General features: G+C 38.5%; 230 protein-coding genes, 4 tRNA genes, 4 pseudogenes, 2 riboswitches and 1 other annotated feature (1 of these 241 cut by a window edge). Of the genes and pseudogenes, 120 read left to right on the top strand and 118 right to left on the bottom strand.

Annotated elements, in window-relative coordinates; genetic code table 11:
• Positions 1-629, top strand: partial view of a LutC/YkgG family protein gene (locus CYJ36_RS06815; RefSeq protein WP_101566131.1) — the 3' portion only. It extends 91 nt beyond the left edge of the window; 629 of the gene's 720 nt are visible here — the last part of the coding sequence; the start codon falls outside the window, past its left edge; its stop codon occupies positions 627-629.
• A 47-nt stretch (positions 630-676) separates the two neighbouring features.
• Here CYJ36_RS06815 and CYJ36_RS06810 read toward each other — a convergent pair whose 3' ends face one another.
• From CYJ36_RS06810 to pxpB, 4 genes are read right to left on the bottom strand one after another with little or no spacing between them, the layout of a single operon-like run.
• Positions 677-1,867, bottom strand: a complete 1,191-nt coding sequence (locus CYJ36_RS06810; RefSeq protein ID WP_101566129.1) for an NRAMP family divalent metal transporter — start codon at positions 1,865-1,867, stop codon at positions 677-679.
• A gap of 18 nt (positions 1,868-1,885) precedes the next feature.
• Positions 1,886-2,659, bottom strand: a complete 774-nt coding sequence (locus CYJ36_RS06805; protein ID WP_101566128.1) for a LamB/YcsF family protein — start codon at positions 2,657-2,659, stop codon at positions 1,886-1,888.
• A gap of 14 nt (positions 2,660-2,673) precedes the next feature.
• Positions 2,674-3,669, bottom strand: coding sequence for a biotin-dependent carboxyltransferase family protein (locus CYJ36_RS06800; protein WP_101566127.1), 996 nt, complete (start codon positions 3,667-3,669; stop codon positions 2,674-2,676).
• Positions 3,666-4,376 (bottom strand): 5-oxoprolinase subunit PxpB, encoded by a 711-nt coding sequence (gene pxpB, locus CYJ36_RS06795; RefSeq protein WP_101566522.1) that lies wholly within the window; start codon positions 4,374-4,376, stop codon positions 3,666-3,668. The genes CYJ36_RS06800 and pxpB overlap by 4 nt, the downstream gene beginning before the upstream one ends.
• A 494-nt stretch (positions 4,377-4,870) precedes the next feature.
• On the opposite strand from pxpB, the gene CYJ36_RS06790 reads away from it, so the two are divergent.
• A complete protein-coding gene (locus CYJ36_RS06790) occupies positions 4,871-6,790 on the top strand; it encodes an endonuclease MutS2 (RefSeq protein WP_101566125.1) in 1,920 nt (639 codons plus the stop codon).
• Positions 6,791-6,804: 14 nt separating this feature from the next.
• Here the strand turns inward: CYJ36_RS06790 and CYJ36_RS06785 are convergent, their stop codons facing one another.
• The gene (locus tag CYJ36_RS06785; protein ID WP_101566123.1) at positions 6,805-6,993 is read right to left on the bottom strand and encodes a hypothetical protein; all 189 of its coding nucleotides are present in this window, start codon (positions 6,991-6,993) and stop codon (positions 6,805-6,807) included.
• A gap of 158 nt (positions 6,994-7,151) precedes the next feature.
• On the opposite strand from CYJ36_RS06785, the gene CYJ36_RS06780 reads away from it, so the two are divergent.
• Positions 7,152-7,322, top strand: a complete 171-nt coding sequence (locus CYJ36_RS06780; RefSeq protein ID WP_374702785.1) for a hypothetical protein — start codon at positions 7,152-7,154, stop codon at positions 7,320-7,322.
• A gap of 251 nt (positions 7,323-7,573) precedes the next feature.
• Here the strand turns inward: CYJ36_RS06780 and CYJ36_RS06775 are convergent, their stop codons facing one another.
• Positions 7,574-8,152 (bottom strand): DUF6944 family repetitive protein, encoded by a 579-nt coding sequence (locus CYJ36_RS06775; protein ID WP_101566121.1) that lies wholly within the window; start codon positions 8,150-8,152, stop codon positions 7,574-7,576.
• A 682-nt stretch (positions 8,153-8,834) separates the two neighbouring features.
• Between CYJ36_RS06775 and speD the strand changes: the two genes are divergently transcribed.
• The 12 genes and pseudogenes from speD to CYJ36_RS06715 all read left to right on the top strand — a co-directional run.
• Positions 8,835-9,653, top strand: coding sequence for an adenosylmethionine decarboxylase (gene speD / locus CYJ36_RS06765; RefSeq protein WP_101566116.1), 819 nt, complete (start codon positions 8,835-8,837; stop codon positions 9,651-9,653).
• Positions 9,654-9,773: 120 nt separating this feature from the next.
• A complete protein-coding gene (gene fdhD, locus CYJ36_RS06760) occupies positions 9,774-10,577 on the top strand; it encodes a formate dehydrogenase accessory sulfurtransferase FdhD (RefSeq protein ID WP_101566114.1) in 804 nt (267 codons plus the stop codon).
• 67 nt (positions 10,578-10,644) lie between these two features.
• Positions 10,645-11,661 carry a GTP 3',8-cyclase MoaA gene (gene moaA, locus CYJ36_RS06755; protein WP_101566113.1) on the top strand — a complete coding sequence of 339 codons (1,017 nt, stop codon included), beginning with the start codon at positions 10,645-10,647 and terminating at the stop codon, positions 11,659-11,661.
• A gap of 25 nt (positions 11,662-11,686) precedes the next feature.
• Positions 11,687-12,973, top strand: coding sequence for a molybdopterin molybdotransferase MoeA (locus tag CYJ36_RS06750; protein WP_101566520.1), 1,287 nt, complete (start codon positions 11,687-11,689; stop codon positions 12,971-12,973).
• The gene (gene mobB / locus CYJ36_RS06745) at positions 12,937-13,476 is read left to right on the top strand and encodes a molybdopterin-guanine dinucleotide biosynthesis protein B (RefSeq protein WP_101566111.1); all 540 of its coding nucleotides are present in this window, start codon (positions 12,937-12,939) and stop codon (positions 13,474-13,476) included. Before CYJ36_RS06750 ends, mobB begins: the two co-directional genes overlap by 37 nt.
• Positions 13,457-13,933, top strand: coding sequence for a molybdenum cofactor biosynthesis protein MoaE (locus CYJ36_RS06740; RefSeq protein ID WP_101566109.1), 477 nt, complete (start codon positions 13,457-13,459; stop codon positions 13,931-13,933). The genes mobB and CYJ36_RS06740 overlap by 20 nt, the downstream gene beginning before the upstream one ends.
• Positions 13,926-14,159: a molybdopterin converting factor subunit 1 gene (moaD, locus tag CYJ36_RS06735; protein ID WP_101566107.1), complete on the top strand. Its 234-nt coding sequence runs from the start codon at positions 13,926-13,928 to the stop codon at positions 14,157-14,159. Before CYJ36_RS06740 ends, moaD begins: the two co-directional genes overlap by 8 nt.
• Before the next feature lie 243 nt (positions 14,160-14,402).
• Complete coding sequence (gene fdhF, locus CYJ36_RS06730) at positions 14,403-17,369, top strand: formate dehydrogenase subunit alpha (RefSeq protein WP_101566105.1); 2,967 nt, start codon at positions 14,403-14,405, stop codon at positions 17,367-17,369.
• Positions 17,353-17,892: a DUF1641 domain-containing protein gene (locus tag CYJ36_RS06725; RefSeq protein ID WP_101566103.1), complete on the top strand. Its 540-nt coding sequence runs from the start codon at positions 17,353-17,355 to the stop codon at positions 17,890-17,892. Before fdhF ends, CYJ36_RS06725 begins: the two co-directional genes overlap by 17 nt.
• A 65-nt stretch (positions 17,893-17,957) precedes the next feature.
• The gene (locus CYJ36_RS06720; protein WP_101566101.1) at positions 17,958-19,226 is read left to right on the top strand and encodes an L-lactate MFS transporter; all 1,269 of its coding nucleotides are present in this window, start codon (positions 17,958-17,960) and stop codon (positions 19,224-19,226) included.
• Between the two features lie 138 nt (positions 19,227-19,364).
• Positions 19,365-19,508, top strand: coding sequence for a hypothetical protein (locus CYJ36_RS23570; protein ID WP_180850122.1), 144 nt, complete (start codon positions 19,365-19,367; stop codon positions 19,506-19,508).
• Positions 19,509-19,783: 275 nt separating this feature from the next.
• Positions 19,784-20,164: pseudogene (locus CYJ36_RS06715) on the top strand (recombinase family protein); the annotation flags it as partial.
• Positions 20,165-20,354: 190 nt separating this feature from the next.
• Here CYJ36_RS06715 and CYJ36_RS06710 read toward each other — a convergent pair.
• Together CYJ36_RS06710 and CYJ36_RS06705 are read right to left on the bottom strand one after the other, a co-directional pair.
• Positions 20,355-21,101, bottom strand: coding sequence for an SDR family oxidoreductase (locus CYJ36_RS06710; protein ID WP_101566099.1), 747 nt, complete (start codon positions 21,099-21,101; stop codon positions 20,355-20,357).
• A 333-nt stretch (positions 21,102-21,434) separates the two neighbouring features.
• Complete coding sequence (locus CYJ36_RS06705; protein ID WP_101566097.1) at positions 21,435-21,851, bottom strand: MerR family transcriptional regulator; 417 nt, start codon at positions 21,849-21,851, stop codon at positions 21,435-21,437.
• 280 nt (positions 21,852-22,131) lie between these two features.
• Between CYJ36_RS06705 and CYJ36_RS06700 the strand changes: the two genes are divergently transcribed.
• The 12 genes and pseudogenes from CYJ36_RS06700 to CYJ36_RS06650 all read left to right on the top strand — a co-directional run bounded on the left by CYJ36_RS06700 (position 22,132) and on the right by CYJ36_RS06650 (position 35,015).
• A complete protein-coding gene (locus tag CYJ36_RS06700; RefSeq protein ID WP_101566095.1) occupies positions 22,132-22,980 on the top strand; it encodes an aldo/keto reductase in 849 nt (282 codons plus the stop codon).
• 226 nt (positions 22,981-23,206) lie between these two features.
• A complete protein-coding gene (locus tag CYJ36_RS06695) occupies positions 23,207-23,428 on the top strand; it encodes a hypothetical protein (RefSeq protein ID WP_101566093.1) in 222 nt (73 codons plus the stop codon).
• A 9-nt stretch (positions 23,429-23,437) separates the two neighbouring features.
• Positions 23,438-23,668, top strand: a complete 231-nt coding sequence (locus tag CYJ36_RS24785) for an SRPBCC family protein (RefSeq protein ID WP_101566518.1) — start codon at positions 23,438-23,440, stop codon at positions 23,666-23,668.
• A 284-nt stretch (positions 23,669-23,952) separates the two neighbouring features.
• Positions 23,953-24,162 (top strand): annotated as a pseudogene (locus CYJ36_RS24315) (metalloregulator ArsR/SmtB family transcription factor); the annotation flags it as partial.
• A 138-nt stretch (positions 24,163-24,300) separates the two neighbouring features.
• A complete protein-coding gene (locus CYJ36_RS24310) occupies positions 24,301-24,717 on the top strand; it encodes an SRPBCC family protein (protein WP_185771069.1) in 417 nt (138 codons plus the stop codon).
• Positions 24,718-25,241: 524 nt separating this feature from the next.
• Positions 25,242-28,412 (top strand): ATP-binding cassette domain-containing protein, encoded by a 3,171-nt coding sequence (locus CYJ36_RS06680; RefSeq protein ID WP_101566089.1) that lies wholly within the window; start codon positions 25,242-25,244, stop codon positions 28,410-28,412.
• Between the two features lie 720 nt (positions 28,413-29,132).
• Positions 29,133-30,806 carry a DUF6044 family protein gene (locus CYJ36_RS06675; RefSeq protein ID WP_101566087.1) on the top strand — a complete coding sequence of 558 codons (1,674 nt, stop codon included), beginning with the start codon at positions 29,133-29,135 and terminating at the stop codon, positions 30,804-30,806.
• A gap of 32 nt (positions 30,807-30,838) precedes the next feature.
• Positions 30,839-31,846, top strand: a complete 1,008-nt coding sequence (locus CYJ36_RS06670) for a glycosyltransferase family 2 protein (RefSeq protein WP_101566085.1) — start codon at positions 30,839-30,841, stop codon at positions 31,844-31,846.
• Entirely contained in the window at positions 31,830-32,255 is a 426-nt protein-coding gene (locus tag CYJ36_RS06665) for a GtrA family protein (protein WP_101566083.1), read from the top strand. The genes CYJ36_RS06670 and CYJ36_RS06665 overlap by 17 nt, the downstream gene beginning before the upstream one ends.
• 317 nt (positions 32,256-32,572) lie before the next feature.
• A complete protein-coding gene (locus tag CYJ36_RS06660) occupies positions 32,573-32,941 on the top strand; it encodes a helix-turn-helix transcriptional regulator (protein WP_070877428.1) in 369 nt (122 codons plus the stop codon).
• A 100-nt stretch (positions 32,942-33,041) separates the two neighbouring features.
• On the top strand, positions 33,042-33,653 hold the full coding sequence (locus tag CYJ36_RS06655) for a hypothetical protein (protein WP_101566082.1): 612 nt from the start codon (positions 33,042-33,044) through the stop codon (positions 33,651-33,653).
• A 270-nt stretch (positions 33,654-33,923) separates the two neighbouring features.
• The gene (locus CYJ36_RS06650) at positions 33,924-35,015 is read left to right on the top strand and encodes a PRK06851 family protein (RefSeq protein WP_101566080.1); all 1,092 of its coding nucleotides are present in this window, start codon (positions 33,924-33,926) and stop codon (positions 35,013-35,015) included.
• 44 nt (positions 35,016-35,059) lie between these two features.
• Here the strand turns inward: CYJ36_RS06650 and CYJ36_RS06645 are convergent, their stop codons facing one another.
• Both CYJ36_RS06645 and CYJ36_RS06640 read right to left on the bottom strand, forming a co-directional pair.
• Positions 35,060-35,419 carry a hypothetical protein gene (locus CYJ36_RS06645; protein ID WP_101566078.1) on the bottom strand — a complete coding sequence of 120 codons (360 nt, stop codon included), beginning with the start codon at positions 35,417-35,419 and terminating at the stop codon, positions 35,060-35,062.
• A 67-nt stretch (positions 35,420-35,486) separates the two neighbouring features.
• On the bottom strand, positions 35,487-35,669 hold the full coding sequence (locus CYJ36_RS06640) for a hypothetical protein (RefSeq protein WP_101566076.1): 183 nt from the start codon (positions 35,667-35,669) through the stop codon (positions 35,487-35,489).
• A gap of 173 nt (positions 35,670-35,842) precedes the next feature.
• On the opposite strand from CYJ36_RS06640, the gene CYJ36_RS06635 reads away from it, so the two are divergent.
• Together CYJ36_RS06635 and CYJ36_RS06630 are read left to right on the top strand one after the other, a co-directional pair.
• Positions 35,843-36,310, top strand: a complete 468-nt coding sequence (locus CYJ36_RS06635; RefSeq protein WP_101566074.1) for a YbaK/EbsC family protein — start codon at positions 35,843-35,845, stop codon at positions 36,308-36,310.
• 31 nt (positions 36,311-36,341) lie between these two features.
• On the top strand, positions 36,342-37,250 hold the full coding sequence (locus CYJ36_RS06630) for a DMT family transporter (protein WP_101566072.1): 909 nt from the start codon (positions 36,342-36,344) through the stop codon (positions 37,248-37,250).
• 136 nt (positions 37,251-37,386) lie between these two features.
• Here the strand turns inward: CYJ36_RS06630 and sspL are convergent, their stop codons facing one another.
• Positions 37,387-37,530: a small, acid-soluble spore protein L gene (gene sspL / locus CYJ36_RS06625; protein WP_101566071.1), complete on the bottom strand. Its 144-nt coding sequence runs from the start codon at positions 37,528-37,530 to the stop codon at positions 37,387-37,389.
• Positions 37,531-37,643: 113 nt separating this feature from the next.
• Here sspL and CYJ36_RS23565 point away from each other — a divergent pair, with 113 nt between their 5' ends.
• Positions 37,644-37,805, top strand: coding sequence for a hypothetical protein (locus tag CYJ36_RS23565; protein ID WP_180850120.1), 162 nt, complete (start codon positions 37,644-37,646; stop codon positions 37,803-37,805).
• A gap of 111 nt (positions 37,806-37,916) precedes the next feature.
• Complete coding sequence (locus tag CYJ36_RS06620; RefSeq protein ID WP_101566069.1) at positions 37,917-38,690, top strand: hypothetical protein; 774 nt, start codon at positions 37,917-37,919, stop codon at positions 38,688-38,690.
• Between the two features lie 61 nt (positions 38,691-38,751).
• Here CYJ36_RS06620 and CYJ36_RS06615 read toward each other — a convergent pair whose 3' ends face one another.
• A complete protein-coding gene (locus CYJ36_RS06615) occupies positions 38,752-39,051 on the bottom strand; it encodes a hypothetical protein (protein ID WP_101566067.1) in 300 nt (99 codons plus the stop codon).
• Positions 39,052-39,311: 260 nt separating this feature from the next.
• Here CYJ36_RS06615 and CYJ36_RS06610 point away from each other — a divergent pair, with 260 nt between their 5' ends.
• The 11 genes from CYJ36_RS06610 to CYJ36_RS06560 all read left to right on the top strand — a co-directional run bounded on the left by CYJ36_RS06610 (position 39,312) and on the right by CYJ36_RS06560 (position 49,967).
• Positions 39,312-39,875 carry a cysteine dioxygenase gene (locus CYJ36_RS06610; protein ID WP_101566065.1) on the top strand — a complete coding sequence of 188 codons (564 nt, stop codon included), beginning with the start codon at positions 39,312-39,314 and terminating at the stop codon, positions 39,873-39,875.
• A 62-nt stretch (positions 39,876-39,937) separates the two neighbouring features.
• A complete protein-coding gene (locus CYJ36_RS06605; protein ID WP_101566063.1) occupies positions 39,938-40,255 on the top strand; it encodes a hypothetical protein in 318 nt (105 codons plus the stop codon).
• 120 nt (positions 40,256-40,375) lie between these two features.
• Entirely contained in the window at positions 40,376-40,750 is a 375-nt protein-coding gene (locus CYJ36_RS06600) for a nucleotide excision repair endonuclease (protein WP_101566062.1), read from the top strand.
• Positions 40,751-40,964: 214 nt separating this feature from the next.
• Positions 40,965-41,156 (top strand): hypothetical protein, encoded by a 192-nt coding sequence (locus tag CYJ36_RS24780; RefSeq protein WP_374702784.1) that lies wholly within the window; start codon positions 40,965-40,967, stop codon positions 41,154-41,156.
• Positions 41,157-41,188: 32 nt separating this feature from the next.
• Entirely contained in the window at positions 41,189-41,947 is a 759-nt protein-coding gene (locus CYJ36_RS06590; protein WP_101566060.1) for a DeoR/GlpR family DNA-binding transcription regulator, read from the top strand.
• Between the two features lie 146 nt (positions 41,948-42,093).
• Positions 42,094-42,861 carry a 2-dehydro-3-deoxy-D-gluconate 5-dehydrogenase KduD gene (kduD, locus tag CYJ36_RS06585; protein ID WP_101566058.1) on the top strand — a complete coding sequence of 256 codons (768 nt, stop codon included), beginning with the start codon at positions 42,094-42,096 and terminating at the stop codon, positions 42,859-42,861.
• A gap of 18 nt (positions 42,862-42,879) precedes the next feature.
• Positions 42,880-43,710: a 5-dehydro-4-deoxy-D-glucuronate isomerase gene (gene kduI / locus CYJ36_RS06580; RefSeq protein ID WP_180850118.1), complete on the top strand. Its 831-nt coding sequence runs from the start codon at positions 42,880-42,882 to the stop codon at positions 43,708-43,710.
• Between the two features lie 198 nt (positions 43,711-43,908).
• Positions 43,909-47,739, top strand: a complete 3,831-nt coding sequence (locus tag CYJ36_RS06575) for a heparinase II/III domain-containing protein (RefSeq protein ID WP_101566054.1) — start codon at positions 43,909-43,911, stop codon at positions 47,737-47,739.
• A gap of 356 nt (positions 47,740-48,095) precedes the next feature.
• Positions 48,096-48,371 carry a DUF1292 domain-containing protein gene (locus CYJ36_RS06570; protein WP_101566052.1) on the top strand — a complete coding sequence of 92 codons (276 nt, stop codon included), beginning with the start codon at positions 48,096-48,098 and terminating at the stop codon, positions 48,369-48,371.
• Positions 48,372-48,632: 261 nt separating this feature from the next.
• Positions 48,633-49,067, top strand: a complete 435-nt coding sequence (locus CYJ36_RS06565; protein ID WP_101566050.1) for a DMT family transporter — start codon at positions 48,633-48,635, stop codon at positions 49,065-49,067.
• Positions 49,068-49,181: 114 nt separating this feature from the next.
• Positions 49,182-49,967, top strand: a complete 786-nt coding sequence (locus tag CYJ36_RS06560; protein ID WP_101566048.1) for a phosphatidate cytidylyltransferase — start codon at positions 49,182-49,184, stop codon at positions 49,965-49,967.
• Between the two features lie 89 nt (positions 49,968-50,056).
• On the opposite strand, the gene CYJ36_RS06555 is transcribed toward CYJ36_RS06560, so the two are convergent.
• Complete coding sequence (locus CYJ36_RS06555; protein ID WP_101566046.1) at positions 50,057-51,178, bottom strand: NAD(P)/FAD-dependent oxidoreductase; 1,122 nt, start codon at positions 51,176-51,178, stop codon at positions 50,057-50,059.
• Positions 51,179-51,511: 333 nt separating this feature from the next.
• Here CYJ36_RS06555 and CYJ36_RS06550 point away from each other — a divergent pair, with 333 nt between their 5' ends.
• Positions 51,512-52,291, top strand: coding sequence for a hypothetical protein (locus tag CYJ36_RS06550; protein ID WP_374702790.1), 780 nt, complete (start codon positions 51,512-51,514; stop codon positions 52,289-52,291).
• Between the two features lie 92 nt (positions 52,292-52,383).
• Here CYJ36_RS06550 and CYJ36_RS06545 read toward each other — a convergent pair whose 3' ends face one another.
• Entirely contained in the window at positions 52,384-52,833 is a 450-nt protein-coding gene (locus CYJ36_RS06545) for a cupredoxin domain-containing protein (RefSeq protein ID WP_101566044.1), read from the bottom strand.
• A 142-nt stretch (positions 52,834-52,975) separates the two neighbouring features.
• Between CYJ36_RS06545 and CYJ36_RS23560 the strand changes: the two genes are divergently transcribed.
• Positions 52,976-53,140: a hypothetical protein gene (locus CYJ36_RS23560; RefSeq protein WP_180850156.1), complete on the top strand. Its 165-nt coding sequence runs from the start codon at positions 52,976-52,978 to the stop codon at positions 53,138-53,140.
• 49 nt (positions 53,141-53,189) lie between these two features.
• Here the strand turns inward: CYJ36_RS23560 and CYJ36_RS06540 are convergent, their stop codons facing one another.
• Entirely contained in the window at positions 53,190-53,465 is a 276-nt protein-coding gene (locus CYJ36_RS06540; protein ID WP_101566042.1) for a hypothetical protein, read from the bottom strand.
• A gap of 212 nt (positions 53,466-53,677) precedes the next feature.
• Between CYJ36_RS06540 and CYJ36_RS06535 the strand changes: the two genes are divergently transcribed.
• The 24 genes from CYJ36_RS06535 (at position 53,678) to CYJ36_RS06420 (ending at position 75,367) form a co-directional block, all read left to right on the top strand.
• Positions 53,678-54,934, top strand: a complete 1,257-nt coding sequence (locus CYJ36_RS06535; RefSeq protein ID WP_101566040.1) for a M20 family metallo-hydrolase — start codon at positions 53,678-53,680, stop codon at positions 54,932-54,934.
• Between the two features lie 120 nt (positions 54,935-55,054).
• Positions 55,055-55,828, top strand: a complete 774-nt coding sequence (locus CYJ36_RS06530; RefSeq protein WP_308315268.1) for a diphthine--ammonia ligase — start codon at positions 55,055-55,057, stop codon at positions 55,826-55,828.
• Between the two features lie 76 nt (positions 55,829-55,904).
• Positions 55,905-56,087, top strand: a riboswitch (cobalamin riboswitch).
• A gap of 110 nt (positions 56,088-56,197) precedes the next feature.
• Positions 56,198-56,761, top strand: coding sequence for a cob(I)yrinic acid a,c-diamide adenosyltransferase (locus tag CYJ36_RS06525; protein ID WP_101566038.1), 564 nt, complete (start codon positions 56,198-56,200; stop codon positions 56,759-56,761).
• Positions 56,745-58,295, top strand: coding sequence for a cobyric acid synthase (locus CYJ36_RS06520; protein ID WP_257962408.1), 1,551 nt, complete (start codon positions 56,745-56,747; stop codon positions 58,293-58,295). Before CYJ36_RS06525 ends, CYJ36_RS06520 begins: the two co-directional genes overlap by 17 nt.
• Positions 58,292-59,365 (top strand): nicotinate-nucleotide--dimethylbenzimidazole phosphoribosyltransferase, encoded by a 1,074-nt coding sequence (cobT, locus tag CYJ36_RS06515; protein ID WP_374702783.1) that lies wholly within the window; start codon positions 58,292-58,294, stop codon positions 59,363-59,365. Before CYJ36_RS06520 ends, cobT begins: the two co-directional genes overlap by 4 nt.
• Positions 59,366-59,381: 16 nt before the next feature.
• On the top strand, positions 59,382-60,368 hold the full coding sequence (locus tag CYJ36_RS06510; RefSeq protein WP_101566037.1) for an ABC transporter substrate-binding protein: 987 nt from the start codon (positions 59,382-59,384) through the stop codon (positions 60,366-60,368).
• Positions 60,334-61,401: a FecCD family ABC transporter permease gene (locus CYJ36_RS06505; protein WP_257962407.1), complete on the top strand. Its 1,068-nt coding sequence runs from the start codon at positions 60,334-60,336 to the stop codon at positions 61,399-61,401. Before CYJ36_RS06510 ends, CYJ36_RS06505 begins: the two co-directional genes overlap by 35 nt.
• 17 nt (positions 61,402-61,418) lie before the next feature.
• On the top strand, positions 61,419-62,786 hold the full coding sequence (locus tag CYJ36_RS06500; protein WP_180850114.1) for an ABC transporter ATP-binding protein: 1,368 nt from the start codon (positions 61,419-61,421) through the stop codon (positions 62,784-62,786).
• Positions 62,770-63,729 carry an adenosylcobinamide-phosphate synthase CbiB gene (gene cbiB, locus CYJ36_RS06495; RefSeq protein ID WP_101566033.1) on the top strand — a complete coding sequence of 320 codons (960 nt, stop codon included), beginning with the start codon at positions 62,770-62,772 and terminating at the stop codon, positions 63,727-63,729. Before CYJ36_RS06500 ends, cbiB begins: the two co-directional genes overlap by 17 nt.
• 4 nt (positions 63,730-63,733) lie before the next feature.
• Positions 63,734-64,795 carry a pyridoxal phosphate-dependent aminotransferase gene (locus CYJ36_RS06490; RefSeq protein WP_101566031.1) on the top strand — a complete coding sequence of 354 codons (1,062 nt, stop codon included), beginning with the start codon at positions 63,734-63,736 and terminating at the stop codon, positions 64,793-64,795.
• Positions 64,792-65,373 carry a bifunctional adenosylcobinamide kinase/adenosylcobinamide-phosphate guanylyltransferase gene (locus CYJ36_RS06485; RefSeq protein ID WP_180850112.1) on the top strand — a complete coding sequence of 194 codons (582 nt, stop codon included), beginning with the start codon at positions 64,792-64,794 and terminating at the stop codon, positions 65,371-65,373. Before CYJ36_RS06490 ends, CYJ36_RS06485 begins: the two co-directional genes overlap by 4 nt.
• Positions 65,370-66,134: an adenosylcobinamide-GDP ribazoletransferase gene (cobS, locus tag CYJ36_RS06480; protein WP_101566027.1), complete on the top strand. Its 765-nt coding sequence runs from the start codon at positions 65,370-65,372 to the stop codon at positions 66,132-66,134. The genes CYJ36_RS06485 and cobS overlap by 4 nt, the downstream gene beginning before the upstream one ends.
• A complete protein-coding gene (locus CYJ36_RS06475) occupies positions 66,086-66,703 on the top strand; it encodes a histidine phosphatase family protein (protein ID WP_101566025.1) in 618 nt (205 codons plus the stop codon). Before cobS ends, CYJ36_RS06475 begins: the two co-directional genes overlap by 49 nt.
• Entirely contained in the window at positions 66,655-67,071 is a 417-nt protein-coding gene (locus tag CYJ36_RS06470) for a bifunctional adenosylcobinamide kinase/adenosylcobinamide-phosphate guanylyltransferase (protein WP_180850110.1), read from the top strand. Before CYJ36_RS06475 ends, CYJ36_RS06470 begins: the two co-directional genes overlap by 49 nt.
• 329 nt (positions 67,072-67,400) lie before the next feature.
• The gene (locus CYJ36_RS06465; protein WP_101566021.1) at positions 67,401-68,681 is read left to right on the top strand and encodes an MFS transporter; all 1,281 of its coding nucleotides are present in this window, start codon (positions 67,401-67,403) and stop codon (positions 68,679-68,681) included.
• A 137-nt stretch (positions 68,682-68,818) separates the two neighbouring features.
• Positions 68,819-69,178 (top strand): ArsR/SmtB family transcription factor, encoded by a 360-nt coding sequence (locus CYJ36_RS06460; RefSeq protein WP_101566019.1) that lies wholly within the window; start codon positions 68,819-68,821, stop codon positions 69,176-69,178.
• Entirely contained in the window at positions 69,165-69,689 is a 525-nt protein-coding gene (locus CYJ36_RS06455; protein WP_101566017.1) for an SRPBCC family protein, read from the top strand. The genes CYJ36_RS06460 and CYJ36_RS06455 overlap by 14 nt, the downstream gene beginning before the upstream one ends.
• Before the next feature lie 624 nt (positions 69,690-70,313).
• Positions 70,314-70,877, top strand: a complete 564-nt coding sequence (locus CYJ36_RS06450) for a TetR/AcrR family transcriptional regulator (RefSeq protein ID WP_441296220.1) — start codon at positions 70,314-70,316, stop codon at positions 70,875-70,877.
• A 75-nt stretch (positions 70,878-70,952) separates the two neighbouring features.
• Positions 70,953-71,837: an ABC transporter ATP-binding protein gene (locus CYJ36_RS06445; RefSeq protein ID WP_101566013.1), complete on the top strand. Its 885-nt coding sequence runs from the start codon at positions 70,953-70,955 to the stop codon at positions 71,835-71,837.
• A gap of 6 nt (positions 71,838-71,843) precedes the next feature.
• Positions 71,844-72,641, top strand: coding sequence for an ABC transporter permease subunit (locus tag CYJ36_RS06440; protein WP_101566011.1), 798 nt, complete (start codon positions 71,844-71,846; stop codon positions 72,639-72,641).
• Between the two features lie 45 nt (positions 72,642-72,686).
• The gene (locus tag CYJ36_RS06435) at positions 72,687-73,484 is read left to right on the top strand and encodes an ABC transporter permease subunit (RefSeq protein WP_101566009.1); all 798 of its coding nucleotides are present in this window, start codon (positions 72,687-72,689) and stop codon (positions 73,482-73,484) included.
• Between the two features lie 407 nt (positions 73,485-73,891).
• A complete protein-coding gene (locus CYJ36_RS06430) occupies positions 73,892-74,188 on the top strand; it encodes a hypothetical protein (protein WP_101566007.1) in 297 nt (98 codons plus the stop codon).
• Positions 74,148-74,735, top strand: coding sequence for a hypothetical protein (locus CYJ36_RS06425; protein WP_101566004.1), 588 nt, complete (start codon positions 74,148-74,150; stop codon positions 74,733-74,735). Before CYJ36_RS06430 ends, CYJ36_RS06425 begins: the two co-directional genes overlap by 41 nt.
• A gap of 359 nt (positions 74,736-75,094) precedes the next feature.
• Positions 75,095-75,367, top strand: a complete 273-nt coding sequence (locus CYJ36_RS06420; protein WP_257962406.1) for an SDR family NAD(P)-dependent oxidoreductase — start codon at positions 75,095-75,097, stop codon at positions 75,365-75,367.
• Between the two features lie 43 nt (positions 75,368-75,410).
• Here the strand turns inward: CYJ36_RS06420 and CYJ36_RS06415 are convergent, their stop codons facing one another.
• Genes CYJ36_RS06415 through CYJ36_RS06405 form a run of 3 tightly spaced genes read right to left on the bottom strand, consistent with a single transcriptional unit; the run spans position 75,411 to position 76,664 of the window.
• Positions 75,411-75,758, bottom strand: a complete 348-nt coding sequence (locus tag CYJ36_RS06415; protein WP_101566002.1) for a DMT family transporter — start codon at positions 75,756-75,758, stop codon at positions 75,411-75,413.
• Positions 75,759-75,782: 24 nt separating this feature from the next.
• Complete coding sequence (locus CYJ36_RS06410; RefSeq protein ID WP_101565999.1) at positions 75,783-76,112, bottom strand: DMT family transporter; 330 nt, start codon at positions 76,110-76,112, stop codon at positions 75,783-75,785.
• A gap of 12 nt (positions 76,113-76,124) precedes the next feature.
• Positions 76,125-76,664, bottom strand: coding sequence for a TetR/AcrR family transcriptional regulator (locus CYJ36_RS06405; RefSeq protein WP_101565997.1), 540 nt, complete (start codon positions 76,662-76,664; stop codon positions 76,125-76,127).
• 517 nt (positions 76,665-77,181) lie between these two features.
• On the opposite strand from CYJ36_RS06405, the gene CYJ36_RS06395 reads away from it, so the two are divergent.
• The 3 genes from CYJ36_RS06395 to CYJ36_RS06380 all read left to right on the top strand — a co-directional run bounded on the left by CYJ36_RS06395 (position 77,182) and on the right by CYJ36_RS06380 (position 79,951).
• Entirely contained in the window at positions 77,182-77,577 is a 396-nt protein-coding gene (locus CYJ36_RS06395) for a Ger(x)C family spore germination protein (RefSeq protein WP_101565993.1), read from the top strand.
• A gap of 561 nt (positions 77,578-78,138) precedes the next feature.
• Positions 78,139-79,086, top strand: a complete 948-nt coding sequence (locus CYJ36_RS06385) for an aldo/keto reductase family protein (RefSeq protein ID WP_101565989.1) — start codon at positions 78,139-78,141, stop codon at positions 79,084-79,086.
• Positions 79,087-79,099: 13 nt separating this feature from the next.
• Entirely contained in the window at positions 79,100-79,951 is an 852-nt protein-coding gene (locus CYJ36_RS06380; RefSeq protein WP_101565987.1) for an NAD-dependent epimerase/dehydratase family protein, read from the top strand.
• 519 nt (positions 79,952-80,470) lie between these two features.
• Here the strand turns inward: CYJ36_RS06380 and CYJ36_RS06375 are convergent.
• Entirely contained in the window at positions 80,471-80,794 is a 324-nt protein-coding gene (locus tag CYJ36_RS06375; RefSeq protein WP_308315267.1) for a winged helix-turn-helix transcriptional regulator, read from the bottom strand.
• A gap of 401 nt (positions 80,795-81,195) precedes the next feature.
• Positions 81,196-81,797: pseudogene (locus tag CYJ36_RS06370) on the bottom strand (TerD family protein); the annotation flags it as partial.
• A gap of 293 nt (positions 81,798-82,090) precedes the next feature.
• Between CYJ36_RS06370 and cntA the strand changes: the two are divergent.
• The 10 genes from cntA to rpsN (CYJ36_RS06320) all read left to right on the top strand — a co-directional run bounded on the left by cntA (position 82,091) and on the right by rpsN (CYJ36_RS06320) (position 91,495).
• The gene (cntA, locus tag CYJ36_RS06365) at positions 82,091-83,692 is read left to right on the top strand and encodes a staphylopine-dependent metal ABC transporter substrate-binding lipoprotein (protein ID WP_101565983.1); all 1,602 of its coding nucleotides are present in this window, start codon (positions 82,091-82,093) and stop codon (positions 83,690-83,692) included.
• Between the two features lie 128 nt (positions 83,693-83,820).
• On the top strand, positions 83,821-84,753 hold the full coding sequence (gene opp1B / locus CYJ36_RS06360) for a nickel/cobalt ABC transporter permease (RefSeq protein WP_101565981.1): 933 nt from the start codon (positions 83,821-83,823) through the stop codon (positions 84,751-84,753).
• Positions 84,754-85,656 carry a staphylopine uptake ABC transporter permease subunit CntC gene (cntC, locus tag CYJ36_RS06355; RefSeq protein ID WP_101565979.1) on the top strand — a complete coding sequence of 301 codons (903 nt, stop codon included), beginning with the start codon at positions 84,754-84,756 and terminating at the stop codon, positions 85,654-85,656.
• Complete coding sequence (cntD, locus tag CYJ36_RS06350) at positions 85,653-86,477, top strand: staphylopine uptake ABC transporter ATP-binding protein CntD (protein ID WP_101565977.1); 825 nt, start codon at positions 85,653-85,655, stop codon at positions 86,475-86,477. The genes cntC and cntD overlap by 4 nt, the downstream gene beginning before the upstream one ends.
• Complete coding sequence (locus tag CYJ36_RS06345) at positions 86,464-87,210, top strand: ABC transporter ATP-binding protein (protein ID WP_101565976.1); 747 nt, start codon at positions 86,464-86,466, stop codon at positions 87,208-87,210. Before cntD ends, CYJ36_RS06345 begins: the two co-directional genes overlap by 14 nt.
• A 257-nt stretch (positions 87,211-87,467) precedes the next feature.
• On the top strand, positions 87,468-88,658 hold the full coding sequence (cntE, locus tag CYJ36_RS06340; protein ID WP_101565974.1) for a staphylopine family metallophore export MFS transporter CntE: 1,191 nt from the start codon (positions 87,468-87,470) through the stop codon (positions 88,656-88,658).
• A 318-nt stretch (positions 88,659-88,976) separates the two neighbouring features.
• Entirely contained in the window at positions 88,977-90,134 is a 1,158-nt protein-coding gene (locus CYJ36_RS06335) for an FAD/NAD(P)-binding protein (protein ID WP_101565972.1), read from the top strand.
• A gap of 12 nt (positions 90,135-90,146) precedes the next feature.
• Positions 90,147-90,479: a GTP-binding protein gene (locus tag CYJ36_RS06330; RefSeq protein ID WP_101565970.1), complete on the top strand. Its 333-nt coding sequence runs from the start codon at positions 90,147-90,149 to the stop codon at positions 90,477-90,479.
• A 248-nt stretch (positions 90,480-90,727) separates the two neighbouring features.
• Complete coding sequence (locus CYJ36_RS06325; RefSeq protein WP_101565968.1) at positions 90,728-91,084, top strand: hypothetical protein; 357 nt, start codon at positions 90,728-90,730, stop codon at positions 91,082-91,084.
• Between the two features lie 141 nt (positions 91,085-91,225).
• On the top strand, positions 91,226-91,495 hold the full coding sequence (gene rpsN, locus CYJ36_RS06320; protein WP_101565966.1) for a 30S ribosomal protein S14: 270 nt from the start codon (positions 91,226-91,228) through the stop codon (positions 91,493-91,495).
• Between the two features lie 807 nt (positions 91,496-92,302).
• On the opposite strand, the gene rbsK is transcribed toward rpsN (CYJ36_RS06320), so the two are convergent.
• The 8 genes from rbsK to acsA form a co-directional block, all read right to left on the bottom strand.
• Positions 92,303-93,184, bottom strand: a complete 882-nt coding sequence (rbsK, locus tag CYJ36_RS06315; protein WP_101565965.1) for a ribokinase — start codon at positions 93,182-93,184, stop codon at positions 92,303-92,305.
• 38 nt (positions 93,185-93,222) lie between these two features.
• Positions 93,223-94,503 carry a TRAP transporter large permease gene (locus CYJ36_RS06310; protein WP_101565964.1) on the bottom strand — a complete coding sequence of 427 codons (1,281 nt, stop codon included), beginning with the start codon at positions 94,501-94,503 and terminating at the stop codon, positions 93,223-93,225.
• Complete coding sequence (locus CYJ36_RS06305; RefSeq protein WP_101565963.1) at positions 94,504-95,004, bottom strand: TRAP transporter small permease; 501 nt, start codon at positions 95,002-95,004, stop codon at positions 94,504-94,506. It abuts the gene before it with no gap.
• Between the two features lie 68 nt (positions 95,005-95,072).
• Positions 95,073-96,134: a TRAP transporter substrate-binding protein gene (locus CYJ36_RS06300; protein WP_101565960.1), complete on the bottom strand. Its 1,062-nt coding sequence runs from the start codon at positions 96,132-96,134 to the stop codon at positions 95,073-95,075.
• Between the two features lie 14 nt (positions 96,135-96,148).
• The gene (locus CYJ36_RS06295) at positions 96,149-96,625 is read right to left on the bottom strand and encodes an RpiB/LacA/LacB family sugar-phosphate isomerase (protein ID WP_101565958.1); all 477 of its coding nucleotides are present in this window, start codon (positions 96,623-96,625) and stop codon (positions 96,149-96,151) included.
• A gap of 107 nt (positions 96,626-96,732) precedes the next feature.
• The gene (locus CYJ36_RS06290; RefSeq protein WP_101565956.1) at positions 96,733-97,755 is read right to left on the bottom strand and encodes a LacI family DNA-binding transcriptional regulator; all 1,023 of its coding nucleotides are present in this window, start codon (positions 97,753-97,755) and stop codon (positions 96,733-96,735) included.
• Between the two features lie 446 nt (positions 97,756-98,201).
• A complete protein-coding gene (gene tnpA / locus CYJ36_RS06285; protein WP_101565953.1) occupies positions 98,202-98,684 on the bottom strand; it encodes an IS200/IS605 family transposase in 483 nt (160 codons plus the stop codon).
• Between the two features lie 174 nt (positions 98,685-98,858).
• Positions 98,859-100,577 (bottom strand): acetate--CoA ligase, encoded by a 1,719-nt coding sequence (acsA, locus tag CYJ36_RS06280; RefSeq protein ID WP_101565950.1) that lies wholly within the window; start codon positions 100,575-100,577, stop codon positions 98,859-98,861.
• Positions 100,578-100,741: 164 nt separating this feature from the next.
• On the opposite strand from acsA, the gene CYJ36_RS06275 reads away from it, so the two are divergent.
• The 3 genes from CYJ36_RS06275 to CYJ36_RS06265 are packed head-to-tail and all read left to right on the top strand — an operon-like array spanning position 100,742 to position 103,228.
• Complete coding sequence (locus tag CYJ36_RS06275; protein WP_101565948.1) at positions 100,742-101,374, top strand: GNAT family N-acetyltransferase; 633 nt, start codon at positions 100,742-100,744, stop codon at positions 101,372-101,374.
• A gap of 40 nt (positions 101,375-101,414) precedes the next feature.
• Entirely contained in the window at positions 101,415-102,059 is a 645-nt protein-coding gene (locus tag CYJ36_RS06270) for an acetoin utilization AcuB family protein (protein ID WP_101565946.1), read from the top strand.
• Complete coding sequence (locus CYJ36_RS06265; protein ID WP_257962404.1) at positions 102,056-103,228, top strand: acetoin utilization protein AcuC; 1,173 nt, start codon at positions 102,056-102,058, stop codon at positions 103,226-103,228. Before CYJ36_RS06270 ends, CYJ36_RS06265 begins: the two co-directional genes overlap by 4 nt.
• A gap of 123 nt (positions 103,229-103,351) precedes the next feature.
• Here CYJ36_RS06265 and ccpA read toward each other — a convergent pair whose 3' ends face one another.
• Positions 103,352-104,356: a catabolite control protein A gene (gene ccpA, locus CYJ36_RS06260; protein WP_101565944.1), complete on the bottom strand. Its 1,005-nt coding sequence runs from the start codon at positions 104,354-104,356 to the stop codon at positions 103,352-103,354.
• Between the two features lie 500 nt (positions 104,357-104,856).
• Here ccpA and CYJ36_RS24305 point away from each other — a divergent pair.
• The 3 genes and pseudogenes from CYJ36_RS24305 to CYJ36_RS06250 all read left to right on the top strand — a co-directional run.
• Positions 104,857-105,849, top strand: a pseudogene (locus tag CYJ36_RS24305) (NAD-dependent epimerase); the annotation flags it as partial.
• A 3-nt stretch (positions 105,850-105,852) separates the two neighbouring features.
• On the top strand, positions 105,853-107,130 hold the full coding sequence (locus CYJ36_RS24300) for a nucleotide sugar dehydrogenase (protein WP_257962421.1): 1,278 nt from the start codon (positions 105,853-105,855) through the stop codon (positions 107,128-107,130).
• A gap of 110 nt (positions 107,131-107,240) precedes the next feature.
• A complete protein-coding gene (locus CYJ36_RS06250) occupies positions 107,241-109,085 on the top strand; it encodes a polysaccharide biosynthesis protein (protein WP_101565940.1) in 1,845 nt (614 codons plus the stop codon).
• Positions 109,086-109,178: 93 nt separating this feature from the next.
• Here CYJ36_RS06250 and CYJ36_RS06245 read toward each other — a convergent pair whose 3' ends face one another.
• From CYJ36_RS06245 to CYJ36_RS06200, 10 genes are all read right to left on the bottom strand, one after another.
• Positions 109,179-110,195 (bottom strand): hypothetical protein, encoded by a 1,017-nt coding sequence (locus CYJ36_RS06245; protein ID WP_101565938.1) that lies wholly within the window; start codon positions 110,193-110,195, stop codon positions 109,179-109,181.
• Between the two features lie 103 nt (positions 110,196-110,298).
• The gene (locus CYJ36_RS06240) at positions 110,299-111,405 is read right to left on the bottom strand and encodes a DegT/DnrJ/EryC1/StrS family aminotransferase (RefSeq protein ID WP_101566506.1); all 1,107 of its coding nucleotides are present in this window, start codon (positions 111,403-111,405) and stop codon (positions 110,299-110,301) included.
• Between the two features lie 150 nt (positions 111,406-111,555).
• Positions 111,556-112,473 (bottom strand): glycosyltransferase, encoded by a 918-nt coding sequence (locus CYJ36_RS06235; RefSeq protein ID WP_180850106.1) that lies wholly within the window; start codon positions 112,471-112,473, stop codon positions 111,556-111,558.
• A 194-nt stretch (positions 112,474-112,667) separates the two neighbouring features.
• Positions 112,668-113,324: an acetyltransferase gene (locus CYJ36_RS06230; RefSeq protein ID WP_101566503.1), complete on the bottom strand. Its 657-nt coding sequence runs from the start codon at positions 113,322-113,324 to the stop codon at positions 112,668-112,670.
• A 69-nt stretch (positions 113,325-113,393) separates the two neighbouring features.
• Positions 113,394-114,530 carry a glycosyltransferase family 4 protein gene (locus CYJ36_RS06225; RefSeq protein ID WP_101565934.1) on the bottom strand — a complete coding sequence of 379 codons (1,137 nt, stop codon included), beginning with the start codon at positions 114,528-114,530 and terminating at the stop codon, positions 113,394-113,396.
• Positions 114,520-115,842: a glycosyltransferase family 39 protein gene (locus CYJ36_RS06220; protein ID WP_142382681.1), complete on the bottom strand. Its 1,323-nt coding sequence runs from the start codon at positions 115,840-115,842 to the stop codon at positions 114,520-114,522. The genes CYJ36_RS06225 and CYJ36_RS06220 overlap by 11 nt, the downstream gene beginning before the upstream one ends.
• Before the next feature lie 162 nt (positions 115,843-116,004).
• A complete protein-coding gene (locus CYJ36_RS06215; protein ID WP_101565931.1) occupies positions 116,005-117,465 on the bottom strand; it encodes an oligosaccharide flippase family protein in 1,461 nt (486 codons plus the stop codon).
• 64 nt (positions 117,466-117,529) lie between these two features.
• Positions 117,530-118,156 carry a YveK family protein gene (locus CYJ36_RS06210; protein WP_101565929.1) on the bottom strand — a complete coding sequence of 209 codons (627 nt, stop codon included), beginning with the start codon at positions 118,154-118,156 and terminating at the stop codon, positions 117,530-117,532.
• A 111-nt stretch (positions 118,157-118,267) separates the two neighbouring features.
• The gene (locus CYJ36_RS06205) at positions 118,268-118,873 is read right to left on the bottom strand and encodes a sugar transferase (protein ID WP_308315270.1); all 606 of its coding nucleotides are present in this window, start codon (positions 118,871-118,873) and stop codon (positions 118,268-118,270) included.
• Positions 118,874-119,175: 302 nt separating this feature from the next.
• Positions 119,176-120,252, bottom strand: a complete 1,077-nt coding sequence (locus tag CYJ36_RS06200; protein WP_101565925.1) for a bifunctional 3-deoxy-7-phosphoheptulonate synthase/chorismate mutase — start codon at positions 120,250-120,252, stop codon at positions 119,176-119,178.
• A 311-nt stretch (positions 120,253-120,563) separates the two neighbouring features.
• Here CYJ36_RS06200 and pilM point away from each other — a divergent pair, with 311 nt between their 5' ends.
• Positions 120,564-122,690 (top strand): pilus assembly protein PilM, encoded by a 2,127-nt coding sequence (gene pilM / locus CYJ36_RS06195; RefSeq protein ID WP_101565922.1) that lies wholly within the window; start codon positions 120,564-120,566, stop codon positions 122,688-122,690.
• Positions 122,691-122,767: 77 nt separating this feature from the next.
• Here the strand turns inward: pilM and ytxJ are convergent, their stop codons facing one another.
• The 3 genes from ytxJ to CYJ36_RS06180 all read right to left on the bottom strand — a co-directional run bounded on the left by ytxJ (position 122,768) and on the right by CYJ36_RS06180 (position 124,228).
• The gene (gene ytxJ / locus CYJ36_RS06190) at positions 122,768-123,094 is read right to left on the bottom strand and encodes a bacillithiol system redox-active protein YtxJ (RefSeq protein ID WP_101565920.1); all 327 of its coding nucleotides are present in this window, start codon (positions 123,092-123,094) and stop codon (positions 122,768-122,770) included.
• Positions 123,095-123,193: 99 nt separating this feature from the next.
• Positions 123,194-123,697 (bottom strand): YtxH domain-containing protein, encoded by a 504-nt coding sequence (locus CYJ36_RS06185; RefSeq protein WP_101565918.1) that lies wholly within the window; start codon positions 123,695-123,697, stop codon positions 123,194-123,196.
• A gap of 51 nt (positions 123,698-123,748) precedes the next feature.
• Positions 123,749-124,228 (bottom strand): DUF948 domain-containing protein, encoded by a 480-nt coding sequence (locus CYJ36_RS06180; RefSeq protein ID WP_374702789.1) that lies wholly within the window; start codon positions 124,226-124,228, stop codon positions 123,749-123,751.
• A 177-nt stretch (positions 124,229-124,405) separates the two neighbouring features.
• On the opposite strand from CYJ36_RS06180, the gene CYJ36_RS06175 reads away from it, so the two are divergent.
• Positions 124,406-125,521: an aminopeptidase gene (locus CYJ36_RS06175; RefSeq protein ID WP_101565914.1), complete on the top strand. Its 1,116-nt coding sequence runs from the start codon at positions 124,406-124,408 to the stop codon at positions 125,519-125,521.
• 51 nt (positions 125,522-125,572) lie between these two features.
• Here the strand turns inward: CYJ36_RS06175 and murC are convergent, their stop codons facing one another.
• The 6 genes from murC to CYJ36_RS06145 form a co-directional block, all read right to left on the bottom strand.
• Positions 125,573-126,871 (bottom strand): UDP-N-acetylmuramate--L-alanine ligase, encoded by a 1,299-nt coding sequence (gene murC / locus CYJ36_RS06170; RefSeq protein ID WP_101565912.1) that lies wholly within the window; start codon positions 126,869-126,871, stop codon positions 125,573-125,575.
• A gap of 397 nt (positions 126,872-127,268) precedes the next feature.
• Positions 127,269-129,962: a DNA translocase FtsK gene (locus CYJ36_RS06165; protein WP_101565910.1), complete on the bottom strand. Its 2,694-nt coding sequence runs from the start codon at positions 129,960-129,962 to the stop codon at positions 127,269-127,271.
• A gap of 156 nt (positions 129,963-130,118) precedes the next feature.
• Positions 130,119-130,727 carry a YtpR family tRNA-binding protein gene (ytpR, locus tag CYJ36_RS06160; RefSeq protein WP_101566501.1) on the bottom strand — a complete coding sequence of 203 codons (609 nt, stop codon included), beginning with the start codon at positions 130,725-130,727 and terminating at the stop codon, positions 130,119-130,121.
• Positions 130,727-131,548, bottom strand: a complete 822-nt coding sequence (locus tag CYJ36_RS06155) for a DUF1444 domain-containing protein (protein ID WP_101565909.1) — start codon at positions 131,546-131,548, stop codon at positions 130,727-130,729. The genes ytpR and CYJ36_RS06155 overlap by 1 nt, the downstream gene beginning before the upstream one ends.
• Before the next feature lie 219 nt (positions 131,549-131,767).
• Positions 131,768-132,085: a thioredoxin family protein gene (locus CYJ36_RS06150; protein ID WP_101565907.1), complete on the bottom strand. Its 318-nt coding sequence runs from the start codon at positions 132,083-132,085 to the stop codon at positions 131,768-131,770.
• 139 nt (positions 132,086-132,224) lie between these two features.
• Positions 132,225-132,725 (bottom strand): hypothetical protein, encoded by a 501-nt coding sequence (locus tag CYJ36_RS06145; RefSeq protein ID WP_101565905.1) that lies wholly within the window; start codon positions 132,723-132,725, stop codon positions 132,225-132,227.
• A 136-nt stretch (positions 132,726-132,861) separates the two neighbouring features.
• On the opposite strand from CYJ36_RS06145, the gene CYJ36_RS06140 reads away from it, so the two are divergent.
• Complete coding sequence (locus CYJ36_RS06140; RefSeq protein WP_101565903.1) at positions 132,862-133,311, top strand: YtoQ family protein; 450 nt, start codon at positions 132,862-132,864, stop codon at positions 133,309-133,311.
• On the opposite strand, the gene CYJ36_RS06135 is transcribed toward CYJ36_RS06140, so the two are convergent.
• A complete protein-coding gene (locus tag CYJ36_RS06135; protein WP_101565901.1) occupies positions 133,308-133,835 on the bottom strand; it encodes a DUF84 family protein in 528 nt (175 codons plus the stop codon). The two genes, CYJ36_RS06140 and CYJ36_RS06135, sit on opposite strands and share 4 nt — an antisense overlap.
• A 54-nt stretch (positions 133,836-133,889) precedes the next feature.
• On the bottom strand, positions 133,890-134,963 hold the full coding sequence (locus CYJ36_RS06130) for a M42 family metallopeptidase (RefSeq protein ID WP_101565899.1): 1,074 nt from the start codon (positions 134,961-134,963) through the stop codon (positions 133,890-133,892).
• 229 nt (positions 134,964-135,192) lie between these two features.
• On the opposite strand from CYJ36_RS06130, the gene CYJ36_RS06125 reads away from it, so the two are divergent.
• Positions 135,193-135,504, top strand: coding sequence for a PepSY domain-containing protein (locus CYJ36_RS06125; RefSeq protein WP_101565897.1), 312 nt, complete (start codon positions 135,193-135,195; stop codon positions 135,502-135,504).
• 43 nt (positions 135,505-135,547) lie between these two features.
• Here the strand turns inward: CYJ36_RS06125 and CYJ36_RS06120 are convergent, their stop codons facing one another.
• On the bottom strand, positions 135,548-136,396 hold the full coding sequence (locus CYJ36_RS06120) for a YtnP family quorum-quenching lactonase (protein ID WP_101565895.1): 849 nt from the start codon (positions 136,394-136,396) through the stop codon (positions 135,548-135,550).
• Positions 136,397-136,449: 53 nt separating this feature from the next.
• A complete protein-coding gene (gene trmB, locus CYJ36_RS06115; RefSeq protein ID WP_101565893.1) occupies positions 136,450-137,094 on the bottom strand; it encodes a tRNA (guanosine(46)-N7)-methyltransferase TrmB in 645 nt (214 codons plus the stop codon).
• Between the two features lie 679 nt (positions 137,095-137,773).
• Between trmB and CYJ36_RS06110 the strand changes: the two genes are divergently transcribed.
• A complete protein-coding gene (locus tag CYJ36_RS06110) occupies positions 137,774-138,052 on the top strand; it encodes a YtzH-like family protein (RefSeq protein WP_101565892.1) in 279 nt (92 codons plus the stop codon).
• On the opposite strand, the gene CYJ36_RS06105 is transcribed toward CYJ36_RS06110, so the two are convergent.
• From CYJ36_RS06105 to thpR, 7 genes are all read right to left on the bottom strand, one after another.
• Positions 138,049-138,864 carry a phosphotransferase family protein gene (locus tag CYJ36_RS06105; protein WP_101565890.1) on the bottom strand — a complete coding sequence of 272 codons (816 nt, stop codon included), beginning with the start codon at positions 138,862-138,864 and terminating at the stop codon, positions 138,049-138,051. The genes CYJ36_RS06110 and CYJ36_RS06105 overlap by 4 nt on opposite strands.
• Positions 138,865-139,214: 350 nt before the next feature.
• Positions 139,215-141,353, bottom strand: coding sequence for a type I pullulanase (pulA, locus tag CYJ36_RS06100; protein WP_101565888.1), 2,139 nt, complete (start codon positions 141,351-141,353; stop codon positions 139,215-139,217).
• A gap of 70 nt (positions 141,354-141,423) precedes the next feature.
• Positions 141,424-142,350, bottom strand: a complete 927-nt coding sequence (locus tag CYJ36_RS06095; protein WP_180850104.1) for a diacylglycerol/lipid kinase family protein — start codon at positions 142,348-142,350, stop codon at positions 141,424-141,426.
• Between the two features lie 125 nt (positions 142,351-142,475).
• The gene (locus CYJ36_RS06090) at positions 142,476-143,420 is read right to left on the bottom strand and encodes a nuclease-related domain-containing protein (RefSeq protein ID WP_101565884.1); all 945 of its coding nucleotides are present in this window, start codon (positions 143,418-143,420) and stop codon (positions 142,476-142,478) included.
• A 173-nt stretch (positions 143,421-143,593) separates the two neighbouring features.
• Positions 143,594-144,283: an LrgB family protein gene (locus CYJ36_RS06085; RefSeq protein WP_101565882.1), complete on the bottom strand. Its 690-nt coding sequence runs from the start codon at positions 144,281-144,283 to the stop codon at positions 143,594-143,596.
• Positions 144,280-144,657 carry a CidA/LrgA family protein gene (locus tag CYJ36_RS06080; RefSeq protein ID WP_101565880.1) on the bottom strand — a complete coding sequence of 126 codons (378 nt, stop codon included), beginning with the start codon at positions 144,655-144,657 and terminating at the stop codon, positions 144,280-144,282. Before CYJ36_RS06080 ends, CYJ36_RS06085 begins: the two co-directional genes overlap by 4 nt.
• A 29-nt stretch (positions 144,658-144,686) precedes the next feature.
• Positions 144,687-145,247: an RNA 2',3'-cyclic phosphodiesterase gene (gene thpR / locus CYJ36_RS06075; RefSeq protein WP_101565878.1), complete on the bottom strand. Its 561-nt coding sequence runs from the start codon at positions 145,245-145,247 to the stop codon at positions 144,687-144,689.
• A gap of 151 nt (positions 145,248-145,398) precedes the next feature.
• Here thpR and cysK point away from each other — a divergent pair, with 151 nt between their 5' ends.
• A complete protein-coding gene (gene cysK, locus CYJ36_RS06070) occupies positions 145,399-146,331 on the top strand; it encodes a cysteine synthase A (RefSeq protein WP_101565876.1) in 933 nt (310 codons plus the stop codon).
• 31 nt (positions 146,332-146,362) lie between these two features.
• On the opposite strand, the gene CYJ36_RS06065 is transcribed toward cysK, so the two are convergent.
• Both CYJ36_RS06065 and pepV read right to left on the bottom strand, forming a co-directional pair.
• Positions 146,363-147,541, bottom strand: a complete 1,179-nt coding sequence (locus tag CYJ36_RS06065) for an MFS transporter (RefSeq protein WP_101565874.1) — start codon at positions 147,539-147,541, stop codon at positions 146,363-146,365.
• A 152-nt stretch (positions 147,542-147,693) separates the two neighbouring features.
• On the bottom strand, positions 147,694-149,085 hold the full coding sequence (gene pepV / locus CYJ36_RS06060; RefSeq protein WP_101565872.1) for a dipeptidase PepV: 1,392 nt from the start codon (positions 149,083-149,085) through the stop codon (positions 147,694-147,696).
• 518 nt (positions 149,086-149,603) lie between these two features.
• Between pepV and CYJ36_RS06055 the strand changes: the two genes are divergently transcribed.
• Together CYJ36_RS06055 and CYJ36_RS06050 are read left to right on the top strand one after the other, a co-directional pair.
• A complete protein-coding gene (locus CYJ36_RS06055) occupies positions 149,604-150,905 on the top strand; it encodes an NCS2 family permease (protein WP_101565870.1) in 1,302 nt (433 codons plus the stop codon).
• Between the two features lie 482 nt (positions 150,906-151,387).
• Positions 151,388-151,612, top strand: coding sequence for a DeoR family transcriptional regulator (locus CYJ36_RS06050; RefSeq protein ID WP_101565868.1), 225 nt, complete (start codon positions 151,388-151,390; stop codon positions 151,610-151,612).
• A 124-nt stretch (positions 151,613-151,736) separates the two neighbouring features.
• Here the strand turns inward: CYJ36_RS06050 and CYJ36_RS06045 are convergent, their stop codons facing one another.
• Both CYJ36_RS06045 and CYJ36_RS06040 read right to left on the bottom strand, forming a co-directional pair.
• The gene (locus CYJ36_RS06045) at positions 151,737-152,462 is read right to left on the bottom strand and encodes a pseudouridine synthase (RefSeq protein ID WP_101565867.1); all 726 of its coding nucleotides are present in this window, start codon (positions 152,460-152,462) and stop codon (positions 151,737-151,739) included.
• Between the two features lie 192 nt (positions 152,463-152,654).
• Positions 152,655-154,277 carry a putative polysaccharide biosynthesis protein gene (locus CYJ36_RS06040; protein ID WP_101565865.1) on the bottom strand — a complete coding sequence of 541 codons (1,623 nt, stop codon included), beginning with the start codon at positions 154,275-154,277 and terminating at the stop codon, positions 152,655-152,657.
• A gap of 182 nt (positions 154,278-154,459) precedes the next feature.
• Between CYJ36_RS06040 and CYJ36_RS06035 the strand changes: the two genes are divergently transcribed.
• Positions 154,460-155,737 carry an NAD(P)/FAD-dependent oxidoreductase gene (locus CYJ36_RS06035; protein ID WP_101565863.1) on the top strand — a complete coding sequence of 426 codons (1,278 nt, stop codon included), beginning with the start codon at positions 154,460-154,462 and terminating at the stop codon, positions 155,735-155,737.
• Between the two features lie 13 nt (positions 155,738-155,750).
• Here the strand turns inward: CYJ36_RS06035 and CYJ36_RS06030 are convergent, their stop codons facing one another.
• The 15 genes from CYJ36_RS06030 to CYJ36_RS05960 form a co-directional block, all read right to left on the bottom strand.
• Complete coding sequence (locus tag CYJ36_RS06030; protein WP_101565861.1) at positions 155,751-155,933, bottom strand: sporulation protein Cse60; 183 nt, start codon at positions 155,931-155,933, stop codon at positions 155,751-155,753.
• Positions 155,934-156,173, bottom strand: a complete 240-nt coding sequence (locus CYJ36_RS06025) for a DUF2553 family protein (RefSeq protein WP_101565859.1) — start codon at positions 156,171-156,173, stop codon at positions 155,934-155,936.
• 135 nt (positions 156,174-156,308) lie between these two features.
• Complete coding sequence (locus tag CYJ36_RS06020; RefSeq protein WP_101565857.1) at positions 156,309-156,632, bottom strand: rhodanese-like domain-containing protein; 324 nt, start codon at positions 156,630-156,632, stop codon at positions 156,309-156,311.
• 290 nt (positions 156,633-156,922) lie between these two features.
• Positions 156,923-159,337, bottom strand: a complete 2,415-nt coding sequence (leuS, locus tag CYJ36_RS06015; protein ID WP_101565855.1) for a leucine--tRNA ligase — start codon at positions 159,335-159,337, stop codon at positions 156,923-156,925.
• Positions 159,338-159,439: 102 nt separating this feature from the next.
• Positions 159,440-159,671 (bottom strand) — a binding site (T-box leader).
• Positions 159,672-159,838: 167 nt separating this feature from the next.
• Positions 159,839-160,159, bottom strand: coding sequence for a DUF4257 domain-containing protein (locus tag CYJ36_RS06010; protein WP_101565853.1), 321 nt, complete (start codon positions 160,157-160,159; stop codon positions 159,839-159,841).
• A gap of 651 nt (positions 160,160-160,810) precedes the next feature.
• Positions 160,811-162,001 carry an MDR family MFS transporter gene (locus CYJ36_RS06005; RefSeq protein WP_101565851.1) on the bottom strand — a complete coding sequence of 397 codons (1,191 nt, stop codon included), beginning with the start codon at positions 161,999-162,001 and terminating at the stop codon, positions 160,811-160,813.
• A 168-nt stretch (positions 162,002-162,169) separates the two neighbouring features.
• The gene (locus tag CYJ36_RS06000; protein ID WP_101565849.1) at positions 162,170-162,505 is read right to left on the bottom strand and encodes a hypothetical protein; all 336 of its coding nucleotides are present in this window, start codon (positions 162,503-162,505) and stop codon (positions 162,170-162,172) included.
• On the bottom strand, positions 162,502-162,924 hold the full coding sequence (locus CYJ36_RS05995) for a hypothetical protein (protein ID WP_101565847.1): 423 nt from the start codon (positions 162,922-162,924) through the stop codon (positions 162,502-162,504). Before CYJ36_RS05995 ends, CYJ36_RS06000 begins: the two co-directional genes overlap by 4 nt.
• A 55-nt stretch (positions 162,925-162,979) precedes the next feature.
• Entirely contained in the window at positions 162,980-164,311 is a 1,332-nt protein-coding gene (locus CYJ36_RS05990) for an ABC transporter permease (protein WP_101565845.1), read from the bottom strand.
• Positions 164,301-164,999 carry an ABC transporter ATP-binding protein gene (locus CYJ36_RS05985; protein ID WP_101565843.1) on the bottom strand — a complete coding sequence of 233 codons (699 nt, stop codon included), beginning with the start codon at positions 164,997-164,999 and terminating at the stop codon, positions 164,301-164,303. The genes CYJ36_RS05990 and CYJ36_RS05985 overlap by 11 nt, the downstream gene beginning before the upstream one ends.
• A gap of 11 nt (positions 165,000-165,010) precedes the next feature.
• Positions 165,011-166,000 (bottom strand): hypothetical protein, encoded by a 990-nt coding sequence (locus CYJ36_RS05980; protein WP_101565841.1) that lies wholly within the window; start codon positions 165,998-166,000, stop codon positions 165,011-165,013.
• Positions 165,994-166,872 (bottom strand): ABC transporter ATP-binding protein, encoded by an 879-nt coding sequence (locus CYJ36_RS05975; RefSeq protein WP_101565839.1) that lies wholly within the window; start codon positions 166,870-166,872, stop codon positions 165,994-165,996. The genes CYJ36_RS05980 and CYJ36_RS05975 overlap by 7 nt, the downstream gene beginning before the upstream one ends.
• Entirely contained in the window at positions 166,865-167,254 is a 390-nt protein-coding gene (locus CYJ36_RS05970) for a GntR family transcriptional regulator (RefSeq protein WP_101565837.1), read from the bottom strand. The genes CYJ36_RS05975 and CYJ36_RS05970 overlap by 8 nt, the downstream gene beginning before the upstream one ends.
• A 169-nt stretch (positions 167,255-167,423) precedes the next feature.
• Positions 167,424-167,585, bottom strand: coding sequence for a glycogen biosynthesis protein GlgD (locus CYJ36_RS05965; RefSeq protein WP_101565835.1), 162 nt, complete (start codon positions 167,583-167,585; stop codon positions 167,424-167,426).
• A gap of 12 nt (positions 167,586-167,597) precedes the next feature.
• Positions 167,598-167,861 (bottom strand): YtzC family protein, encoded by a 264-nt coding sequence (locus CYJ36_RS05960; protein WP_101565833.1) that lies wholly within the window; start codon positions 167,859-167,861, stop codon positions 167,598-167,600.
• Between the two features lie 180 nt (positions 167,862-168,041).
• On the opposite strand from CYJ36_RS05960, the gene CYJ36_RS05955 reads away from it, so the two are divergent.
• The gene (locus CYJ36_RS05955; protein ID WP_101565830.1) at positions 168,042-169,007 is read left to right on the top strand and encodes a TIGR01212 family radical SAM protein; all 966 of its coding nucleotides are present in this window, start codon (positions 168,042-168,044) and stop codon (positions 169,005-169,007) included.
• Positions 169,004-169,582 (top strand): tRNA (mnm(5)s(2)U34)-methyltransferase, encoded by a 579-nt coding sequence (locus tag CYJ36_RS05950; RefSeq protein ID WP_101566499.1) that lies wholly within the window; start codon positions 169,004-169,006, stop codon positions 169,580-169,582. Before CYJ36_RS05955 ends, CYJ36_RS05950 begins: the two co-directional genes overlap by 4 nt.
• A gap of 344 nt (positions 169,583-169,926) precedes the next feature.
• Here CYJ36_RS05950 and CYJ36_RS05940 read toward each other — a convergent pair whose 3' ends face one another.
• Both CYJ36_RS05940 and CYJ36_RS05935 read right to left on the bottom strand, forming a co-directional pair.
• On the bottom strand, positions 169,927-170,976 hold the full coding sequence (locus CYJ36_RS05940; protein WP_101566497.1) for a tetraprenyl-beta-curcumene synthase family protein: 1,050 nt from the start codon (positions 170,974-170,976) through the stop codon (positions 169,927-169,929).
• 53 nt (positions 170,977-171,029) lie between these two features.
• A complete protein-coding gene (locus CYJ36_RS05935; protein ID WP_101565826.1) occupies positions 171,030-171,818 on the bottom strand; it encodes an alpha/beta hydrolase in 789 nt (262 codons plus the stop codon).
• A 348-nt stretch (positions 171,819-172,166) separates the two neighbouring features.
• On the opposite strand from CYJ36_RS05935, the gene CYJ36_RS05930 reads away from it, so the two are divergent.
• From CYJ36_RS05930 to CYJ36_RS05920, 3 genes are all read left to right on the top strand, one after another.
• Positions 172,167-172,685: a gamma carbonic anhydrase gene (locus CYJ36_RS05930; protein ID WP_101565824.1), complete on the top strand. Its 519-nt coding sequence runs from the start codon at positions 172,167-172,169 to the stop codon at positions 172,683-172,685.
• Between the two features lie 357 nt (positions 172,686-173,042).
• Entirely contained in the window at positions 173,043-173,597 is a 555-nt protein-coding gene (locus CYJ36_RS05925) for a phosphatase PAP2 family protein (RefSeq protein ID WP_101565822.1), read from the top strand.
• A 55-nt stretch (positions 173,598-173,652) separates the two neighbouring features.
• On the top strand, positions 173,653-174,795 hold the full coding sequence (locus tag CYJ36_RS05920; protein ID WP_101565820.1) for a glycosyltransferase family 4 protein: 1,143 nt from the start codon (positions 173,653-173,655) through the stop codon (positions 174,793-174,795).
• Between the two features lie 119 nt (positions 174,796-174,914).
• Here the strand turns inward: CYJ36_RS05920 and asnB are convergent, their stop codons facing one another.
• Together asnB and metK are read right to left on the bottom strand one after the other, a co-directional pair.
• Positions 174,915-176,804: an asparagine synthase (glutamine-hydrolyzing) gene (gene asnB, locus CYJ36_RS05915; protein WP_101565818.1), complete on the bottom strand. Its 1,890-nt coding sequence runs from the start codon at positions 176,802-176,804 to the stop codon at positions 174,915-174,917.
• A 661-nt stretch (positions 176,805-177,465) separates the two neighbouring features.
• Complete coding sequence (gene metK, locus CYJ36_RS05905; RefSeq protein ID WP_101565814.1) at positions 177,466-178,668, bottom strand: methionine adenosyltransferase; 1,203 nt, start codon at positions 178,666-178,668, stop codon at positions 177,466-177,468.
• A 189-nt stretch (positions 178,669-178,857) separates the two neighbouring features.
• Positions 178,858-178,996, bottom strand: a riboswitch (SAM riboswitch).
• 307 nt (positions 178,997-179,303) lie between these two features.
• Here metK and pckA point away from each other — a divergent pair.
• The gene (gene pckA, locus CYJ36_RS05900) at positions 179,304-180,893 is read left to right on the top strand and encodes a phosphoenolpyruvate carboxykinase (ATP) (RefSeq protein ID WP_101565812.1); all 1,590 of its coding nucleotides are present in this window, start codon (positions 179,304-179,306) and stop codon (positions 180,891-180,893) included.
• A gap of 332 nt (positions 180,894-181,225) precedes the next feature.
• Here the strand turns inward: pckA and CYJ36_RS05895 are convergent, their stop codons facing one another.
• Together CYJ36_RS05895 and CYJ36_RS05890 are read right to left on the bottom strand one after the other, a co-directional pair.
• Positions 181,226-181,468, bottom strand: coding sequence for a DUF2584 domain-containing protein (locus CYJ36_RS05895; RefSeq protein ID WP_101565810.1), 243 nt, complete (start codon positions 181,466-181,468; stop codon positions 181,226-181,228).
• A 61-nt stretch (positions 181,469-181,529) separates the two neighbouring features.
• Complete coding sequence (locus CYJ36_RS05890) at positions 181,530-182,312, bottom strand: alpha/beta hydrolase family protein (RefSeq protein WP_101565808.1); 783 nt, start codon at positions 182,310-182,312, stop codon at positions 181,530-181,532.
• Positions 182,313-182,446: 134 nt separating this feature from the next.
• On the opposite strand from CYJ36_RS05890, the gene CYJ36_RS05885 reads away from it, so the two are divergent.
• The 4 genes from CYJ36_RS05885 to CYJ36_RS05870 all read left to right on the top strand — a co-directional run bounded on the left by CYJ36_RS05885 (position 182,447) and on the right by CYJ36_RS05870 (position 186,288).
• Positions 182,447-183,433: an ABC transporter substrate-binding protein gene (locus CYJ36_RS05885; protein ID WP_101565805.1), complete on the top strand. Its 987-nt coding sequence runs from the start codon at positions 182,447-182,449 to the stop codon at positions 183,431-183,433.
• Between the two features lie 12 nt (positions 183,434-183,445).
• Positions 183,446-184,219, top strand: a complete 774-nt coding sequence (locus tag CYJ36_RS05880) for an ABC transporter ATP-binding protein (protein ID WP_101565803.1) — start codon at positions 183,446-183,448, stop codon at positions 184,217-184,219.
• The gene (locus tag CYJ36_RS05875) at positions 184,206-185,012 is read left to right on the top strand and encodes an ABC transporter permease (RefSeq protein WP_101565800.1); all 807 of its coding nucleotides are present in this window, start codon (positions 184,206-184,208) and stop codon (positions 185,010-185,012) included. The genes CYJ36_RS05880 and CYJ36_RS05875 overlap by 14 nt, the downstream gene beginning before the upstream one ends.
• Before the next feature lie 307 nt (positions 185,013-185,319).
• Positions 185,320-186,288, top strand: a complete 969-nt coding sequence (locus tag CYJ36_RS05870) for a S8 family peptidase (protein WP_101565798.1) — start codon at positions 185,320-185,322, stop codon at positions 186,286-186,288.
• Positions 186,289-186,387: 99 nt separating this feature from the next.
• Here CYJ36_RS05870 and CYJ36_RS05865 read toward each other — a convergent pair whose 3' ends face one another.
• The 5 genes from CYJ36_RS05865 to CYJ36_RS05845 form a co-directional block, all read right to left on the bottom strand.
• Positions 186,388-186,936, bottom strand: a complete 549-nt coding sequence (locus tag CYJ36_RS05865) for a hypothetical protein (RefSeq protein WP_101565796.1) — start codon at positions 186,934-186,936, stop codon at positions 186,388-186,390.
• A gap of 411 nt (positions 186,937-187,347) precedes the next feature.
• On the bottom strand, positions 187,348-187,818 hold the full coding sequence (gene ytkD, locus CYJ36_RS05860) for an RNA deprotection pyrophosphohydrolase (RefSeq protein WP_101565794.1): 471 nt from the start codon (positions 187,816-187,818) through the stop codon (positions 187,348-187,350).
• Positions 187,819-187,884: 66 nt separating this feature from the next.
• Entirely contained in the window at positions 187,885-188,217 is a 333-nt protein-coding gene (locus tag CYJ36_RS05855) for a hydrolase (protein WP_101565792.1), read from the bottom strand.
• Positions 188,218-188,472: 255 nt separating this feature from the next.
• Positions 188,473-188,661: a polyribonucleotide nucleotidyltransferase gene (locus tag CYJ36_RS05850; RefSeq protein ID WP_101565790.1), complete on the bottom strand. Its 189-nt coding sequence runs from the start codon at positions 188,659-188,661 to the stop codon at positions 188,473-188,475.
• Positions 188,662-188,756: 95 nt separating this feature from the next.
• Entirely contained in the window at positions 188,757-189,197 is a 441-nt protein-coding gene (locus CYJ36_RS05845; RefSeq protein ID WP_101565788.1) for a Dps family protein, read from the bottom strand.
• 110 nt (positions 189,198-189,307) lie between these two features.
• Between CYJ36_RS05845 and ytzI the strand changes: the two genes are divergently transcribed.
• On the top strand, positions 189,308-189,478 hold the full coding sequence (ytzI, locus tag CYJ36_RS05840) for a YtzI protein (RefSeq protein WP_101565786.1): 171 nt from the start codon (positions 189,308-189,310) through the stop codon (positions 189,476-189,478).
• Positions 189,479-189,772: 294 nt separating this feature from the next.
• Entirely contained in the window at positions 189,773-191,125 is a 1,353-nt protein-coding gene (locus CYJ36_RS05835; RefSeq protein WP_101565783.1) for a S8 family peptidase, read from the top strand.
• Positions 191,126-191,174: 49 nt separating this feature from the next.
• Here CYJ36_RS05835 and CYJ36_RS05830 read toward each other — a convergent pair whose 3' ends face one another.
• Both CYJ36_RS05830 and CYJ36_RS05825 read right to left on the bottom strand, forming a co-directional pair.
• Positions 191,175-192,146, bottom strand: a complete 972-nt coding sequence (locus CYJ36_RS05830; protein ID WP_180850102.1) for a TIGR03943 family putative permease subunit — start codon at positions 192,144-192,146, stop codon at positions 191,175-191,177.
• Between the two features lie 19 nt (positions 192,147-192,165).
• Positions 192,166-193,173: a permease gene (locus tag CYJ36_RS05825; RefSeq protein ID WP_101565779.1), complete on the bottom strand. Its 1,008-nt coding sequence runs from the start codon at positions 193,171-193,173 to the stop codon at positions 192,166-192,168.
• 210 nt (positions 193,174-193,383) lie between these two features.
• Between CYJ36_RS05825 and folE2 the strand changes: the two genes are divergently transcribed.
• Positions 193,384-194,286 carry a GTP cyclohydrolase FolE2 gene (folE2, locus tag CYJ36_RS05820; RefSeq protein ID WP_101565777.1) on the top strand — a complete coding sequence of 301 codons (903 nt, stop codon included), beginning with the start codon at positions 193,384-193,386 and terminating at the stop codon, positions 194,284-194,286.
• Between the two features lie 88 nt (positions 194,287-194,374).
• Here folE2 and rpsN (CYJ36_RS05815) read toward each other — a convergent pair whose 3' ends face one another.
• Positions 194,375-194,644: a 30S ribosomal protein S14 gene (gene rpsN / locus CYJ36_RS05815; RefSeq protein ID WP_101566495.1), complete on the bottom strand. Its 270-nt coding sequence runs from the start codon at positions 194,642-194,644 to the stop codon at positions 194,375-194,377.
• 210 nt (positions 194,645-194,854) lie between these two features.
• Between rpsN (CYJ36_RS05815) and CYJ36_RS05810 the strand changes: the two genes are divergently transcribed.
• Together CYJ36_RS05810 and CYJ36_RS05805 are read left to right on the top strand one after the other, a co-directional pair.
• Positions 194,855-195,034, top strand: coding sequence for a Fur-regulated basic protein FbpA (locus CYJ36_RS05810; protein ID WP_101565775.1), 180 nt, complete (start codon positions 194,855-194,857; stop codon positions 195,032-195,034).
• 4 nt (positions 195,035-195,038) lie between these two features.
• Positions 195,039-195,164 carry an FbpB family small basic protein gene (locus tag CYJ36_RS05805; RefSeq protein WP_101565773.1) on the top strand — a complete coding sequence of 42 codons (126 nt, stop codon included), beginning with the start codon at positions 195,039-195,041 and terminating at the stop codon, positions 195,162-195,164.
• A gap of 48 nt (positions 195,165-195,212) precedes the next feature.
• Here the strand turns inward: CYJ36_RS05805 and CYJ36_RS05800 are convergent, their stop codons facing one another.
• From CYJ36_RS05800 to CYJ36_RS05790, 3 genes are all read right to left on the bottom strand, one after another.
• A complete protein-coding gene (locus tag CYJ36_RS05800) occupies positions 195,213-195,569 on the bottom strand; it encodes a hypothetical protein (protein ID WP_101565771.1) in 357 nt (118 codons plus the stop codon).
• A gap of 149 nt (positions 195,570-195,718) precedes the next feature.
• Positions 195,719-196,570, bottom strand: coding sequence for a formyltetrahydrofolate deformylase (purU, locus tag CYJ36_RS05795; RefSeq protein WP_101565769.1), 852 nt, complete (start codon positions 196,568-196,570; stop codon positions 195,719-195,721).
• 198 nt (positions 196,571-196,768) lie between these two features.
• Entirely contained in the window at positions 196,769-197,242 is a 474-nt protein-coding gene (locus CYJ36_RS05790) for an S-ribosylhomocysteine lyase (RefSeq protein WP_101565767.1), read from the bottom strand.
• A gap of 143 nt (positions 197,243-197,385) precedes the next feature.
• On the opposite strand from CYJ36_RS05790, the gene yidD reads away from it, so the two are divergent.
• Entirely contained in the window at positions 197,386-197,613 is a 228-nt protein-coding gene (gene yidD, locus CYJ36_RS05785; protein ID WP_101565765.1) for a membrane protein insertion efficiency factor YidD, read from the top strand.
• On the opposite strand, the gene CYJ36_RS05780 is transcribed toward yidD, so the two are convergent.
• Positions 197,604-198,167, bottom strand: a complete 564-nt coding sequence (locus CYJ36_RS05780) for a beta-class carbonic anhydrase (RefSeq protein WP_101565764.1) — start codon at positions 198,165-198,167, stop codon at positions 197,604-197,606. The genes yidD and CYJ36_RS05780 overlap by 10 nt on opposite strands.
• A 124-nt stretch (positions 198,168-198,291) precedes the next feature.
• Between CYJ36_RS05780 and CYJ36_RS05775 the strand changes: the two genes are divergently transcribed.
• Together CYJ36_RS05775 and CYJ36_RS05770 are read left to right on the top strand one after the other, a co-directional pair.
• Positions 198,292-199,470 carry a GTP-binding protein gene (locus CYJ36_RS05775; protein ID WP_101565762.1) on the top strand — a complete coding sequence of 393 codons (1,179 nt, stop codon included), beginning with the start codon at positions 198,292-198,294 and terminating at the stop codon, positions 199,468-199,470.
• Between the two features lie 122 nt (positions 199,471-199,592).
• A complete protein-coding gene (locus CYJ36_RS05770; protein WP_101565760.1) occupies positions 199,593-200,672 on the top strand; it encodes a metal ABC transporter substrate-binding protein in 1,080 nt (359 codons plus the stop codon).
• Positions 200,673-200,830: 158 nt separating this feature from the next.
• Here CYJ36_RS05770 and CYJ36_RS05765 read toward each other — a convergent pair whose 3' ends face one another.
• Both CYJ36_RS05765 and CYJ36_RS05760 read right to left on the bottom strand, forming a co-directional pair.
• Complete coding sequence (locus tag CYJ36_RS05765) at positions 200,831-201,760, bottom strand: CobW family GTP-binding protein (protein ID WP_180850100.1); 930 nt, start codon at positions 201,758-201,760, stop codon at positions 200,831-200,833.
• A gap of 102 nt (positions 201,761-201,862) precedes the next feature.
• Entirely contained in the window at positions 201,863-202,105 is a 243-nt protein-coding gene (locus CYJ36_RS05760; RefSeq protein WP_101565756.1) for a type B 50S ribosomal protein L31, read from the bottom strand.
• Between the two features lie 263 nt (positions 202,106-202,368).
• On the opposite strand from CYJ36_RS05760, the gene CYJ36_RS05755 reads away from it, so the two are divergent.
• The 3 genes from CYJ36_RS05755 to CYJ36_RS05745 all read left to right on the top strand — a co-directional run bounded on the left by CYJ36_RS05755 (position 202,369) and on the right by CYJ36_RS05745 (position 205,163).
• On the top strand, positions 202,369-203,724 hold the full coding sequence (locus tag CYJ36_RS05755; protein WP_101565754.1) for a cytochrome ubiquinol oxidase subunit I: 1,356 nt from the start codon (positions 202,369-202,371) through the stop codon (positions 203,722-203,724).
• A gap of 24 nt (positions 203,725-203,748) precedes the next feature.
• On the top strand, positions 203,749-204,792 hold the full coding sequence (locus CYJ36_RS05750) for a cytochrome d ubiquinol oxidase subunit II (protein ID WP_101565752.1): 1,044 nt from the start codon (positions 203,749-203,751) through the stop codon (positions 204,790-204,792).
• A gap of 212 nt (positions 204,793-205,004) precedes the next feature.
• Positions 205,005-205,163, top strand: a complete 159-nt coding sequence (locus tag CYJ36_RS05745) for a DUF1540 domain-containing protein (protein ID WP_101565750.1) — start codon at positions 205,005-205,007, stop codon at positions 205,161-205,163.
• An 80-nt stretch (positions 205,164-205,243) separates the two neighbouring features.
• On the opposite strand, the gene CYJ36_RS05740 is transcribed toward CYJ36_RS05745, so the two are convergent.
• The 10 genes from CYJ36_RS05740 to CYJ36_RS05695 form a co-directional block, all read right to left on the bottom strand.
• Positions 205,244-206,134 (bottom strand): metal ABC transporter permease, encoded by an 891-nt coding sequence (locus CYJ36_RS05740; protein WP_101565749.1) that lies wholly within the window; start codon positions 206,132-206,134, stop codon positions 205,244-205,246.
• On the bottom strand, positions 206,131-207,456 hold the full coding sequence (locus CYJ36_RS05735; RefSeq protein ID WP_101565746.1) for a metal ABC transporter permease: 1,326 nt from the start codon (positions 207,454-207,456) through the stop codon (positions 206,131-206,133). The genes CYJ36_RS05740 and CYJ36_RS05735 overlap by 4 nt, the downstream gene beginning before the upstream one ends.
• A 12-nt stretch (positions 207,457-207,468) precedes the next feature.
• Positions 207,469-208,221: a metal ABC transporter ATP-binding protein gene (locus tag CYJ36_RS05730; RefSeq protein WP_101565744.1), complete on the bottom strand. Its 753-nt coding sequence runs from the start codon at positions 208,219-208,221 to the stop codon at positions 207,469-207,471.
• A gap of 14 nt (positions 208,222-208,235) precedes the next feature.
• Positions 208,236-209,162, bottom strand: coding sequence for a metal ABC transporter solute-binding protein, Zn/Mn family (locus tag CYJ36_RS05725; RefSeq protein ID WP_101566493.1), 927 nt, complete (start codon positions 209,160-209,162; stop codon positions 208,236-208,238).
• A 399-nt stretch (positions 209,163-209,561) separates the two neighbouring features.
• Positions 209,562-210,671 (bottom strand): o-succinylbenzoate synthase, encoded by a 1,110-nt coding sequence (gene menC, locus CYJ36_RS05720; protein WP_101565743.1) that lies wholly within the window; start codon positions 210,669-210,671, stop codon positions 209,562-209,564.
• Positions 210,668-212,125 carry an o-succinylbenzoate--CoA ligase gene (locus tag CYJ36_RS05715; protein WP_101565742.1) on the bottom strand — a complete coding sequence of 486 codons (1,458 nt, stop codon included), beginning with the start codon at positions 212,123-212,125 and terminating at the stop codon, positions 210,668-210,670. Before CYJ36_RS05715 ends, menC begins: the two co-directional genes overlap by 4 nt.
• 65 nt (positions 212,126-212,190) lie before the next feature.
• Positions 212,191-213,009, bottom strand: a complete 819-nt coding sequence (menB, locus tag CYJ36_RS05710) for a 1,4-dihydroxy-2-naphthoyl-CoA synthase (RefSeq protein ID WP_101565740.1) — start codon at positions 213,007-213,009, stop codon at positions 212,191-212,193.
• A 28-nt stretch (positions 213,010-213,037) separates the two neighbouring features.
• Entirely contained in the window at positions 213,038-213,910 is an 873-nt protein-coding gene (gene menH, locus CYJ36_RS05705; RefSeq protein ID WP_257962403.1) for a 2-succinyl-6-hydroxy-2,4-cyclohexadiene-1-carboxylate synthase, read from the bottom strand.
• On the bottom strand, positions 213,907-215,658 hold the full coding sequence (menD, locus tag CYJ36_RS05700; RefSeq protein ID WP_101565738.1) for a 2-succinyl-5-enolpyruvyl-6-hydroxy-3-cyclohexene-1-carboxylic-acid synthase: 1,752 nt from the start codon (positions 215,656-215,658) through the stop codon (positions 213,907-213,909). Before menD ends, menH begins: the two co-directional genes overlap by 4 nt.
• Positions 215,651-217,069, bottom strand: a complete 1,419-nt coding sequence (locus CYJ36_RS05695; protein ID WP_101565736.1) for an isochorismate synthase — start codon at positions 217,067-217,069, stop codon at positions 215,651-215,653. The genes menD and CYJ36_RS05695 overlap by 8 nt, the downstream gene beginning before the upstream one ends.
• 296 nt (positions 217,070-217,365) lie before the next feature.
• On the opposite strand from CYJ36_RS05695, the gene CYJ36_RS05690 reads away from it, so the two are divergent.
• Entirely contained in the window at positions 217,366-218,301 is a 936-nt protein-coding gene (locus CYJ36_RS05690; protein ID WP_101565733.1) for a 1,4-dihydroxy-2-naphthoate polyprenyltransferase, read from the top strand.
• Between the two features lie 195 nt (positions 218,302-218,496).
• Entirely contained in the window at positions 218,497-219,240 is a 744-nt protein-coding gene (locus CYJ36_RS05685) for a TraR/DksA C4-type zinc finger protein (protein ID WP_101565732.1), read from the top strand.
• 27 nt (positions 219,241-219,267) lie between these two features.
• Here the strand turns inward: CYJ36_RS05685 and CYJ36_RS05680 are convergent, their stop codons facing one another.
• Positions 219,268-219,720, bottom strand: coding sequence for an SRPBCC family protein (locus tag CYJ36_RS05680; protein WP_101565730.1), 453 nt, complete (start codon positions 219,718-219,720; stop codon positions 219,268-219,270).
• Positions 219,721-219,833: 113 nt separating this feature from the next.
• Between CYJ36_RS05680 and CYJ36_RS05675 the strand changes: the two genes are divergently transcribed.
• On the top strand, positions 219,834-220,628 hold the full coding sequence (locus CYJ36_RS05675; RefSeq protein ID WP_101565727.1) for a TIGR00266 family protein: 795 nt from the start codon (positions 219,834-219,836) through the stop codon (positions 220,626-220,628).
• 239 nt (positions 220,629-220,867) lie between these two features.
• Here the strand turns inward: CYJ36_RS05675 and CYJ36_RS05670 are convergent, their stop codons facing one another.
• From CYJ36_RS05670 to CYJ36_RS05630, 9 genes are all read right to left on the bottom strand, one after another.
• The gene (locus tag CYJ36_RS05670) at positions 220,868-223,273 is read right to left on the bottom strand and encodes a glycogen/starch/alpha-glucan phosphorylase (RefSeq protein ID WP_101565725.1); all 2,406 of its coding nucleotides are present in this window, start codon (positions 223,271-223,273) and stop codon (positions 220,868-220,870) included.
• Complete coding sequence (gene glgA / locus CYJ36_RS05665) at positions 223,263-224,714, bottom strand: glycogen synthase GlgA (RefSeq protein ID WP_101565723.1); 1,452 nt, start codon at positions 224,712-224,714, stop codon at positions 223,263-223,265. The genes CYJ36_RS05670 and glgA overlap by 11 nt, the downstream gene beginning before the upstream one ends.
• Positions 224,711-225,739 carry a sugar phosphate nucleotidyltransferase gene (locus tag CYJ36_RS05660; RefSeq protein ID WP_101565721.1) on the bottom strand — a complete coding sequence of 343 codons (1,029 nt, stop codon included), beginning with the start codon at positions 225,737-225,739 and terminating at the stop codon, positions 224,711-224,713. Before CYJ36_RS05660 ends, glgA begins: the two co-directional genes overlap by 4 nt.
• A 78-nt stretch (positions 225,740-225,817) precedes the next feature.
• A complete protein-coding gene (locus tag CYJ36_RS05655) occupies positions 225,818-226,963 on the bottom strand; it encodes a glucose-1-phosphate adenylyltransferase (RefSeq protein ID WP_101566489.1) in 1,146 nt (381 codons plus the stop codon).
• Positions 226,917-228,848 carry a 1,4-alpha-glucan branching enzyme gene (gene glgB, locus CYJ36_RS05650; RefSeq protein ID WP_101565719.1) on the bottom strand — a complete coding sequence of 644 codons (1,932 nt, stop codon included), beginning with the start codon at positions 228,846-228,848 and terminating at the stop codon, positions 226,917-226,919. The genes CYJ36_RS05655 and glgB overlap by 47 nt, the downstream gene beginning before the upstream one ends.
• A gap of 1,419 nt (positions 228,849-230,267) precedes the next feature.
• Positions 230,268-230,339 (bottom strand) — tRNA-Glu (locus tag CYJ36_RS05645).
• 16 nt (positions 230,340-230,355) lie between these two features.
• Positions 230,356-230,446, bottom strand: a tRNA-Ser gene (locus tag CYJ36_RS05640).
• A gap of 9 nt (positions 230,447-230,455) precedes the next feature.
• A tRNA-Asn gene (locus CYJ36_RS05635) sits at positions 230,456-230,530 on the bottom strand.
• 34 nt (positions 230,531-230,564) lie between these two features.
• Positions 230,565-230,641 (bottom strand) — tRNA-Ile (locus tag CYJ36_RS05630).
• Positions 230,642-230,686: the final 45 nt, after the last annotated feature.

Raw genomic sequence — 230,686 nt, 5'->3', positions numbered from 1 at the left:
CAGTATGGTCAATCGCTCCTCAATGGGGCGTTCTAAAAGATGCAAATCCTGATCAGCTAGTAGAGGTGCTGAAAAAACAATGTCGGTTAATCCATACTCAGTTTATTGAAACATCAGCCGAGGAACTTTCTGATAAGATTCGTCATGTTTTTAGCGAATATGAAGTTAATTCAGCAGTCATTCCTAATGATGAGCGTTTTCGCGAATTTGGACTTCATGATGAAATAGATATAGCTTGGCCTATAGAAGGAATTGATGTTCATAAATGGGATCCTGCGCTTAAAGAAAAAAATATTACAGCATCTGAAAAAGCGGATATAGGAATTACATTCAGTGACATTACTCTTGCTGAATCAGGTACTGTTGTCCTGTTCAGTGATGAAAACAAAGGGAGATCCATAAGTCTGCTTCCGAAAACCTATCTTTGCATCATCTCAAAAAGTTCAATTGTCCCTAGGCTAACTCAAGCGGCCGAACAAATTAGCTCTCACATTCAAAGGGGAAAACATCTATCTTCATGTGTTGACTTTATTACAGGGCCAAGCAATAGTGCAGATATTGAACTTAATCTTATTGTTGGTGTCCATGGACCGATTAAAGCAACATATATTGTTGTTCATGATAAATAGAACTTATAAAAACCCCGTCTGCCCTAATAGCAGCCGGGGTTTTATACTTATTCGAATAATTTCGGAATTCCATTAATAAGCGAGTATCCGCCCATAAGTGCCATGGCTACGACGATCAATGCGCCAAATATAGTTAACCATACAGGATGCTTATAATCACCGACAATTTTCTTTTTATGTGCAGCAATCAGCATTACTCCAAGGGCAATCGGTAAAATTAATCCATTGAGCGAACCTACCAGAATAAGAATTTTAACAGGTTCACCTACTATAGCAAATATAAAGGTTGAAACTGCAATAAATCCCACAATAAACCATTTGTGATATTTCTCAATGATTGGATTGAAGGTTCTTATGAATGAAACAGATGTATAAGCAGCACCAACTACAGAGGTCACAGCAGCTGCCCACATAATAATTCCGAACATTTTGTATCCGACATTTCCTGCAGCGTGCTTAAATACAGAAGCCGGGGGATTGGCAGGATCTAAAGTCAACCCTTGAGCAACAATACCTAAAGCAGCTAAGAATAAAAATATGCGCATGATGGATGCAATGCCAATTGCAGAAATGGAGCTTTTTGTAACTTGAGGCAGGGCTGCTTGTCCCTTAATGCCTGCTTCAAGCAATCGGTGTCCTCCTGCAAATGTGATATATCCTCCAACCGTTCCTCCTACAAGAGTGACAATCGCAAGATAATCAATGGTGTCAGGCATAACTGTTTTTATTGCTGCTTCAGCATAGGGGGGCTGGGCCGAAACCATGACGTAAATGGTAAGGGCGATCATGACAAATCCCATTACTTGTGCAAAACGGTCCATCACTTTACCGGCTTCTTTTACAAGAAAGATACCAATTGCGACGATTCCGCTTAGAATGGCTCCTGTTTGAGAGGACATCCCGAACATAACATTTGTGCCAAGTCCAGCTCCGCCGATATTTCCTATATTAAATGCTAATCCCCCAAGTACGATTAGGATAGAGATGAAAAAACCAAGTCCAGGTAAGACAGCATTCGCTATATCCTGTGCTGGTTTTTCGGCTACTGCAATGATGCGCCATATGTTTAGCTGCGCACCAAGATCAATTATGACAGACATTAAGATGACAAACCCGAAACTCGCAGCAAGCAGCTGTGTAAAATGAGTTGTTTGAGTTAAAAATCCAGGTCCAATGGCTGATGTCGCCATTAAAAATGCTGCTCCCATCAGGAGACTAAGGTTTGATTGTTTTTTCATGATGATTTCCTCCTGAATTTATGAATCAATATGACCACTAATTTTGCGAATCTTGATTCCTGCATCCTTCAGTGCACCTGATATGTATTTTGCAAACTCGAGGGCATGTGCGCCGTCACCATGGATACATATTGTATCTGCATTAATTAAAATGTCTTTGCCAGACAAAGCGGTTACTTTACTTTCTTTAACCATTCGTATCACCTGGCTGACTGCTGTTTCATGATTATCAATAATTGCTCCGCGTTCGCGTCTCGAAGTTAAGGTGCCATTTTCCTGATAGGTTCTGTCAGAAAAGACCTCGTTCGCTGTTTTTAATCCGATTCGATTACCGGCTTTAATTAGCTCACTCCCAGCGAGGCCAAAAAGAATCAGATTTCCATCTACTTTATAGACAGCCTCTGCAATTGCTTCTGAAAATTCATGATTCACAGAAGCCATATTATAGAGAGCACCGTGAGGTTTCACATGCTGAAGGGATCCGCCTTCTGAAGCAGCAAATGAGGATAATGCTCCAATTTGATAAACAATCAGGTCATACACTTCAGAAGGCGTAAGTTCTATGTTGCGTCTTCCAAACCCAGCCAGGTCATTAAAACCAGGATGAACCCCGATTCCAACGTTTTTCTCGATTGCAAGCTTAACAGTCTTCCTCATCGTAGTCGGGTCTCCAGCATGAAAGCCGCAAGCGATATTAGCAGATGATACATAATTCAAGATCTCTTCATCATTGCCCATTTGATAGGCGCCAAAGCTTTCTCCCATATCACAATTTAAGTCAATCAAATGCATGAAATATCATCTCCCTAACTAGTTTTCAGCAGCAATCCCTGTTTTAATTGCTGGATTTTCTTTTCTCTATTTAAATAAAGCTGCTGTGCTTCATCTAAAGAAATCTCGATAAATTGTACCCTTTCCCCAGGTTTTAATTGAGAAATGAAAGGCAGATCTATTGAGGCGATTTGAGCAATTTTTGGATATCCTCCTGTCGTTTGACGGTCTGCAAGCAAGACGATAGGATTGCCTTCGGAAGGGACTTGAATCGTGCCGAAACTAACCGCTTCTGAAATCATCTCTTGCTCTTTATCAAGTTTTAATACTGGCCCTTTCATTCGATATCCCATTCTGTCTGATTGAGGCGTAATTTCAAACCTTTCAGTAAAGAAATTCGCTTTGCTTTCCTCTGAAAAATCATCGAATTGTCTGCCTTTTATTACGCGTATGTTCCGTTCCTGCTGTTGAAAAGGAAAAAACTCAGATGACACAGACCAATCTATTTCTGAAAGAGAGAGTGATGGATTATAAGCTTCAAGCTGTTTCTTTGCTTGTAATGACATTTCCCCAATTGATAGTATGTCCCCATTTTTTAATGCCCTTCCATTAAATCCGCCGATGCCTGCCCGTAAATAGGTTGACTTGCTTCCCATTACTTCAGGAACATCAAAACCTCCAGCAACAGCTACATATGCTCTGCACCCCAGCTTTGCTGAGCTGAATGTAAGGATACTGCCTTTCTTTACAATGATAGGGCGCCGCATACGAATGGGCTGATCGTTTAGGACAGGGGACATATCGCCTCCGCAAATCGAAATGAGCGAATCTTTTTGAAATTCAAAGTGAGCCCCAAGCAAAGTCATTTCAATCGCCGCTTCATGTTCATGATTTCCGACAAGCATGTTGGCAATTCTGAGTGAGAGCGTATCCATCGCTCCGCTTGCAATCACACCGTATTGCTGAGAACCGTATCTTCCAGAATCTTGAATGGTGGATAAGAGGCCGGATTTTTTTACTGTAATGGTCACTCGGTTTCCTCCTTTACTTCAAGATATTGTTCATATGAAATCGGTTTAAATTTGATTGTATCTCCTGCTTTTAATAGAGTAGGAGTTTCACTTTCAGGCTGAAACAGCTTAACTGGAGTTTGTCCAATTAATTGCCATCCTCCAGGTGTTTCGATTGGGTATATTCCCGTTTGAGTGCCTGCAATTCCAACCGAACCAGCAGGTATTTTTAAACGGGGGGATTTCCTTCTTGGGGCAGCAATTTTCTCAGACATTCCGCCGATGTAGGGAAATCCAGGTGCAAAGCCGATCATGTAAACTAAATATTCATTGGCTGAATGTATTTGGATAACCTCATTGACAGAAAGACTGTTATGTTCTGCAACAAAATTCAAATCCGGTCCAAGCTCACCGCCATAGCAAACGGGTATTTCAACCGTTCTTCCAACAGAAGAATTCGAAGAGTTTAATTTTTTCATTGATTCTGTTATGTATGCAGAAACAATCTGATAGGGAAGTGCATGCTGATTTGTCTTACTCACTTTTAATGGATTATAAAAGAGAGTTACCGTTGTAAAGGCTGGAATACATTCGATCACCCATTCTGGTGACTTCTTATTGAAATATTCGAAAACACGCTGTACATGTTCATGAATATTCATTTCAATTTTTTTCCCAAGCTCAATAATAATTGCATTATCACCCAATGGCGACAGGTTAAATTCCATTTCAGCACCTCCTTTAAAGATTGTATAATCATGAATAAGAAATACATAATTGATGTAGTTCATCTTATAATAAGATTGCTGAAAATTCAAATACCACCTGATTCAAATTGGGTTTGACAAGATAAGGAAAATGAGGTAAATTTGAAGCAAGCTTTTTAGTTCTCCATTTATATCATCCTTTAAAAAAGGGGTTTTGAAGTATGTTAGGTGTCGTTCTTAACTAATCCGTAATTTCATACGGTCATCTCTGTACATGGCTGCAAAAAATTGTGTTTTGCAGCGCTTATTTAAGTATGTTCAGAATGATGAGTTAAGAACAAATCATAGCATATGAGAAGGAACCTGCTCAGCTGTGTTTATTTGCACAGTTTTTTATTTGTCCAAATAATAGGATGATAGCAGGGAATGGAGAAAAGCGCTCTATTTACCATTTCAGCCGCATTGAACATTTGTTCATTGCGGCTTTTTTACGTTTTTTAAGGAGGAGTATTCAAATGAACGAACACACTTTAAAAATTTTAGATTATGAAACAATAAAAGAAACAATCAGCACTTATGCGATGACTGAATCAGGCAGGCAGAGGGTTTTAGCCATTATGCCATTGTACAATGTAAAACAAATACAGGCACTTTTAGCAGAGGTTGACGAAGCTTCAGTCATTTTAGGCAAAAGCTCAAGTGTACCCATTTCTGGACTAGATGGAATAGAGACGATTGTAAAGCAATTTAATAAAGGAGTTGCACTAAGAACTCATCACTTTACAAAGCTCTTGTCATTTATTGAAGATGGATTAAAAATGAAACGATTTATGAAAGATAAAGAAATGCTTGCACCTCGTGTGTCATCTTACGTTTATGGGATTGAGGAACTTCCGGAGATCGCTTCTGAAATTAGAAGATGCATCCGGAACGGCAGAGTTGACGACATGGCAAGCAAGGAGCTTTCAAAGGTGAGAAAGCAGCTTGCCATTGCGAATGATCGTTTAAAGGATAAGCTGAACACTATTATCAAATCTGCAAAATATAAAACCTATTTGCAGGATGCAATCGTAAGTGAACGCGGAGGGCGCTTCTGTGTCTCTGTTAAAAAAGAGTACAAGGGAAAAATAAAAGGTTCGATTCTAGATTCTTCCGCTTCTGGCTCGACGCTGTATGTTGAGCCTGAGGAAGCAGCTTCCATTCAAGATCAAATCAATCTTTTGCTTACACAGGAAGAGGTGGAATCGGAAAAAATATTAAGTTATTTAACGGGCTTAGCAGAATCAAGTGAAAAACAGCTTCTTCAATCTTTAGAAGTAATGGTGCACTATGACGTTTTATTTGCAAAAGCTAAATACAGCAGGGTCATCGGAGGCAGTGCTCCAGCCATTCATGATCAAAAGACAATTTTCCTGAAAAATGCCAGGCATCCGCTGATTGGCGATAAAGCGATTCCGCTTAATCTTGAAATTGGCAAGAACTATCAGGCTCTAGTAATTACCGGACCAAATACAGGGGGGAAAACAGTTGTATTAAAAACAGTAGGACTGCTCGTTTTAATGGCACAATCCGGTTTTCATATCCCTGCAGAAAAAGAAAGTTCAATCGGCATTTACCAGCAAATATTGCTTGACATCGGTGACGGTCAAAGCATCGAACAAAATTTAAGCACATTTAGTTCACATATAACTAACATTATTTCAATTTTAAAGAAAACGAATGAATACAGTCTTGTCCTGCTGGATGAATTAGGTTCAGGGACTGATCCAGGTGAAGGAATGGGGCTTGCAAGTGTGATCCTTGAGAAAATCCATCAAAAGGGCGCTACAATGCTTGCTACCACACATTATAGTGAAATCAAGGATTTTGCAGAAAGAGAAGAAGGTTTTATCAATGGCTCTATGGACTTTGATATTGAAACCCTGCAGCCTACCTACAGCCTGAAAATTGGGAAAGGAGGAGAGAGCCAGGCTTTTTCAATTGCACTTCGTTTAGGAATGCACCCGGAATTAATTGAAAAAGCTCATGCTATCACATATAAAGAAAATAAAAAGTATGGAAAAGATCAGCAGTATGACAGTTTCGAAAAGAAAGAACTGGAAAAACAAGTTTCAGTTAATCGATATAAAGCAAAGCAGCATAAGCCTAAACAAATAGAGGTAAAATCGTACAACAAAGGAGATAATGTGCTCATTAAAGCAACAAATGAACATGGTATTGTCTACAATGGTCCAGATAACGGCGGGAATTACATGGTTTTTGTTAAAGGCGTGAAAAGGACGATTAACCAAAAAAGAATTCAGCTTCATATTTCTGCGGAAGAGCTTTATCCAGAGGATTACGATTTTGACATTATTTTTGAATCTGCAGAAAATCGAAAAAAGGCTGTACAGATGAGGAAGAAGCATTCAGATTTGACGATCGATCATGAATAGAAAGAAGAGGGACATCAGTGTCCCTCTTCCTTCTCCATCTCTTGATTGTCTTCATCAATGACGTCACCATCTGTTTCTTCTTCCACTTCTTGCTCAACATCATTGTTCAATTCATCCTGTTCACCGTCATCACAAGCGGCTAAACCGCCAAGCATGATTGCAAGTGTAATTCCGCTCGTTAGAAATTTCTTTTTCCAGGTCATATATTTTTCCTCCTGAGATTGAATGGTTATGGTACTTAAATACCCACAATCCATTACACTAAACGAATGGATGGAAAGATTCCGGGTAGAAGGGATGTACTTCAAATGGAAAACGTCGATAAGAGAAATCGCTTAGATGAAGAGGTTTTTGTTATCTGGTGACAAAAAACCAAAGCGTCATCATTTATTGGTTAGGAAAGCAAGGGAAGGTTTTAAAAGGAAGGGAAGCTGAGAAATTACTAGCAAGTGAAGCACAGGCAGTAACGAAAAAAGATATCCAGCTTCTTTTAGCAAAAGCTACTGGAAATTTCAAGAGAGGGAAAAACTAAAGCGGAGGTGCCTTGGTCAGCTCCGACAGGCAGAAAAGGAACTGACAGAAAAGTCCGGTTTTGACTTTACTGGCAGATCCGTTCTGACCGAGGAGTTAGGCACCGGAGCTGGATGCAGATAAATATATTTTATAATCCACCACCTGTTACCTTTTATAATCTCTTAAACAACGAGAAGAGAAGCCTATAAATTCAGGCTTCTCTTCTTTCATTATGAAATGAATCTAATAGAATGTTTTTCCTTTTGAATGTTATTCTGAAATTATCTTGTTCTCTGACGTTATGGCTTCGGCTGCCAATAGTGCACCAACTGCCTGTAAATAGCTTCCAAACCAACCAAATGCTCTTCCTTTTTCGAGCATCTTTCTAAGAAAATAAATACCGCTGACACCATCGATTGCAGCACCGCCAGCGATTAATAGATATCCAGCCGTCAGCTGTTCTTTATACGCACTATCTTCATCTAAGGATGCTCCGATTGCTTCTGCAGCCGCGCCAAGTGCCTGAACTGCATTCCCAATTACATCAAGATAATGCCCATCTCTTCTTTGATCATTCAGAAGATACACTCTAGCAGCAGCATTGGCAGAATTTCCTGCAAATTGGAGCCAGCTTCCAAACACACTCACCTTATTTTCTGGAGTATTCGATCTGCCTATCGCCTGCAATGCATTTCCAGCTGCTTCAATTCCATTTCCAGAGCCTGTTAACTTAAATGATAACTCTTCTTTTCCAACAAGGTTTACGCTTTCCCCAGATGCATTGATGAGAGTGCCCGCAACAATGAGCCAGGCACCGATTATATCTAGATCAAATTCTGTCTCGTCCATTGCAAGTCACCTCAGTTTCATATCGATAAGAATTAACAGACATTACAGCATATGACTATTAACAAAATTGTTGAAATAATGAAGAAGTTTTAAGTCTGATATACCATCATCATTGAATCTAATCGAACTCAAGCTACTGCGCCTGAAAATCGAAAATCAGCGTCAGCACGTGAACAAGGTTTTTATTTTCATTACTTTATACATAAATGCAGCATTTCTGCCTTTTTGTGTGTATTTATTTATTTTTGGACGAAGGCATTCGATAAATTCAAAGTCACATTTACACGTTGATATACCCCGGTCCAAACAACGGTCATGCCGCATGCAGCATGCATCAACATCATTAATAGGAAGTCCGGGACCGCTGCAGCCAGGACCGCACCATCTGTAATCAGGAAAGATGCATCGGGGTTTTCTTTTTTGAATCTTTTTGCCGGACATTTAAAGCGCTCCTTTATTTATTTCATATAGATTATCTTATGTTGTGCAAATATATTCGATATGGCAAAAACCCCATTATTCCGTGAGAATATTGACTTTATAAATTTTTGCAATCACCCTTAAAAAAAGACAGGCTGTTTCTTCCTTCTTAAACTGGGTAATATATAAATATTTACTTGCAGCTGATCTTCAGTCACAGCACTTCCAGAGAGTTTCAGCAAAAAGAAGGGGGAAGAAATGAATGAAGTTAACATCTGAACAGCGTATTCAATTACATGAATTTAATAATCTGACAAAATCTTTAAGCTTTAACATGTATGACATATGTTATACGAAAACGAGAGAAGAACGTGAGGCATACATTCGTTATATTGATGAACAATATAATGCGGAAAGATTAACGAAAATCTTAAAAAATGTAACGGATATTATCGGAGCCCATGTGTTAAATGTCGCCCAGCAAAATTATGTTCCTCAAGGAGCAAGCGTCACAATTTTGGTTTCAGAGGGACCAGTAGTGGAAGTGCCTACTGAATCTTATGACGAATCACCTGGTCCGCTGCCTGATTCTGTAGTCATGCAGCTCGATAAAAGCCATATAACGGTTCATACATATCCAGAGTATCACCCTAATGAGGGGATCAGCACGTTCAGAGCAGATATTGATGTATCAACCTGCGGTGAGATTTCACCTCTTAAAGCACTCAATTATTTGATCCATTCTTTTGATACAGATATTATGACTATGGATTACCGGGTAAGAGGCTTTACAAGGGATATAAACGGAGAAAAACTTTTTATCGATCACGATATCAATTCAATCCAAAATTACATCCCTGAAAATGTGAAAGACGCCTACGATATGATTGATGTAAATGTGTACCCTCAAAACATCTTTCATACAAAGTGCAAGCTGAAGGAATTCGATTTGAATAACTATTTGTTCGGATATACGAAGGACAAGCTCAGTAAAAATGAACGAAATGAAATCGCAGACCGGTTAAAAATTGAAATGGATGAGATTTTTTATGGCAAAAATATGAGTCCATTTTCAAGATAAGGGAGAGGGCAAGCCTGCTGCAGCGGGATTGCCTTTATCTTTGTTGCTTTTAAAAATTCAAAAGATGAATTATGATAAGTAAAATATAGGTGAGAGAAATTCGGTAAAGGGGCAGCTATTTTGAAACCAATTGAACGAAAATACAAGATTCTTCACATTTCAAACGGTTATTCTTCTATTAAAGAAGACTTAATTGTTACTGAATTCCCGGTAACCATTAAAGTGAATGGAGAAGAATTCGTAACGATGGTTTGTTCCCCTGAGTACATTGAGGACATGGTCATCGGTTATCTGGCATCAGAAGGATTTATACAAAGCTTTCAGGATATTAAAGAGATTTGGATGCAGGAAAAAGAGGGATTCGTTCATGTCAGCATATCAAACCTCAATCCATACTTGCAGCATTTTCAAAACAAACGGTATGTGACTTCCTGCTGCGGAATGAGCCGTCAGGGATTTGTATTTGCAAATGATGCAAGGACTGCTAAAAAAATGAATGACATTCATGTTCAAATAACCCCTGAAGGTTGCTTATCACTTATGAAAGAGCTGCAAAAGGGAGCAGCTCTTTTTCACCAAACAGGTGGTGTTCATAACGCAGCTTTATGTGATGAAAATGGTGTTATTATAAGCAGAATGGATATTGGCAGACATAATGCACTTGATAAAATATATGGATACTGTTTAAAAAATAAAATTGATGTACATGAAAAAATACTTGTATTCAGCGGAAGAATCTCATCTGAAATTCTGCTGAAAACAGCAAAAATCGGCTGCGAGATGGTGCTTTCAAAGTCTGCTCCCACCGCTTTGGCTTTGGAACTTGCCGAAGAACTAGGGATCACAACTGTAGGTTTTATTAGAGATTCATCAATGAATGTATATACTCATCCACAAAGAATTTTACTTAACAAAGATATCTGATTGTTTCATTTAGTTAGCATATTCTGACGCTTGCATGTAAAATACATAACAGAAGAGAGGCGAGGATATGAAGCAAAATTTATTGGATGTCTTGGACCGTCCGTTAAGAGATTTGCGGATATCAGTGACAGACAGGTGCAATTTCCGCTGCCGCTATTGTATGCCGGAAGAAATTTTCGGACCGGACTATTCTTTTTTGTCCTCTGATAAAATTTTATCTTTTGAAGAAATTGAGAGATTGGCAATCATCTTTGCGTCACTTGGAGTAAAAAAACTGCGCCTTACTGGGGGCGAGCCTCTGCTGAGGAGAGACCTTTCAGTCCTAATAAAAATGCTGAAAAATATAGACGGAATCGAAGATATAGGCTTAACAACAAATGGATCACTGCTAAAATCTTTTGCACAAGAGCTGTATCAATCAGGGTTAAGACGCGTCACGGTCAGCCTTGATTCTCTAAATGAAGAACGATTTGCCATCATGAATGGACGCCGCAGCAAAGTAAAAACAATCCTTGACGGAATTGAGGCTGCAGCTGAAGCGGGATTGAAGGTAAAAGTTAATATGGTTGTTCAAAAAGGTGTAAATGACGAGGATATTCTTCCAATGGCTGACTATTTTAAAAAACGGGGGCATACTCTTAGATTCATTGAATACATGGATGTAGGCAACTCAAATGGCTGGCAGCTGGATCATGTAGTTTCTAAAAAAGGGATTCTTAGTATGATAGGCGAACGCCATCCTTTGAAAGAGATGCCGCCAAACTACGAGGGAGAAGTAGCAACAAGATTTAAATATGCAGATGGAACTGGTGAAATAGGCATTATTTCCTCTGTCACAGATTCTTTTTGCTCAACTTGTTCACGGGCCCGCATTTCTGCAGAAGGCAAATTATATACGTGTCTTTTCGCTTCTTCTGGATTTGACTTAAAAGAACTTCTTCGATCAGGAAAAAATGATTCAGAGCTAACAGATGTCATTTGCGGTATATGGAATCACCGCAAAGACCGCTATTCTGATGATCGTACAAACGAGACAGGCAGACCTAAAAGACAAAAGGTTGAAATGTCCCATATTGGAGGGTAACTGGAAGAAAGGAGATGCAAATTTGATAGAAAAAAGAACACCAATTGCTGTTGGCGAAGCCGTTCAAAAAGTAATGAAATACGCGGATCTCGGCAAAATGGAACTTATCTTGCTGGAAAACGCTTATGGACGATTTTTGGCCGAAGATTTAGTTGCAGACCACGATGTCCCTTCCTTTGATCGCTCCCCGTATGATGGATTTGCCATCCGATCAAAAGATACAGTTTTGACAAGCAGAACAAGCCCTGCATCTCTCGAAGTGATTGGAGAAATTGGTGCAGGCTCCGTCTTTCAAGGAATGGTTGGCAGGAATCAAGCTGTAAGGATTATGACGGGAGCTCAAATTCCTAATGGTGCAGATGCTGTCGTCATGCTTGAATTAACAAAAGAATATTTTGATGCAGGAAAAAAACTAATTGAAATCAAACGCTCCTTTAACAGCGGTGACAATATCTCTTTTAAAGGAGAAGATACTAGAAAAGGGACCATTCATGCTGCAAAAGGAAGTTTTATCACGCCAGGCGTCGTCGCACTGTTAGCTACTTTTGGATATCAAGAGGTGCCAGTTGCGAAAAAACCTGTTGTAGGAGTTTTAGCTACTGGCAGTGAGCTGCTTGATGTAAATGAACTTCTGCAGCCAGGCAAAATCCGCAACAGCAACTCCTTTATGATTCTCTCGCAAATTGAACGTGCAGGTGGAGAGTCGAAATATTTCGGGAAATTCAGTGATGATCTGGACCAATGTATTCATGCAGTTGAAGATGCATTAAGGCAGGTTGATATTTTGATTACGACGGGAGGAGTTTCAGTAGGAGACTATGATTATTTGCCTGCGATCTATGAAAGAATGGGTGCTGAAGTTCTTTTTAACAAAATAGCGATGAGGCCAGGTAGTGTTACGACTGTCGCTGCACTGGATCAGAAGCTGCTATTTGGACTTTCCGGCAATCCTTCTGCTTGTTTTGTAGGGTTTGAATTGTTTGTTCGCCCAGTAATCCGCTATAACAATTTTCACAAATATCCTCATGTGAGAAAAGAAAAAGCTTATTTAGGACAGGATTTTCCAAAGGCTAATCCATTTACCAGGTTTGTCCGTGCTGGCCTTCATTTTGATGAGGGCAGGCTAATCGCAATGCCCTCAGGATTTGATAAATCAAGTGCCGTTTCATCTTTAGCTGAAGCAAATTCGCTTATTATTCTTCCAGGCGGAACGAGAGGTTATGAAAGCGGAATGATGGTCGATGTGCTTTTATTGGATGATCAAAAAGGATGTGAGTGGCCTTGGGAAAACATTGTGCCATCTTACAAATAATTGGGCATCAAAACAGCGGAAAAACGACTTTAATGGAAAAGCTGATTAAAAAAGCATCCGAAGAAAACTATCGAGTTGGAACTATCAAACATCACGGACACGGCGGGGCGCCTGATCATGAAATGATTTCAAAAGATAGTTATCGTCACTCAAAAGCAGGCTCTGTTATAGCTGGTGTTGAAGGAGGCGGGGTGCTGCGACTGAACGCCAGGCAAAATAATTGGCAACTTTCTGATCTGGTAAATCTCTATCAATCTTTTTCCATCAATCTGATATTAGTAGAAGGCTACAAAAAGGAACAATTTCCGAAGGTGGTCATGATAAGAGATGAAACAGATGTTCCTCTCTTAAAACAATCTGCCAATATCAAATGTGTGATTTGCTGGAATGATTGCATCGCAGATCAATTAGACATTCCTGTATTTAATATAGAAGATGAATTGGCATACATAGAGTACATCATTCATATCGCGGGGGATCAGCATGAAACAGGTACAGTTTGAAATTACGAAAAATCCAATTTCAGCTGAAGAGGTATCAAATAAGGTAGCAAGAAGAGAAGCCGGTGCTATTACAGCATTTATCGGCACCGTCAGAGAATTTACAAAAGGAAAGAGAACACTATATTTGGAGTACCAGGCCTATGAACCAATGGCTGTAAAAATGCTTGAACAAATCGGAGAAGAAATCGGGCAGCGCTGGCCTGATGCAAAAACGGCAATTTCTCATCGGATCGGCAGACTCGAGATTTCAGACATAGCTGTTGTAATTGCTGTCTCTTCCCCTCATCGTAAAACCGCATATGAAGCTAATGAATATGCAATCGAACGGATCAAGCAAATTGTTCCCATTTGGAAAAAAGAACATTGGGAAGACGGAACAATGTGGATTGGTGATCAGCTTGAAAAAACAGCATACCCGGCAGGTAAGCCTAATAAAGAAGGTGAGCATCTTGATTAAAGTATTACTTTTTGCACATTTGCAGGACGAAGCTGGACTGGAAAAACTAGAAATTGACAGAACCGATATAACTGTTTTGGAATTAAAACAGTGGATGCAGGATAAACATCAGTTGTCAAGCCTAACAGGAGTCATGACGGCCATAAATGAGAGCTTTGCGAATGACAGTGATAAGATAGTAGATGGAGATACTGTAGCTTTTATTCCTCCTGTGAGCGGTGGATAGAATAAGAAAATAGGAAAAAATTCAGGGAGTTTCCAGCTAAAATGGAAACTCTTTTATATTGTCATTCAAGGTTAATTATTTGTTGAAAATTAAGAATCTTGTTACAATTTAGAAAGCGTTTACAATCATTTGCTTTACACATCAATTAACTTGGCTGTTTATCAATTTTAGGTCGAGGGTAAAAAATGACTGTAATCTAAATTGTTCGAACATTAATGAAAATGAGAGAAAGGGGAGATATCCTTGTCCGACAGACTAATAGTCAATCTAAATGGAGCTGAAACGAATATTGATGAAAATCAGACAGCCCTTCAAATTCTCGCAGATTGCTCAATTGACGTTCCGAATGTTTGCTATCATCCAAGTCTTGGTCCAATTGAAACATGTGACACTTGCATCATAAAAGTAAATGGAGAATTCGTCAGAGCCTGTTCAACAAAAATTAAAAACGGTGATGTCATTGATTCATCATCAGCAGACGTGAAAGAAGCTCAAATCATTGGCATGGACCGCATATTGAATAATCATGAACTATATTGTACGGTTTGTGATTATAACAATGGAGGATGTGAAGTCCATAATACAGTGAAACAAATGAAAATCAATCATCAAAGCATACCGTTTGCCGAGAAACCTTATCCTGTTGATCATTCCAATCCTTTTTACCGTTATGATCCTGATCAATGTATTCTCTGCGGAAGGTGTGTGGAGGCGTGTCAAAACGTACAGGTTACTGAAACACTCTCGATAGACTGGGAACGAGACCGGCCTCGAGTCATTTGGGACAACGATGTTGCAATAAACGAGTCCTCATGTGTGTCATGCGGGCATTGTTCTACCGTATGCCCATGCAATGCGATGATGGAAAAAGGGATGGAAGGGGAAGCTGGTTATTTAACCGGAATTGCCAAACAAACATTGCGTCCAATGATTGAAATTACCAAAAATGTTGAGACAGGCTACGGATCAATCCTTGCTATTTCAGATATGGAAGCTGCCATGCGTGAAGAAAGAATTAAAAAAACAAAAACGGTGTGCACATATTGCGGTGTTGGCTGCAGCTTTGATGTATGGACAAAAGGAAGAGAGATTCTAAAAGTCGAACCTCAGGCCGAGGCTCCTGCAAATGGAATCTCAACATGCATTAAAGGAAAATTCGGATGGGATTATGTAAACAGCGAAGAACGTCTGACAAAACCGCTTATTAGAGAAGGAGACACCTTCCGAGAAGCGGAGTGGGATGAAGCCTTAAATCTCATCGAACGTAAATTCACTCAAATAAAAAATGATCATGGTCCGGATGCGTTAAGTTTCATCAGTTCTTCAAAATGCACGAACGAAGAATCATACTTAATGCAAAAGCTTGCCCGCGCTGTGATTGGCACAAACAATATCGACAACTGTTCAAGATATTGCCAGACACCTGCCACTGTGGGATTATTTCGCACTGTCGGCTATGGCGGTGATTCAGGTACGATTAAGGATATTGAGATGTCTGAACTTGTCCTGATCGTTGGTTCTAACACTGCTGAATCCCATCCAGTATTGTCTACAAGGGTTAAGCGTTCTCATAAGCTTCATGATCAGAAGCTTATCGTGGCAGATTTAAGAAAGCATGAAATGGCTGATCGTTCAGATTTGTTTATCCAGCCAAAATCAGGAACCGATCTTGTTTGGCTCTCAGCCATCACAAAATACATACTTGAAAAAGGCTGGGCTAATGAACAATTTTTGAAAGAAAAAGTGAATGGTTTGGATGAATATAGCAGGAGCCTTGAAATTTACACATTGGAATATGCAGAGGAAACGACTGGCGTCTCTAAGGATGAATTGATAAAGATTGCTGAAATGATTCATGAAGCGAAAAGTACTGTGGTTCTATGGGCAATGGGAGTCACCCAGCACTCTGGCGGAAGCGATACAAGCACAGCAATTTCAAACATGCTGCTTGTGACTGGCAATTACGGCCGTCCCGGAACTGGAGCTTATCCATTGCGCGGGCATAACAATGTGCAGGGAGCAAGTGATTTCGGCAGCATGCCTGATCGTCTTCCTTCCTATGAAAAAATTACGGATCCTGCTGCCCGGGAAAAATATGAAAAAGGATGGGGAGTTAAGCTTCCTGAGCATCCAGGACTTAACAACCACGAAATGGTTGCAGGCATTCATGATGGCAGCGTAAAAGCGTTGTACTTAAAAGGCGAGGAAATGGGAATCGTGGATTCTAATATGAACTACGTTCATGCTTCCTATGAAAAATTGGATTTTTTCGTTGTGCAAGACCTCTTTTTATCAAAAACAGCTGAATATGCTGATGTTGTATTGCCTGCAAGTCCGAGTTTGGAAAAAGAGGGAACCTTTACAAATACTGAACGGAGAATTCAGCGTTTATATCAAGTGCTTGAACCATTAGGTGAATCCAAGCCTGATTGGAAAATCATTATGGAAATTGCAAATAAGCTTGGAGCAGGATGGGACTATGAACACCCGAGTGACATAATGGCTGAGGCAGCCATGCTTGCTCCACTTTTTGCAGGAGTTAGCTATGAACGTCTTGAGGGGTACAAAAGTCTGCTTTGGCCGGTAGCTGCTGATGGAACAGATACACCAGTTCTTTTCCTGGATGAATTTCCATTCCCAGACGGAAAGGCGCGTCTCTTCCCGGTTGAATGGACTAAACCACTTGACTTTGGAGAGGAATATGATATTCACGTAAATAATGGACGACTGCTTGAACATTTTCATGAAGGAAATATGACTTATAAATCAAAGGGAATTACTTCAAAAACACCAAATGTCTTTCTCGAAGTATCCCGCGCGCTTGCTGCTGAGAGAGGCTTAAAAGACGGAACTCTCGTAAGACTTATCTCACCTTATGGAAAAGTGAAAGTGCAATGCCTAATAACAGATCGTGTAAAAGGAAAAGAAGTGTATTTGCCAATGAATGATTCTGGTGAAGCGGCAATTAATCTACTTACGAGCAGCTACGCAGATAAAGATACAGATACACCAGCTTATAAAGAGGTTCAAGCGAAACTGGAGGTATTAGAAACGGAAGGTATCAACCCTTTGCCGAAAACGAATTTCCGTTATGGGAAACCAAATCCGCAAAAAGGGGTAGAAGTAGAGAGAAAATGGGCAAGAAAGGATTATGTATTCCCTGGCAATCTCATCAAAAAGGAGGGGAAAAAGGTTGGCAAAAGCAATTAAAACGATAACTCGAATTGAAAAAACCGCAGAAGATCAGCGGAAGGAAGACCTTTTGGAAGTTGAAAATGCCTTAATCGAGAATAAAGAAGCCATTATCGATACGCTCGAGATTCTGCAGCACATGCAGGACAGAGGGGTTTTATCCTTATTGAAAGGCTTATTTGGACAAGGTGACAAAGTGATGGATATTCTCGTCAAAACTGTCGATAAAAAGGAAACGACAAATACTCTTAAAAACCTGTTATTGATGACAGGTGTGCTAGGCATGATCAATGTTAAACAGCTGGAACCCTTTTTACTTAAAATAGATGCAGGGATCGCCAGAGTTGCAGAAAATAAAGAACCTGCAGAAAAAACAAGCTATTTTGATTTAGCACGTTCACTGAAGGATCCTGAAGTGAACCGAGCTGTCACCATGCTGATCAGCTTTTTAAAAGGCATGGGACAAGAAACAGCTCATATGGAAAGAACCTCACAAAATACAAAAGAACAAGTACACCATAGGAATGAAACGCTGGAATAATGTTCAAGGCAGACAAACTGTTTGCCTGCCTTGAATTACGTTATTTTTGAAAAGAGGAGAAAAACATGTCGAAAACAAAAAATCGCTGGCTGATCGCAGCAGCAGCAGTTGGCATCCATATTTCGATTGGTTCAGTCTATTCATGGAGCGTATTCACAAATCCATTAAAAGAGGCTCATAACTGGGGTTTAAGTGAGATATCTCTCACATTTAGTATTGCTATACTATTCCTTGGTTTATCAGCAGCATTTATGGGTCATTTTGTAGAAAAGTATGGCCCTAGAACATCTGGAATTCTTTCGTCGATTTGTTTTGGAGCAGGTTTGATAGGTGCCGGTTTTGCTGAAAGCATCGGTTCATTGTATCTTATGTACTTTTTTTATGGTGCACTTGGAGGAATAGGACTGGGAATTGGCTATATTACACCAGTATCCTCATTAGTAAAATGGTTTCCCGACAGAAGAGGCCTCGCTACCGGACTTGCAATCATGGGATTTGGGTTTGCTTCGCTCATTGCAAGTCCAGTTATCGCTTCGCTCATCAGCAGTGCAGGAATAGACAAGACTTTCTATATACTTGGAGCGGTTTATTTTATCATTATGATTGCATCTTCTCTGTATCTTTCACCCCCTCCTAAAGGATGGCTGCCAGAGGGAATGAAGGGTAATAAGGAAATTTCTCAAGAAAAAAACAGGGACCTCTCACAATTAACAGCGAATGAAGCAATCAAAACAATCCGTTTTTGGGCTCTTTGGGCCATGCTTTTCATTAATGTCACATGCGGGATTGCCATCATTTCGGTAGCTTCTCCTATGGCTCAAGATGTAGCCGGCTTAAGTGCAGCTGCAGCTGCAGCAATGGTCGGCATTATGGGGTTATTTAACGGTTTTGGACGCATCGGGTGGGCCACTGTATCAGACTATATTGGACGTCCAAACGTTTACACCGCTTTTTTTGCCATCCAAACTGTTGCGTTTCTTTTACTTCCAAGTATCTCAAATGCGATTCTTTTTCAACTAATAATCTTCCTGATCTTAACTTGCTACGGAGGAGGTTTTGCATCTATACCAGCCTATATTGGAGATCTCTTTGGTACAAAGCAGCTGGGAGCCATTCACGGATATATCCTTACCGCATGGGCGGCAGCAGGATTAGCAGGTCCGCTAGTTGTTTCTTGGATCAGGGAAACGACCAATAGCTATTCACTAACGCTATTTATATTTGGGGGAGCTTTTGTATGTGCACTTTCCATCTCATTGCTTATTAGACTGAACATTAAAAAACTGCGTGAAACGAATCTTTATACTTCTTCAAATTCAGTGAAACCATCATAAAGTGATATTGGCATGGACATTCTATTTAATAGTAGAATGTTTTTTATTGAAAAAAATAGCTGAAAAGAATTAATTTTTAGAAAATTTTAACTAAAAATTGGTATAATATACTCAATACAGATTGGAGGTGAACAAGATATGGAGGAAAAGCCTCTGCACTATGACGGGAGTGTGCAAGCAGAACACGAAAGTCAGCAGCCAGCATCTGAACCATTCCAAATCACAGACGAAATGAGAAAAAATTTAGGCAGCAATCCCTATTTTACTGAATCAGGCGAATGATCTTATGAGAAGCCTCTGATTAACGGGGGCTCTTTTTGTTTAACCTCTTAAGAGAACGGATAATTATAAAAGTTTCATCTTCCTTCTCATTTACATAGTTATCATGTTCCTGCTTTTTAAGTTCACTAACCTTTTTTGGCTCAACCAGGTCCTTATTTTCCACCTCTTTATCGATGTTTTTTCCTCTTTCACTTCATTAAGTTCTTATTCTTGGTTCTACACTTTTATCTTTTTTTTTTTGCTATTCAGCTGAAATAGAAGATCCATCTTACGTCAGGATCACTCGTAGTAAGCTGTATTTATTTGAATTGATTGATTACATACGAAATAAAAAGGCAAGTCTCAAATCATTAAAGGATATATGGCTAGATTTATCAGAAGACAATCCATACAGCCAATTTTTGATTACGGTTATGGCTGGTGTTAACCAACTAGAACGAGATCTTATACGTATGCGACAACGTGAAGGAATTGAACTCGCCAAGAAAGAAGGGAAATTTAATGGTAGGATAAAGAAGTACCATAAAAATCATGCTGGAATGAATTATGCAGTGAAACTGTATAAGGAAGGACATATGACCGTAAATCAAATTTGTGAAATTACAAATGTGTCTAGGGCATCATTATATAGAAAGCTGTCGGAAGGGAACACATAGTCACTCCTTATTCCATAAAAGGCAAAGATTGTGGAGTAGCTCCTATTACGTAGTAGACGAATACTGCGCAGCAAATGTCTTTTTTAAGGAGAATTTTGAAATGATGTTAGGCTGTCGAGATATTAACGACAGCCGGGTTGTTCCGAAAAAATAATAGCGCATAGTTTGCATATCATTGTCTTAATAAATATTACCAAGGTTGAATTGTTGGGCCGATTGTAAATTCGTTAATATTCGTATCTTCTGGTTGATCAATCGCAAACGCCACAACATTGGCAACTCGATCAGGTGTAATACCAAATTGCTCGTACAGCGCAGTCATACCTTCTGCCATATTCTTATCAGTTATCGTATCCAACAATTCCGTGTTGATTGCTGCTGGATAGATCGTTGCGGTACGAATGTTGGTACCTTCTTGGGCAGATTCCATACGTAAAACTTCCATTAAGTCACGAACAGCCCACTTCGTTGCTCCATAAACTGCACCACCTGGGTAAGCTTTAAGCCCAGCTACTGATGAAGTTGTGATGATATGTCCGGACTTTTGTGATGTAAATGTTGGCAACACTGCTGCGATACCATTCAATACGCCTTTAATATTAACGTCAACCATGTTGTTCCACTCGTCAGTTTTTAAGGCAGAGAGTGGTGAATTTGGCATTATTCCAGCGTTCAAGAAGATTACATCGACACCACCAAAAGTGTCTTTCGCTAGTTGTACTAGCTGCTGATTGTCCTCTGGATTAACAACGTCCGTGACTCTATAAACCGCTTGACCACCATTGGACTTGATTTCATCTGCTAATTCTTTTAGACGATCTTCACGTCTTGCTCCAAGTACAAGTTTTGCACCTTTCTCAGCTAGCAATTTAGCTGTAGCTTCTCCAATTCCTGAACTTGCTCCTGTAATTACAACTACTTTGTTTTCAATAGCCATTTTATTTTCATCCTTTCTTATTATTCCTTTGAAAAAATAATACACGCTTAGTATAAAAGTTAGAGTGAACTCTAACGCAAGTGATAAATTTAAAAAAATTTTTATTTAATATACAAAAAACTATTAAGTGTATAGTTCTATTGCGTAAGCTATTGGGAAATAGTTTCAACGAAAGCATATTTATAATAGGTGGAGACTGTGGAATCAATGAAGTGATGATTAAAACTTATGATTGCGGATAGCAGAGGAGACAGCATGAAACTCTAGTTCAATAAATAGAAAAAAACTACCAGTATTTCATTTGCAAAAATATGAAATACTGGTAGTTTTCTGTTAGTTAGGATTAGGAACCACTATTTTATCCTCTTTATGAACATCCTCTGTTCCTGCATCTATTGCAGTCTTGTAATACCAACATTTATGATCAATCAAATTCATTGTTTTTTTTAGTTCTTCCATTTGAGCTTCTACACTGGCTTTTCGTTCTATAAACATTTCATATCTTTGTTTTAACGTAGAATCTCCCTCAGTACACCAATCTATGAAAGCTTTAATTTCCTTTATAGGCATCCCAGTAGATTTCAGACATTCAATAATTTTTAAAGCCTCGATATCTGATTCCTTAAACACTCTGGTTCCACTTGGTGTTCGGTCTACGAAAGGCATAAGACCCTCTTTGTCATAGTAACGCAAAGTATATACTGTAAGGCTCAATTCCTTTGCTACTTCCCCAATTGAATATGTGTTCAAAATGTATCTCCCTTTCATGATGATCTAAACCTCTAGTTAACTTGATATTTTATGAAATGAATATTAACATGGACAAATTTGTGTGTCAAAGTATCAAGAGATGATTGTGCAGCTTACCTCTATATCCTTAATGCAAACACACCCAATCAATAAATTTACTACTTGACCTAGAGTTAACTATAAGGATTAACATGTTGTTTAAAGAGAACATGTAAAGTTATTTTAAAGAGATAAATAAAAAATTTCGGCTATTAGATTCATGTGAGGAGGAGTGAAAAAATTGAAAAAAGTAAAAATTGCAGGAAGGGAAGTTTATCCTATAGGCTTAGGTACTTCGAATATGGGAGATAATGCAGATAAATTTGAACAAGAAGTAGAAGCAATAAGAGTTGGTCTTGATAATGGCGTTCAAGTTATTGATACTGCTGAAATGTATGGTGATGGAAATGCAGAGAGATTGGTTGCACATGCTATTAAGCCTTATTACCGTGAAAATTTATTTCTTATATCCAAAGCCCTTCCTTCAAATGCTTCGGAAAAGCGTTTACCGATTAGCTTAGAACAAAGCTTAAAAAGATTAAATACGGACTATTTAGATTTATATTTGCTCCATTGGAAAGGGAATATTCCGATTAATGAGACGATTGAAGCTTTGGAGAAAGCAAGAATTCAAGGGAAAATTAGGTCATGGGGTGTTTCTAATTTAGATGTTGATGACTTAGAAAAAATAATAAACCTACCTGATGGAATAAAGTGTGCAACAAATCAAGTACGTTACAATTTGGGAGACCGAGGAATTGAATTTGATTTAGTACCTATGATGAATAACCTCGAAATGCCATTAATCGCCTATTCTCCAGTTGCTCGGGGTGATCGTTTTGGTGCCAACCTAACTAAACAAAAAGTTTTAAAGGGAATTGCTGAAAAACATCAATCAGATATCTTTCAAATATTATTAGCATGGTGTATTCGAAATGGTCAAACAATTGCTATACCACAATCTCGTAATACTACTCATGTTATCGAAAATGTGAAAGCAGCTGAAATCCAATTAACACAGCAAGATTTGGATCAATTAGACTCAATCAATCCAAAACCTAGCATGAAACAGCCCCTTGCTTTATGGTAAGAATGTTTCTACAGCTACTCTACAATGAATTACCTAATATGACATTACTCACTAAAAGATAAAATTGTCTAAGATGTCTCTCATCAGAGTTAAGAAGATAAATGAATTAATTATACTTAATAAATTTTGGAGAAGGACATATTCCTATTGAACTATAAGAGCACAAATAGTAGAACAAGGTATTAGTTTAAATCCTAACGATGATGGGAATGGAGAAATATAAAAAATGAAATTACCGCCGATTATTCCAAAAACTTATATTACTTCGAGTGCAGAAAAGATATTTGATACTATCACTTCATCGGGTGGCTGGGACTCATGGTTTACGACAGGTTCGGAAATAAAGGTGAATGAAGAAGGTAAAGGGAATATCAAATTTGTTTGGAAGGATTGGGGTCCCGACAATGTTTCAGTTAAAGATAGTGGAGAGATTTTGTGTGTGAAATGAAATAAGAATATAACCTTTAATTGGTCCCCTACTAATAAATATAAAACGGAAGTCTCTATTACTTTTGATAAAAGTGATGAAGGAACAGTTGTTACTGTTACTGAAACTGGCTATTTAATTGAAGATGCAGATGTATGTTTATCTTGTGCAACAGGTTGGGGAGAAGCTTTAACATTTTTAAAGATGTATATTGAGTTCGGTATTACAACAAATGAATTGAAATGTCTTTTAAAATTGTGAATTAATATACTATTGGGCCATATGTTGGAGTAGAAAGACGAAAAAATACATATCTATTTGCTAGGGACTACAAATATACTGGCAATACACAAACATCAAGAGACGATTAATCCAAAAGTAATCGTCTCTTTCTTTTCAAAGGATAAAATCTAAGAAAATAAAAAGTTGTTCATACTCAGTTGGTATAATGGTTACCTTATGACTAAAATAAAATTTGACAAGACACCAAATAGTGCCGTATTCTAAATAGTGAATAGGACTCCATTTGGTGTCGTTTTTGATTCATGCAGATCAGGGGGAGAGTGATATTGAACAGGATAAGACCAATTAGAGATGTTTATGACGCAGTTGCCGATCCAACTCGGCGTAAACTGCTGCGTTTGTTGGCAGATGCAGAAGAGTTACCTCTTTACGAATTAACCGCTCAATTTCAAATGGGCCGTACCGCTGTATCTAAACATTTGGCTATCCTTAAAGAAGCTGGTTTAGTTTCTGACCGTAAAGTTGGTAGAGAAACAAAGTATCGACTAAATGCAGCTCCCCTACAGGAAATTAAAGATTGGGTATCTTTTTACGATGGATTCTGGAAAGAAAGAATTGTTAAATTAAATCTTTTATTGGAGGAAAAAAAAATGAAACCAGATGTATCATTAGATTTTCAATTTAAAAGTTCAACCGAGCAGGTGTGGAACGCTTTAACAGATTCGGATACTCTTGCAAAATGGATATGGAAAAATGACTTTAAACCAATCGTAGGACATAAATTTCAATTCCGAGCTGAGCCAAATGAATGGTGGAATGGAATTGTAGATAGTGAAGTATTAGTAGTGGATGAGCCTAATAAACTTTCTTACACCTGGGTAAGTGCCGGAGAAAGCACTACTGTTACATGGACATTGAATAAAGGTTCAGATGGAACTATCCATCTTCATCTCGATCAAACTGGATTTAGTGAAGAAACAAGAGCCCGCGAAGGAGCCATCGAGGGAGCTAAATATGCTTGGATGAATATGGGTGATCAGCTCGGAAAAGTGTTAGAGGAAATGTAACACACACTCTATCCTGTTGGTGTATTTCTTTAAACTATAAACGATTGTAAGAATTGTTAGGTAACAAAGAAGGCTGGGTTTATGTGTGAACTTGTTTAAAAGGTTATTTGGTGTTAATTTGAGAGCAGCATTAGTAAAATAACCTTTAGGATTAAAGAGATTGTGATTTAAGATGTTATTTCGCTATACAACTAAGACTATTAAACAAAATAGGAATTCCACAGTTATTCCATTATATGGCGTGTTTCTGGAGCTAGAAATGCGCCCTTTTCAATGAATTGGACCAATTAATGGGATAAGAGAAGGAAGTATTAGAAAGATAATGCGATCAACGATGGGAATATCAATTTGTATCGTTGTTCCTTATCGCATTGATATGTCCCCCGTGCGCTTCTACAATCCATGCGAAATGGATAAGCCAGGCTGCAATTAAATGAATTTGTTGATTCGAAAAAAACTCAACAAATCATTTGAAGTTGTGCTAACATGGCAATACTAGATTTAGAGAATGGAGAAGATATCCGATGAAAATAAATCAATTAATTGCCAACAATATTAACCGTTTAGATGCCGTCTTGCCGGAAGATCAATCGTTAGGAATTGCTGGTTTGTCCGGATCTGGTAAAACCACGTTTTGTCAAACCATTGGTGAAGAATCCAAGAAGCGTCTCGTCTCCTTATTGCCCAAAGCTGAATATCAGTATTTGTTTTCTAATATAATGGAAACGAATTTTAGTGCCATCAAGATGGAAGACATGCCTTTAGTTCTTTTTCTAGGGAAATCATCGATTTCTTCTAATCCGCGTTCAACGATTGGCACCCATACCGGCGTTTTTAAAGAGATTCGCGTGCGGCTTGCTGAAAAATTTAATCTTTCCCCTGAAGTTTTTTCCTTTAATAATGCATTAGGCTGGTGTCCTGAGTGTAAAGGACGCGGTACTACCAAAAATGTAGAATGTAAAAAGTGTGAGGGCAGACGTTATAATCCGGAAGTTGAGCAATATAAGATAGAATTATTGAATCAACCACATAGTATTTCCGATATCAACAATTTAAGCATTGAATCAATTCATTCCCTTTCAGAGGAATTACATATTAATGAAGCGAAACAACATATTCTTAAAAATATTATCAATATGAATATTGGTTACTTAACATTAAATCGGATCATGGGTACATTGTCAGGAGGGGAATTAACACGGCTTTATTTAGCAGAATTCATGGCAGTAAGTGTTAATACCGTGATTATTATTGATGAAATCTCCGTTGGTCTTGATCACCAAACCCTATTGAAAATTTTAGAAGAGATTAAACAATTGGGCTATAAGAATCAAATTTGGCTTATCGATCATTCTGACACTGTGCTAGATAAAGCTGATGAGCAATTGTTCTTTGGGCCTGGCAGTGGTAAATACGGGGGAAAAATTGTCGAAGAATCACCTCGTCCAAAACCTGTTTTTGGGGAACGAAATCAGTCTATGCCAACAGAATACTATCAATTTCATGATCTATACTGTCGTAATATTCAAATGGCTGAAATTCAGATTCCCAAAAATAGAGTTGTAACCTTTACAGGTGAGTCTGGATGTGGTAAATCGACCCTTGTAAATGAGTGTATCTCCAAGGATTTTCTGAAGCGATATCCAAAAGATAAACTGGTCATGGTAGGGCAGGACCGAAACCAGTCGATTACCAGCCGGTCAACCGTTGCGACGTTTCTTGATATCAAAAAGAAACTTACCAAATACAGTGACGAAATTGATGATATTTTTCAGCGCTCAATTGAAGACATTATTGTGGAACTTCCAAATGAAGACATCGCTCATAAACGCTTGAGTTTACTGATCAAACTGGGACTCGGTTATTTGACGTTGGAACGAAAAACACAAACCTTGTCGACAGGTGAATTTCAGTGTGTTCATTTAGTATCTGAGCTGTTTTCGAACTCAAGAAACCCACATACTCTTTTTATTTTTGACGAGCCTTCAAAAGGTTTATCACAAAATATTTTGAACCAATTCATTGATAGTGTAAGGGTCATTCTGCAAGATGAATCTGTTTCAATTATGATGATTGAACATAATGCCTATATGCTGGAAAGCTCTGATTTTATCGTTGATTTTGGTAAAAGACAGCTAGAACCTGTCGGGCATCTTGATGTTGTCAGTCATGATGATTATTATCGTCTTAAAAATAGGGAAGATATTGCTGCTCCATTGACTATTTCTTCCTCACTCAAGCAGCAAAATGGCATTACCTATTTAAAAGAAAATCATATCGATTATTTTAAAAAGGCAGAAAACGTCTATAAGGGCGGCATCTTAAAAAGCTTATCATCAATGGCCCGTCTGATTTATGGTGAATACGAATCTGAAACCATTGCACCCGTTATTGCCATTGATCTAGAAAGACATTTGTATAGTCAATATAGTTTTCTCTATGAAATTGGCGGCCTGATCAACCATATTGTGGCGGCGCATCCGACCAATAAAGATACTAGAAGCTTCGATTTCTTTTATCAAGAAAATCATTGTCCATGCTGCTCGGGCCGCCTGGTGATTGAAAAATTTGATATAGATGTTGTCATTCAGGACAAAACCGTTCCATTTTGGGATGGTCTATTGCATCCAGACGTGATGGAGGTATTAAAATATTATCAATATCCAAAATTACAATTCTTATTTGATGAGATAAAGAATGAACTTGGTCAAGATATTAGTAAAAGCTATAATGAGATGACAGAAGCAGAAAAGCATACATTTTTATATGGTTATTGGGAAAAGTCATTTTATGATAAAGCAGGCAAGTCACGGAGAACATGGGAAGGCTTTAATTTAATCATTGGGCGTTATATGTTTATTTCGAAATCCATTATTAAAGAGCATATGAAAGCATCAAAAGAGATGATTATCTGTCCAATCTGTCAAGGAACTGTGCTTAACCATCATAAAAAACTGAAATTTGGTGACACTGATATTCGTGAGATTATTCATCAACCAATTAATCAGGTGATAAAAACAGTAGGGGATTTACCAGAACTGGAAAAAGTAAAGGCAATTCTTGGCGGGGATATAACGCTTACGGAAGATGTCTCCTTGCTTCCCAGAGAAACTCAAGTAGCTCTGAAAATGCTTGAACTGGAACAAGCAAGCTTTGTAGGTTATGAAATGGTATTACAAAATGCTTTACCATTCTGGGACAGAATTAAAGGCAATATCGAAGCAATAAGCAGCAAAAATCTGATAACAATCTGTGATTTTGCCAATATTGATGAAACTAGAGAAACAATTATTGATAAGTATTTCACCAATGGAAAATACAAAAAACTAACGTATGTTTATGAAGCGTTTGGTTACAAAAAAATTGTCACCCAAATTAATAAGATTAAAGCAAGTCATCTATGTCCATTTTGTAAAGGGAAGAAAGTCATTTCGGAAGATGGACTCCATGATGGCGTGCATAAATTATCGGTGCCATGTGTTAGTTGTTATGCAAGTGGCATCAATGATGAAGGGCGTAAAGAAATCGTCGATGGCATAGAAGTGCAAACATGGCTAACTGGCAAAGTAAGTGATGTTGTTGCTGAAAGCTTAAGTATTGAGGCTGTTGCAGATATTCCAATTTTCAATCGAATTCGTGAGTTAAATAAACGAGATATGATGGCGGTTTATCAATGCCTTGAGCATAATGAGTAAAATTTGCAACAGAAACAATGACTAAATGGACTGAACTACGTTAATTTGATCTGATACCTTCTTAACTATAAATTCAACAACACATTATGTAGACATTAGGAAATGAAAGAAAGAAGAATTTAAACAGTCATAAAATATTAAGTTCTTCAACAATCGGGCGCTTTCGTATTATAAGGTCAGCCAGTCATTTCTGGCTGGCCTATTCTGGAGTAACGAAAAAAGTCCAATTTCTCAATTTTAATACTGAGAAATTGGGCTTTTTTTTATTGTAATTTCCTTAATGCTGTAAATCCGCATTTTCTTGACTCTACCCCTAGTAAGAGTTAATTCTATCAATAACGGCTAAATTAATTACTTTAATCAAATAAAGAAGTAAGACTGTAGTGACTGTCGGTTTTTTACTTTGCAGTCACTTTTTATATAAACATAGTTAAATCGCATTTTTCCAATTTGTGCTTTACATATTTTATGATTTAATAGGCACTGATTGTGCACTCAAATAATGAATTACATTCCGAGTCCAAACAGGCGAATGTCTTTTGCATTTGATAAATTGCATAAAATTAAAGGAAGAAGAAATGAATGTCTGTAAATCCATTCCCAAGAAGCGCCTCTATGCAGCTATTCATATGAAAAGCAAAGTAAATAGAATAATTTATATGATATTGCAAAAATTAATATCAAAATACAAAACACCTGCCTTAGCCCCGAGGTGAATTAATGAAACAAAATAGAAAAAAAGGTGAGCTCATTCTCATCTTATTGAGTTTATTGGCCATCGCCTTGTATGTAGCACCTCTGTTTATCTTAAAAGAAGAAGCCCATGTACGCGTTCATGATAATTTGGATTCAAACCTGGCATGGTTTAAAGTATTAACGGCAAACGATAATCTTTTCAAAGGTCTTAATGAGAATTTGCCCCAAATCATTAATGGGCTGCCGCGAAATGCACTTGGTTCAGAATTGAATATTCAAATTTGGCTCTATAAATGGCTGCCGACTATGTCAGCATATGCTCTCACGCAAACCATCACAAGAGTTTTTGCCTTCTTTGGCATGTACCTTCTTTTAAAGACACATTTCTTAAAAGAGCAACAGTATACATTCATAATTGCCGGCACAGCCTTAGCATTTGCCCTGACACCATTCTGGCCTCCGGGCATGCTTAGCACCCTTGGAATGCCGCTTGCACTTTGGGCCTTTTTAAATATTAGAAAAGGAGATCATTCTTGGCATAATGTAGCCGTTTTAACTTTACTCCCTTTTTACTCAAGTTTCGTTTTAGGTTTTTTCTTTTTCTTAGCAGCATTGAGCATTCTTTGGATTGCGGACTTGATTAGAGAAAAAAAATGGAATTTTCCTTTTTTATTATCCATAGCATACATGACACTTGTGTATTTTATTGTAGAATACCGATTAATCTACTCCTTTTTATTTTCGACTGAACCTAATAGCAGGGATGAGTATTTTCATGCAAGATTGCCCTTATGGCATGTCATAAAGCTCACATTTAAGAATTTTGTTTTAGGACATACCCATGTCATGACCGTTCATGGACTGATAATACTTCCCGTTACTCTGGTGGCAATGTATGTAGTATTTCGAAAAGGAAAATGGAAAAGTGAAAAACCATTTGTTCTATTATTTATTTTGAATTTCATTTTATCAGCATGGTACGCATTCTGGTTTTATAAAGGATGGCTTCCTTTGACGAATCGTTTTCATTTTTTGGATACATTTAACTTTGCCCGTTTTCACTTTTTGCGTCCGATCATTATTTATATGGGGTTTGCTCTTGGATTAAAGATTTTATTAAGTCAATTAAGACTTAAGCGGGTAATCGGAGCGTGCATTTTGGCCCAGATATGTCTTTTAGGCATCTTTAATGATGAGATCGTTTATCAAAAAAAACCTTCCGTAAAAGAATTTTACGCAGAGGAACAGTTTGATGAAATAAAAAAATATATAGGAATGCCTGTTGAGGAGTACAGAGTGGCTAGCCTTGGAATTCATCCTGCTATAGCTCAATACAATGGATTTTTCACATTAGATACATATAACAACTTTTACCCGCTCACATACAAATATCAATTCAGGAGAATCATTGAAAATGAATTAAGTAAAAATAATAGGGTGCGCATTTATTTTGATGAGTGGGGCGGGAGATGCTATCTTTTCAGCAGTGAGCTTGGAAAACATTATATGTATAAGAAAAATTCCACTAAACGGCTTAAAGACTTAGAGCTAAATATTGAACCTTTTAAACAAATGGGCGGAACATACATTTTTTCAGGCTTGCCAATCGATCATCCGGATCAGAACCAATTAGTATTGGATAAAGTATTCAATTCTCCCGATTCAGCATGGAGGATATATTTATATAAGGTTAAATAATCGTTAAATAATCACCATGGAGGACATGCATAATGAAAGCACCGACACTTACAATTGTGGTTCCATGCTATAACGAAGAAGAAGTTCTTCCTCATACCATCAACGTTCTCAATGAGCTGTTAAGCAGTCTGTTAAAGGAAAAAAGAATCTCTGATAAAAGCAAAATCCTTTTCGTAGATGATGGTAGCAAAGACTCTACTTGGTCAATTATTAATAAAGCATGCCTGCGTATGGAACAAGTTGCAGGATTAAAATTATCGAGAAATGCAGGACACCAAAATGCATTGCTTGCAGGTATGTTCACTGCAAATGAAGGATCTGACTGTATCGTATCCATTGACGCCGATTTGCAGGATGACACCACTGTGATAAGAGAATTTATTGATAAATTTCAAAGTGGCTATGAAATTGTGTATGGCGTCAGAAATAAAAGAGTCACAGATACTCTTTTTAAACGAAAATCAGCTGAGTGGTTTTACAAGCTCATGAAAAAGCTGGGTGTCGATCTAATATACAATCATGCTGATTTTCGTCTAATGAGCCATCGGGCCGTACGGGAACTGAAAAGCTTTGATGAGGCTAATTTATTTTTAAGAGGAATCGTTCCGCTGATAGGATTTAAATCAGCCAGTGTCTTCTATGAACGCAAAGAAAGGCTTGAAGGACAAACTAAATATCCGTTAAGAAAAATGTTTTCTTTTGCCTTTGATGGCATCACTTCATTTTCGGTGACTCCGATCCGTTTCGTTTTATCAATGGGTTTGCTTTCTTTTATTGTCAGTCTTTTATTTGGCGTGTATTGTCTGACAATGAAATATTTTGGACAAACTCAAACAGGCTGGACCTCTTTAATTGCCTCAATCTGGCTGATAGGAGGCTTGCAGATGATTGCAACGGGATTAGTTGGAGAATACATCGGGAAAATTTATAAAGAAACAAAAAGGCGGCCTAAATATATTGTTGATATTGACTTGTATAATCTTCCTATTCCCAAAAAGCTAATTCAAGAAGAAGACTATCATTATGAACTCAGAAAATAAGCTGAAACAGAATGAAACGGTATTTATTAAATTCATTCTTGTGGGTATGATGAACACTGCAGTTGGTTTATCAGCAATCTTTCTCTTATTGAACGTTTTTCATATTTCTTACTGGATGTCAACTTTTGGAGGGAATGTCATTGGGGCAGCTGTCAGTTTTGCCTTTAATCGTTCGTTCACATTTTCAAGTAATGCCAGTATCAGAAAAAGTATACCGAGGTTTGCATCAGTTGTAGTAGTATGTTATTTCGTGTCATTTTCTGGAGGGGAAGTTGCTGCGGATTTCGTTTATAAAATGATTCTGCAAACGTATCTCATGACACAAGATATGCTGGCTGTTTTGCTTGGGACAGGTATATATACGGTATTAAATTTTTTGGGACAGAGGTATTTTGTTTTCAAGTATTAACTCTTCCAGATGTTTAATTTATTCAGTTGTCATAAAGAATGGAGAATTTCCATTTATAAGCAAGGAATTAAAAAAGCAGTAATAACTACTGCTTTTTTTTATTCATTATCATCAAATAAAACTATGTTCTAAATAATCATTAATAACAAAAAATACCTCAGACTTTATTTCACATATAAAAAAATCACAATTTACTTATCAAGTAATTAAAGGGTCAAAAGACTCATTTTCCAACATAAAGCAGGATATTGCCAGAAAACATTGAATTATTAGAACATCATGCAATTAAAATATCTTCAAGTAAGGAGATGTTTGTAATGGGAGAGAAGAGAAGTGCCAGCGGATTTTTATTGAAACAAAGAGCTTTCCTGAAGCTTTATATGATTCGGATGACTGAACAGGATAAACTGTATGGATTAAAGCTGCTTGATGTGCTTCGGGATGAGTTTAGACGGTATGGATACAGGCCGAACCACTCTGAAGTTTATAAATCACTTCATGAATTGATTGAAGATGGTGTTTTAAAGCAAGTGAAACGAAAGAAAGAAGGTATGAAGCTTCAGGAAGTCGTTTATTACAAGTTTGAAGACTATGAGAAGGCAAAACTATACAAAAAGCAGCTGAAAGCAGAACTGGATCGTTGTCAAAAATTATTGGACAAAGCTCTACAAGATAACTACTCTTAATCCTTAGAATCCGGAATTCGGGTTCTTTATTATGTTTGAAGTATTTTTATGTTAGGTTATGATAGGTAATAGAATTACCGCAGAAACTGGAGGAATGAAAATGCTTCAAAAAACAATTAAAGCGTATATTGAAAATGAACTTGCCAATAACCCTGATAATCAGCCGATTGGCATTTATAAAGAAGAAAAGGATTATGCAGAACAACATAAACTGGTGCCTGAACAAGTTAATTTAGCTGAGAAGGAAGCATTATCCCGTTTTAACAATTCTTATATTGAACGTGTAGATAAGGAAACGGAAGAATTGATTTCTGTTGAAAAACCAGAGGAAATTCTACAGAAAAAAGTAAGTTTTGTGAAAACCAATAAAAAAGAGTTTCTATACCTTGAATCTGATTGGTTTGACATCATTAGAATCGACGGTCTTGCTCTTGAACATGACGATGTGTTTGGATCTTATAAATCACTCCTTGGATTAAAACAGAAAAAAATATTTGGCCCTATAATCAGAGAATTGCTACAAGAAAAAGCTAATGGTGAATCAACAAAATTTCAATTACTGTTCAACGATAAAGATGGCTTATGGGATTTGAATTTTGATTGTGATTTAGTAGAGGGATTCAATGAAAACATCTCATTACATGCTGCGCTTGAATTGATTTACAGCTTTCTATTTAAGCTTGTAAATGAAATAGAAGAGAATGGACAATGAAGTATAGGCCTTGAGAAAAGCTTGCAGAAAATCTGCAGGCTTTTTATCTTTTGGCTGTTTTCGCATTGATTCTTCTATTGTTTTAGATTATTAATTGTACCCGTGGATTTTCGCTGCAGGCACTTGCTTTCCGCTACAATCCACTAAAGGTTTTAACCATTTTTTCTAAAAGCAACAAACTTTAGGAAAAGAGCCTATCTTTTTTATCTGGGCATTCACCCTTATTGACAGTAAACATATGTTAGCAGAAAAGAGGGAGAGAGTGATTGGATGGTCGGAAAAGTGCTTCATTATTATGCAGGGGGAAATACAGCCAAAGGGTATTTTAGCCTTTATGAATCTGCAGTCAAGGATTTGAATCGTGTGTTTTTGCTTCAAGGAGGGTTACGATCAGATAAATCTGCATTCATGCATACATTAGGGGAAACATTAAGAAAAGAAGGACATTCTATTGAATATTTACATTGTGCATCTAACAATGAGTGGATAGAAGGGGTAATCTTCCCTGGTGCCGGTGTTGGAATTATTGACGATACAGTGCCAGAAATTCGCAAATATACAGCAAGTGAAAACCTGCAAATAATCGTTCTTGAAAATCAAAGGATCACTGAATATTCTTCTGAACATAATGATGAAACCCAAAGGCTTAAAAAAGACATTTCTTCAAAATTTCAAAAAGCATATACATCTTTTGCTGAATCGCTTAAAGCACATGATGATATTGAAGATATCTATATTGCAAACATGAGTTTTGCTAAAGCCAATGAATTGACAAATGAACTGATTGATCTTTTTTTTGGAGAGGAAACAGCTGAAAAAACTTCAAATGTAAAACATCGTTTTCTAGGTGCTGCTACTCCAAAAGGCGCAGTTGACTATATTCAAAATTTAACTGAGGATATCGGGAAACGTTATTTTATTAAAGGCAGAGCAGGCTCAGGGAAATCAACCATGCTGAGGAAGATTGCAGCTGCTGGAGAAGAAAAGGGATACGATGTTGAGATTTACCATTGTGGATTTGATCCAAACAGTTTAGACATGGTCATCCTTCGGGAGAAAGGCATAGCAATATTTGATAGTACAGCCCCACATGAATATGACCCTGAACGTGAAACAGATGAAATTATTGATATGTATGAAACCTGCATAATACCTGGTACCGATGAAAAATTTGCTGCAGATGTCGAAAGAACAACTAAAGCCTATAAAGATAAAATGAATGAAGCAATCTCTTATTTGGCGGAAGCAAAAGATATGATTGATCAGCTTGAAGATCTTAAAGGTATTAGAAATTCTGCTGTATCTGATAATCTTTATGACATCCTGACAGAAGAAATAAAACTGATCGTGAAACAAAAATAGTAATACAATTGAGGTAGAGCTAAACGAACATTTAGCTCTATTTTTTATATGGTTAGTTTAAAAAATCGAATGGGTGATTTCAGTTTATTGTGATCACGATATGACCTGTAAGAAACAATATGATGGTCTAAAGTAAGGACATCCAACTGTAAAATGTCGGAATCCTTAGTTTCCAGTTTGTAATGAACATCGCCTTGGTCTAGCGAATAAAACGAATAAGCAAATCCTAAGAGGTTCTTAGTGCTTTTTTTTGTATCAGGATGGTATTGGATATATGCAGCTAATTGTTCAATTGTAGCCGTAGGAGTTCCTGTAAGAGAATAGATTCGTTCTTTTACATATGCAGAAGCCTGGATAAAATTCATTTTTGCTTTATTTAACATATTTGTTAAATGTATTTCCATATTGGTCCTCCTTCATTTCAGTCGGGGGAATCCTTTATGGTATTCCCCCGGCATAATAAACTAAAAATTATTGTTGATTTTCCGGCTGCCCAGAATTTTGATTGTTTCCGCTTTGATTGCTCATATTCATTCCAGTTAATTGCGGCATCATATTCTGAAGCTGTCCGCCGCGGCCTGTCATCATACTATAAGCAGCCGCACCAATGCCAATTGAAGCAACAATAGGAAGTAATTGAATATTATTTTTCATTTCAAGATCACCTGTTTCTAAAATTTATTTCCTGAGAACAGTTATAGCTTCTGTTTATTTTGTGTTTCTAAAGCTAACAATTCCTTCCTGAAATGTATTTCTTGAAATAATTATGAATCTATTTTAAAATTTGGTAATATTTAAATTATTTTTGTAGATTGTGGGGATCATAAATGACAGTTAATCGTGTTCGTGAATATGTAAAAAAATTTGACAGCTCTTTGGAACCAATTGAATTTGAAGAAAAAACGAACACCGTCGAGGAAGCTGCAAGAGCACTTGGTGTTGAGAGTGCACAAATTGCAAAATCGATTCTTTTTAAAGTGAATGACAATTTTGGATTATTCGTTACCGCCGGTGATGTCCGTATGAATCAAAAGCAAGTTAAATTTCTTCTTGGTCCTGGAAAACCGAAGCTTGCAGCCCCTGAAGAGGTGGAACTTATAACAGGCTATAAAATCGGTGGAGTTTGTCCTTTTGCTTTAAACAAAGAAGTCCCAATTTATTTAGATAGATCGATGAACCGCTTTGATACTGTCTATACAGCTGCCGGAACAGCTCATTCAGCATTGCCTATAACTTTTGATAAACTGGCAGCCATTACAAAAGGAAAGGTGATAAATACACAGCTCTCTGAATAACTTCAGCAAATAAAAAACTTGGGAGACACACATGAAGAGATGGGGAATTGAACTCTTATTGGTGGCTGTGGTAACAATCTGGGGAATTAATTATACAATTGGCAAGTATGGTGTTGCTGAACTGACATCCATTGATTTTACAGCGATGCGTATGGTAATCGCTGCGCCAATCTTACTTTTAATTACATACTGGATCGAACAATCACTCAAAATCGATCGGAAAGACTTCATGCGACTAACGCTTACAGCCATGGTAGGCATCACGCTTTATCAAACATTGTTTATGGAAATGATAAAATATATTTCTGCTGCAAATGCATCTTTAATCATTTCAGTATCACCTATTTTCACAACAATGTTTGCTTTATTATTTAGACAAGAAAAATTCTCTTTTCAAAAATTAATCGGGTCATTTACTGCTTTTATTGGGGCTGCAATCGTTCTCCTTGCAGGTGATCATGCAGGTCAATCTCAGCAAATCATAGTTGGCAGTATTATTGGTGTATTGACATCGATGTGCTGGGGATTGTATCCGATTTTAGCAAATCCGCTTATAAAGAAATATACTCCGCTAAGAGTTACGGCATGGTCTGCTGTGATTGGAGCTTTACCCCTCGTTGTTTTAAGCGGAACAGAGGTGTTTTTTACAGCTTTTACGCTCCAGCCAGTAACATGGTTTTCTTTGCTTTATTCAGTGTTTTTTGTTACAGTATTTGGTCTTGTTGTGTGGTATATTGGCATTCAAAAAATTGGTTCAACAAATACGATGGTTTATATGTATTTAACACCGTTAACTGCCGTGATCTTTGCTGCTATATGGATTGATGAACATATTTATCTTCAGCAGATTGTTGGGGGTTTCATTATTTTTATCGGTTTATGGATCGTTAAATATCAGAAAAAAAGAATCGCTGCCCCTGAACCGAATTTCAAGAACTGATTAAAGCCTCTCTTGTTATGATAAGAGAGGCTTTTTAAGTTGATGTTTTAGAAGCCTGAACCCTTTTGGCTAACCAATTCGAATCCCTGCATTACAAACAGAAATAATGATAGCCCGTGAAAGGCATAATCAGCATCTAAATTTTTGTATTGGATTTTTTCGCTCTATTCTCAAGCACACTTTTTGGTTCAGATGAAAACTCAGTATCTTTTCCCTGTCCTTGAGGATTCACACTTGGTGCTGCTTTCCCACGATTTGATCCTGTAAATTTACTGCTCATTCCATTCACCTCCGTCCTTATTATGTCCTGTAATCTTTTGTTTAATATCCACCCTCAAAAACCTGTTCTTAAAAACGAATATTCTAATACTAATCCGCTTTGGGGGGATCAATGTGAAACACCCAATATCAAACGAAGAGCTGGCTTTCTTGCTTGAAACTGCAAAAAAATCCGGTAAGTCAAAAAAAGACTTCAAAGCGTTTATTCGAACCAAGATACTTGAAAAAGAAATAAAAACACATTTGAATAATAAAATTAAATCCTTGCTCAAATGAGTCAGGATTTTTTCTTTTTATAGCCTAATTGAAAATGGAATTAGAGCACGCAGAAAACACCCACACATAGACTATAATGATCGTACTGAAAGGGAAGAAAGGAGGAAAAGCGTGTCCGAAAATTTCAATTCAAAAGCTTACATCACGATTCCAGTTGAAATGAGTTCTTCTAACCAAACATTTCTTCGCGTTAACTACATGCAAGAATTCATAAAGAACCAGCAGTTTGTAAATACTGAACTTTCAAATGCAGCTATGAACGTAAACAATGTGCTTCAGGAATCCAGATCTGAGCAAACACAGCAATTTAATTCTATTTATAATCAATTAGAAAAACAGGAAGCTGTCACAACACCTCTGCTGACAAATATAGAAACACAGCAGACTTTTTCAAAAATGATGAGTGAGCGTTTAACAGCTTTAGAAAAATTAAACACTGACGTTTTGAAGAAAATACAGAATGAAGATCACATCAGCCAGGCGATTATCGATCAGCTAACATTGCAGGATCAATCCATAAGAGATCTTGCTGGCAGATTTAAAAGTTACGAAGGATTGCAGGAAACAATGGCAGGTCAGCTTGATTTGCACGTTGAACTGGAAGAACAAATTAATGAAAAGCTTCAAATGCAGGAAGTATTTCATCAAAGCGTGATGGAGAGAATCAGTCATCAAGAAGCTTTAACAGAAAAGGTCTCGAGAGATTTGGACCATTTGAAAACCGTAGTTTTTGAGAGAGTTTCCTATCTTGCTGAAAAAGTGGAAGACCATTTCAAATATATAAAAGATTTTATTTTCAATCTAATATCAAAGGGTGGATCATATAAAGAGTATTCGATTACCAAACCTAAAAGAGAAAAAGAACAATCCCTTGATACAAAGTGAACGACAAAAACCAACGAAAATCGTTGGTTTTTGATTTAGGTATGAAAAAAATCCATGATTGTTACCTATTGCTTTTTGAAATCTCTTCAGTTACAACAAACGCAAGATCATCATTGCCGAAAAGGGATAATACACCAAGGAGGGTTTCATTTGAAATCTCTCCAGCCTCATCTTTAGGAACAGTTAATTCAATTGCTTGCTTTAATTCATGATTAGCTGATTGATCAGGGTATGCGCGTATGTAGAGCTCAGCCGGATTAAGGTCGTGATTGATGCACCATTGAGCAAAGACAAGGATCATCATTTGCTCGTCCCGCTGATAATTGCGGATGATTTGCTCTTGTGTTTCTTTTGAATTCATGAGTAAAAGCTCCTTACTATGTATCGTTTCTATACCTATCATAGCATATGAAAAGAAGAAGAGGGTGAGTGCTATTGATCCTCTTCTTTTCTTTTTTATTAATAGTAAAACGGATATGGAAAAAAGAATGGAAATATTGGAACTTATTCTTAAAAAATATAGGGAATTCATTTAGAACATTTGTAACATAAGGATAAGACCTCAGAATATAATTATTAAAGTGTCTGCTGCACAGATCTTTCATTAAGGAGGTCTTTATATTGAAGTTAAGTGATAGGATACAATCAATTCTTGGCAGCGTGAAATCTCCGTCAAAAACGGACTTATTTAAAGCTTTAGAAAAACTAAATATACAGCTTGAAGAACTTAAACCCATACTAAAAACAGATCACGAAAAACCATATTACCGTAAACTTCTTTACAAGGATGAAAAGCTTGAGCTGCTTGTCATGAATTGGTCTGATCTCGAATGTGTTCCACATGATCATGGGAAGTCATATGGCTGGATCCAAGTTATAAACGGAACTTCGCAAAATACAATTTATGAGGTAAAAGAAAATATACTGCCATCAGAATTATTTACGGAACATCAAGAAAAAGGAAAGATGTTTTTTGCACCTAAAAAAGGCGTGCATAAAATGTCAGACAGCGGAGGAACTAACTTAGTAACTCTACACCTCTATTCTCCTCCAATCACTGGAATGAGGGTATATGACTTGGATAAATGTGCAGCATGCATTGTATCTGATGATTGCGGGGCATGGTGGCCTGATGCGCTTCATCAAAAGGTTAAGGAAATAAAATTGAAAAAAGCTGCGGAATAATTCTGCAGCTTTTTATTATGCCATGCATGAAATTGGATATAACTAGACAGAGGTGATCACAATTGAAACAGCGTTTCGGAATAGTAATCATATTTATGTCTGGTTTTTTCCTCTATGTTGCATGGTCAGGATTTGTAAAAAGTGAATTAACATTTTTAACTCATAAAGGCTATGTGGTTGGGAAGACTTATGAGAATGTAGTTGTTGATTCAGGAATGAATGTCATGTCACATTCTGTCCACCACATTAAATTATCATCAGGTTCACTCTTGCCAGTGTCAGCGTTTGTTTATGAAAGAATCCAAATGGGGGAGAATGTGTTATTAGCAGAAAAAAATAAGCATGTATACCTTATTGAGGAAAACAAATTAATCTATTGAAGCCTCTTTTTAAAAGATATGGTAGCATTAGCAGATATACGTATGAGATAATACATAAGTTCATTTTTGATGTGAATCGTTAACCAAGAACAAGTCATATAAAACAGGAAGTGATATGTCATGATTAAAATTGAAATACCAAGAGCAGATGTTGTTCTGACTAGAAACCCAGTAAAAGGACAGCCAGTTGAAGCTCCTCTCAGCAGCGAATATGGATTTACGGATTACAACAGAATTCCCCGCGATAAAGGCGGAATTTTTATGTTTTACAATATTAATGATGAGCTTTTGTTTGTAGGAAAAGCACGTAAACTAAGACAGCGCATTAAAAAACATTTTGAAGATAACGTGTCTGCCATCAAAGATCACCGCGATGAAGTGCATGAAATTGCAGTATGTATCGTTGAAAATGCAGTCGATCGTGAAATTTACGAGACTTACATTATTAATGAGCTTCAGGCTAAATATAATGTGGACAAAGTGTTTTATAAATAATGCGTTTTTAGAAGCTTTCTAACTTAGAACATGTGGCGCAGCCACATGTTTTTTTATTGTATAAATATTGAAAAAAATAGTGTTTAATTTCGAAAAGATACCTTATTATTTAAGAAGACGAAATATTAGTTAGGCGAAATACTTTTATGAGCTAACTGGATTTACGACAAATATTTATTTGGCTGTAATAGGCTTTTTATTTAGTCAGGCATTAATGAATGCAGGAAACCCTATTCAAATGTCATTAATGATGAACAAAGTGCCTGATGAAATGAAGGGCATTGCCAACCCATTATGGCTGGTGCTCTTTACTTTTTATTGGTGTTTAGAGAAAAAAAAGAGAGATTATAAAAAAATCAACGGCTGTGTAATGCAGGAAAAACAAACAGCGTATGGAATGATATAAGGATTATAGGCAACATAAGAAAGGAGCACCACATGCTGTCCATCGAACGACATGAGAAAATCTTAGAATATCTGGATAAATTAAAAGCGGTAAAGGTAGCAGATTTAAGTGATGCTTTTCACGTAACCGAAAAAACAATTCGAGCTGATTTGATAAGTCTGGAGCAAAAAGGGATGCTTAAACGCATTCATGGCGGAGCAGTTTCGCCTGGAGGCGGCAGCATTCTTCCCATTGCTGAAAGACAATCCAAATATGTGAATGAGAAAACTTCTATCGCAAAAAAAGCAATCGAGCTGCTTTCAGAAGAGGAAACCATTTTTCTTGATGGCGGAAGCACCATTCGTCAGCTGGCTGAAATGCTGGGTGATTTTAAAGTAACGGTTGTGACTAACGATGTGAAAATTGCGAATATCCTCATTTTCAAAGAAAAGGTCGATCTCATTATGCTGGGAGGTTATCAGATTGGAAATACTTCCTCGCTATATGGGCCATTGGCTTCCGATGCACTGCAGAAAATTCGAGTCAGTCATCTGTTTTTAGGGACAACCGGGATTGATTGTAGACATGGATTAAGCGTATTTAATCGCCTTCAGGCCGATTATAAAAAGAGTATTATTAACGCTGCCAGCCGGATTACATTGCTTGCCGATCATACAAAGTTTGGACAGAACGCATTAATAAAGTTTGCTGACCTATCAGATGTAGATCTCATCATTTCAGATATCAAGCTGAATCCTCATTTTATAAATGAAATAAAGGATCTTGATACTGATCTTATTTTAGCAGATTAAAAAATGAAAGCAGCCATCATAGCTGTTTTTTTTTTACAAAAAAATAGTACTTAATTTTCAGATAACTTATTGTTGTGTATGTTTTTGTGTGATATTATGACTAAAACGAACATAAACGTACAAAAAGAGGAAGAAAGGGAGATTACATGAATGAAGATTTGAGAAAGAGCTTTTCACTTGAAGGCAAAACTGCTCTTATTACCGGGGTAAGCAGAGGCTTAGGGCAAGGAATGGCCATTGGACTTGCAAAAGCAGGCGCTGCGGTAATAGGTGCTGGTGTCAGTGATATGACATCAACAAAAGAAGCCGTTGAAAGAATAGGCAAACAATTTTTTGGCATTCAGGCAGATCTGTCAGAATCTGGAGGAGCTGAAAACATCTTAGCTAAGGCCATTCAATTTTCAGATTCAATCGACATTCTGATCAACAGTTCAGGCATCATCCGCCGCTCAAATGCTGAAGAATATACAATGAAAGATTGGAATGATGTGATGCAAGTAAACTTAAACTCTTTATTTGAGATATCTTCTGTAGTCGGCAGCCACATGCTTCAGAAGGGAAGCGGAAAAATAATCAACATTGCATCCATGCTCTCCTTTCAGGGAGGTATTAGAGTACCTGCCTACACTGCCAGCAAACATGGAGTTGCCGGACTTACGAAAGCCCTGGCAAATGAATGGGGAGGGAAAGGGATATGTGTAAATGCAATCGCTCCTGGATATATGGCGACTGATAATACAGAGGCTCTCCGTGAAGATGAAGCAAGAAGCACATCCATTTTATCTCGAATACCTCTCGCCAGATGGGGAACTCCCAAGGATTTAGTTGGGCCGGCAGTGTTTTTAGCATCAGATGCTTCAAATTATGTAAACGGTCACATTTTATGTGTGGACGGCGGATGGATGAGTTATTAAACCTAGGGAGGAATAAGAATGGAAATCAGACACGCAACGAATCCTACTGAATCAAAAAAATATACAACAAATGAATTAAGAGAAAATTTTCTTATTGAAAATTTATTTGAAACAAATGAAGTGAAAATGGTATACAGTCACCACGATCGTATGATCATCGGAGGAGCTATTCCAGCAGATGGATCATTAAAGCTAGAAGCTGAAGCATCATTAAAAACCGCTTATTTTCTTGAAAGACGGGAAATCGGGATTATTAATATCGGTGCAGAAGGCATAATTAAAATCGATGGTGAAGAATATTTATTAAGCAAGAAAGATTGTCTCTATATTGGACTTGGAAAAAAAGAGATTACATTTGAAAGCAAAAATAACGCTGATCCAGCTATCTTTTATTTTATCTCTACATTAGCCCATCAGCCTTATCCAACTAAAAAGGCAGGAATCGAGGAGGCCACACCTGTCCGCTTAGGGGATGACAGCCAATCGAATAAACGAACAATTTACAAGTATATTCATGGTGATGGAATTGGGAGCTGTCAGCTTATGATGGGGATGACACTTTTAGAACCAAATAACATGTGGAATACGATGCCTGCTCACATTCATGACAGAAGATCTGAAGTCTATTTATATTTTGATATGAAGGAAGAAACGAGAGTTTTTCATTTTATGGGTGAGCCAGATGAAACAAGACATCTCATCATCAGCAATCAAAACGCTGTTATTTCGCCAAGCTGGTCGATTCACTCAGGAATAGGCACAAGCAATTATACGTTTATCTGGGCAATGGCTGGTGAAAATTATACGTTTGAAGATATGGAAATGGTAGAGATGCAAACGTTGAAATAATGCAATCCAATTTTCATTAATAGACGTTAGTCTGATGAAAAAATGAATGAAGCAAGAGGACATCTGATCATGCCTCATTAAACATACGGCATTCTATTCTTCATAATAAACATTCCTTTTCCCCTGAAGTATATCCAATAAGAATGTCTGGAAATAAAGAGAAGTTCCTATTTGGAATTAGGGGAAAAGGGGTTTCGTATGAAAAAGAAAGGGATCATTTATTTATGTTTATTTGTGTTGACATTTACGCTGTTTCCATGGAATGCAATCCCAATTTCATTTGCTGAAGAGAGTCCAGATCAGCAGAGCATCAGTGATTTTGAGAGTTTAACAGACTGGCGGGGGCTTTTACCAGAAGAGGAAATTGTCAAACAAGGAACTAGGGCTGGCCTCTGGGATATTTATAATCCAGTCACTAATAAGTACAGCAAAGCGGTTGACAATCTTTCCATACAGCATGACTGGAGCCAGTATGAAGCTCTCAGTGTGTGGGTGTATTCAAAAAAAGCCACAAATGATAAGATTTACGTCATCTTAAATTCAGACAATGCAGGGACAGATAAAAGCGATTACTACCTTTCATCGTTTCATGTCGATTGGGAAGGATGGAAGGAAATCACAATTCCTTACTATATGTTTAAAGCAGCCTATTCTCCTGCAGGATACTCTAAAATTGATTCCATTCGTTTTCATACCTCATGGCAGCAGGAGACCCCCAATCAAGATACAGAACTCATCCTTGATCAATTAACCATTAATAAATTATCACAAGTTTCTGTCCTTCCAATTGACGGATTTGAAGATGCAGGTAAATGGACATCCATTACCGCCAGTCAAACTCATGTCAAAAAAGGTCTATACTCAGGAAAATGGGAAGGAATCAATACGAAGAAAAACGTTCAAACAACTGCAATACCCGCTAATTGGAGCCAATATGATTACATGAGTTTATGGCTTTATTCAGAAAAAGCAACAGGTACTCCCATTTATGTCATTTTGGATTCTGATAACCCGGCAACTTCTGGACTCGATTATTACCTTTCAAGCATTTCCATCGACTGGACAGGATGGAAGCAGGTCAACATCCCCCGCTCAAGCTTTGCACCATCCAGGCAGCCGCTTGGCTGGGAACATATTCAACAGCTCAAGTTTCATTCACAGTGGTATGCGGATCAGCCGCCAAATCCAGAAACGGTTCTTTATTTTGATGACTTAAAGCTTGTTCAGGAAGTTTTCCAAGTAAGTCCTAAGCAAGTTGAAAAAAAACTTCCTCCCGGGATGAGTGCTGAATATAAAGTCAAAATAACGAACAAATCATCCCAAACCGACCAATATACGATTGATATACCAACTGAAATGCAGGATTATGTTTCAGTCGATGAACCATCCGGAGAAATAAAGACCAGTGAGACAAAGATTGTTACCTTTACTGTGAAGGTAAGAGAGGATGCGGAGATTGGTGATGAAAAAGAGATGACGATTCCAATTGCTTCAAGACTTCAGCTCGATGCTAATTTCGAGGTGAAATTAGCCTATAAAGTGACAGAATGGCAACAATCCTCTCATACTCACCCAAAATCATTTATCGGCTCTGAGCAGCTGCAGCGCGCAAAAGAACGAATAAAAACAAAGGATTGGGCAGCGGTATATTGGCAGAAAATCAAAAAAGAAGCAGACGGCTGGCTTACCAAAAACACATCTGTTTTATCTGAAAGCGGCGGTCATGGCATGTGGTTTCTTTGCAATGATGGCGAACGACTGCAATATAATGCAGACAGCCCGCATCGTCACTACTGTCCAACTGAAGACACCTACTATACAGGTGAATCCTATGATGCCGGATGGCGCTATTACCGTCATAACGAACTTGTCCGGGCAATTAAGGTATTATCGGTAGCCTATGCCTTAAGCGATGACCCAAAATACTCTGATGAAGCGGCCTCTATTCTTCTTCAATATGCGAATTTATATCCTAACTGGGAAAAGCAGACACGAGGCGGCAGATTGCACTGGCAAACGCTCGATGAAGCCGTAAACTTGGTCGATATCAGTTATTCCTATGATTTGCTTTACAACAGCGGATCTCTGACCGATCAGCAAAAAGCCAATATCGAATTGAATTTACTGCGTCCTTCGGCAGTCACAATCAGTGAATATGACATGGGACGTTCCAATTGGCAAGCATGGCATAACACGGCTATCGGCATGATCGGTTTTGTTTTAGGTGATAAAGAATTGATGGAATTTGCGATAAACGGAGAACATGGATTTCATTATCACATGGATACAAGCGTATTAGAGGATGGTTTTTGGTGGGAAGGATCTATTGCTTACCATATTTATACCCTGCGTGCATTGAATTACCTTGCAGAAGGGGCAAAAAACTGGGGATATGACTTATACTCCAATCCAAGCTTCAAAAAGATGTTTGATATGCCGTTTAGTTACGCATATCCGAACTTCACCTTACCATTTAACAATGATGGCGGAGGATATGGAAGTTCCCTTGTGGATCCAGTTTCTGAGCGTGGAGATTATGAGTACGAAGCGGCTTTTGCCTATTATGATGACCCGATGTATGGCTGGCTCTTAAATGAAAGGTATGCAAAAGTACCGCGTGAAGGTGATTATGCCCTCTTTCATGGTATGGAAGAAATTTCCCGTTATCCTGTTCAAGACATTGTCAGCAAAAACTTTAAAAATGTAGGATACAGTATATTACGATCAGGAACATATCCAAATCAAAATTATGTGCTGATGGATTACGGTCCATACGGTGGATCACATGGACATCCCGATAAACTTCACCTTGATATATACGGACAAAATTCAATCCTGGCACCTGATTTTGGCACTCCTTCTTATGGAAACATCCTATATAGAGATTGGTACAAACAAACCATCAGTCATAATACGATAACAGTTGATGGGAAATCTCAGGCTGAGGTTCAAGGTGAACTTAAGAGGTTCATCGACTTGCCGAATTTCAAGATGATGACTGGAACAGCAGATAAAACCTACTCTGGAGTCAGCTATGAACGAACGGTTTGGGTAGATGAAGAGTATATTATTGACTGGTTTGACGTTGCTGATCCTATTCAGCCTCATCAATACGATTGGACATTGCATGGTTTGGGTAGCTTTGCAACAAATCAGCCTCTTGTCAATCGTGAAGAAAAACTGGGCAGCATCGATGGATATCAGCATATATTAAACCCAAAAAGCTCTGGTCTCATTGAAAGCTGGGAAGGAGCCTGGAATCAAATGCAATCCGGCCTTTATGTGATTTCATTGCCATTCGGAGAAAGGGAAATGGTTGTTGCTGATGCATCCGGACCGTCTATTAAACCAAATAATAAGATCCCAATGGTTCTGCAGCGAAAATCAGGAAAAGAAGCCCGTTTCGTCACCGTCCTGCAGCCATTTACCCAGGAAGCAAAAAAAGTAAAAGCCGTAAAAGAAGGTGAAAATGGTGTAAGAGTCGATACACCAGAACATTCTGATCACTTCTATTACAATCCTAAAGCTGAAATAGGCGATTTAATAAGCGCTAAAGCTACATCATCGATTGGCAAAAAGATCATCTTGGGCGAGAAGATTCAATCTGCAGTTAGCAATCAAACATTAACTCTCACAATGGATTCAGAAGAATTACTACATGATGCCGTATTGATAGTTAAAGCTGAACAAGTGGAAGAAGTATTGGTAAATGGAACTAAAGTGAATTTCAAGCAAGACGGTGATCATGTCATTTTAGAACTGGCAGCCTTTAAAACTGTGTCAGATAATCATGGAAAGCCTGTGAGTGAGACACTGCCATTTAAGTCAAACGATAAAGCCGTTCACTTACTTGCTTCGGGTCATGCTAATCAGCCAATCAGTGTTGATTTAAATCAAAAAAAGATGATGATCCCGCCGTCTGACACATCTAAGACAGATTTGTCTCCATACGTTAAAGAAGGAGTGAACAACCTGACATGGGAAGTAAGGGGTAAACCTGAAAAGAGCATAACTATCATTATTCAGTAGGGTATTTTAATGAGGCTGCTGACCTTTTTGCAGCCTTATTAAAATTACGGTTGCAAAGTCACTCCCTTAGTCCTAGGTGAAGTGATGATGTTGCCATCTATGCAAAAAGCGAACGAATTGCTTTAAATTCCCTGGAATCATGGAGCTTTTGCAGTTGGTTTAGGCGGCTCTTTAACAAATGATTCACTAAGTAAAATTGAAGAATTGGCAAACCAAATCGTCAGCAAACGAATGCATTTATGGAAATAGTGTTATAATAAGTTGGTTTCAAAAATTTTCAGGATTAGAACTGCTGACTTAGGGAAAATAAGAAAGGCAGATGTCATCCATTATTAATGCAGAAAGGAGAATTTCTGATGGATAAAATTGAAGTAGGCGAAATCTTTACGATCAGCGATGAAAATGATCAAGAGCAAGAGGTTGAAGTGCTTGGAGTATTGACTGTGGAAGGAACAGAATACGTAGCAGTCGGGTTTGTAGAAGAAATTCAGCAGGAAACAGAAGAAGACATTGATATTTATTTCTTAAGAGTCGACGAAGAAGGCGACTTCACTGCGATCGAGAGTGACGATGAGTTTGACAAAGTTTCTGCTGCATTTGATGAAATGATGGATGAAGAGGAAGAAAGCTGATTTACATAATGTTTTATTAGAACATGCGCAGTTAGCGTATGTTCTTTTTTTTGAAGGTGATGAACAAATTTTTCCGAATTAAAATAATAGTTGAACTATGAAAAATGAGACCTGACACTGTCTTTTGAACAACATAATTATGGGCAGTATGAGTGGCAAGAAAAAATTTGAAATCCCCATACGTGCATTTCTTTTATGAATCTATTACTCTTATTGGTATAGAGACTTGTTAGTCAATAATGGATAAGGAGCTTTTCGCTAGTGAAATTACTTTTTTCTCTGCTGGCATTAGCCGGCGGAATCGCAGTAGCCTTTCAAGCACAAATAAATGGGGGTTTAGGCAAAAAAGCAGGAGCCATTGAAGGATCCTTTATATCTTTTGCGGTTGGAACTTTAGTGCTGTTATTTGCCGTCCTTTTTTTCGGGAAAGGAAATCTTTTAGCTGTTTCTTCAGTACCTAAGTGGCAATTGACAGGTGGTATTTTAGGAGCATTCTATGTTTTTGTTATGGTACTTGCTGTTCCTAAAATCGGAGTTGCTCCAGCCTTTGCAGCTGTCATTGCAGGTCAAATTATTATCGGAGCAATGATTGATCATTTTGGGCTTTTTGGCGGTATCAGGAACCCGCTTGATCTAAAAAAATCCGCTGCCATTCTTTTGCTTTTTGTTTCTCTTTATTTGTTTAATCACAAATAGAAACCGATAAACGTAGACATAAACAGACAATTTTCGATTTAATTACACGTTTTCCTTATCTTTATAGTACAATCTATTTTAATGGATACAAGCATAAGATAAGGAAGTGTAAAAATGAAAGAACGCATCATCACTGCAAGTATCATACTGATTCTGTTTATGATTCCCTTTTACATCGGAGAATTCTGGTTTACGTATCTGACTATGATCCTTGCGATTATTGCTTATCATGAACTTACGACAATCATAAAAATCCGTCCGTTTGGGACAAAGTGGACTGTCGGCATAGCTGGTATTGTCCTCTTATTTTTACCATTGCTGCCATTCTTGAATGTAAGCTTTGAACAAATTCAGATTAAAGTGCTGCTGGCACTTGTCCTATTTTTTCTGACATCCACGGTGTTTAACATTGAGTATTCCATTGAAAAAGCAGGAACCCTGCTGATTGGTGTGCTGTATATTGGATTTGGATTTGTATTCTTGGCTGAAGCACGTATTGATGAAGGACTTCTTTGGACTTTAGCAGTGCTTTTGTCGATTTGGGCAACAGACTCTGGAGCTTATTTTGTTGGCAGGAAATTCGGAAAGAGAAAGCTTGCTGAAAAAGTAAGTCCAAATAAAACAATCGAAGGATCTGCGGGCGGAATCATTATTGCTCTAATAATAGGGATTATCCTGCAGATGACTCTTCAACCATTTGAAAGTTATTTCGAAACCATTTTATTAACGTTTGTCGTATCCATTGCAGGGCAAATTGGCGATCTTGTTGAATCAGCATTAAAACGTCATTTCAAAGTAAAGGATTCCGGCAAGCTGCTGCCTGGCCATGGAGGAATTCTGGACAGGCTTGACAGCTGGATCTTTGTTTTCATAGGCCTTAAGCTGGTCGGTCTGATCTAAATAGATAAAAAGGATATACGTTATTCGTATATCCTTTTTATTAGAATGAAATGAATGAATATTCACTTTTTATTAAATACAGGGGATTTTCAATCCCCCAATGCACTTTCCGGCTTATACAGTTCCAGATCAATTTCCAGTTCCATTCCAAGAGCAAGCTTTGCAAGCTCGGAACCTATGTATGGACCCATCGTTAAACCTGATGCGCCTAACCCATTTGCGGCTAATAATCCATTCCAGCCAGGAACCTTCCCGATTACAGGGAGAAAACCTGGAGTGAAGGGACGAAAGCCTGTCCTAGCTTCAAGAAACGTACTGTTGGCTAAACCAGGCGCTGTTTCTATAGCTTTAGTAAAAACTTCCTGTAAGCCTCCGGCCGTTATTCGAACATCAAAGCCTTCTACAGCATTTTCATGCGTAGCACCCGCTACAATTCGGTCATCATCAAAAGCCAATAGATATTGATCAATTGGAGGCATTACAACTGGCCAGTTTTTCGTCTTTTCATTTTGCATGTGCAAATGAACGATTTGTGCTTTTTGATACGTAACTTTAAAATGAATGCCAAGCGGCTCTAATATATGGCTTGCCCAAGCACCTGCACATACAATAATTTCATCACCAAGGATCGTTTTACTTCCTGTATGTACACCAATTACTTGGTTTCCCTCATAGTGCAGTGAAGCATCTCCCATAAGAAAAACAGCTCCATTTTTTTGAGCCGCTCTCAGCAGTGCGTCCCGCAGAGCTCGGCCATCAACTCGTGCAGCTCCCTCGATATGGACAGATGCATAGTCATCTGAAAGCGGCGGAAACATTTTTTTCGTTTTTTCATGTGATAAAACAGTTATACTGCCAATTTCCGGTGCATCTTCTTTCCGTTTTATCGCACGTTCTTCAAGCTTCTTTATTTTATCTGCTTCCTTATGCAGGATAAGCGCACCCACTCGGCTGTAACCCGTGTCTGATTCCCCATCCTTCTCTAATTCATTAATTAACTCAGGATAATACCTGGCTCCGCCTCTGGCAAGCTTATACCATGCCTGATTCCGGCGCTGTGAGACCCAAGGACATACAATACCTGCCGCAGCATCAGTAGCCTGCCCTTCATCTCTGCGATCAATTATCATGACCTCAGCTCCGCGTTTAGCTAAATGATAAGCAGTCGAAGCACCGAGTATGCCTCCACCAATAACAATAACCTTTTTCATATCAAAACATCCCTTTTATATTTCTCATAACTTGCCGCAAAGTACACAAGTATTCTTTTATTACTATACATGATTTAAAGATGAGTTCCCAACCATCTTGATTTCAGCCTATCGAGACAGTTCCTGGCATAGAATGGTGTATCTAAAGATAACAAATGAGGTGTAAGAATGGAACAAAGCTATTTATTATTCAAACGTTTTTTGCCCCAAGAAGCTGATATTCTGGAACTGCATGATCCTGAAAATCGCAAAGCAATCCTATTTGCTGATATAGACGGAGATCAGGTTATGGAAGCAGCAGCTGCTTACAGCTATCATGGAGAACATTATGTGATGATTTTAAAAAACAATCATAACACGTGGTATCAGGCAGCAAATATGAAGGGGAACAGCCCTTACTTTGCAGATTTTTATTCGCGCAATCGTTTTTTTGCAGCTGAAGAAAAGGGTGATGTAACGGGGGATGGTATTCCAGATACCGTTTATCTTACTGCAAATCAAACCCCGGATAGTCCATTTCTCCAGAATATCACGCTTTTTATTAAGGATGGAAGAACCAATCAGGTTCAGCAAGTAAAACTAAAGCAAAATGCAGGATATGACCCCTCGATCTTTTTAGGTGATTTCACAGGCAATAATGTTGATGATATATTAGTAGTCATCAATTCTGGAGGCAGCGGCGGCATTATTTATGCATATGTCTTCTCATACGCAGACAATAAATTAGAACAGATTTTTGACTCTGAAGTATTTAATGAGAAATCCAAATATGAAGTAACCTATCAAGATCAATTTAAAGCCAAGGTCATAAGCTATAATCCTTCCAAAAAATATATCCTTGATTTGCAATACAAAGGGAAGGAATACCTGAATGAGATCTATGATAAGAACGGTATTTTAAAAAAACCTATAGAAGGCTGGGTAGCTCCTCTGTCTGGATTATACCCCGTTGACTTTGAACGTGATGGAATATTTGAACTCGACGCATATCAAAATATAGCGGGCAGATACAGTGCAGATGGGTTAGGATGGATGATGAATGTGCTGAAATGGAATGGACGGGAATTTGTGACTGACAGACAGAGTATAGCTATATTCGGTGAGGAAACATAGAAAAAAAGAGCTGAATGCCAGCTCTTTTTTTTGACAATTTTCTATAGAATTATTGAGTGTAATTAAGAATTCAGAATTCTGCAAAAAGAATTTTAATCAACAATCAAATAAGCAATCATCGGTACTCCTTGTCCGTGATGGGAATGCGTATCACAAATCAGACGATATATGCCTTCTTCTTCAAATTTTAACGGAATGACTGTCTTTGAACCTTTCTTCACAACCCCTGTTATATCCGTACCTTCTATACGGAAAGGGTGCTCGCTTCCATTTATCCCATGAATCGTGACTGTCACGTTTTCACCTCGGGGGATATAAATTGTTCCTGGATCCCACCTGTAGGCTTCAATTTCTTTTCCATCAGCTGTTTTTGATTTGAATTCTCCAGTCACCATATGAATTTCTAAATTCGTGCTGTCATTTTCAAGTTTTGCAGTCGGAGAAGTTATTGGATTGAAATAATACCAGCCGCCAAATCCAAGAATTACAAAAAGGGCTAATCCAAGAAAAATCCATTTCTTTTCAATTAAAACAAAGCGCATGTTTATAACCTCCCTATTAGTCTTTCTCTCATTTATATGAGAGGGAGGAGTAAAACTTGTCTTATCTTTTAGGGTTATTTTACTTTAAAAGGAATAGACCTTTTTATTTTTACAAAAGCTTGTAGAAAAGGAGTTGTTTATTATGAATAAAGAAAAGAAAGATTCGTTAATGAAAAACAAAGATAATCACGCTCATCCAAATTATCAAGACATTTCAGGGGATTCTATTGATGAACTTAGAAATGAAGAATCAGCGAACATTCTATTAGGCGGAGATGAAATAAAACAACAGAACGAGAATTTATAAACTGCATTTTAAAAGGTATGTCAAATTTGACATACCTTTTAAAATTATTTCATTCCTCATTAAAAAATTCGCTATTAAAAAGATTATAAGAGTCATCTTCATCCTCAGTTTTCAACGATGAATCCGAAGTATGGCTTTTTCTTCTTCGATTTAAATCTTTAAATTCCGCTTCAAGAAATTCTGCCTGATGATGCGATAGCTTTATTGTTACTTCATTATTATTTTCATCTGCAGCTTTCAGCAGAACATAGCTGTCTGCAGCATCCCGCAATGTGACATTGCTGAGAGTTAAATTCATGTGATTAAGTTCATATCTTGCTTTCATTCTCAAAAAGACCTCCAGTGGCCGCTTAGTTATAAATACTATTCTATATTTATCCTTCCAAAAGTACAATGAACGACTAATAAATCAAGGAATTAGACAAAATGTTAAATCTCATCTTATATGATCTGACATAACGAAACATGTAAAATGACGGTATTTTCGGGTACTATTAAGATAGAATATTCTATCAACTGTACGGAAAGGGGATTTCTATGGCAGAAAAAACACAGATAATAAATAAAGCAAGGCTGGAACAAAGAATACATACTCTCTCACAAATAGGAAAAATCAGTGAGACAGGTGTCTGCAGACTAGCTTTATCAAAAGAGGATAAGCAAGCCGTTGAAACAGTCAAACAGTGGATGGAAGACGCAGGTTTAACCGCCAGAATAGATCATTTTGGAAACCTGATCGGCCGATTAGAGGGAAGAAATTCTGAAGCCCCCATTTTAATGCTCGGTTCACATATTGACTCACAGCCTTATGCTGGCAGATTTGATGGAGTCATTGGTGTATTAGGCGCACTTGAAGCTGTTCAAAGAATGCAAGAGCTAAACATCTTGCCAAATATGCCGATTGAAATTGTTGCTTTTTGTGATGAGGAAGGATGCCGCTTTAATAAAGGGTTGTTCGGCGTTAGAGGAATGCTCGGAAAACTGGAAGAGGGTGAATTGGAACGGAAAGATAAAAATGGAATCACCAGAAGGCAAGCATTGGAGGATTTCGGCTGTGATCCGAGAAAGTTTATGGAATCAGAGTATCCGGCAGGAAGTATTTCTGCTTTTCTTGAAATGCATATTGAACAAGGTCCGATCCTTGAAGCGAAAAAAACACCAGTTGGAATTGTAACTGGAATTTCTGGACCATTATGGCTGACTGTGGAATTAGAAGGTTTCGCTGGACATGCAGGATCTGTACCAATGCATATGCGGCAGGATGCGTTAGTTGGTGCAGCCAAAATTGTTGTTGCCCTTAATGAATTAGCGGGCCAGGATGTGGAAGCACCAACAGTCGGTACAGTTGGAAGCATGAACATATTTCCTGACTCCAGAAACATTATTCCAGAGAAGGTCCAATTCACCATTGACTTAAGAGATATTGAGATTGAAAGACGGAATCAAATGGAAGAGAAATTAAGAAAAAAAATACATGACATAGCAGAATACCATGATTTAACCTATAAAATTATTGAAGATACAAATAGTGAACCCCGATATTGTTCTGAAAGAATTATGCAAGTCATGAGGAACGAAAGCAGTGAAATGGGATTAAAACCAATTGAATTAATGAGCGGACCCTTTCACGATTCACTGGCCATGTCCTACGAATGTGAATATGGAATGATCTTTGTTCGATGTAAAGACGGGATTAGCCATAATCCAAAAGAGTATTCAACAATGGAAGATATCTCACTTGGTGCAGAACTTTTGTATCGGACAGCAATAAAAATAGCGCTTGATAACGAATAGCCTCTTATCATTTTGCGGCATCTTTATCTGCAGACAATAATCGTCGGTATCCTAGTATTTAATAGGAGCTGACGATTTTTGTTTGTTAGATTCTTTACATAGGAATATTGAGATACTATTATGAAGATTAGGCTATCGATAAAACAGCTGAATTCAAACGTGAATTTAACGAAGAAAATGAATGATCCAACTATTGAAAGTGATGTGATGAATAGGATGGTAAAAAAAATCGCTCTATCATGGAGCGGCGGCAAAGATGGCTGTATGGCGCTCCATAAGCTTATACAACAAGGTCATGAGATTGTTTGTCTAATAACAACTGTACCAGCAGAGATCGGAAGAACGTTTGGCCATGGAGAAAAAATGGAAGCCATACAGTTTCAAAGCGAGGCATTAGGAATTCCGGTCCATTTCATAGAATGCACATTTGAAGGATATACGCAGAGTTTTATAGACGCACTTAAACACTTGAAGAAAAAATACAGCCTTACAAGTGCAGCTTTCGGGGATTTATATCTAGATGAACACCGCACCTGGGGAGAAAAGGTTACAGACTCAGCGGGAGTAGAAGCACTTTACCCGCTATGGATGGAGAAAAAGGAAGCAGCGCAAGCTCTTCAAGCATTTGCAAACAGCGGATATAAAGCAGTCATCATAAGAACTCAGAATGATGTGCTTGATGATACATGGCTTGGCAAGGAAATTGATCAGGAACTAATCGAAAGAATGCACTCACAGCCGATATGTCCTATGGGTGAGGCAGGTGAGTATCATACCTTTGTGTTTGATGGGCCATTATTTAAAAAGACGATTGAACTGAGATTTGGAGAGAAACTTCAAATGGAGACAACAACGCGCCTCGAGCTTGAGGATTTAACAATGATCTCTAAATAACCTGAATCAGATATTCTTTTGGAAGGCAAAAAAGAATTTGATGACATTTCCAGATGAATAGATTACAATGAACAAAAAAATATGATTCTTTAAAAGTGCCTAATTGCTAGGATAATAGGGAAACCGGTGAAAATCCGGTGCAGCCCCCGCTACTGTAAACGCAGATTCGTTTGAAATGCCCACTGACTTGAAGAGTCGGGAAGGGTCAAACGGAAATGAAGCGTGAAGCCAGGAGACCTGCTTTTAAAGTTTTTGCTTGTTTTTCGGTGGGAAGAATAAGTCAGGAACCCTTATTGTGCGTTTTATTTAGCTTATTAAAGGCCTTGACTGACTTCAGTTCAAGGTCTTTTTTATATTTATTATTAAAAGATGGGAGATGGATGGGTAACAGTGAATGATCAAAATGGAAGAATACTTGTTTATACGGGGAATGGCAAAGGTAAAACTACGGCAGCCATTGGACTTGCCGTTCGGGCGATTGGAAGAGATATGAAAGTCTCCATGCTGCAATTTATTAAATCACCTGATAGAACCTATGGAGAAAAAAATGTACTTGAAAAACTAAACGGTGCAGAAATCCATCAGCTCGGCGTTGGATTTACATGGACAAAAACACCTGATGAGCACCGGCAAGCGTTAAAATCTGCATGGAATCTTGCTAAGGAAAAAATTATGTGCGGGAAGTATAATCTCGTCATTCTCGATGAAATCAATAATGCACTGGCGATACATACTTTTCCGATAAATGATGTACTGCCGATTGAGGAAGTCATACATACGATTAAAAATCGTCCTCCACATGTTCATGTTGTTCTTACAGGAAGAGATGCAAAAGACGAAATAAAGGAGATCGCTGACCTTGTGTCTGTGATCAATGTGGAAAAGCACTACTATGATGAAGGTGTAGAGGCGATTTATGGGATTGAATATTGAGGCTTCGGATGAACAAGGTCTTTCTAAAACAATGAAGCTGATGATACAGGGCACACACTCCGATGCCGGTAAAAGCATGCTGGTCACTGCACTTTGCCGAATTTTTTATCAAGACGGATTTAAAACAGCACCTTTCAAATCACAAAATATGGCCTTAAACTCTTATATTACGAAAGATGGCAAAGAAATTGGCAGAGCCCAGGGTGTGCAGGCGGAAGCGGCTGCTATTGAAGCTACGACCGATATGAACCCTATTTTGATCAAGCCTTCCAAAGAAATGGAATCCCAAGTGGTTTTTCATGGGAAGCCATTTGCCAATATGAAAGCTGCCCAGTATAGAGAAGATTTTTTTCAAATAGGTTTGCGTGCGATTAAAGAGTCACTTCTAAATCTATCAAAAGACTATGAAGTTATCGTTATTGAAGGGGCTGGTTCTCCTGCTGAAATCAATTTAAATGATCGCGAGCTCGTAAATATGAGAGTCGCAGCTCTTTCAGATGCTCCTGTGATCCTAATTGGCGATATTGATAAAGGCGGCGTCTTTGCCAGTCTCGTAGGAACACTCCAGCTTCTTTCTCCAGAAGACCGAAAGCGGGTGACTGGAGTCGTCATCAATAAATTCAGAGGTGATCTATCATTGCTTCAGCCTGGACTAGACTGGTTTGAGGAGTATACTGGTCTTCCTGTGCTTGGGGTGATTCCATTTTTGCCTGATCTTGAAATTGATGGTGAAGATTCACTAGTGCTAAACCAGTATTCGCAAGGAACAAATAATGAGGCTGAGCTGGATATTGCGGTTCTCTCTTACCCAAGAATGTCTAACTTTACAGATATTGATCCATTAAGACTGGAGCCAGATGTAAATATCAGGTTTGTAAAAAAAGCTTCGCAGTTTGGAAATCCGGATTGCATTATTCTTCCGGGAACAAAAAACACGGCAGAAGATTTATTGTTTTTACAGCAAACAGGGCTCCTTGAAAAAATAAATTCTTCTTTCAAAAAAGGAATCTATATCGCAGGAATCTGCGGAGGCTTTCAAATGCTCGGGGATAAACTGATTGATCCAAATGGCATTGAATCCATTTATCAAGAGCTTGACGCAATCGGTATTTTCCCTATTCAAACAACATTATTTGCTGAAAAGAAAACAATCCGATCAGAAGGAATTTGTGCCATAAAAGATTATGAAAGCCTCCCTTTAACTGGATATGAAATACATATGGGACAATCGGAAACGCTCCAGCCCACCGAACCCTTTTCCGTTCTTTCAGGTGAAAATGAAGGCTGCTCGCTTCATAATGGACAAGTAATCGGTACGTATTTGCATGATGTTTTCCATAACGATGAGTTTAGAGGAGTCTATTTAAATAATCTTCGCGTGAAAAAGGGTTTAATTCCGATTGAGCGCTCGCTCCGTTTCCGTCAATTCAAGGAAAACGAGTTTGACAGACTGGCCGATCACGTTAGAAGTTCTATTAATATGAAAACCATTTATGAAATGATGAAAACGTTTAAGGAGGTGAAAAACCAGTGACTGATATATTTAAGCTAATTGCTGCAATAAAGCCAGTAAATAAACAAAAAGGATCTGAAGCATTTAAACACATAAATACGTTAACTAAACCGGTTAATAGTCTTGGAGCAATTGAAAAGGTTGCAGTGCAGCTGTCAGAAATCACGGCAAGCCTTATTCCTGAAGTATCGCCTCCTGGAGTCATCGTCTTTGCAGCCGACCATGGTGTTGCAGAGGAAGGTGTTTCTGCCTATCCTCAAGAGGTCACAGCTCAAATGGTGATGAATTTTTTAAGCGGGGGAGCAGCCATCAATGTATTTACAAAGCATGTGAATGGCTTATTAGAAATTGTCGATGTTGGAGTAAAAGCTGACATCCCTGGTGTTCACTCAGTAAAGATTGGCTATGGAACAAAGAATTTTGCCATTGAACCTGCCATGACAAGAATGGATGCTATTCGTTCGCTAGAAGCTGGCATGGAAAGTGCAAAAGCCATGATTGAAAAAGGAGCAAAGCTTTTAATTGTTGGAGAAATGGGGATTGGTAATACGGCATCAAGCAGTGCAGTCGCAGCAGCATTCAGCGGATTGCCTGCAGAAGAGCTCACAGGGACAGGAACAGGCATCCAATCAAAGCAAGTTGCACACAAAGCAGAGGTCATTAACAAAGCGCTTCACTTTTTAAAACCTAATGCCAATGACCCGATAGACGTTCTTTCTAAGGTTGGAGGTTTTGAAATTGGCGCAATGGCTGGAGCAATGCTTTTTGCGGCATCGAAAAAGATTCCGATTCTATTAGACGGTTTTATTTGCACAACATCTGCCCTCATTGCATCAAAACTAAATGACCATTTGCGGGATTACTTGATTGCAGGTCATCTATCGGTTGAACCTGGACATCTTCATGTTCTCAATTTATTAGGAAAAAAGCCGCTTCTCTCTTTAGATATGAGGCTTGGTGAAGGCAGCGGGGCAGTACTGGCATATCCTTTAGTTGAAGCTGCCACAAAAATGGTAAAGGAAATGGCGACCTTTGATCATGCAGGTGTGTCAAAGGAAAGCATTGCAGAAAAGAAAGAGACAATTAAATAAAAGGCGGGAATTATGAATGAAAACGATTTTCGGTAAATATTTTAGTATTTTTGCACTAATTATGGTTTTATTAGCGGGGATTTTAACTGGCTGCACCCAGGGAGAAGAAACTAAAGAAGCAAGTAAGAGCGTGGACCAGACTGAGCAGTCAAAAAGCAAGGAACAGGCCTATCCGGTTACCGTTACAGATGATATTGGGAAAGAGGTAACGTTAGAAGAAAAGCCTGAAAAAATCGTATCATTGCTGCCAAGCACGACAGAAATTCTTTTTGCACTTGGCCTTGAACAAGAGATAGTTGGTGTTTCAGATTACGATAACTATCCTAAAGCTGCATTAGAGAAAGAAAAAGTTGGAGCACAGGACTTAAATGCAGAGAAAATTTTAGCATTGCAGCCAGATGTAGCTTTTTTACAGGATTACCATGCCCAAAATCATGGAGAAATCATTAAGCAGTTTGAAGCAGCAGGAATCAAAGTTTTTATTGTTGGCTCACAAAATTCATTTGAGCAGGTTTATACAGCAATCCGAACAGTAGGGAAAGCCACTGGAACTTTAGATAAAGCAGATGAAATCATTTTGGACATGAATAAAAAAGTCGAAGTCATTAAGAAAAAAGCAGAAGCAGTCAAAGAACAAAAACGCGTTTGGATTGAGGTCTCTCCTCAGCCGGATATCTTTACTACAGGCAAGGGGACATTTATGAATGAAATGCTTGAAATAATTCATGCTGATAATGTCGCAAAAGCAGAAGAAGGCTGGGTGAAAATGGACGAAGAAAAAACCGTGAGCAGCAATCCTGATGTAATCGTAACAACATATGGTTATTACGTAGAAAATCCTGCTGATCAAGTCCTGAACCGCAGCGGATGGAAGGAAGTAAAAGCTGTTCAAAATAAACAGGTATTTGACGTAGACAGCGATATGGTTACTCGTCCTGGCCCGCGTTTAGCAGCTGGAGTTGAGGAGCTTGGGAAACTCATTTATCCAGATATTTTCAAGTAATAAGAATCGATTGCTGATTCTATTTTCAGCAGTCTTTGCAATCACCAGTATGATCATAGCAGTATTTATTGGGGCGGTTTCTGTAACCGTCCCTGATATTTTCAAAATTATTGCAGGCAAAATACTCAATATCCAGCTGTATCAAGGAGAACAAAGCACAGAGATGATCATTTGGGAAATACGGTTTTCTAGAGTGCTGCTCGCTTTTTTTGTAGGAGCTTCTTTATCACTTGCCGGTGCTGCCTTTCAGGGCCTGCTGCAGAATCCGCTTGCAGACCCTTATACAATTGGTGTTTCATCAGGAGCTTCCTTAGGTGCCGTTATCATCATATTTTTTCAAATCCAAATTACGATTTTAGGCAGCTTCACATTGCCGATCGTTGCCATCCTCTTCGGTATGATCATTTTGTTAATTGTCTTTGCCCTTACACATTTGGCAAGCGGTAAGCTTACGAATGAAACCATTATTCTTGCCGGCATTATCATCTCTTCATTTATTAGTGCCTTTATTTCCTTGCTGATCGCCTTAATTCCAAGGGAAGACATCAGTCAAATCCTATATTGGATTATGGGAAGTGTCGCCATGCGGGGGTGGGGGCATGTTCAATTATTGGTGCCGTTCTTTATTATTGGTGCCATTATCATCCTGTTTCATTTCCGCGAACTTAATAATATGGCATTAGGTGAACAGTCAGCACTTTACTCAGGAATGAATGTAAAGAGAAAAAAAACAATGATCTTATTTGCAGCATCCATTTTAACAGGAAGCGCTGTAGCCGTATCTGGAGCAATAGGCTTTGTTGGACTTGTGATCCCTCATCTAGTGCGTCTTTTAGCAGGTGCAAATCATCGGATTGTACTCCCGCTCTCGATGCTGTTCGGAGGAGGATACCTTGTTTTGGCCGATCTTCTTGCCCGTTCTGTCATTTCGCCTAAAGAACTTCCTATTGGAGTTGTCACCGCGTTAATCGGCTCTCCGATATTTACCCTTTTGCTCATAAAAAATAGAAAAAAGAAAATGGCACACCTCTAAATGAAAGAAGGATGTATATGTTACAAGTTAAGAACCTGACAGGAGGATATGATCATAAAAAAGCGGTCGTACGGGACCTTTCCTTTGGAATTGAAAGGGGCCATTTTTTCGCCTTATTAGGTCCGAATGGCAGCGGAAAAACAACGATTATTCGCCTGATCATGGGAGCATTGCCTGTTCATAGCGGAGACATGATTCTGGATTCAAAGCCAATTGCTTCTTTTTCACAAAGAGAGCTTGCTAAAAAAGCAGCGGTCATGACACAGGAAAACGAAGCCGGTCTTGATTTTACAGTAGAAGAGATTGTCATGCTTGGAAGGTATCCCTATCAAAAATCGCTGTTTTTTCAAGAAAGCACAAACGCTGATAAAAAAGCGGTAGAAGATGCTATGGTTCAAACCTCTGTATGGGAATATAGACAACGCCCCTATCATTCTTTAAGCGGAGGGGAAAAACAAAGAGTTCTTTTGGCAAAAGCATTGGCCCAGGAGCCTGAACTGCTATTATTGGATGAACCGACAAACCATCTGGATGTAAAGCATACGATGGAGCTCTTGGATTTATTGAAAAAGCTTCAAAAAAGCACGAACCTGACAGTCCTTGCAATCTTACATGATATTAATCTTGCATCCCTATATGCTGATAAGGTTGGATTACTGAAAAACGGCGAGTTTGCAGGAATATACGAGGGTTTACATTTAAAGAATGAAAGTTCATTCACTGATGTGTACGAAGTAAACATGAATTTCACTTATCATCCCTCTGTTTCGAAAACACAAATTTCACTTGCTCCTGATTATATTCATGAGGGGAATTCAGATCTTATGTCTGCAGTCCAAGTTAATAAGATGGCGCATTCAACATATGTAAATCTGAATCAGGCTTTCAGGACCCTCTCAGCAGGTACTAATGGCAAGGGTTTTACCTGGAGCAAACAATGGATATTTACCCATGATGAAATAGCTGACAATGAAGAATCGATCGTTTTCACAAGCAGAGAACCGCATATGTTATGGTCTATAACAGAAAATTCGCGTGAGTCAAATCCTGAATCGTTAAGTCAAAATCACATCATCAAGAACCAAAGCAGGTACTCCTTTATAGTCATTGTGTCTTATTCTCCTCTTGATCTTGATATACATATCGCTATATTGACTGATGCACCTCTTATGGATCGAGACCTTATTAACTTATCTCTCAAATTGAATGAATTGAAGATTCAGTCCCAAAAAACCAATGGAACAAGCTCCAAAATTGCCATCGGTGTGCGAAAAACTCCCAATGCCCCAAGACTTACAGATTTAGATGGCATCTTTGAATCAGCTGGAGAACTGCTGAAAACGGCATTAAAAGGTTTGAGGGAACAGCATGTTTCTATTCGCTGAACAAACCGCATTGCTGATTCTGCTAAGTGTGCTGCTTGATTTAGCTATAGGAGACCCAAGACGGATTCCTCATCCTGTTGTTTTGTTTGGGAAACTCATTTCCATTATGGAAAAAGTTTGGAATAAAGGAAACAGGAAAAAGTTCAAGGGAATAATCCTCGCATTTCTATTGCCTTTATCTGTGTTTATTTGTTCGTATATTTTATTAAAACTACTGTATTCAACCCATTTCTTTCTTGGATGGATCTTTGAGGTTTATCTCATTTCAACAACAATCGCCATCAAGGGGTTAAGGGATGCTGCTATTGAAATTTATAAGCCGCTAATTGCAGGTGACCTGACTGAAGCAAGAAAAAAGCTTGGTTTTATTGTAGGCCGAGAAACCGTTCATCTTCCTTCCTCAGAAGTTGTCAGAGGAACTGTAGAAACAGTTGCTGAAAACACAGTAGATGCGATTATTTCTCCGTTATTCTTCGCTATCATAGGGGGTGCACCACTTGCGCTCGCATACAGAGCCGTAAACACACTCGACTCAATGGTTGGATACAAGAATGAGAGATATATTGACTTTGGGTATGGTTCAGCCAGACTTGATGATGTTCTGAACTGGATTCCGGCACGTATTTGCGCAGCTTGTATGTGGATAAGCAGTTTATTCTTGAAGCAAATGAGAAAAGCACATGCGATACATATCACGAAAAGAGATGCACCAAAGCATCCCAGTCCAAACAGCGGCTGGCCTGAAGCAATGACAGCCGCTCTGCTGGGAGTACAGCTTGGCGGAATCAACATTTATGGCGGAGCGATTTCCGAGCGTGCCAAATTGGGTGAGCCGCTGGAACCTCTTACTTCTATACATATAAAAAAAGCAATCACAATCATGAACGGGGCATGGATTATTTTTCTATCAGTATATTTCATCATTTTGGCAATTGGGAGGTAAGAAAATGTGGCCACAGCATGGAGGGAAATCTGCAAGTATACAAGCTGTTCTTCAGAAGAAAGGGATTACGAAGAAAGAATTCCTCGATTTTAGTGCAAATTTAAATCCTTTGGGAACACCTGGCGAAATGATAAAGGTCATGCATAAGAGCATCGATCTTCTCAGCAGTATCTATCCGGATCCTGAATATCCAGAAGAGAGAGAAATTCTGGCTGAATTTGAAGGTGTAAAAGAGAAGAACCTTCTGCTGACCAATGGAGGAGCAGAAGCCATCTTTCTTGTTTCCAAGATGTTTCAAAACGGGAAAGCCGGTATTCTCCAGCCTACGTTCAGCGAATATGAACGCGCATGCCTTAGTCATGATGTGAAAGTCTTCAATCTGCGATTTGAGGATATTAAAAATGGGAAGAAAGAACAATGTGATGTCCTATTCCTGTGCAGACCTAATAATCCCACAGGAGAGATGATTGAGAAAAAATCGATTCAGAAGCTGTTAAAAAACACTCTGCTAAATGGAATATATGTAGTAATCGATGAAGCTTTTATTCATTTTATAGACAAGCAAGATGAGAGCTTAAAAGATTTGCTGGAACACTATTCAAATCTCATTATTATTCGATCACTTACAAAAATTTACGCTGTACCTGGAATAAGGTCCGGTTATATTTTGGCTAATGAAACGATTATTAAAAAGCTGAGAGCCTTGACGACTCCATGGAGCGTCAACTGCGTTGCACTGTCAATGATTCATGCCCTGCCTCATACATATGATCACCTTGAAGAAACAAAACAATGGCTTAAAGAAGAATGGCGCTGGTTAAAAACCGAACTTCTGGCCCTTAACTTCAATCCATCTGAAACAAAAGTGAATTTTTATTTGCTGAATGATCCGAAACTTGAAAACCATGAGCCATTGTTATTGTTTCTTGCAAATGAAGGGATCCTTGCGAGGCATACAAATAATTTCCCTCTAATAGAAGGTTCGTCTGTTCGTCTTGCAATTAGATCAAGGGAAGAGAATAGGGTGCTGCTCACTGCTTTGAAAAAATGGAGAAACCATTTATGATTACATTTATTTCTGGAGGAGCACGGTCAGGGAAAAGCTCATTGGCAGAAAAACTAGCTGTGGAAGTTTTTGAATCATTAAAAGATGGCAGACTTTTCTACATTGCCACTGCTGCTAAAAATACGGGAGAAGAAATGGCTGACCGTATTGCTATACATAAGCATGACAGAGGAGATATTTGGGAAACAATTGAAGAGCCATATTACATTGATGAAGCAATAGATGAATTACCAGAAGGATCGGTCATACTTATTGATTGCTTAACCGTTTGGACGAGTCATTTGATGTTTAGTGAAAACCTATCACATACTGCTATATTTAAGCGTTTAGAATCGGTGCTATCCATAGCAGAAATTAGATCTTTTTCACTGTATATTGTTTCAAATGATGTGAATGAAGGGGTACCTATTCATGATTTGCATGTAATGCGCTATATCAGCTGTCTTGAGGCTTTACATAAGCATATTGTAATAGCGTCCGACACTGTTATAGAAACGGTTTGCGGTACACCAATCATTTGGAAGAAGAATGGTGTATTAAGTCCTTATGTTTCATTGGCAGAAGGAGAGCAGATATGAAAAATGTTTTATTCGGAGCTGTTCTTGCGCTGCAGTTTTTAACTAGAATTCCGTTACCTGTGAATTGCCCAATTGATGATAAAACGCTGAAGTGGGCACTACGGTTTTATCCTATGGCAGGATTCGTAATAGGCGGATTTCTGTATTTGCTGTATCTTTCATTAAACAATTTCATACCGCTTTATTTGATGACATTGATCCTTCTGACTCTGTGGGTATTCTTAACTGGAGGTCTTCATTTAGACGGAGTGATGGATGTTGCTGATGCAGTCGGTTCAAATGGCAGCGCGGAAAAAAAGATTGAGATTTTAAAAGACTCTCGTGTTGGCAGTTTTGCCGTGCTTGCCGCTCTTTTTTTACTGATTTGGAAATTTATGCTGCTGTATTCTATTTTAGATTTTGAGAATGAAAATAACGGGGTATATCTTATTTTCATTCCTGTGATTTCAAGGTTTCAGGCATTATTGCATCTGTATCTTTTTGAACCCTTTCAAAAGACAGGAATGGCATTCTATTGGAAGAAGCATTTATCAAAATTGGATATCGTGATGGCTGCTTGCTGGCTGCTTCCTTTCATAATTTTCCCAGTGGAATTTATGGTGATATTCATTTTGCAGCTCTTTTTTTCTTTTTTATTCGGAAGGTGGGCTTCCAGCCATTTTAATGGAATAAACGGAGACACTGTCGGTGCATCAATTGAGGGGGCTGAACTATGGAATCTTGCCGTTCTTTACAGCTTGTTATTATCAGGCATAGTATGACAAGCTGGAATAAAGAGAAAAAGTATTTAGGCCACATGGATCTACCCGTTTTAAAAGACTCGCTTTTGAGCTATGAATCTCTTAAGCGTTACTTATCACAAGGGCTTCCTGATGCTGTATATTCAAGTGACTTATTGCGCTGTCAGCAGACCGCAGATTTTTTGTATCCTGATACACCGTTTCTTACTGATGAACGGTTAAGGGAACTGGACTTTGGTGAGTGGGAAGGCCAAACGTACGATGAACTGAAAAATGATTCTCACTATTCATATTGGCTGCAGCACTGGGAAAAAACCAGCACGCCAAATGGAGAAAGTGGTGAAGAATTTCATAAACGAATTGCATCTTTTATAAATGACATTTTAAATCAGAACGTCAAAAGCATAGCTATTATTACACATGGTGGAGTCATTAGGAAGATAGTGTCTGAACTGATTCAGGATTTGTCTTATTGGGACGTTGCTGCACCTTTTGGACAAGCGGCTGTCTTACATTTACAAAAAGAAGGGGGAGAGTGGAGGTGCATCTCATTATCGGCGGAGCCTGCAGCGGCAAAAGGAAGTTTGTAAAAAGCAAATGGAATGATGCAGCATGGGTTTCTTCATACGAAGGACAGCAATTATCTCATACTTGGGAGCTTAATAATTCCAAAACGCCACTTGTTTTAGAGGGGTTTGAAAATTGGATTATGAAAGAGATCAAGTTAAAAAGGGATCATTATGAAATTAGGGAAAGCTATCGGCTTCATATGAAAAACCAGCTCGATTTGGACCGTGAAGTGATTATCATAATGCTTGAGATTGGAAGGGGCATTGTCCCCATATCTGAGCAAGAGCGAAAATTGAGGGATGTTTTAGGATGGATCCAGCAAGATACCGCTGCATTGTGTGAAGAGGTTTATTATTTGTGGCACGGGATGGCAAAAAAGATGAAATAATACTTGGCAAAAGTGCTGGCGAAACAGCACTTTTTTTAATCAATAAATAAATTTTGACATTATATGGATTTATCTATTGAAAATAATATATAATTTTCATTGGTAAAAGAAAAACAAATTCTTTATAAAAAAAGTTGGATTATTTACATGGAAATAGGAGGGACTTCTTGTAGGGAAGCAGAATATATAAGTCGACTCATTTTAGGACGCCAATTCGTTTGAAGTCTTAACTTGCAAAAGAAAGGGGATCATGTTAACTATTTACATTTCTTAATAGAAAAATAGCTATCAACGCAACAATTTTACAAGCTGGAAAGGCATGATAATACATGGAAAAATACACAAATGATGCTGTTTCACTGCAAGAAAAGCCTTCAGGAAATCTATTTGCAAATCGAATCGTCCTTGCAATAATGGGCTCTAACTTTTTATTGCAGCTAGGCATTTGGATCCGAAATTTTGCAATTTTATTGTATGTTACGGAACTAACGAATAACGATCCCGTATATGTATCACTCATTTCAATTGCAGAGTTCGCACCAATTTTTATCTTTTCAATCATTGGAGGGACATTTGCTGACAGGTGGAAGCCTAAACTAACCATGGTATGGTGTGATATACTGTCAGCGCTGTCAATCTTTATCGTATTATTAACACTTATTTACGGTTCATGGCACGCCATCTTTTTTGCAACACTGGTTTCAGCGATTTTGTCACAGTTCTCAATGCCTTCTGCAATGAGGCTGCTAAAACAGCACGTACCAGAAGAGCAATTGCAATCTGCGATGGCCATCTTTCAATCCTTAATGGCTGTTTTCATGGTCATTGGACCAGTAATCGGCACAATAGTCTATCAGTCTTACGGTATCTACACCTCAATTATTGTGATGGGTGTTATGTTCCTGTTATCTGCTGCCGTATTAACGTTCCTTCCGCGTGATCTTGAAAAAGAAAAAACGGATGAAGTAAGCAGCTTCAAGAAGGAACTTGCAGATGGCTTCCGTTATGTAATGGGTAAAAAGGTTCTTACAACAATGGGCGGAATCTTCGCCGCTTGTGGCTTAGCAGTAGGACTGATCTCTCCGCTGATGATCTTTATTACCATCGAAAACCTGGGGTTGTCCAAAGATTATCTGCAGTGGCTGATCATGGCTAATGGAATCGGAATGCTTGCCGGAGGCGGTATTGTAATGGCTTTCTCTAAAAAAATCTCGCCGCAAAAGCTACTGGCAATCGGTATATTCACAAGTATGATCTTTACCATCAGCATCGGCTGGTCAACGAGCTTTCCGCTCACGATCGCCTTGCAGCTGTTAAACGGCATGTTTTTCCCATGTATTCATATTGGGATTAATACACTAATTCTTAAAAACACGGATGAATCCTTTGTTGGCCGTGTGAACGGAGTACTGAACCCATTATTTATGGGAATGATGGTAGCCGGAATGTCCGTTGCTGGACTGCTTAAAAACCCACTATCTCTATCAGGCGTTTACACGGTTTCAGGAGTCTTGTTCTTAATGGCAACACTGCTAATTCTTCCGCTATTCAAATTAAAAGAAGATGCTATAGTTTCCAAGCAAGTTGTGCATGTGGGCGAAGAAAGATAAGGAATAATAAGGAACGTGCTCCCCATTCATCTGGGAGCATTTTTTTGTGTGTTGAAGAAATTTTCAAATAAAATTAAATATTCCTTTATGAGAATATTCACTTTGGGTTATATTTAAAATAGAAAGGAGAATGGATGATGGGCATGAACATTACAGCAACTTTGAATGCACTTGCAGAGCCCAACCGACAGCGAATTGTAGAATTATTGCGTGATGGTCCGCTTACTGTGGGAGAAATTGCTGAACGGCTTCATCTGCTTCAGCCTCAAACGTCCAAACATCTCCGTATTCTCAGCGAGTCTGGCCTTGTAGAGGCAGAGGCGGCTGCCAACCGGCGAATTTACAAGCTGCGGGCACAGCCATTTCAGGATCTCGAAGGATGGCTTGATTCCTTTCAGCGTGTCTGGCACGATAGGTTAGACAGACTTGATGATTATTTGCAGGAATTAAAGGATAACGAGAAGAATGACAAAGGAATGAATCATGTCAACAAATAAAGGGATTGTAAATATGACTTCACGTGTCGAAGGCAAAGAACTTATTATGGAGAGAACATTCAATGCACCAAGGGAGCTTGTTTTTAAAGCATTCTCAGATTCCAAGCATCTTGCCAGCTGGTGGGGACCGCAAGGATGGAAAACAGAAAATAAAACGTTTGAATTTAAACCTGAGGGTGTCTGGCATTACTGTATGCGCTGTGAGGATAATAACCAGGGTGAATTTTATGGGATGGAATCATGGGGCAAAGCTACCTACAAAGAAATTGTTGTCCCTGAAAAAATTGTCTATGTCGATGCATTCTCCGACAAAGATGGCAGCACATCAGATCAAATGCCAGAAATGATCATTACTATGCTGTTTGATGATAAAGGCGAACTAACAAAACTAACAATACGTTCTCAGTTATCTTCAGAAGAAGAACTGAAGAAAATTGTTGAAATGGGAGTCGTTGAGGGAATGTCTTCTCAATTTGACTGTCTCGATGAAATCCTAGAAACATTAAAATAGGACTGAAGAAAAGAAGTTGCAGCAGCAGCTTCTTTTTTAAATTGAAAAACTGAAATGTTTATTTGAAAAATGATTTGTTATTTAAGTGTTTTCTGCACCTAAAGTAAAAGAAGTTCGGCTTCATAAAATGACCTACAAAATAAAACATGATAGATTTTCATTTAAAAAGCAGGTGCTTTTAGGTCTAAATATATTGACAATAAAGCACCTGCTAAAATTTCGAAAAAGCTGATCCTGCATATTTTCCAATGCTGTGTATAAGCTATCCGTTCTAACCCAACTATTAATAAAACAAAATAATTAAATCTCGAATTCGAGATTTTTACCTTGATTTCTTTTCAATTGAGTAGTAAACAATACCGATTAAAAATAGAGAAAGTCCATTTTTATCAACTAACAGCAATGGGAGAAGCAATAGATTTGCAGACAGAGCGACATTTTCATTTCTTTTGAAAAAATATAGCTTGATCACTATTGACCAGAGAGGTCAACAGAATTACAATGAAATTGACCGATATGGTCAACAACCTAGTGAGGACCAATGTAGAAAGAGGGCTGCTTAGCATGTTTTCAAAATTTTTGAATCTGGATAAGGAAAAACAAGATCGTATCATAAATGCAGCAATGAAGGAATTTGCCCAGAACGGATATGATAAGGCATCAACAAATGAAATCGTCAAGGAAGCGGGAATATCAAAGGGATTGTTATTCCATTATTTTCAAAATAAAAAGCAATTATATTTATTTTTGTATGATCACGTGATCGATATTTTAATGGAAAAAATTATGGAAAGAATAAACTGGGATGAAAAAGACATATTTGTCCGCTATCGGCAAATCGCATTGCTGAAAATCAAAGTATATCAAATTTATCCTGAAATGTTAAACTTTGTTAAGTCACTTTATAAAGACACCTCCCCTGAAATAAAAATCGATATTAACCTCAGGGCGAAAGAATTATTGGATAGTTCCTACAATAAATTATTTTCCGATATTGATCTTTCCAAATTTAAAAAAGGGATCGATATCAAAAAGGCGATCAACATAATTAATTGGACATTGGAAGGTTTCGCCTATCAAATGCAAGATAAAGTATTGTCCCAATCCCTGGAGAAAATCGATAGCGAAGAGACAATGGCAGAAATGGAAGAATACCTAAAAATACTAAGAAATTCTTTATATGAGTAAGGAGGTGATCAATCATATTACAGAATTGGTCATACCGTATTAGTGAGGGAAGAGAAAAAAGGGAGGTATTACTAAATGAACGTAATAGAAATTAAAAACCTAACCAAAACTTACGGCAAGGCGAGAGGGATATCCGATATTAGTTTTACTGTTGAACAGGGTGAGATTTTCGGTTTTATTGGACCAAACGGCGCTGGGAAATCGACAACGATCCGTACGCTTTTATCACTCATCTATCCTACAAGCGGCAGTGCAGCAATTTTTGGAAAGGATTGTATACAATCAGCTCCTGAAATTAAAAAGGAAATCGGCTATTTACCTTCAGAAGTATTTTATTATGAAAATATGAAAGTAAAAGATTTATTAAAATATTCAGCTAGCTTTTATAAAAAAGATTGCAATAAGAGAATAAGAGAATTGGCTGAAATCATGGACTTGGACCTTAATAAAAAAATTGATGACCTCTCTTTAGGAAACAAAAAGAAGGTCGGAATTGTTCAAGGGCTTCTTCATGAGCCGAAGCTGATCATTCTCGATGAACCTACGAGTGGACTTGATCCTCTCATGCAGCAAAAATTCTTCGAATTGCTTGAGGAAGAGAATAAAAAAGGCGCCACAATACTTTTTTCTTCTCACATCTTAAGTGAGGTACAGCGATTATGTAATCGTGTTGCCATAATTAAAGAGGGGAAAATCGTTACAGTTGAGAAAATCAGTACTTTACAAGAAAACACCTATAAAAAATTCAAAATTGAAGCAAATTCAATGTTTGAACAAAATTATTTTAATCTAGCGGGTGTCAACAATTTAGAGGTAAAAAATAATGTTGCCAGCTTTATATTTAAGGGAAATATCAATACGATTATGAAAAAAATAGCCGACATAGAAATCACGAATCTTTGGATAGAAGAGCCGGACCTTGAGGAGATCTTTATGCATTACTATGAAAAGGAGGCCTAAGACCCTATGAATATATTTTTGCATGAATTGAAGGCGTATCGGAAGTCTACGATTATATGGTCGCTATCGTTAATTGCGATCATCGTCATTTTTATGTCGATGTATTCTTCATTTGCAGCGGATGCAGAAGGTTTTATGAAAATTTTGGAGAGTTATCCAGAGGCGATAAGAAATGCGCTCGGATTTAATCAAGAAAATTTCTTTACTATTCTCAAATTCTATAGCTTCCCACTATCTTTTATTACTCTTTGCGCAGCAATCCAGGCGATGAATCTCGGTACTTCCATTGTCAGCAAGGAAGTCCGTGAAAAAACGGCGGACTTTTTGCTGACGAAGCCTGTTACCCGGACTAAAATTTTGACAGCCAAGTTATTGGCAGCATTCGTTTCAATTGCCATGACGAATATTGTTTATTTTGCTGCAGCCAGCTTTGTGGCAATACAAGTTAAGACCGATGATTTTAGCTTGAAAACGTTCTTTTTGCTTTCGCTTACGATTTTTTTCATTCAAATGATTTTCCTGGCTTTAGGAATCATCATTTCCGTTATGGTCCGAAAGATCAAATCTGTCCTGACAGTATCGCTTGCTTCCGTCTTTGCATTCTACTTTCTGGGAATGTTCAGTGATACGACTGGGGATGAAGTGAAACGTTATTTTTCTCCTTTTAAATATTTTGACACCGCCTATATTATTAAACATTCGAGCTATGAAGCTTCATTTTTGATTGTTGGTGCAGTCATTATTATTCTTGCCATTTCAGCTAGTTATGTCGTCTATACCAAGAAGGATATCCATGCTGTATAAGAATTTTGGCTATGCATATAGAGAGCTAATCGGAGGGGTTTGGTCATGAATATATATTTAAAAGAATTGAAGTCTCATCGAAAAGCGCTTATCTTTTGGAGCATCGGTGTTTTTCTTTTGGTTGCATCTGGAATGGCTAAATATTCTGCCTATTCGTCATCAGGCCAATCGATTAATGATCTGATGGCTGATATACCAAAATCGCTGAGGGCAGTATTAGGTTTCAGTACTTTGGATTTATCGAAGGCCAGCGGCTACTATGGCATGCTATTTCTCTATTTGCTATTAATGGCAACTATCCATGCGGCGATGCTGGGAGCAACGATTATTGCCAAAGAAGAGCGGGACAAAACGTCAGAGTTTTTATTCGTAAAGCCAGTATCAAGAAGTGCCATAATTACGGCAAAATTATTGGCATCATTTACCAATGTTGTGATCTTTAATCTCGCAACATTTGCTTCGTCGATTATTCTTTTAGGGAGATACAGCGAGGGTGAAGCGGTTAATGGTGAAATCGCCATCTTAATGTCTGCTATGTTCATTTTGCAGGTTTTGTTTATGGTAATCGGCAGCGCGCTGGCTGCGGTAAAAAAGAATCCAAAAACGGCTGCATCAGCAGCTGCTGGAATCCTTTTACTTACGTATATGTTATCAATCATTCTTGATTTGAATGAGAACATTGAAGGCATAAGATACTTTACACCATTCAAATATTTTGAAGCGAAAAATGTAATGTATGGCGGCGGTTTCGAAGCAAGCTTTGTCATTTTGTCTATCGTGTTAATTGCGGCGCTTTCGATTGTGACCTATGTTTTTTATAAAAAAAGAGATCTGAATGTATAGCAAAAATAGACTGAGATTTTCAGTCTTTTTTTATAATTGTTGGGCACCTAGGCCCAGATTTTGAAATAAATAAATAAAATACTTAATAAGAAATCGTGTTCAACAATTGGGCATTCTTGAATAAAAGATATAGAATTGTTAATTGAATTGCCTAAGAATAGCATCATACCCAAAATTTAATTATATAGGTAAAAAAATCATGTCACTTTTGATAAGGGACATGATTTTTTTCATGATTGATTAGTAATTGCGCCATTTTAAAAGCTTTATTGGTTTGTTTAAATTTAAGGTGATAGTTAAACAATAAACCATTAGCACTTGAATATGAACCACTTAAAGAAGGTAAATACATTGTTTCTTATATCGGTACAGGCGTAGATGGTAAAACATATAAAATCGATAATGACATGGTGATCGATAATACTGGTCCAACACTCGAATTTGATAAGAAAACAGGAATCAAAGAACTTACAAGTTCAGATTTAACAAATGAAAGTTATGACGGACAAGATTATACAGCATATTGGGTGTATGGAAAATTGTATGATGATACGATTGACTATTTAAAAAGCAGAGGACATGACATCACTCAAGAGGCAAATACCGCGTTCGCTTATCAAGATTCATATTGGCCAACAGCTCAATTTTCCCCAAATGCAAATGGTGAATTTAAAACAGCTGGAAAATCTTGCAAAGAAAAATAATTGGACTATTCGTGTTGCAAAGCCACAAATTACAGAAAGCACTTGGTCTAATATTTCAGCATTTGCTGTAGATATTTCAGACAAAAAGACACAATTACCAGTTTCAATTAATGATGATATTGATTTATTAGATATCAAATTAAAAGTAGCCGATGACCATAATTACATGGCAGAAAGTTCATTCTATTATCAAGAATCTTCCTATCAAACAAGCTCTGGCAGTAAGTTTACTCTACCGACATTTGCTGAAAAGTTTAAATTTATTTCTAAACACTCATGGTTCGAAGGGCACTTTCATGGTGAAGCAGTTAATTTGGATAATTATGATTTAGACTATTCAAAGATTGGGACAAAAGCTTATCTAGTAGATAAAAATGGAAAAAAGTATCCTGCTGATATTTCAGAGAGTGGGTATATGACGATAACGGATATTCCTGCAACGAGTGATGAATACATGTCCATCAATCCATACTTCCCAACTTCCAAAAAACCAGTTGGAAAAACTAAGGATTTAACATTAGAAGCATTGAAAAAAAGATTTAATTAAGAAGAAGGGTGCCTAGGATTAAAAGGCACCCTTTTTCAATTGTGCATGTCGTAAAAATGGACTAATTTAGGAAGAAATAGAAGAGAGTATAACAAAAGCTACTTGATGCAGCGAAAAACGATTAGCGGGTAAACCAGACTTTTCTAACAGATGCGTAAAATTCAATGAAGAAATCTTGGACCCATTTTCTGCTTTAACCATACAACACATTTAAAGAAGAATACGATGATATTGTGAAGGATTGTACTTAAATTAACGGGACATGTTAGTTCAGAAATCGGTAAAGTTGACCATGTTCGGTTTGCCCTTCCTGCTATTGGGAACAATAAATTGACATGTTTCGAATGGAGGAATTTAACATGAGCAAAACAATTTTCATTACTGGTGCAGGCACCGGGCTCGGCAGAGGTGCAGCAATTAGACTTGCCAAAAAAGGCCATCGGGTGATTGCAACTACAGAGCTGACTTCTCAAAAAACAGACCTACTGCGGGAAGCAAATGACTTGGAACTGGATATAAAGGTGATTAAAGTCGATATTACGAATCCTTTGGATCTGGAACAAATTGAGAAGTATGATTTTGAGTCTGGTGAGGAGAAACCTACAATAACAAAGAAATTAGCTCAAAATTGAAGAATTCAAATATAGGACAAAGTTAATTAGAACCATCACACCTTTAGCTTGATGGTTTCATCCCTTTTTCTGGACTACTAGAAGCATTTAATAAAATTACGCCTCCAATTATTAATACTAAACCAACTAAAGAAAAAAAACTAAATGGGTCTCGCCATAACAGTACACCTATTAACGCTGTTAAAGCTGTACCTATTCCTGCCCAAATAGCGTAAGCTAAACTTAACGGAATTGTTTTAAGACATAATGATAAACAATAAAACGCTAATCCAAAACCAACAATAACTCCAATGGAAGGGAATAAATTAGTAAATCCTTCTGACAATTTTAGCATTGTCGTACCAAATACTTCGCTGATTATAGATATTCCTAAAGCGATATAACCTTTCATTATATATTACCTCCATTCAAAAGATTAATGAGAGTCACCACTTGAAAGTTTTAAAACAACAACTCCACCGATAATTAGGACTAAACCTAAAATTTTTTTTAGATTAAAACCTTCTTTATAAACGATAACACCGACTAATGCCGTTAAAGCTGTTCCTACACCTGACCATATAGCATAAGCAGTACCCAGTGGAATTGTTTTAAGAGATAATGATAAGCAATAAAAAGCAATACTCATTCCAATTAATACACCGATGGAAGGAAACAACTTTTTAAATCCTTGTGATACTTTTAGCATCGAACTACCAAATACTTCACTTATAATGGCTATTGCCAAGAAAACGTATGAATTCAAAATCGTTTCCTCCTATTTTGTCATATTTACTAATTTTTGAAGTACTTTTTCACGTAATTTGTCATCTAAGGGAGCTATATTAAACAGTTCTGAGTAATAAAGACCATCTATTGCTAGTCGAATAATAGTTGCTGTTACAGGGTTTATACGATCCTGTTCCACTTTGTTTTGCACATGCTGATAACTTTTGGAAATACCTTCTGATAAATCTGGATTTAACATAGAAGCAGCGATTATTCCTATATTTAACTCGGCACTATGTTCCAAATCCCATTTTGATGCTTGAATTAAAGCACGGCACCATTTGCCTTTTTCTATTGGGTCATTCTTAGCGTGTTCATCAAAAGCAATCGTGAATTCTTCGAAAATATATTGTGCTAATCCTATCAATAAAGCTTCTTTATTTGGGAAGTGATATAATAATCCGCCCTTACTAATTCCAGCTTGTTTTGCCACAGAATCCAAAGTTAATGCATTAAAATCATGATTGAGAATAAATTCTGCTGCAGATTTTAAGATATGATGACGCTTTATTGCAGCTTTTGATTCCATATGTGTCACTCCTCAAAATAACGGCCAAGATGATTTTTATTAATTGTACCGTCCAGACGGTTTTTTTGTCAAACTGCTGCTGCTATGCTATTCACCAAGCGAGGGCATGCCATTGATTTTGAAGCATAGACTTTTCATAGAAATTTTTTTCAAATATTGGGTGGCAATTTTGTTTCCTTTTGTTATGGCAATTGATGGAATCAACTTAAACTGGCTGATGTTCAACAGGGTAACCATGTTCTTTTTGATGAGTCTGATTACTTTTATCATGCTGTTCATATCATTGGTCCTATGGATGATGGTTAGGATTGTACATACATGAATCCCTTCCATTAAACCTCATTATCTTGTAATCGCACTCTCTGCACTTATCTACCTCATTTGTTTATTCATTCCTAATTGGAATGATATTGAACGCTTATTTGTATGGAATACATTTTTGAGATTCTATGTTAAATGAGTGCAGTGCCAATTTCAGTATTGTTCCTTGGAATCAGGTCAAGAAAGGAGAGGCAGAATGGGATTGAATATACGATTTATCTTTATGATCATGATATTATTTTTGACTGCCACCTTGAGCGGTTGTTGGGATATCAAGGATATCAATCATCGTGTCATGCCTGTTGTATTAGGCATTTCCAAGAAGGGGGAAGACTATAAAGTTTTTCTGCAGATTCCCCAGCCTATACAGGATTCTATTCAGATCAGGATTGTTACAGGTATTGGAAAAACGGTCAACGAAGCAGTAAATAATATTAGTGTAAATATGGAGAGCAGCGTCGACTTGCTTCATGTAAAGGTCATTGTAATCAATAAAGCTTTAGCCGAAGAGGGAATGAATGACCTTTTCGGGGGGGGGGACGTTCATAAGGTCCAGAGAAATTCCTGCAAAGTCCCTGGTTACCATATGTGATGATGACATTGACCAATTTTTCCCAGTATGAAACAGGTTGAACCAGAAGGGACCACACTTTTGGATTTCTTTGAAAAAAATGCCGGATGGGACCCAAGGATTGATTTGACGTGGGTTTGGCAGGTTTACAGAAGTATTCACTCTTACACTCGTGATGTTGCCATTCCTATGATAAGTCTAGGGGAGACTACTTTAGTAAAGCTCAGGTCGGCTGTGATAAAAAATGGTAAGTTGGTTGAAGTAATCCCTATCCTATAATAACATTCTATATAAAGTTTTAAAGTATGGTGGCTTGAAATTAAAAACCTATTAGCGTGTTTTTCAACGTGCTTTTTTGATGGAGCATTTAATATGGATATCATCCAATTTCTCGATAGTATCCCTTATTATAGCTACTATAAAATACTATAGCATATTATATATTTTATATTATATCAATAATATTTCAGTACTTGTATACACTATTCAAAAAATTTATAATTTTAAAGAACAATGATAACGATAACACTAAGAAGCACCTATTTCTGTTTGTCTGTTCATTTTCAAAAGGGGGATGGGAGAATGAAATATCGACGTTTAGGAAGATATGGGTTAAAAGTCAGTGAAATAAGCTTAGGAAGCTGGCTAACATTTGGGGGGGCAACTGAAAAAGATAAAGCGATTCAAATAATTGAAACCGCATACGATTTAGGGGTTAACTCATTTGATACAGCAAATGTATACGCAAGAGGTAACTCAGAAAAAGTAGTTGGTGAAGCCCTTAGCAAATATGAACGCGAATCTTACGTATTAGCAACAAAAGTGTTCGGGCCAATGGGAGATGGCCCAAATGATCGAGGACTCTCCAGAAAACATGTTTTTGAACAGCTCCACGCTAGTTTAAAGCGATTAAAAACAGATTATGTAGATATATATTATTGTCATCGCTATGACCCAGAAACACCAGTACATGAAACATTAAGAACGATTGACGATATGATTCGTCAAGGAAAGGTTTTGTATGCGGGAGTAAGTGAATGGACCGCACAACAAATTCAAGAAGCTGTAGGTACAGCAGATAAGTATCTTTTAGACCGTATCGTTGTTAATCAATCAAACTATAATATGTTTCATCGCTATATTGAAAAAGATGTACTACCGGTTAGTGAGGTGAATGGCATAAGTCAAATTGTGTTCTCACCATTAGCACAAGGAGTATTGACAGGTAAATATAGCTTAAGCAATCGAGCGCCAGAAGGTAGCCGTGCAGCAGATCCTAAATCGAATATGTATATAGAACAATTTTTAAATGATGAAACACTGTTAAAGGTTGAAAAATTAAGTAGGATTGCGAGTGAACTTGATATTAGCTTATCTCAATTAGCCATTGCCTGGATTTTACGTCAGCCTGGTATTGCAAGCACATTAGTTGGTGCTACAAAACCTGAGCAAATTATCGAAAATGTTGAAGGTGCGGATGTGACATTAACGGGCGATGTCATTTCAATAATTGAAGAGATTTTGAAGTAAAGGAGAGAATTATATGAAAAAAGTTGTTGTTACAGGAGGAAGTGGACTCCTTGGTCACTGGGTTATCAAGGAGTTTCTTGATAGTGGGTATGAGGTCATAAATGCAGATGTGAAGCACCCAATCGATCCAATTTGTAAAACAGTAATAACCGATTTACAAAACTTAGGTGAAGTGTATGGATTACTTGCTGATGCAGATGCCGTTGTACATCTTGCAGCCATTCCAGTTGCGTATTCACATCCAAATGAAGTTACCTTTAAGAACAATGTAATGTCTACATTTAATATACTAGAAGCTGCCGGAACACTTGGCATTAAAAAAGCAGTCATAACGTCTAGTGAATCTTCATATGGAATTGTCTTTGCGGTCAATGAACTACCTCCTCAATATGTTCCACTTGACGAAGAGCATCCACAATTACCAGAAGATAGCTATGGATTATCAAAAATCGTCAATGAACAAAATGCGGATATGATTCACCGTCGAACCGGCATGCAGGTAGTGTCAATGAGATTAGGCAATGTGATTGCCCCTAATATGTATGAAAAATTCCCAGGATTTATTAATGACCCTGATCAACGAAAAGTGATCATGTGGAGCTATATTGACACAAGAGATGCAGCAGTAGCCTATCGCCTGGCTGTTGAAACAGATGGCCTCGATTCTGTTGCGCTGAATATCGCAGCAAATGACACAAGCATGAACATTGAAAGTCAAAAGCTAATGGAGACAATCTATCCAACTACTAAAATTCGTAAACATTTGGAAGCATACGAAACACTGTTTTCTAATAAAAAAGCAAAACAGCTATTAAACTGGCAGCCTATGCATAGTTGGAGAGATTATGTGAAGGTGGTGAAATAAGGTTAGAGGGAGCTTGCATAGTTCCCATAAAATTGGTACGACCTTTGCAATGTGAACAAACATTGGGCTTACTACTAAACTGGCAGAAGCTACTCTTGGTATTCCCTATTTTCAAATGGCCAGCACAGCCAATGGAGACTATATGATGATGCCATAGATAGTTCCAGCTACACTGTGAATTTTCAACACAAACTTGCTTTAGTTTCTTATTGGGGATAGAAAAACATAATCTTCAAATGGAATGCCGTTACAAGTGGAGTATCATATTTTACACGGTGATGCTAAATCCCATTATGGAACCAACTCTTATCATATGATAAAAGGAAAATATACAGACTGATAAAATACTCAGATATAATTGGGAAGCTTCCTAAAAAACAAAATAAAAGCCGATTTATCCTTAGTGTAGGGAAAATCGGCTTTTATATTCCAAATATTAAAAATAGCATATATTTTCGTTAAGATGTTGGCGGTATCCCAACTTGATGGTGATGAGGCAGAACCTATTACAAGTATTTTTTAAACCCATTTTGCTCCCCATAGTTTCATTTCCTTTAGCATCGGATGAAGGGCTTGCCCCTTCCCCGTTACGGTATATTCCACAGTAACAGGGACGGTAGGATATACTATTCGCGTTACAATTTGATGAGATTCTAAATGACGCAGAGCATCAGTTAGAGCTTTGGGGCTAATTCCTGCAATTGATTTTTGGAGTTCACTAAAGCGCTTTGTACCATTAAATAATTCCCTTAAAATCAAAAAAGTCCATTTCCCTCCAATGACGTGAAGTGCCTTTTCAATAGAACATTCAACATCAAGTGCTTGTTTATCTATGTTTTTCAAAATAAATCCCCTCACAAATAGTTATAGTAACTATAAAATATATAGCAAATTTATTATATATAATTATATTTAAAAAAACCCACTACTTTCTACAAGATAGGAAACATTTAATAATCCTATATATAGGTTAGATAAAAATTTTATACAGAATGATTCTTATGCGACAGAATTTAAAAGACGGTATTACAGGATTAAGATGCATTAGCTTGGCTTATGTGTATGGGGGAAAACTCAAAAAGGCTGTTTTTTATTAAATGTCATTTAATAAAACTTGATCTAATATCTAATTTAAGTGGTTTTAGGACTGAATCCATGTAGTGGTTATTCCATTAGCGGGGGCTTATCCGGAACAAAGGGGAAGCCCCTTATTTTAATTGGACTCCCCCTCAAGATTTTTACACTTATTTTTTACCAGCTACCCAGTTCAATCCCCAGCGGTATTTCCTGTCCATATCTTTATGGCCACTGAAATATTCAACCAAACGTTCTACTTTAAATGTCTCGTCGTTTACATTTTCAATCAAAGCCATAGCACACATTGTTTTACCGTTTTTATGTGTTCGTCCAATTTCACTTCAATATCAGAACCGGATGAATATTTAAGCGTTGCAACACCGTCAGCCTGAGACCAGTTTGCAGCACCTTCATATATAAATGAATATACTAGTATTCTTTTTAATTCTTTTAGTTTATCGCCATTGATTCTTAGGTTCTCACCACCTGCTACAGCTCCAGATCGATCATCTGCATCAAGTTTTACAAAAGGTGCATTTTGAATGCTCCCAAAAGCATTTCCTAAAGCTTGGACACATCCCTTTTGTCCGTTTTTCAATTCAAACAAACATCCTAAGTCTAGATCCACGTTGTTAAATTTATTAAAGAATCCTGATTTCTTTTGATTCCAGTTTAAGTTAACAAGAATTTCACCAACACTATGGTTATTGTTTTTTTCTAAATTGATAGTTTGTCCCTTTTTTGTAAGTTCGATCTTATTTAAGTTTAACAATCCTTTCACTCTCCAAATTATTTAGTGAAATACTCCTATAGTGTACTATAATTATTAGCTATTTTTACAATAAAAGTAATTCTAAGCTCATTTTTCTTATGAACCATCTTCAAAACAGCTTGATTAAACAAAGAATATCAAATATTATTTAAATCGTAATAGTTTCGATTTAATTAGTAAGGAGTGTGAGATGGAATCTTAGTGTTTACATAACTTTCCAAGTGTATATGCAATGTAAAGTAGGGATTTTTATCAGTTTATTTAGCAATCTTATTTTAGGAGGAAATAATATGAAAAAAAGAAGTGTTTTTTCTTTTATTGTGCTTATGTATTCAATAGTACTGCTGGTAGGATGCAGCGATAAAGCTGATTCCACGACTAAGGAAAAGAAGACAGAATTAGTTTATGCATCAGCCAAAGATATCAATGATATGAATCCTCATTTGTACGCAGGTTCAATGCCAGCTCAAGGGATGGTGTATGAGTCATTAGTGGAGAATACGGAAGACGGAATCAAGCCATTACTTGCGGAATCATGGGAAATTTCAAAAGATGGAAAAGTGTACACGTTTCATTTAAGGAAAGATGTGAAATTTCATGATGGGGAACCATTTAATGCAGAAGCAGTGAAGAAGAATATTGATGCTGTACAAAATAATCCAGAAAAGCATTCTTGGATTAAGCTATCAACAAAAATAGTAAGTTGTAATGTAGTAGATGGGTCCACAGTTGAATTAGTGCTATCTGAAGCATATTATCCAGCCTTAGTGGAATTGTCTATGACCAGACCTTATGTATTCATATCACCAAAAGATTTTATGAATGGGGAAACAAAAGAGGGTGTAAATGGTTACAACGGAACAGGACCTTATATCCTCGCGGAACATAAAACAGATGAGAAAGCAACGTTTGAAGCTAATGAAAACTATTGGGGTGGCTCCCCTAAGATTAAGAAAATTACTTCTAAAGTTCTTCCAGCAGGAGAAACGACATTTTTAGCCTTGCAAAAAGGAGAAGTAAACTTTGCATTTACTGATGATCGAGGTGCAGACAGTCTTGATATCGAAGCAATGAATCAACTGATTGATTCAGGTGATTATCAGCTTGTTAGAAGTGAAGCAATGAATACGAAAATGATTGTAGCTAACAGTAGTAGATCCGATAATCCAGTAAGTGAAACAGCGGTTCGTGAAGCCATTTGGTACTCTATTGATAGAGAAGCAATTAGCAAGGATATTTTAAATGGTACGGAAACAGTAGCCAATACCCTATTTTCACCAAACGTCAATTATGCAGATGTCGATTTGAAGAAACGAGGCTATGATTTAAAAAAAGCAAAAGAGATTTTAGAAGAAGCAGGCTGGGCATTAGAGGATGGTTCTGCTGTTAGAACGAACGACGGGAACAAATTAGCAATGAAACTTTATTATGATAGCAATTCTTCTTCCCAAAAAACACAGGCTGAATTTATTCAAAGTTCATTAAAAGAGATTGGTATTCAGCTAGAAATTATCGGTGAGGAGTCAACTTCAATTGCTAATAGAAGATCAACTGGCGACTATGATCTATTATTCAATCAAACATGGGGACTAGCCTATGATCCACAAAGTACAATTTCTGCTTTTACTTCTGAGGCATCGTATTTACATACTACTAGTGGCATTGCGAAAGCAGATGAACTCTACAAGAAGATTGATGAAGTTATGGCGAGCACTGATGAGGAAACAAGAAAATCAATATATGCTGATATATTGACAATTGTTCATGATGAAGCAGTCTTTATCCCCATCTCAAATGGCAGTGTCACTGTAGTTGCTCCAAAAAAATTAAAGGGTATATCATTTAAACAAACACAATTTGAGTTACCATTTGAGCGAATGAATTTTGAATAGAAGTATAAATAAAAGGGGAATTTCCCCCTTTTTATTTATGTGAAGAGTAAATCTTTTTGATTTAACTTATAAACTGCATATGCAAGTGTGTTTTTCTAATGATATTTTCTATTAAAAGGAGATTTTCTATGGGAAGTTATATCGTTAAACGGCTATTCATATCAATCCCTTTACTTCTGGTCATTTCATTTTTAACGTTTGTCTTAATTAATCTTTCTCCCTTAGATCCAGCCGAAGTGGTATTGCAGGCGCAAGGTGTTCCAACAATAACGGATGAATTAATTGCTCAAACAAAAGAAGAGTTTGGGATGGATAAACCATTTATCATCCGATATTTTGATTGGGTTATTGCCTGCTTACAGTTGGACTTTGGGAATTCCTACGTGACAGGAAAACCAGTTTGGTCATTAATAGGTCCAGCTTTTCTAAATACGTTTAAGCTAACGTTAGTTTCATCTGTAGTCATTATCGTAATGTCCATACTATTAGGTGTGATCTGTGCGAAGAATGAAGGAAAAATCATTGATAAATCGGTAAGAAGTATTTCATTTTTCCTAACTGCCATGCCATCGTACTGGCTTGCGTCTCTTATGATTTGGTATTTTTCTGTTAAATTAGATTTTTTACCAACAAGCGGAATGGATTCGTATAAAAGTTATATTCTACCCGTTATTGTCATTGCGATAAGTTTTGCAGGTATTTATTTTAGGGTCGTTAGAAGTTCGATGTTAAGCAATTTAAATGAAGACTATGTACTGTATGGAAGGGCATGTGGCTTAACAGAGAGAAAAATCACTATGCATATATTAAGAAATTCGTTACAAGTGGCCGTTTCGATATTTTGTATGGCTATCCCCATGATATTGGGAAGTACAGTTGTTATAGAAAATGTTTTTGCATGGCCAGGGCTAGGCAGTCTAAGTGTTAAATCAATTCTAAGCAGAGATTTCCCTATTATCCAAGCGTACGTTCTTTTATTAGCAGTGGCCTTTGTATTGTTTAATACGATATCTGATATTATAAACGCTGCGATGAATCCTAAATTAAGGAATGATCTCTAAATGATTATATTAAAAAACTTGAGTAAAGATAAGTTAGCTACTATATCTTTACTAGTCATTGTTGTGACCATTACTGTTGGTATTTTTGCCCCTTTATTTGCTCCGCATGACCCTGAGGAAGTCAATATGATCCATCGCTATGCTACTCCATCATGGGAATATCTATTAGGTAATGATCACCTAGGGAGATGTATTTTATCCAGACTAATTTATGGAATTCGTCCCAGCGTTTTATGGGTTTTAGTTGTATTACTTATTTCAATATTGATTGGGGCTTTTTTAGGTTTCATAGCGGGCTACTTTAGAGGAAAAGTAGATGCCTCTATAATGAGAATTTGTGACACTATGCTTTCTTTTCCAGGATACGTTATGGCATTGGCTGTTGTTGGTATTTTAGGCGTCGGTCTTGAAAATATATTAATTGCGTTTATTTTAATTAAGTGGGCATGGTTTGCTCGTGTCATCAGAACGTCTGTTATGCAGTATGCCGAACTAGAGTATGTGAGATATGCCAAAGCATCTGGTATTAGTGATATAAAAATTATTTATAAGCACATTATTCCTGTTACATTTTCTGATATCGCCGTCATTTCAAGTAGCTCTATTGGTTCGATGATTTTACAGATATCAGGCTTTTCATTCCTAGGTTTAGGAATCCAAGCTCCAAAGGCTGAATGGGGAATGATGTTAAATGAAGCTAGGGAAGTTATGTTTACAAGACCAGAGTTAATGTTAGCCCCGGGTTTAGCCATTATTATTGTCGTATCGTCCTTTAATTTTTTATCTGATGCCCTTCAAATTGCTTTAGATCCTAAATTAATAACTTCTAAAAATAAGCTTCAAGAAAATGTAACTATCTCTAAAAATCAGTTTCAAGAAAGAGGTGGCAAAATAAATTTATGAATTTATTAGAAGTCAAAAATCTGAGAATATGGGATAGTAACACTGGTAAAGTGATTATCTATAATAGCTCATTCCACTTAAAGAAAGGAAGCTGTCTAGGAATGGTAGGAGAAAGCGGAAGCGGTAAGTCTGTGACTGGTAGATCCATAATGAAATTGAATAAATCCTCACTTCGCCAATCAGGAGACATTTTATTTAAGGGAGAAAACTTAAACAATCTTTCTGAAAAAGAAATGAGAAAGAAAAGAGGAAGAAACCTATGCATGATTTTACAAAATGGAATGAGTGCATTTGACCCTTCTAGTGTGATTGGTGTTCATTTAATGGAAACACTGACTGAACATTTCGACTGGAGTAAAAACGTAATGGAAGAAAAAATGAAAAATGCCATGGAAAGTGTCATGCTGAAAAATCCGATTGAAATAATGAATAAGTATCCACATCAGCTATCAGGTGGAATGTTGCAGCGAATTATGATTGCGTTGGCATTAGTATTAGAACCCGACATTATTATCGCTGATGAACCGACAACAGCGCTTGATACCATTTCACAATTTGAGGTTGTTGAACAATTTGTAAAATTACGGGAAAGAATAGGTTGCTCAATAATCTTTATTTCTCATGATTTAGGGGTTGTAAGAAAAATTGCTGATGAAGTTTTAGTAATGAAGAATGGAGAAATTATCGAAAGAGGGAATACTCAAAACATTTTTTCAGGAGCGCAACATGAATATACTAAATATTTAGTATCGACTAGACTGGCGCTGAGTAATAATTTTAAGAAAATAATGGGGGGAGGGTCTACAGTTGCTGATAGTTGACCGTGTTGAGAAATCCTATAAAAAAGGTGGATGGTTTTCTACAGAAAGACAAAACGTTTTAAAGAATGTTAGTTTTGAATGTAAGAATGGAGAATGTCTCGGCATTATAGGAGAAAGTGGAAGTGGAAAATCAACATTAGGTCGTTTGATACTAGGAATAGAAAAGCCTGATCGTGGAACAGTTTTATTTGATGGAAAAAATGTAGAAGATAGAAGAGTGAGATTAGGTAACATTAGCGCTGTTTTTCAAGACTATAAATCTTCGATTAATCCATTCTTTACAGTTGAAGAAGCAATTATGGAGCCATTAAAAATTCAGAATAAGGTCAAAAAAGAAAATCAAAACAAGATTGATCATCTCTTAAATCAAGTTGGATTAAATCCTTCTTATAGAAAAAGACATCCTCATGAGTTATCAGGGGGAGAGGTTCAGAGAGTCTGTATTGCAAGAGCCATTTCAACAGAACCAAAATGTATCTTATTAGATGAAGCAATCAGTTCTTTGGATGTCTCGATTCAAATACAAGTGCTTGAATTGCTTAAGGAATTAAAAAAAATTTACAATATGAGTTATGTCTTTATAACTCATGATATTCAGTCTGCTGCCTATATTTGCGATAGAGTCATTATTTTTAGAAATGGCCAAATTGAAGAAATGGTCAAAATTGAACAACTAAAAGATGTCCAGTCAAAATATGCAAGAAAATTATTGGAGATGTTAATAACTTTTTAATGTTATTTACTATTATTCTTAAAATATTTCTATATATGTTTTAGTTTGTGATGAGGCAGTTTTTGCTTTAGAGGGTCGTACCCCATACTGGCATTGTTGCAGCCATTACATCTATCATATGTCATTTTTGCAACTGTACTGCAGCATGAATATAAAAGTATGCACATTTTGTGTAAAGTGAATTGACTTGTGAAAGAGAGCAGATAAATACATAAAGTCACAGAACTTGTTAGACGATTTTAGGAGGAGAAAAAATTGTGAGTGGAGCTATGTCTTGGCCCTTTCTTCGTTTGTATCTGTTGGTTCTTCTTTATTTTAGTGCCAACTCTATACTAAATGTTATTATCCCTTTACAAGGGGAAGCATTAGGAGCCAGCAATACGACAATTGGCTTAATCATGGGGGCATATTTGTTTACAACCATGTTTTTTCGGCCATGGGCAGGTCATATTATTCAAAATTATGGACCGATAAAAGTGTTACGCATTATTCTTATTGTCAATGGGTTTGCTTTAATACTATATACGTTTACTGGATTAGGGGGCTATCTAGTCGCCCGTATGTTACAAGGTGTATCGACAGCTTTTTTTTCAATGGCATTACAGATAGGTATTATGGATGCATTGCCAGAGAAGGATCGCTCTCAAGGCATCTCACTTTATTCTTTATTTTCTTATATACCAGGTATTATTGGTCCTATGCTGGCCCTAGGCATTTGGCAAACAGGGGACATGAATTATTTTACTGTAGTGATGATAGCAATCGCCATCTTTACAGGGGTGTTTGGCTATAGTACCAAAATGGAAAAAGGAAAGGATCAACCTGTTACAAATAATAGTGAACAGGGAGTAAGTATGTTTAAGTCATTTAGTCAGTTATTGAAAAATCCATTTTTGTTTAAATGCAGCGTATTGATGTTAGTTGCTTCCATTGTATTTGGAGCGATTACAACTTTTATACCACTGTATGCTATGCAGTTAACAAGTGGTAATGCTGGAATTTATCTCATGCTTCAAGCGATTACGGTTGTCTTTGCTCGTTTTGCTTTAAGAAAAAAAATCCCTTCAGATGGCAAATGGCATTCATCTTTTATCATGGGGACTATGCTTCTTTTAGCAATAGCTGCGCTATGTGTAAGCTTTGCTACAACGGGTGGAGCTGTTTTTTTCTATGCTGGTGCAATGTTAATGGGTATCGCTCAGGCACTCATTTATCCAACATTAACAACGTATTTAAGCTTTGTCTTACCAAAGATGGACCGCAATGTATTATTAGGTTTATTTATTGCTATGGCTGATTTAGGTGTTTCGCTAGGTAGTGTTATTATGGGGCCGATGGCTGATATTTTCTCATACTCATCTATGTATAGGATTTGTGCTATCTTAGGTGTGGCGATGGTCATTTTTGCCTATGATCGACGAAAAATTTTATTGGGTAAATATAAATGAATATTTTAAGAGTTTCATAATATGAATTTTTAAAGGGCTCGTTAATATAGTTGAATTTAATATTTTACTCTTATAGAGGAAAATCTTTTTATAGGGTTATTTTTCTTTTTAAAGGCTAAATAATTATGTGCGAGATTCTACATTAAGAAAGAATGTAAGTTTGCATATTGTAACTCACCGTTAATATAGAGAGACATTTTGATTAAAGTTTAATCAAAGTTGATTTTCTTATGGCTATTGCATGTAAGAGCTATTTTCGTTACACTTATTTTTATAAAATCGTAATGATTACGTTTTAAATTATAGGAGTGATTTTGTATGTATGAATGGATCATTATTGGAGGAGGAGTTCAGGGGGTTACAATGGCCACTTTTCTTCTGCAAAGCAAAAAAACAACACCTTGTAAAATACGAATTATTGACCCGCACACTAAGCCGCTGGAAAACTGGGAACGATGCACCCAAGCGATTTCAATGCCATATTTGAGATCTCCATCCGTTCATCATATTGAGATAAATCCATTTGGGCTTGAACGATTTAACAAACAGAATCTTGGCGAAACTTTTTATGGACGTTTTAAAAGACCATCATTAAAGCTTTTTAAGCAGCATTGTGATCATCTGTTTCATGAATTAAATATGCGAGAATGTTGGATAAAGGGTCGGGTCATAGAGATTCAGAAGATTGGTGTTAATTGGGAAATCGTCAATAATAATGGAAATAAGTTAACCACAAAGAATGTTGTGATTGCAATTGGTATTGGAGAACAGCCTTATTGGCCTGAATGGGCACTAAAGTTAAAAGATAAAACACAGACCATTCATCATATTTTTGAGGATACCCTTAATTTTGAATCTTTATTAGGACCTATCGTAGTCATTGGAGGAGGGATGACAGCTGCTCATCTCGTTAATAAATTGGCAAGCATTTTCCCTGGTGAAGTAACAATGATGAAAAGGCATCCATTCAGAGTCAAGCTGTTTGATAGTGATCCAGGATGGCTTGGCCCTAAAAAGCAGGCTTCATTTAGAAATAATCCCGATTATTCAAGCCGTCGCAGGGGAATTATTGAAGCCAGACACCGAGGTTCCATAACTCAAGATCTTCATATGAAACTTCACCACTTGAAGAGACGTGGACGGCTTGAATGGTTAGATGAGGAGATTAATACATTTAAGCAAGTTGAAAACGGAACAATACTGATTACTAAAGAGGGTAAAGAGATCTTAGCTAGATCAATTATTCTGGCAACTGGGTTTAAGCCTTCACTTCCAGGAAGAGAATGGATTTCCCCACTAATCAAAAGGGAAAAGCTAAAATGTGCAGAATGCGGATATCCTATTGTAACAGAGCGTCTTGAATGGGCCGAAGGTTTATACGTAACCGGAGCATTAGCTGAACTTCAGATTGGGCCCATTGCTAGAAATATTTCCGGTGCAAGACAAGCTGCTGAACAAATCGTATCAGGAATTTAACTTAATAATTTAATCAAAACCTGGTGTGCTACAAGAAATCAACTTGCCCTTTCTGTCTCACAAGCAGGCCCTTCTATCATTATCGAACCCGTGTCTTATTGGGCAGCAACTTTGCCCGTACTTGAACGGGATGCACTTTTGAAAGAGAACCCTCATATACAAGCAGAATGGGATCCAGAGTTCGGAGATCGAATGACAAAGCTTGTGTTTATTGGGGTAGATATGAACGAACGTGATGTTGTGAAGCTATTGGATAAATGTTTACTTACAAATGATGAATTTGATTCCGACTGGAACAAACTTGAGGATCCATTTGACTGGGAGATACCTATTGCAAATTATTAACCCTATTTTAAGATTTTTTTCATAATTACTCTTTTTAAAATTTCATTTTAAGGATTGAAAAAAGGCGGTATTTTGAAAAAGGATGTAGAAATTTAATTTTAGCTGGATTATTGGGCAGTGTTAAATCTACATTATTCTTATCATAGCTTTAACATGATGTACATGATTAGAATTTAGGAAAGCAGAAGGTTATAATCGTAATCATTCTTACTTGGATAGATTGATATCATGTATGAGAGGTGACAGTGATGAACGAAAAGCTAATGAATATCTTAACACGGAGCATTATAGCAGGGCTGCCTCCGAAGAAAAAAAACCTGTATCAATACATTGAAAGTTTGGAAGATAGACTGGCTTCACAATGTGAGACAAAGGAGCAGTTTTTAAACCTTCTTATCCAAAGGTCTCCATTCCAGCAAGCGGCTAATCATTTTTGTATGACAGTGGATGAAACATTTAGATTGATGAAGAAGATTGAAAATGAAATAAACCACGAACTGGACAAAAGAATAGACAAACATAAATGGATCGACTATACAGAGAAAGTGATTAAAAATCAGGAGAAGACAAAACAAAAGATGAAATATTTTCTGTTTGTTACTTGAGTATTATGCGCACGTAGAACCTTGATTTTTCTAAAATTAAGAATTCGTCTAACTGAGAGGACGATAATCTAATTCATCCATATTTAGACGTAATGATTACGATTTAATTATTAAATAAATTATGAAGAAAGGCTGAGAGCAGTGGCAAAAAAGTCGAAAGTTGCAAAAGAGAAAAAACGTCAGGCATTAGTTGAGAAATATAGAGAATTACGTACTGAGCTGAAAGAAAAAGGAGATTTGGAAGCTCTTAGGAAGCTGCCTCGAGACTCATCTCCAACACGCTTAAAAAACAGATGTGAAGTAACCGGAAGACCGAGAGGATACTTAAGAAAATTTAAACTTTCAAGAATCGCTTTCAGAGAATATGCTCATAAAGGTCAAATTCCAGGAGTCAAAAAAGCCAGCTGGTAAATAAATCTCTATGATAATATATCAGATAAAATGGCAAAAAACATGAGTTAAAAAGAACCTTCCGGATATCTGGAGGGTTCTTTTACGACTTTTCAAATACTTAATAATGGAGAGTATTTATTCCACAAATCTTTTATTGTAGGGACTTTCATTACACTAATGTAGGTACAATCTTGCCAACGGACAAGAATGAACTTATGGCACTTTAACATATTTTCTAGTTTACATAATATATATTATAGGTAGTTAATAGTTAGATTATATTTCTTGTCTCATATATAGAGTAAACTTAAGAAAGTGAGACAAAATACAAAAAAGCTATTTATTACATTATTTCTTTAATAACTTATTTTTTACAACTGCGAATCTAATTAAATTATTTCATAATTCGTCATCTATCTGTCAGCCGATATTTTTATCCAAACAAAAGAATATTTTATATTATTTCATCACTTAAGATGTACGCCTCTCTCTATAAACCCTCTTTCCAATCTTGTTTACATAACATAATAATCAGTATTCATTAACTTTTTTTATCTGGATATGCGAATTTAATATCAACTTATTTTAATACTATCCATCCTCTGTTCGAAATTGTTTTCCTAAATGGATATTTTTGCCTTTTGCCGAAATGATTTGAAAGTTACACCGATTCCTTCCACTTTTTATGTCTGAGCACACGATTTTATTATGTTCATTTAGAACATAGTTTAATTAAAACTTTTTTTGTACCTTTCATTTGATTTTACAAAAAAATATTATAAATCCATCTCACCATAAAAAAAACACTGCCATCAGCAATGTTTTTTATCCAGGTTCAGAAGTTTTTAAAAACTTTTCGACATCTTCTTTGAATGGCATTCCGGACTGCGCTCCGAATTTCATCACACTTAGCGCAGCAGCAGCATTTCCAAATAAGCAGGCCTGCTCCAAAGTATCTCCCTTACTTAAAGAAACAGCTAATGCTCCATTAAAAGTGTCTCCTGCACCTGTAGTATCAACTACCTTTACTTTATGTGCACCAATTTGTTTTTCGTTTCCATTTTCATTAAATCTAACACCTTTTGATCCATAAGTTACAATTAGTTTGTCTTGAATACTTTTATCATCGTTAAAATAGGTTCGTTCATGTTCGTTAGGTGTCAGATAATCAGCCATTTCTAGTAGCGCTTGGGGAATCAGCTGAACAGGAGCTGGATTTAAAAGGATTTTCACTCCATGTTTCTTTGCTATTTCCGCAGCTTTCATGACTGTGGATAGCGGAATTTCCAATTGAAGTAATAAAAGGTCACATTCAGCTATATATTCCTCTTTCTCATTTATTATTTCTGGAGTAAGACAATCATTTGCTCCTGGAACAACAATGATGCTGTTATCATGATTGCTGACTGTAATCGACGCAATTCCGGTCGGATATTTCTGAACAACGTTCACGTGTTCTACTTGAATATTTTCTTTAAGTAAGTGGGACTTTAGCTCTTTTCCAAAATCATCAGATCCTACACAGCCTATTAACCTCACGTCGGCACCAAGTCTTGCAGCAGCCACAGCCTGATTTGCTCCTTTGCCTCCTGGAATTGTCTTGAAATCTATTCCCTTGATCGTTTCACCCTGCATTGGAAATGATGTTGATGTTGTTACTAAATCCATATTTATGCTGCCTATAACGATTATTTTCGGCTTAAACAATACTCTCCACCTCCTTTATTGCACAATTTCTAAACCCATCATTCTTTTATAAATAAGTCTGGAAGGAAGGTAATGATTTCTGGAACAAAAACAAACAATAGCAGTAATCCTATTAAAGTCAATAAAAATGGGATGATTTCTTTAGTAAATTCAATGATGCTGCTGTTTGAAATTCCGGTTGCTACGTACATAATGACGCCAACTGGAGGAGTTATTGTACCAATCATAACGTTAATGGCAAGAATAACGCCATAATGCAAAGGGTCAATTTGAAATTGAGTCAGTAAGGGAAGCACAACTGGTGTAGTGATAATAATAATAGCTGTTCCATCTAAAAAACAGCCTAGAATTAGTAATATGACCATTAATAATAGTAAAATAACGATAGATGAATCTGAAATTGATTGAAATAACCCAAGAAGCTTTTGCGGACCTTGTTCAAAAGCCATAATCCATGCAAATGGTGCTGAAGCGGCAATAATGATGCCAACACTAGCTGTCATTTTAACAGACTCTAATAATTTTTTTGGTATTTCACTCCACTTAAGATCCCGGTAGACAAAGAGACCGATAATTAACGAATAAATAACAGCTATTACTGCGGATTCAGTTGCTGTAAATAATCCTGAAAAAATGCCGTATATGATAATCACTGGCATTAAGAGGGCCCATATTGCTTCTTTAAAAGCCAGCAATATTTTTTTGATACTCGCTCTATTTCTTTTTTCCAGATTTCTCTTTTTGGCTATTATGTATGCGATAACCATCAAAGACAAACTCATCATCAAGCCTGGAATTGCACCGCCTAGAAACAATTTTCCGATTGAAACTCCTGCTATACTGCCATATAAGATCATCGGAATGCTAGGTGGAATAATCGGCCCTACTGTAGCACTTGCGCCCAGTATTGCTGATGCAAATCCTTTCCCGTAACCTCTTTTTATCATCGAAGGTATTAAGGCTGTTCCAGTTGCTGCAGCATCCGCGACACCTGAACCTGATACTCCTGACATAAAAACATTGGATACAACAGTGACATGTGCTAAGCTTCCTCTAATATGCCCTACTAGTGTTTCTGAAAAGTTAATTAATCGCTTTGTAATTCCCCCTGCTTCCATAAGTCCGCCTGCCAAAATAAACAGAGGTATCGCTAAAATCGGAAAAGAATCCAGTCCTAGTGCAAGCCGTTGAGGAAGTGTTTCTAAAGGGATCGATCCTCCAAAAAAAACGGCTATAAGAGAAGAACCTAATAAAGCAAAACCTACAGGAACTCCAAGTAACAATAATACCAATAATCCGCATATCAATATAATTAACATTTAGATTTCAACACCTTTGTTCATATTGTTGTTTAGAGTCCAGTCTCTTCTCCATACCCTGCATGCGTCAAACAATGTATATATAAACATTAGTCCGCAAGAAACAGGTACTGATAAATAGATCAATCCGGTTGGTACCCCTAAACTTGTTGTTGGAACGATCCAAGTTTGTTTCGTTATAGTCCAACCGTACAAAATCAAAAATCCAAATAAAATGAGCAAGCCAATTTGTATGCAGAAATAGAAGCTTTTTTGGATTTTCTTTGGCAGAAGTGTTAGCAAAAAATCAATGGCTATATGTTTTTTGCTTTTTAGTGCAGCTACAGAACCCATTAGAACGGTCCAAATAAAGCTATACCTGGCGAGTTCATCTGTCCAAACGATCTGCAGTTCGAAAAAACGGGCAAACACTCCAAGTGCAACTGCTATACACATTATGATAAAAAAAAGACTGGCTATTATTTCTTCAACGTGTTTTAACATCCATTTTCTTCGAGTCATCGTTGAACCTCCTTATTTCCGCTGGATACATCACAGATGGAAAGTATCCAGCGGAATTTTTATACTGCCTATTGAGCATCAATAATTTTCTCGTAATATCCCTTTCCTAATTTATCTTCAAAAGCTTTATAGGTATCTTTTGTCGCTTCTTGATATGCTTCGACATCAACATCCACTACTTTCATACCGCTTTCTTTCAAAAGATTTAATTCTTCCTCATTTGCTTTTAATTGCAATTCTGACATATATTTTCCGGACTCGGTCATCGCATCTGAAATCATTATTTGCTCTTCATCAGATAATCCCTTCCACCACGCCAGGTTAACTGCAGGCAGCTCATTTTGTGTCATATGGCCAGTTAAATTTACAACATTCTGCACTTCCTGAAATTTATTCGTATAAATTTGGTTAATAGAGTTTTCCTGAGCTTCAATTGTGCCGGTTTTAAGAGACATATATACTTCTGTAATATTCATTGGCGTAACATTGGCTCCTAATAACCTAAAGGGTTCAGTATGGGCAGCAGCATCAGGTGTTCTAATTTTCAATCCTTTAATATCATCCGGAGTTACAATAGTTTTGTCTTTCGTCGTCACATGGCGATCTCCAACCCACCAAACGGCTTCAGGGAAAATCTCTAATCCTGCTTCATTACTTTGAATGGCGATCTCTTTATACACATCTGTTTTTGCTAGTTTTTGAAAGTTTTCATATTTTTCTTTTTCATTTTTGCCTTCGATAATATAAGGCAGAGTTAGCACTGTAGCTTTAGGTATGAAATTTGATAATACCGCAGCAGATGGTATTGTGATATGAATGGTTCCCAATTGCGTACTCTCCACAAGATCCTTTTCACTTCCGAGCTGACCTCCAGGTATGACCTGAACTTCAATTTTGCCTCCTGATTTTTCTTCAACAATTTCTTTGAATTTAATAGAACCTTTATGAATCGCTGATTGATCATTGGTAACATGCCCTAATTTAATAACGGTTTTTTTTGAGTCATTTGCTGTATTCGATGAATCAGAGGCTTCTGTTCCAGATGATTGTGCGCCGCAACCTGTTAACAATAATGCAAGCAATAGTAATGAAATGAATAAGCTTCCATACGTTTTTAATTGCTTTTTCATTTATGGCTCCCCCTTTAATTGGTTTTTAAATTCACAATCTTATGTGCATATTCATTTTCCATTGCATGCAGCTTTCGAACCCTTCTTCTGAATTCTTCCTCTGTACTGAAAGTTGCGCTTAAAAATGACTCGACTAGTTCTGCCATAATAACTGGTCCAATAATTTGAGCACCTATGCACATAACATTCACATCGTCATGTTCAACGCACTGATGAGAAGAATAAATATCGTGACAGACAGATGCACGGATTCCTGGTATTTTATTTGCTGCAATACACGCTCCAACACCTGTTCCGCAAACTAATATAGCTCTTTCAGCTTCCCTGTTCAAAATCGCCTCGCACACTTTTTTTGTGATATCCGGGAAATCAATCGGTTCGCTGCTGTAACAGCCGAAATCTTCAACTTCGTGGCCTAATTGTTTGATAGCGTTTACAACTTCTTGTTTTAAAGGAAAACCTGCATGGTCTCCTCCTACAATAATTTTCATTTTTCATCCTCCTAAGCATTGGCTATTTATTAGTAAACAATTAAATGATAACGTAAGATTATGGTACGAAATCAGTTAATCGATTAACTTTCCATTATAAAATTCCGTTACTCAAATTTACAGCCGCAAGATTCCCTAACAATCATTTTGGGTTCTAAATAAATCACTCTTTGATTTGTAAACTCGTTCCCATTCAAATTAGCGATTATAAGCTCTGCAGCTTGTGTTCCCTGTTCGTAGGCAGGCTGACTGATTGTAGACAAAGGAGGTTCTACTATATCAGCCCAATCGGATTCGTCATACCCAACTATTGCAAGATCGCGTCCTATCTTAATGTCTGTTTCTTTGAGATATTTATAAGCTCCTAATGTCATAGAGTTATTAGCTATAAAACAGGCCTCTATCTTTTCACCGCTATTCATCAGCTCTTTCATCATTTGATACCCGCTTTCGATATCAAAATTGCCTGTTTTTATTATTTTCTCATCAATTGACAAACCATAATCTTCAATCGCTCTTTTATAGCCGATCAGTCTGTCTCTGCCGGTACTGTAGGTTTGAGGGCCTGATATTGTCGAGATTTTTTCATATCCGTGGTTGATTAAATGTTCTGCTGCAAGATAAGATCCTCGGATATTGTTTGTCATCACGGTTTTCATTAAAGCGCTTTCAGGAGAACGGTTTAAAAAAACAATTGGGATATTTGCACTTTCAAGGTTTTTAATATATTCTTCTTTATTTCCTGATGAAGAAATAATCAATCCGTCAATTCTTTTGCCTATTAAGATTTCCAAATACTCCTGCTCTTTCTTAACGTTTGATTCCGTATTGCATAACAGAATATTATATCCATTTTTATTTGCTTCGTATTCTATCCCTCTTACCACTTTCGAGAAGAATGGATTAGTAATATCTGATATTAGGACTCCGATTAATTTTGTTTCTTGCACTCTTAAGCTTTTTGCCAGAGCGTTCGGACGGTAATTAAGTGTTTTCATTGCATTCATTACTTTTTTCTTTACATCTTCACTTACATATTTCGTATTATTAGTAACATTTGAAACAGTTGCTGTAGAGACACCTGCTAATTTTGCTACATCTTTAAGGGTTGCTTTTGTTATTTTGTCCAAATCATATCAACCTTCGCTGTTATTTAATCGATTAACTAGAATTTATAATAAATTCTGAAAATTGTCAACGATTATTGAAAAAATTGTTTTTATAAATCAATTTAATGCTGAAACTTATAAATGTTTTCAAAATACCAGGAAACTCTATTTCAAACATTGTTAAAATCTAACCTGATTTTATTAATGAACTGGAGTGGTGAAAAGTCAATTGCCTATCCTTTTCCTGATCAGTGCACACAAATTTATATGATTATTTAAAACATAGTTTTATTAAAAAATTCAAGGATTTTCCTCTCTTTGATCTTGAAAATAAAAACCACCCGTGAGAACGGGTGGTTTTCTCTGCGGCTGAAAGCCTTTGTTACTGACCACACCCTAAAGGGCTACTGAAGGGTTCGCCATTTGTACTACTTCTACCGGCCAGACCTCAAAGGCCTTCTTCCCTTTTAACTTCGTCTCTTTTTCTTTACTTCTTCTCCGGTGAAAGGATCAATGTATTCCATCATCGTTAATTGTTCTGCCACTATATCATCTTGAATTTGATTGCGTATATATTCTTCTATTACCTTCTTGTTTCTCCCGACGGTATCTACATAATATCCTGTACACCAGAATTTACGATTCCCATATTTATATTTCAGATTTGCATGTCGGTCAAATATCATTAAACTACTTTTACCTTTCAAATAACCGACAAATGCGGATACACTTAGTTTTGGTGGTATACTCACTAACATATGTACGTGATCTTTACATGCTGTTGCTTCAATAATTTCTACACCTTTTCTTTCACATAATTTGCGTAGAATTTCTCCAATATCTTTTTTGATTTTCCCATATATAATCTGCCTTCTATACTTAGGTGCAAAAACGATGTGATACTTACAATTCCAGGTAGTGTGTGCTAAACTATTATTGTCTTTTGACATAGGACTTCCTCCGTGCTGATATTTTGGTTGGCGAACCAAAAATATTTTAGCACCATGAGGAAGTTTTTTTAATACCACGCTGAAAGCTTTTTGGAACCCCGGGCCTAGCCCGGGGTTTTCATTTCACAAAAAAAGCTTGCAGAGAATCCGCTGCAAGCTTTCACAATAAATCTATTAATCTTCCATCGTAGATAAATCGCCTGTCGGTAAATCAAGTTCCCATGCTTTCAGGACACGGCGCATAATTTTTCCGCTTCGAGTTTTTGGCAGTTTATCGCGGAATTCGATTTCACGAGGTGCTGCATGTGCTGCAAGGCCTTTTTTAACGAAGTTTCGGATTTCTTCTTTTAGTTCATCTGTTGCTTCGTATCCATCGCGTAAAGCAACGAATGCTTTAATGATTTCACCGCGAATTGGATCCGGTTTGCCGATAACGCCTGCTTCAGCAATGGCAGGGTGTTCAACAAGCTTGCTTTCTACCTCAAATGGTCCAACTCTCTCACCGGACGTCATGATGACATCGTCAATTCTGCCCTGGAACCAAAAGTAGCCATCCTCGTCTTTATAAGCGGAATCGCCGGAAACATACCAGTCGCCAGGCATAAAATAGGACTCATATTTTTCTTTGTTATTCCAAATTGTATGCATCATCGAAGGCCAGCCCTTTTTAATCGCCAAGTTTCCCATGCGGTATGGAGGCACTTCATTCCCCTGGTCATCGACGATCGCTGCCACAACACCAGGAATCGGTTTGCCCATCGAACCAGGCTTGATTTCCATACTTGGATAGTTGCAGATTACCTGTGCACCCGTCTCAGTCATCCACCACGTATCGTGAATACGGTTATCAAATACTTTCATACCCCATCTGACAACTTCTGGGTTTAACGGCTCCCCTACGCTAAGAACGTGTCTTAGTGAATTGAGGTCAAATTGTTTTACTAGTTCATCGCCTGCACCCATAAGCATACGGAAAGCAGTTGGAGCACTGTACCAGACGGTGACGCCGTAATTTTGAATCGTTTCATACCACTGTTCAGGCTTGAATCTGCCGCCTACGATAACGTTTGAAGCACCATGCAGCCATGGTCCAAAAATTCCATACACCGTGCCTGTTACCCATCCAGGATCAGCTGTACACCAATAGACATCTTCTTCTTTTAAATCGAGAACCCAGCTGCCTGTCTGATAATGCTGAATGATCGCCTGATGAACGTGAAGAACACCTTTAGGCTTGCCTGTAGACCCAGATGTATAATGAAGCAGCAGGCCATCCGTTTTTTCTACCCACTCAATTTCCAGTTTGCTGCTGGCGTTTTTCATTCTTGTTAAGAAATCTATGTAAGTGCCTTCCTCTTTTACATTTTCTCCAACAAGCACAACATGCTTTAACGACGGCAGTTCGTCAACTGGAACTCTCTCAAGCAGTTCTGGAGTTGTCACGATGACTTTAGCCTCGCTGTCCTGCAGACGGTCTTTCACTGCGCCTTCCATAAACGCTTCAAATAAAGGACCAACAATCGCTCCAAGCTTGATCGCTCCGAGCACTGTAAAATATAATTCCGGAGTTCTTGGCATAAAGACGAATACACGATCGCCCTTTTCTACATCCGCGCACTGCCTGAGAACATTACCCGCTTTATTCGAGAAATCTTTCATCTCTTTAAACGTGTATTTTTCTTCTCTTTCAGGATCGCGATAGTACAAGGCAACCTTATTTTTCCGAAAGGATTCTGCATGCTTATCAATTGCTTCATAAGCAGCATTCAGCCGTCCTGTTTCTGACCAGGAAAAATGTTTTTCAGCTTCTGCCCAATCAAAACTTTCATATGACTTTGTGTAATCTTCTAAATTGTGATTCCCTTTCGTTGCTGGCAGCGCTTCCAATTTCATCTTTTAACTCCCCCTTATTCAGTATCTACATCCTCTATTATAGAACAGATTTTACCTTTTCTCAATTTTTAAAAAAATCACAGTTTTTTAATGTAAACGCTTCACTCGTTAAATTTTCTAGTATAATAGATATAAGTCTAGCATCAAAAGAAGGCGGTGAATGAATGGAACATCCTAAAACATATAATGCGAAAGAAATTAAAACTCCTCTAGAGACCCTGATAATTGAAGGACCGATTAAAGCGGAAAAGCTGGCCGGCCTTGATTTCCATCATGACCTTGTTGCCTTTAGGCAGCCTGCACAGCAGCATAAGGCTTTAATAGAAATAGCCGGATTGCCAGAAGGCAGAATTATCATTGCAAGAAATCGCCATACCATTGTCGGGTATGTTACATATTTGTATCCTGATCCACTTGAAAGATGGTCTGAAGGTAACATGAAAAACCTTATTGAGCTTGGTGCAATTGAAGTCATCCCTGAATATCGAGGGTACTCTGTCGGTAAAAACCTGCTTCGGGTTTCGATGATGGACGACGCGATGGAAGATTATATTACGATTACAACAGAGTATTATTGGCATTGGGACTTAAAGGGAACAGGCCTGAATGTATGGGAATACAGGAAAGTAATGGAGAAAATGATGAATGCCGGAGGATTGGAGTGGTTTGCGACAGATGAGCCGGAAATCAGCTCTCACCCTGCAAACTGCCTCATGGCTAAAATCGGAAAAAGAGTTGATCAAGAATCCATCCAGAAGTTTGATCAGCTCAGATTTAAGAACCGTTTTATGTACTGATCATCTTTTGTCCAAGCTTGATAACAAAGGGGTAATGGGAATGATAGTTGAACAAATCATGAAAAAAGATATTGTGAAACTCACGCCTGAAGCGACAATTGCAGAAGCGATTGAAACAATGGCAGAGCACCATATTCGTCATATACCAATTGTAGCCGGAAACGATCGGTTAGCCGGCATCGTCACAGATCGCGATATAAAGGATGCGAGTCCTTCTATTTTCCAGCCTGGCGACAACAAAGAGGAACTGAAAAAGCCATTAAAATCAATCATGAAAACGGATGTCATTACAGGCCACCCTCTTGATTTTGTAGAGGAGATTTCCTCTATCTTCTATGAACATAAAATCGGCTGCCTGCCTATCATTAAACATGGTAAACTAGTGGGCATCATTACTGAAACAGATCTTCTGCATACATTTGTTCAGCTGACCGGGGCAAATCAGCCAGGATCTCAAATTGAAGTGAAAGTGCCGAATGTCGCGGGAATGCTGTCAGAAGTGTCTGATGTCTTTCGAAAAAACAAGGTCAATATTGCAAGTATTCTCGTTTATCCTGACAGCGACGAAAGATTCAAAGTTCTCGTATTCCGAGTTCAAACAATGAACCCAATGTCACTCATAGCTGAGCTTGATAAAGAAGGCTATATGGTTTTATGGCCGAATATACCGGGGATCTCATCATGAAAGAGAACATTTTCATCTATTCTCCGCTTTTTCAGCAATACAAGTTCAGCCAAGATCATCCTTTTAATCAGCTGAGAGTTGAACTGACGTATGATTTGCTGAAAAAAATGAATGCACTTCAAGAGGAGGACCTTGTTGCTCCAAGAATTGCAACAGATGAAGAGCTGGCACTTGTCCACGACAAAAAGTACATAGAAGCTGTAAAAAAAGCAGGGGCAGGTCAGATAGATCAAAAAGAAGCTTTGAATTTCGGAATTGGCACCGAGGATACACCTATCTTCAAAAACATGCACGAAGCAAGCGCTCTGCTAGTTGGAGGCACCCTTACGGCAGTTGAACACGTCATGGAGGGTAAGGCTAAGAGAGCTTTAAATCTCGGCGGAGGTCTGCACCATGGCTTTCGGGGAAAAGCTTCAGGCTTTTGCATTTATAACGACAGCTCTGTGGCTATTAAATATATTCAGGAGAAATATCAAGCGAAGGTTTTATATATTGATACAGATGCACATCATGGGGATGGCGTTCAATGGACATTTTATGATGATCCTAATGTTTGTACACTATCCATACATGAAACTGGCCGCTATTTATTTCCTGGGACGGGCAATGTAACAGAACGCGGTGCAGGACAGGGCTATGGGTATTCATTTAACATTCCGCTGGATGCATTCACAGAGGATGAGTCATGGAACGACGCGTACCGTCAATCAATCAGAGAAATTGCGGATTTTTTCAAGCCTGACGTCATTATTACTCAAAATGGCGCAGATGCTCATTTCTATGATCCTTTGACACATTTTGCAACGACAACAGCTATTTTTAAAGAAATTCCTAAACTGGCTCAGGAAATCGCAGATACCTACTGCGGCGGTAAATGGATTGCGGTTGGCGGCGGAGGCTATGATATTTGGAGAGTCGTGCCTCGGGCATGGGCAATGATTTGGCTGCAAATGAAACAGCTTCCTGCGAACGGGGCGCTTCCAGAGGAATGGATAACGCAATGGCAAACAGAGGCACCTGTAACTCTGCCTTCTAAGTGGGAGGACTCCAAAGATCAATACAAAGCCATTCCGAGAAAACTTGAAATCGAAGAGAAAAATGCTCATACGGTTGCAAAAGCCCTTTACCCATTGCGGCAAGAGCAAGGCAAAAACAGAAAAACATTGTAATTCAAAATAATGCGCATGAATCATTTCCGATTTATGCGCATTATTTAGTGCCGATAAAGATTATGCAGCTAAATACCTAAAAAAGAAGCATCAGCTAAATTTAACCGATGCTTTTGCCAATTATTAAGACTTAGTTGATTGTCTAACTTCAATGCGATGCGGAAGCTCAACAATGTGATTTTCCACTTCCTCTTTATTCATGAGCTTTGTTAATAAGCGCATGGCAACAGCCCCAATGTCATATGTTGGCTGAACAACGGTTGTCAGCTGAGGGCGTACCATTGTTGCTAATTTAGTATTATCGAAACCGATGATTTCAATATCATTAGGAATGACGTAGCCATTATCTTGTGCTGCATGAACCACTCCGAGAGCCATCTCATCTGTGCCAGCAAAAATGGCCGTCGGTTTATTAGATAATTCACTGATTTTCTCAAAAGCTTCTAAACCAGAATCATATGTGTAGTCGCCTTCAGTAATCAAATCTTCATCAATGGAAAGACCTGCTTCTGTAAGTGCACGGCGGTACCCGCTCATTTTCTTTTCTTTATTAATCGGCTCTTCCATCGGTCCTGTTACATAGCCGATTCGCTTATGGCCTTTTTCTATCAGCATGGAAACGGCATCAAATGTTGCCTGTTCATAATTGATATTAACAGAAGGTGTAACTTCGTTTAAATCAATAGAAGCTGCAAGGACAATCGGTACAGGAGAGCGCTTAAATTCTTCTACATGCTCGTCAGTGATATTACCGCCCATAAAGACAATGCCGTCTACTTGTTTGCCGAGCATTGTGTTCAGAAGGTGCAATTCTTTGTCACGGTTTTGATCAGAGTTGCTTAAAATAATGTTGTATTTGTACATCGTTGCTATATCTTCGATTCCGCGTGCAAGCTCTGCATAGAATGTACTTGAAATGTCTGGGATAATAACGCCGACAGTTGTCGTCTTCTTGCTGGCAAGACCTCTCGCAACTGCATTCGGACGGTATCCGAGACGATCAATTGCTTCTGATACTTTCTTTCTTGTTGTTGGCTTCACATTCGGGTTGCCATTGACTACCCGGGAAACAGTAGCCATTGAAACGTTAGCTTCACGGGCTACATCGTAAATTGTAATATTATTCATTTTATTACACTCCTTCTAAATCCATATCTATATATAATTAGCATTTACAATTTTCAAAGTAAAATGTCACCAATTTGCAATTTATGTACATAATGATACGATACTATGAAAACGTAAGCAATCAATTTAGAACGTTTTTACATATGTTTTCATAAGTTGTTTCATTTTTGTTCATAACTGAGCAATCAATGTATGAACCATTGACTGTATTTAATCTTAAAGAAGAATGATTAAAAGTGCAAGGATAACCATAATTCTTTATCATCCCCAATCTCTTCATAACCTGGACCATATTTCTTTTCCTTTATACCACATTCTTAGGAACACCTTTTATAAACCACTACTAAAATTATATAATTCCCATGGATTTTCCAAAAAATAACCCGGTTCTCTATCATTTATTAGGTAACTCCCCAATTTTCATAGATTTATGAACCATACTGCAGTTCCTTCATATACAAGGAGTATTAAGACTTCTTTGAAGGGATCTGAGCTGTTTTATGTCTAAATCTAATAAGATTCTCATAACAGGATGCGCCGGTTTCATAGGCTATCATCTATCAAATCGATTATTGCTGGACGGCTATTCAATAGTTGGAATAGATAATTTAAACGATTATTACGATGCAGAACTCAAGCATTCGCGGCTGAATTTGTTAAAAGATCACGATAACTTTACTTTTATTTATGGATCATTGGAAGACAAAAACTTAATAGAAAGCACATTTTCAGAACATGGGCCCTCAAGCGTTGTCAATCTTGCGGCCCAGGCAGGTGTTCGTTACAGCATCGATAATCCCCATGCTTATATCCAATCTAATATTGTTGGATTTATGACTATTCTTGAAGCCTGCCGTCATCATAAAATCAGCCATCTCCTTTATGCTTCATCAAGCTCCGTTTATGGATCAAATGAAAAAATGCCTTTTTCCGTAAATGATTTTGTGGATACTCCCATTAGTTTGTATGCAGCCACTAAAAAAGCGAATGAACTAATGGCTCATACTTATAGTCATTTATATGGACTTAAAACAACAGGTTTGCGTTTCTTTACAGTATATGGTCCTTGGGGAAGACCTGACATGGCCTTGTTTAAATTCACTAACGCTATTTTGAACGGTGAGCCAATCAGTGTATTTAATAATGGAGAAATGAAACGTGACTTCACCTACATCGATGACATTGTTGAAGGCATTGTCCGATTAATTGAAAAAAAACCTGCTGCTTCTGATCATCCAGAACATATCCCTTACAAAGTATATAATATCGGAAACAATCAGCCGGTCGATCTTATGCACTTTATTTCAGTCCTAGAAGATAAATTAGGGCAGAAAGCGGAAAAAAACCTGCTTCCTCTTCAGCCGGGAGATGTTCCTGCAACTTATGCAGACGTAGATGATTTAATGCGTGACGTTGATTTTAAACCTGCAACAACAGTTGAAGAAGGAATTGGAAAATTTGTTGATTGGTATAAAAAATATTATGGATTAAATCCTTTGCCCAATAAAATTGGGGTTGTAGGACTTGGGTACGTCGGACTTCCGGCAGCGATTGCTTTTTCGGAAAAATTTCCTGTTATCGGATTCGATATTAGCTCTAAGAGAGTTAATTCCTTGAAGCAGCACGTAGATTATACAGGTGAAGTTTCTAAGAAAGTTTTGAATCGAGCTAACATTCTTTTTACTGAAGACCCTGTCATGCTTAAAGAGTGCGGCTTTATTATTGTTACAGTTCCTACCCCTATAGATCTATTTAAGAGACCAGATCTAAGCTGTTTAATTTCCGCCTCTGAAATCATCGGAAATCAGCTGCAAAAAGGAACCACAGTTATTTATGAATCTACGGTTTATCCCGGCGCAACTGAAGAAATCTGCATTCCAATTTTAGAAAAACAGTCAGGACTAAAGTCTGGAGAAGACTTTTTTGTCGGGTATTCTCCTGAGAGAATCAACCCCGGAGACAAAGAGCATACGTTTAAAAGCATCACGAAAGTAATTTCAGCCCAAAACAAGGAAGCCATGTATACCATTGCAAAGCTATACAGAACCGCAGTTGATAAAGTTTACATCGCTCCTTCCATTAAAGTGGCAGAGGCATCTAAAATCATTGAGAATATCCAGCGTGACATCAACATTGCATTAATGAATGAACTGGCCATGCTTTTCCATGAACTTGAAATTGATACATCCGAAGTCTTAAGAACAGCGAATACAAAATGGAATTTCCTTCAATTTACGCCTGGGCTTGTAGGCGGACACTGTATTGGAGTTGATCCTTATTACCTTACGTCTAAAGCTGAGAACATGGGTTACCATCCAGAGATGATTTTAACAGGGAGAAAAGTGAATGAAGGTTTGAGTCAATTTATTGTTTCTTCCCTCCTGAAGCTAATGACCCAAACCGGAATCAGCATCGAAGGTTCCCGAGTTACGATATTAGGATTTACTTTTAAAGAAAATATATCAGACATTCGAAATTCAAAGGTTTTCGATATGATCCAGCAGCTAAATCAATCTGGAGCTGAAGTTCAAGTGTCCGATGAGCTGGCAGATCCTGAAGAAGTATTGGAGGAGTATGATCTATCCCTTTATCCCTTGAACGATCTGCAGCCAGGAAACTCTGTAATTGTGGCTGTGCCGCATCAGCAGTATAAGGAAAGGGGCTGGGAAGGCGTTCAATCCTTATTGCTTAATGGAAAAGGAATTGTTCTTGATATTAAGAATGTACTAGATCACACATCTTGTCCTGAAGGTATTACGTTATGGAGATTGTAATTGTCTATTAATAATCTTACAAATATCTCTGTTTCAAATTTTTTGACATATAAGAATCCTTCAAATCATCACGATAATAGATTTTGAAGAGTTTTATTGGAGGTTTAGATGTGCGCAAGAAAAAAAGAAATATATTATTCATTTTAGTTGATACCTTTATCATTCTAGCTTCTGTGTTAGCTTCTTATTTTCTGATTTATGGTATAAATTCAGAATTAAATTCGTCCAATATTCTATATATATTCATACTTTTTTGGATGTCAATCATCGGTATATTCCATATATTCAAGTTTTATAACCTGATGTGGAAATATGCAAGTATACGAGAATTAGCCATAACAGCAGCAGGACTCTTGCAATCCCTTTTGCTAGTCCATGTGGTTCATTTTCTATTAAATATGTTCTTTCTTAAGCTGACAATCCCTCATTCAATATTGCTGATAACTTGGATAATAATAATTCTTGCTCTACTTGTCTCAAGAATTTCACTTAGAATATTAGAGGAGCGCAAACAGAATACTAAATTAGAAGATAAGAAAGTTTTAATTGTTGGAGCGGGGAGTGCAGGTGCATTAGTCGTTAAAGAATTAAAATCTGATTCTTCTTTAAACCCAATCGCCTTTTTAGATGATGACCCTGCTAAATTAAATCTCCAGCTAATGGGGCTTCCAGTAGTCGGAACCAGCAAAGATTTGATGTCAATTGTAAAAAAATATGCCATAGACATTGTTATAATCGCAATACCCTCAGCTCCCAGAACCCAAATTGCAGAAATAGTGACAGTATGCAAACAAAACAGCATACAACTAACGATTTTTCCTAAAATCAGCGATATTTTAAACGGCAAAATCACTTTAAATATGATAAAAGATGTTAAGGTAGAAGATTTACTAGGCAGACCACCTATTGAATTAAATTTAGATGGCATAGCAGAGTATGTAACTGACAAAGTCGTTTTAGTTACTGGTGCGGGCGGATCAATTGGATCTGAAATATGCCGTCAGGTTTCAAATTTCAATCCCAAAAAATTACTTTTATTAGGTCATGGAGAAAACAGCATCTACACAATCGAAAATGAAATTAAACGTCTTTTTCCAAAAATCACTTGCGAACCTATTATTGCGGATATTCAAGATCGAAAAAGAATGGAAAATGTCTTTTCATTTCATCACCCTAATGTGGTGTTTCATGCAGCAGCTCATAAGCATGTTCCTTTAATGGAATATAATCCAGCAGAAGCAATAAAAAATAATGTATTTGGTACATTAAATACAGCTGAATGCTCTCATCTATACGGCGCAGAACAATTTGTCTTAATTTCTACCGATAAGGCGGTTAATCAAACTAGTATAATGGGTGTAACGAAGCGCATTGCTGAAATGATTATTCAAAATTTAGATACACGAAGCAATACTAAATTTGCAGCTGTTCGATTTGGAAATGTCTTAGGAAGCAGAGGAAGTGTGATCCCTCTATTTAAACAACAGATTCAAGAGGGAGAACGGGTAACAGTTACCCACCCTGATATGACTCGTTACTTTATGACAATACCGGAGGCAGTAAAGCTTGTGATTCAAGCTGGCGCTTTCGCTAAAGGCGGCGAAATATTTATTCTTGATATGGGTACGCCTGTAAGAATTAGTGATCTGGCTAGAGATTTAATTACATTATCAGGGCTGATACCTGATAAAGATATAAAGATTGAGTACACAGGAATGCGTCCGGGGGAAAAATTGTACGAAGAATTACTTACTTCTGAGGAAGGAAATATGGCTTCAAAGCATCAGCTTATCTTTATTGCAAAACCTAGTTATATTTCTCAGACAGACTTGTCTTTGTCTCTTGATAAACTAAAACAAGTGATTCATTTGGAAGAGACTGATCAGAAGGAGAGTAACATTAAAACCTGTCTTAAACAAATTGTTCCAACCTATCAACATGATGCCAACGAATAACACTGCTTACTTCTAAATTTAAAATCATTCAAACTAAAAAAAATGATTTCTCAAAAATTCACATTTGAGAAATCATTTTTTTAGTTTCTCTAATTAACTCTGAAGAACTGTGTTTTTAATTCGTTCTATATTTTTTCGTTCCTTGTCTGAGTATTCACTTTCAAGTTTTAATCCCCCTATTCCATTAGCTATTCCTACAATCTGTTTTGGGTCTTTGATTCGATCTACTACAATGTCCCCTTCATTTCCAATAATACCGCCTGCAACTAACCTAATATTTCCTATCATTGACTCTCCTTGGATATTTTGATAAAAATCTCTTGTATAGCTGCTTAGATATAACACAGAATGAGGAAATGCCGTTCTTACATCTAATCTATAACAGGCAACTGAATTTCTGTTAGCTTCAATAATGAAATCTGAAGTGAAATTATTAATTCCTCCATCTAACGCTAGACTATGTTTTTTTAAATAATGGGAATAAAGAGGAGATATAACATTTGATGCTGATGTAAAGGCAATCAGAATATCGACTTCATTTATTAATTCATCGTAATTTTGTATCGCTGTAATATGATTTTTTGAGTATTTAGGGATTAAATAATTTAAGGCATTTACTATTTCTTTTGTTTTTTCTTTATTCCTTGAGTCCAAATATACTCTTGCTCTTCTCTCAGCTAATCTCAGTGAAAGTTTTGAACCCAAATTACCTGCACCGTATATTAGAACTTTTTTATCCTTCAAGTTGTCACGGAAGTAATTTCTCAAAAACATATCAGCTGCTTCTAAAGTTGTGTCATTTGGTTTATAAGATACTATTTTTGCTTTTTTTACAGTTTTATTAGCGATTTCCATAAGGTCAATCGTTTTTTTGGATTCTATATCCACTAAGATATATTGAACATTTCCATCTAATAATTTAAAACATTCCTCTGCATAAGTTGGATCTATAACTAAAAAGTTTATAGCTTCATATCCTAATGATTTTCGCCTAGGCAATACTGCAAATGGCTGGGATTCTCTGACGGTCGTGCCAACAGTCGCTACTCTAAAATTAAAGTTGCAAGTAAAACTGATCATTTCTTTTTGTATTTTTTCTTTGATGTCCATCTAATCACTCCTACTTACTAAACATGTTATTCATATAATGAAAAGATGTTTGCTAAAAGTAGACTTAGATTCTTATATGAAGGTAATTGGAAAGCAAATTCTTTTAATGTATTTCATTTTTTATCAGCTCGATAATTCTGCTCTGTTCATTTTCCGTTAAGTTTGAGCCTGACGGAAGACAAATGCCTTTATCAAATAACTCATCAGAGATGCTTCTTTCTTTCTCATGAGGATAATATTTATTCGTTTTATACAGCGGCTGTAGATGCATTGGTTTCCATAAACGCCGTGCCTCAATATTATGTGCCTCCAATGCATCTATAATATTTTCAACGGTTGTACCAGTAATATCCGGATCTATGGTCAATGCAGTCAGCCAATGGGTGGACCTGCCAAAATTAGCCTCTTTCATAAATGCGATCCCATCAATATTTGAAAGTTCGGAAAAATAATTCTGAAATATTTTTCTGCGGGAATTGATTCTGTCGTTTAAAACCATTAACTGCCCCCTGCCTATGCCAGCAAGTATGTTACTTAAACGGTAGTTATACCCGATTTCTTTATGCTGATAATGCTTCGTGTTTTCTTTTGCTTGTGTTGACCAAAAACGCGCTTTTTCCAGTGCCTCAAGATTATCTGAAACTAACATTCCGCCATTTGAGGTAGTTATAATTTTATTTCCATTAAAGGAATAGATTCCAAATTCTCCAATTGTTCCACTTGCTTTCCCTTTATAGGTGGCCCCCAATGATTCAGCGGCATCTTCAATAATTGGAACGTTAAACTGATTGCATATTTCTAAAAGAGGGTCCATATCAGCGCTTTGACCGTACAAATTAACGACTATTACAGCCTTTGGAAGTTTCCCGCTTTTCTCAGCTTCGCTAAGAGCATATTTTAAGGCATCCGGGCTAATATTCCAGCTATCTGGTTCAGAATCTATAAAGATAGGTTCAGCTCCTTGATATAAAATCGGATTTGCACTGGCAACAAATGTAAAAGTGGAACAAAAAACAGTATCCCCCACCCCAACTCCAAGATACCGCAAAGCTAAATGGAGAGCAGCGGTACCTGAACTCAATGCAACCGCCCCTTTTATACCTACATAATCAGCAAGTTCTTTTTCAAAAAGATTGATGTTTGGACCTACTGGCGCAATCCAGTTCTTTTCAAATGCTTCCTTTATAAAAGATTGTTCTTTCTCTCCCATATGAGGCGGTGAAAGATAGATGCGTTTTGATTGAATCTTCACTTGTTTCACATCTCTTCCTTTTTATAATATTTAAAAAATGGAGCTGATCCAAAAACCACATAGGTCTTAGTCCAGCTCCTTTTGTTTATATGCTGCATAATAAATAGTTCAATGAAGGATAGAATTTATTAATTTCTCTTCAAGTAATGACTGTTTAATAACATTTGACCATTTAAATTTCTCCATATTTATTATTTTTGGGGAAGTTCTTTCATCGTTATTAATCAAATTCTCTAAACCTTCCAGTTTTTCATCAACTTTAATTAAATCCAGATCGTTTTCTTTCATAAAGTTATTAATCCAGAAATAGTCTGTAGTAATGACTTTCAGTCCCATTGATAAATATTCCAGTAACTTAGTGGACGTTTGTATATTAAATGGATACTTATCCGGCATAAAATTAACTCCATAAACTGCTTGAGAGGCATATTTAGGCACATCTTCGTAGCTGAGTTTCCCAGTGAATATAATATTTTCACAATAAGAGTAATTTTTATAAATGTCATCTTTTACTTCTCCAATTAAAAGGAGACTTCGGTTTTTGCATTTATATTTGAAATAATCAAGTAATATGTGAATGCTTCTTTCTTTTGATATTGAACCAACATATACACAATCATACTTTTTATCGGAATTCTGAAAATTAAAAAAGATGTCATCTACACCCATATCACGATATACGTAATCTATATCATCTTTAAAATTCATGCCTTCTCTTATAAAAACGCTTAAAAATACTCTTAAATCAGGTTTGTGATTCATGCGGCTCTTTAATTCATTTTTAATCTTTGGAAACATTCCAGTTGAAAGAGAAGCGTATTCATGGATAACTTTAATATCGCTTTTTGGAAATACCTCAAAGCCCATAAACTTCCAAACAGCATCGAAATCGTTTGTATGAAAATCTTTCAGCTTGGAAGAATCATACATTTGAAAATCGCAATCTTTTCCATTGAAATATTTTATATACGCGTCGATTACAGGCAAGTATGACTTATTGGATCTTTCTAATAATATTTTTTTCATTATATTTCCCCTCACAGCCATACAGTATATTTAAAAAGCCAAGGTGCATGTTCCTAATCATCTATTCTTAATTGAAGAAATAATTAAAAAATCCCCATTAATAGCCTTAAACATGCTAGTTGCTGCTACAATTTACTCTATTCGTAATAAATTGAATATATGTGGAAAAAATTAACTTCTGCTACAATAGACAATTATAAATATTTTGCACCATGTGTTCTTGCCTTGACTATCTTTGCAGGTGTGCCATATGCAACTGCATTAGAACCAATATCATGAACAACCGTTGAACCAGCACCAATAACTGTATGACTTCCAATATTTAAAGAGTGAATCACTTTTGCTCCTAGGGATACAGCTGTGCAGGCCCCTACTGTTACATTTCCTCCAAGAGTCGAACCTGGTGCAATACTTGCAAAGCTTCCGATGCTGCAATCATGATCTACTGAAGCATGAGTATTGATAATACAGTGTTCTTTAATAGTGGTATTGCTATTAATGACAGTTCCCGCCATAACTACCGTACCATCGGCTATTTTCACGCTGCTTCCGATAACGGCTGAAGGATGTATGGCATGAACAAATTTAAAATCGGGCTGAATAGCCATAATCTTTTCAACAACTTTTTTTCGAACCCAGTTATCCCCGATTGCAACAATTCCCCCGTAAATTTCATTGCGAATTTTTAAAAGGATTGATTCATCACCTATTACTTCGTAGCCGCATGCAATTTGATGCGGAGGACGAAAGCTATCAATTAGCCCATAAATTTGATATTCATTTGATTTTTCAATAATATCAATAACAACTTTAGCGTGTCCGCCTGATCCAAAGATAAGAATTTTCTTCAAAAAAAAACACACGTCCTTCATATTGAATCTCTTTAGTTTGAAGCAGACAATACAAGTGTACATCTGCTCTTATGAATTCCTCAAAAGTTCCAGTTCCATATAAACCAGCTCCATTTGTTCTAAAACATGATGAATGGAATGCTGATGCTCAATTTTTCTCTTCCCTGACTCGCCGTACTGTTTACAAAGATTTTCACTGTTTAATAACTGCAAGCACTTCTCAGCAAGCAGGTGAGGATTTTTGATCGGTACTAAATAACCGTTTTCTTCATGGGTGATCAGATCTCTATTTCCTCTAATATTGGTTCCAATAACCGGAATATTCATAGCCATCATTTCCATGATCGAACGTGAGAGACCTTCTCTTATCGAAACCAATAATCCAATGTCAGTTATACTTAATATCCTTGGAATATCATCCCTAAAACCTAGACATTTGATATATGCATCCAATTTTCGGTCATAGATTTTCTTTTGAATATCCTTAAAATCTTCACCTTCTCCAACTAGCAAAATGATAAAATTTTCCGTTTTTTGTTTTATAATCTCACAAGCATCTAAAACATCTATTTGTCGTTTATTTTGATTAAATTCAGCAATATGGGTAATGATTTTTTTATTCAAGTCCAATTTCAGATCATGCTTTAAATCTTCTTTGTCTTTTTCTGAATAAATATCGATGTTATAAACACTTGTATCCACCCCAACTCCGCCTACATATTGAACTTTCTGTTTTGAAATTACTTTATTTGCGGCAGCGAGATCATCTTTATTCGTAACAATAAGCTTATTCGTTTTGAATCCAGCTATTTTTTCAGCAGCAAAAAATAAAAAGTTTGTGATTCTAGTGCCATTTTCGTTAAAATGAAAACCATGTGCAGTATAGATGATAGTATGTTGTTTTGAGGCAGCCATCCTGGTGACAAATGAGGAGATTGGAGTATGCAGATGGAGAATGTGATAATGTTTGATAATATTCTTAATTATCTTATACGAAACCACATTCCCTTTATCTGTTACAGCTCTGCTGAACGGTACATGATGGATGGTTACTCCTAATTTCTCTAAATTCTCAAGCTTATTTTCCTGAGTATTGGATGCTACCCCGACTTTATAGCCCTTTTCCAGAAAATAGAGGATGTGAGGAATTAAAAATGCCTCAACAGTCCTGCTAATTGTTGTTGCAAATAAAACACTATTTTTCATCAAGTGAACCTTTCCCGTCCTTTTTTTTAGCAAATTTATAAAAAACCAATGGCAGCAGCAATGCCAGGGCGGCTAAACGATAGCGATAAATCGAGCCGATATTTGGCAAACTGAACGAAACAGCGATAAATACGGAAAACGCGTAAATCATAATAACTTTTCCAGCATTTTGGGCTATGATAATTTGACGATTTTTCCAGATAAAATAATACAAAATATACCACACGATCATTTCAAGACCAGAGACCCTGTATAATCCCTGCCCAACAGACAGCCATTGCCATGGAAAAGGAGCAAAAATAGAGAATGGGAGCTGAACAAGCCACCTTATTTCAGGAGGGAACATGGTTACAAGTGCTATTCCTGATCCTCCATCTAGAGCAATTTCATTTATGCGCTCCGTTTCTTCTTGAGAGGTGGAGTTCGTCAAAGCATCAAATGCATTTTCTCCGGCTAATGTCATGCTAAAGAGGGCGATGCCTACAACCAAGAAAACCGAATTTCTAAGAAAATTGGTGTTTCCTTTAAATAGCTGAAAGCAAATCATGATTAAGATTGGAAGTGCGATGGCCAATAAAAACTGCGAACGCAACGAACTAACAAGTAATATTCCGCATATACCAAGTGATAGATCTGTTAATCTCATTTTCTTTTCCGTAATGCCCAATATTAAAAATCCGGACAAGACCATTCCCAGCGTAACAAATGCATCTTTTAATAGAGAGACTGACCAAAAAATCGCACTTGGAAATAAGCTCCACAGTATTGAGGCAGTTATTGCATATTTCTTTCCTCCAACTCTATTGCCTAACTCATAAACTAATGGAACAATCAGAACGGAAGCACCTAAATTGATAAGTTGAGGTATGTTCATATCTGGACCAAAAAGATCATAAAAAAATGCTACGAAATAGGTATATTCAAGATTTCCTTCGAGTGCATTTATCCATGAGTGAGATCTTATGGCCTCTAATGCATCTCCGTGATAGGCATAAGCATCAACATCCCCAGGAAAAAATCCTTCCAGCCCTGTTTGAAACGAATATATTTTTAAGACAATCAAAATCACTATCCTGATCGAAAGAGCAAGTAAAATGATTTTAATAACATAGCTGGGATGTTTGAATAATACGGACAGAAATACGGCTAAGAAAAAGGTTAAGAGCACGACAATCAAATATATATTCACATGAAAATTATTTAAAGAAATGAATAATCCTAATGGAACAGCAGCACAAATCATCAGGATAAACCAATTTATCTTTTGAAATAGATGGTGTTGAAACAGCATGTAATCACCTAACTTTCCCACTTTGTATTCTCAAAATATTCTTTAAGATTTGAGAAATACTTCCAACATTTAATATTTCTTTCTATAAAAAAGCAACTCTTTAATTCTTTTACCCCATCTAACATGGAGATTTTAAAGAAAGGACTCTATACTGACATTACTTTTTCTCCAAATGAGCTCATGTCATTTCAGAGTCCTTTTTTTTATTCTTAATCTAATAATCTCGGCAATTTTTTTTCGATATGCGATAAGGATGGGAATACGGTTCGAAGAAAGAAAAATAAACAGCAAATAGGATCCGATAAAGAAAAAGAAATTGATCATAAAATGGAACTTAAGAAAATGGGTAACAAGTACTAATACAACCATAACGATAAAAGGATTTATTGCTAAAGCAGCATGTTTGAGAAAGTCTATAAAGCGATCTCCCATATCTTTAAAACAAAACCACATCATAATAATCGGATAAACGAAATATGTTAGTGCTGTTCCTATTGCAACTCCCTCAATATTGAAACCCAATTTCACAAAAGAAATATTCAATATGCAATTTAGGACGACAGAAAAAAGCAGAATTTTAAAATACGTCCATTGTTTATTAACAACTGTAAGATAATGTCCATATAAGGTAACCCAGATTAAAGAAAACATTCCGATTATCATGAATCTAGCTGCATCTATACCAGCAGTATACTGAGGCAAAACATTGTATATAAAAGCTGGAAAAATGAAATACAAAGTTCCCAGGATAATAGGACTTAAATAGGAAAGCAGAATGGACGGGTTAACAACAATATTTTTTAATGCTTTCTTCTTACCAATTGCTCCATATTTATAACTGATCTTAGGATACATGACTTGATGAAAAACGCCTGGCAAGACCATGATTCCCTGATATACAAAAGCGGTGATGCCATAATGCCCAACTGCAGCAGAACCAAAGAAATAGAAAATGATGAGCCTATCTAAAGTGATAAGGATATTCAGCAAAATACCAATTAATGTGATAGGTATTCCGTACAAAAACATTTCCCTTAAAATCTTCCAGTCCCAAACGATCTTCAGTTTAATTTTCAGTTTTGAATGACCGAAAAAAACAGCAATAGTATTACCAACTAATACACCAATAAGCAAACCATATATTCCAAACATTAATGAAAAAATACCCATCAGCACATATTGTAAAGATCCAATGATTAATTGAATAATTGCAACAGTATTGAATTGCTGTATAGTTAAAAATATTGTGTTGTAATACAGGGCCAAATTCTGAAGAGGTATTAATAAAATCGTAATAATACTTAATACTGTTTCGAAAGTTGACAATGGCAATATCAATACAATTACGATTGCTGCAAGAGCCAAACCTGAAGAAGCAATCATCCAAGTGAATACGACATTTCGTACCTTATTGGCCCTTCTATAATTTCTTTGACCTAACATGATTGGGAAATCACGGTTAAAGCAATCTAAAATTCCAAGATGTATTCGATACCCATATGTCAAAATCAATGAAAAGATAAGCCAAATTCCATATTCTTCAGGACCTAGAATATTCCTTATCCAAATCCCGGTAACAAATGAGACTAATGCAGCCAATGCTGTGACAGAAAAAAGTATATAGGTATCTTTAATGAGTCGCATATATTGATGACTCCTTACCGTGCCAATATAAATCAATTTTTATAGAATGGCGGTCATGGATTAATCATTTACTAACGTTCGGACGCTTTGCTATACTGTGCATAAACAGTGCTATCCATATAGAAACCATAAATGATATAACAAATGTTATCCCCATAATTAAAAGAGGTTTAGGGCTAACAGGATCTGGATTGACCGTTGCTTTATTCATAATTTTCACATTATTTGTTTTATAGTTCATAAGGTCCTGTACTCGTTCTTCAAAGGATTCAGCAATCGCATTTCCAATTAGCAAGGCTTCTTCACGCTCAGGATACTCTACAAGCAATTCAAACATTTGTGACTCTTCTTTATGATTAACACTTATGTTTTTTTCTTTAATCGTGATGTTGTGCCCTTCTTCAGATAAAGCTGATTGAGCTGATTTTAAAATTAATGGACTTTGAACAATATCCTGATAGGTAGTGACCAGCTTTAATGAGTCATCTATACTGCTGGTAAGGACTGAATTTTTAGGATCTTGATAACTGCTGATCAAAAAATTCACTTTGGCCTGATACACTGGTTTGATCAAATTGAATGAAACGTATGCACTAGTCAAAACAGCTATTGACGTAATAAGAATTATAATCCAAAATCGCTTCCAAATAATTTGAAAGAAACTCCCAAAATCAAGTGTTTCCTCTTTCATTTCCTTCTTCCTCTCTTTGTTGCGTTAGTATTTATTCAATTTCTGTTCTAGATTATGCTGTCATACAAACTTCCGTGCTTATCTGCAGGTCCAAGAATGGCTGAATCGCTATTAATCTTCCGATCTGTTAATATGATTACCTCTAAATACTTCTGCTGTTGCCTGTCCTTCCTGGTTTATATCTCTTCCCTGAAAGACTTTCAATATCGTTATTAAGACTATTTTTATATCAAGAAAGAATGAGCGATGATCGACATACCATTCATCCAACTCGAATTTTTTCTCCCAGCTTATCGCATTTCTGCCATTAATCTGAGACCATCCTGTCATGCCAGGTTTTACTTCATGACGGCGGAACTGTGCCTGACTATACAAATCCAGATATTCCATTAATAGAGGCCTGGGTCCAACAAAACTCATATCGCCTTTAAGAACATTAAATAGCTGAGGCAGTTCATCTAAACTGTATCGTCTTAAAAATGTCCCAAATGAGGTCAGCCTTAAGTCATCTGAACATGTCTTTGTATTTGACTTTAGATTTGTCATCGTTCGAAACTTGTAAATAGTAAATGCTTTACCATGCAACCCTGGACGCAGCTGTTTAAAAAGAATTGGAGATCCCAGTTTAATTCTCGTCATCAGTGCGACGGCTACTATGAGTGGCGAAAGCATTACTATAAGGAATAAAGAAAGGGAAAAGTCAAATAACCGCTTTATTATGATCACCTCCCAGAAACTCATTAAATGTTCTAAAGACAATAGACAGCAGGATGAAATTTCTTTAATAACTTATTCTATGGATATTAAACGGGAAGTTGTCTTATATAGAACAGGCTCTTGCGGAATAGGGGAAGTTAATTCACATTGGATAAAGCGACATCAATATTCTCTGAACATAAATAGAACCGTTCTATAGGAATATATTGAATATTAAACAATAGAAAAATCGCCATCAAGAACCTATTACTTCAGGTTTTCGATGACGATCTTATAGAAAGTGGATTATTAAAATTTAAAAGTTACGCCTTCACACGAGTCAATGGTCTAATCTCATTCATGAACTCACCAAACTGATCGAAGTCCATTTGCTGAGCCGAATCAGATAATGCTACTGCCGGATCTGGATGAACCTCAGCCATAACACCGTCTGCACCAATCGCAAGCGCTGCTTTAGCACAAGGGATAAGCAGATCTCTGCGTCCAGTTGAATGAGTAACATCAACCATTACCGGCAAATGTGTTTCTTGTTTTAGAATCGGTACAGCTGAAATATCAAGCGTATTTCGAGTAGCTGTTTCGTATGTCCGAATTCCGCGTTCACATAGAATAATTTGATCATTGCCTTGTGAAATAATATATTCTGCTGCATTTACGAACTCATCAAGTGTAGCAGCAAGGCCGCGTTTTAATAGAACAGGCTTTTTAACTGCACCTGCAGCTTTAAGCAATTCAAAGTTCTGCATGTTGCGTGCTCCGATTTGAATGACATCAATGTACTGAATCGCCGTTTCAATATCTGCAGGATTCACAATTTCACTGATAACAGCCATATCAAATTCATCTGCCACACGTTTTAAGATTTTCAAGCCTTCAAGACCAAGACCTTGGAAATCATATGGGCTCGTGCGGGGCTTGAATGCTCCTCCTCGCAATAAGCGGATGCCCTGTTTTTTAGCCTCTTTTGCAACAGCAGCTACTTGCTCGTAGCTTTCAACTGCACAAGGACCAACAATCAATACTTGGCTGCCGTCGCCAATTTTGACGCCTTTTACATCAACAATTGTATCTTCTGGCTTCTTCTTGCGGGAAACAAGCAGAGCTTTACGATGATCATCTTCCTGCAGCTCTAAGCTTGCTTTAAAGATTTCTTTAAAAATATGCTGCAATGTGGAATCCTCAAATGGTCCATCATTGTTCTCTTTGATTTTGTTTAACATTCTTCGCTCACGGACGGGATCATAGCGATTAACGCCCTGCGCTTCCTTGGCTTTACCTATATCCTGTACTAACTTTCCTCGCTCATTAATCAGCTCTAAAATCTGCAGATTAATCTCTTCTGCTCTCTCTCGCAATGCTTCTAACTCGGCGTTACTCATCTCACTCATCCTTTCGCGTTTTTTAAATTGAAGAAAATCTTATGAAAAGCCGTTTCCCGGCTTGTACATGCATCCCTTCAAAACATGTGCTTATTAAGCATGCTTCATGCTTGCATCAGCTTTCTTTAAAAAAGAAAATATGATACATTTTCTTTAGTAATTAGTGATAATTATATACAAAATACTTCTTGTTGTCACCTATTTTTCTTTAACATTTAAACGCTTTTAAGTGATAAAGTGTTTTCGCGCGCTCATCAAGCCATTTATTCGCTTATTTTCAGATTGCTAGACAAACTAAAGAGGTGCTTGTTTTGGAAAAAGATACATATACATTTGCATTGGATATTGGCACAAGGTCTGTCGTCGGTTTGTTATTAGCCGAAAAAGACGGCGCATATGAAGTGATTGACACTGTTATTCAGGAACATGGAGAGCGATCGATGCTCGATGGCCAGATCCATGATGTCATTTCAGTTTCTAAGGTCATTGCTTCTGTTAAAGAGAAGCTTGAAGAAAAATATGGACCTTTGCGTAAGGTTTGTGTTGCAGCAGCAGGCAGAGCCCTTAAAACGGAACGTGCTGAAGCTCAGATTGAAATTGAAGGCAAGCCAATTATTCAGACAGAAACGATTTTTCATCTTGAGTTAATGGGGGTTCAGCAAGCTCAAAAACAGCTGGCTCTCAGAGAAGAATCTGAGCAATCGCATGAATATGATTGTGTTGGCTATTCTGTCATTCATTATAAACTTGATCACCAGGAGATTGGCAGTTTAGTAGATCAGCAAGGCAAATTGGCATCCGTTGAGATCATCGCGACCTTTTTGCCTAAAGTTGTCGTAGAGTCCCTTCTTGCAGCCCTAAATAGAGCAAACCTGGAAATGCAGGCTTTGACACTTGAGCCAATCGCTGCAATAAACGTCTTAATACCGGCATCCATGAGACGATTAAATGTCGCTTTGGTCGATATTGGGGCTGGAACATCTGATATCGCAATTACAAATCAAGGAACTGTTACAGCATATGGAATGGTACCGATTGCTGGTGATGAAATAACAGAAGCCTTTTCTGATCAGTTTTTATTGGATTTTCCTGAAGCCGAGCAGGCAAAAAGAGAATTGACTGAATCTGATCGAATTCATATAAAAGATATTTTAGGGTTCGAAAATGAAGTCCCGAAAGAAGAAGCCATTCAGCAAATAGAATACGCCATAGACCGGCTTGCCGGTTCGATTAAGGATGAAATACATTTATTGAACAATCAAACTTCCCCTAAAGCAGTGATGCTGGTAGGAGGAGGAAGCTTAACACCTAAGCTTCCAGAAGTACTGGCTGAAAAACTCGGATTGCCAGTCAACCGGGTAGCGATAAGAGGTATTGATGCCATCACACAGCTTCGGTTTGCAGAACATCTGAAAACAGGACCAGAGCTTGTTACTCCAATCGGCATTGCAATTTCTTCAAAGGAAAATCCAATTCAATACTTTAGTGTAAAAGTTAACGGACGGTCAATCCGGCTCCTTCATATGAAAAAACTGACCGTTTCCGACAGTCTGCTTTCTTCCGGCATTCAATTGAACAAATACTATGGAAAGCCGGGAATGTCCTATATCGTAAAATTAAATGAACAAGCTGTTACCATTCCCGGAACCTATGGGGAGGCACCTGTCTTATTAAAAAATGGCCAGGTATGTTCTGTAGATGATGAAATCAAAAATGGGGATGAAATCACGATTGAAAAAGGGAAAGACGGCACATCGCTCCGTGTAGCCATCTCTGATTTAATTGATATCCTTCCAATAAAGCATGTCAACATAAACGGTGAAAGGGTTCAGGTAGAAGCAAGGATTACATTGAATGGAAAGCCAGCTGACATTCATCAGCTGATTACCGATCGAGATTCAATTACCTACTCTTTCCCTGAACAGATAAAAGACATTCTGCCTGATAAAGGGCCGTATACCCCTTTTCATATTATAATAGATGAAAAATCCATACACCTTGATGCTTTTTCAGGAAAAGTGATGGTGAACCAGATTCCCGCTGCTCTTTCTTCTGGATTCGAGGAATGGGATCAGATAACGGCTGTTAAAACAGACATTCCATCACTTGGCGAAGTATTAAACGAGCTCGGTATCGCTGCATATGAAGCTTTGACAGTGCTGTATAATAATGAGCCATTAATCATTAAAAAGAAGATGGCTGAAGTCCGCAGAAACGAAAAGCTTCTAGAATTGGACGATGAAATCAAAAACGGAGACCGTTTAACCATTGTTAAACAGCCTGTCAGCTCTTTTATTTTTCAGGATGTTTTTACTGCTGTCGACATACAAATACCAGCAGAGGGCAGCAAAAAGTTCCTTCTCCTTAAAAATGAAGAAGAAACAGCTTTTCATGAAGCATTGCTGCCTGGAGACAGAATAAGCATAAAATGGTATTAAGAAAAGCGGAAACATACAGGTAAAATAAAATGAATTAAAAAAGGACAGTGGGTTAATGAAACCCTGCTGTCCATTTTTCATAATACATTTTTCGTTAATGACTCGACCGTAATCTTCCAGTGCGAATCGTTCCATGCTACTTGTTTGCCTTTAAAAAGAAGTGCTTGCGGAGATTCATGCTTAACTCCGTATGTTTCAGCTATATAATTCGAAAGCGGTCTTGCCTCCTGAACATTTAAGTAATAGGCTGCAACAGAATCGTGCTCTTTCGTAAAAGCATCGAATTCTTCAAATGCAGCCTGAGCGATCGGACATGTTAAGCTATTTTTAAAAAATAGAAAAGCAACTTGGCTTTCAGCAATTTCCTGAAATTCTTCAATTGTATCAATCTTTGTATTTGGCATCGTCTTACCTTCACTCCTACTATCTTGATTCTTAAATTGTACATGAAACATCATTAAAATAAAAACAATCGGCAAAGTGAACCACTTTGCCGAAAGGTTTTACTGTTTATTTTCAGATAATGCTTCTTTAGCATCTTCAATTTCTTTATTTACTTGTTTTTTCAGCTCTTCCGCATGCTCTGTAGAAGTTGATGACTGAGCTGACAAATTTTGATTCAGCTGTGGATCATCACTTGCCGCTTCAGGTGCCAAATTCAACTGCACATTTTCAGGGTTATTCTCAGATTGCCCTGAATCCTGAACTTTGGAAGTACTTTTCAAATCACGTACTTTGTTCATGATTTGAGAAGATTGATCTGAAACAACCTGTGATAAATTTGCTGATTTTTCTTTTGCTATAGCTGCAAATTCATTGCTTTTTTCTAGCGCGTCGTTTGTGATTTTACCTGTTTTTTCTTTCACGATAATCGCTTGTTCACCAATGTTATCACGGAGTTCTTTACCTGATTTTGGTGCAAGGAACAACGCTGTTGTTGCACCTACAATGCCTCCTACCAGCGTACCGATTAAAAAATCTTTACTGTTGATTCCATCTTTACTCATGATAAATTCCTCCCTAATGTGATTCTTATTTTATATTTTTTGAAAACGAAATCATAGACTTGGCTGTTTCTCCTGTTTTTGTTTCTTGATTTTCCATTTACCCCAGACATCCATTGCCACATTGCTCCACTGTACAACCTGGCTAATTTTCTCCTGGTTTTTCTCAAGATTTGTGCTCACAGAGGTCGATACTTTCTGAACAGAATCATTGAAGTTCTGCAAAGAAGAACCAACACCTTGAACGGCGTGAACAACCGTATTCAGTTTTTCTGATTTATCCTGAATGTCTTCTGCTAAAGCGTTTGTCTTATGTAGCAGCTGTGTCGTTTCCAGCGTAATCCCCTGAATCTGATTTTCAAGCCCTGCCAGTGTCCCGGCAACATTGTTTAAGGTTGAAGAAAGGGATTTTAATGTTTTAGATAGGTAAACGACTAATACTGTAAATGCAATTGCAATCAGTGCAACGGCTAAGTATAAAATAATTTCCAACTCCAGCACCTCCAAGTAAGCGATATTAACTGTTTCCCGCATGTTTTTAATTATAAACATAAAGATTATTCATAAAGCTAGTATTCTACAAAAGAAAATGGAATCCTTTCCTATTATGGCCCTGTTTTTAAATTTTCAATAAAATTTTTAAAATTAATCATGTCATCGGTTACAATAGGTTTGTAAACTAAATTTTTCGCTTTCCAAGGAGGAACTCAATTGAAAGACCCGCGTATTCAAAAACTTGCACACAATCTAATAAATTATTCCGTGAAGCTTCAAAAGGGCGAGAAGGTGCTAATTGAAAACTTTGGCCTTCAAAAAGAACTAGTAACAGCCCTAGTTAAGGAAGCTTATACTGCAGGGGGATACCCATTTGTCTCTCTTAAAGATCATCAAGTCGACCGTGCATTGCTGCTTGGCGGCCAGGAAGAACAGTTTGGAATGATGGCTGAGTTTGAGGCTAGCGTCATGAGCAAGATGGATGCTTATATCGGTTTGCGCTCTGGAAACAACATCAATGAGCTTGCAGATGTGCCTGATGATCAGATGAAGCTTCATGGCCGCACAATTGGACAAAAGGTTCATCGCGAAATCCGCGTCCCTAAAACGAGATGGGTTGTTTTGCGCTATCCAACCTCTTCAATGGCTCAGCTTGCTAAAATGAGCACAGAAGCATTTGAGGATTTCTATTTTGATGTCTGCAATCTTGATTACGGCAAAATGGACAAAGCGATGGATGCTCTTGCTGAACTGATGAATAAAACAGATGAAGTAAGAATTACTGGTCCTGGAACAGACTTAGTTTTCTCCATTAAAGATATTCCCGCTGTTAAATGTGCCGGTGAAATGAATATACCGGATGGTGAGGTTTACACAGCTCCTGTCCGTGATTCGGTAAACGGAACGATTACATACAATACTCCATCACCTTATAATGGTTTTACATTTGAAAATGTAAAACTAACATTCAAAGATGGAAAAATTATAGATGCTTTTTCAAATGATACAGAACGCATTAACAGCATCTTTGACACAGATGAAGGTGCAAGATATATCGGAGAATTTGCTATCGGAGTGAATCCTTACATCCAGCACCCAATGCAAGATATTCTTTTTGATGAAAAAATCGACGGCAGCTTCCATTTCACGCCTGGTCAATGTTATGATGATGCATTCAATGATAATCATTCAAACATTCATTGGGACATGGTTAATATACAGCGTCCAGAATACGGCGGCGGAGAAATGTATTTTGACGGAGTCCTGATCCGTAAAGATGGCCGTTTTGTCATTGATGAACTGGCTGGGCTAAATCCTGAAAACTTAAAGTAACTTTTAATACAAAAAAGCATGAAGCGATTACGCTCATGCTTTTTGTAATTATTATGCCAGCACCTTTTCGTAAGCCTGCTGATATTTTTGGATATCTCCTGCACCCATGAAAACAAGAACTCCATTTTCATGCTTCTTTAATACAGCCGTTTCTTCTTCATCAATTAATGCTGCTTGATCAATTTTATCTTGCAGATCCTGAATGGACAGCTTTCCTGCATTTTCACGGGCTGATCCAAAGATGTCGCAAAGGTAAACTGTGTCAGCTTTCATCAGGCTGTCTGCAAATTCATCCAAGAATGATTGTGTCCGCGTAAAGGTATGAGGCTGAAACACAGCAATAATTTCACGGTCAGGGTATTTCTGTCTGGCAGCGTCTATTGTCGCTGTAATTTCAGTCGGATGATGTGCATAGTCATCAATCAGCACTTGGCTGCCGATTTTTTTCTCGTTAAAACGGCGTTTCACTCCTTCAAATGTTTGGAGCTGCGCCTGGATCACTTCCGCATCAATCTCTTCATAATGACAAAGAGCAATGACAGAAAGTGCATTCAGCACACTGTGATCTCCGAATGTAGGAATTTTGAATGAGGCATAAAATGTATTTCTGACAAACACGTCAAAACTGGTGCCATCAGTTGCCTTCACGACATTGCGGGCCTGAAAATCGTTATCTTCACTGAATCCGTAATAAACAACAGGGACATTAGCTTGAATATGCTGCAGGTATTCATCATCACCGCATGCAATAATGCCTTTTTTAACTTGCATAGCCATTTCCTGAAACGCATTAAACACATCATCAATGCTGCTGAAGTAATCCGGGTGATCGAAATCAATATTCGTCATGATGGCATAATCGGGATAATAGGATAAAAAGTGTCTTCGATATTCACATGCCTCAAATACGAAATATTCACTTTGCTCCATTCCTCTTCCTGTTCCATCTCCAATTAAAAACGAAGTTGGCTTTGCTCCCTGAATAACATGCGCAAGTAAGCCAGTTGTTGAAGTTTTCCCGTGTGCGCCTGTAATGCCCACACTGATAAACTTCTTCATAAAATCACCTAAGAACTTATGGTAGCGGATAACTTCCAAACCAAGGCTGTATGCTTCCTCGATCTCTGGGTGTGAATCAGGAAACGCATTTCCAGCTATAACGGTTAATCCTTCTCTAATATTATCTTTTGAAAACGGAAAAAACGGAATACCGCGCTGTTCTAAAGCTTTTTGAGTAAAAATTGTCTTTTCAATATCTGATCCTTGAACTTCATAGTTCATATCGTGCAGAATTTGTGCGAGGGCACTCATACCCGTCCCTTTTATCCCAACGAAATGGTAAACAGTCATAAATAGAACCTCCAACAAACGTCTATCTGTTTGACATTATATGATTTTTATCCCAATTTGCAACACCATATTAAACCGGGCTGCATTAGATAGCGATATGTAAATTTAGCTTGCGATTAATTTGCGGACAAAACGCAAAACAGCATCCTTTTTTGAGAAAACTGTAAAATATGATCCTGTGTGCAATTTTTGCCCTGCCTCATGCATATTAAACGATATCCATGAACTTGGCAAGTGCGGAATCAGAATGTAATTTTATTCCACATCACACTATATAATACGAATATCAGGCAGAATATCTGTCTCTAATAAAGTTTATCTAAATGGGAAAACTTCTTCTAAACAGTTTTCCCATTTATTACTAAGAATAACTTCTTATCTATCATTTTTTGAAAAGTTACATACCGCTCTCCTGAATGATTTCCAGATCTTCTTCGGTGATCAAAACCTCCCGCGGCTTGCTGCCCCTGGCTTCTGAGATTATTCCTTGTTTTTCCATCATGTCCATAAGCCGGGCAGCACGGTTATAGCCAATTCTGAACCTTCTTTGCAGGCTTGAAGTCGAAGCTCCTCCTTGATCCACAACGTACTCGCATGCTTCAAGCAGAAGTTCATCTTCTTCGTTACCTATAGATGACTTTTTCATCAATTCTTCCTGCTCGAATAAAAAGTGCGGCTTCATTTGTTTTTTTGCATGATCTACGACACGTTCAATTTCTTCATCTGACACAAAATTCCCTTGAATTCGGACCGCTTTTGATGTTCCATTTTCCAAAAAGAGCATATCGCCTTTTCCAAGTAATTTTTCTGCTCCGCCGGAGTCAATGATCGTGCGTGAGTCTACTTGTGAAGACACAGAAAATGCAATTCTGGTTGGAATATTTGACTTGATCAACCCTGTGATGACATCGACTGATGGACGCTGAGTGGCAACAATAAGATGTATACCGCATGCCCTTGCTTTCTGGGCAATTCGGCAAATCGCTTCTTCAACATCAGCAGGAGCCACCATCATCAGATCTGCAAGCTCATCAATCACGATGACTATATAAGGCAAATGTTCTCCGCTCTTATGCTTTGCAGCGAGTTCATTGTATCGTGAAATATCTCTTGCTCCTGCATGGGCAAATAATTCATAACGTCTTTCCATTTCCTCAACTGCCCATTTCAATGCACCAGTCGCAGCTTTTACATCCGTTATAACAGGACTTACAAGGTGAGGTATATTTTGATACGGTGCAAGCTCAACCATTTTCGGGTCAATTAAAAGCAGCTTAACCTCGTGAGGAGATGCTTTGTAAAGCAGACTGACTAAAATGGTATTAATGCATACGCTTTTACCCGATCCTGTAGCACCTGCAATCAAACCATGAGGCATTTTCTTCAAATCCGTTACAACAGCCTGCCCTGATATATCTAAGCCCAGGGCTGCGGTCAGCGGAGATGGGTTGTTTCTAAAATCAGCACTTCTGAGAATTTCTCGCAAGTAGACCATTTTGCTGTGTCTGTTCGGCACTTCTATTCCGATTCTGTTTTTGCCTGGAATAGGCGCTTCAATCCGAATGTCTTTAGCGGAAAGACTCAGTTTAATATCGTCTGTTAAATTAGTAATTTTGTTTACTTTTACGCCAGGCTCAGGCTGTACTTCAAGCCTAGTGACGGCTGGACCCTGTGTAACATGCACGACTCTTGCTTTCACGTTAAAATTTTCAAGAGTAACGTTCAGCAGTTCGGTTTGTTCTCTCAGCCAATCAATATCGTCTACAAATTCCTTCGGAGGAATATTCAGAAGCTGAAGTGATGGAAATTGATAGGCTGATGCAGGCGATGATGTTTTAGTCAGTTTTTGCTTATCTCTGCCAAACATCATGACGTTAAATGGAACCTTTGATTTAGTTGAACGGTCTTCTGCTATTTCTTCCGGCCGTTTTTCTTCAGTATCGACTGCAGGAGTTTTCATATGAATGTCTTCAGCTGGACTCTCATAATCTTCTTCACTGTGCATTTCCTCTAAAATATGTCCATAAGGCGTCTCATCATACAGTTCTTCTATTGCAGGTTCCGAAACTGCATCTTCTTTTAGCTCTTCTAAAGCATACTCGGAAGCTGCATCTTCTTTCACTTTTTCTAAATCGTGTTCTTGAACCTCGTTAGACAGAAGTATATGTTGCAGGACTTGTTCATCTATCACAACGTCCTTTTCTTCTGTCGCTTCAGCAGATACTGCTATTTCTTCGTTTGAGAATGAGCTGTGCTCTCCAACAAAATCTTCTTCGAACGCTTCATACTCACTGCCTGTTTCGCGTTCAGCGATCTCATTTGAAGGTTTAAATGGAATTTTTTTCATGGAAGTGATGCTCTCATTCTGTAAAACCTTTTCTTCTGATTCGCTGCTCTCCAGCATAAGCTCTGCCTTCGTGCCGGGGTCTTTCTCAATCTTCAACACAGGTTCTTTTGCCTCTATTCTATTTTTAACCTGAGAGCCTGATTGCGGATAGCGAATATTCTGTTCCGTCAGAGGCACTGTTTCTCTTTTCATCATTTCGGCACGTTTATGTTCGTTCATCTTTGACAAGACGGATTCAGTTGACTGAGCCGCTCTTTGAAAGCTCTTAAACAAGCTGCCTTCTGGAACGCTGCTATTATTCTCGTGTGATCTTGGACTAATTCGATATTCTAACGGCTCTTGATTGTCTCTTGGACGAAAACCGTAGATTGGCGATGGAATCTCAGTTGGATGGAAAGTCCTTTTTGATGACTCGTTTGAATCCATCCTGGACGTTCTGGCAGGTACTTTTCTTGATTGTTGGCGCTTCTCTGGTGTACTTCTCTCTCGTCTCACATTTCCTGAACTTTTTCCTCTAGGTTCTGCGCGGACTTTTTGATTGTCTGGAATAATCGGAAATCGGAAATTCCCTTCAGGATACTGATAGGCTACTTTTGTTTTAGGGTTTGGTTTTGGCACAGGTGCTTTATGTACAGGTGCCTGAACTGCCGCTGTTTGTTTTTTTTCTTCTGCTGTCTTTTCTAATTGCTTGTCTGTTTCTGTTTCACCGGTAAAATAATTTACCATTTTTGAAAACCAACTCATAAAAACCACTCTTTCAAAGGTTTCGTCTTTATTACAATACTATTGTAACAGTTAATTCTATCTTTTGAAGATGAAAAAAGTCACTAGAAATATTCCTAGTGACTTTTTTTCTTTCATTATAAAGTACGGTTTAAGTTTTCTCTTTATGGGAGTCCATTAATTTTTGAAAAAATCAGCACCTATTTCATAATGATCGTCTACTATTAAAATTCCTTTTTCCTGCGGGGCATCATGCAGATTTAACTCCTTTGCAGAACAAATCATTCCGCTTGAAGCAACGCCTCTTAGCTCAGCATCTTTAATGATAAGGCCGCTTGGCATAACTGCTCCAACTTTAGCAACCACAACCTTTTGTCCGCTATCTACATTTGGTGCACCGCATACAATCTGAAGTGTTTCAGTTCCTATGTTGACTTGACACACACTCAGCTTATCAGCGTTAGGATGCTTTTCTTTTTCTTCCACAAAACCAATAACAAATTTTGGAGATAAATCAACTTCCAGCTGCTCGTCAAATCCGTTTTCATTGATGATATGATTGATTTTCCTTACGAGCTGATCTGTTAGCTCAATGGTTCCGTTTCCTTCCAACTCAACATTTTCTGAGGCTTTGAAAAGATTGTATCCGGCTGTCTCACCGGATTTGCTGTTAAAAATCCGAACAGCGTCTCCCTTTATTTCAAAAGCTCTTTCTTCTGCAGAAACCTCATTCAATGAAATAAGCAGGGTATCGCCTACACCTTCTCTGTTATAAAAAACGCGCATCATTTTCGCCCTTCCTCTTCCTTTTTTGCTCTGTTCTTTGCAAGAATAAAAATCGGTTCAAGTTCACGATTTTCATATAAAAAGGATAGTGCAGTGATCGGAACCCTTCCGCTTGCAAAAAAGCTCATCGCCATCTGTCCTAAAATATCATAACCTGTTTCATTTCTGATATCCGCAATGATGAGTACATCCTGATGAGGAACAGCAATCGCCATTGCCCCTTCCACTTTGCCATGGAAAGAATCAAGGATGGCATCATTCAGCAATCGGCTGGCATCATACCCATCATTTGCATTAAGGAAGTAAAAAACGTTACCAGCCACTTGATCTTCTTTAACCCTTGTTTCTAAGGAGCGGAGATTAAATCGGGCCATTTCTTTTATTTTACTGAACGTCCAATTTTCTCTCTCCATCATCTTCCTATCAATCAGACGATATGAATTGCCCAAATCAAGAGCGTAATATATTCTTGTTTCAGCTGTATGGTCTTCAAACATCAGTTTAATACCATCTGAAGATTCTTGAGGGAATGAAGTAGATCTGATAACTGGAAAAATCCCCTTTTCTTTCCCTGTCAATTCCTGACGATCATTCATAGCCGTCAGCGCTTCCTCAATATAATAAATCAATTCATCCAGAGCTGTTTCTTTTTTCTCTTCCCACTTTGCAATAATGCCCGGCAGAGAAATCGTCATTCCTTTTTTTGTGGTCTCATCTTCAATTCGCAATTGATCTTTCTCTCTGTCAAACTGGCATGTCCACGCTTTGTTTTGTAAGCGCTCCTTAATCAGCTCCGACATCTTTCTTGAAGTCATCTTCATGATAAATCCCGCTCCCTGTCCGTTAAAAGCATTTATGCAGCTAATCCATTAATAAATTCTTGGATTTTGTCCTTTTGTTTTACGGTCTTTATTAAAAACGGCCAGTTTCCTGTCCGTTAAAAACATTTATGCAGTTAATCCATTAATAAATTCTTGGATTTTCTCCTTTTGTTTTACGGTCTTATTAAAAACGGCCAGTTTCCTGTCCGTTAAAAGCATTTATGCAGTTAATCCATTAATAAATTCTTGGATTTGTTCTTTTGTTTTACGTTCTTTATTAACATAACGCCCTGTTTCCTGACCCTTATGAAATGCAACGAAACTCGGAATGCCAAATACACTTAATGCCGCACATAGATCAATGAATTTGTCGCGATCGACATAGTAAAATGTATAGTCGCTATTTTCCGCCTGCAGCTCAGGCAAGAACGGATCAATAAAGCGGCAATCCGGACACCAGTCAGCTGAGAACATAAGAATTACATGTTCCTGCCCGATCACTTCCTGATACTGATCCATTGATTGTAATTTTTCCATCTATAAAACCTCCATTATTTCGTTTCATTTAATATCAGTACATCCACTCGAATCATACCAAATACAGACTGCTGTTACCAATAGTTTGGACTTTTCCGGCATAAAGAAACCCCTTAGAATGTCTAAGGGGGTTGGTGAATTAATATTTAACAGAAGATACAATTTCCATCATTTGTTCCGCAGCATCCGCTACGTCACCGCTATCTGTCTGGGTTGTCATTTTCACTCCGCCAATCCCGACTGATACCTCATATTTCTCGTCTTTGAGCTTGTCTACAAGAACGTATCCAAAACGATCTTTATCTTTAAACGTTTCTTCTACTATAGGATCTTCATATTGTTCAAGAAGTGAATCATAGAAAACCGTACTGTTCTCTTTTTCATTTTCGTTCACGAAAAGAATATATTGCTGATCATCCCTTTTGAAAAGCAAATTATTATTTTCTGCTGATTCTACTTCATAGCCTTCTGGCAAATGATATTTAATAGCGCCGTTTTCTTCATTCGCAGAAGAAGGCTTGCTTGAAAAAGTCTTCTTGGATTGATCTATTGTTGCAGTTTGAATTTCTTCTTCAGTCATTGAACAGGCTATTAAGGAAAAAAGAGAGGCAACTAGGAAACCTGCTAATATTTTTTTCAAGAAAAACCCTCCTTATCAATAGGAAAATAGGACCCTTTTCTATAATAACCCTTTCATTTTACAATTGACAAGAGAGCTTAGTTTCATTAGAAGTAATTCAGGGTAAATACATTTAAAAAATGAGGTGAAACAATTTATGAAAATGGTTGTATATTTGGCTGGAGAAATACATAGCAATTGGAGAAATGAGATTGTAGAGAAGTCAAAAAATCTTCCTTTAGAATTTACAGGCCCTATGGAAGATCATGAACGTTCAGATCAGATTGGGGAAGAAATACTGGGTGTTCAGCCCAATGCTATCTTCAAAGACGAAGCAGCATCAAGAATAAATAATTTCAGATCCAAAGTCCTTGTGCAAAAAGCTGATATCGTAATTGCCTTATTCGGCGAAAAGTATAAACAGTGGAATACTGCAATGGATGCAAGCCATGCCATTACCCTTGGTAAACCGTTAATATTGATTCGTCCAGAAAGTTTGCATCACCCTCTGAAAGAACTTTCTTCCAAAGCAGATGTTACGGCAGTAAACGTAGATCAGGCAATTGCAGTCCTATCTTATCTTTTCGAAAAAGAGCAGCGGATTTAACTGCCGCCGCTCTTTTCACACTTGAAAAAATATTGTCCGAATAATAATTTAGCAACATGAGTAAACATTTCTGTGCGATTGACAAAACCGTTTGTGAAAATGCCGATCGCGCCCTCATTGTGACGGACGTTGAATTGATTCGCATATTGATCCATCACAATTCCAAGCTCTACCCCAGCTTTTACCTTTTCACCTATTTCAATCGGTAATGGGATTCTTGCTCCTCCTGCGATTATTGGCTCAAAATCTGCACTTGTAATAGCGCCCCAATTGCAAAGGAAAAAACCATTCGCTGTTTCAATTATGCCTCCTTCCAAACCAGCCCCAAGATCCGCCTGATCTGCTAATCTCGCATTGTTCGCTCTGTTTACCGCACCTTGTATCGTTTCCTCATCCGAAAACGGCTGCTCAGATACGCCTGAAGGAACCTTTACACTAGAAAATATCAAGTTTTCATAATTGGAAATACAGGCTTTGATTGCATTAATTTTTGTAGGATTTAATGTACCGATTGCTATTTTCATATTTAATTGCTCCTTAAAAAAAGAAAATCACTTGAGTGATTTCCTTTTTCATCATTATGAATTTTGTTTAATTGTATTTAGCGTCGTCTGATCACAGGCTTTAACAAGGCTTACGATCAATTCTTTTGCTGCAGCATAATCATCGATATGTACAATCGAAGCAGCAGTATGAATGTAACGAGAGCATATACCGATTACAGCGGATGGCACGCCATCGTTCGATGTATGGACTCTGCCCGCGTCCGTTCCGCCTTGTGAAACAAAGTATTGATATGGGATTTGGTTTGTTTCAGCTGTATCCAGGACGAATTCCCGCATTCCTCTATGTGTAACCATCGTACGGTCTAAAATACGAAGCAGCGCACCTTTTCCGAGCTGGCCAAATTCATGCTTAGCCCCGCTCATATCGTTTGCAGGACTGGCATCTAAAGCGAAAAATAAATCAGGCTGAATCATATTTGCAGCAGTTTGCGCTCCTCTCAGACCTACCTCTTCCTGCACAGTTGCACCTGAAAAGAGAGTATTTGGGAGGCTTTCATTTTTCAGCTCTTTTAATAATTCGATTGAAAGTCCGCAGCCATAACGGTTATCCCATGCTTTCGCCATGATTTTTTTCGGATTTGCCATTGGTGTAAATGGGCAAACAGGAAGAATTTGCTGACCTGGCTTTATGCCAAGCTCAACAGCATTTTCTTCTGAATCTGCACCAATATCAATCAGCATATTTTTAATTTGCATAGGTTTATTTCGCTGATCTTCGCTTAATAAATGTGGAGGAATCGATCCTATGACACCTGGAATCGAACCTTTTTCTGTGATAATCCGGACGCGCTGTGCAAGCAATACCTGACTCCACCAGCCGCCAAGCGTCTGAAAACGGATCATTCCATTTTTTGTTACGGACGTAACCATAAATCCGACTTCATCCATATGCCCTGCAACCATGATTTTCGGGCCATCCGATTGTCCGCGCTTCACCCCGAATATACTTCCCAGCCGATCTTGTACAATCTCATCTGAGTATTTCTCAAGCTCTGAACGCATGAATTTGCGAACAGCATGCTCGTTTCCCGGTGCACCTGGGAGTTCCGTCAATGTTTTAAAAAGCTCCAGCGTTTCTTGGTTCATGCTTCATAACCCCTTTTCATATGTATACTCACATTTTACAGAAATTTTGAAAAACGTGCCAGCTTTCATCATTAGATAAAGCTGTTTGATTTCCACATAGATTATTAATATTCTTACATTTTTTGCCCATGACCCCAAGCTCTTTTCGTATATGAAAAAAGCCTTACTTAACAAGAATGGAAATCTTCTGTATACTTAAATCAATGTGTTAAGGATGGAGGAGTTCGTTATGAATTGCAGAAAAGTATTCATCGGAATTGGAATAGGTCTGGCAGCTGCATACATATTTAGAGATCAAATAAAGCCGGCATATATTTCTTCTGAAAAAGCTTTAACTGTCGTGAAAAATGCCTTTAAAGAAAAGGGCCCGATTAATGGTTCATGGATCTACACGGTTCGCGAAACCTATTCTAAGTCAGGCCAAACGTACAGCATTTATAAAGCCGGAATCACTCGGACGGCTGACTCAGAACTAGAACAATATGAGGCTTTTGTTGATGCTGAGAGCGGAAATATCCTTCACGTAGAACAAATTGCATAAGAATTAAATGTAATGGCATGGAGACAGTCTCCATGCCATGTTTTTATTCTGAACGTTTTCTTTCTACTTTATCGATCATTTCTTTCTTTTCATTCCATTTAATCGCTCGGTAAAAAGCATCGTGATAAAAGGATAGCCACACATTTTTTTCGCTGGCATAGCCAAGCCATTTTTGCTTTTGTTCAATTGAATTCATTGGATAATCATCATATGCCAATACCCATAGCGGATTGCTGTGGGCATGTGTAGGCATCAGGTCCGCCATATGAAGAACAATTTGACCGTCATCTTCAATTTTGATAATGCTGTGCCCATCACTGTGACCACCGGTATGAATCATTTGAATGCCTGGAACTACTTCTGCTTTTTCTTCAAAAGGCACAACCTGTCCTTCTATGGCCTGCCAATTTTCCTTCCAATATGTATTCGCTGAACGAATATTAGGTGCCCGCATTTCATTCCATTCAATGGAAGATGTAATGATTTTTGCATTTGGAAAGATGGAAACTAGCTCGTCATTTTCAAGCATCGTCAAACCGGATACATGATCAAAATGCAAGTGAGTCATTAAAACATAATGGATATCTTCAGATTTTAAACCCATTTCATTTAATGAAGCGATTACATTAGACTCAGCTGCAACGCCGAAATTTCTTTTTTGTTTATCCGTCAATCTCCCTGAACCAATGCCGCTGTCAATTAGAAGATTAATGCCTTCTTTCTGCACAAGGATCGGATCTGTCCGAAGCTCAATCTGATTCCGTTCATTAACCGGATATTTTTTTGACCAGAGCGGTTTAGGAACAACTCCGAACATTGCACCCCCATCAAGATATGTTACCCCTCCGTCAAGCCATGTTAAAGAAGTTTGACCGATCGTTAAATTTTCCATTTGCATCCCCTCCAGTTTCATCATAACAAAAAACCCGTGTCCGTGGACATGGGTTAATTTTTTATATACCTTACTTCAGAACGATAAATTCGTTGCCCTTTTTTCGAAAATTTTTCTTCATACTCTGTCATGATATTACCCTCATAATCACTGCTGTGCAAATCTAAGCTGACGTACGTTAACAATAATCCATATTCAGAGAAGCTTGTGAGAGAATATTCAAATAAGCCTTGATTATCGGTTTTAAAATGAATTTCACCATTATCAATTAAAATATCCTCATACCGTTTAAGGAACGTTTTAAATGTCAATCTGCGTTTTTCATGTCTCATCTTCGGCCATGGATCAGAGAAATTCAAGTAAACCCGCTCAATCTCGCCCTTCGCAAAAATTTCTGTAAGATCCTCTGCATTTTCATTCAGGAGCAGGACATTTGAACGATCCGCTTCCACAACTTTTTGCAGTGCACCGACGATTACACTTTCAGACAATTCAATGCCGATATAATTAATGTTTGGATTAGCCGCAGCCATCCCAACGACAAATTGGCCTTTTCCTGTCCCTACCTCAATATGGATCGGATGATCATTTCCAAAAAGCTCATTCCATTTCCCTTTAACCTCTGTAGGATTTTGAATCACAATATTTGAATGCCCGGCAATAAAATCATTGGCCCAAGGCTTATTCCGCAATCGCATGAAGCACACCTCTATCAATTTAATGTCGATGTAAAAGATATCATGAAACCCCGGGGTGCGCAAGAGGAATTCACTGGCGAATCACGGATTGTTCCTGTGAATTAGGATGTTCAGGTTTTTCAAAAACAGGTCTTCTACTCTTGGAAACAGACTTCCTCCCCGGCAACCCCATTTTATACGAAAAAACCTTATTAAAATGCCTATTTCTAGCTGCCGTTCTCCATTTTATCTAAAGTGCTGTGTAATAAATCAGAACAATAATCCAGTTGAATGAGGAATCAGATTCGATTCAGGAGTGCTCAACTCGCCAAAAACATCATCCAATAAGCCGAAACACGTTTCCAACACGCCAAAACCTGCTTTCAACTAGCCGAAATGGGCTTCCAACCTGCCAACCCCATTTACAACCAAAAACCTTATTAAAATGCCTATTTCTAGTTGATTTAGCCATTTTTCTTAAGTGCTGAGGAAAAAATCAGAGCTGTTATGGAGGGTCAACTTGCCAAAACACTTTTAATCTGTGCATTTCCTAATTATAAAAAATGTCTAATACCAAGTCTTATCGATCCACGATAAAAAAATGACCAGGTCCACTAGGGGAGCGGGTCATTTCATATTCAGAATGAAATTGAAGATTCTTGTACAAATTAAGACAAGAATCTTTAAAGGAGTGTTTGCTATGCCGTTAGAACATCAGCATCAAGTTGCATTATTAAAGGACATATTGACAGAGCATCAAAGTGACTGCTGCGGAACGGTTGCAGAATGTGAACAGCTTGAGCGCGTGATAAAATCTTTAATGGTGAACACAGATATTCATCAGGATTTAAAGAGCGTGCTTCAAAATATTTACTCTTATAGTCAAGACGGTAAAAATTCGCCAGAACTGAATTCATATATCACGTCTCAGCAAAATGTGCTTACACAATGGATTGATGATATAGATTCATTTTCTTAAATTTCTTTTACCTTGGTAATCATAAGACGTAAATAATTAAGCCATACATTGGTTTCTTTTTCGTTTTGCTTCGCACGATACCAAAGTGAATAGGTAATCGTTTGCGCAAGCACATACCAGTACATCCGCAATAGAAGCTGATCTGTCATCGTAAGACCATATGTAGAAAGCCAGCTTTCCCAGTCTTTTTCATCGATATACCAGTATAAAAGCATGCCGATATCAATGGCTGGATCTGCAATCAATGCGCCGTCCCAGTCAATGAGATACAGCTGTTCATCATCATTTGATAACAGCCAGTTGTTATGGTTTACATCACAATGACAGACCACTTTGTCATCACAATCCACATAAGGCAGATTGGATTCCAAATAACTGATTGCCTGCATTACTTCTGGGAGATAAAAGTTTTCAAACTCAACCGTTTGCTTTAAATCCTCTAAAATTATTGAAGGAGTAAGCGGTTGCTTTCCCAGACGTTTAAGCATATCAAGCAGCTCTTTAGAATGATGAATTTTGCGAAGCAGTTCTGCAACATTTTCGCCATTCATATCTCTTGGCTTAAGCTCACGTCCGCTTAACCAATGCTGTGCCGTTATTACATCGCCATTTTCAAGCCTTTTTGTCCACACAAGCTTCGGAACAATTCCTTCTGCAGACAGTACGGCCAGGAATGGAGAACTATTTCGTTTTAAGAACAATTTTTGCCCTTCTCGCTGTGCAAAATATGCATCGCCTGTTGCTCCGCCAGCAGGAGATAGCTCCCACTCGCTTCCAAGTAGTTGTTCCAACCAGTTCACCTTCAATTTCAACCCAACATTTCATTTATAAGTTTGGAATAGGAAAAGCTAAAGCAGTGATGACACAAATGCTGATCGCTTTACTCTAACTATCATTCATTAAGTCAGTTAAAAGGCTCTTTTCCGTTATTGGTGTCTTTCAAAACAAGTTAAGTTATTCAAACGTCATTTTAAGAGGTCTTTAGAAAAGAGCACGAAATCCTTATTATACACCGATATTAGACTTTTTACGAAAAACAATAATCGATGCGAACACGGCCATTAAAAAAGACAGCTATTCAAAGATCATAAATCAATTACCGATAGCTATCCTTTTAAATTTTATCGTTTCTATGCAATTATAGTCAAGAAAAACCGAAAACCTACTTTTGGAATAAGACAAAAGTCCCGATTTGATTGACCTCATATGAACTATCCTCAATAGAACGACTTCTTTTTTCTAAGATGCAAAAGTCTGGACAGGAGGCGATTTCCCATTTTCCTTTATCAGGCAGAGGAAGATGCATACCGTTTGTGTGATTGCAATGAATAACCATTATCTTTCCCCATGGACCATATGCTTCTACATGATTTAGGTGGTATGCGAAAATACCGCCTTCATTTATTAAAATCTGATAGTGCTTACGAATTTCTTCTGAAGAACCAAACCTAAATGCTCCATGAGATTTTCGGAGTGAAATGACATGCTGAATGTATTGAATATCTGATGCAAAACGTTCTCTTTCATTCCAATCCAGCTGGTTAATGGCATCGGGTGAATTATAGCTGTTTTCTACTCCTTGTTTTGTTCGGTAAAATTCTTGACCGCTATGAAGAAATGGAATCCCTTGTGCAAGCAGAACCATGCTTGCGGCAAGCTTCTGTCTTGCACGCTTATTCTCATCTGATTCATCTGGGAGACATAGGTTCATCTTATCCCACAGCGTATGATTATCATGAGACTCTACGTAATTAATGGATTGAGCAGGATGTAAAAAGTGAGAAATCGATCCGCGCATGACTTTTTCAAGCATCTCCTGATTTCCAGAATTCCCGAGAATAAAACCACGGTCTGAAACTTCAAATGTGCTTCCTTTAATATAATCCCTGAATTGATCATTGAAAAAGGCAACTCCAGGCATTTTGCCTGCATTTGCAATAATTGCCTTTTCTTCATATGAGAGAGGAGTCTGCAAATCCCATCCTTCTCCTAAAATGAGAATATCAGGTTTCATCCGTTTGCATTCCTCGCTGACTTTATTCATTGTCTTAATATCCAAAATACCCATTAAATCAAAGCGAAATCCATCAACATCATATTCTTTCAGCCAATATTTTATTGAATCTACAATAAATTTGCCGGCCATTTTCATTTCAGAGGCAAAATCATTGCCTACTCCCGTACCATTTGATGGGAGCCCATTGTTATCATGGCGAAAATAATAGCCAGGTACAATTTTCTCGAAAGAAGAATTTTCTCTAATATAGACATGATTGTAGACCACATCCATAATGACTCTCATACCTTGTGCATGGATTGCCTGAATCGCTGTCTTCAATTCTATAATCCTTGTGTATGGGTTTTCAGGATCAGTAGCATAGCTTCCTTCTGGAGCATTAAAATGAAGAGGATTGTATCCCCAATTATAATGTTCAAGAACATTTCGTTCATTTACTCCTTCAAAATCGTTGAATGGCAGCAGTTCCAGATGAGTGATTCCAAGATCTTTTAAATACGCTATTCCTGAACTAAGTCCTTTTTGCGTGTGAGTACCAGTCTCTGTAAAAGCAGAATATTTTCCTTTTAAACGAATCCCGCTGTTTAGATGGATTGAAAAATCACGGATGTGTGCCTCATATATAATCGAATCAGTTAACTGAACGAGAGGGTCAGGGCTGTATTTCTTTTCATTCGTTTTTTCAAGGTTCACAATGACACCATATTCTCCATTTAAAGACACCGCTTTTGCATATGGATCTACGGCTTCATTCCAGACTAAGTTCACACACACAAGATACGTGTAGAAAACGCTGTCAAAATTGCCCTTTAAAGAAATCGTCCAAATTCCTTTATCTTCAGGCTGCAATGAAAGTATTTCTTCCCGATGCTCACTTGGAAAAAGCAATTTAACCTTTACATCTGTTGCCGTTGGAGCCCAGAGCTTCATCGTTGCGGAATCAGCATGAAACTGAACGCCAAGGTCATCATGGCCATAATAAAAGTATTCATCAAACGCAGCTGTTCGAATAACCGCTCCTATTTGCAGATCTGTTTTATTACCAAATTCATCGCATACTTCATACAATTTTCCAAATGGTTTGATAGAAGCATCAAGTCTGCATTGATATTTAACACTGTTTTCAATATACTCCTGGCGTTCGCATTGCAGCTTTGTACGTGTTTCACCATCTATGAGTGTGAATGTCTTTTTTTCCGCTTGCGGCATTTCCGTAGGAATAAGGATTGTAATTAAGTCCATTTCATCAAGATACGCATAAAAAACACGTTGTACCGATAACATATAGGTCACCTGCCTGCAAAAGTTGTTTCATCAATCCAGTATACCCATTGAGAAACAACTTGATATTGAGTTACGTATAATACTTTATGCTTTTAGGTCGCAATGTGACTGTGACCGGTGTTTCTCCTATGTATTCTCCATCAGCCTGTATCATGAGCGGAGCATCCGCTGTTATTTTTATTTCTTTAGCTTTGAATGCATGAACTTCTTTTAAACCTGTATGCTTTCCCGCAAAAACCAGTCCAAAGAGCAGCAATAGCTTGATTCTAGATAAATTATGGACAAGAATGACATCAAGCAAACCGTCATCTGGTTTTGCATCAGGAGAAATTTTCATTCCTCCACCGTAATAAGGATGGTTGCTGACAGCAGTCAGCCAGACATTTCTATACGTCTTTTCTTCACCATCAATGGTAAGCGTTACATCACCAGGCTGATAGTTTTTTAATCCCTTCAGCAGTGCAAAAATATAAATGAATGAACCTGCACGGAATATGTTCAATATTTTTTTGATTTCCATTTCGTTCGAAAGCTTGGCAACATAAGCATCAAATCCTGCACCCATGCTATTAACGAATGAACGATCCAGCTGGCCGATATTATATTGGCCCAAGTCCCAGCTCCTGACTTGTTTTTTTAAATTGCGCAAGATGGATGCTGCCGCTTTTTTAGCTGGAGGAAGTGCATAGCCTCTTGCAAAATCATTGCCTGATCCTGCTGAAATAAACCCTATCTGCACATGTTTGAATTGACTAAGCCCATTTACAATTTCATGAATCGTCCCATCTCCGCCAATACCAATGACCGTTTTCAGATGATAGTCCTGTATAGTAGCCACTTGCCTTGCCAAAACTTCTGCATGACCTGAATATTCAGTTAAAAAGGACCGATACTCTATTTTGTTTAACTCGAGCTCATGTTTTACTTTCTTCCATACTCGTAATGATTGGCCATTCCCGGCAAGCGGGTTAATGATAAAGTATATGCTGTTCTTCATTATTAGCTCCATTATCTTAAGGAATTCTATGAATATCTTCAGAGATATTCCAGTCTAGTAAAATTATAGCTTTTTTTAGTTTAACTGTGTGCGCGAGTTCATAAAAAAATACGCCTATTGGCGCATTAATCGTTTCTGCGGAATGAATCAATCTCACAATTAGCCAGAAGGACCTCTGCAGCCTTGAGCTGGTCATGCTTAATCGGAGTTGTCGATTGCCTGTATGTTTGAAACCACTTTGAAAAGCTTCGCTTATCTGCAAGTGTAAGATCAAAAGGCGCTGAAGGAAACTCAATAAAGCCATTTCTGCAAACAAGTACCTTTTTCACTTCTAACTCTACATCGCTTGCCTTCAATAATTGCTTAACAATGCTGCTGGTTCGATTTAAGCTGATTAAGGGTGAAAGCCGTTTTTTTTCTTCATCATCACCCGGATTGATCCTCCAGAATCGTTCATTTGATCCTTCAAAAACATCATGATTTTCACCTTCAAGATAATGAATGCATACAATTTCTCTCGGGCTTATTAAAATTGAATCAAGCAAAACAGATGCATTTTTCATTTTAAAGACTGGATTGTACATAATGAGATGCTGGTCTGGCATTTTTTGAAGAAGTTCAAGCAATCTCTCATCCTCATAATAATTAGAATCAACAAATGATTTTTCACGAATCGTAGAGGTTGCCCATGTCATTTGAAACTGAAAGATATGGTTCATGAATTTTATTTTCAATTCATGAAGTGATTTTGGAACAGATTGAAAAATAAATTCCATTGAATCCTTTTTTTCATCAGCAGCTTCAATTGTTACATCAATTGAAAGTGTTTCTTCCTTTTTCCCCAGCCGTTTCTTAACCTTTTGAAAGAAATTGTTTGATTCCACGGACTTATCCAGAATATCATCGTTTTCTATATGTGGCATCAGATAACGCTGGAATTCATTATTTTCATAGGCTTGCTTGAGCTTAAGCCATTGCTGCTTCTTTAATCGAATGAATTGGCTTTGATAACGGTACAAATCCATCTCATACCGGGAAATGCAGGATTGAAGCTTAATTAATTGAGCCAACGTATTCAACTCCTTAAAGGACGTTTATATGAAATGCGCAAGCGCCCGTTTAGCTCCGACAGACAGATAAGAATCTGGCAGAAAAGTCCGGTTTTGACTTTTCCTGCGGATTTGTTCCGGCCGAGGAGCTGGGCGATGGAGCTAGACATGAATGCGCAAAATTATATGCTTTCTTATAACAAAATAAATGGTGCTAGAAACGGACAAATGATTGCTGTAAATATGCCGCTCAAGGTCATCGCAATTGAACTGATGGCTCCTTCAAGTTCACCGATCTCAAGCGCCCTTGCTGTCCCTGTTCCGTGCGAGGCTGTACCAAGCCCAATTCCTTTTGCCACTGGATGCCAAATCCCGAAAAGATTTAATAAATATGGACCAAACATTGCTCCAGAAAGACCTGCAATGACAACATAAATTACAGCAAGTGCCGGAATGCCGCCTATTATATCTGCAACATCCATTGCAATTGGATTTGTAACTGACTTAGGGGCAAGAGATAAAATCAGCTGTTCATCTACATGAAATAGCCGGGCAAGAGCCGTACCGCTGACGATGCCGATCATTGATCCTGCAAAAACACTAGTGAGAATAGTAAATGCATACTTTTTTAAAATACGTCGGTTTTCATATAATGGATAAGCCAAAGCAACAACAGCAGGCCCGAGGAGTTCATCTATCCACACTCCCCCTGTCATATACTCTGTGTAAGAAGTCCGCGTGGCCAATAAAAGAAGAATCAATAGAAACGTGCATGTTGCAATAGGCACAAGAATCGGCAGCGGAAACTTTTTATATACCTGTCTCATTGCAGCATATATAACGATTGTAATAATTATATATATAACGGCAGAAAACACCATCATTCCCCTCTCTCTTTACGCTTTCCAGCAGCTCCTGTAAGCAATTGACTTATTGCGGCAGAAGAAATCATAACCAAAGCCGTGCTGAAAAGAGCAACAAGCGCACTTATTATTCCTTTTCCGCTGAATAAATCAAAATGGTCGATTAACCCGACCGTTGCCGGTACAAAAAGCAGAGATAAATGACTTAACAGCAAGGAACTACCGTCTTTTAAAAGCGGCGGCTTCAATATTTTCAATGAAAGACAAAAAAACAAAAGGAACAATCCGATGATGCTGCCCGGAAAAGATAAATGCAGAAGCTCCTGAATAAAAACTCCTGCTTTGTAAAAAAGATATAAAGCTATTACTTGTATGATCATGATTGCAAATTTCAATTTAATCCCTGCTTTTCATATGTTGGCATTCAATCCGAGCGAAGCATCACGTTGTGTATGGAATGGTATCTCGGCAGTTCATTAAGCTTTGTTTGAAAAAGATCGACGCTTGTAACTTCAAAATTCATTGTTTCAGGAGATTCAAAATCAGCATCAAGGAATTCTTCATGCGAAACCCATTTTTTTGCGATTGTAATGTGAGGGGCAAATGGACGCTGATCAAGCTCAAAGCCAATGTCTTCACAAATCTGATAGGTCTGATCGCGAAGCTTTGTTAATGATTCTGATTCCTCTACTCCAAGCCAGAAAATTCTTGGTGCATTTTCCCTGCCAAATGTCTGAAAAGTATTTGTCTTCAAATGGAAAGCATCGTGTTTTTTCAACGCCTCTGTCAGATTATTCTTCACTTGTTTTAACTGGCTTTCCGATTGCGGACGGCCCAGAAAAGCAAGTGTAAGGTGGTAATCAAGCGGGTGCACCCATGATTTGAAGCTGTTTTTTTCTCTTAAAGATAAAGTTTGCTCATAAATGCTTTTTGCTTTTTCTTCCGGCAATGAAATACCTATAAAAAAATGGGCTAAAGCTGTCATAATTGACTCCTTTTTATCACGTTTTTTAATGTAATTTTCATTTTATCAAACTTGCAGGAAAGAACATAACAAAGCGGTTAGACCTAAGGGCAAAATGAATGGAGAATGAAAAAATCTATGCTATCATATCAAATAAAGGAGCTGAACAAAAATGCGTGCAGTTGAAAATGTGGCAGATTTAATTGGCAATACACCCTTGGTAAAATTAAATCGCCTGAACCCAAAAAACGGAGCGGATATCTACTTAAAGCTTGAATTTTTCAATCCAAGCGGCAGTGTAAAAGACAGGGCTGCATTTAATATGATTCTTGAGGCTGAAAAACATGGCCTTTTAAATGAAAACTCCACCATCATTGAACCGACTTCAGGAAATACAGGCATCGGACTTGCGATGAATGCTGCTGCAAGAGGATATAAAGCCATTCTCGTTATGCCGGATACAATGACACAAGAGCGAATCAATCTTTTGAAAGCATACGGTGCTAAGGTTGTCCTAACACCTGGCGATGAGAAAATGCCAGGTGCAATCAATAAAGCAAATGAACTTGCAAAAGAAATACCGGACAGCTTTGTTCCTATGCAGTTTGAAAACGAAGCAAACTCTGACGCTCACCGTAAATCAACTGCGATTGAAATTATTTCTGCAATGGACAAGCTCGGCAAAAACCTTTCAGCATTTGTTGCAACAGCAGGTACTGGCGGGACCATTACGGGTACTGGCGAAAAGCTGAAAGAGCATTACCCTGATCTGACCGTTCATGTCGTCGAGCCGGCAGGATCTCCTGTATTATCAGGAGGAAAACCTGGAAAACATAAACTGGTCGGCACCAGTCCAGGGTTTATACCTGATATTCTAAATCAGAATATTTACGATGAAATTATCAAAATCAAAGATGAACAAGCCTATGATATCACTCGGAGGCTTGCACGGGAGGAAGGGATATTAGTTGGTCCATCCTCTGGCGCTGCCTGCTTTGCTGCGATTGAAGTCGCAAAGCGGCTTACTACTGATGATATTGTCGTATGTATTGCATGCGATACGGGTGAGCGTTATTTATCAAGTGACGTCTTTCTTTCCGAATAGATAGAATAGAATTAAAAGAGCTGCTCAGAACTCAAACCGGAGCAGCTTTTTGCATCCTTATTTTCATGGCAGCCAATACAGCCAATGCGATGGATGATAGAATTCCAAAGAATAAATAGACATAGAGAACAGAGTAAGCTTCTAATATTAATCCTCCCAAAAATGTGCAAAACCAGTTTCCAAGTCCATTTCCGACAGAAGAATAAAGAGAGATGGCTGTTGCTCCTACCGCCGCTGGTGCGAGATCCCTAACATACTGAAGGGCTGCAGGAATAAATAACCCGACTGAAAAGCCCTGGGCTATCGTTGTGATGTACACCACTCCAAGCGGAGGCTCAATAAAATACAAAAACCATCTAACGCTTGAAATAAATGTTGCCATCATGAGAATGTTCATCATCCCAAGCTTTCTGATCCAGCTGCTTGCAAATTTCATAAATGGCGCTTCGCTGCCTGCAGCAAGCAGAAATGCAATACCGATGCCAGTAAGACCTCCGCCAAGCTCTGCAACAAATATGCCAAAATAAATATTGTTGGCCAGAATCGGCCCTAATACAAGAAAGGCTACAAATAAAAAAACAAAATACCTTGGAACATTTGACAGCTCTTTGATGCCTTCCTTAATACTGATTTGCATTGTTTTATTTTCATTTGGAAGCTGATAGGCAAAGATTACGGCAACAAATAAAATAAATGCAAAAGAGTAAAAAATCATGCTCATTGAAAAAAGGCCGGCAAGCTGTCCCACTGTCATGACAGCAACTGCAAAACCAACTGCCCCCCATAACCGGATAGAGCCATATTCAGTTTTCGTTTTTTGAACATAATTCATCGAAATACTATCAGATAAAGGGATGAGTGCACTTTGTACAATTGCAAGCATCGAAGCAACAAGAATTAACCAAGCATAAGTATCCAAAACTGAAAAAACAAGTCCAAATACTCCTGCAAGCGTAAGCGCTATCGTTAATAAAACAGTTGGTTTTTGTGTAATATCACTTAGAATTCCCCACAAAGGCTGAATCAAGATCATAACAACAGGACTGATGCTCATGATCATCCCAATTTGGCTGCCAGATAACCCGATGCTGTCTTTAAGGTAAACAGGCAGCAGAGGAAATAGAGATCCAAAAGCAAAAAAGATTAAAAAATAAAAAGAATAAAAGTGAACTCTTGTTGTATGATGCTCTCTCTGCAATGTATATTCCAAAACAGCAGCCTTCTTTCTTAACGTCAAATTAGGAGAAAAGCGCAATAAATAATACTTTCCTGCAACTCTAGAAAAACCGCTCTCCAGGGAACAGAGAGCGGTTAAAAAGCTTCTTCACTCATCCTACCACATCATGGTACGATTCGTTAACATTATTTTGCCAATTCGTATATCGCCTGTGCATAAATTGCCGTAGCTTTCAATAAATCGTCAATGATGACATATTCATCTTTTTGATGAGCAACGTCAGGTCTTCCAGGAAACATTGGACCAAAAGCCACTCCTGCTTTTAGCGAACGGGCATACGTGCCCCCTCCGATTGCAATCAGTTCAGAGCGCTCTCCAGTTTGTTCTTCATACACTTTTTTCAGAGTTTGGATCAATGCATGTTCTGCATCAACATAGTGCGGCTTAGAATCACTTAATGATGTTAACTGAAATTCGCTGATTGATTTCAGCCCTTCAGAAATTCGCTCTACGTCTCCTGTTACAGGATAACGGATGTTAACGCCAAGTTCTCCAGATTCTTCACTGGTATATGAAATGATTCCAAGGTTTACTGTAAGCTCACCGCTCACCTCATCCTCATATTGAATGCCAAGCTTCTCTCCGCTCGTATCATTGCTGAAAAAAGCGACAACTTGTCCGATAAACGATTTTCCATTTTCATCTAATTCTTCATCACCTAAGAACAACGCCAGCAGCAATCCTGCATTTTTGCCTGTATGAGGCAAACTGCCGTGTGCAGAAACTCCCTCTGTCTTCAGGGTGAGCACTCCGTTTTCTTCTGAAGCACTGCCTTTTATATCGTATTGGTTTATATATCGATTGTATTTTTCTGCAAGAGTATGTGCTACATCAGATTGAATGACAGCTTCAGCATGATCGGGTACCATGTTATATCTTCTTCCAGATTGAAATGAAAGCAGCTTTGTGCCTTTGTTGCTTCCAATTTTATTGAAAGAAAAGGAAAGCTTTGCATCAATAATGCCTTTCTCTGCGTTAATGATCGGAAAATCGGCATCCGGAGCAAATCCCATTCCTGGCATTTCCTCATGCTTAAAATAATGATCTACACAGCGCCAATCACTTTCTTCGTCTGTTCCAAGAATCATGCGAACTCTCTTATTCAGCGGCAAACCAAGCTCTTTAACGATTTTCATTGCATAATATGCAGCCATCGTTGGACCTTTATCATCAATTGCTCCACGGGCAAAAATTTTGCCGTCTCTTATGTCTGCACCATATGGATCGCTGCTCCAGCCATCTCCTTCCGGCACCACATCGACATGACAAAGAATTCCCACAATCTCGTTTCCTTGTCCCATCTCCAAATGACCTGCATACCCCTCAAGGTTTTTTGATGTAAACCCGTCATTTTCTCCTTTTGCGAGCATATGGGTAAGAGCTTCATTAATCCCTTCTCCAAATGGAGCTCCCTCTTTGCTTGTGGTTTCATCCAGGAGACTTTTAATGCGCAAAAATTCTTGCGTATCTTTAATAAAATCATCTTTTCTTTTTAAGACTTCTTCCATCCAATTCATAAATCAGCCTCTTTTCATAAAAAATCATTCTGCCTACTTAGTAAGATACCAAACGAAGCGTCCATAAGAAAGCAAGAAACGGAGAAACTAAAAGCAAGCGTTGCTGTATTCACTATTGTATTTTAAAAAAAGGCTCTTTTCGTAAAGTTTGCTGCTTTAAGAAAAAATGGTTAAAATCTTTAGTGGATTGGAGCGGAAGGCACTTGACTCCTGCGGGAAATAGAGGCTCCCATCCCTCACAGCGGAAAGCAAGTGCCTGCAGCGGAAATCCACGGGTACAATTAATAACCAAAAACAACAATCAATGTTAAAACAGCTTTAAAAAAGAATATCTCCTTCCTTCATAAAGATTTCTTGCAATATTCTATTTAACTTTTATAGAGTTACCTTTGAAACATGGCTTGACGCTATATTTTGCAAAAAGAGCCGCAAGCAAAAACAATAACCCTTGCAATTTAATTAAAAAACGAATAATATAATATAGGTTTTTCAAAAACGTTCGTTTATTGGAGGTTCACATGTTTAAATTAAAAGAAAATCAAACGACAGTACGCACAGAAACGTTAGCAGGTCTTACAACGTTTTTAACGATGGTTTATATTGTCGTAGTTAATCCTATTATACTTGCTGACGCTGGTGTTCCATTTGATCAAGTCTTTACTGCAACTATTATTGCTGCAATTGTTGGTACGCTTTGGATGGCACTTGCCGCTAACTATCCGATTGCAATTGCACCTGGAATGGGACTGAATGCTTACTTTGCCTATTCGGTCGTTGGGGGACATCAAGTAAGCTACCAGATTGCATTTGCATCTGTATTTGTAGCAGGTATCCTTTTCCTGATTTTATCGTTAACTCCTTTCCGAAAAAAATTAATTGAAGCAATTCCCGCAAACTTAAAATATGGAATCACAGCTGGAATTGGCCTTTTTATTGCATTTATTGGTCTTCGCTTAACTGGAATCGTTACGGACCATCCAGAAAATCTTGTGACGCTTGGAGATTTGACTTCTCCTCCAGTCATACTTGCGCTTGTCGGTCTTGCTGTTACATTAGTATTAATGAGTTTAAACGTTCATGGAGCCCTCTTCTTCGGGATGATCATTACTGGAATTATTGCTTTCTTTACAGGTGAACTTTCATTTAAAGAAGGCTTCGTTTCCATGCCAAGTCTTCCTGAGGGATTTATTATCCTAAATCCAATTGAAGCAATCGGACAAGTGATTCAGCACGGTCTTTATGCAGTTGTATTCTCTTTCTTGCTCGTTACTATCTTTGATACAACAGGAACAATGATTGGGGTAGCTCAGCAAGCAGGCCTGATGAAAGGCAATGAACTTCCAAACGCACGAAAAGCACTATTAGCTGACTCTGCTGCAACGACTGTAGGGGCTATGTTTGGAACAAGCCCGACAACGGCGTACATTGAATCCTCTGCAGGTGTTGCTGCAGGCGGGCGTACAGGACTTACAACTTTAACTGTCGCTGTACTATTTGGCTTAACAGCTTTCTTCAGCCCTCTAGTCGGCGCTGTCTCTGGAATTGCCGCCATCACGGCTCCCGCATTAATTATTGTCGGAAGCCTAATGATGGGCAACATCGCAAAGATCAACTGGAATGAAATTGATGAAGCATTCCCAGCCTTTCTTGTGATTATCAGCATGCCGCTTACATCAAGCATCGCAACTGGCATCGCACTTGGATTTATTTCATATCCACTTATGAAAATTGCAAAAGGAAAATGGAAAGAAGTTCATCTGTTTGTTTATATTTTCGCAGTTCTATTCTTTATTCAGCTCGTATTCCTCGGAGGACATTAATAGAAAAGCGGAACCGCCTGGTTAGCTCCGACTGGCAGAAAAGGATCTGACAGAAAAGTCCGGTTTTGACTTTACTGGCAGAGCCGTTCTGACCGAGGAGTTAGGCGGTGCAGCTGGACATAGAAAAGCGGAACCGCCTGGTTAGCTCACGTAAAAAGCAAATGATCTGATCGTCATGTTCAGAAAAGCATCCACAATTCACTGGATGCTTTTTTTGCATTAAAAAAGAATAAATGTCATACTATTCAGAATTAATTACATATAGTAAAATATGATATAAAGGTTTTATCTGCTTGATATAAGATTAAAAGTATGTAAATATTGTGTAAATTCGAGCTTTTCACTAGTATGAAGCTGTCGAAATCGTGTAAAATATTGTTGTAGCGTTAAATAACTAAATTAAGAACAGTAACATCTGTAGTAGGGAACATCGTAGCTTGTAGTAGGCTTTGCCATGCGATCAAATGATAAGGAGTGGTTTTTTGAAACCTTCAACAAACCGTATGCTAACTCGTATCAAATCTGTCTACATGTTTATCCATGAAAGAGGTACTGTGACAACACAACAGCTAGTTGACGAATTTGGTATTACACCACGAACCATTCAAAGAGATTTAAATGTGTTAGCGTATAATGACCTCGTTCGAAGCCCAAGCAGAGGCAAATGGACAATTACAACCAAGAAGGTTAGAAAAATGTCTTCTTAAGAAGCGACTTAAAATGTAAAATCGAAACGTTTTGATACATAAAAAAACCAGCCCAAAGATCGGCTGGTTTTTTTCTGCTGAATTAATTGTACACTTACCTATTATTAAACTTCTTCATTACACTTTAAAGTTCCATCGCTTCAGCATTCTGCAATGCTTTCACTTCTTCTTCTGTCAGCTCACGGTATTCGCCGAGTGCCAATTCCTCATCCAGCAAAAGAGGCCCCATGCTGATTCTTTTTAAGTAGACGACTTTTTTGCCAACTGCTTCAAACATTCTTTTCACTTGATGAAACTTGCCCTCTGTTATCGTGATATGTATTTCAGATTGCTCTCCAGCTGAAAGAATGGCAAGCTTGGCCGGCTTTGTAATGTAGCCGTCATCAAGCTGTACACCCTTTTTAAAGGCTTCAGCGTCTTCTTCAGTTACTCTTCCCAGGATTGCAGCAAAGTACGTTTTCGGAACATGTTTTTTAGGTGACAGAAGCTGATGGGACAGCTGACCGTCATTCGTAAGCAGCAGCAGACCTTCTGTATCTTTATCAAGCCGGCCAACCGGAAATGGTTTATACACAGCATCTTCCATCTCCAGCAAATCGATGACTGTCGCCTGCACGGAGTCCTCTGTTGCTGATAAATAGCCAGCAGGCTTATTCAGCATTAAATAGACGTGTTCTTTATATTCAACCTTCTCACCATGAACAGTAATGCTTTGTACAACCGGATCAACATGTGTTTTCGCATCCTTAATGCTGACTCCATCTGCTTTCACCAGTCCCGTTTTCAAAAGCTGTTTCACTTCTTTTCGGCTCCCATAGCCTATATTTGATAACAGTTTATCTATTCTCATAATTTGTACACTCCTGACTATTAGAAAAGCGATAGCGCCCGTTTAGCTCAGGCATGGCAGATAAGAATCCGGCTGAAAAGTCCGGTTTTGACTTTTTTGCCGGACTTGTTCTGACCGAGGAGTTAGGCGCTTGAGCTGAACACAAATGCGCTAATCTTTAATGCTTTCTTATCTTTTTAAAAAGGAAGGCACTTATTCAGCAGCCTTCCCCTTTCGATTTAAAAATGAAAAACGATTTCCAAATAGCTTTTCCAATAAATGAGATCGGTGCGCAATATATAAATAAGCGCCGGCTCCTAGCCCAATCGAAATCAATAAGATAATTGCTGACGGAATTTTCCCATCCGAGTAATCAATAAAAATGGAAAGGATGGATTGTGAAACAGAGACAACCATTGCCATAAAGGCTGTCAGAATTCCAATGAACACCGTTCTTTTAAAAAGCAACCGGAAGGAATACTTGGCATGACGGTGAATCATCGCAAAGCTGTAAAGAATAGATGCTCCAAATCCAAGCGCTGTAGCCAATATCGAACCAAGTCCCTGAAACATTACAATCAGGGGAGCATTGACAGCGATTTTAATGATTAAACCGAAAGCAAGAGAAATCACGGCAAGCTTTTGCTTGTTGATCCCCTGTAGAACCGCTGCTGTTACTGTGAAAAATGAAAAAAGAATCGCGACTGGGGCAAACCATCTCAATAGCTCTGCACCTGCAGGGTTATCATTATAGAAAAGCATATACGCAGGTTCTGCCAGTACAGCCAATCCTACGACAGCCGGAAGGACTAAAAAAATAATGATCTGGAACGCCTGATCAATTTGGCGGTTTAATAACGGCATATTTTTATCGGTAAAGGACCGGGTAATTGTCGGTACAAGAGTTAAACCAAACGCAGTAGCAAGCGATACTGGAATCATAACCAGTTTAGGCAAATACAGGGTCACAATTGAAAAGATGCTGGCTGATGTATCTTTGAAGCCGGCAGATACCATCGCTTTATTGAATGTATTCGTATCTACATAATTGTATAAAGGAATAGCTAAACCTACAAATACGAACGGTCCAGCGTAGGAGAATAGCTCCTTAAACATTCCCCCGGTTGTTACATTACTGACAGGAACAAGATTCTCCCTCATTGCTTCGAGTGTATGCTTCCGTCTTTGCCAGTATATAAAAAGAACAAGCAAGCCTCCTATGGCTCCAACAAAGGCAGCAAATGTTGCATACCCTACTGCCGTTACAAGGTTTCCATTAAAAACTTTTAAAACAAGATATGCAGCAATCAGCAAAAAGGCAATTCTGATAATCTGTTCAATAACCTGAGAAACGGCTGTAGGACCCATTGACTGATGACCTTGGAAGAAACCGCGAATCAAGCTCATAATAGGGACAACAATCAGAGCAAGACTGACCATCCGAATGACTAAAACAACATCCTCAATTGTTGTATTTCCTAGTTCCTTTTGACCAAGCGCACTCTCTGCAAAAAAAGGAGCTAAAAAATAGAGAACGGCAAAAGCTAAAACACCTGTGCCAAACATAACGGATATGCCGACTCTGAACATTTTCCGGCTTGTGGCATAATCTCCTATGGAATTATATTTCGAAACGAATTTTGAAACAGCCTGGGGGAAACCCATTGTTGCAATTCCTAAAAAAACAGCATATTGAGCATATCCATATTGATAAAGGGCTCCGCCATCTTCCCCAATCAGGGTGAAAAACGGAATTACATAAATCATCCCTAAAATTCTCGATATATATGTACCTAACGTTAAGACAAACGTTCCTCTTAATAGATTATTCGACATTTACGAAATCACCAATTTCTCTCTGAAGATTCAACTTTTCTATTTTAACACAATAAACACCTAGAACAATAATGTTTGTATATACCATTTCCGATTATAGTGTAGCCGTATTTTGATTTTTTCCAGATTCAGCTATAATAGGATAATAAATTTGGTTTTAAGAAAATAAAGGTTGTGAATATATGAACTATGATGTTGTTATTATCGGAGGAGGGCCTTCTGGGTTAATGGCTGCAATAGCTGCCGGAGAACAAGGAGCAAACGTTCTTCTGCTTGATAAGGGAAATAAACTTGGCAGAAAGCTCGCCATTTCTGGAGGCGGCCGCTGCAATGTAACGAACCGTCTTCCAATTGATGAGATTGTGAAGCATATTCCTGGGAATGGCCGGTTTTTATATAGTGCTTTTTCTGAATTCAGCAATGAAGATATCATTCTCTTTTTTGAAAAGCTTGGGATTCAGCTGAAAGAAGAAGATCATGGACGGATGTTTCCTGTAACAGATAAAGCACAATCTGTTGTTGATGCTTTGCTGAATCAGCTAAAAAAGCTTCATGTAACGATAAGAACTAATGAACCTGTTGAGACAGTTGATTATAAAGATGGAAAAACTGCAGGAATTCATTTAAAAAATGGAGAGTACATTACAACGAAAGCAGTGGTTATTGCAGTTGGAGGGAAAAGTGTTCCTCACACCGGAAGCACAGGTGATGGTTATGCATGGGCAGAAAAAGCAGGCCATACGATTACAGAGCTTTTTCCGACAGAAGTGCCAATCACTTCAAATGAACCATTTATTCAGGAAAAAATGCTGCAGGGACTATCCTTGCGGGATGTAGCTCTAAGTGTTTTAAATCCAAAAGGGAAAATCATTAAAACGCACCAAATGGATATGATTTTCACTCATTTCGGCATATCTGGACCAGCTGTCCTGCGCTGCAGCCAATATGTCGTAAAAGCGATGAAAAAATTTAAAACAACGGCCATTACCATGAGCATAGATTCGTTTCCGGACCAGAATCAGGAAGCGTTATTTCAGCAGACGGTTAAACTGTTAAAAGAAGAACCTAAAAAAGCTGTGAAGAATGTATTAAAAGGCTTTCTGCCAGAACGGTATCTTCTGTTTTTACTGGAGAAGAACGGTATTGATCAGCAAATTACCTATGCAAATCTATCCGTTGAAAAATTGCGGGGATTCATTAACGACTGCAAGCAATTCCAGTTTAATGTACACGGCACTCTATCCATTGACAAAGCATTCGTGACAGGCGGAGGCGTTTCCGTTAAAGAAATCCATCCGAAAGAAATGGCATCTAAACTGATGAATGGCCTTTATTTTTGCGGCGAAATTCTTGATATTCATGGTTATACAGGCGGATACAATATTACTTCTGCCCTTGTAACCGGCAGACTGGCCGGTAAAAATGCGGCTGAATATGTAAAGGAAGCGGCTACCCTGTAGCTGCTTCCTTTTCTTATGCCCTGTATAAAATTAAGGCCGAAAAACAATAAAGCTGCTCGCCATCTTCATTGCAGGCAGCTGCCACGTTGTACTTTATATCGACAAGCTGTTCGTCTGAAATTGCTTTTAAAAAATGATTGATTTCCCGCTCAAGATCCTTCTCATGCTCCTTATCAAAAACAGCTACCTTATACATTTAACACCATCCCATATCATACCCCTCGGCATATTGCTGCTGCAGCTCACAATTACGTTCATAAATCCGGAAAAACCTGTCATCTTCAATGATAAATCCGCTTACTAATTCATATTCCCGTCCGTCAGAAGTTATGACAAGCTTTCCGATATATTCTTTTCCGATGTACAATTCCATAAAATCTCCATGCAGCTTTGCAAGCACCCGATCCGTAACGTCAAGCTTGTGATATTCAGACATATCACATCCCTCCTTATTTTATTGTATTTTTTGGGGGAGTGATTTATGATAGCGTTTTCATTTTGGTGCTTGTTGTCCTTATCCAATTTCTTGATAAACGAAAAAAAGTCCCTGCTTTAGACAGGGATTTTCATGTTAAGCTAATTCACTTTTCTTTTTTGTTTCTCCATTCCAGTCCAGCATGCCGCCGGTCATATTACGCACTTTATACCCTTGGTCCTGCAAGTATGCACAGACATTTCCGCTTCTTCCGCCAGAACGGCAAATGACAATATATTCTTTATCTTTATCAAAGGCATCAAGGTTTTCTGGAATTTCTCCCATCTTAATATGCCTTGCCTCGGGGATCATACCCTTTTCTACTTCATCATCTTCACGCACATCTACAAGATTCAGCTTTTCTCCGCTTTGCAGCTTTTTATGTAATTCATCTGTCGTAATTTCTTTAATTTCGTTCAATAAGATAACTTCCTTTCAAGGTATGATGGCTTCATTATATCAAAGGAAGAGAGCCATGTTCCAGTTTGAGCGTCGCAGTGATATTTTCAGCTTTTCAGATTAAAAGGGCATGCTCCTATAGGATGCATGCCTTTCTAAAGTAATGCGGTTATAAGATTTCACATTTCATGTCCAGCTCCAGCGCCTAACTCCTCGGTCATCACGGTTCTGCCGATGAAGTCAAAACCAGACTTCACCGGCAGCACCTTTTATGCCTTTCGGAGCTAACCAAGGCACTTCCGCTTTTCTAATTAATTCGCTACGATGTTGACAAGCTTGCCAGGTACAGCAATAATTTTGCGGACCGTTTTCCCGTCCATTTGTTCTTTTACAGCAACATCTGATAAAGCAAGTTCCTGCATTTCTTCACGGGTTGCATCCTTCGGAACACTTAATTTAGCTTTTACTTTGCCGTTTACCTGAACGACAATTTCGATTTCATCTTCAATTAACTTGCCTTCGTCATAAGCTGGCCATGTTTCATAAGTAATTGTGCCTTCATGACCTAGTTTTTCCCAAAGTTCTTCAGCAAGATGCGGTGCAACAGGAGATAACATTTTCACAAATCCTTCAACGTACGTTTTAGGAAGAACAGTGGCTTTGTATGTATCATTGATAAAGACCATTAATTGAGAAATGGCTGTGTTAAAACGCAGTCCTTCGTAGTCCTCCGTCACTTTTTTAACAGTCTGGTGATAGACGCGCTCTAATGTGTCAGACATTTCGTCTGTGATTTTCGGACTTAAAGCTCCATTATCTTCAACGAATAAACGCCACACTCGATCCAAGAAACGTCGTGCTCCGTCTAATCCATTTTCAGACCATGCTATTGATGCTTCAAGCGGACCCATGAACATTTCGTATAGACGCAATGTGTCAGCACCATGACTTTTTACGATATCGTCCGGATTCACGACATTGCCCTTAGATTTACTCATTTTCTCATTATTTTCACCAAGAATCATTCCTTGGTTAAATAATTTCTGGAATGGCTCTTTTGTATGAACAATTCCGATATCATACAAAACTTTGTGCCAGAAACGAGCGTACAATAGGTGAAGAACAGCATGTTCAGCTCCTCCAATATACGTGTCAACCGGAAGCCACTGTTTAATTTTTTCAGGTGCAGCAAGGTGTTCTGAATTCTTCGGATCAATGTAGCGCAAGTAGTACCAGCAGCTGCCGGCCCATTGCGGCATTGTATTCGTCTCGCGTCTGCCTTTTTTGCCTGTTTCAGGATCTACAACGTTTACCCAGTCTTCAATAATGGCAAGCGGCGACTCACCTGTACCAGATGGCCGGATTTCCGTTGTTTTAGGCAATGCTAATGGAAGCTGGTCTTCAGGCACCGCAGACATTGTTCCGTCTTCCCAATGAATAATTGGAATCGGCTCACCCCAGTAGCGCTGACGGGAGAATAACCAGTCACGTAGACGGTACGTAATTTTCTTTTCACCTTTTTGATTGGTTTCAAGCCAAGCAATCATGTTGTTGATTCCGTCTTCTTTATTCAAGCCGTTCAAGAAATCGGAGTTTACATGCAAGCCATCACCAGTATAAGCTTCTTTCTCAACATCTCCGCCCTCGACTACTTCTTTAATTGGCAGATCAAACGTTTTTGCAAACTCATAATCTCTTTCATCATGAGCTGGAACGGCCATAATGGCTCCTGTTCCGTAGCTTACTAATACATAATCCGCAATCCAGATCGGCATTTTTTCACCGTTTACTGGATTTACAGCAAAAGCTCCTGTGAATACACCTGTTTTTTCTTTTGCTAAATCTGTTCGCTCAAGATCACTTTTGCTTTTCACTTTATCAATATATGCTGCAACAGCTTCCTTTTGGTCAGCAGTTGTAATGTCAGAAACATAAGCATGCTCTGGTGCCAAAACAGCATATGTTGCTCCAAAAAGAGTATCCGGACGTGTAGTGAAAACAGTAAACGATTTGTTATGTCCATCAATATCAAAATGAACATGTGCTCCTTCAGAGCGTCCAATCCAATTTCTCTGCATTTCTTTTATGCTCTCAGGCCAGTCGACTTCTTCCAAATCTTCGATTAACCGGTCCGCATAGGCTGTAATTTTAAGCATCCACTGTTTCATAGGACGGCGTTCTACAGGGTGACCGCCGCGCTCGCTTTTGCCATCAATGATTTCCTCATTGGCCAAAACAGTTCCAAGTGCAGGACACCAATTGACAGCAACCTCATCAATGTACGCCAATCCCTTTTTATATAATTGAAGGAAAATCCATTGTGTCCATTTGTAATACTCAGGATCTGTTGTGTTAATTTCACGGTCCCAATCATATGAAAAGCCTAAGCTTTGAATTTGGCGGCGGAATGTATCAATATTTTTCGCAGTAAATTCAGCTGGATCATTTCCTGTGTCTAGCGCGTACTGCTCAGCTGGAAGACCGAATGCATCCCAGCCCATTGGATGAAGAACATTGAAGCCTTGCATTCTTTTTACACGCGATAAGATGTCAGTTGCTGTGAAACCTTCAGGGTGACCTACATGAAGACCTGCTCCTGACGGATAAGGAAACATGTCAAGTGCGTAAAACTTCGGCTTGCCCTCATCCTCCGCTGTTTTGAATGTTTTATTTTCCAACCAATAGTTCTGCCACTTTTTCTCGACATTATCATGCTTAAAACTCATATATATCCTCCTCAATTGGTGCAAAGCTTTTCCCTTTTGGTATTCAGTTTGAACGGCTGCAAGTGAGATTAAACGGTCAAATAGAAAAAACCTCTCATCCCAATAAGGGACGAGAGGTTAAATTTCCCGCGGTACCACCCAATTTAGCGCCTAAAAAAGGCACTCACTTAAGCATCCGTAACGTGGATCACGACAAACATTACTGTGCAGAAATAGCTGCAGTTGACGTTTGTAACTCAAAGGCGAGTTCACAGGCAATAGATGATTGACTCGCACCTTCCGTCAATTCTCTGAGCATCTGCTGCCAATTACTGTTCCTTATCACCGTTCATATCTTATACCTTTATATATTGTATTTTATAGAATTTAGATCTGCGATGCAAGGTGTTAAATGAAGAAAAGGCGGAAATCGGATGATGGGCGGCAGAGATGCACATTTTTTGCGAAATGAGAAGTGATGAATTATGAGAGATTAAGAAGTGAGTTCTTGTCTTTAGGAGATTATTTTGCTTGGCGCTCATTGTCTTTTTCTGGCTGCTGGCCGTCCTGCTGCTGTCTGACAAAATCAAAACTCCTTAATACCGCTTCCCCGCTGTATCCAGCGATAATAGAAAGCACGACAAGCTGAAATGAGGATTGAGGTTCTGTAGATAATACAAGCAGGATCGAAGCTGTTATCCCCATTGCAATATCTTCCCAGAAACCTAAGTAGATGAACCGTTTTGTCATTCTTGGTTTTTCGATCCTTCCTTTCTTTTTAACATGTCCAAGTAAACCCATTAACCCCCCAATCAATGACGCCACAATTACTGTTTGCAGCATATAATCACCTTCCTAAAGCCGTAATAAGTTCGGCACGCGACTTCAGGTACACGATATGCAAGCTTCTCGGGCTCGTACAGAACAAAGAAAAAAAGAAGCTTGTTTTACTTCCATTATATGTGAATAGGCACATAATAAGCTTGATTAAATAGAAGGAATTTTCAGGAAATTTTTTATCGTTCTTTATCACTAGACCGAACGTTTTTTCGGTTTACAGAATAAGCGATAAGTACCATTCACCGCTTCACCGTGAAGCCGCAGTCAACGGCAGCCGTCAGGACAGTGATCCAAATACTTTTCCACTCGCCAAAAACAGCGCACAATCAGCAATTTAAGACACTTTCAGCAATTTCATCGGAGAGACATGCGGGGAAAAATATCTTACCAGTCAGCCTCGTTGATTAAACATTTCTAGAGTTGGCCTAATGATTAATTCATTTTCTGATTTAAGTTATGCAGGTATAACTGGGTCAATTGGCATTAACCGAACGTTTAAGATTACATGAGACTTTTCAAAGGGCAAAAATTGAAGTTTCATCGTCAGCTTATAAAAATCATATTAAAAAGGAAGATTACTTTGAAACAGAACGAACCAAGCCTATTAAAAAAACAAAAAAAGCAAGAAAATGAATTCTCGCTTCTTCAATGTAATTATGAACTCATGACGGCTTTGCCAACCTTTTGTTCTTTTAATTTTTTATCATAGATGGAAGTAGTGAACATCGCCGCGAATAACAATCCAATCAAGACAATGAAAAGCATATTCATTCCATATATGTCTACCAGAACTCCGCCTAGCAGAGGTCCAATCATTCTTCCTCCGGTCGCAGTACTATTAACAAACCCCTGGTAAAAACCCTCTCTGCCTTTTGGCGCAAGATCATTTGCAATTGTTGGAACAGCAGGCCAAACTAGCATTTCGCCAACTGTAAGAACAATCATCGCTGCCATAAACATGCTGAATTCCTCTGCAAACGAAACAACAGCAAACGACAGAATAAAAATGCAAAAGCCAATCATCATTTGCTTCTTGATTGATTTTGCAAAATGCTTAACAAATGTATTGACGAGCGGCTGTGCGAAAACGATTAAAGCCCCGTTAACAGTCCATATCAAGCTGTACTGGCTAAGTGAGATATTAAGCTCCTGTGTATGTGCAGCAATTGTGGATTGCCACTGGACATAGGCTACCCAGCCAAGCAAATATCCGGAACACAGAATAATCAATGCACCAAATTTTTCTTTATTTTTAATTTTCGATGATTGCTGCAGAATGGACGTTTGTGAAGATGCTCCCTCTGCTATATTTCGATACCCGAAGCATGCAAGTAAGAAAAAAACAGCATACAAGGCTGCGTTCGCAATAAAAATCCACTGAAATGAATAATTTGCAATAAGCCCTCCAAGAGCTGCACCGACAGCAACACCTGCATTTTGGGAAACATAAATGGCATTAAAAGCTTTTCTTCCGCCTTGAGGCCAGACTGTGCCTGCCATTGCATACATAGAAGGAAAAACAATTCCTGAACCAAATCCGACAAGAGTCAGAAACACAATGTATGTCGGCCAGCCATGGAAAAAAACAAGCCCGATGATTGCTGCAAACGTAAGAATAATTCCGCTTAAAATAGAACGGTAACCGCCAAAGCGATCAAACAATACACCGCCAATCAAATTTCCAGCTACACTTGCTGCAGAGTTTAACATAAGAACAACTCCGGCAACGGTTAAAGATTTACCAAGATGATCGTGTATATAGATTGTATTTAAAGGCCAGAGAAACGATGATCCCGTAACGTTGATCATCATGCCAATAATTAAAAGCCATAGAGAACGCGGCATAACTTGACCTCCTTCTGAAAAAATTCAAAAAAAAGCACGAGAACTAATTGAAGTTCCCGTGTTTTTCTCTCTTGATCCATAGTAGATTTTAGACCTTTTTTTCATATAACGCAACACCTAAAACAGAACCACCCGTTTTTCTCCAGCAGAGATTCTGGGTGGAAAGGGTCATTCCGGTCTTTTACAGAAAATAATCCGGACTATCTCAATCCTTTTCCGGCCGATTTCCGAGATAATCCGGACTATCTCAATCCTTTTCCGGCCGATTTCCGGGATAATCCGGCCTATCTCAATCTTTTTCCGGCCGATTTCCGGGATAATCCGGACTATCTCAATCCTTTTCCGGCCGATTTCCGAGATAATCCGGACTATCTCAATCTTTTTCCGGCCGATTTCCGGGATAATCCGGCCTATCTCAATCTTTTTCCGGCCAATGACTTCATCAGTTTGAAGTACTTGGCAATACTGCTGGTCACTTAGAATACCATTACCTACCAACTTCATGTCCAAAGTGCCTCAAAATAATCAAATATCTCTTCTTCCACCTGAAAAGTGATGACACCGCTGCTGTCAACGGATTTTGCTTTTACTTTTGCGGATCCCTGATATCCCTTTTCGAAATATCCGACAATCACTTCTTCCCGATGTTTGCCCTCAAAATCGGTATAAAGAATTTTCATTGAGGTTTCACTGAAGGGTTCTTTTGGATGAACATTTATTTTAAAGTGCTCTTCAGGCTTCAGGCTAGGAATTTTTATCTCTTTATCATTATAAAAGTAACTGATTTTAAGACCCTTTAATGCAAAACCAGTCTGGTTTTCAATGGAAACATCTATGCCATTTCCAGATACATTTTTAACTGGAAGAAAAAATAACAGCATTAATAAAAAGGCAATAACTAAGTTCTGCAGCCACTTTTTCATATAATACTCCCCCCTTCTTCATATTAAAAGGCGGGCACAATTGGCCCGCTTCACCTTATAGCTCGCGTCTTAATGCTGAAAGAACATTAATATTTGTTGCTTTTACTGCAGGTCTCAGGCCAGATATAATTGCCACTCCTATACTGATGCCGCTTGCGATTAATACTAAACTAGGCGGCACATACGAGAATGTAAACTCGACGCCATCTGTGCTTCCTTCTGCGACAGAATTAAGAATGAGAGGGATCGCAAAATTGGCTGCATAGCTGATACCATATGATATCAGGACGCCCACTGCTGACCCTATGATGCCAATAAATGCACTTTCCATCAGGAAAATTCTACGGATGACACCTGGCTGTGCACCAATCGCTTTCATAATGCCAATTTCCTGTGTTCGTTCTGTTACGGCCATGGTCATTGTATTAAAAATTCCGATTGATGCAATGAGAACCGCAACGGTTCCAATGAAGATCAAGCCTGCTTTAAAGGCATTAAAAAATAAATTCATGTTCTCAAGCTGCTCTGTAACAGAAAACACGTAGTATCCTTTATTCTTCAATGCTTTTGTCACTCCATCGACCTTATCAATGCCTGATGTGTACACCAGAACTTCAGAATATTCCGCAATTTCATTTTCTGCTGCTCCATCTGCCTGTTCTGAAAAAGCAGTCATTTCTGGTTTTAGCTCTTCACTGATAAAGATAGTATTATCTTCTATAAAATCACGTGCCGGTTCCTTCGAAATACCGGCAATTTTTAAGTTCCAGCTTTTTTCAACTGGTTTGCCGTCTATTTGTTCTGTCATTGTAAAAACAATTTCTTTTCCAATCAGATCTCCCTTGTACCCAACAGGCGCTTTAAGATCAGATTCTGGATTTTCATTTATTTCATCCAAGACATTTCTTTCTTCATCTGACAGCAAAGATTTACCAAAGTGATAGCCGACAATCACTTCATTCTTATTTTTTGGAACATTGCCTGAATCAAGTTCTAAATTCCCTTTCAGCTCTTGCTCCATGTTTGTAAGTTTTGGCATTACATATCCTGAGCGGTCTTCAAGATTTGCTTTTACCTCTGCAGTCATGGAAACATCTGATCTTCTGACAACAGCTGTTACATTCTCTGTTTCTTGTAATTCCTCCAGCTCTTTTTCAGAAATTTCTTTATAATTTCCATCAATTTCTTTTCCTGAAATCTCAACTTGAGTCAAAACTTGATTATCCAATAATTCATCCTGTGCACTTTTTTGAATACCGAACCCAACGGATGCAAGCACAATCAAGAAAGCACAGCCCATTGTCGTAGCAAGAATGGTCATAAACACGCGCATACGATTTTTCTTCATATTGCGCTTGACGAGATTCAGCTGATCGTTAAATTTCAACTGGAACGCCCCCTTCCGATAAAACACCATCATGGAGTTCAAATTTACGGTCACTGAACTCGGCTACTTCTTCATCATGAGTAATAATGAAAAAGGTAATTCCTTTTTCAGCGTTTAATTCTTTTATTAAATCAAGAATTTCTTTTTCAGTTTCAGAATCAAGGCTTCCTGTCGGCTCATCTGCGAGAATGATTTCCGGGTTTGTAATTAATGCACGCCCAATGCCGACACGCTGCTGCTGGCCTCCAGAAAGCTCGTTTGGATAATGGGTTGAGTGATTTTCTAAACCAATCCGGTACAGCATTTCTGTGACTCTTGTTTTTCTCTCTGATGAAGGAATGCCTTTAAGAGTTAACGGCATTTCAATGTTTTCAAATGTCGTCAGGCTTGGAATCAGCTGAAAGCTTTGAAAAATAAATCCGAACGTATTTAAGCGGAATTCCGCCCATTTTTTCTCATTAAAATCGGTTACCTCTGTTCCGCCTACACTAATTTTCCCTGATGTTGGCGGTATATAGCCTGAAATCAAATTAAGCAAAGTCGATTTCCCCGATCCGCTTCGTCCGACAATCGAAGCAATTTCCCCTTTTTTCACTTGCAAAGTTATATTCTTTAGCACGGGAATTTCTTTTTCACTGCCTTTTTTCCCTACCTTAAAGGAGTGATATAAATTTTCTACCTTAATCATGTTTTCCTCTCCTATGCTTGCTTTGTTTTTTTATAAATCAAGTAATAACTGAGAATGATGCCGATTGCTGCCCCAATAACTGCTCCAATTAAATAGCCGGTAAAGCTTTCGTTTGAGGAACCATAGCCGACTGCACTGAAACCGAGAACACCCAAAAGGATGACGATCAGCTGCACAGGCATGTTAAGCTGCTTCCATAAAAAGAAGTTTCCGTTTCGTTCATTGGGATGCTTAATAAATGAAAAATAGCCTGCGATAAAGAAAAGAATGGCCATCCCGCCCGGAATTAAAAAATAAAATGGATAGATGGAGGCGACTTCTTGAAAGACTGTCCATCTGAAAAATTGGAGCGCTGGAGTGATCAGATATCCAAACTCAAACCACTTTTCCATTTCCGCATAGGAGAAGCCTCCAAATGCGTCTGCATTCATTGTAAGAACAAGTGTAAACAGCAGAGGCAAAATTGATGCACTGATTGCTGTTAGTCCTTGGGCAAAAGGTGTCCCCGTAAGTGTTCCTGCTACCAGTGTTAATGTATAAACCATCGTAAGCGTTGAAAACAAGGTGAAATAATAATTGAAAGTCGGCTGAGAAACTTCAATCTCAAACCATTCAATATAACTCCCTGTGAGAATCAAAGAAATGATCGTAGAAGATAAAATAATTCCAAAAACCAATGCCCATTTTACGGTAAATATTTTTGATCTTTTATACGGCAAAGATAAAGTGAAATCCATCATGCCTCTTGCACGTTCAGTTCCCATTTGATTGATTGCGATGAAAAATAAAAACAACGAGCTGATTAACAGGAGCGGATCTGCCCCAAATTGAAATACAAACGGCTCTAAATTTGCATCAGGGTATTTCTTCAAGTATTCCAAATGGCTTGAATACTCAGACCATACCGTAAATGGCAATGCAAATGAGTTAAATAGAAATAAGAAGATGCACAGAGATCTGACTTGTTTAAATTCTTTTTCGAAAAGGCCACCTCCTACCATCTTCGTTTTCCTCCAAACTTTGCGATGAATACTTCTTCTAGATTTACCGGAAGCTGATTCCATACTTTGGGATTCAGTGATCTCAGCCAGTTCTTGCTCTCCTCGTCCTCTCTTTGCAGAAGAAGAGTGTAAAAAACTCCAGTATATTCAAGGATTGATATTTTTCGTTCTCTTAATCGCAAATGAACATCTTCTTCAAAGACAGCTTGAATTTTTATATAATCTTCCTTTAATGAATCCATGTCCATAACATTTGTGAGTGTGGAATTTTCTAAAAATCCAATCCGGCTGCAAATCCGTTCAATATCTTCTAAGCGATGAGACGTAATGAAAATCGTTGTTTCCCGCTGTGCGACTTCATCAATCATCAGCTGCAGCAAGTCATGACGTGTTACTGCATCAATCCCATCTGTCGGCTCATCAAGCAAGATGACAGCAGGGCGGATTGCAAATGCCATAATTAATGAGAACTGTTTCTTCAAGCCCGTGGATAATTCACGGTATTTTTTCGTTTCTGGAATGGCATAGCGATTCATTAATTCATTCGAATACGTCACATCAAAATCCGGATAGAGCGATTTTAAGATTTTGACTAATTCTCTGTAGCTGTACCTTTCATAAAATGGATTTTGAACGGGCATGTAAACCACTTTTCGTTTCACAAGCGGATGCTCCATCATGGATATATTTTCAAACAGCACTTCCCCTTCATCCGGTAAAACGATTTGCTGTATCAGTCTCAGGATGGTCGTTTTTCCAGAACCATTTCTGCCAAGAAGTCCAAATATCTCTCCCTTTTCAAGCTTTAAGGAGACCGAATCTAAAACCTTCTCACCGTTAAGAGTCTTTGAGAGGTTTTTAAGTTCAATCATTGCTGATTCCCCTCATTTCTTTACTTATTTCCTCAATCCATTTATGGATGATTTCGATATCGACTCCCGCGTAAACAGCATCAATTACAAGTGGTTTCAACTGCTCCTTAATCATCTCCATCTTCCCTTCATCCAATGTTTTTCGGGCATTTTCAGATACATATGTCCCTCTGCCCCGCAATGTTTCGATAATACCTTCCCGTTCTAATTCTTTATAAGCTTTGCTGACCGTATTCGGATTCGCAATAATCATTGTAGAAAGCTCACGAACAGATGGAAGCTTTTCACCCGGCTTTATTACGCCCTTTAAGCAAAGCTCTTTCATCTGCTGTATGATTTGCTCATATATCGCTGTTGAACTGCGCGGATCAATTTGAATCATCGATCTACCTTCTTTCTTCAACCGAGATATGTAGTGTCTCTGTTGTATTATGTGTACTAGTTGATATAATACAATTAATACAATAGAATGTTTTACATGTATTGTCAATTTCTTTTTTTAGATTTTTTTCAGCAAAAAGCTGCTCCCATTTTGGAAGCAGCCTTTGATATTATTCTGGACGCTGTTTTGATTTAACCGGCTGACCCCGCTGCTCATACTTTTTCTTAGACTGTTTTACAGGATCAAAGTCTTTTCCAAATTCAACGTCTTGATTATTTTGGCCGTTTCTCGTTTTTTGTTCAGGGTTATTCTGCTTTGAGCGTTTTGTCATACGAAAGGCCTCCTAATGATCCAATAAAATCATTTCATTTTGCAGCTGCTGCAGCTGAAGCCGCATTCTGTACAACTGCTCTTTTTGCTGATCATTCGCACTTAATGTCATTGAATTGCACTCATTTACAGCATCTTCAAGCATTTGCTGAGCTTTTGTATACTCGGTATCATTGTAATGCTCTTGTTTAGCTCCTTCAGTATATTGATTTTGGGCATAATCATATGAATTGGTGCATCGTTCCAGACATTCAGTAACAGATTGTCTTGTTGCCATCTCTGCAACCCCCCTATAAGTAAATGAAGCATAATACTTCATTAGCTATAGTTTGCGCAACAATTGTATTGAAATTACAAAAAAACAAATGGAAAATGAGGGTGAGCCGTTTGTCAGTGCGGCAAGCTGCATGATAAAATGTTTAGATGGTTATTTATCGATTTAAGGAGGTTTTTCTAGTTGAAGCGGATAAACCCTTTTCCATATGCTGCGGACGAAAAACGTTATCATACATGGAATTATCATTTAAGAAATGAGTTTGGACATAAGGTTTTTAAAATTGCGCTGGACGGTGGATTTGACTGTCCAAATCGTGACGGTACGGTTGCCCGCGGCGGCTGTACGTTTTGCAGTGCAGCGGGTTCAGGAGATTTCGCAGGAAACCGGGCTGAAGATCTTGTTTCTCAATTCAGCACAATTAAAGGAAAGATGCATGAGAAGTGGAAAAACGGCAAATATATGGCGTATTTTCAGGCTTATACGAATACACACGCACCTGTGGAAGTTCTTCGCGAAAAATTTGAATCTGTTTTGAATTTGGAAGGAGTTGTGGGACTTTCTATAGCAACACGTCCGGACTGCTTGCCTGATGATGTTGTTGAATATTTAGCAGAACTGAACAAAAGAACGTATCTTTGGGTTGAACTTGGTTTACAGACTGTTCATGAACGGACAGCTTTACTTATAAACCGTGCACATGATTTTGAGTGCTATACAGAAGGAGTAAAAAAACTGCGTAAGCATGGCATTCGCGTTTGTTCTCACATCATTAACGGTTTGCCGCTCGAAAGTCATGAAATGATGATGGAAACAGCCCGTGCTGTATCAAAGCTTGATGTACAGGGCATTAAAATTCATCTGCTCCATCTCTTAAAGGGCACACCTATGGTAAAGCAGTACGAAAAAGGAAAACTAGAGTTTTTAACGAAAGCAGATTACGTTAAATTAGTATGCGATCAGCTCGAGATTCTTCCGCCAGAAATAATTGTACACCGAATTACCGGGGATGGACCTATTGACCTGATGATAGGACCGATGTGGAGTGTAAATAAGTGGGATGTACTTAATTCAATTGATGCTGAACTTAAACAGCGGGGAAGCTATCAAGGCAAATATTATAAGAAAGAACAGGTATGCGCATTATGAAGCTTGAACGGGTTCTGCCCTTTTCTAAAACCCTTCTGAAAATGGCAATTGAGCAGGGTGATATTGCCATTGATGCAACAATTGGAAACGGACATGATACTGTTTATTTGGCAGAGCTTGTGGGAGAATATGGCCATGTATACGGCTTTGATATTCAAGACGATGCAATGAAAGCTACTGCTTCCCGCCTATCAGAAAATGGCTTATCCGGGCGCGTCACCCTTTTTAAGGAAAGTCATGAGAATGCGGCAGCTTGCTTGCCTGAGAGCGCAGTCGGAAATGCAGCTGCAGCCATCTTTAATCTAGGCTATTTGCCTGGAGGCGATAAAGAGGTTGTTACAAAGCCCCAGTCAACAATACACGCAATTGAACAGCTGTTTAACGTAATGAAACCGGGAGGAATCATTGTCCTTGTCATTTATCACGGTCATCCTGGCGGAAAACAAGAAAGGGATGCCGTGTTAGAATACGTACAGCAATTGGATCAAAAACAAGCACATGTGCTGCAGTATCAATTCTTAAACCAAAAAAACAGTGCACCCTTTATTGTTGCGATTGAGAAAATGCAAGGGTAAGGAGGACCGGGAGTTGAGATCCTGGTCTTTTTTTATTATGGCTCTTTTCGTAAAGTTTGTTGCTTTTAGAAAAAATGACAAAACCTTGAGTGGATTGTAGCGGAAGGCACTTGACTCCTGCGGGAAATAGAGGGGAATGGGAGACCCCGCCGAGGAGGCTCCCATCCCTCCCTGCGGAAAGCAAGTGCCTGCAGCGGAAATCAACGGTTAAAATTTATAACCAAAAACAACATTTAATGCGAAAACTGTTAATTATGGTTTGGCCGATATAGTCCTAATTCCCAAATGATCAGAAACTCTCTATATATACAAAAAAACCAGACCTAATAAGATCTGATTTCACATTATGAGCTTTTTGACCAGGAAAGCTTCTGAAAAGCACGATAAGCCCGTCCATTCCAATAAAAGAAAGATGAGGTTTTTCCGCCCATTTTAATTAATTGTCTTGCCAGTTTTCCAAGGTCTTTTCTTGATGTAACTTTCTCATCTGATAGATAAACGCCTAGAAGACCGCGATGAATAAGCTTATGGAAGCTTTCATGAGGGATTCCTCTGAGGTTAGATTCCGCCTGTTCAACGAAATGCTCAAGCCGTTTCATCATTTCCTTTTCTGTTGAATAGTAATTGCAGAAATTAAGATCGCCGCCAATCCGGTCTTCCTCTTGATCGATTAAATAATCGAGCAAAATATGCAATCCTTGGACATATGGAAAATAGCTCTCTCTAATTCGGAATGCTTCACTTTCTTTAAAGTCATCTCTGAACGCGTAAGAGACGAGACAAAAAATACCTAATGTAGACCCTGCACATGCCGAGAATTCATACCATTTCATTTCAGGCAAACCATCTTTGTTTTTTTCAAACCACGTTTCAAGTCTTGGGATTCGTTCATCAATTGTTACGTGCTTATGTACTTGCAAGTCACAGTAGTAACTGGATAGTTCCAGTAAATACTGGGCAATTATAGGGTAATTCTCAAGCTTGCCTAATATTCTTTGGCAGGTTGAGACAAGCTCATGCAAATACCCGCTGTCATTTTGATCTTTACGATAGGCATAATAGTTTTTCAGCGGGGCTCCTACGGTAAGTGCGTCATTCATTGCTTCATGCAATTTTGCAAAATCCAATGGATCAAGAGATGTACTTCGATCACATAAATTATCCAGGTAATCACTGATTGTTTGATAAGCAACAATAAATTCAATGCATTCGTGTTTGTTCGATTCAGACAAAAGTCCAAAAATCCCTCCGCCCTCACAATGAAACGATTTCTCGTTTAAGCTTGCCAGCGCCTGAGTTTTGAGTTCAGCATTCTGAATCTGATTTGCTTTTTCTCTCCATTTTTCCAAATATGCATGAACAATAGGAAAAATGTCTTTATAAATTTTAGCCATTAAACGCAGAGGGTGCTGCGGAATTGCTGTCAATAAGATCACCTCTTTATATATCAGCTCTCTAAATGCGCATCCACAAAAGTTTGAGCATATTTAAATACTTGATCCCGTTCAGGCTCATTAAAAATCTCATGATAAAAACCTTTCCATTCTTTGAATGCCTTTTCTGAAAGATTGGCACGGTTAAACCATGTTTTAACAGCCGTGCTGTCGACGACCTTATCATCTCCGCCAGTCATAACAAGAAGAGGCAGATCTGCGAAGGATTTTACGTTTTCGTGTGCTTGTTCGATTGCCTTGACTAGTTCACGATACCATCTTACAGATACTTTTGTCACATAAAGTGAATCATTCTCATCTGCATCTCTTACTTCTTTGTTCCGAGTAGCTATACTCACTGATAAACCAGAATCCACTTTAAAAGCAGGCGCAATTATATTCAATGGCTTTGAAATCAGCTCCATTGCCTTGCTAGGCTTATAAACAAGACCCAAACAAGGAGATGACAAAATCACACCGTTCACATCCTGGTGCTTCTCCTGCAAAGCGCGGATCACAATCAGGCCGCCCATGCTATGTCCTAAAAGAAAAAGCGGCAATCCAAGTTTTCTGGCCTCATCCACCCATATATTTAACTCTATGATGTATTCATCAAAAGATTGAATATGTCCGCGTCTTCTTGTCGAAGTACCTTGACCGGGCAAATCTCCCATAATGACATGATATCCGGCACATTTCCACATTTCAACAAGCCATCGATACCTTCCATGATGTTCTGCAGCACCGTGAACAATCACAATGACACCTTTTGGATTTTGATCATCGCATTCCCACTTCCACATTATTAGCTCACACCTTTCTTTTAGTTTTTTTTATTTTGGCTGTTTTTGCATTGATTGTTGTTTTTGGTTATAAATTTCACCCGTGGATTTCCGCTGCAGGCACTTGCTTTCCGCTACAATCCACTAAAGGTTTTAACCATCTAAAAGCAACAAACTTTACGAAAAGAGCCTTTATTTTTAATCGTTCAACCCTTGTATCAGCCGCTATCTCAATATCCCTTATTAGAAATAAGCCTGCTGAATCCAGAATTGCAATTTTTGTGAAAACGGTCTTCTTTAAGAAAATAATTCGGGTTTGCTATAATAAATATGCATGTATTTTACATATATAAAGGGAGTTTGATAAAAATGATATATCCTTATAAAGAAAGTGTTCCCGACATTTCTCCATCCGCTTTTATCGCAGATAATGCAACAATCACTGGAGATGTGAAAATCGGCGATGAATCAAGCATTTGGTTTAACACGGTTATAAGAGGAGATGTTTCTCCGACAATTATAGGCAAAAGAGTCAACATTCAGGATCAATGCTGTCTTCATCAGAGTCCTGATGCACCTCTCATCATTGAAGATGATGCAACAGTCGGCCATCAAGTAATTTTACATAGTTCTATCATTAGAAAGCAAGCATTAATCGGAATGGGCTCCATCATCCTTGATGGTGCGGAAATAGGAGAAGGTGCATTCATTGGAGCAGGAAGCTTAGTACCTCAAGGGAAAAAAATCCCTCCGCATTCACTTGCGTTCGGAAGACCAGCTAAAGTGGTGCGTGAGTTGAATGATGAAGATATAAAAGACATGGAGCGCATTCGCCGTGAGTACGTTGAAAAAGGCCAATACTATAAGAAAAACGCAAGCGCCCGTTAGCACAGACAGATATGAATCCGGCAGGAAAGTCCGAGTTTGACTTTCCATGGGGATTTCTTCTGGTCGAGGAGTTGGACGATTCCGCTCGCCATCAATGCGCAAAATTTTAATATTTTCTTATCTCTTAAGAATTTGCAGAAAAACCATGAATAAATCTTAAAACTTAGACATATAAGTTAACACCGAGAAAAGGGTTATTCTAATTTGTCTGCATCTCCGTGAAATTGCTCTTATCTGCGGTTTCACGGTTTTTTTATTGTAAATTATTTACTTGAAATTTTTACATTTACTTATTATTCGCTAAATATTTCTGTCTTACAATGAGGTTAAACAGTGTTGAAAAGGAGCATCCGATTGATGATCAAACTAATGGAAAACATGTATGATTTCGAATGCAGATTGTTTCGCAGTGTGAACCGTCATTTTGACCACAGATTTATGAACTATTTTTTCCGCAATATTACACATATTGGAGGAGCGACATTCACCATTTCAATTTGTTTGCTTCTTATATTATTTACTGGCGGCGAGATCCGCATGGCAGCTATTGCAAGTGCAGTGTCACTCCTGTTCAGCCATTTGCCAGTCGCATATGTGAAGAAACGTTACCCGCGGAAACGTCCGTATCTGGCACTATTGGAAACGAAGGTTTCAGCCAATCCATTAGAAGATCATTCATTTCCTTCAGGACATACAACAGCAATTTTTTCAGTTATTATTCCTTTTATCCTTATTTTACCTCAAGCTGCCGTTATTTTATTGCCTCTTGGGATCAGCATCGGGGTATCGAGAATGTATCTTGGTCTTCATTATCCTTCTGACGTATTAGCAGGATGTTTACTTGGAACAACAACAGGACTTACTTGTTTTCTTCTTATAAATAAGTATTTTGAGGCAGCTTTTGTTCTTTAGCGCCAGCCAAGAAATAAATCCAGGCGAATAACGGACTGATTTATGGAGGGATAAGATGAAAATTGCGATATTCACAGACACATTTTCACCTGATGTAAATGGTGTTGCGAGAACGTTAAAGCGTCTTACCGATTATCTTGAAAGCAAAGGACATGATTATAAAGTCTTTGCACCCGAGAGCACGAAAGAATCCTTATTTTCAAGCCATATACACAGATTTGCAAGCTCTTCTTTTTTTCTTTATCCAGAATGCAGGCTTGCATGGCCAAATATGCTGCAGGTAAAATCGGAGCTTGTGAGATTTCAGCCTGATATTATACATGTAGCCACTCCTTTTAACATTGGTTTATGCGGACTGCATTATGCCAAGAAATTAAATATCCCGATTGTAGGCTCTTATCATACAGACTTTGATCAGTATTTAGAGTTTTATGATTTACAGATATTCTCCAAACTTTTGTGGAAATATATGCATTGGTTCCACCGTCCTTTACAAAAAATCTTCGTCCCTTCAGAGGAAACAAAGCAGCAGGTTCTGAATCAGGGATTTGAAAATGTTCACATATGGTCAAGAGGTGTTGACTGTGAACTATTCCACCCCAATTATATAAGAAAAGAAATGACTCAAAATTATAAAATAAAGGAAAAATTCATTCTAACGTATGTAGGAAGACTTGCTCCAGAAAAAGATGTTCAGACGTTAATGAAGATCTCACATCAGCTTCCGGAACATTTAAAAAGGAAAGTCCAATGGCTCATAGTCGGAGATGGGCCATCTAAGGAAGAAATGATGAAGGAAGCACCTGAAAATATGACGTTCGCAGGTTACGAAAGCGGTGAAAATCTGGCTAAAATTTACTCGAGTTCAGACTTATTTATATTCCCTTCACCAACCGAAACCTTTGGCAACGTTGTGCTTGAATCATTTGCAGCCGGTACACCGGTTGTTGGGGCGAACTCAGGCGGAGTTAAAAACATTATTCAGCACGGAAAAACCGGTTACTTATGTGAAACAGGTTCTGTTTCAGGATTCATCCATTCAATCGATACCCTTTTGCAAAATGATGCCCTAAGATATCAAATGGGAATGAGTGCGCGTGCACATGCCCTAACTCAAACGTGGGATTCTATCTTTGAAGGCTTACTTAATGAATACCAAGACGTATTAGAGCAAAGAGAGTTTATTCGTTACGCATAAGAATCGGGAACTGCCATTTGTATTTCCTCAAAAAAAAGAAGAATTATCCGGAAGACATGCATACTGTCAAACGGGTAATTCTTCTTTTTGAGTATGTTTTCAAGCAACTTCTTTTAAGTTTAGATGTGCATGTATTGCTCTGTTTCATGAAAGGTGTAGATATTCTCAATAAAAACCTGATGCCAGATCATGAAGGTCAAGACCGTCCAAATTCTTCTGCTGTGATCCGCTTCTCCGATGCAATGCAGATCTAAAAGCTCGTTTACATAGGATTTATTTATGAAATCACCAGTTCCGCTTTCCCAAATAACGGCTCTCGCAAAATCGTACATTTCATCTTTCAGCCAATTTCGGATCGGTACTGGGAAGCCTAATTTTTTCCGATTTAGTACATGCGGAGGAACAAGGTCTCGAACTGCCTGCCGCAGCAAATATTTCGTTTCTCCGTGTCTGATCTTTAATTCATGCGGAATGGATGAGGCTATTTTAAATACCTCTTTATCAAGGAAGGGCACTCTTAATTCGAGCGAGTGAGCCATCGTCATTTTATCTGCTTTTACTAAAATGTCCCCTTTCAGCCATGTCATCACATCAATATATTGCATCTTGGAAATGCTGTCTAAATGGCTGACATCTTTATATAAATGGTCTGTAATGTCTGTTGGATTATATTGAATATCCATAGATATCAATTTTTGCTTTTCAGCAGCAGAAAAGATGTTTGCATTTCCAATATATCGATCTTCCAAAACTGTTGTCCCTCTCTCGATAAAGCTTTTCCCTTTCATCCCCTCGGGAAAGACAGTAGCAAGCTGCTTTAATTTTTGCTTAAATCCCTTCGGCAGATGACCGAAGATAGACAAATCAATTGGCTCTTTGTAAATGTTATAGCCTGCGAAAAGCTCATCTGCTCCTTCACCCGATAATACTACTTTCACATGCTTCCGTGCTTCTCTTGCTATAAAATAAAGCGGAATAGAGGCAGGATCTGCAACCGGATCATCCATATGCCAAATAATTCTGGGCAGTTCTCTTATAAATTCTGCATGCCCCACCATATAGGATATATTCTCCACATTCAGAGCATCTGCCGTTTCTTTCGCAACATCGATCTCGCTGTAGCCTTTTTGCTCAAAACCGACAGAAAATGTTTTTAATGAAGGATGGAATTCTTTTGCAATAGAAGCAATAATACTTGAATCCACACCTCCGGAGAGAAAAGACCCTACTGGGACATCACTGCGCATATGGACTTTGACAGAATCTATTAAGGTTTCTTGAATTTTTTCTTTCAGCTGGTTTTCATTTAATTGACGGGCAGGGTTGATTTGAGGCTTCCAATACCTTTCAAGCACTAGACTCTCACCTGTTTTTTTTGTAAAGAAATAACCTGGAGGCACTTTTTGAATATGCTCCAGCATCGTGCTCGGATCAGGCACATATTGAAAAGAGAGATAATGCTGAAACGCTTCATCATTAATGTTTGGATGCCTGTAGAAATCAGTTAAGCTTTTAAGCTCAGAGGCAAACATATTCATTTTTCTGTTTTCTATGTAATACAAAGGTTTGATTCCGAAATGATCTCTTGCACCAAAAAGAAAATGTTTTTCCCTGTCCCAAATGAGAAATGAAAACATTCCGCGGAGCAATTGAAGGATATCCGTTCCAAAAATGCTGTATAGCGCCACAATGATTTCTGTATCTGTATCCGTATTCAAATCACGGCCATGAGAATAAACCAGTTCTCTTAGCTCAATATAGTTATAGATCTCGCCATTGAACACAATCTGGTACCGCTGATTAATTCCATATGCAAGCGGCTGATGCCCACCTTGAACATCTATGATAGATAACCGTCTAAATGCAAGCATGACATAATCATCTTCATATCTCCCGCTATCATCAGGTCCTCTGTGTTCTATTTTACTGCTTGCCTTCTCAATGAATGTATCAAAATTTATATCACTTGCCTGTTTACGATAATCAATAATTCCAACAAAACCGCACATCTTATTCGCCTCCAAAAAAGTCTATCCGTACGTGAAACGAACTCAAGCAAGGTTTTGTTGCAATTTTTTACAAAATAAAACAATAAATTCATAAAATAAAGTGTTTGTGCTCATAATTCCTTTTAAAAAAAAATAAAAACCAACCTTGATAACGGGTAGTTTTCCCTGCGGCTGAAAGACTTTGCCCTGCTGACCATACCTGAAGGACTGAACGGCTTTTTCCGATTTCCAGGGTACCATTCTGCTAAATTGGAGGCTTAGATTTCGCTTTTTTCCGATTTCTAGGGCACCATTCTCCTCCATGGGTACCTGGATTTTATCTTTATCTGGTTCCAGGGTACCATTCCGCTCTATTGGGTACCTGAATTTCGCTCTTTCCGATTTCTAGGGCACCATTCTCCTCTATTGGGTACCTGGATTTCGTCTTTATCTGGTTCCATGGTACCATTCCGCTCTATTTCTATTATGCACCTGGTTTTTGTTTTTCCGAGTTCCGGGCACAATTCGGCTGAGAATGCTAAGATGGTTGGCAAACCAAATATCTTTTCACCTCGTATTTTAGTACTTCACTGAAAGATTTTTGGAATCCTAGGACCTTGGGTTATCATTTTCATAAAAAAAAGACGAGAACTGCTTTCGCAGTGTCTCATCTTTTATACTATTATTGATTTAAAGCTTGCTCTTTAAGGGCTTCCGCTTTATCCGTTCTTTCCCATGGAAGGTCAAGATCGTTACGGCCAAAATGACCGTAAGCAGCTGTTTGTTTGTAGATCGGACGACGCAAGTTCAGCATGTTAATGATTCCTGCTGGACGAAGATCAAAGTTAGCGCGAACAACATCAACTAAAACATCTTCCTTCACTTGGCCAGTTCCAAATGTATCGATTGCGATCGATACTGGCTGAGCAACACCAATTGCATAAGCAAGCTGAACTTCACATTTATCAGCTAAACCTGCTGCAACGATGTTCTTAGCTACATAACGTGCTGCATATGCTGCAGAACGGTCAACTTTTGTAGGATCTTTTCCTGAGAATGCCCCTCCGCCGTGACGAGCGTATCCGCCGTACGTATCAACGATGATTTTACGGCCAGTTAAGCCTGCATCACCTTGTGGTCCGCCGATAACAAATCGGCCAGTCGGGTTGATGAAGTATTTTGTTTCTTCATCAATCAACTCTTTTGGTACAACTGGATTAATAACATACTCTTTCACATTACGCTGAATTTGCTCTAAAGAGATTTCAGGATGATGCTGAGTTGAAATAACAATTGTATCAATTCGAACCGGCTTGTCATTTTCATCATACTCAACTGTTACTTGCGTTTTACCGTCTGGACGAAGATACGGAAGAATCTCTTCTTTGCGTACTTCTGTTAAACGGCGGGAAAGCTTATGAGCAAGTGAAATAGGAAGCGGCATTAATTCTTTTGTCTCGTTATTAGCAAATCCGAACATCAATCCTTGGTCACCTGCACCAATTGCTTCAATCTGCTCATCTGTCATTTTTCCTTCGCGTGCTTCAAGCGCCTGGTCAACACCCATAGCGATATCTGCTGACTGCTCATCAATCGAAGTAAGTACTGCACATGTTTCTGCATCAAAACCATATTTTGCACGAGTGTAGCCAATCTCCTTAACCGTTTCACGAACGATTTTTGGAATGTCTACATAAGTAGAAGTTGTTATTTCCCCAGCAACTAGAACAAGACCTGTAGTAACCGATGTTTCACAAGCAACACGGGCATTTGCATCTTTTTCTAAGATTGCATCTAAAATCGAGTCAGAAATCTGGTCACAAATTTTATCAGGATGACCTTCAGTTACAGACTCTGAAGTAAACAGACGACGTTGTTTAGTCATTAAAGTTTTCCTCCTCAAAAGGTTAAAAGATACGGAACTCATTCCCTTTCATATTTTGGCCATTCGGCAAAATAATTCAGTTGGCATGTTTTAGGAGAATCCACGAGTACGTTCAGGCAAAAAATATTTATAGAAATAAAAAATCCTTTCCCGCGAGGAAAGGTTATTTACTAAAATCGTAGCCTTTCGCTCTTATCGATCAAGGGCTTTCGCCTTGCATCAGGTTAGCACCTTTGCTCGCAAAAATTCTGACTTACGAGAATTTTAATAAATAAAGCAGGTTGCTGGGTTTCATAGGGCCTGTCCCTCCACCAGCTCGGGATAAGAGAATCCGTTCAAGGTCATATAATATCGTATATTTCCTCAACCTGTCAACAAAAAATGACAAGGTTTTCGCATTCGATTTTTCTTTTCCCTTCTTGTATGTTTCCACCAAATGACGAATTAAAAACACTTCCTATTATATATGTATCATTTTCATCAGAAACATTTAGCTACTTGTTCCATTTCATCAATTTCTACATAGAATAAGTTAAATAGTATAGACTATTTATTTTAATGTGTTATACTAATTGAGAAGAGTTACTTAATTAATAAAATAAAGAATAGAAATATAGGTAAAGGATGGGTATGGGATGAATTCTATAGAAATAACGAATGAGCTAGATCTTTTAATCAAAGGGGAAAATGCATTTCATAACTTATCAGTCCCGTTTCTTGTTGAAAAAGTATTAGAACGCAATGAAGGAATCTTGACTTCAACGGGTGCTGTCCGTGCAACGACAGGTACTTACACAGGACGTTCACCTAAAGATAAGTTTATTGTAAAGGAAAAATCAACAGAAGACAAAATGGAGTGGGGTTCTGTAAATCAGCCTTTCTCAGAAGCTTCATTTGAAAAACTGTACTTAAAAGTCATTTCATACTTAAAAGAACGCAATGAGCTCTTTGTTTTCAAAGGATTTGCAGGTGCTGACACGAAGTATCGCCTTCCTATTCAAGTAGTAAATGAATTTGCCTGGCACAATCTTTTTGCTCAGCAGCTATTCATTCAGCCAGAAAGCCAAGATGAACTGATACAGCATTCAGATCCATTTACAATTGTTTCTGCACCAAACTTCAAGGCAGATCCTGCAATTGACGGTACAAATTCAGAGACATTTATTATTATATCATTTGAAAAAAGAACGATCTTAATCGGCGGAACTGAATATGCAGGAGAAATGAAAAAATCAATTTTCTCTGTCATGAACTACTTGCTTCCTGAAAGCGGAATTTTATCCATGCATTGTTCTGCAAATGTTGGCCAGGAAGGCGACGTAGCTCTCTTCTTCGGGCTGTCTGGTACAGGCAAAACAACTCTATCGGCTGATCCAAAACGCAAGTTAATTGGTGATGATGAGCACGGATGGTCTAATGCCGGTGTTTTTAATATCGAAGGAGGCTGTTATGCCAAGTGCATCAACCTGTCCCGCGAAAAAGAGCCGCAAATCTTTGATTCAATAAGATTCGGATCTGTACTTGAAAATGTCGTATTGGATGATGAAACAAGAGTGGCTGATTATGATGATACATTCTTTACTGAAAATACTAGAGCAGCTTATCCGCTTGAGGCAATGGATAATATTGTTCAGCCAAGTATTGCAGGCCATCCGCATACGATTGTCTTTTTGACAGCCGACGCTTTCGGAGTTCTGCCTCCAATCAGCAAATTGACAAAAGAACAGGCAATGTACCACTTCCTTAGCGGGTACACAAGCAAGCTTGCTGGTACAGAGCGCGGCATTACATCACCTCAGGCAACGTTCTCAACTTGCTTCGGATCGCCTTTCCTACCGCTTCCTGCTACAGTTTACGCAGAGATGCTGGGGCAGAAAATCGATGAGCATCAGGCGAATGTATTTTTAGTAAACACTGGCTGGACTGGCGGAGAATACGGTGTTGGCGAAAGAATGAAATTAAAATATACCCGTGCAATGGTTCAATCTGCACTTGAAGGTGAATTGGACAACGTTGAAACGGTAAAAGATGAAAATTTCGGCTTGCAAATCCCGCTCCATGTTCCAGGTGTTCCTGACGAAGTCCTGCAGCCAGTTAAAACATGGGACAGCGTCGAAGATTACAATGAAAAAGCGAAAGAACTGGCTGGGAAATTTAAACAAAATTTCAAAAAGTTCAATCATGTTTCAACAGAAATTGAAGTACTTGGCGGACCATCTATATAAGTCGTAAAAGCTGCTATGCCATTCATTTTGGCATAGCCTTTTTTTATATGGCTCTTTTCGTAAAGTTTGTTTGCTTTAAGAAAAAATGGTTAAAACCTTTAGTGGATTGTAGCGGAAGGCACTTGACTCCTGCGGGAAATAGAGGGGAATGGGAGACCCCGCAGGCATAGCCGAGGAGGCTCCCATCCCTTACTCAATGCGAAAAAAGCCTTTTTATAAAGACGTTTTTTGACTTATCAGGTGAAATGTTCTTTTCCACAGGGAGCACTGAGCTTCCGTTTTCCATGTTAAATATTTAAAAGAGCTCCCAGCATCACCGGAAACCCCTTAAATTAATTCGTAGATTTTAAAGCAATTAATTGATACGTTATGATCGTTTTGTCTTCAGCAAGCTCAAGTTTTTTGATAAGAGCTTGTCCGCTGACGTCTCCTTCTTTCGTTTTTCTAACTTCAATCGGGATCTCAAGCGGATAAATGCGAAAGCCGTCTTTAACGAGCTGAAAAAGGTTTTCTTCTAAACGTTTCTCTCGCCCTTTGGTCACGATCATCGTGTTCAATTCTAAAGGCATACCCATTTCAATCACTCCTTTTCATATATGGATAGTTTACCATATTTAGCTCAACTGTTCCCTGCATTTATTGCTTTTTCATCCAGGCAGTCAGCTCTTTGACTACGTTTCGGTTAACTGCTGGCGGAAAATAATGCGTGTATTCCTTGAAATACATTGTCTCCACTTTTTTCCCAAGATCACGAAGCCTCTGTTCAAGCAAGTATGCATGTTCAACCGATACATTCTGATCAAGGACTCCATGGATGATCAGGATAGGCGCTTTTAAGGTTTCTAAATCATAAAGCGGTGTCCGCCATTTATATCTGTCAGGATATTTTGAAGGCGTCCCCCCGATGACCCGCTTCATCATTCTCCGCAGATCTTCTCTCTCTTCATATGTAAGAATCATATCCGATACCCCGCCCCATGTCACAACAGAGCGTACATCTGCATCCATGCACCCGGCTATCAGCGCCATGACCCCGCCTCTTGAAAACCCGAAGACGTGAATGCGTTCTTTTGAAACTTTAGGATGTTCCTTTAATAGGGTCAAAGCATGAATAGCGTCATATCTGTCATCGCCTGCGAAGTCTTCATTTCCTTCTCCTCCCTGATTCCCCCGATAATACGGAGCCATTACGACAAAACCTTCTGAAGCAAATTGGACAATCCGGCCAATTCTGACCTTCCCGACATTCTTAATGCCGCCTCTTAAATACAAAAAACCATCATACGTACCGGCAGCTGCAGGCTCTGCAAGCAACCCCTTCACTTTTAGGCAATCTGAATAATAAGTTATGAGCTGAAGCCTGATATTAGGATTGGGAGATGGCAGCAGCTGACGGTCTATAATTGATCCATTCTTCATGATTTATTCACCTCATAAAAACTTTTCTCGGAATTCACACATTTTTTCTGCTCTCATACATTATTTTAGGCGTTCCATTACTGGATACTCATTTTATATTTTTTGAAGGTGGTTGTCACCAAGGAGGATTTCATATGAAAAAAAGGCTCATTGGCTTTGCGGTGTTTGCTCTTCTTATCTTTACACTAAGTGCGTGCAATCAAAACAAGCCAGAAAAAATTCGTTTAGCCGAAGTTACCCATTCCATCTTCTATGCACCATTGTATGCAGCGATGTCAGAAGGTTTTTTTGAAGACGAAGGTCTGGATGTTGAGCTTACGACGACATGGGGCGGAGATAAAACAATGACAGCTCTGCTCTCTGATGGAGCTGATATCGCACTTGTTGGCTCAGAAACATCCATTTACGTTTCTGCCCAGGACTCAAAGGATCCTGTCATTAATTTTGCTCAGCTTACTCAAACAGACGGCACATTTCTCGTCTCAAGAGAAAAAGTAGAAGATTTTAGCTGGGATCAGCTAAAAGGCAGCACATTCCTGGGACAGCGCAAGGGCGGTATGCCGCAGATGGTAGGAGAATTCGTAATAAAGCAGCATGGAATTGATCCGCACAATGATTTAAATCTGATTCAAAATATTGACTTTGCTAATATTGCGAGTGCATTTGCTTCAGGAACAGGCGACTATGTCCAATTATTTGAGCCAACTGCAAGTATTTTTGAAAAAGAAGGCACAGGACACATTGTAGCTTCTTTCGGTGAAGAGTCAGGTAAAGTGCCATATACAACATTTATGGCAAAAGAAAGCTTCCTGAAAAAGAATTCCGAAGCTGCAGCAAAGTTCACAAAGGCTATTTACAAAGCACAGCAATGGATTGAAGAAAACAGTGCTGAATCTATTGCAAAAGCAATTGCAAACCAATTTAAAGATACTGAGCTTGAGATCATCACTACGGTCGTAGAACGCTATAAACAACAAGGCTCATTTGCCACAGACCCAATTCTGGATGAAGATGAATGGACGAATCTGCAAAACATTATGGAAGAAGCGAACGAATTGCCAAAACGTATTGATCACAAGACTCTCGTCAATACCAAGTTCGCCGAAGATGCAGCAAAGTAAGGAGGTTTAAACATGTCTTTCCTGACGGTCCAGCATATCCACCATATGTATTTTACTAAAGAATCAGCAACCCTTGCATTAGAAGACATTGATTTACAAGTAGAGGAAGGAGAATTTATTTCCTTCCTCGGCCCTAGCGGCTGCGGTAAAACTACGCTGCTCTCCATTATCGCCGGATTGATTACCCCGACAAAAGGCAGCATTTTAATGGAAGGCAAGCCGATCAAACATGATTCATCAGCAATTGGATACATGCTGCAGCAGGATTACCTATTTCCTTGGAAAACAATTGCAGAAAATATATTAATCGGTTTAAAAATCTCTAAAAATCATTCAGCCGAAGCTAAAGGAAAGACCCTCTCTCTGTTAAAAGATATGGGTCTGGATAATGTGGAAAAGAATTATCCCCGTCAGCTTTCGGGCGGAATGAGACAGCGCGCGGCACTTGTCAGAACACTTTCAACGAATCCAAAGCTGCTTATGCTTGACGAACCTTTTTCAGCGTTAGACTACCAAACAAAACTTAAGCTTGAAGACCTTGTTTGGAGCACATTGAAAGACTTTCAGAAGACAGCTCTCCTTGTCACGCATGATATCGGTGAAGCCATCGCTATGAGTGACCGGATTTTTCTGCTTTCCCCTAGACCAGGTAAAATCGCACAAACATTCCACGTTCCAGAAGAATTAAAAAGCCTGACGCCGTTTGCAGCGAGACAGCACCCCTCCTATACAGACCTATTTCAGCACATTTGGAAGGAGCTGGATCAACTTGATGGAAAAGAATGAGTTAAACAGGCTGCACCAATCTTATTTAAAAAGTTTAAAGCGGGAAAAGCGCTGGGTTCGATTTTACCAAATTCTAATTTTTATCACATTTTTCTCGTTTTGGGAGATAGCTGGAAAGCGAGAATGGATTGATCCGCTCTTATTCAGTTACCCTTCGAAAATATGGAACTTGTTTCTTGAAAAAACAGCTGATGGATCACTCCTATCAAATTTGAGTGTAACTTTATTTGAAACTGTGCTTGGATTTATCATCGGCACTCTCCTTGGCACTATCCTTGCTGCAATGTTATGGTGGTCAAAGCGGCTCTCCAATATACTGGATCCTTACTTGGTCATTTTAAATGCTATGCCGAAAGTAGCCCTTGGTCCGATTCTGATTGTCGCACTTGGACCCGGTTATTTTTCCATAATCGCGATGGGGGCTATCATTTCTATCATTATTACAGCCATTGTCGTCTATACAGCGTTTAGAGAAATAGATTCAAACTATCTAAAGGTTTTACAAACCTTCGGAGCATCTAAATGGCAGATGTTTAAAGAGGCAGTATTACCCTCATCATTTCCTACAATCATTTCGACATTAAAAGTAAACGTAGGATTGTCATGGGTCGGTGTCATTGTAGGAGAATTCCTCGTGTCAGCAAAAGGATTGGGATATATGATTATCTATGGATTTCAAGTTTTCAACTTTACACTTGTACTCCTCTCTCTCATCATTATCGCCTGCTTCGCTACAATCATGTATCAGGCTGTTGAGCTGCTTGAGAGAAAGCTGGTTAAGGATGATGAATAGCTATACGGCCTTCATAGGGTCGTATTTTTGTTTTTCCGGAATCCCTCCCAACTCGGCAGCCTGCATTACAAGCAGTAAAATCTCTGAAAATAGCTGTTCGGTCCAGAAATTACGAAATCGTTCTCCAGCCTAGAATGGTGAAATTGTTTTTGGCTCCTGTGCCATTTTCATTATTTATCTCTAGTCTATTTGGCATTTGATAGATTTTAAAAAAAATGATAGAATTTTACAGAAAGTTCAGATAGTTTTAACATCCTATATCTGGCTGCATGTTTTGTTCCTTAAGAAATGATTAGGAGGGATTGTAATGGAAAAAGCAATGAAGTTAATTCCGTACAAAGTCGACAATCAGCTCGTGGAAGCACAGCAAATCCCGGAAGGTGTTGAATTGATTCAAGCGCCTTCACTTTGGAGCAAAGGTTTTAAAGGCAAAGATATCTTAATAGCCGTCATCGATACAGGCTGTGATGCGCAGCATCCAGATTTAGAGGGACGAGTAGTTGGTGGCCGTAACTTTACGGATGATGACAACGGAGACCCTGAGGTATTTACGGATTACAATGGCCACGGAACGCATGTCGCAGGTACGATCGCTGCTGTTAATGCTGAATCCGGTGTGATCGGCGTCGCGCCAGAAGCGAAACTGCTTATTTTAAAAGCACTTGCAGGTGAAGAAGGTTCTGGAGCATATGAATGGATTGTTAACGCAATAGATTATGCCATTTCTGAAAAAGCTGATATTATCTCGATGTCTCTCGGAGGTCCTGAAGATGTCCCTGAACTGCACGAAGTCATTCAAAAAGCCGTTCAGAATCAGATTCTTGTTGTATGCGCAGCTGGAAATGAAGGAGATGGTAACAGCAAAACAGCTGAATTCTCTTATCCGGGAAGCTACAATGAAGTGATCTCAGCAGGAGCGGTTAATTTACAAAGAAAATCTTCTTATTTTACAAATTCAAATGATGAAATAGATGCAGTCGCCCCAGGTGAAAAAATCATTTCAACCATACCGGGCGGAAAATATGCTGTTTTCAGCGGTACTTCAATGTCAGCTCCTCACGTTGCAGGTGCACTTGCTTTAGTGAAGCTTTTATCAGAAAGTGAATTTGAACGCACACTCACTGAGCCTGAAATTTATGCTCAATTGATGAAGCGGACGATTCCATTAGGGTTTCCTAAGAGTCTTGAAGGGAATGGGCTAATTTATTTAACTGCACCGGATTTACTGGCTGATTTCCTGAAAAAAGAAAATATTACAGCTTCAATTGGAGTGTAAATATTATGCAAAAAAGGCTTTCGATTTTCGAAAGCTTTTTTTGTGTTTATATCCGTTTCTACAGCTAGAAGAAAATCCTCTGAGTCTATCGCTTTTTGACTAATCATTGATTCCTTTATAAGGCACCTTGTTTATTTTTGCCGCTGAATAAAAATTACTGTGGCTATTATTGAAGTTTCTGTCGCGGACAAAAACAAGTTCTTCCCCATCCTTAAAAAACATTTTCACTTGCCAACGAACACTTTTATCCTCTGATTTCTCAGTAATGATTTGCTCTACCTCATCCCACTTGTAGCTCTCTTCTGTAAACGACCATGGTTTGCTGAACTTGATTTCATCGTAAGTCACAACTTTATAATGATCTGTTCCGAGAGCAATTCCAGCCATTCCAGCAATAAAAAGCGGCAGCGCAAACTTCCATAATTTCTTCTGATTCAAATACATCACGAAACAGGCGATTGCCATAATTCCCATCGATATTCCGTACATGTACAGGACAAGCTTAGGTGTTTGAATCATTGCCGTGTTAGCTGTATAAAATAGAATATTATGCAGCGTATACGGAACTATCAGGACAACAAAAAAACTTGAAATGACTAATAAAAGTGCAATCGCTATCCAAATATATCTCGGTTCACTGTGTGTCATAAAAAATCCCCTTTGTTTATAGAAAATTCAGTCTGCCTTTTTCTTCCTCTTATAATATTACTATATTTACCATAATAAAGGTTTTATTTTTATGCACTATTCTATAACATTGCTGATTCAATCGTATTTAGTGCGTTCTATTGAACACAGCGTTCCGTACTGAATATGGAAATCTGACAAAAATTGTCTGAACGGTCACAAACGAAGCTGAGCGGTCAGAAACTGGAGTGAACGGTCAGAAATTAGTCCCTAGCGGCCAGAAATGTGGCCAAGCGGTCAATCCAATGAATTCCCGCTATCCCTGTCAAAGAAGGAGTGCTCTTCTGAGTCCCTGCAACTGCACAAAACGAAAAACTATGAAATCTGCCTTTATATATCAAAAAAATCCCAGCATCATTTGCCGGAATTCACTTAAATATATTCTTCTAATACTTTTTCCAAACTTCTAACGAGTACATCATCTTTCATGATAAAGCTAAACTTCCTGTTTCTTTGAATGTCTGGCGGCAGAGATTCTAGCAGAATGGGCCCGTTTGTTTCTAAGTAGTCTGTTTGCGGGATAATCTTATCAATTTCTGCAAAATAGATATTCTTGATAATCGTTTTTTCTTTTCCAAGAACCTTATACTGACCTATGTACGTTAACTTGCCGACACTTCCGCCTGTTTCTTCTTTAACTTCTCTTATGGCGGCATCATCCGCATTTTCGGAATGTTCGACTTTGCCTCCGGGAAATTCATAGCCTCGATCACTATGAATCGTTAGCAGCCATTTGTCTTTATATCTGCAAATGACCCAAACGTGCTTAGGATCCTTTGAAAAAGGATAATCTTCAAAAGATAAATGAACTTCATTGTGATAATAATCTTTAAATCGAAACATTATTCTATCCCTCAATTTCTATGTGTCCATAAAAATCTTATCACAATGAAAGAGATTGCATAAGACCTATTGTTGTTCTTCGATGCTTTTTAGTATTCCCTGAGAGCGAATGTGATTTTTTGCCTCTTCATCCCCAAGCTGATAAATCATTTCAAAAATCTTGATATTGGTTTGATCCACCGCATCATTTTGTCTGTCATAGTGATATTCTAAATACGGAACATGAGCTCTGTAAAATCCTTGCCAATCTGAAGAATACACTTGATCGAAATACTCTCTTAATGTTGTTATTTCTTCTTCTGTCGCCTCAATTTTATAATCCCAAGGTGCAGCAGTGCTCAGCTGTGAGATTTCTCCATTCGCTACGGTTACATAATAAGTTTGTTTCGTGTCTGACATTTCTCTTAGCGCCCCTTTACTTGTCCATTGTTTATTTTTTTCCCATAAATGAACAAATTATTCGGCTGTCATGTTTTAAAAAATTGCTGGATAAGTTTTAGATCACTATTAAAAACTGCAAAAAAGGGGAGCTCGACTTTCATGTTCAGTTCAGATATATGAACAGCTTCGGGTAACGTGTAAAAGCAATCCATATTAAGTATCACCTGACATAAAAGGCCAATCCATTTTCAATGGACCGGCCTTATACGCTGCTTAAATCTTCACATCGATTTTGCTGCCAAGTGATGGATGACTTGGAAGTGAAGCCTGTGCCTGTGTGAAATCCTCCATCATAACTGTCACATGTGCTGCCTGCGTGGCCATTTGGCTTTGCAGAAGATTCATGCTTAATGTTTGCTGAAGCTGACTGACTTGGCCAGCCGTGATTGAACTCAGTGTCATGTTCACCCTCCTCTCACTCCTATTTTCGGCAACTTCAGTAAAAGCTGAATAAGACGATTTATCCAATAAAGAAAAAAACTGCTATCAGGCAGCCTTTATTTTCCTAAGAAAGATTTTAGCATCCAGTTATGCTTTTCTAAGCTTTGATGAATCGCAAGCAGCATATCGCCTGTCGTCTCATCGCCAACTTCATCAGCCAGTTCCATGCCTTCTTTCAATTCATCAGCAAGTTTTGAGAAATCATCATAAACGGTTTTTACCATTTGCTCCGCTGTTTCCTTACCTTCTGCTTCGCTTATAGTTGAAAGTTCAAGACACTCTTTCAACGTTGCGACAGGTGCCCCCTCAAGTGCGAGCAAACGTTCTGCAAGCTCATCAATATGGAGGTGAGCCTCATTATACAGCTCTTCAAACTTTTCATGAAGCGTAAAGAAATTTTGACCTTTCACATACCAATGGTAATTATGTAATTTCTCATATAAAACAGTCCAGTTCGCTACTTGTTTATTAACGGTTTGCACTAATTTTTCTGACATCCTTAATCTCCTCCTTATGTATTAGTAAATTACCCTTATTGCCGAAAAATAAAACACGGTCTAAGGGGATTTTCTGTTAAAATGATAAACATATAGGGGGAGGCTTCCATATGATTTTTGTTTTTATCATTTGCATCATTATTGTTATTGTTGTGCTTTTGCTTAGTGTTTTAACAACATCTAAAGCATATAAATACGAACATAAGATTGATCCTCTTCATAACAGCAATCAAAATGAGGATTCAGATAACTATCGAAATAAAAGTGAAGAGGAAAAGTGAACACCTGAAAATTCAGGTGTTTTTTCAATCAACTTTTGTGTTCTTATCAAAGAGGTAAGTGTGTTGATTGTATTATACTTTCGACAAATTTATCTGTTATATGAAGATATGAACAGTCAATTAAGTATACAAATAGTCTTTATGATTTTTCAATAATTGTAAAACATTCATTGGTACTGAATCTAAAGACATGCTATATATCAGTAACAGTGTGAATGTTGACGAAATATATTCATTTTTGAAGTATTTTTTATAATATAATGAAAATTAAGAAAATAAAGGAGGTTATACATAATGATTGTTAAAAAAGGACTATATGCTGGGGTATTAAGTGCTGTACTACTCACTTCTGCTGTTTTCAGCAGCAGTGCACCAACAGGACAAGCTGAAACTCTTGAAAAAAAATACATCGTTATTTTCAAAAACGAGACCAATTTACCATCTGGATATGATGAATTAGTAAAAAAAGCTGGCGGAAAAATCAACAATAAACTAGAAAAGGTAGGAGCAGTTGAGGTTACTTCTGCCAATCCTGATTTTCTTAAAGAAGTAAAAAAATCCTCCCAAATTACAGAAGCGGGCATACAGAACACTCTATACCCGGAAACTCCAGCAGCTGAAGCTGCAATTTCCTATCAAGAGGCTGAAGCAGCAACAGCAGATTTATATGAGCAGCTTCAATGGGATATTAAGCAGGTTACAGAAAATGGCGACTCATGGAAGCTTGCCGGGGGTACTGGAAAAACAGCTTCAGGAGAGAATATTGTAGTAGGGGTCATTGATACTGGCATTGATTATACTCACCCTGATCTAAAAGAAAATTATGCTTATGGAAAATCATTTGTGCCGGGTATTGCAGATCCTAAAGATGAAAATGGACATGGAACACATGTAGCAGGATCTATAGCTGCTAAAGGAAGAACAATGGGAGTTGGCCCTGATTTAAAAGTAGCTTCATACCGTGTTTTTGGTGCAACTGGCGGAGCAGAAACCGCTCATATCGCTGAAGCTCTTATGACTGCTGCTGATGATAACGTAGATGTAGTGAACATGTCTTTGGGTGGATATGACTGGTATCAAAATCCTGAGTTTGCCACAAAAGACATCGTAGCTGATGTCCATCTCTTTAACCGTGCGATTAAGTATGCTATTCAAAAAGGCGTAACGGTTGTGGGTTCAGCCGGAAACAACGCAGTTGATATCAGCAGTCCAGGAAAACTGTCGGGTGAAGACAATGGAGCAACTCACAGAAGCCCTAGCAGCCAAAATATGATTCGAGTTTCAGCTGGAGGTCAGCTTAAAAACTTAGCTTTCTATTCAAACTACGGAGTTGGTAAAATTGACGTCATTGCGCCAGGCGGTGATTTAGGACCAAACTATAACCCTGCCAATGGGACAGGCAGAGATAATAGTTACTTATGCTTAAGCACTGTTCCAGGAGGTTATGGCTATAAAGGCGGAACATCAATGGCAGCACCGAAAGTAGCTGCTCTTGCTGGGGTAATAATTGCAAAGCATGGAAAAGATCAGCTTTCTCCATCAAAGATAAAGCATATCATTCAAACTTCTTCAGTTGATTTGTTTAAAAATGGATACGACGGTCAATCAGGACATGGATTAATAAACGCTGTGAATGCCCTAAAATAAATAAAAGCTTGCCGGAAATAGAATACCCGGCAAGCTTTTTTGTAATTTATCAATATTGTTCATATACATAAGGTTCCTTAGGCTGCTCGATCTTTTCAATCGATTGGATCTCAACATTTGGAAGAACCCAGTCTTGATAGTTCACACTTTTGATAACTCCGCTGACTTTAACCCACTCATCCTGCTTATATTTTTCTCCATCCGCAATGGAAGCGAGTGTTCCATATACAGAGGCATCTGCGACACAGCAGGATAACCCAAATCTTGCTACAACAAACTGATCTTGTTCAAAATCATCTTCTCTGTATACAAATCCGAACATTTCTACTTTTTTGCCAGCAAATTTTTCAGGGTTTTTATCCATGATATTCGTCATGGCAATGTAATTCTTTTCAGTTAAAACGATTTTGTCACTTTTTAGCATATCTGCTTCCAGCTCTTCATAATACCCTTCTGGCGGTGCTTGAATTTGGAAGCCTTCAGGATGTTCAAGCGGGACATCAGGGCTTGATTCTGGTGATTCTGATTTTTCCTCAACACGTTCTTCAAGCTGTTTCATGTATTCATCAGGATCCTGCAAATAGAGGTCTGCAAGCTCCTCATCCATTGGAGCATCCTCACTTTTGGCTGTCTCTTGAGATTGTGTTAAACCTGTTTTAAAGCCTCGTTTTGCCGCAATAGAGCTATCCAGGACAACATCCGGGAAAACAAAGCCGGTTACGACAGGGAAAATAAAGAATGAATAAATAATGATTGACTGAATCGGTGTACTTTTTCCTGAATGATCAAAGCCGCAATTGCAATACAATTCTTCTTCATTCTTACTGCCGCTTCTCCAAATTTGAACGACACCTAAGAGCAAAAAAGTAATGACCGCAAAATAGATGAACGGCAGCATTCGAGGTGCGATAAAGTTTTGGATATCTCCTGTAATAATCAGCTTAAAGAGGAGCATTGTAAATCCCATTAAGATGATCCCGCGCAAGTATAAGTGGAAACGATAATCTCTTTGGTTTTCCATAGATTCAGGATTCCCTCCTTTATAAGAGAAATTGCTGGTATACCAAGACGGAAACATAAACGACCGCCGTTACAATTCCGATAAATGCCATCACAAATTTCACTCTGAAAAAAGCAAACAGCATGATTGTATTTTTCAGATCGACCATCGGGCCATACACGAGGAACGCCAGCAGGGAACCTGCAGTGAACGTGCCTCCAAACGAAGCAGCCACAAAAGCATCTGCCTCTGAACAAAGGGATAAAATATATGCGAACGCCATCATGATTGCAGGTGATAAGAACTCGCTTGAGCCCAGTTCCGCCAATAAAGAACGATCTAAGAAGGTCTGAAAAACACTTGCAATAAATGCGCCCAGAATCAGATATTTTCCCATTTCAAAAAACTCATCACTGGCATGGAAGAGTGTTTCCTTCCATTTGTTCACACCTTTAATAGGTTCTGTTTCTGCTGTTCTTCCAACAAGTTCTTCTCTTGTCCATTTCAGCTGATCCCGGTTTTTAAATAGAAGATAAACGATGAATCCAACCAGAATGGACACAACAAACGCTAAACCCATTCGACCATAAACAATTTCTTTAGAAGATTGAAAAGCGTAATAAGTAGAAGCAAATACAACTGGATTTAGAATCGGTGCAGCAACTAAAAAGACAATTCCAACGTGAAGCGGCATTCCTTTTTTAATTAAGCGTCTTACAATCGGAACAATGGCACATTCGCATACAGGAAAGATAATTCCAAGCAGCGCTGCCGGAAAAAGGGCTATGATTGCATTTTTCGGTAAAAAGCGCTGAATCATTTCTTCTGAGACAAACGATTGAATGAGGGCTGAGACAAATACCCCGAGCAAAATAAAGGGAATGGCCTCAAGAATAATGCTTAAAAAGACCGTGTTTAAATTTAAAAAGGCTTTAGGGGCATCAATCTGAAAATCCCCGAAATCTATGAAAATAAAAAGATAAATAAACAATCCTATTAATGCAAGAGCAAATGTCTCTTTCATAATAGAAGAGGCTGGTTTTTTCATCTTAAAACTCCAATCCTATTCTTTTCTTCTAGCATTATATCATACGAGGGTTGTCCAGAGATTATGCAAATTAGTGAAAATTTCGCGCTTATAATTTGCAAATCATCCGTGAAACCTGCCTTAATCACTATTAAAAGCATTTTTCATTGCTGTTTTCTATCTTTGTACAGTATACTCTCTATTATTGAGGCACTTGAGAGGAGAACACCTATGAAAAGAGATATTACATTACCGCCGAAAAAAGAGAGACACAGACTCTTCGGCTCAGTTGAACCGGGTTTAAAAACAAAACCAACCGAAAAAGACAAAATGCCTGACCTGCAAAATTCAAAAAAAGATTTTTTATTTCATATAAATGCCGTTGGAATCAGCAATGTGAAATATCCAGTTAACATCCATTCATCATTAAGCCCAAACGAACAAGCAACCGTTGCATCGTTTAAAATGACTTCATCCATTTCATATGAAGCAAAGGGCACAAACATGAGCCGCTTTACAGAGCAGCTTGAAAAATACCGGTTAAACGGAGGGTTTACTCTCTCCCTAAACGAACTTTATGATTTTACGAAAGAGCTCGCAGAACGCCTGAAACAAAAAGATGCTGAAATTGAAGTCACGTTCCCTTGGTTTTATGAAAGAAAAGGTCCGAGTTCACAGCTTGCCGGCTTAAATCATGCCACTGCAAACTTGAAAATCAGCTACATAGAAGGAAAGGGATTTACTTCGAGTGCAAAGCTGACATGCGCAGTCACTACCCTTTGCCCTTGTTCTAAAGAGATCAGCGAATACAGCGCACATAATCAGCGTGGCTTTATTACAATGGATGTTGAATTTACAGAAGACTATCGTGAGGAACGAGATTGGAAAGAAGCATTGCTTGCTGCAGCTGAAACGAATGCAAGTGCTATGATTCACCCTGTCCTAAAACGCCCTGATGAGAAAATGGTGACGGAAAAGGCGTATGAAAATCCCCGCTTTGTAGAAGACATGGTTCGATTGGTTGCAGCAGACCTATACGAGCTTGATTTCGTGTCAGCTTTCAAAGTCGAATGCCGCAATGAAGAATCGATCCATCTTCATGATGCGATTGCAGAGCTTTCATATCGAAAATAAAGATTAAAAATGCGGGTAACTACAAAAGTCACTCGCATTTTTTAAATAAAGCTGATCGTTGCATCCATCTTTCAGCGATTTTATGAGTTTACCAGCTTGCTTTTTTCACACCTGGCACTTGCCCTTTATGAGCATATTCACGGAATGCTATTCTTGATAGCTTAAACTTTCTTAAGTATCCTCTTGGTCTGCCAGTCACTTCACATCTGTTTTTCAAACGAGTTGGAGATGAGTCCCGCGGCAGCCTTCTCAATGCTTCATAATCCCCTTTTTCTTTTAACTCTAATCTCAGCTCTCTATATTTTTCAACCATTTCCTGACGTTTCTTCTCTTTTGCAACCATTGATTTTTTTGCCACAACTTCCATCCTTTCTTCTTTATGATTTATACGATTTAATAAAACGTAATGATTACTATTTAAACATGTGTTTCATAAAATATCAAATATAAACTTAAAAAAAACGCTTCAAACATTTTTTGAAAGTCCTTGCCCTTTTCAAGAATAACATATATAATTTAATTGATAATGATTATCATTATCTTTTAGAAAGTGGTGTTTCCTTCTTTTATGAGTACAAAATTACGCCAAGCTGTTGCAAGCAGAAAAACATATATTATAGAAGAACTGCTGGATCTGGGTATCTATAAAAAAGCAGACTGTCAGCTATATGAGCTTTGCCTGAGCGATTTAGAGAAAGAATATTATGATTTGGTTAAACATAGACATACAAGTGAAAAAGGAGTATGAAAGAATGAGAATTAAAAAGAAAACATTCAAAGAACTAGTTGAAGAAAATAAAAAAACAATCTTAAATGATAAGGACCTGCTTGATAAAGTGTATGAGAAAATTGATTTAAAACAAAGTGTGCAGAAATAATTCAGGACTTCGTTGCTCATAGCGAGGTTCTTTTTTGTTTGCCCTAAATTAAGAGACAAAAAGGAAAAACTTCTTATTTTGATTTGATGCCTCCTGATTTTTAAGCACTTTATCTGTATAGTCAATCCATCTATGTTTTTTAATTTTCAAGTCAAGCCTGTTGTTTATCTCATCTTCAATTGCTTTCATTAGCTCATGCATTTCCTGCAAAGACATATGAAAACGATCGGCTGCCTGCTGATAAGGAGACTTCTCTGCAAGAAGAGTTAAAAACTGTTCTTTGGTTTCACACTGTGATGCCAGCTGATCTTCCATTCCTTCAATGAATTGATATACGTTTTTCTTAGTCCGAGGAAGTCTGGAAATGATTTCACGTGTAAATATGTTCATCAAATGTTCGTTCATCAAAAACACCTCTTTATTTATAATTTGCTCCTTTTAAATCGTAATTATTACGTTTTAATTATTATAAACTCTTTCTTATTAAAAAGATAGGATGCATATATGAAAAGACAGACGGTTGATCCGTCTGCCTTTTCATATAATTTCAGTTTTTACGGAAACACAACTGTCTTATTTTCATAAACGAGCACTTTATCATCCAAATGCCAGCCTACGGCTCTCGACAATACAAGCTTTTCTACATCTCTGCCGATTCGTTTTAAGTCCTTAATCTGATAGCGATGACTGACCCGTTCAACGTCCTGTTCAATAATTGGTCCCTGATCAAGCTCTTCTGTTACGTAATGAGCAGTGGCGCCAATTATCTTTACGCCGCGATCATAAGCTTGGTTATATGGTTTTCCGCCAACGAATGCAGGCAAAAAGGAATGATGAATATTAATAATATGATTTTCATATCGTTCAATCATCACTTGCGGAATGATTTGCATGTAGCGTGCCAGCACGATGGTATCAACGTTCGCTTCTTCAAGTAATGACAGGTGCTGTATTGCCGCTTCTTCCCTCGTATCCTTTGTTGCCGGAATATGATGATAAGGAATCCCTAAAGGCTCAACAATTTCTCTCAAATCATCGTGATTACTGACGACCATTTCTATATCAGCAGCAAGTTCCCCGAGGCGAAAACGCTGCAATAGGTCCTGCAGGCAATGGTCTTCTTTTGAAACGAAAATGGCTATTTTCTTTTTATCGCTTGCGCATGACATCCTCCAAGTAATATTAAATGGCTCTGCTGTCAATTGAAAACGAGTTTTGATTTCCTCGATTTTATCTTCTATCCCCATAAGCTGAAATTCAATTCTCATAAAAAAGAGACCGCCTACTGGATCTGTAGAGTGCTGGTCAGAATGAATAATATTGGCTCCTTCATCAGCTAAAAAGCGTGAGACAGCTGCTACAATCCCTGGCCTGTCCTCACACGATATCAACAATCGTCCTATCATGATGCATCCTCCTCATCCGCGGTGTTTTCCTTATGCGGACATCTGTTTAAGCAATGAGAACAGTATACCGAAATGATTATCTGCACGCAACTGAAAATATTATATCTCTTCATGAAAACGACCATGCACCAAACTCATTTTCATATAACAAGAAAAAAGCACTGCCTTAACAAAATAAGGAGTGCTTCTTTCAAATCTTTATCCAAATACTTTTGCCAATTCTTTTTTATCTTGATCAAGCCAGAAACGCATCAAACGTTTTGCCCCATCTAAATCATGAAGCTTTGCCTGTCCGCATTGTTTTTCATTAGCAGCTGGAATTTCAGTGATTTCAATAGCATCTTTCAATGTATCATCTAATAGGTCGATGATTTCTTCCACTGTAGGCTCTCCGCTTACTACAAGATAATAGCCTGTCTGGCAGCCCATTGGAGAAATATCAATAATATCGAAATGATCGTATTTTTCAACATGCGTACGAATATTGAATGCCAATAAATGTTCCAATGTATGAATTACGTCAGGCTTCATTGCCTGCTTATTCGGCTGGCAAAAGCGAATATCAAATTTATTTACCAGACCGTCACTTCCAACTTTGTGAACGCCACAATGTCTCACATACGGTGCTTTAACTGCATTATGATCTAATTCAAAACTTTCTACTGATGGCATAAATACCACTCCTTCATAAGACTTCTATCTTCATCATACAATTAATTCCGATAAAATTCATCTATTTTGTTTGAATTAAACCTTCCAATTTTATCTTCTGCTTTTTATGCAGTATACTTATCGCATAAGAAGAGGTGACGATTATGAAAAAACTATTCATTGCACTTATACGCTTTTATCAAAAAGCCATTTCTCCTCTAAAGCCGCCATCATGCCGTTTTTACCCGACATGCTCTCATTACGGTCTTGAATCAATCAAACGATTTGGCGCTTTAAAAGGCGGATATCTGACAGTGAAGCGCATCCTTAAATGCCACCCTTTTCATCCCGGAGGATTTGATCCCGTTCCTGAAAAGAAGGATCAGCGTTGATAGCCTTCAGCCACGAGGTCTAATTTTCCGGTTGATGGATCAATGATAAGCCCGTGCACAGGTACATCATTTGGAAGCAATGGATGGTTGCGGATAACACTCACACTATGTTTTACACTTTCTTCGACGTTATCAAACCCTTTTAGCCATTCTTCTAAATGGATGCCTGAATATTTTAGGGTATCAATCTGATCTTTTGAAATTCCGCGTTTCATTGCTTTATCCAAAAAAGATTCCGGATTCAGGCTGCTCATGCCGCAATCATAATGGCCAACTACACAGACTTCATCTGCCCCAAGTTCGAGGACAGCTACAAGAATGCTTCTCATAATACTTCCAAATGGATGAGCAACAAGGGCTCCAGCACTTTTTACGATTTTCACATCGCCATTTTTAATATTCATTGCCTGCGGCAGAAGCTCAACAAGGCGAGTATCCATACAAGATAAAATGACAAGTTTTTTATCAGGAAATTTTGTTGTCTGGAACTTTTCATAGTCATGGTTTTCTACAAATTGGTGGTTGTGTTCAATAATTTTATCTAACAATCTCATCTGTCATTCTCCTTACAACTCTATTTTTATTAAATATACCATATCACTTGTTTTTTTGTTTAGTTTTGCTATATGATGTTCTTTATAAATTGTAATGATTATTATTTAAGGGGGACTAATAGAAATGACAAATCAAATACCTGTTACAGTGCTAAGCGGCTACTTGGGTGCCGGGAAAACAACACTGCTTAAGCATATCCTTGAGAATAAAGAAGGAAAACGAATCGCTGTTATCGTGAATGATATGAGTGAAATCAATATCGATGGAAGCTTGATTAAACAAGATGCCATCAGCCGTACAGAAGAAAAACTAGTAGAAATGCAAAATGGATGCATTTGCTGCACGCTGCGCGAAGATTTAATGGTCGAAGTGGAAAGACTTGTAAAGGAAGGAAATATTGATTACATCGTCATTGAATCTTCTGGCATAAGCGAGCCGGTTCCAGTTGCACAAACCTTTACTTATATTGATGAGGAAGTCGGAATTGATCTTTCTAAATACTGCAGGCTGGATACCATGGTCACAGTTGTAGACGGCAATCGGTTTTGGGAGGATTTTTCTTCTGGAGAAAATCTGCTTGACCGCAAGCATGGAACAGATGAAAATGATAGGCGTGAGGTCATCGATTTATTAATCGATCAAATCGAATTTGCCAATGTTCTTTTGCTGAATAAAACAGATCTAGTGGAAAATGAAGATACAGATGAGCTTTACGGTGTGCTTCGCAAGCTAAATCCAGACGCCACGATTTTAAAAACTTCATTCAGCAAAGCTCCTCTAGATTCTCTTCTTAACACATACAGTTTTGATTTTGATAAAGCAAGCCAATCTGCAGGCTGGATCAAAGAATTAAACGAAGAGCATACACCTGAAACTGAGGAATACGGTATTTCCTCATTTGTTTACAGAAGAAGAAAACCATTTCACCCGGAACGTTTCATGAATTGGCTTGAAAATTGGCCCGCAGATGTTGTTCGGGCAAAAGGATTTTTCTGGCTTGCTTCCAGAAACGATACAACAGGACTTCTATCACAAGCGGGTACGTCGATCATGATTCAAGGTGCCGGTGAATGGGTTGCTTCCTACTCAGAAGAAGAACAGCTTCAAGCTTTTAAGGATGAGCCAGAACTAATTGAGAGATGGGATTCGTCATTTGGAGACCGTATCACAGAATTAGTCTTAATAGGAATTGATCTTAAGCGTGAAGAGGTTGAAGCATCTCTTGATAGATGCCTATTAACGGGAAAAGAAATGAGAATGGACTGGAAAGCACTTAAAGATCCTCTTCCGGCCTTTTCATAATTATTAGAATCCTTTTTCTATTTTTTGATGAATTTTACTAGTTCTCAAATCGTAAGTATTACGATATAATGTGTAAGGACATAGTGAATCTAACTAAATACCATTTATATAAGGAGCAAATAATGAAAAAAACAGGAATGACAATGGCACTTGCGCTTTTGCTTGGAACAGCAATGTCTGGCTGTGCAGGCAATGAGCAGAATGCAGAAAAAGATGGAAAGCTAAAGGTGTATACGACCATTTTCCCATTACAGGATTTCACAAAGAAAATTGGCGGAGATGCGATTGAAGTTGAAAGCGTATATCCTGCAAATGCAGATGCCCATACATTTGAACCCACTACAAAAGATATGGTCGACATGGCAGAAGCAGACGCATTCATATATTCCGGCGTTGGTCTAGAAGGATTTGCAGAAAAAGCAACCGAAACCCTTCAAGCTGAAAAAGTAAAAATCATAAAAGCTGGTGAAGGAATCGAGTTAGCGGATTCATCTCATGACGAAACCTCTGATGAGGAAGGCCATGATGAGCATACCGACGAAGAAACTCATGACGAACATGCTAATGAGGAAGGTCACGATGAGCATGCTGACGAAGAAACTCATGACGAACATGCTAATGAGGAAGGTCACGATGAGCATGCTGATGAAGAAGCTCATGATGAGCATGAGCACGGTGATAAAGATCCGCATATTTGGCTTGATCCTGCCCTTTCTATCCAAATAGCGGAAAACATTAAAAATGGTTTAAGTGAATTAGATCCTGAATCAAAAGCTGTATTCGAAAAGAATTTCAAAACCCTGAAAGCAGACCTTGAAGCACTGGATGCAGATTATAAAGAAACGATAGAAACGGCAGGCAAAAAAGAGATTCTTGTATCTCATGCAGCGTACGGATATTGGGAAGAACGCTACGGCATTGAGCAGATCAGTGTTCTTGGGTTATCGCCAACTCAAGAGCCTTCACAAAAGCAGCTGCAGTCCATTATCGAAACGGCAAAAGAACATAACATGAAGTATATTATTTTCGAAAACAACGTAAACAGCAAAATATCTGATATCGTTCAAGCTGAAATCGGCGCAGAAAGCTTGACGCTATCTAATTTAGAGTCCATCTCAGAAGAAGATGCGAAAAACAGCAAGGACTACTTTAGTTTAATGAAACGAAATTTAGAAACCCTGAAAACGGCATTATCGAAATAAAGCAAAATACCGGCCATTCCATGGCCGGTATTTATTTATAAAAAGATTCCTTATTATCCTGAAACCTGGTTTCTTAATCTAGAGTGTTTTTCTTATTATCCGAGCGGTAATCCGCTCCTTCATACAAAAAAGGAATTTATGAAAAGGTCCTCCTTATTTCACTGAAATATCCGCTTAAATGAGTCTCTGATTTCTTCAATATTCAAATCTTGTCCTATTAAGATCAAAACTGTTTTTTCAGTGTTTACTTCGGTATCAGAAAGCACGGTTTTTCTCGCAGCATATTGCATTTCCCTAGGATCTGTTTCTCCTTCTACACGAAGATAGCCTTTGGCGCGAATCAGTCCGTTTATCTCCTTAAGCCATGATTCAAGGACCTTAAGCTGAATCGATGGAAGGTCTTCTATTTTTAATGTTCCAATAGTGTGATGATGGTGATGATGGTGCTCTTTTGTATCTGATAACGACACGATCCGATGCCTTTGTCCGGCAAGTTTTTCAAAAGGAACATTGCCATATGAAGCTGGGAAAATTTCTATTTCAGACGAAATCACTTTTTCGATTTTATGTTTTACTTTTTCTTTTTCTTTTTCATTCACAATGTCAATTTTATTCAGGATAATAAAATCCGATGAGATGATTTGTTCTTTTAATAGAGAACGAATTTCTTTTGAGCTTGAGAACATGCTTTGATACTCGAGATAGTGGCTTGCGTCCACAATCCCTATCATTGAGATGAGCTCAAACTCTTCAATCAATGCAGGAGATAGTAAAACATCTTTTATCTCCAAAGGATTAGCAACTCCAGTCCCCTCGATTAAGAGGACGTCTGCTTGTTCTCCGCTTAAAAAGCCTTTCAATGTTCTGACTAAATCATCCTGGATTGTACAGCAGATGCATCCATTTAACAGCTCGTACACTTTCTGGTCTTCAAATAAATGCTTTTCAACATTTTCATCGCCAAGCTCATTTAAAATAATTCCTACTTGTTTTCCTCTTTTTTTAAATTCTTCAGCCAATTTTACAAGAACCGTTGTTTTACCGCTTCCTAAAAAACCGCTGACTGTATACACAGGGATTCGTTTCAATGCCGTGCCTCCTCCATTATAAGAGTACCAAGACTTACAAGCTTTCAGCAAACAGAAAAGATGCCCAAGAACATTTTGTTCTCAGGCTGCTTTTGTTTTTTCTTACATATTGTATTTTTTCTTGAAACGCTCTGCTCGTCCATCGCGGTCCGCGAATTTTTGACGGCCAGTATAGAATGGGTGTGTATCTGAGCTTACTTCTATTTTAATGAGAGGGTATGTGTTGCCGTCCTCCCATTCTGTTGTTTCGTTTGATTTCATAGTTGATCCGCTTAAAAATTTAAAACCGCTGTTAGTGTCCATATATACGACTTTATGATAATCCGGATGGATTCCTTGTTTCATTTTAAAAGCACTCCTTTAATCGTAATACTTACGATTTATATATTACAGGGTTTGTCCCTTTTTGTCAATGGATGATGTTTGTCGGATAAATTCCAAAATTACGTTTTACGTTGATACCTTTTAAAATTTGGCGATGAAATGCGGAAACTGGTTGAATTAAAATGATTCAAAATAACGTTTAACTGAGAAGCATATTTCCTAGAAAAATGTGGACAATAAGGAAAGATTCTTACAACGTTGGGAAAGAAAGGCGGATGAATAAGATGGATGATCTCGTATTAGCCAGATCCTTGTTCGGGACGACAATGGGCTTTCATATTATCTTTGCATCACTTGGTGTGGGGCTCCCTCTCATGATTCTGATTGCTGAGCTGCTGTTCCAAAAAACAAAGGACAGTGATTATGCGGTCATGGCAAAAAGATGGACAAAAGGGCAAGCGGTGCTGCTCGGGGTTGCGATTCCGACTGGGACGATTGCAGGCGTGCAGCTTGCTCTGTTGTGGCCAGGGTTTATGGAAGTTATCGGAAGAGTCATGGCACTGCCTTTTCAAATAGAAATTTACGCTTTTTTTGTGGAAGCATTGTTTATGTCCATTTATGTATACGCAGCAGACAGAATTTCTCCGCGCATGAGAATTATCAGTGTTTCCCTTGTTCTGTTCGGGGCAGCGGCATCCGCAATCTTAATTACGAATGTGCATGCATTTGAAGGGACTCCTGCTGGTTTTCGGATTGAAAATGGCGAAATTGTTGACGTTGATCCCTGGGCAGCATTTTTCAATCCGAGCTTTATCGTCACAGCTGGTCATGTAGTGGTGTCAGCCTTTATGACGGGTGCGTTCGTCATTGCTTCTATCTCAGCTTACAAAATGCTCAGAAATATGAAAAATGAACGCCTCTATCGTTTTCATCGTAAAGCATTAATGATGGGGCTGATTGTTGGAGGCATCTTTTCATTTTTAACAGCTCTTAATGGTCATGAATCTGCACAGATGCTTCATGAGTATCAGCCAGAAAAGCTAGCTGCAGCAGAAGGTTTGTTTGAAACACAGCGATATGCCCCGCTTTCAGTTGGCGGATTTACTGACCGGGAAACACAGGAAGTAAAATGGGGCATTGAAATTCCATGGGCACTGAGCTTTTTGGCAGACAACAGTTTTAAAACAGAGGTGATCGGACTGAATGATTTTCCAGAGGAATATTGGCCTCCGCTTTTTGTACATACATTGTTCAATGCAATGGTCGGGATCGGAAGTCTGCTGATCCTGCTCTCAATGGTCGGATTCTTCTGGTATAAAATCCTGAAAAAACCCCATTTTCCTAAATGGATGCTTGTTTTATTCGTTCCTTCAGGGATTCTTTCCATGATGGCGATTGAATTCGGTTGGATTTTTGCCTGCACAGGCAGACAGCCATGGGTGATCTATCGTTTATTGAAAACAGAGGATGTTGTTACAGCTTCTGGTCAAATCGGAACGCTGTTTGTTCTATTCACATTGGTTTATGCTATTTTAGGGCTCGCCGTCATTCTTGTTCTTGTGTACTATTTCAGGCGCAATCCTGTTGAAAAAGAACTTGATAAACCTGCGGGTGATGGTGAAGGGGTTAGTGTTTACTAAAGCTGAAATGGAGGCGCAACAGAGATGATTACAACAGATGCATTGCTGGCAATTACCGTCATATGGGGCTTTGTTTTTATCTATGCTGTAATGGCTACGATGGATTTCGGAGCAGGTTTTTGGTCAATGATCTATATCAATAAGGAAAAAACGAATGCAACTAATATCGCAAACCGTTATTTGTCTCCAACATGGGAAGTAACGAATGTGTTTATTGTTGCCATTGTCGTTGCACTTTTCGGCTTTTTCCCAGGGGCAACTTTTATTTTAGGGACCGTCCTCCTTATTCCTGGAAGCATCATTCTTCTGCTGCTGGCGATTCGCAGCGGATTCCTTGTTTTCTCCCATTATTCAAAAGGATATGAGAAGGCACTCACGTACGTTTCAGGAATTTCCGGCTTTATCATCCCCGCTCTCTTAATGCTGGTGCTTCCGATTACACATGGGGGATACATTGAGGTTGTAAATGGTGCGCATCAGCTGCAGCTTGGTAAATTGCTGACAAGCCCCAGCGCCTATGCTTTTATAGGATTTGCCATTACGAGCACACTGTTCTTATCTTCGCTGCTGCTGTCAGATTACTCAAATGTTGCCAATGAACCTGAAGCTTATAAAGTTTATCGGCGGGATGCTCTGATTTTAGGACCATTATCTCTGGTCATGGGTTTTTTGATCATGCTGACAATGCGTACCGAAGCCAATTGGCTGTATTCAAATATGATGGGATATTTGCCATTTTTGATTGGATCTGTTGCGATGTTTATGATTGCAGGCGGGGCGCTTTTTTTACCTTCGCAAAAGGACAAACGGAAGCTTGGCAGACCAAGAATTGCAGTTGTCGCGGTAACCATTCAATATTTACTTGCAAGCTACGCATATGGACGCGGCCATCTGCCTTATATGATCTATCCGGATGTTTCAATTCAGGACGGATTTACACATCCTAAAACATTCCACGCTCTATTTATCACTTATATTGTAGGATTTTCAATCTTATTTCCTGGATTTTTTTTCTTTTGGAGATTGTTTATGAAGGATAAACGTTACTTAAAACAAAATGAATCCTAAAAAGAAAAGCGGAAGCGCCAGTTAAGCTCCGACGCCGAGGAGTTGGGCGATTCCGCTCGCCATCAATGCGCATCTATATCTAAATAAAAAAACAAGGAACACTTCAGGTTCCTTGTTTTTTTTAGAAGTAACTTTAAACGCTTTTCTTATGTATGAAACGACCCAGATCAAGCAACACTAACTGTTGAACCCTAAAAAAGGAGGTTTGATTTATGCCAAGAGAAGTACTATGTGAAGTCAACAACTGTGAGTATTGGGGCAGAGGCAATCAGTGTACAGCTGATGCCATCTATGTAGTCAGTCACAAAGGAGATAAAGCCTCCCGAAGTGAGGAAACTGATTGCAAAACCTTTAAACCCCATGATCTTTAAGAGAAAGGACAGCTTATCGCTGTCCTTTCTTTCTTATTATTGATAATGATAATCATTTTTATTCATAAAATATAAAATCTTTATTCGTTCACTTCTGCAGATGTCCATTTTCGTTTGGCAAGAAGCTTTGATAACAGTCCATGTGTCGGCGAAAATATAAATGTCAGGAAAAAGATGATTCCTGCAGCTGCTGCCATTGCTCCTGCAATCGAAACGTTCAGCCATGTCGCTGAGTAATATCCGGCTACTGCTGATAGGATCCCAACAAACGAACTGATAATCAGCATATGAAAAAGTCTGTCTGTCAGCAAATATGCTGTTGAAGCTGGAACAATCAACATTGCTACAACTAAAATGGCACCTACACTATCAAACGACGCAACTGTTGTAATCGACAGCATCCCCATTTGCAAGTAGTGAATGAACAACACCGGTATTCCAATTGCAACAGCCATTTGCGGATCAAAGGAAGAAATTTTAAACTCTTTATAAAAGAGAACAATTATCAGTAGGTTTATCATAAAGACTGAACCGAGCATCCACACTGCTTTAGGACCGAGATCCATGCTTCCAATCGAAACAGTATCCCATGGCACGAATGTAATCTCTCCCATTAAAACATGATCCACATCTAAATGAATGTTTCCGCCAAATAATGAAAGCAAAATAACACCAATTGCAAAAAGCGATGTGAACACAACTCCGATTGCAGCGTCTGACTGAACGCCCTTTGCATTTAATATTTGCACTAGAAATGCTGTCAGCAAACCGACGATTGCAGCACCAATAAACATCGAAACGCCATCTAAACTTCTGCTGACAAAATAGGCGCATACGATACCAAGCAAGACAGAATGACTGATTGCGTCTGCAAGCATGGCCATTCTCCTTAAAATCAGAAAGCAGCCTATCATGGCGCAGGTTACACCAACAAGCGAACCTGTCAGTAAAATCCAAGCATCATAACTCATTGGTATAACCACTCCTTCCTGCTGAGGCTATTTTTCGATTTTGGAATCAGCATGGGCTCTCTATGATGATCTTTTAACAAGATCATTAATCGATCCTTCATATCGCCTGGCATTTTTTCAACATCAACATCATCACGGCTGCTGATTTGAAGCTGAGCGAGCTCCATTTCATGCATGAGATACATTTCATATAAACGCTGATTCAAAGCAAGCTGATAGGAAAGCTGCAGTCCATTTTCCGTCAGCTTCCACTTATCATCAATGTCTTTCGTAACAAGGCGTTTTTTCAAAAGTTCATTTAATGATTTGCTTATAAGGCTGGGGGTTACCTTTCTCTTATTCACGATATCATCCAGCGAAAAGGCTGCCGCTGAATATTTTCCTCCTGCGCCTTCTGTTAAATCATAAAAAGACAGAAGCAGCTGCTCAACCGAAGTTCTTTTTCTAAGCTTTATTTGCTTCATTGCTTTTGAAACAAGACCCCTTTTCGGTGCGAAGATGAGGGAGATTAAAAAGAGCAATGTCGCTGCAACGATAATCAGCGGACCTGTTGCCATTCCTTTTGTTGTTGTACTCAAAAAGGTACCAACAACCCCGGATATTCCCCCGATAATTCCGGCAATAATCACCATAGTCCCAAGTTTATCTGTCCAATATCTCGCTGCTATAGCAGGAGTAATGAGCATGGCAGCCATCAAGATGACCCCGACTGTCTGCAGACCAATCACTACTGCACAAACGATTAAAACCATTAGCAATCCATTAAAGAATGTTGTCGGCATGCCAATTCCTTTTGCGAATTGCGGATCAAATGTCAAAATTTTAAATTCTTTAAAGAAAACGGCTGTCAGAAGAAGCAGTATCGATGCTATCCAAGTAATAATTTGAACGTCCTGCCCAACCATTGACGCTGCTTTTCCGAAAATGAAATCATTTAGTCCGCTTTGGTTTCCTCCATGATTATGCTGAATGAAAGTAAGCAGGACAATTCCAAATCCAAAAAATACCGACAGGACAAGTCCTAGTGCTGAGTCTTCCTTTATACGTGAGTTCTGAATGATAAATTGAATGAGCCAAGCTGCAATCATTCCTGAAATGGCAGCTCCTGCTAAAAACCAAATGAGCGATTTAGATCCGTAAAGCAGAAATGCCATACATACTCCAGGCAAAGCAGCATGTGCCATTGCATCTCCAATAAGACTTTGTTTTCTTAACAGGGCAAAGCTTCCCAAAACCCCGCTTGCAAGGCCAAGCAGCATGGTACCAAGTAAGACCCATTGTGTATTTTGATTTTGCAATTGATAGAAAAGCTCTTCCATCATCTTAAGTCACTCCTACTTTGTTTCGTCCACAAGCACACTTTGATCCTGCAGAAATGTGAGCCTGCCTCCATATGTTTTTTGAAGATTATCCATCGTAAAGACTTCACTCGTAGGACCGAATGCAATTTTCCTTAGGTTTAACAGCAGGACCCAGTCAAAATATTCCTCCACTGTCTGCAGATCATGATGAACAACTAAGACCGTTTTCCCTCTTGCTTTTAATTCATTTAAGAGCGAAATAATCGCTTTTTCAGTAGCTGCATCTACACCTACAAATGGTTCATCCATGAAGTAAACGTCTGCATCCTGAGCCAGCGCTCTTGCTAAAAACACACGCTGCTGCTGTCCGCCTGAAAGCTGGCTGATTTGCCTGTCTGCAAAATCCAGCATGCCTACTTTTTCAAGACACCCGCGTGCAAAGTCTATATCTTTTTTGCCAGGACGTTTTAGCCAACCTATATGTCCATAGCGGCCCATTAAAACGACATCCAGGGCATTTGTTGGAAAATCCCAGTCGACAGAGCCGCGCTGAGGCACATACCCGACACGCTTACGCTGTTTTTTATAGTGGTCCCCGTAGATTTCCACTTCTCCAGACGCGACTGGAATCAATCCTAAAACCGCTTTGATCAGCGTCGATTTACCTGCTCCGTTTGGCCCGATAATTCCAATCAATTTGCCCTCCGGCACTTCAAACCCCACCTCTTGCAAAACTGGTTTGCGGTGGTAGGCTACTGTTAAGTTTTCAACGGTTACTGGATTCATAGAGTACACCAACCTTATTTCAATGATGAAACGATTGTATCAATATTGTGTTTAAACATTCCTAAATATGTGCCTTCCTCTGTTCCCTCTTCACCCATGGCATCAGAGTATAGTTCACCGCCAATGACGACTTCATGATCTTTCTTTTTTGAACCTTCCACAACGGCGTTAATGGATTTTTCTGAAATACTGCTTTCAACAAACACCGCTTTAATCTCACGCTCAACAAGAACATCGACCAAATTCTGAACATCCCGGAGTCCGTATTCAGAATCTGTGCTCAAGCCTTGAAGCCCCATTACTTCAAATCCATAAGCATTTCCAAAATAAGTGAAAGCATCATGTGCTGTTACAAGTACTCTGCTTTCTTCAGGAATGGTTTCAACTTGTTCTTTTGCGTATTGATCCATTTCTTCAAGCTCTTTTTTGTAAGCAGCTGCATTTTCTGCAAATTCTTCTTTATTTTCAGGCGACATCTTGCTTAATTCTTCCTCTACTTTTTCAACGGTATGGATCCATAATGAAATATCAAACCATACATGCGGATCGTGTGCCTTTGCGTTCGCTTTATCATTTATTAATTTATTTTCGGGAATGGCACTTGCTACTGCCACAGTCGGTTTTTCATTCGACATTTTTTCAAAAATAGTGCCCATCTTGCCTTCTAAATGAAGCCCATTATAAAAAATGATTTCCGCTTTATTTAATTTTTGGATGTCCCCTTGTGACGCTTGATATAAATGCGGATCAATTCCAGGTCCCATTAATGATTCTACGTCGACATGATCACCGCCAACGTTTCGTGCCACATCCGCAATTTGCGCAGTGGTTGTTGTTACCTTTATTTGACCATCCGCTTCCCCTTGTGTTTCCTGACTGCATGCTGTCAGAAGACCTGACAGTGCCAGGATTGATATCAGTATTGTAAACCTTCTTTTCATCATTGCTCTCCTCCTCTTTCCTTTATCAACAAAAGTTTCCTTAGTGCAAGTTTTAATGTAAAAAAATGACTTTCCTTCGCAAAAAGCAGCTTATGAAAGAAAGTTAGGTTTCGCGCTAATAAGTTAGCTTGTTTCATGATTTGTTGATTAGTATAATTGTTTTGCCTATATGCAACAATTTAAAGCAATTTTAGTTTTCTGTCAATCATTCTTTCTCGACAAAAAAAGCCAGCTATAAAAATAGCTGGTTTTCAGATTGAAGCAGAGAGGGCTGATTATTGGAATGATGTGCTGAGCATCATTCTTTTTATTTTTATCATGACATCCTAAAAAACGCAAAACGGGAAAATTGTTTTTTTTACGTCTAAAATTTGATTTTCAGTAAATGAAAATCAAATTTTAATTAGTAAAACTCTCCGCAGCCGTGCGGTATTTTGCTAATTTGTACAAGTCCACTTCAAAGCCTATACCAGGAGCTGAAGGAACATCTATCTTTCCATTCTGAACTGTAACAGGAGGCGAAATGATATCTTCTTCCCAATAGCGCGAAGAAGCTGAAATATCTCCTGGTATGGTGAAGTTCGGCAATGCTGCAAGTGAAATATTGTGTGCCCGTGAAACCCCTGTTTCAAGCATTCCCCCGCACCATACCGGAATGTGATGCTGCTGACAGTAGTCATGAATCTTCTTCGATTCAGTCAACCCGCCTACTCTTCCTGGTTTTATATTGATGACTTTGCAGCTCCCAAGCTGTATGGCCTTTTTCGCATCGTTCAGTGTAATAATGCTTTCGTCCAGACAAATTGGAGTTGTCAATTGTGCCTGCAAAGCTGCGTGATCGACGATATCATCATGAGCGAGCGGCTGCTCAATCATTAAGAGGTTGTATTGATCAAGCTGCTTTAATGTACGGATATCTTCTAATGTATAAGCTGAATTGGCATCTGCCATCAATGGAACATCAGGAAACTGCTTTCTGATTTCCTTAAGCAGGACATCATCCATGCCAGGTTTTATTTTCACTTTTATTCTTTTATAGCCATCACTGACATGCTTATCAATTATTTGGAGCATTCTATCGATTTTATCCATTCCAACGACTACGCCAGAATCGATTTGCTTCATTGTACCTCCTAACAAGGTTGAAAGCGGCTGATCTTGCTGCTTCGCAAAAAGATCCCAAACGGCACCTTCAATTGATGCTTTCGCCATTTGATTTCTTTTTATATAAGAGAAAGCATCGATGAATTCTTCCGGATGCCCGAACGTTTTTGAAAACAATGCTGGAATCAGAAAAGATGTCAGCATATGATGACAGGTCTTTATTGTTTCTTCTGTATACCATGGCGCGGAAAAAGCAACAACTTCTCCCCATCCTATATGCCCGCTCCGATCCTGTACTTCAATCAGGATACTTTCTCTGCTATGAACCGTTTCAATGCTTGATTGAAACGGAGAAACCAGTTTCATTTCCACATGATGAAGCGTTACCTTTTGAACATCAATCATAGGCTGCCACTGAGAAGTTCAACAAGCTTTCTTCGCAGTAATTTATTTGAAGCATTTCTTGGAAGCATATCGACAAAATGAATGCGTTTCGGTATTTTATATTTTGCCAGGATGTTTGAACAGTGAGAGATCAGCTCATCTTCATTCAGGTTATCTTTTCCAACAATGAATGCATGCGGCACCTGCCCCCATTTTGAATCCGGGATTCCGGTTACACCCGCCTCAAGAACGGCAGGATGGGAAAGCATTGCAGCTTCGATTTCTGCCGGATAAATATTTTCACCGCCTGATACAATAAGGTCAGATCGTCTGTCCAGCACATATAAAAATCCTTCATGATCCACATATCCCATATCACCAGTTCGGAGCCAGCCTTGATCAAACGCTTCTGAACTAGAGTCCTCACGCTTCCAATAACCTTTCGTCACGTTAGGTCCATGCACAAAAATCTCACCTTCTGCAAGAGGGGGGCAAGCTTCATTATTTTTCATAATCTTAATCTCACAAGGAAAGAGCGGCTTTCCTGCCGAGCCAAGCTTTGAGAGGCTATACTCAGGCGACAATGTGACAATCTGGGATGACGTTTCTGTCATTCCATACGTTTGATAGACCGGGATGTTTTTCGCCTCACAAGCATTTAAAAGCGGCATCGGTGCAGGTCCTCCGCCAAGAAGCATGCACCTAAAGGATTCCGGATATCTATTGTCTCCCAATTTTTCTATCATTTGAGACAGCATCGTTTGCACCACTGACACAATGGTTACACAGTCTTCAATAATGGCCCTGTTCGCCCTTGCAGGGTGGAAGGATTCGTGAAGAACAACCGTCATTCCGTAAATGATGCCCCTCATCAATATGGAAAGCCCGCTTATATGAAAAAGCGGCACTGCACACAGCCAGCGGTCATCGTGATGCAGTCCCATATTTAAAGAAGATGCAGAGGCGCTCCAATAATGATTGCCGTACGTTTGCAGGACTCCCTTTGGCTTACCGGTTGTTCCTGATGTGTACATAATCGTAGCTGTTTGATCCAAGGAAAAGGTCTGCTCATATTCGACATTTCCTGCAGATGAAGCCATCATCCCGCTGTCAATCACCGTCCAAAACGGCTCATGCCACTCTTGATGAAGATCACTGTCACATATAAGGTGTTTGACTTCAGCATCTCTCAGCTGCCAGTCCAGTTCAGAGGAAGTCAATCTTGTATTCAATAGGACGGCTGTAGCCCCTATGTATGTCAATGCATGAATAGCCACAGCCATATCTATGCTGTTTTTCATTAGAATGGCAGCATGCTGGCCTTTTTTTACCCCATTTTGCTGAAATGAATATGCCTTTTGCTCTGTCAGTTCATGCAGCTCACGAAATGTTACTATTCTCTCATCTGTCATAATCGCTATTCTGTCAGGTGTCAAAAAAGCTCGCTGTTTTAGCCAATTTGGCATTGTATTCAATGATTTTCACCGCCTTTATATAAGGAAAGCAGCTTGATGATAATCATCAAGCTGCAATAAGATGTTTAAGGAAATCTAGGGAATTGCTTGAAGTCAGGATTGCGCTTCTCTTTGAATGCATCTCTTCCTTCTTTCGCTTCATCCGTTGTATAGTACAGCAGCGTTGCGTCTCCGGCAAATTGCTGAATGCCTGCAAGACCATCTGTGTCTGCGTTAAAAGCAGCCTTTAAGAAACGAATCGCAGTCGGACTCTTTTCTAAAATCTCTTCACACCATTGAACGGTTTCTTCTTCTAATCTCTCTAAAGGAACTACTGTGTTGACAAGTCCCATGTCAAGAGCTTCCTGTGCATTGTATTGACGGCATAAGAACCAAATTTCGCGTGCTTTTTTATGTCCTACTATGCGGGCAAGGTAACCTGAACCATAGCCTGCATCAAAGCTGCCTACTTTTGGTCCGGTTTGGCCGAAAACAGCATTATCAGCTGCAATCGTTAAATCACAGACGATATGAAGCACATGGCCTCCGCCAATTGCATAGCCCGCAACCATGGCGATAACCGGCTTCGGGATTACGCGGATCAAACGCTGCAAATCAAGTACATTCAGACGGGGAATTTGGTCTTCGCCAACATATCCTCCATGTCCGCGGACCTTTTGATCTCCGCCTGAACAGAATGCTTTTCCGCCTGTTCCTGTTAAGATAATAACCCCAACATTTGCATCATCTCTTGCATAAGCAAAAGCATCAATTAATTCCATCACTGTTTTCGGACGGAATGCATTATGTACCTCTGGACGGTTGATTGAGATTTTGGCAATCCCATTATACGTTTCATATAAAATATCTTCGTACTTGCGTTCAGCAATCCATTCTACTGTCATTTCCTGTACTGCCTCCTTATGAATACGTTTACTGATTATTAATAAACTCACTTACTATTTTACCAAAGATTCGCGGTTGTTCCACATGAACCGAATGGCCTGCAGCATTTATTTTTAATAATGTCGGATTAGGGAGCAGCTCATTCATCTCTTTTGCAATCTTACAGAACTTTTTATCCAGTTCTCCGCACACGATAAGTACAGGCATTTTTAAGGTATGGAGCTTGTCCCACCAAGATGGCTGTGAGCCGGTTCCCATCCCCAAAAGACTGTTTGCAAGCCCTGCTTCATTGTTTTTAAGCCTTTGATTGCGGAGCTTCGCTTGACGGTCTGCAGGCAAAGCTTTTTGAGAAGCAAACAGCGATATGTTTTCCCAAAAGTCAGTAAAGGATACTATTCCCTGTTCTAAAATCGAATCGGCAAGCTTTTGATCGTTTTCTTTTCTGCTTTGTCTCTCCGCATCTGTTCTTAAACCAGGAGAAGCACTCTCCAGAATTAACTTTTCGATTTTATCTGGATGCTTTATCGCATAGGATAACGCAAGCCTGCCTCCCATTGAATAGCCTGCAAGTTTCACCTTATCTAATGCAAGTTCTTCGAAAATGGCATTTAAATCTTGAACGGCCTCTTCCATACTATAGCGTACAAAGCTTTCAGGCGATTCGGATTTCCCAGAGCCTGCGGTTTTCCCAGGGCCTGCTGTTTTTCCATGACCGATTATATCTATCAGGATGACTTTATGACCGCTGAATGTTTCCAAAAATGGATGCCAACTTTCAGCAGAGCCTGTAAATCCATGAAGAAGAACAAGTGGTTTTCGGTCTCCTAAGTCGACTCCTTCTCCATAAATTTCGATATGGTAAGATACCCCTCTGATCACTTTCCTTTTCACCTGCATCATTTAAGGATATTCTCTCTTATTTCCTGGGAAACACGATTCATCAATTCACGATGAATTTTGACACGTGTATGCCGATTTGTGCGGATCTCTATTATATTTAAGCCTTTTTTATCAATGGCAGCTCCCACAGAAGACCTAAAATCATTCCAATTGGCCGGTGATGCATAGGTTCCGTCATACATGTCTGCAGCATGTTTAAAATCGAGTCCAGAAGGAGTGCCAAATAAGGTTTCAAAGTGCTTTTCTTCTTTTGACTGCGGAAGGAATGAAAAAATCCCGCCTCCATCATTATTTACAAGAATGATTGTCAAGTTTAGCTTGTGCATTTTAGCGGCAAGCAGACCATTCATATCGTGATAAAAAGAAAGATCTCCAATGACAAGGAAGGTTGGATGATCAGAAGCAGCGCTAATGCCCAGTGCTGTTGAAACGACACCGTCAATTCCATTTGCTCCGCGGTTTGCAAAAACGGTAATATTCTTTTCTGTATTAAGGAAATAATTGTCCAGATCTCGAATTGGCATGCTATTTCCTGCAATTACGTGGCATTGTGAAGGTATGGCATGCTGCAATTCGCGATAGATATTTCCTTCAAACAGCTCTCCGCCTTGATCCTGAGCTGAGGCTAATAATTCGCGGGAAGTCTCATTTACATTTTGCCATGCTTTCATCCACAGTCTATCATTTTGTATTTCAACCGTTTTAGAAAGCTGCCTGCAAAGCCAAGTTTCATCACACTCAATCATTTCGGATGCCATTAATGTCGGCTCGCGCCAGCCGCCTTGCCGATCCACAACGATTTGTTGAATGTCAGCAGTACGTTTCAAAAATTGAAATAGCGGTTTTGAAATTGGCATCGCCCCAAATCGAATGATGACTTTTGGTTTCAGCTTCTCTGTTATGTAATCGTCTTTCATAAAGGCATCATAGCATTCAATCACGGAAGATTTATCATGTAATCCTGTTCTTAAGTTGGAAAGAGGATCTGCAAGAATAGGATAATTCAGATCTGAGGAAAGTTGTACAACTGCATGTGAAAATTCAGCGTCATGAATCTCTCCGCATATAATCAATCCTTTTTTTTCTTGTGTAAAAAGCTTGCTTAATCGCTGTATTTCTTCTGCAGCTATTATTGAAGATCCTGCAGTTACCTGTACCTGTCTAGGACGGGAATTCAGGCTGCTCCATAAATTTTCAGAATCTAAATCAGGAATCAGCGGTTCTCTGAATGGAAAATTAAGATGCACAGGTCCAGATGGTGCGGAAACTGCTTTCCCTGCTGCCCTCGCTGCCATCGTCCTGCCGTAATGAAGCATTTCAGCTGTTTGCTCTGGAATGGCCATATCCGCGAACCATTTTGCATAGCGTCCGAACAGATGAAGCTGATCGATTGCCTGGGGAGCTCCGACATCTCTTAATTCATGCGGACGATCTGCCGTTAAAACAAGCAAAGGCACTCTTGAATAGAATGCCTCGACGACTGCAGGAAAATAATTAGCTGCTGCCGTTCCAGATGTACAAAGCAAAGCAACAGGTTTTTGCTGCATCTTCGCCATGCCTAGTGCAAAAAAACCTGCTGACCGCTCATCAATAATAACGTGTATGTTTATTTCCGGATGTTCAGCCATTAACATGGCCATCGGCGTTGACCTTGAACCAGGACTAACAACTGCGTCCCGAACTCCTGCTTTTGTAAGTTCATCAACAAAACTTGCTGCATAAAGGGTTAGTGAATCACTCTCACCCATAGTTTATTCCTCCTAGTGCGGAAAGCATCGGCTTTAGCTTTATCAGTGTTTCCTGATATTCCATTTCAGGATCGGATTCTGCAACAATGCCGCATCCTGCAAACAACGTTGCACTCTCTCCTTTTATTAAGCCAGATCGAATGGCGACTGCAAACTCTCCATTATTTTCCGAATCAAGCCAGCCGACCGGACCCGCATACCAGCCGCGATCCATCGGTTCGATCTCCCTGATCATTTCAACAGCGCCTTCTTTAGGATAACCTCCCAAAGCTGGTGTAGGATGCAGTTTCTCTACTAAATCTAATAAAGTGAAGCCTTTTTTTATCTCCCCTTCAATCGGAGTATATAAATGCTGAATGTTTTTAGTTTTCAATAATTGCGGACGGTCAGATACCTTTACTTCTCTGCAGCTTTCATCAAAGGAATCTTTAATCATCTTCACAACAATTGCATGCTCAATTAAATTCTTTTCATCATGTAAAAGAGCAGTTCCAAGCTCTGTATCCTCAATCTTGTTCGTGCCCCTTTTAATTGAACCGGCAAGACAGGTGGAGAGCAGACGGCTGTTTTCTTTTTTGATAAGGCGCTCTGGTGTAGCGCCAATAAAGGACTGCTGGCCATTTTCAAAGGAAAAAATAAAACTTGTAGGCTGTTCTGTCTGCAGTTTGCTTAAAACGGAATATATATTAATATTATCATCAAAGATTAGTTGAACCTCACGCGCCAGCACAACTTTATCAAGCTTGCCGCATTGAATGGCTCCTGTCGCTTTTTTAACAGCTGAAAGCCATGATTTCGTATCTTCCTCTTTCAAAGAGTAATTGGCTGTGTTTTCTGGAAACTCGAACATTTTCCCATCTAACACTTCATTCGCAAGTGTCGTAAAATGAGCTCCACATGACTTAAGATCGTCATCAGGTTTTACAAGACGATTAATGGTCATAAAAGTGATACCGTCTTTTACCGTCAGCATGACTGAAGGCAAAAAGAATTTCGCCTCAGGATACTTGTTCCAAAGCTCATTTCTGCGATTATGAGGATCAAATGAAAACCCGCCAAATAATAAAGCTCCCGTTCCAATTTCTGACTCAGCAGCATTTTCATAATGCGCCATCTTTTTAAAGCGTTTCCAATCCGACTCAACCCGCCCAAAACGGTCACTCGTAGCAGCATTGTTCTCTACAGTGCACTCGTTCCCTAAGCCTGCAATTGTAAATCTTGAACCAGGAGTTGCCCAATAAAATCGTTCGCCTAAAAAAAGCCGCTCGCCAGCCGCATAAAAATGGAGGGGGTTCATTGAACCATTTAACTTTTTAACTTGGCTTAAGATAACCGGTTTATCAGACTGATCGGCTTCCTCCAAAGCTCGTTTTATCATCTCAGTAAATGTATGTTTTAATGCCGTAATCATTGGAAATCCCTCCAAAACCGAAAAATAGCTTATATTAAGATACACCTCAAGGAAAGAGGTGTCAATAGTACTTCCAAGCAGAAATGGTATAATAGACGTAACTACTATTATCCTTATTATATATCTACCCTGGCCACATTAAAATCAAAAGCTCTTGGGGAAGAAATTTCCGATTCGGGAATTAAATGATTGTTCAAACATTTGTAAAAGGATTGACACAATATTGTAAATTTCCTACACTTAATTTTGGGAAGCAAACTTGCTCCATCTGTTTTACAAAAAGGGGAGAAATCTAGATGCACACACAATCTACAACACATAATATGCCTTCCATCAAACCGGATAAAAGCTGGAGAGTATGGTGGATGCTCCTTCGTCCGCACACTTTATCTGCAGCGTTCATACCCGTTACGATCGGGACGGTTCTTGCTTTAAATGAAGGCTCTATTCATATCTTATTATTTCTGGCTATGCTGATTGCATCCATCTTAATTCAGGCTGCAACCAACATGTTCAATGAATATTTTGACTTTAAACGAGGACTTGATAATGAAAATTCTGTCGGTATTGGCGGAGCCATTGTAAGAAATGGAGTTAAGCCGCAAACAGTATTAAATCTGGCATTTTCCTTTTTCGGAATCGCTGCTTTATTAGGTGTTTACATTTGCATGACCTCCACATGGTGGATTGCCGTAATTGGATTAGTTTGCATGGCTACAGGCTATTTTTATACAGGCGGACCATTGCCAATTGCATACACCCCATTTGGAGAGCTTGTTGCAGGTTTCTTTATGGGCATGGTGATTATTTTAATTGCTTATTACATCCAAACAGGAACAGTATCAGCAATCAGCATTATTATTTCCATCCCTATAGCCTTTCTTGTCGGAAACATCATGCTTTCAAATAATATTCGCGATCTTGATGGCGATAAAGAAAATGGGCGGAAAACACTTGCTATTTTAATTGGACGCAAAAATGCGATTATCTTTCTTGCTTCAATGTTTGCTGCTTCCTACGCTGTCATTTTAATAATGATAGCACTTGGTCATGTATCATTCTGGACTCTTCTAGTCTTGATCAGCACACCAAAAGCATATGGTGCTGTTAAAAAGTTCGTTGGCAAGAAAGTTCCTATAGAAATGATGCCGGCAATGAAAGCAACAGCACAAACAAATATCCAGTTTGGTTTTTTACTTGCATTAGGCTTATTTTTAAGCTATATGATTTAGGCCCTTTTATAGTTTTCAATCGTATTTATTGTGTTTAACTGCGTAAAACAACAATTTTTGTGACTAAATATATGATTTAACACGGTCTAATTGGCCGTGTTTTTTTGTGCATTTTTTACAATCATGAAATAGCTGTTTCTGTTCATACTACAAAGAGGAAGATACTTACTTTCATTAGGAAGGAGCGTGGATTACATGCTGAACAGCGACCAAATAGCTGCTTTTCGCTCACAGCTTGATGCAAGAAAATCAGAAATTGAGCTGCATTTACAGGAAAACAAACATTTCGGACTCGAACAAAGCTTTGGCCACGATTCAACTGGAGAGCTTTCAAGCTATGACAACCATCCTGGAGATGAAGGAACCGAGCTTTATGAACGTGAAAAAGATATTGCACTTAATGAACATGTTGAGGAAGAACTAAGTGATATTAATCGTGCACTTGCTGCAATTGAAAAAGGGACATATGGTGTATGTGAAGTCTGCGGTACAGACATTCCTAAAGAACGACTTGAAGTGCTGCCAACTGCAACGACTTGTAAAGAACACTCACCAGAGCAGGCGATTTCGCGTACAAGACCAATTGAAGAAAGCATTTTAGCTCCTGCATTTGGACAATTTGAATATGATGAAAGTGATTCTGTAGCATATGATGCTGAAGACACATATCAGGATGTAGAGCGTTACGGAAACTCTGAAACACCTTCTGATCTTGAGTATCCTGTAGATTCTTATAATGACGTATACATGGAGAATGATGATCCGACTGGTTACGTTGAGGATTATGAAAACTTTGCTGCCACGGACATCGAAGGTAAAAACGTGACCGTATATCCTAATATTCAGCACAGACAATATGAGCATTCATTAGATGAAGAAGGTCTGATGACTCCTTTTGGTGATTTGCCTGCATCAGAAAAAGAACCTTATAGTGAATAATAAAGAGTTCCCCTGCTGGGAACTCTTTCACCTTGTCTCCGCGATTCTTTTTAGCTCTTCAGCCCGATTAAAAAGGAATTGATTCATATATCGCTTTAAAAATAGCCAATCAGCTGCAATGCCAATCCAGCCAAATGGAGACTTATATTCAAATAGATCCATCATTTCTGTTTCATTTCCTGCCTTGATAAAAGTATGAGTATGTGTAAAGGAGTGAAATGCTCCTTTAATCTGAATATCAGTAAATTGGTAGGGCCTGTCCATATCTGTAATTTTAGCAGTCAGTCTCTGTTTAATGCCAAAGTGAACAGCTTCCCATACGACTGTATCCCCCGCTTTGAGCAATCCGGATTTTACACCTCCAACAGCTTTTTCTTTCGTAGCCTTCGTCGTTTCAGTATGTATATCCACATTTCTGGCAAGGTCAAAACAGACTTCTATTGGTGCTTTTATTACAGTACTGACTTTTATTACAGGCATGAACCCCGACCTCCTTATAAACGATGATCTACTATTTATTATATCTGGAAAACAGAAGGGTTTTCTTTCTTTTTGACGAATGTTTTCAGAAAAGATGAAAGAGGTGAGCAATTATGAATGCACACGAAATTGAGTACAAGATTTACGGTGATGACATGCAATTTGTAGAAATTGAACTTGATCCAAGCGAAAGTGTTGTTGCCGAAGCCGGCGGAATGATGATGATGGATGATGGCATAGACATGGAAACGATTTTTGGAGATGGATCTGCTCAAAAAGGAATTATGAGCCGATTAGTGGGTGCAGGAAAACGTGTAATCACTGGTGAAAGCTTATTTATGACTGTGTTTACAAACACAGGTGCAGGTAAAAAGCAGGTTTCATTTGCAGCTCCTTACCCAGGGAAGATCATTCCTGTTGATTTGAAAGAAATGCATGGAAAAGTCGTTTGCCAAAAAGACGCTTTCTTATGTGCAGCTAAAGGTGTTTCGGTAGGAATTGATTTTCAGAAGAAATTAGGCACTGGTTTTTTTGGCGGTGAAGGCTTTATCATGCAAAAACTTGAAGGCGACGGTCTTGCCTTTCTTCATGCTGGAGGTACGATACATAAACGTGAGCTTGCACCTGGAGAACGACTTAAGATTGATACCGGCTGCATCGTTGCCATGACAAGAGAGGTTCAGTACAACGTTGAATATGTAGGAAAAGTCAAAACAGCATTTTTCGGAGGCGAAGGATTATTTTTCGCGACAGTACAAGGTCCTGGCACAGTTTGGGTCCAATCTCTTCCATTCAGCCGCCTTGCCGATCGCATTTTCTCAAATGCTCCAAGCGCCGGCGGCCAATCATCAGGGGAAGGCAGCATCCTTGGAGGACTTGGACGACTGCTTGATGGGGATAACCGTTAATAGGAATAGTTGAATTATCTGCTTATTAATCTAAACGCATGGTTTTCCCATGCGTTTTTTATTTAAGGTTTTTTCACTTTTCTAGTTCTTTTATCATACTCCTGCTTATATGCCCGAAAATCACATTTTATGACAAAAATTTATTACGATTAGACAATTTTCCGCAAAAAACACACCACTTGGATCGCTCAATTCTTTTAAACGAAGACAGCAAAAAAACCCGCACATCTGCGGGTCCCTCATTGAAAAACTGAAATTGGCTGTATATCCCATATACTCTCAGCATACTCCCTAATCGTCCGATCACTAGAGAAATAGCCAGAATGGGCAATGTTAAGCAGCGCTTTTTCAAGCCATTTATCCTGATTTTTATAACCTATTTCAAGCTGTTCCTGGGCATCTATATAAGAAGCAAAATCACGTAACACAAAGTATTGATCGTTTTCATACAGCAGGGAGTCTTTAATTGCTTCGAATTCTCCTTCAGTATCAGGAAAGAAGCCGTTTGTCAGCTGATCGATCACTTGTCTGATCCGTAAATCATGATGATAATATTCGGTCGATCGATATCCGCCATTTTCATAATAATTCAGGACTTCATCCGCCTTTAATCCAAAAGTGAAAATATTCTCTTTCCCGACCTCTTCCATGATTTCGATGTTTGCTCCGTCCAATGTTCCCATTGTAAGAGCACCGTTCATCATGAATTTCATATTTCCTGTTCCAGAGGCTTCTTTACTTGCAGTTGAAATTTGCTCACTCACGTCTGTCGCTGGAAAAATGTACTCAGCCAGTGAAACGCGATAGTTTTCCATGAAAATGACTTTGATCATCTGAGACACTTTTGGATCACCATTCACTTTATCTGCCAGCGAATTAATAAGCTTAATTATCTTTTTCGCATAATAATAGCCTGGTGATGCCTTGGCTCCAAAGATAAAAGTTCTCGGATGGATTGTGAAATTTGAATCCTCTTTTAATCGATTATACAAATACATAATGTGGAGAACGTTCAGCAGCTGTCGCTTATATGCATGCAGACGTTTGACCTGAACATCAAAAATAGAATGCGCATCAACAGATATTCCCGTATTCTTTTCAATAAGATCCGCAAGTATCAATTTTCGTTTCCGTTTAACTGTCCCAAAATCTTCTTTTAAAAGAGGATCATAAATATGACGTTTCAGTTCAATCATGAGATGAGGATTTTTAATCCAGTCAGTCCCGATTGTTTCCGTAATAAGATTGGTCAGTTCAGGATTTGCTTTCAGCAGCCATCTGCGGTGAGTGATTCCGTTCGTTTTGTTATTAAACTTTTGAGGATAGATTTGATGAAATAGTTTCATTTCCCGATTTTTCAGGATGTCAGAATGAATTTTTGCAACGCCATTCACACTGTGACTTCCGACAATCGCTAAATGAGCCATTTTGACAACGCCGTGAGCGATAATTGCCATGTTTTCAATCCGCTTCCAATCGCCTGGGAAACGATTCCACAATTCCTTGCAAAATCTTTCGTTTAATTCCTCGACGATCATATAGATTCTTGGAAGCAGCGGCTTAAAGATGTGAAGCGGCCATTTTTCCAGCGCTTCTGATAGTGTCGTGTGATTCGTATAAGATATTGTATTAAACGTGATATGCCACGCTTCATCCCATTCCATATTCTCTTCATCAAGCAGGATCCTCATCAGCTCAGGAATTGCAAGAACCGGATGGGTATCATTCACATGGATGGCGACATGCTTATGAAAATCATGTAGATTATTATTCTTCTTGCGATAAGAACGAATAATGGACTGCAAGCTTGCAGATACAAGGAAATACTGCTGTTTCAGTCTTAGAATTTTCCCTTCATCATGTGTATCGTCAGGATATAAGAACTCTGATACAGCTTCAGTTTCACGCTTATAAGCCAAAACATCCCGGTGCGGAGGATTGGGAGCTGGTTCTGCACTCCATAGCCTTAATGAGTTAACTGTACTCGTTTCAAATCCAATAACCGGCATATCATATGGCACGGCCATAATATTTTCAGAATGAACATGACGGAACACTAGCTTTCCATTCTTTGAAGAATGTTCCACTTTGCCCCAAAATGCAATTTCAATCGCCTGATCGGGCTTGCGGACTTCCCAAACATTCCCGTGCCTCAACCATTGTTCAGGTAATTCCACCTGGTAGCCATCTACAATTTTCTGATCAAATAGACCATGCTTATAGCGAATGCCCATACCGTGTCCAGGAAGGTTTAAAGAAGCCAGTGAATCAAGAAAACACGCAGCAAGACGGCCGAGGCCGCCATTGCCAAGTCCTGCATCTGCTTCGCTTTCTTCAATTTCCTCAAGGTTGATTCCAAGATCAGCAAAGCCTTCATGCACGACATCACGAATGCCTAGATTTAGTAGGTTTTGACCGAGCAGTCTTCCAAGCAGAAACTCAATGGACAAGTAATAAACCTGCTTGTTATTGTTTACACGGTTCCATTCGTTTGTCGTAATCCAGTTGCTGCTGATATGTTCTCTGACCATATTTCCAAGCGTTTGGTAATGATCGCGTTTTGTGGATTCGTCAAATTTCTTGCCATACATCATTTCCAAACGCTTAAGAAAACTGTCCTTAAAATCCTCTTTGTTAGAGAACATGACTCCCACTCCTAGTCATCAAATCAGCATATAGCTGGTTGTATTTAAACGCTGACTGTGCCCAACTGTAGTCCTCTTTCATAGCTGTTTTGACAAGGCAGTTCCAAACTTTTTTATCTTTATATACTGTACAGGCCCGATCAACCGTGTTCTTCATATCATGAGCATTAAAATTGGTGAACGTAAAACCATTTCCTTCACCCGTATCTTCCCTATATGACGTTACTGTATCGTTTAATCCGCCCGTTTCTCTAACAATTGGGATCGAACCGTAGCGCAGGGCAATCAGCTGGCCAAGTCCGCATGGTTCGAACTGAGAAGGCATCAGAAAGAAATCTGAACCTGCATAAATACGATGTGCAAGCGGCTCATCAAACCCGATGTATGCTTTGCATTTATCAGGGAAAAGCCATTCCATATGCCGGAAGAAGTCTTCGAATTTTTTCTCGCCGGTGCCGAGAATAATAATCTGAATATCAGACTGAAGGATTTCATGAAGAACCCGCTCAACTAAATCCAGACCCTTCTGCTTTGTTAAACGGGTAACCATTGTCAGTAAAGGCGTATCTTCTTTTTCAGGAAGTCCAAACATTTTCTGGAGAGCTTTTTTGTTTTTCGCTTTGTTCTGCATTGTATTTTCATCATATGGCACCGCTATGTATGAATCTTCACTAGGGTTATAGATTGTGTCATCAATTCCATTCAAGATGCCGATAAGAGATGCTTCCTTAACACGCAGCAGTCCATCAAGGTGTTCTCCGTAGTATGGAGTCTGAATTTCATTCTTGTAAGTCGGGCTTACGGTAGTAATGAGGTCTGAAGCGACCAGTGCAGCTTTCATAAAGTTTACGAAACCATGAAACTCCAATTGATCAGAATTGAAATATTTATCATCAAGTCCTAACAAATCATGCAGAATGTCTCGCGGGAATATCCCTTGGAACTGAAGATTATGGATTGTAAAAACTGCTTTCATATTTTCGTAAAATGATTGAGAAGCATACTCTTCTTTTAATAAAAATGGGACCATACCTGTATGCCAGTCATGACAATGAATCACATCAGGCTGAAAATCCACTGCTTTTATTGAATCAAGCACGGCTCTGCAGAAAAAAGAGAAACGCTCCCCATCATCGTAATGGCCATATAAAGAGTCACGCTTAAAATAATATTCATGATCGATAAAATAATACGTGATTCCTTCAAATTCGAGCTGTTCGATCCCGCAATATTGTCTTCTCCACCCGACTGGAACAACAATCTCTTTGACTTTTTTCATTTTTGAGCGGAATCTTTCCGGAATCTGTCCGTACTTTGGCAAAATGACGCGAATATCCGTTCCAAGCCGCTTCAATTCTTTTGGCAGCGCACCAGCAACATCGGCTAATCCCCCAGATTTTACAAATGGGACACATTCAGATACGACAAATAATACTTTCACGAGCTCATCAGCGCTCCTTGTACAGTTCCTTTTCTAAGGACGATCGGCAGCTCGGCAGACCCTTTTAATTCAATGCCCGTACCAACCTTCACATCTTTATCCAGAACGACATTTTCAAGCAGACAATTCTCTCCGACCTGAGACTTCTGCATAATAATGCTATTTTTTATGACAGTGCCTTTGCCAATATGTACAGCTCTGAAAATAATGCTGTTTTCCACACGTCCTTCAATAACGCTGCCGTTGGCGATCATCGAATTTTTCACAATCGCATTCTGTCCGTGTCTGGCAGGCGGCTCATCTTTTACCTTCGTTAAAATTGGACGTGATTGGATAAATAACTGCTGCCAAACCTCCGGCTTCAGCATTTCTAAACTATGACGGTAATAGCTGTCAATCGAATCAATAATGGCTACATAGCCTTCAAACGCATAATCGCAAATTTTCATTTTGTGCGTGTTGTCCATAATTACTTGCGCAATCGTTTTAAAGCCTGTTTGATTATTATCATAGATTAAGTTAAGCAAGAGTTTTGTAGACATTAAGTACATGTGAAGAGGCTGGCCGTCTTTACGGATTTCTGTAATGTCACATCCCATTTTCACATGCTGTGCGAGAACGTCCCTAAAATCAATATTACAGACAGTATAACTGTTCGTAATGACCGCATATTCCTGATTGCTTCTCAAGAAATAGTCAATATGATCTGACAGCTGGCGAATCGATCCGAACTCATTGTACTGATCATTTAAATGCGGGGATGGGAAAAAGAATAGCCCATCACGCTTCCTGTTTAAATCCCACTGCTTCCCGGATCCTAAATGATCCATTAACGAACGATATTGATATTTTGGAAAAATCGCTACACTCTCAATATCTGAATTCACCATATTGGATAATACAAAATCAATTAATCTGTAGCGTCCTGCAAATGGAATAGCAGCCATCGACCGATTTACCGTCAAGTCCTCGATTGCACTTGTATACGTTGTTGCATCAATAATTCCCAGCATCCTATGATTCATTGCTGATCCACCTCTCGAAATAGTTTTTTATCGGAAATTAAAATTGATTCTTTGATGACCGCACATCTTCAAACTAAATCAGGCTTCTGCCGTTTGCTCAACTAGCTCTTCCGTTACTAGGATGACTTCCTCGATATCTTTATCCGAACGAATGACCATGCCATCCGGCACGACTAAACCAGAGGGAACAATCGCATTTTCGATATATACATTGTTGCCAATTACTGCGTCAGGCATGACAACTGTATTTTTCACGAATGAATGCTGTCCAACTGTAACTCCCTGGAATAAAACGGAATGATGAATCGTGCCATAAATCACACATCCCTCATTGACGAGAGACTCTGTTACCTCTGCGCCCTCAGATAAATACTGCGGCGGCTGATTTGGATTTACAGTATAGATTCTCCAGCTATTATCAAAGAGGTCCAGCTCTGGTATTTCATTTAATAGGTCCATATTCGCTTCCCAAAGACTTTTAACCGTTCCTACATCTTTCCAGTAGCCTTTAAATGGATAAGCCACAAGTTTTTTCTTTTCATCTAGAAGCAGTGGGAGAACATCTTTTCCAAAATCATGGCTTGAGTATGGGCTCCGTTCATCCATTTCTAAAAACTCTTTCAAAATTGACCATTTGAAAATATAAATCCCCATGGAAGCCAGGTTGTTTTTAGGGTTTTGAGGCTTTTCATCAAACTCAATGACTTCAAGATTTGAATTTGTATTTAAAATTCCGAATCGGCTAGCTTCTTCCCAAGGGACTTCTTTAACAGAAATTGAAACATCCGCATCTTTTTCAACATGGTAATCCAGCATAGCTGAATAATCCATTTTATAAATATGATCACCTGATAAGATCAGCACATACTCAGGATCATACTGCTTCAGATAATTAAGATTTTGATAAATGGCGCTTGCTGTTCCTTTGTACCATTTCACTTCTGATGATTCAGCATATGGAGGCAGTACAGTGACTCCCCCATTTTTTCGGTCGAGGTCCCAAGCACTGCCGATCCCGATATAAGAATTCAGAACAAGCGGCTGATACTGTGTAAGAACACCTACTGTATCCATACCAGAGTTACAGCAGTTGCTTAATGTAAAATCAATGATCCGGTACTTTCCTCCGAATGGCACAGCCGGCTTTGCCAAGTTTTGCGTTAAAGAACTTAAACGACTACCCTTTCCTCCTGCCAATAACATTGCGACGCACTTTTTTTTCACCATCGTTGATTGTCTCCTCTCGTTTTTTAACTGCGCGTAAAATGGAAATTCCATATGGCGGAATTGTCATAGATATGTGATAAGGCTTATCGTGAAATACGCCTTCTTGTGCTTTAAGATCTTTTTTGTTAACCTGGCCTGATCCTCCAAATAACGTATCATCACTGTTTAGGATCTCGATGTATTTCGTATCAATCAGAACACCGACTTTATAATCATGGTAAGTTTGAGGAGTAAAGTTGCAGACAACAACAAGCTGTTCGTTTGGATTAGCTCCCTTTCTGATAAAAGAAAAAATGCTTTGATCGGAGTTGTTCACATCGATCCATTCAAACCCTTTGTGTGAATGATCTTGCTGATACAGCGGGCGCTGCTTCTTATAGATTGCAAGCATTTCCTTCACATACACTCTCGCTTTTTGATGCATTTCAAACTCATCCAGCACCCAATCAAGCTGCTCAAGGTCTTTCCACTCATCAAACTGGGCAAATTCCCCGCCCATAAAAAGCAGCTTCTTGCCTGGATGAGTCAGCATATATCCGAGCAATAAGCGATATTGTGCAAACTTTTGCCAGTAATCACCCGGCATCTTATTTAATAATGAGCGCTTGCCATGAACTACTTCATCATGTGACAGAGGCAGGATGAAATTCTCTGTAAACGCATAGATCAAAGAAAATGAAACCTTATGATGCAGGTGTTTCCGTTCCTCTGGTGACGCTTCCATATACTTCAAAATATCGTTCATCCAGCCCATGTTCCATTTATAATTAAATCCAAGCCCTCCATCAGAGGTAGGGGACGTAACAAGCGGATAATCTGTTGAATCCTCTGCGATCATTAATACTGCAGGATCATAAGCAAAAACATTTTCATTCAATTTTCTCAAAAAATCGGCAGCAAATGGATTTTCGTGAAGCTCATTTGTATTCTGCCAATAAATCATATTAGCTACAGCGTCTACTCTAAAACCGTCAATATGATATTTTTCAAGCCAAAACAAAGCATTTGAAATTAAGAAACTCTGAACCTCAGGTTTGCCTAAATCGAAATTGGCAGTTCCCCAAACCTCATTTTCCCGATCTTCATAACGTTCATATTCAAACGTCGGCTCACCGTCAAAATTATAGAGTCCATGGGCATCTTTGCAAAAATGGCCAGGTACCCAGTCCATAATGACCCCAATTTCGCTTTGATGACAAAGGTCAATAAATTTCATTAAGTCATGCGGCGTTCCATAACGGCTTGTTGCAGAATAATACCCTGTTCCCTGATAGCCCCATGAACGATCATAAGGATGTTCAATGATAGGCAGCAGCTCGATATGGGTAAAACCATGCTCAAGTATATATGGGATCAATTCATCCGCAAGCTCCAAATATGTATAAACACTGCCGTCCTCTTTCTTTTTCCATGAACAAATATTCAGCTCATAGATAAACATCGGACGCTCATAAATTTCTTTTTGACGCTTCTTCTTTTGCCACTTCTGATCGTTCCACTCATACCCTGCCAAATCATATACAATCGAAGCAGTATTTGGTTTAACTTCAGAAAAAAAAGCAAATGGATCTGATTTTAAAATTTTTTCATTTTTTCTTGTAATAATCTCGTATTTATACAAGTCTCCTTCTTTCAAATCTTGAATAAAAGCAGACCAAATTCCTTCATTGTTCACTCTTTCCAAATGATGATCCGAACCATCCCAGTTATTAAAATCACCCGTAACCCGAACCTCCAGCGCATGCGGAGCCCAAACTGTGAACACAGTGCCGCAAACACCATTCCGTACACTGCTATGTGCACCAAACAAGTCATGAGCCTTAAACAAATTCCCCTCATGGAAAAGATGTATCTCAAAATCAGTTGGCGTAGCCAGATTCATTCATCATCACCCTTTCTACATAAAATAATCTTAATTCTATATTCAAGCAGAAGGAAGAATTACCTTTTTTGAAAGCGCTTCTACTTATTGACACGAATTTACATGAATCATTATTCATTTTTCAGGAAATTATACTTGTCGAATTTAGAGAATAAAAAAAACATATGAATAGGAGAATTTAACGGAATTGGTATCAGGCAATTATACTAAAAATTTCGAAATATACGAGAAAATACTGGATATAATTCAAGAAAATGAAAATACATCACTGCGCAAAAGTTATTTTAAAAAAACACTTCTTTCGACAAATGCATGTTATTTTGTCGAATAGTATGTTGAAAAAAATTCACGAATACCACGAAGAATCTAGTTTAGCTTTAATTACATTACCTTTACCATTAATTTAAGAAAATGAAACCTGGAAATTTATATTATTTATAATTTTTTTTAAAACGAGAGGAAGATTGATTGTTAGTAATTATTATGGAGCATTTTCTGCAGTTCGTTTATTTTAGATGAGGTCTGTCTCTGGATAATTTCGGATATGTCTAAGGATGGATTGACCGGATTCTAAGACGTGAATGCTGAGAAAAATAAAAGAGGTGCAATAGATGAAATTTTGCTTCAAGGGAAAACTGAATTAAGATGTCCTTATAATGATTCGATGGTGAGAACTTCAATTCCTTTTAAGTTTTCACATGATTTAGTGAGGCACATTGAGAATTTCAAAGTTTTGTTTATATCCCTCTTAACTATGATTTTGTCACGTATTATCTAAACCAATCATTTTATCATTGACAATGCTAGTATAATCTTTGAAATGGTGAAATCACATTCTAGATTATGATCTGCTTTTCTTTTTTTCTGATGTTTGCCGAATCCTCGATAAATGAAAGTCCTGAGAAAAATCGAGTATATAAAGATTGTTTGTTCTAAATATGAAATGTTGTTCCATTTGTAATTAAGTACGCAATTAAAAGCCGAAAGATAATAAGACACCTATTTCGGAGAGTAAAACATGGTTTCCGGTTAATAAGATGGTGCGAGCGGATAGTAACAGTCGCTTTTAGGATAGTAATTCTAGAAAGCACATACTAAGGGATGCAACGTGTACGAATGTAAGTGTTTTTTATAGAATAGACAGACAAAATAGACAAGTGAGGCTAAAAACAGGCCATTTCGGTTTTGATTTCAGGGGCCAGGTATAGAATTTAGTTCATTTTGTTTTAAATTAAAATGGTGCAGCCGCGTAGATTGAATCCTTTAAACAGATCTCAACTTATGATGAAAATCCTTTAACCCTTTCTTACTGCTACTAGTACAAATCTAAGGAATGAAATAAATCACCTAGTTTTGTGAAGAACCTCTAGAATGAATGACAAAAAAAGAGTGCTGCATGATGCAGCACTCTTTTTAGTATGACCCGTACGGGATTCGAACCCGTGTTACCGCCGTGAAAGGGCGGTGTCTTAACCGCTTGACCAACGGGCCAAAAAGCAAGGCTTTCTGGCGGAGAAGGAGGGATTTGAACCCTCGCGCCGCTTACACGACCTACACCCTTAGCAGGGGCGCCTCTTCAGCCACTTGAGTACTTCCCCAGAAAAAAATGGCTCCGCAGGTAGGACTCGAACCTACGACCGATCGGTTAACAGCCGATAGCTCTACCACTGAGCTACTGCGGAATAATTTTCATTCATCGTTTCTCCAAAACAGGAATGGTGGGCCTGAATGGACTCGAACCATCGACCTCACGCTTATCAGGCGTGCGCTCTAACCAGCTGAGCTACAGGCCCATTATGGAGCGGGTGATGGGAATCGAACCCACGACATTAGCTTGG

This window comes from Bacillus sp. UMB0893 (genome assembly GCF_002858905.1).
Lineage (GTDB): Bacteria > Bacillota > Bacilli > Bacillales > Bacillaceae > Bacillus_P.
Note: the sequence above shows the minus strand (reverse complement) of the source record. Positions and strands in the feature narration are given on the sequence as shown.

What these genes read in the sequence shown, in the direction of transcription:
- CYJ36_RS06810 (WP_101566129.1), bottom strand. Translation starts at nt 1,867, where the DNA reads ATGAAAAAACAATCAAACCTTAGTCTCCTGATGGGAGCAGCATTTTTA.
- CYJ36_RS06805 (WP_101566128.1), bottom strand. Translation starts at nt 2,659, where the DNA reads ATGCATTTGATTGACTTAAATTGTGATATGGGAGAAAGCTTTGGCGCC.
- pxpB (WP_101566522.1), bottom strand. Translation starts at nt 4,376, where the DNA reads ATGGAATTTAACCTGTCGCCATTGGGTGATAATGCAATTATTATTGAG.
- CYJ36_RS06790 (WP_101566125.1), top strand. Translation starts at nt 4,871, where the DNA reads ATGAACGAACACACTTTAAAAATTTTAGATTATGAAACAATAAAAGAA.
- CYJ36_RS06785 (WP_101566123.1), bottom strand. Translation starts at nt 6,993, where the DNA reads ATGACCTGGAAAAAGAAATTTCTAACGAGCGGAATTACACTTGCAATC.
- CYJ36_RS06775 (WP_101566121.1), bottom strand. Translation starts at nt 8,152, where the DNA reads ATGGACGAGACAGAATTTGATCTAGATATAATCGGTGCCTGGCTCATT.
- speD (WP_101566116.1), top strand. Translation starts at nt 8,835, where the DNA reads ATGAAGTTAACATCTGAACAGCGTATTCAATTACATGAATTTAATAAT.
- moaA (WP_101566113.1), top strand. Translation starts at nt 10,645, where the DNA reads ATGAAGCAAAATTTATTGGATGTCTTGGACCGTCCGTTAAGAGATTTG.
- CYJ36_RS06740 (WP_101566109.1), top strand. Translation starts at nt 13,457, where the DNA reads ATGAAACAGGTACAGTTTGAAATTACGAAAAATCCAATTTCAGCTGAA.
- CYJ36_RS06720 (WP_101566101.1), top strand. Translation starts at nt 17,958, where the DNA reads ATGTCGAAAACAAAAAATCGCTGGCTGATCGCAGCAGCAGCAGTTGGC.
- CYJ36_RS23570 (WP_180850122.1), top strand. Translation starts at nt 19,365, where the DNA reads ATGGAGGAAAAGCCTCTGCACTATGACGGGAGTGTGCAAGCAGAACAC.
- CYJ36_RS06710 (WP_101566099.1), bottom strand. Translation starts at nt 21,101, where the DNA reads ATGGCTATTGAAAACAAAGTAGTTGTAATTACAGGAGCAAGTTCAGGA.
- CYJ36_RS06695 (WP_101566093.1), top strand. Translation starts at nt 23,207, where the DNA reads ATGAAATTACCGCCGATTATTCCAAAAACTTATATTACTTCGAGTGCA.
- CYJ36_RS24310 (WP_185771069.1), top strand. Translation starts at nt 24,301, where the DNA reads ATGAAACCAGATGTATCATTAGATTTTCAATTTAAAAGTTCAACCGAG.
- CYJ36_RS06680 (WP_101566089.1), top strand. Translation starts at nt 25,242, where the DNA reads ATGAAAATAAATCAATTAATTGCCAACAATATTAACCGTTTAGATGCC.
- CYJ36_RS06675 (WP_101566087.1), top strand. Translation starts at nt 29,133, where the DNA reads ATGAAACAAAATAGAAAAAAAGGTGAGCTCATTCTCATCTTATTGAGT.
- CYJ36_RS06670 (WP_101566085.1), top strand. Translation starts at nt 30,839, where the DNA reads ATGAAAGCACCGACACTTACAATTGTGGTTCCATGCTATAACGAAGAA.
- CYJ36_RS06665 (WP_101566083.1), top strand. Translation starts at nt 31,830, where the DNA reads ATGAACTCAGAAAATAAGCTGAAACAGAATGAAACGGTATTTATTAAA.
- CYJ36_RS06660 (WP_070877428.1), top strand. Translation starts at nt 32,573, where the DNA reads ATGGGAGAGAAGAGAAGTGCCAGCGGATTTTTATTGAAACAAAGAGCT.
- CYJ36_RS06655 (WP_101566082.1), top strand. Translation starts at nt 33,042, where the DNA reads ATGCTTCAAAAAACAATTAAAGCGTATATTGAAAATGAACTTGCCAAT.
- CYJ36_RS06650 (WP_101566080.1), top strand. Translation starts at nt 33,924, where the DNA reads ATGGTCGGAAAAGTGCTTCATTATTATGCAGGGGGAAATACAGCCAAA.
- CYJ36_RS06645 (WP_101566078.1), bottom strand. Translation starts at nt 35,419, where the DNA reads ATGGAAATACATTTAACAAATATGTTAAATAAAGCAAAAATGAATTTT.
- CYJ36_RS06640 (WP_101566076.1), bottom strand. Translation starts at nt 35,669, where the DNA reads ATGAAAAATAATATTCAATTACTTCCTATTGTTGCTTCAATTGGCATT.
- CYJ36_RS06635 (WP_101566074.1), top strand. Translation starts at nt 35,843, where the DNA reads ATGACAGTTAATCGTGTTCGTGAATATGTAAAAAAATTTGACAGCTCT.
- CYJ36_RS06630 (WP_101566072.1), top strand. Translation starts at nt 36,342, where the DNA reads ATGAAGAGATGGGGAATTGAACTCTTATTGGTGGCTGTGGTAACAATC.
- sspL (WP_101566071.1), bottom strand. Translation starts at nt 37,530, where the DNA reads ATGAGCAGTAAATTTACAGGATCAAATCGTGGGAAAGCAGCACCAAGT.
- CYJ36_RS06615 (WP_101566067.1), bottom strand. Translation starts at nt 39,051, where the DNA reads ATGAATTCAAAAGAAACACAAGAGCAAATCATCCGCAATTATCAGCGG.
- CYJ36_RS06600 (WP_101566062.1), top strand. Translation starts at nt 40,376, where the DNA reads ATGATTAAAATTGAAATACCAAGAGCAGATGTTGTTCTGACTAGAAAC.
- CYJ36_RS24780 (WP_374702784.1), top strand. Translation starts at nt 40,965, where the DNA reads ATGAATGCAGGAAACCCTATTCAAATGTCATTAATGATGAACAAAGTG.
- CYJ36_RS06590 (WP_101566060.1), top strand. Translation starts at nt 41,189, where the DNA reads ATGCTGTCCATCGAACGACATGAGAAAATCTTAGAATATCTGGATAAA.
- kduD (WP_101566058.1), top strand. Translation starts at nt 42,094, where the DNA reads ATGAATGAAGATTTGAGAAAGAGCTTTTCACTTGAAGGCAAAACTGCT.
- kduI (WP_180850118.1), top strand. Translation starts at nt 42,880, where the DNA reads ATGGAAATCAGACACGCAACGAATCCTACTGAATCAAAAAAATATACA.
- CYJ36_RS06575 (WP_101566054.1), top strand. Translation starts at nt 43,909, where the DNA reads ATGAAAAAGAAAGGGATCATTTATTTATGTTTATTTGTGTTGACATTT.
- CYJ36_RS06570 (WP_101566052.1), top strand. Translation starts at nt 48,096, where the DNA reads ATGGATAAAATTGAAGTAGGCGAAATCTTTACGATCAGCGATGAAAAT.
- CYJ36_RS06560 (WP_101566048.1), top strand. Translation starts at nt 49,182, where the DNA reads ATGAAAGAACGCATCATCACTGCAAGTATCATACTGATTCTGTTTATG.
- CYJ36_RS06555 (WP_101566046.1), bottom strand. Translation starts at nt 51,178, where the DNA reads ATGAAAAAGGTTATTGTTATTGGTGGAGGCATACTCGGTGCTTCGACT.
- CYJ36_RS06550 (WP_374702790.1), top strand. Translation starts at nt 51,512, where the DNA reads ATGATTTTAAAAAACAATCATAACACGTGGTATCAGGCAGCAAATATG.
- CYJ36_RS06545 (WP_101566044.1), bottom strand. Translation starts at nt 52,833, where the DNA reads ATGCGCTTTGTTTTAATTGAAAAGAAATGGATTTTTCTTGGATTAGCC.
- CYJ36_RS23560 (WP_180850156.1), top strand. Translation starts at nt 52,976, where the DNA reads ATGAATAAAGAAAAGAAAGATTCGTTAATGAAAAACAAAGATAATCAC.
- CYJ36_RS06540 (WP_101566042.1), bottom strand. Translation starts at nt 53,465, where the DNA reads ATGAAAGCAAGATATGAACTTAATCACATGAATTTAACTCTCAGCAAT.
- CYJ36_RS06535 (WP_101566040.1), top strand. Translation starts at nt 53,678, where the DNA reads ATGGCAGAAAAAACACAGATAATAAATAAAGCAAGGCTGGAACAAAGA.
- CYJ36_RS06530 (WP_308315268.1), top strand. Translation starts at nt 55,055, where the DNA reads ATGAAGATTAGGCTATCGATAAAACAGCTGAATTCAAACGTGAATTTA.
- CYJ36_RS06525 (WP_101566038.1), top strand. Translation starts at nt 56,198, where the DNA reads ATGGGAGATGGATGGGTAACAGTGAATGATCAAAATGGAAGAATACTT.
- CYJ36_RS06520 (WP_257962408.1), top strand. Translation starts at nt 56,745, where the DNA reads ATGGGATTGAATATTGAGGCTTCGGATGAACAAGGTCTTTCTAAAACA.
- CYJ36_RS06510 (WP_101566037.1), top strand. Translation starts at nt 59,382, where the DNA reads ATGAAAACGATTTTCGGTAAATATTTTAGTATTTTTGCACTAATTATG.
- CYJ36_RS06500 (WP_180850114.1), top strand. Translation starts at nt 61,419, where the DNA reads ATGTTACAAGTTAAGAACCTGACAGGAGGATATGATCATAAAAAAGCG.
- cbiB (WP_101566033.1), top strand. Translation starts at nt 62,770, where the DNA reads ATGTTTCTATTCGCTGAACAAACCGCATTGCTGATTCTGCTAAGTGTG.
- CYJ36_RS06490 (WP_101566031.1), top strand. Translation starts at nt 63,734, where the DNA reads ATGTGGCCACAGCATGGAGGGAAATCTGCAAGTATACAAGCTGTTCTT.
- CYJ36_RS06485 (WP_180850112.1), top strand. Translation starts at nt 64,792, where the DNA reads ATGATTACATTTATTTCTGGAGGAGCACGGTCAGGGAAAAGCTCATTG.
- cobS (WP_101566027.1), top strand. Translation starts at nt 65,370, where the DNA reads ATGAAAAATGTTTTATTCGGAGCTGTTCTTGCGCTGCAGTTTTTAACT.
- CYJ36_RS06475 (WP_101566025.1), top strand. Translation starts at nt 66,086, where the DNA reads ATGGAATCTTGCCGTTCTTTACAGCTTGTTATTATCAGGCATAGTATG.
- CYJ36_RS06465 (WP_101566021.1), top strand. Translation starts at nt 67,401, where the DNA reads ATGGAAAAATACACAAATGATGCTGTTTCACTGCAAGAAAAGCCTTCA.
- CYJ36_RS06460 (WP_101566019.1), top strand. Translation starts at nt 68,819, where the DNA reads ATGGGCATGAACATTACAGCAACTTTGAATGCACTTGCAGAGCCCAAC.
- CYJ36_RS06455 (WP_101566017.1), top strand. Translation starts at nt 69,165, where the DNA reads ATGTCAACAAATAAAGGGATTGTAAATATGACTTCACGTGTCGAAGGC.
- CYJ36_RS06450 (WP_441296220.1), top strand. Translation starts at nt 70,314, where the DNA reads ATGAAGGAATTTGCCCAGAACGGATATGATAAGGCATCAACAAATGAA.
- CYJ36_RS06445 (WP_101566013.1), top strand. Translation starts at nt 70,953, where the DNA reads ATGAACGTAATAGAAATTAAAAACCTAACCAAAACTTACGGCAAGGCG.
- CYJ36_RS06440 (WP_101566011.1), top strand. Translation starts at nt 71,844, where the DNA reads ATGAATATATTTTTGCATGAATTGAAGGCGTATCGGAAGTCTACGATT.
- CYJ36_RS06435 (WP_101566009.1), top strand. Translation starts at nt 72,687, where the DNA reads ATGAATATATATTTAAAAGAATTGAAGTCTCATCGAAAAGCGCTTATC.
- CYJ36_RS06430 (WP_101566007.1), top strand. Translation starts at nt 73,892, where the DNA reads ATGGTGATCGATAATACTGGTCCAACACTCGAATTTGATAAGAAAACA.
- CYJ36_RS06420 (WP_257962406.1), top strand. Translation starts at nt 75,095, where the DNA reads ATGAGCAAAACAATTTTCATTACTGGTGCAGGCACCGGGCTCGGCAGA.
- CYJ36_RS06415 (WP_101566002.1), bottom strand. Translation starts at nt 75,758, where the DNA reads ATGAAAGGTTATATCGCTTTAGGAATATCTATAATCAGCGAAGTATTT.
- CYJ36_RS06405 (WP_101565997.1), bottom strand. Translation starts at nt 76,664, where the DNA reads ATGGAATCAAAAGCTGCAATAAAGCGTCATCATATCTTAAAATCTGCA.
- CYJ36_RS06395 (WP_101565993.1), top strand. Translation starts at nt 77,182, where the DNA reads ATGGGATTGAATATACGATTTATCTTTATGATCATGATATTATTTTTG.
- CYJ36_RS06385 (WP_101565989.1), top strand. Translation starts at nt 78,139, where the DNA reads ATGAAATATCGACGTTTAGGAAGATATGGGTTAAAAGTCAGTGAAATA.
- CYJ36_RS06380 (WP_101565987.1), top strand. Translation starts at nt 79,100, where the DNA reads ATGAAAAAAGTTGTTGTTACAGGAGGAAGTGGACTCCTTGGTCACTGG.
- cntA (WP_101565983.1), top strand. Translation starts at nt 82,091, where the DNA reads ATGAAAAAAAGAAGTGTTTTTTCTTTTATTGTGCTTATGTATTCAATA.
- opp1B (WP_101565981.1), top strand. Translation starts at nt 83,821, where the DNA reads ATGGGAAGTTATATCGTTAAACGGCTATTCATATCAATCCCTTTACTT.
- cntC (WP_101565979.1), top strand. Translation starts at nt 84,754, where the DNA reads ATGATTATATTAAAAAACTTGAGTAAAGATAAGTTAGCTACTATATCT.
- cntD (WP_101565977.1), top strand. Translation starts at nt 85,653, where the DNA reads ATGAATTTATTAGAAGTCAAAAATCTGAGAATATGGGATAGTAACACT.
- CYJ36_RS06335 (WP_101565972.1), top strand. Translation starts at nt 88,977, where the DNA reads ATGTATGAATGGATCATTATTGGAGGAGGAGTTCAGGGGGTTACAATG.
- CYJ36_RS06325 (WP_101565968.1), top strand. Translation starts at nt 90,728, where the DNA reads ATGAACGAAAAGCTAATGAATATCTTAACACGGAGCATTATAGCAGGG.
- CYJ36_RS06310 (WP_101565964.1), bottom strand. Translation starts at nt 94,503, where the DNA reads ATGTTAATTATATTGATATGCGGATTATTGGTATTATTGTTACTTGGA.
- CYJ36_RS06305 (WP_101565963.1), bottom strand. Translation starts at nt 95,004, where the DNA reads ATGACTCGAAGAAAATGGATGTTAAAACACGTTGAAGAAATAATAGCC.
- CYJ36_RS06300 (WP_101565960.1), bottom strand. Translation starts at nt 96,134, where the DNA reads ATGAAAAAGCAATTAAAAACGTATGGAAGCTTATTCATTTCATTACTA.
- CYJ36_RS06295 (WP_101565958.1), bottom strand. Translation starts at nt 96,625, where the DNA reads ATGAAAATTATTGTAGGAGGAGACCATGCAGGTTTTCCTTTAAAACAA.
- tnpA (WP_101565953.1), bottom strand. Translation starts at nt 98,684, where the DNA reads ATGTCAAAAGACAATAATAGTTTAGCACACACTACCTGGAATTGTAAG.
- acsA (WP_101565950.1), bottom strand. Translation starts at nt 100,577, where the DNA reads ATGAAATTGGAAGCGCTGCCAGCAACGAAAGGGAATCACAATTTAGAA.
- CYJ36_RS06275 (WP_101565948.1), top strand. Translation starts at nt 100,742, where the DNA reads ATGGAACATCCTAAAACATATAATGCGAAAGAAATTAAAACTCCTCTA.
- CYJ36_RS06270 (WP_101565946.1), top strand. Translation starts at nt 101,415, where the DNA reads ATGATAGTTGAACAAATCATGAAAAAAGATATTGTGAAACTCACGCCT.
- CYJ36_RS06265 (WP_257962404.1), top strand. Translation starts at nt 102,056, where the DNA reads ATGAAAGAGAACATTTTCATCTATTCTCCGCTTTTTCAGCAATACAAG.
- ccpA (WP_101565944.1), bottom strand. Translation starts at nt 104,356, where the DNA reads ATGAATAATATTACAATTTACGATGTAGCCCGTGAAGCTAACGTTTCA.
- CYJ36_RS06245 (WP_101565938.1), bottom strand. Translation starts at nt 110,195, where the DNA reads ATGGACATCAAAGAAAAAATACAAAAAGAAATGATCAGTTTTACTTGC.
- CYJ36_RS06240 (WP_101566506.1), bottom strand. Translation starts at nt 111,405, where the DNA reads ATGGGAGAGAAAGAACAATCTTTTATAAAGGAAGCATTTGAAAAGAAC.
- CYJ36_RS06235 (WP_180850106.1), bottom strand. Translation starts at nt 112,473, where the DNA reads ATGAAAAAAATATTATTAGAAAGATCCAATAAGTCATACTTGCCTGTA.
- CYJ36_RS06225 (WP_101565934.1), bottom strand. Translation starts at nt 114,530, where the DNA reads ATGAAAAATAGTGTTTTATTTGCAACAACAATTAGCAGGACTGTTGAG.
- CYJ36_RS06215 (WP_101565931.1), bottom strand. Translation starts at nt 117,465, where the DNA reads ATGCGACTCATTAAAGATACCTATATACTTTTTTCTGTCACAGCATTG.
- CYJ36_RS06210 (WP_101565929.1), bottom strand. Translation starts at nt 118,156, where the DNA reads ATGAAAGAGGAAACACTTGATTTTGGGAGTTTCTTTCAAATTATTTGG.
- CYJ36_RS06200 (WP_101565925.1), bottom strand. Translation starts at nt 120,252, where the DNA reads ATGAGTAACGCCGAGTTAGAAGCATTGCGAGAGAGAGCAGAAGAGATT.
- ytxJ (WP_101565920.1), bottom strand. Translation starts at nt 123,094, where the DNA reads ATGCCAAATACAAAGATTGATACAATTGAAGAATTTCAGGAAATTGCT.
- CYJ36_RS06185 (WP_101565918.1), bottom strand. Translation starts at nt 123,697, where the DNA reads ATGAGTAAAGATGGAATCAACAGTAAAGATTTTTTAATCGGTACGCTG.
- CYJ36_RS06180 (WP_374702789.1), bottom strand. Translation starts at nt 124,228, where the DNA reads ATGCGGGAAACAGTTAATATCGCTTACTTGGAGGTGCTGGAGTTGGAA.
- murC (WP_101565912.1), bottom strand. Translation starts at nt 126,871, where the DNA reads ATGACTGTTTACCATTTCGTTGGGATAAAAGGGACGGGTATGAGTGCC.
- CYJ36_RS06165 (WP_101565910.1), bottom strand. Translation starts at nt 129,962, where the DNA reads ATGAGTTGGTTTTCAAAAATGGTAAATTATTTTACCGGTGAAACAGAA.
- ytpR (WP_101566501.1), bottom strand. Translation starts at nt 130,727, where the DNA reads ATGCGCGTTTTTTATAACAGAGAAGGTGTAGGCGATACCCTGCTTATT.
- CYJ36_RS06155 (WP_101565909.1), bottom strand. Translation starts at nt 131,548, where the DNA reads ATGAAGATGACTTCAAGAAAGATGTCGGAGCTGATTAAGGAGCGCTTA.
- CYJ36_RS06150 (WP_101565907.1), bottom strand. Translation starts at nt 132,085, where the DNA reads ATGGAAAAATTACAATCAATGGATCAGTATCAGGAAGTGATCGGGCAG.
- CYJ36_RS06140 (WP_101565903.1), top strand. Translation starts at nt 132,862, where the DNA reads ATGAAAATGGTTGTATATTTGGCTGGAGAAATACATAGCAATTGGAGA.
- CYJ36_RS06135 (WP_101565901.1), bottom strand. Translation starts at nt 133,835, where the DNA reads ATGAAAATAGCAATCGGTACATTAAATCCTACAAAAATTAATGCAATC.
- CYJ36_RS06130 (WP_101565899.1), bottom strand. Translation starts at nt 134,963, where the DNA reads ATGAACCAAGAAACGCTGGAGCTTTTTAAAACATTGACGGAACTCCCA.
- CYJ36_RS06125 (WP_101565897.1), top strand. Translation starts at nt 135,193, where the DNA reads ATGAATTGCAGAAAAGTATTCATCGGAATTGGAATAGGTCTGGCAGCT.
- CYJ36_RS06120 (WP_101565895.1), bottom strand. Translation starts at nt 136,396, where the DNA reads ATGGAAAATTTAACGATCGGTCAAACTTCTTTAACATGGCTTGACGGA.
- trmB (WP_101565893.1), bottom strand. Translation starts at nt 137,094, where the DNA reads ATGCGATTGCGGAATAAGCCTTGGGCCAATGATTTTATTGCCGGGCAT.
- CYJ36_RS06110 (WP_101565892.1), top strand. Translation starts at nt 137,774, where the DNA reads ATGCCGTTAGAACATCAGCATCAAGTTGCATTATTAAAGGACATATTG.
- pulA (WP_101565888.1), bottom strand. Translation starts at nt 141,353, where the DNA reads ATGTTATCGGTACAACGTGTTTTTTATGCGTATCTTGATGAAATGGAC.
- CYJ36_RS06095 (WP_180850104.1), bottom strand. Translation starts at nt 142,350, where the DNA reads ATGAAGAACAGCATATACTTTATCATTAACCCGCTTGCCGGGAATGGC.
- CYJ36_RS06085 (WP_101565882.1), bottom strand. Translation starts at nt 144,283, where the DNA reads ATGATGGTGTTTTCTGCCGTTATATATATAATTATTACAATCGTTATA.
- thpR (WP_101565878.1), bottom strand. Translation starts at nt 145,247, where the DNA reads ATGACAGCTTTAGCCCATTTTTTTATAGGTATTTCATTGCCGGAAGAA.
- cysK (WP_101565876.1), top strand. Translation starts at nt 145,399, where the DNA reads ATGCGTGCAGTTGAAAATGTGGCAGATTTAATTGGCAATACACCCTTG.
- pepV (WP_101565872.1), bottom strand. Translation starts at nt 149,085, where the DNA reads ATGAATTGGATGGAAGAAGTCTTAAAAAGAAAAGATGATTTTATTAAA.
- CYJ36_RS06055 (WP_101565870.1), top strand. Translation starts at nt 149,604, where the DNA reads ATGTTTAAATTAAAAGAAAATCAAACGACAGTACGCACAGAAACGTTA.
- CYJ36_RS06045 (WP_101565867.1), bottom strand. Translation starts at nt 152,462, where the DNA reads ATGAGAATAGATAAACTGTTATCAAATATAGGCTATGGGAGCCGAAAA.
- CYJ36_RS06040 (WP_101565865.1), bottom strand. Translation starts at nt 154,277, where the DNA reads ATGTCGAATAATCTATTAAGAGGAACGTTTGTCTTAACGTTAGGTACA.
- CYJ36_RS06035 (WP_101565863.1), top strand. Translation starts at nt 154,460, where the DNA reads ATGAACTATGATGTTGTTATTATCGGAGGAGGGCCTTCTGGGTTAATG.
- CYJ36_RS06030 (WP_101565861.1), bottom strand. Translation starts at nt 155,933, where the DNA reads ATGTATAAGGTAGCTGTTTTTGATAAGGAGCATGAGAAGGATCTTGAG.
- CYJ36_RS06025 (WP_101565859.1), bottom strand. Translation starts at nt 156,173, where the DNA reads ATGTCTGAATATCACAAGCTTGACGTTACGGATCGGGTGCTTGCAAAG.
- leuS (WP_101565855.1), bottom strand. Translation starts at nt 159,337, where the DNA reads ATGAGTTTTAAGCATGATAATGTCGAGAAAAAGTGGCAGAACTATTGG.
- CYJ36_RS06010 (WP_101565853.1), bottom strand. Translation starts at nt 160,159, where the DNA reads ATGCTGCAAACAGTAATTGTGGCGTCATTGATTGGGGGGTTAATGGGT.
- CYJ36_RS06005 (WP_101565851.1), bottom strand. Translation starts at nt 162,001, where the DNA reads ATGCCGCGTTCTCTATGGCTTTTAATTATTGGCATGATGATCAACGTT.
- CYJ36_RS06000 (WP_101565849.1), bottom strand. Translation starts at nt 162,505, where the DNA reads ATGAAGTTGGTAGGTAATGGTATTCTAAGTGACCAGCAGTATTGCCAA.
- CYJ36_RS05995 (WP_101565847.1), bottom strand. Translation starts at nt 162,924, where the DNA reads ATGAAAAAGTGGCTGCAGAACTTAGTTATTGCCTTTTTATTAATGCTG.
- CYJ36_RS05985 (WP_101565843.1), bottom strand. Translation starts at nt 164,999, where the DNA reads ATGATTAAGGTAGAAAATTTATATCACTCCTTTAAGGTAGGGAAAAAA.
- CYJ36_RS05980 (WP_101565841.1), bottom strand. Translation starts at nt 166,000, where the DNA reads ATGGTAGGAGGTGGCCTTTTCGAAAAAGAATTTAAACAAGTCAGATCT.
- CYJ36_RS05975 (WP_101565839.1), bottom strand. Translation starts at nt 166,872, where the DNA reads ATGATTGAACTTAAAAACCTCTCAAAGACTCTTAACGGTGAGAAGGTT.
- CYJ36_RS05970 (WP_101565837.1), bottom strand. Translation starts at nt 167,254, where the DNA reads ATGATTCAAATTGATCCGCGCAGTTCAACAGCGATATATGAGCAAATC.
- CYJ36_RS05965 (WP_101565835.1), bottom strand. Translation starts at nt 167,585, where the DNA reads ATGACAAAACGCTCAAAGCAGAATAACCCTGAACAAAAAACGAGAAAC.
- CYJ36_RS05960 (WP_101565833.1), bottom strand. Translation starts at nt 167,861, where the DNA reads ATGGCAACAAGACAATCTGTTACTGAATGTCTGGAACGATGCACCAAT.
- CYJ36_RS05950 (WP_101566499.1), top strand. Translation starts at nt 169,004, where the DNA reads ATGAAGCTTGAACGGGTTCTGCCCTTTTCTAAAACCCTTCTGAAAATG.
- CYJ36_RS05940 (WP_101566497.1), bottom strand. Translation starts at nt 170,976, where the DNA reads ATGGCTAAAATTTATAAAGACATTTTTCCTATTGTTCATGCATATTTG.
- CYJ36_RS05935 (WP_101565826.1), bottom strand. Translation starts at nt 171,818, where the DNA reads ATGTGGAAGTGGGAATGCGATGATCAAAATCCAAAAGGTGTCATTGTG.
- CYJ36_RS05930 (WP_101565824.1), top strand. Translation starts at nt 172,167, where the DNA reads ATGATATATCCTTATAAAGAAAGTGTTCCCGACATTTCTCCATCCGCT.
- CYJ36_RS05925 (WP_101565822.1), top strand. Translation starts at nt 173,043, where the DNA reads ATGATCAAACTAATGGAAAACATGTATGATTTCGAATGCAGATTGTTT.
- CYJ36_RS05920 (WP_101565820.1), top strand. Translation starts at nt 173,653, where the DNA reads ATGAAAATTGCGATATTCACAGACACATTTTCACCTGATGTAAATGGT.
- asnB (WP_101565818.1), bottom strand. Translation starts at nt 176,804, where the DNA reads ATGTGCGGTTTTGTTGGAATTATTGATTATCGTAAACAGGCAAGTGAT.
- metK (WP_101565814.1), bottom strand. Translation starts at nt 178,668, where the DNA reads ATGACTAAACAACGTCGTCTGTTTACTTCAGAGTCTGTAACTGAAGGT.
- pckA (WP_101565812.1), top strand. Translation starts at nt 179,304, where the DNA reads ATGAATTCTATAGAAATAACGAATGAGCTAGATCTTTTAATCAAAGGG.
- CYJ36_RS05895 (WP_101565810.1), bottom strand. Translation starts at nt 181,468, where the DNA reads ATGGGTATGCCTTTAGAATTGAACACGATGATCGTGACCAAAGGGCGA.
- CYJ36_RS05890 (WP_101565808.1), bottom strand. Translation starts at nt 182,312, where the DNA reads ATGAAGAATGGATCAATTATAGACCGTCAGCTGCTGCCATCTCCCAAT.
- CYJ36_RS05885 (WP_101565805.1), top strand. Translation starts at nt 182,447, where the DNA reads ATGAAAAAAAGGCTCATTGGCTTTGCGGTGTTTGCTCTTCTTATCTTT.
- CYJ36_RS05880 (WP_101565803.1), top strand. Translation starts at nt 183,446, where the DNA reads ATGTCTTTCCTGACGGTCCAGCATATCCACCATATGTATTTTACTAAA.
- CYJ36_RS05875 (WP_101565800.1), top strand. Translation starts at nt 184,206, where the DNA reads ATGGAAAAGAATGAGTTAAACAGGCTGCACCAATCTTATTTAAAAAGT.
- CYJ36_RS05870 (WP_101565798.1), top strand. Translation starts at nt 185,320, where the DNA reads ATGGAAAAAGCAATGAAGTTAATTCCGTACAAAGTCGACAATCAGCTC.
- CYJ36_RS05865 (WP_101565796.1), bottom strand. Translation starts at nt 186,936, where the DNA reads ATGACACACAGTGAACCGAGATATATTTGGATAGCGATTGCACTTTTA.
- ytkD (WP_101565794.1), bottom strand. Translation starts at nt 187,818, where the DNA reads ATGTTTCGATTTAAAGATTATTATCACAATGAAGTTCATTTATCTTTT.
- CYJ36_RS05855 (WP_101565792.1), bottom strand. Translation starts at nt 188,217, where the DNA reads ATGTCAGACACGAAACAAACTTATTATGTAACCGTAGCGAATGGAGAA.
- CYJ36_RS05850 (WP_101565790.1), bottom strand. Translation starts at nt 188,661, where the DNA reads ATGACACTGAGTTCAATCACGGCTGGCCAAGTCAGTCAGCTTCAGCAA.
- CYJ36_RS05845 (WP_101565788.1), bottom strand. Translation starts at nt 189,197, where the DNA reads ATGTCAGAAAAATTAGTGCAAACCGTTAATAAACAAGTAGCGAACTGG.
- ytzI (WP_101565786.1), top strand. Translation starts at nt 189,308, where the DNA reads ATGATTTTTGTTTTTATCATTTGCATCATTATTGTTATTGTTGTGCTT.
- CYJ36_RS05835 (WP_101565783.1), top strand. Translation starts at nt 189,773, where the DNA reads ATGATTGTTAAAAAAGGACTATATGCTGGGGTATTAAGTGCTGTACTA.
- CYJ36_RS05830 (WP_180850102.1), bottom strand. Translation starts at nt 192,146, where the DNA reads ATGGAAAACCAAAGAGATTATCGTTTCCACTTATACTTGCGCGGGATC.
- CYJ36_RS05825 (WP_101565779.1), bottom strand. Translation starts at nt 193,173, where the DNA reads ATGAAAAAACCAGCCTCTTCTATTATGAAAGAGACATTTGCTCTTGCA.
- folE2 (WP_101565777.1), top strand. Translation starts at nt 193,384, where the DNA reads ATGAAAAGAGATATTACATTACCGCCGAAAAAAGAGAGACACAGACTC.
- CYJ36_RS05810 (WP_101565775.1), top strand. Translation starts at nt 194,855, where the DNA reads ATGAGTACAAAATTACGCCAAGCTGTTGCAAGCAGAAAAACATATATT.
- CYJ36_RS05805 (WP_101565773.1), top strand. Translation starts at nt 195,039, where the DNA reads ATGAGAATTAAAAAGAAAACATTCAAAGAACTAGTTGAAGAAAATAAA.
- CYJ36_RS05800 (WP_101565771.1), bottom strand. Translation starts at nt 195,569, where the DNA reads ATGAACGAACATTTGATGAACATATTTACACGTGAAATCATTTCCAGA.
- purU (WP_101565769.1), bottom strand. Translation starts at nt 196,570, where the DNA reads ATGATAGGACGATTGTTGATATCGTGTGAGGACAGGCCAGGGATTGTA.
- CYJ36_RS05790 (WP_101565767.1), bottom strand. Translation starts at nt 197,242, where the DNA reads ATGCCATCAGTAGAAAGTTTTGAATTAGATCATAATGCAGTTAAAGCA.
- yidD (WP_101565765.1), top strand. Translation starts at nt 197,386, where the DNA reads ATGAAAAAACTATTCATTGCACTTATACGCTTTTATCAAAAAGCCATT.
- CYJ36_RS05780 (WP_101565764.1), bottom strand. Translation starts at nt 198,167, where the DNA reads ATGAGATTGTTAGATAAAATTATTGAACACAACCACCAATTTGTAGAA.
- CYJ36_RS05775 (WP_101565762.1), top strand. Translation starts at nt 198,292, where the DNA reads ATGACAAATCAAATACCTGTTACAGTGCTAAGCGGCTACTTGGGTGCC.
- CYJ36_RS05770 (WP_101565760.1), top strand. Translation starts at nt 199,593, where the DNA reads ATGAAAAAAACAGGAATGACAATGGCACTTGCGCTTTTGCTTGGAACA.
- CYJ36_RS05760 (WP_101565756.1), bottom strand. Translation starts at nt 202,105, where the DNA reads ATGAAACAAGGAATCCATCCGGATTATCATAAAGTCGTATATATGGAC.
- CYJ36_RS05755 (WP_101565754.1), top strand. Translation starts at nt 202,369, where the DNA reads ATGGATGATCTCGTATTAGCCAGATCCTTGTTCGGGACGACAATGGGC.
- CYJ36_RS05750 (WP_101565752.1), top strand. Translation starts at nt 203,749, where the DNA reads ATGATTACAACAGATGCATTGCTGGCAATTACCGTCATATGGGGCTTT.
- CYJ36_RS05745 (WP_101565750.1), top strand. Translation starts at nt 205,005, where the DNA reads ATGCCAAGAGAAGTACTATGTGAAGTCAACAACTGTGAGTATTGGGGC.
- CYJ36_RS05740 (WP_101565749.1), bottom strand. Translation starts at nt 206,134, where the DNA reads ATGAGTTATGATGCTTGGATTTTACTGACAGGTTCGCTTGTTGGTGTA.
- CYJ36_RS05735 (WP_101565746.1), bottom strand. Translation starts at nt 207,456, where the DNA reads ATGATGGAAGAGCTTTTCTATCAATTGCAAAATCAAAATACACAATGG.
- CYJ36_RS05730 (WP_101565744.1), bottom strand. Translation starts at nt 208,221, where the DNA reads ATGAATCCAGTAACCGTTGAAAACTTAACAGTAGCCTACCACCGCAAA.
- CYJ36_RS05725 (WP_101566493.1), bottom strand. Translation starts at nt 209,162, where the DNA reads ATGAAAAGAAGGTTTACAATACTGATATCAATCCTGGCACTGTCAGGT.
- menC (WP_101565743.1), bottom strand. Translation starts at nt 210,671, where the DNA reads ATGATTGATGTTCAAAAGGTAACGCTTCATCATGTGGAAATGAAACTG.
- menB (WP_101565740.1), bottom strand. Translation starts at nt 213,009, where the DNA reads ATGACAGTAGAATGGATTGCTGAACGCAAGTACGAAGATATTTTATAT.
- menH (WP_257962403.1), bottom strand. Translation starts at nt 213,910, where the DNA reads ATGATGCAGGTGAAAAGGAAAGTGATCAGAGGGGTATCTTACCATATC.
- menD (WP_101565738.1), bottom strand. Translation starts at nt 215,658, where the DNA reads ATGGGTGAGAGTGATTCACTAACCCTTTATGCAGCAAGTTTTGTTGAT.
- CYJ36_RS05695 (WP_101565736.1), bottom strand. Translation starts at nt 217,069, where the DNA reads ATGATTACGGCATTAAAACATACATTTACTGAGATGATAAAACGAGCT.
- CYJ36_RS05690 (WP_101565733.1), top strand. Translation starts at nt 217,366, where the DNA reads ATGCACACACAATCTACAACACATAATATGCCTTCCATCAAACCGGAT.
- CYJ36_RS05685 (WP_101565732.1), top strand. Translation starts at nt 218,497, where the DNA reads ATGCTGAACAGCGACCAAATAGCTGCTTTTCGCTCACAGCTTGATGCA.
- CYJ36_RS05680 (WP_101565730.1), bottom strand. Translation starts at nt 219,720, where the DNA reads ATGCCTGTAATAAAAGTCAGTACTGTAATAAAAGCACCAATAGAAGTC.
- CYJ36_RS05675 (WP_101565727.1), top strand. Translation starts at nt 219,834, where the DNA reads ATGAATGCACACGAAATTGAGTACAAGATTTACGGTGATGACATGCAA.
- CYJ36_RS05670 (WP_101565725.1), bottom strand. Translation starts at nt 223,273, where the DNA reads ATGTTCTCTAACAAAGAGGATTTTAAGGACAGTTTTCTTAAGCGTTTG.
- CYJ36_RS05660 (WP_101565721.1), bottom strand. Translation starts at nt 225,739, where the DNA reads ATGAATCATAGGATGCTGGGAATTATTGATGCAACAACGTATACAAGT.
- glgB (WP_101565719.1), bottom strand. Translation starts at nt 228,848, where the DNA reads ATGAATCTGGCTACGCCAACTGATTTTGAGATACATCTTTTCCATGAG.